Here is a 230,686-nt window from a genome sequence, read left to right on the forward strand (position 1 = left end):
TGCCGCAGTATCCTGCGGACGTGCTGTCCACCTTAGCAAACCCCACAGCCCGCGAACAAAACCGGACAGAGTGCTTTACCTCACAGGAATCGGGGTTTCCCCACCCGCCGCCGCGGGTTCCCTGACAGTGTCAGCGCAGGGTTGCCTCACAGTCAGGACAAACACAGTTCACAGCCGTCTGCACGACCGTCCCGCGCGATAGACTCGAAGCGATCCGCTCCCCGCATCTGCCCCATCGAAATCTGCCCCGTCGAAACCGGAAGAGTCATCGTGACCATTGTGGCAATCGCCTTCGCCGTCCTGGCAGCTGTGGCACTGGCTTTCGGCGCCCTGTACCAGCACGACGCTGTTGCGGGGCAGGATGACTCGCACAATGGACTCAGCTGGGCGCATTTCACCGAACTGCTGCACAACCGCCGGTGGCTCCTCGGGCTGATCATCCTCGGCTTGGGAACGGCAGGAAACTTCGTGGCCCTGGCGTTGGCACCGGTGATGGTGGTTCAGCCGATCGGGGCGTTCTCACTCATCGTCTCCGTGCTGCTCGGCGTCCGTCACCGCGGGCTCAAAGTCAACAGGCGGCTCGTCCAGTCGGTCGTCTGGTGCACTGTCGGGGTGACGCTCTTCGTCGCGCTTTCGGCCACGACTGCGCAGTCGGAGGTCCACCTCGGCGCCGATGCGATGCCGCTGTTCTGGATCACCTCCATCGCCGTCATCGTCGGCCTCGTGATCATGCTGGTCTTCCGCCATGCCCCTCAGCTCGTGCTCATCACTGCGGCCGGGCTGCTCTTCGCCTGTGTGGCCACGAATGCCCATCTGGTCAGCGTCCAGTTCCTCCAGGCCGGGCTCGAGCAGGTCACCTGGATCAACGTCGCCGCACTGTTGGCGGCCGTGGCGCTGGGATCCTGGTTCGTCCAGAATTCCTACGCGGCAGGACCTCCTGAGATGGTCATCGCCGGGCTGACCGTCATCGACCCGATCGGTGCCGTGATCCTGGGCACCATCGTCCTCGGCGAGGCGGCACATTCACCCGTCTGGCTGGTCGTGCTCATCGGTCTCACCGGATTGGTCGCCTGTGCGGCCGTCGTTGTATTGTCGCGGTATCATCCCGATGTCAGAGATCGAGAAGCTCAGCGCAGGGACGCCCGGCGTTCCGACACCATGACCGACACCGAGGAGAGCTGAATCCTGTCTGCGCACCGTCCCACTCAGAAACGTCGGATCCTCATTCCGGCAGAGACCTACGCCCCCGAAGTCAATGGTGCCGCGAAATTCGCCGAACGGTTGGCCGAAGGTCTCGCGGACCGCGGAAATGATGTCCATGTGGCCTGTCCCTCAGCGACGGGCAAGCCTTCGGTCAGCGTCGAGAACGGAGTCACCGTTCACCGGCTCACTGCCCATCGATGGCCACTGCACCCGACATGGATGATCTGCATGCCGTGGGAGACGAAGCCCGAGCTCTCACGACTGCTCGACAGCATCCGCCCTGATGTCGTCCACACTCAGGCTCATTTCGTCATCGGCCGCTACGCGTTCTCCGAATCGATTCGGCGCGGAATCCCTGTCGTGGCCACGAATCATTTCATGCCCGACAATGTCCGCCCCTACCTCCGGGCTCCGAAGGCCGTTCTCAACGGCGGCACCGCCATCGCCTGGTGGGATCTGCGCCGAAAATTCCAGTCCGCCGATTTCATCACGGTTCCCACACAGCTGGCTGCCGACCTGCTCACCGAGAACGGTTTCTCCTCCCCCATCCGCGCGGTCTCCTGCGGGATCGACCTGCAGCGCTTCGCTCATCTGCGTGAGCTCGACTCGGCTGCTCCGCGGGCCATTCCCCCTCGCGTCCTCTTCGTCGGTCGCCTCTCCTCGGAAAAACATGCCGCAGACATCGTCGAGGCCGTGGCGAAGACCGATCCGGAGCTGGGTCTCGAAGCCGATATCGTCGGCGGCGGCGACCAGGAGGAGCCGCTGAAGCAGCTGGCGTCGGAACTCGGCATCGCCGACCGTGTGAATGTACTCGGCAAGATCAGCGACAAGGCACTCATGGAGGCGTACCAGCGCTGCACCTTCTTCTGCATGCCCTCGACCGCCGAACTGCAGTCCATCGCCACGCTCGAGGCATTGGCCTCCCGTAAACCCGTGGTGCTTGCCGACGCGGTCGCGCTGCCGCATCTCGTCCGCGACGGCATCAACGGGTATCTGTTCCCGCCGCGGGATATCGATGCGTTGGCCGATCGGTTCACGCGCATCTGCCGGATGCCCGACGTCGAACTCGATGACATGTCGAAGGCGTCTCTCGACGTCGTGGCCAAACACGACATCGAGTACACCCTCGATACGTTCGAAGCGATCTACGACGGAGTCGTCCGAGACGCCGTCGACTCGCCCGCGGCGTGAGGGCTGATCGGCCTCAGGGACCCGCCGGCGGGACGAAGATCGTCGGTTCTGTCGACATCTGAGTGAAGTCGACTCCGGAGATCATGTCGTCGACGGACCTCCACCGACCACCGATGTCGCCGAAGCCGAGTGACTGCTGCATCCAGACAAAGAAGTCAGGGGCGGTCCACCCGAGGCCGCGCAGCTGCTGGCAGGTCACCGCTCCATCGCGTTTGGCCAGCCGCTGTCCGCTCTCGTTGAGCACCAGCGGCACATGCAGCCAGCGGGGTTCGGGCACTCCCAACAGCCTGGCCAGATACGCCTGGCGAGGTGCTGAGGAGGCGAGGTCGTCCCCGCGCAGGATCTCGTCGATTCCGCTCGCTGCGTCGTCGACGACGACGGTGAGATTGTAAGCGAAGACGCCGTCACCTCGCCGCAGCACGAGATCGTCGACGATGGCGTCCACCCGGCCCAGCAGCACATCGTCGATCTGGTGCTCTCGATTGTCCGTGCGCAGACGCAGCGCCGGCGAACGGTTCTCCGCCTCCAGTCTCCGCCGGTGGGATTCGCGCTCCCCCTCGCCGAGGCTGCGGCAGGTCCCGGGATACGCCCCGGGTGGCGCGTGCGGTGCGCTCGGCGCTTGGGCAATGTCCTTGCGAGAGCAATAGCATTCGTAGACGAGACCGTCCGCCGCCAGTTTCGCAATCGCGGCCGAGTACTCCTCGGTACGTTCAGATTGGATGATAGGCGGCTCATCAGGTGTGACCCCGAGTTCGGCGAAGACTTCGAGCTGCGAGTCTGCCGCACCGGCCCGCACCCGGTCGAGATCCTCGATCCGCCACAGGAACCGTCGGCCGGTCTGCCGAGCCCGCACATAGCTGAGCAGACCGGAGCGGATGTTGCCGATGTGGAGGTCACCGCTCGGACTCGGAGCGAAACGACCAGCTCCGACAGCCGGGTCGGACCTGGTCACTGACGAGCCACGAGATCGCCGTACTGCGGGAACCGCTCGAGGTAGTCCTGCACATAGGAACAGGTCGGTACGATTGAGGACCCATCTGCTCTGACCCGTTCGAGCACTTCAGTGACGAGGGTGCGGGCGAAGCCGCGCCGGGAGAAGCCTTCGGAGATGATCGTGTGCTGCAGCTCCACGGTGCGGTCATCGATGACCTGGTAGGCGAGGAACCCGATGAACTCCCCCGGGGTCTCATCGGTGAACAGTTCGTACCGTTCACGGTCGAGGTTCTTCACGACCCTCACCGGTGTGGGGCTGAGCTGAGGCTCTGGCATTGGTGCGCTCCTTCATGGCCGACTCCTAAGTGAACGATACATGGTGTCGCGTGGCCCGGTCGGGAACAACCGGGCCCCGCGGCATCAGTCGACGATCTTGGTGGTCAGGCCGCCCGCCTCGGTGTCGGCGGTGGTCTTCCGTTGGAGCCGTGACTCGAGCCATCGGGCGAAACCGGCGACGAGCATGTTGATGATGATGAACAGGATCGCTCCGACGATGAAAGTCGGCAGCAGGTTGTTGTATTCGCGTCCGATGAGGTTCACCTGGTACAGCAGATCCTGGTATGTGACGATGAAACCCAGAGCGGAGTCCTTGAGGAGGACGACGATCTGGGCGATGATCGTCGGCATCATGGCCCGCAGAGCCTGCGGCAAGAGCACGAGGCTCATGACCTGGCCGGAACGCAGCCCGATGGCCATTGCGGCCTCGCGCTGCCCTGTGGGGACGGCGAGGACGCCGGCCCGGATGATCTCGGCCAGCACCATTCCGTTGTAGAGGGTGAGGCCGAAGACCACGGACCAGAACGAACCGATCTCGTTGCCGAACATGAGGAACATCGCGAAGATCAGCAGCAAGACTGGCACGCCCCGGAAGAACTCGAGCACGATCGTGCCGGGGACGGAGATGACCTTTCGGTTGGACAGACGCAGCAGAGCGAAGACGATGCCGACGACCATCGCCAGCACGGAGGCGACGACGGCCACCTTGAGCGTGGCGAGCATCCCTTGGAGCAGCACCGTCTGGATCTGCGCAAAGGTGAATGGATACCACTTCGCCGGATCGAGTTGGCCGGCGTCGGCGAACTTCCAGACCACGAAGGCCGCGATCGCCAACAGCACGAGCGTCGAGATCACGGAGAGGATGATGTTGTTCCGGCGCGATTTCGGACCGGGTTCGTCGAACAGCACTTGAGTGGGTGGCCTCATCGCAGGATCACCAGCTTCTTCTCCAGGTAGTCGAAGACTCGTCCGAGCAGCAGAGCCAGGATGAGGTAGGCCAGCGCGGTGCCGAACAGCAGCGGGATGACCAGGTCCCCGCGGATCTCGATGGCATTGCGCATCGCCGAGATGAGCTCTCGGTTGTTGAACGCCGAAGCGATCGAGGTGTTCTTCAGCATTGCGATGATGACACTGCCCAGGGGCGGGATCACTGTGCGGAACGCCTGCGGCAGGACCACCTCGCCGAGGGTCTGTCCGAAGCTCAGGCCCACGGCCCGTGCGGCTTCGGCCTGACCGACCGGGATCGTGGCGATACCCGACTTCAGGGTCTCGGCCACAAAACAGGCGGTGTACACGGTGAGCGCGATCGTGGCGTAGACGAACGAGTTGAATGAGCTCGTCGAGCCGAACCGGATGTCGAGGAACGGCAGCCCGAACGCACAGAAGAACATCACCAGGGTCAGCGGCGTGTTCCGGACGACGTTGATGTAGGTCGAAGCCGCCCCGCGCAGCACCGGGGTCGGAGACACCCGCATGGCGGCGAGCACCGTGCCGAGGATCATGGACCCGACCAGGGCGACGGTGAAGAGCTTGATCGTTCCCCACGCACCGGAGAGGAACAGCTGGAGAAGCTCCAGGAAATCCATATCAGATTCCTTAATCGATGCGAGGGCACCGGGATCGGCGCCCTCGCATCATGTCAATCTGTGGACGGGGTCAGTAGCGGTCGACGTCGGGCATGTCGACATCATCGGTGGATCCGAGGGTGTATTCGAATGCCTTCTCCCAATCGCCGTCGTCCATGCCCTGCTCGAGTGCGTCGTTCACGGCATCGCGCAGCGCGTCATCGTCCTTCGGCAGGCCGACGCCGTAGGGCTCCTCGGTGAAGGGTTTGCCGACGACCTTGAACTCGCCTTCATACTGCTTGGCATATCCGCGCAGAATCGCATCGTCAGTGGTCACGGCGTCGACGGATCCGGACTGGAGGTCGGTCACGCACTTCGAGTAGGCATCGTAGGTGACGAGTTCGGCCTTCTTGTACTTCTCCTTGATGTTCTGCGCAGGCGTCGAACCGTCGACGGAGCAGACCTTCTTGCCGTCGAGGTCCTCGGGTCCGGCGATGTCGGAATCAGCGGCGACGAGCAGGTCCTGGCCCGCCACATAGTAGGGTCCGGCGAAGTCGACGACCTTCTTGCGTTCGTCATTGATCGTGTAGGTCGCGACGATCATGTCGACATTGCCCTGCTGCAGGAACGGCTCACGGTTGGCCGAGACGGTCTCCCTGTATTTGATCTCGTCGGGTGAGAAGCCGAGCTGTGCGGCGACCATCTTCGCGATCTCGATGTCGAAGCCCTCGGGCTCCTTCGAACCGGCCGAGACGTTGCCGAGGCCCGGCTGGTCGTACTTGACGCCGATGGTGATCTCGCCGGAGTCCTTCGCCGCCTTCCACGTCTTCGAATCCGCAACATCCGCGCTGTCGTTGACTTCGTATTCCGGTGCTTCGGCCTTGGCACCATCGCCGTCGGCCGGAGCATCCGGTGTTCCGCCCTGGCCGCAGCCGCTGAGCGCCAACATTCCGACGGCCACCGAGGCGACCGCCAATCTGAGCTTCTTCATTGTCTCTCCTTGTCAGTGAGGTGAATCGGTGTGAAAGGGGTGGGTTCAGTTCGTCAGGATCTTCGACAGGAAATCCTTGGCCCGGCTGCTCTGCGGGTGGGTGAAGAACTCCTCGGGTTCGGCGACCTCGACGATCTCCCCTTCGGCCATGAACACGACGCGGTGTGCGGCTTTGCGGGCGAATCCCATCTCGTGGGTGACCACGACCATGGTCATGCCCTCCTTCGCGAGACCTTCCATGACGTCGAGGACTTCATTGATCATCTCCGGATCCAGTGCCGAGGTGGGCTCGTCGAAGAGCATCACCTTCGGTTTCATCGCCAGCGACCGGGCGATCGCGACACGCTGCTGCTGTCCACCGGAGAGCTGTGCAGGGTATTTGTCGGCCTGATGGGCGACGCCGACGCGTTCGAGCAGGGCCATCGCCTGTTTGTCCGCTTCGGACTTCGACAGCTTCCTGACCTTGATCGGTCCGAGGGTGACGTTCTCGAGGATCGTCTTGTGGGCGAAGAGGTTGAACGATTGGAAGACCATGCCGACGTCCGAGCGCAGCTCAGCCAGCGCCGCGCCCTCGGCCGGCAGCTCCTTGCCGTCGATCGTGATGCTGCCTGAGGTGATCGTCTCGAGACGATTGATCGTCCGGCACAGGGTCGATTTGCCCGAGCCCGAGGGCCCGATGACGACGACGACCTCGCGTTCGGCGATGTCGAGGTTGACATTCTTCAGGGCGTGGAAGTCACCGTAGTGCTTTTCGACGTTCGTCATCGACACCAGTGGCTGTGATTCAACTCTCATGGAATTTGATCCTAGTGAATGCGGGCACACAAACGAAACTCATGCCCGGTCCGGGTTGAACTGCAACCGACTTGTGATCTCCAGTGCGATCCGGCTGCAGCTCATACCGGATCCCATTCGGTACTCAGACGGCGGCGTGCGCGATCTTCTCGCCCTCTTCCCGGAGGTCGACCTTGCGGATCTTTCCGGACACGGTCATCGGGAAGGAATCGCGGACCTCGACATAGCGGGGAATCTTGAAGTGGGCGAGCTTGCCGGAGCAGAATTCGCGGACTTCGTCGGCACTCAGCGAGTCGAAGCCGTCCTTGAGGATCACCCAGGCCATGAGCTCCTCGCCGTATTTCTCATCGGAGACACCGACGACCTGGACGTCGCGGATGGCCGGGTGGTGGTAGAGGAATTCCTCGACCTCTCGCGGGTAGACGTTCTCGCCGCCGCGGATGACCATGTCCTTGATCCGGCCGGAGATGTCGACATAGCCGTCGTCGTCCATGATGGCCAGATCACCGGTGTGGATCCACCGAGCCGCGTCGATCGTCTCCGCTGTCTTGTCCGGCTGCTCCCAGTATCCGAGCATGACCGCGTAGCCGCGGGTGCAGAACTCGCCCTTCTGCCCCCGCGGGACAGCCTGTCCCGTGACGGGGTCCGCGATCTTGATCTCAAGGTGGGGCATCACGCGGCCCACCGTCTGCGTGCGCTTCTCCAGAGAGTCATCGACTCGGGTCATCATCGACACCGGCGCCGTTTCGGTCATGCCGTAGCAGATGGCGACCTCCGACATGTTCATGTCATCGATGACTCGGCGCATCGTGTTCACCGGGCAGGGCGATCCTGCCATGACCCCGGTGCGCAGGCTCGAGAAGTCGAATTCGGAGAACCGCGGGTGTTCGAGTTCGGCGATGAACATCGTCGGCACTCCGTACAGCGAGGTGGCCTTCTCCTCGGTCACGGCGGACATCGTCGCCAAGGGGTCGAATCCGGGAGACGGCAGCACCACGGCCGATCCATGGCTGAGTGCGGCGAGGTTGCCGATGACCATGCCGAAGCAGTGGTAGTAGGGAACGGGAACGACGACGGTGTCGGCAGACGTGTAGGAGAGCATTTCGCCGATGAAGTACCCGTTGTTGAGGATGTTGTGGTGGCTGAGCGTCACGCCCTTCGGGAAGCCCGTGGTGCCGGAGGTGTATTGGATGTTGATCGGCTCGTCTGCCGAAAGGTCGTCGAGCACCTGCCGCAGTCGCACTCCGTACTTCGCATCCGCATCCTCCAGCAGCTGCCGCCCCTGCCCGATGAGGTGGGCAAAGGATTCGCGTTCGTCGATCTTCGCAGCCCCGATGAGGTCGTCGGGCACGGAGTCGAGGAACACGAGGTCGAGGGCGGGGACCTTCGCAGCGACCTCGGTGGCGATGGCGTGGAAATCCGAATGCGGAGGCGCTAAGACCTGCGAGATGAGCAGCGTCATCCCGGACTGTTCGACGACGTATTCGAGTTCATGGCTGCGGTAGGCGGGATTGACGTTGACGAGGATCGCGCCCATCTTCGCGGTGGCGTACTGGACGAGGGCCCATTCCGCGACGTTCTGCGCCCAGATTCCGACTCGATCGCCCTTCTTCACTCCGCGCCGGATCAGACCGATGGCCAGCGCATCGGTGTCGGCATCGAACTCGGCGTACGTCCACCGTCGGCTCGAGTACCGGTCGACGAGAGCCAGGGCATCGGGGTTCGCCTCTGCGATGCGCTTGAAGTGCTCTCCGATGGTGATCCCGAGCAGGGGTTCTGTCGATGTACCCGAAGAATAGGACAGTTCGGCCACGGCGTTGTGCTCCTTGAAATGTCAGTGACTCAATGTGACTGACTGCACACTATTCCGTCACGGTCCATTATGCAAAAGCTGCGCAGGAAGCTCTGCCCCGCACCTGCTTCCCCGGGATCGACCCGCCCCACCTGGGAGGACAATGCCACGGCCCCGTTGTCAATGAGGACGAGCTCGTCGGCCAATGACACGACGTCGTCGATGTCATGGGTGATGAGCAGGGCGCTGCGACCGGCGAGGAGCTCCGCGACCACCTGTCGGGTCTCGACGCGGACGTCCACGTCGAGTGCGGCCAGGGGCTCATCGAGCAGGAGCAGCTTCGGATCGACGAGGAGCGCACGGGCCAAGGCGATGCGCGCCGCCTGTCCCCCGGAGACGGCTTCGGGCCGTCGCTTCGCGCAATGACCGACGCCGAGGCGGTCGAGCATGGACTGCGCGCGTCGTCGGGCGGGGCGGTGGGCCATGCCATGGGAGCGCAGTCCGAAGGCCACGTTGTCGACGACGTTCAGATGAGGGAACAGCAGCGGGTTCTGCGCGAGGTGGACGATGCCGCGGGCGTGGACGGGCGGCCAGTGTCCGGCGTCGAGGTCGAAGATCGTGTCGTCGTCGATGCGCAGGCTGCCGGAATCGGGCCGTATCGCACCGGTGAGTGTCTGAAACAGGCTTGATTTTCCTGCACCGTTGCGCCCGATGATGGCGGTGGTTGCGCGGGAGGGGACGGTGAAGTCGAGGGCGATTCCGCGCTCGGCCAGACGAATCGATCCGCTCAGGCCACCGCCCTCCCCCGGTTCTGCCGGGGCCCGATCGTCGAGGCCCCGGACGTGACCTGTTGCCGGGGGCTCCGCCTCGATGCCGGTGTGCTTGAGTGCTTCCCGCGCGGCGCGGTCGTGGACCGGGCCGCTGGCGTCCGCCTCGGTGGTGGGGACGTCCTCGGAGAGGTCGGATCGACCGGGCCGACGTCCGAGATTGAGGCGGGGTGCATGCGGCGACCGATAGGCGAGGACGATGATGATCACGGCGATGACGACGAGCAGCAGGGACAGACCGATCGCCGCCTGTGGGTCGGATTCGCGGACGAGGTAGATCTGCAGCGGCATCGTGCGGGTCACTCCGGACAGGGACCCGGCGAAGGTCAGGGTCGCACCGAATTCGCCGAGCGAGCGAGCGAAGCAGAGGACGGCTCCGGTCGTGATCCCATGCCGCAGCAGCGGCAGCGTCACCGTGAAGAACACGCGGTTCGGTCTCGCGCCGAGTTCGGCGGCGGTGAGTTCGAACCGGCGTCCCAGGGCCGTGGCGGCGGTCTCGACCGACATCACCATGAACGGCAGCGAGACGAAGATCTGCGCCATGATCACCGCCGAGGTGGTGTAGGCCAGGCTGAGACCGAGTGCTTCCAGGCTCTCGCCCAGCGCTGCCGAACGCCCCCAGGTGTAGAGCAGCGCGAGGCCGCTGACCACCGGCGGAAGCACGAGCGGCAGGAGGATGAGGGTACGCACGATTCGCTGCCCGGGGAACCGTCTGGTCGCGAGCAGGTAACCCAGCGGGAACCCGAGGAGAACGCTGACGAACGCCGAGATCACCGATGTCAGCAGAGACAGCCGCATCGCCAGGAGAGATTCCTTCGCGAGGACGACGTCGAGCAGCCCCTGCGGTTCGACGCGGGTGATCATCCCGATGATCGGCACGAGGAGGAAGACGATCCCAACTGCTGCGGGAACCCACAGCCACCCGGGAATCGTCGTATGCCCTCCCCCGGAATGCTCGGCAGCCATATCAGGCAGCGGCGAATCCGGCGTCGCGCAGCAGCTTCTGGGCGCTGTCGGAGCCGAGGAACTTCACGAACGAGTCGGCCTGCTCTTGATGCTCGCTGGCTCTGACGGTGGCGGCCGGGTACTTGTTGATGACCTTGTCCGCGCCGTCGAGGTCGACCTGCTCGACCTGGCCGTCGGCACGGGCGATGTCGGTGACGTAGACGATTCCGGCGTCGGCCTGACCCGCACTGACCTTGCCGAGGACATCGGTCACGGAATTCTCTTCGCTGACCGGGTCGAGTTCGACCTCGTTGAGCTCTGCCCACTTCTGGGTGGCGGCACCACAGGGAACTTGGGGCGCGCAGACGACGAGGTCGAGCCCGGGGAAGTCCGTCGAGCCCTCGATCGACTTCGGGTTGCCCTCAGCCACGGCCAGGGTCAGCGTGTTCGAAGCGAACATCGAAGGGTCTCCGGCGAGCAGGTCGTCGCCTTCCAACGTGCCCATGGTCTTCTCGTCGGCGGTGGCGATGACGTCGGCGGGAGCGCCCTCGGTGATCTGGGAGACGAGGTCCGAAGAGCCTCCGAAGGAGAACTTCACTTCCGGCGCGTCCGGGTCAGAGTTCTGGAACTCATCGGCGATGTCTTCGAACACCTCGGTCAGTGACGCTGCTGCGAAGACGGTGATCTCGCTCGGGGTGCCCGATGCGGACTGCGGATCGGAACCGGAGGAGCAGGCGGAAAGGGTCAGGGCAGCGACGATGCCGAACCCGAGCAGGGTTTTCTTCATACACCCATTGAAACCGCATCTGCGGCATTATGTCGATCTGAGAGGCGAGAGTGAGACATGTTTTTCAATTCTTTTCCCGAAATGCGGCTTCCAGTCGTGGTCTCGGGGCGATGTTGATCAGCTGTCGGGGACCGTGTCGATGGAGACCATCGTCGCCTTCACCGAGGCGGTCGCAAGGCTGCCCGGTTCGAGTTCGAGCTGGCGGCACGCCTCCGCCGACATCAGGGAAACCACCCGGAAGGGCCCGCACTGCAGGCTCACCTGAGCCATGACGCCGTCGATGACGACATCGGTGACGAGTCCGGCGAACCGGTTCCGTGACGAGCTCATGACTCCGCTGGGGTCGGGCAGGGCAGCTGCGGACGATTGTGCCAGCGCCGCGAGTTCGCTGCCTGAGACCACGGCACGATTGGAGGCGTCCTTGAGCTGAGTGAGACGGCCGTCGGCGACCCACCGGCGGACCGTGTCGTCGCTGACACCGAGGAATCGTGCGGCGTCGCTGATGCGCAGCTGCGTCATTCGAGGGCTCCGACCCACTCGTCGCTGCCGTCGGCGAAGTGCTGGTGCTTCCAGATCGCCACCCGTGCCTTGACCTCGTCGATGAGATCGGAACAGGCGAGGAATGAGTCCTTGCGGTGGGCGGAGGCGACGACGGCGGCCAGGGCCACATCTCCGATGGTGAGGTCGCCGACGCGGTGGATCACGGAGAGGCGGACGTGCGGGTGGCGGGCGGCGATGTCGGCGGCCACCTCGGCGATCTGTTCCGACGCGACGGGGTGGGCCTCATAGTGCAGGGACGCCACGCCGCGTCCTTCGTCGTGGTCGCGGATGACTCCGGAGAAGCTCACGACGGCCCCGCAGGTGTCGGTGAGGACTTCGGGTTCGAGCGCGGCGGTGGAGATCTCGGTCTCGACGACCCCGGTGGTGATGACCGTGCCGGGGGTGCTCATGCCTGCCTCGTCCAATCTCCGCTCCTTCCGCCTGACTTCGCGATGACCTTGATATCGCCGATCACGGCCTGATTGTCCACGGCCTTGATCATGTCGAAGATCGTCAGTGCCGCAGTGGTCACGGCGGTCAGGGCCTCCATCTCGACCCCGGTCTTCGACACGGTCTTCACTGCGGCGGTGATGGTCACCGACTCGGCACCGAGTTCGAATTCGACATCGATTCCGGTCAGCGGCAGCGGATGGCACAAGGGGATGAGGTCGCTGGTGCGTTTGGCCCCCATCACAGCGGCGATGCGCGCCACAGGCAGGGCATCGCCCTTGGGCAGCCCCGCCTCGGCGATCAGGTCGATGACGTCGCTGCGGGTGGTGATGACTCCGGCCGCGACGGCGCGTCGTTTGGTCACGTCTTTGTCGCCGACGTCGACCATCTGGGCGGTTCCGGACTCGTCGACGTGCGAGAGCTTCATGCGATCTTCCACGTCATCAGCCTATCGTCCACGGCTGAGAACGGATTGTCAGCTCCGGGCTCGTCCGGTGAGACGAAGACGAGATGGGTCGCCTCGGCATAGCTGTGGAGCAGGTGGGAGCGCGAGTCTCCGACGAATTCGAGGCCGGCCTCGGTCAGCCGGGCGCGACGGATCTGGAGCTTGCCGACCGGTGGCCGCTCGTCGAATCCGTGTGCCAGACGGTGGTGGGCGACCTCGCGGGGTGCCTCGTCGCCGGCCAGGCCGAGCAGGGCGGGACGGATGAACATCTCGAAGCTGATGAGGGTGCTCACCGGGTTGCCCGGCAGCGCCACCCACGCGTGGTCGGCCAGCCGCCCGCATCCCTGCGGACCGCCGGGCTGCATGGCGATGGGTTCGAACACGACGTCGGAGTCCGGGTCGAGTTCGGCGGCGAGTTTGACCACTTCATGGGCACCCTTCGAGATCCCGCCGGTGGAGATGACGAGGTCTGCCTCACTCCCCCGCACCCGGTCGAGGAGCAGCTGCGGATCATCGGGAACGAAGGCGACCTCTGTCTCCACCCCGAGCCGGCGCAGTCCGGCCGAGAGCGTCACGGAGTTCGCGTCGTTGATCCCGGCGGCCGCCTCGGCGGCGATCTCGTCGCCCGTGCTCACGATGAGCACCCGCGGCAGGGAGAGGACAGGCAGAGCGCCCACTCCGCAGGCGGCGGCCACGCCGAGGTGGGCCGGGCTGAGCATGGTGCCCGCGGTGAGCACGATCTGTCCGGTGCGGACGTCGCTGCCGCGGGTGCGCACGAACGCCCCGGGTCCAGGTGGGCCCGCCGGGGTCCCGGGCGCCGGTGTCTCGGCCGGGCGGTCGATCGTGATGGCTGCGGCGCCGAAGGTTCCTGGTGCGGTGTCTTCGATCCTGATCACCGTATCGGTGCCTTCGGGAAGTGGGGCTCCGGTCATGATCTCGACGGCGGTGCCGGGTTCGACCTTGTCGCCGCGTGCTCCGGCGGCGACCCGACCGCGTACGGGGATCGGTCCGAGTCGAGTGGATCCGACGGAGGAACTGTCGGCGGTGGCGGTGCCTGCTGAGGCCGCCATGGAGGCGGACGCAGCCGTGGACGCCGCTGCCAGTGTCTCGGCGGCCACGGCGTATCCGTCCATGCTCGAGTTGTCGAAGCCGGGGACGTCGATCGGTGAGGCCACATCGGCGGCAAGCCGGCGCGGGGCGTCGAGAAGTTCGCTCAGCGGCAGCGTCTGCGTTTCGGTCAGTGGAGCGATCGTCTCGAATACCCGTACACGATGCATCTTCGCAGTAGTCATGGGACGATGATAACGACACGCTTTCAAGGAGGATGACGAAATGGAGAAGATCGGCCTGCCGATGCCGGTGCTGAGAACTCCGACTGTCGATCCCGGCGAGGAGTTCACCGGACACAGCGAGGATTCGCTGCTCGACACCTATGGTCGTCGAGCCAGGGACCTGCGCATCTCACTCACAGACTTCTGCAATCTGCGCTGTACGTACTGCATGCCCGCCGAAGGTGTGGAGTTCATGTCTCGTGATGCCGCAATGTCGCGCGACGAGATCATCCGGTTCGTCCGCATCGGGGTTGAGAAGTTCGGCGTCGACCAAGTCCGGTTCACCGGCGGCGAGCCCCTGACGCGCAAGGACATCAACGAGATCATCGCTGGGGTCGCGGCGCTGGAGCCGCGACCGAACATCGCATTGACGACGAACGCAATCGGCCTCGACAAGAGGGCAGCCGGGCTCAAAGCCGCCGGTCTCGATCGGATCAACGTCTCGCTGGACACCATCGACCCTGACACCTTCGAGACCATGGCCAGACGTCCCTTCCTCCATCGTGTGCTCGAGGGCATCGACGGGGCGAAGGCCGCCGGCCTCGACCCGGTGAAGATCAACGCGGTCCTCCTGCCCGGAATCAACGATGCGCACGCGCCCGATCTGCTCCAGTGGTGCCTCGGCGAGGGCCTGAGTCTGCGGTTCATCGAACAGATGCCCTTGGACGCCGGCCATTCCTGGGATCGGGGAGCGATGATCACCGCCGCCGATATCTTCGCCCTGCTCGAGCCCCGGTTCGTGCTCACCCCCGATTCGGCTCCGCGAAACGGTGCCCCGGCCGAGAAGTTCCTCGTCGCCGACCGGAAGGATCCGGACACCGTGCTCGGAACCGTCGGCGTCATCGCGTCGGTGACCCGTCCGTTCTGCGCCGACTGCACGCGCACCCGCCTGACCGCGGAAGGGCGTGTGCGCACCTGTCTGTTCTCCCGCACCGAGGTCGATCTTCTCACTGCGATGCGCAACGGCGCCGATGATGAGTCGATCGCGGATCTGTGGAAGGGCGCTCATTGGAAGAAGCTCGCCGGCCACGGCATGGACACCGATGAGTTCGAACAGCCCCAACGCCCCATGAGCGCCATCGGAGGATAAGTGCCCACCATCACCGTTCGGTTCTTCGCCGCCGCCCGTGAAGCCTTCGGAGCTCGCGAGGCCCGCCTCAGTGCCGGATCCGTCGACGAACTCGTCTCCGCCCTCGCCGAGGCGGCCGATCCCCAAGCGGCGACCGTGCTGTCGCGCTCGTCCTTCCTCGTCAACTCCGTGGCCGCGACCGATCGGTCTGCGCCTCTGTCCGACGGGGACACCGTCGACGTCCTCCCGCCGTTCGCCGGAGGCTGAGACGGGCGGGTTCCGTCGTCAGTCCTGCTGAGCTGCGGGCTGTGACAGGTAGGCGAGATAACCGCCGTTGACCGACGTCACGGGCAGTCCCTGTGCCCGCAGCTGGGCGACGGTTTTTGCCGACCGCATCCCCGACCTGCAGTACAGGGCGACGCCTGTCTGTCGTGCGTGCTGCCGTCCGGACTGAGGCGATTGCTTCGCATCGGACGATTCCTCGGTCCCAGATCCGGTAGGCAGTCGACTCGGGTCGGCGATGAGTTCGTCCATCGGGATGTGGATGGCGCCGGGCACCATTCCCGCGGTGACCTCGTCATCGTCACGGATGTCGACGAGGATCGCGTCCCGGGCCAGTTCGGACCAGCCGAGCGCGGCCGCTCCCATGTCGACGGTGTGCTGCGCGTAGTCGCCGCGATGGGAGTCAAGGTCCGTGATCGGCTGCCTGCCGGGAATCCTGGAGACGGGGACGGTCTCCCACCCTGCGTCAAGGCTGCTGTGGACGGCCACCGCGTTCACCAGCGGAGTGCCGATCCCGGTGAGGATCTTGATCGTCTCCATCGCCATGGCAGAACCGATGCTCCCGCACAACGGCCCCAGGACACCGGCCACCGAGCAGTCGGGCACACTGCCGGGTGCCGGCACCTCCGGGTAGAGGTCACGCAGAGTAGCGCCCTGGCCGGCGTCGAAGACGGCGACCTGACCGTCGAATCCGAGGATGGTCCCCCACACGAGCGGAATGCCGAGGATCTCGCAGGCGTCGTTGGCCAGGTACCGGGTGGCGAAGTTGTCGCTGCCGTCGATGACGACATCGACACCGGTCAGCAGGTCGAGGGCATTGTCCGGGGTGAGAAGGACCGCGTGGGTGCGGAGGTCGATCGACGAGTTGATTCCTGCCATCCGCTCGCGTGCGGACTCGATCTTGCGGGTGCCGATGGCCGCCTCGGTGTGGATGATCTGCCGATGGAGGTTGCTCAGTTCGACGATATCGGGGTCGATGACGGAGATCGTGCCGATGCCCACGGCGGCGAGGTAGCTGAGTACGGGGGCACCGAGTCCGCCGGCGCCGATGACGAGGACGTGCGAGTCGAGCAGGGCCTCCTGCGCGGCTTCGCCGAACCCGGATAGGCGGATCTGCCGGGCATAGCGGGCCCGAGCGGCGGGATCGAGACGAGGTTGTGACATGTCTTCCATCCTAATTCCCCGAGACCCGACGGTCCTGCGTCGACCGGCCGAACCCGTCTTCGGCATTCACCAAGGATCTGGTTTCAGCACTCGAGATAGTCGACGATCGCACCCGGGAGCAGTCGTCCGGTGCCGCGGGGAATGCGAATGATCACTTCTGCCGCGGCGAAGTTCGGCAGTCGGGCTCCGTCCACGGCGCGGATCTCACCGGTGGCCGTGAAGGCACCGGGACGAACCTTGACCGCATGCGGATGCTGGCCGAGTTCGGACCCGGTGTAGAGGCCCTTCTTCCACCTGGCGCGCAGCGGCCGACCTTCCAACAGCGATCGGGCGAAGAGGTGGAAGGCGACGAACGCTCCCTGCGGAGTCCCCGGGAGGTGCAGCAGGGGCAGACGTCCGAGACGACCGTGTCCCTGCGGTGAACCCGGTCGCATGCCCAGACGCAGAAAGGTCGAATGCTCGCCTTCCAAAGTCTGCCGCACGACTTCGAAGGCTCCGGCGCTGATCCCACCCGTGGTGATGACGAGATCTGCCAGAGGTGCCAGTTCGTCGAAGACGGCCCGCAGTGCATTCGGATCATCGCTGCATGTCGCTTCGATGGCTTCGGCTCCGGTCGAGCGGATCGCGGAGGCGAGCATCGGCAAATTCGAGTTGAGGATCAGGGCTCCGGCCGCCTCGGCGGCGGTGTCGCGCAGTTCGTCTCCGGTGACGATCACGCCGATGCGAGGCCGCCCGTCGACGTCGATCTCATCGATGCCGAGCATCGCGAGCGTGCCGACGCCGGCCGCGGTCAGACGGGATCCGGCCGGGAGGATGACGTCACCGGCCGCGATATCCTCGCCCACCGCGCGGATGTTCCAGCCGTTCGCGACCTGCTGGGGCAGGGAGGAGATGCGGATCGTCTGCGGGGCCGCGCCGGTCTGGTCAGCATCGGTGAGTTCGACGGGAACGACCGCCTCGGCGCCGGTGGGGATCGGAGCTCCGGTCATCACACGCACCGCAGCGCCTGGGCGCAGCAGCGCGGCTTCGTGACCGGCGGGGGTGTCGCCGCTGACGCGGATGGCCGTGCCGCGCTGTGCCTCCTGCAGAGCCGGTCCGTCGAGGGCGAATCCGTCCATCGCCGAGGTGGGAAAGGCCGGCACCGCCCGATCGGCGACGAGGTCGGCACGAAGGGTGCGGCCGATCGCCTCGTGCACGGCCACGGTCTCGGAGTGCACGCTGGGGGCGAGTTCGGCGATGAGTTCGGAGTAGTCCTCGGGGTCCAATGGTGTCCTTCCTTCGCTGACGATCCTACGCGGCTGGCTCACCGACTCGTCGACAGTGGTCGGATGAGATCGGGGCAGGTTCGTCTGCGGTTTCGTCTACAGTGTGGACCGTGGACACCGAGCATGCAGATTCCGTCGAGACCGCACGCCGTGGCCTCCTCAGCTGGGAGGCGGCTGCGACCGCGCTTCTCGCGCTCGCCGCGGTCGTGCTCTTCGGGCTGGGCACCACCTTTCCGCAGGTCCGAGCGTTCGGTTATGTGCCGATGGTGGCGGGAGTCGTCATCGCGTGGTCGGCGAACCGCCGTTTTGCCCGTGATCACAGCATCATCACCGCCTGTCTCGCGCTGATCTCCGCGATCTCCGTCGAGGCCGACATCTCGTGGACGAACATCGCGCGGATGGGTGTCGTCCTCTCCGCTGTCGTCGTCGGGCCGTGGCTCGTGACCCGGTATGTCTTCGATGATCGGACGATCCAGTTCCCCAGGCGTCGCGGCCGACCGTGGTCGCGGTTCGAGTGGGCGTGGCTGGCCTTCGTCGTCGTGGTGGCCTGGACGGTGCTGCCGCAGTACTTCATGCGCACCGGCGTCTACCTCAACTGGCCGCCGCTTGATGGCTGGTCGGAGATTCTGCGGCTGTTCTTCGGTGTCAACGCCGTCGGCATCTGGGATGAGCTGTTCTTCATCTGCACGGTCTTCGCACTGCTGCGCAAGCATTTCTCGTTCTGGACGGCGAACGTCTTCACCACGATCATCTTCGTCTCGTTTCTCTGGGAGCTCGGCTACCGGTCGATCGGACCGCTGCTCACGATCCCCTTCGCCCTCGTTCAGGCATTCATCTTCACCCGCACGAAGTCACTGCCCTACACCGTGACGGTGCATCTGCTCTTCGACGCTCTCGTCTTCCTCACGATCGTCCACGCCCACCATCCGCAGGCGCTGCCGATCTTCATCGGAGTGTGAGCCCCGGGGCCACGGCATCCATCACCGTTCGCGTGACAACCCCCTGCAGGACCACGCGGTTGTGCTGCACCCGGTGACTGATGACCCCCGGGAACGCCGAAGGCCCCTCGCACCCAGCGGCGCGAGGAGCCTTCGAATCGGACAATTGTCAGCGGATGCCGCGCAGCAGCTTGAGCATCGGCTTGGTCAGGGTCAGGGCCAGCAGACCGAGCACGATCGAGGCGCCGCCGATCGACAGCCAGTACGGGGTCTGGTTGTCAACCGAGAAGTATCCGCCGAGCACACCCGACAGCGCCGTACCCACACCGGAGGAGAGGAAGAACACGGCGATCATCTGCGACTGGAACACCTTCGGCGCCACCTTCGTCGAGAACGACATGCCCACCGGCGAGATGAGCAGTTCACCGAAGACGAACACCGCCAGCGTCAGCGCAACCCACAGCAGAGGAGTCTCATTGGGTCCGGCCTCGGCGTAGGGCAGGAACATGAGGAAGCCGACTCCGATGAACACCAGCGAGAGTCCGGCCTTGACCGGGGTCGAGATCTGCTTCGGTCCGAGCTTCGTCCACATGATCGCGAACAGCGGGGCGAAGATGATGACGAAGAGTGCGGGAATCAGCTGGATCCAGTTGATCGGCATCTCCCAACCGAAGATCGACCGGTTGAGCTGGGTGTCCGAGTAGACGGTGAGCACACCGAAGATCTGCTGGTACATCGACCAGAAGATCACGCTGGTGAGGAAGAACGGGATGAATGCGATGACGCGGGACCGCTCATCAGGATTCGTCTGCGGCGAGGTGTACATGACGATGACGTAGCAGGCGGCCGCTCCGGCGGAGATGCCGGCGATCCACCAGTCGATGTTCTCGGCGTTGACCAGACCGGTCGTCCACAGCACGACTGCGACGATGACGACGGCCACGACGGCGCTGATGAAGAGGTAGAGCTTCGACTTCGGCAGCGGGTTGACCGCGACCCGGGACTCGGGAGGAAGGTTCTTCCGACCGGTGACGTAGATGATCAGACCCAGCGCCATGCCGACTGCGGCGGCACCGAATCCGTAGTGGAAGCCGATCTGTTTCTGCAGAATGCCCGTGAGCAGGGGTCCGAGCATCGCACCGATGTTCACGCCCATGTAGAAGATGGTGAACCCGGCGTCGCGTTTGGGGTCCTTCTCTTCGTAGAGCTCACCGACCAGCGCTGAGGCATTGGCCTTGAGTCCACCGGAGCCCAGGGCCACGAGGATGAGTCCCAGTGCGACTCCCCCGAACCCGGGAATGAGCGCAAGGCAGATGTGCCCGGTCATGATGATGATCGCCGAGTAGAAGAGGACCTTCTCGGCTCCGGCCAGACGATCGGCGATCCAGGCACCGAGGATCGTAGCGAGGAAGACCGCACCGCCGTAGGCGCCGACGATGCCGACCGCTGTGCCCTTGTCCAGGCCGAGTCCGCCCTCTGTGACAGTGAAGTAGAGGTAGATGGCGAGGATGCCGTTCATACCGTAGTAGGAGAACCGTTCCCACAGTTCCAGGCTGAACAGCTGCATGAGCGGCAGGGGGTGTCCGAAGAAGCGGGTATCGCTGCGGACGACCTCGGTCGACGAGGTGGTTGAAGACATTGTGTGCTTTCCGTAGTGGTGTGAGACGCCACGTTCCGTGGTGCGTTTCACGGTGGACCAGCGGTCATATTACTCTCCGCCGAACCACCGGTCACACCTGGCAGACACTGGGACACAGCGTCCCAAAAAGCGGAAAGGACGAGTGACTCAGGTCTCGTTCTCACCGTCGAAGACGACCCTGCGTCCGGACCCAGAGCCCTTGCGCCGAGCCCTGAGACGGATAGCGAGATTGAGTGTCCCGGCGAGGAGGACGATCGCCGAGGCGGCCACGGGCACAGCCATCGCCGTCGCGGTGCCCTGCTCCTCGGCGAGGATGCCGTTGATCGCCGAGGCGACCGACTGGCCGACGATGATCGCCGACCCGGCCATGGACATCACGGTAGCCGACCGTCCCCGCGGTGCACGCTCGGCGGCGAGGCTGAACAGCGTGACGAGGCTCGGCCCGATCGCCGAGCCCATGAGCAGCAGCGCGAGGACGATGATCGGCATCGACTCGGTCGAGGCGAGCACGACCGAACCGGTGAGCAGGATCGGAGCGAAGCACAGCAGCCTGGCCCAGAGGGCGAATGAGGTCGGGAAGGCCGCCACCGAGATCGCGAGGATCGCCGAACCGATTCCCAGCACTCCGTAGACGAGCCCGGCTTCTTCCGGGCGTCCGATGTCGTTGGTCAGCGCTGTCAGCGCCGTGAGAGTCGACCCGAACACCATCCCGACACCGAAGACACCGAGCACGACGACGAAGACTCCCGCAGTGAACATGTCCTTCGCCGGAGCACGCTTCGCCGCCTCCGAGCTCATCGCAGACGACCGGGCCCGGCCCGTCGGGTGCAGGGCGAAGGCGGAGACGAACACGAGCGTCATCACGATCGCCCCGATGATGGGAGCGACCGGATCGAACAGGGTGGCGAGGAGGCCGACGAGGAAGGGGCCGAAGACGAAGATGATCTCGTCGGCAGCGGATTCGTACGCCATGGTGCCGTTGAGCACCTTCGGCCGGCGTGAGAGCGGCAGCGCCGTCATGATGATGTCGACGACGCGTGAGCGAGACATGGGCGCCACCTGCGGCGAGGTCGCGCCGATCGCGAAGGCCGCGATGAAGACGACGACGTCGGGCAAGGGACTGAACACGACCCAAGCCATGAATGTCAGCGCGATGCAGTTGAGGAAGCCGACGACGAGCAGGACGTAGCGCTGTCCCCATCGGTCGCCCGCCGCACCGATGAAGGATCCGAACAGCGCGGTGCCCAGACCGACCATGGCCGAATTGATGCCGCCGAGGCTGAGCGATCCGCGGCCGGCGACGACGAGGGTGAGAACGCCGACGACGATCATCGCGAACGGCATCCGCGCGACGAAGGCGATCGGGAAATAGCTGCGCCCGACCACCGAGAACAGGGTCGGCGCGGACTGTTCGGGAGCAGGTGCCGGTGTATTGCTGTGAGTCATACCAATCCAGTTTCTCCTCTCGGCTGGCCGAGAGGCCGTGCCGCCGTGGTGACCTGGATCAAATCACTCGGTAGATGCACTGAGGTCTGCGGACCAGAGGGCCCGGCCTTCAGGCTACTGGGTTTCGACTTCCGATTCGAGCAGATCGCCGATCTCAGCGTTTGAACTGCATCACCACGGCACAGACGTCTTTCCCATCCGCGACTCAGAAAGAACGCAGATCGGTCTGACAGGATGACGATTATGAATTTCTTCTCTCGCGTCATCGTCAACGCTTGCGCGATCTGGGTGGCGGCCTGGATTCTGCCGGGAGTGACGATCACAGGGAACCGCCTCGTCGAGGAACAGACCGGGACGATCCCGGCCATGATCATCTCCTATCTCGTCATCGGACTCATCTTCGGACTGGCCAACGCCTTCATCAAACCGATCCTCAGCTTCGTCTCCGCCCCGATCACCTGTCTGACCCTCGGACTCTTCTCGATCGTGATCAATGCGCTCATTCTGGCGCTGACGAGTTGGCTCTCCGGATTCACACCCTTCGTGTTCACCATCGATTCGTTCTTCTTCTCCGCCATCTTCGCCGCGATCATCGTCTCGATCGTCTCGGCTCTCTTGGGCTGGTTGGTCCCGGACCGAAGCGCCGAACGCGAACGGAGATGAGCAAAGTTCTCTACGCGATGTAGACTGGAGCCAAGCGTCAGCTTGACCACCAGAAACTTTGCCGGAGGAGACCATGTCCAATATTGCCGCCCCGAAGCGAACCCGCAACTCAGCATCGTTTGCCGATGTCATCGTCTTCGTCATCTCGTTCGCTGTCTTCCTGTTCGGCCTCTACCTCTTCGGTGCGGCCTTCTCTGCCCCTGAGGGCACCGAATTCTGGGTCTTCTGGGGCGGTCTGCTGGCGTCGAGCTTCGCCTTCATCATTCCGATGGTCTATCACTGGGTGCGCGACCCACGCCCCTGATCTCCGACTGACACCCGAAAGGGGCCGTTGCGTACGCACGCAGCGGCCCTTCTTCTGTGTCTCGGGCGGGCTGAGGTCTCGCGAGCCGTCCGGCGCTTCCCTCCGCAGATGGCCGTCAGACTCATGCGCGGCTGCGCACGAAATCCGCAATCGCCGAGGCGGCCGCTTCCGAGCGCTCGTAATGCACGAGGTGACCGACCCCGACCAGTTCGACGAAGCTCGGGTCCCGCAGGTCCGCGGCGAAGGATCGGGTGGCGTCGATGGGGGCGATCGCGTCGCTGTCTCCGGCGATGACGAGCGTCGGCATCGTCAGCGCATCGGCCACCTCGGTGACGGTGTGGGACACCGAGGTGTCAAAGGCTTCGGCCAGTGAGGCGCGGTCGGAGAAGGCCGAGAAGTACTTTGCGTGCTGATCATGGATATAAGAGCGCAGCCCCGGATCGTCCGTGGTGGCCATGACTTCGCTCATCACTCGTACGATGACCGGACTGGACAGCAGCGCCCGCCCGGCCCGCTGCGGCAGTTTCGCACCGAGGCGGTAATAGGCCCTGGTCAGCGCGGTGGCGAACCGTGCCGATCCTTCGAGCGCCGGGGTCGTGATCGGGTTGATGAGGATGAGTTCCGGTGTCGCTTCAGGCTGCTGAGCGGCCAGGTGACTGACGAGGATCGACCCGAAGGAGTGCCCGAGCACGATGGGCGCCCGTCCACCGGTGCGGACCACCTCGGCGACGAGTGCGGACAGGAAGTCGACGTACGACTGCAGCCCCAACCCGTTCTCCAGCGGCAGGGTCTCACCGAACCCCGGCAGGTCGGGGACGATGACCGGCCGGTCTCGGATCTCTCCGGCGATGAGATCCATGCCGTGGTGGTCCCCGCGGAACCCGTGGATCATCAGCAGCGGTCGTTCCTGTTCGTCCCCGCCGTAGATCCACGCTGCCGTCTCGTGGCCGTCAGCGTTGAGGCTCAGACGCCGGGACTCGCGCAGTCTCAATGCGGTCGGACCGGGCTGACTGCTCCCCGTGGCACGACGACCACCGGGACCGGCAGGACTCGCAGCAGGCGTCGGGCGCGTGCACCGATCGCGACTCTGCCGCCGTGCCCGAGTCGGCTCGAACCGATGAACGCGAGCTCTCCGGGGAGCCATTCGATGCCCTCGGCGGCCTCCTCGATATCGGCACCGGCACGGGCCTTCACCGTCGCCCGCCCCGCCTCGAACATCTCCGAGGCACGTTCGGCGAGGACCGCTCCCCCGTACTGTTCGGCGAATTCCGCCACCTCGGCGACTTCATCGTCAACCAGCCCGTCGTCTGCGATGAGCGAGAGCAGGCGCAGGTCCACGTTGAGGCTGCTCGCCGATTGGACAGCGGCACCGATGAGGGACGAAGCGCCGGGGCGGGCACCGAAGAGCGCGGTGACCCGGGAGATCGGGCCGATATCTGACTTCTCCGGCGGAGCGAGGACGACCGGCACGGTCGAGGAATGCAGCAGCGCGGAGGCGACTGTGCCGATCCGCAGCTGTCGCATCAGGGTGGCCGCCCGGGCACCGATGACGATGCCCAGAGCTTCCTCGGCTTCGGCGACCTCCATGAGGCCCTTCGACTCATTCGAGGCGACGCGGATGACGCCCTTGGCTGAGACGTCGTCAGGGATGAGTGACATGGCTTCGTCGAGCCAGTCGTCGATCTGCTGTGCGACGATGCCGGCGCCGTCCTGCGGCACTGCACTGCCGGCCATGATCGTCGAGGACTCCGGTCGCACGATGGTGACGACCAGTTCGATGTCGATCGACCGGGCGATCGAGATGGCGAGAGCGATGGCATCTCGGCCCCGATCCGTTGCGATGTAGCCGACGACGAGCCGTCTCTTGGTGGCGGTCTCTGACATTCTCAACTCCCTTGAAGATGCGTGATGCACGGATGCGGATGCACGTCTGGTTCGATTCTACGTCGCCGGGTTCGACAGCATCGACTTCGAAATCCGCCGTCACCGATTTCCGAATGAAAAATTGTCGGAGAAAATAATGAACAAAACTTCCACAGGCATTCACTGCTGTGATAAATTCGACAGTGCAATTACGGATTCGCAGACAAAACCTTGATTGCACACTGACCATTGTGAACGCTGACGCAGTTCACGCGAGATCCACGACCAATGAGAGGAGCGCAGTTTCGATGATGATGACAACAATCGCAGGCCCCGGACTTCGACGGCATGGATTTGTCAATGCTGCCTGCCCGATTGGCGGACAAGGACTCGTCGGCTGACCCCAGCCGTCTTTCGCGTCTTTGCCACCGGTTGGCTTCTGACCACCGGCGCTCACTGAGCCGACCGGTTGCCTGGAATCCGGCATTGAGCCACTACGGCCTGTTCGCAGATCCACATGATCTGCCCGCCGCCGTTTCAGTATTCCCACGCCTGGCCTTCGCTGCCGCTTGACGACCCTGGCCGTATTTCGTCCAAGACCGTCGTGGGCTCACGATTGCTCTGCGGTCGTGAGCATGCTCAATCGGAATCCTGGAACACGTCCCCCTTGCGACCGAACAGTCCGCATTCATCGCATTCATTGCGAATAGCGCAGCTCGATTAGCGTGACCCGATCAGCGACGCCTTTTGCGAATGCATTCATTGATCGCCATTTCGGGATACCTCCTGCCTTTTTGCAGATATCCCTGTCTGAAATCACAGAGGAAGAATTGTGTCGACCGCATTTCCGTCCACCTATCCGCGCCGCTGGGCACTGAGCACTGGGATGAAACTCATCCGCTGGGCACGTCGTCCAGCCGTCACCGCTGAGACTCGTGCAGAGAGGTCCGCTCGCAAACAGGCCGCACGTCTCAAGGCGCACGCTCGCGACCAACGAATCCGCGAACTGCGCGAGCGTGACATCGTTCGCTACCTCAGCCAGGTCAAGCCCTACATCTGAGAGCAGGCGGCTCGAGCCCACCGGACTCGAGCCGCCTGCACCGGAGTGTGGGCAGCGTCACCTTCTCTCGATTTGGCCTGACACCCACATCTGGGTAATATTGTTCAGGCAAGCGGGGGTATGGCGCAGTTGGTAGCGCGTCTCCATGGCATGGAGAAGGTCAGGGGTTCGAATCCCCTTACCTCCACCGCAGAAGGGCCGAGATCCGAAAGGGTCTCGGCCCTTTGTCGTCCCCACCTAATTGCTACCTGGCGGGGTCCCAGCAACTTGGCGCCAGGTGGCTGGGACCCCGCCAGGTAGCAATTAGGTGGGGGTTTCTAGGGTGAGAAGGTGTCGCTTCTTCACCTCGCCCCAGGCGTAGCCGGTGAGTGAACCATCGGCACCGATCACACGGTGGCACGGCACGATGATGCTGATGGGATTCTTCCCGTTCGCCGCGCCGACCGCCCGGGCCGCGCTCGGTCTGCCCAGCATCGCTGCCAGCTGCCCGTACCCGACGGTCCGGCCGTAGGGGATCTCGGTCAGTGCCTGCCACACCGAGCGTTGGAATTCGGTGCCCCGAGCGGCCAGCATCAGGTCGAACTGTGTCCGCTCGCCGGCGAAGTACTCCCCCAGCTGGGTGGCCGTGCGGGTGAAGATCTCGAGTTCGTCGTTCGGAGTCGGCTCGACTCCGAAGGCTTTGCACAGGCGCTGGATGGTCGCTTCGGAGACATCGAGGTAGACGCCCGTGAGGTGGATGCCGTCCGAGGTGGCCAGCATCGGTCCGAGCTCCGAGTCGAGCACCGTCGAATACACCGGCACCGAGGCGATCGGCAGCTCGAGTGGACCGCTGATCGAGGCTGTCTGGTCCGGCCCGGTGGTCGTCGTCGACTTGGTCGTGGTCTGCTGCTGAATCGTGTGTTGAGAAGTCATGGTCTCTCGTCCCTTCTTCAAGGATGGTGGGCGAGTCGAGTCGGTCTCGTCGTCTGTCATTTCGATCCGGTCGTCTGCGATGTCAGTGTTGCGCCTGGGCGTGTCCTGCCCACAGGAGATGAGTGAGGTAGGAGCGCCATGGGCTGCAGGCGGCGACGACGTCCGCCCAATCGCCTGCCGGAGCCGATTCGGTGAGCTCGGCCACGGACTTCTTCACTCCGAGGTCGGAGCCGAGGAAGACATCGGGATCTCCGAGTGCGCGCATCCGGATGTACCCGTTGCTCCACGGTCCGATCCCCGGCAGGGCGAGCAGATCCCGGCTCGCCGCTTCCCGATCGCTGCCGGCGCCGAGGTCGAGGCGCCCCTCGGCCAGGGCTGTCGCGAGGGCGTGGATCGTGCGGATGCGCGAGGCCGGAAGCGCCCAGTCGTCGGCGGGGACCGCGGCAATCGCCTCGGCTGTGGGGAAGAGTCGATCGACACAGTCGGTCCGCAGCTCCTCGGGAAGGGGCTCCCCCGCCCCTGCGACGAGCCGCTGAAGATGAGTGCGTGCCGCGGCCAAAGAGATCTGCTGGCCGAGGACCGTGCGCACGGCCAGTTCGACGGAATCGCAGTGTCCGGGCGAACGCATCCCCGGATGCCGGTCGATGAGAGTTCCGAGTCCTGCCGCGCGCAGAGTCTGGGCGACCGCCACGGGATCCGCATCGAGATCGAGGATCCGCCTGGCCCTGGCCACGGCACTGCCGAGATCACGGGTGTCCGCCAGTCGCAGTCGACACTCGACGAAGTCTCCGGCTGCCTGTCTCAGCGTGATGACCGCCGGGCCGTGTGCCAGGCGCATGGATCGGGAGTAGGCGCCGTCGGCAACGGTCTCGATTCCCGGCACGGCACGCACGGAGTGGTAGGCCAGGAGGTACTCGAAGTCGAAGGGCGGACGGTAGGCGAGGCGGAGGACCAGCTGGTCGGCGACGGCACGGTCAGATCCTGTGGTGCGCAGCTCTCGCGGGCTGATCGAATACATGTCTCGGAAGGTGTCGTTGAACTGACGGATGCTGGCGAATCCCGCGGCGAAGGCGATCTCGCTCATCGGCAGCGCCGTGGCTTCGATGAGGGTCCTGGCCGTGCGCACCCGTTCGGTCCGGGCCAGCGCCAGCGGTCCGGCGCCGAGCTCCTCGTGCATGAGGCGAGACAGCTGTCGGGAACTGTAGCCGAGTTCCGCGGCCAGGGCCTCGACTCCCCCGCAGTCGATGATGCCTTCGCGGATGAGGCGCACGGCCCGGGCGACGACATCACCGCGGGTGTCCCATTCGGGGGAATTCGGGCTGGCATCGGGTCGACACCGTTTGCAGGCGCGAAAGCCCGCTTCGGCGGCGGCCGCGGCGCTGATGAAGAAGTCGACATTCTCCCGTCTCGGGGTTCTGGCCGGGCACGACGGTCGGCAGAAGATCCCGGTGGTGTGCACCGCAGTGAAGAACATGCCGTCGAAGCGTCTGTCACGGGAGGTGACCGCCTGATAGCACTGATCGGTGGTGAGCATGCTCCCATTCTGGTCGCCGCAGGTGACAAATACTAGCGGATTTCAGACATGGCAGTGTCGGGGATGAGCCTCGGGAGCACGCGGACGAGCAGGAGGAGGATCAGCAGTTCGATGAGCGTCTGCGTGACCACAGTCGCCGGTCCGATGCCGTCGCCGGTGGCCGCTCGCACGATCGGGAGCATGACGAGAGAATTTCTCGTCACGGCCGACAGCACGACCGAACGTGCCTGTCGGGCCCCGAAGCCCAACGCGCGAGTCACCGCCCACGCGAGGGCACCGATGACGAGTGCGAAGACCGCGAAGACGATGGCGACGGTGGTCAGCTGAGCGATCGCGCTGACGATCAGCGGCGTCGATGAGGCGGTGATGACCAGAAGCGTCAGAGTCATCACCGGGGTCATCAGCGACGAGGAGGCCTTCACGAGCCGTTTCACGCGCAGTGCGCGTCGCGAGATCGAACGGACGATGATCGCTGCGGTGAGAGGGACGAGGATGAACAGAAACAGCGCCGAGACCAGTGCGCCCACCGGCAGGTCGGCGCTCAGATCACCGCCGGTGATGGCCCACAGGCTCACGGGCAGGAGGAGGAGCTGAGCGACCGTGAGCACCGGGGTGAGCACGAGGAGATGCTCGTACGCACCGCCGGCGGCGCGAGTGAAGACGATGACGTAGTCGATGCACGGACACAGCAGGACGACGACCGCGGCCAGCAGCATGGGCTCGTCGATGTCGAAGACAGCGACGAGACCGGCCACGAGGACCGGGACGACGAGGAAGTTGAGGACCGCCACGGTTGCCAGGAACCGGACATCCTCGAAGGCTTTCGCCGCCCTTTCGAACGGAAGTTCGAGGAAGGTGAGGAAGAGAAGCACGATGAGACACGGTGTCACCGCCCAACCGGCGGCGTGCCCGAGAGCGGGAAGTCCCGCCCCGAGCAGAACACCGAGGGCGAGTCCGCCCACCCACCAGACGGCCTGGGCCGATGTCGACAAACCGATCTCGGCTCTCAGCCGTTCTCCGGCCAGTAGTGGGAATCGGGAACGGAACGCCTGCCGAAGATCGCCTGGCCGACTCGCACACAGTTCGCGCCCTCTTCGATGGCGACCTCGAAGTCGCCGGACATCCCCATCGACAGACGCCCCGGCCCGATGAGCTCGGGGTCGGTGTCCCGCGCGCGGTCACGCAGCTCGCGCAGCATCTGGAAACAGGGGCGGACGCGTTCGACGTCTGAGGAGAATATCGCCAAGGTCATCAGTCCCTGCACCTTGAGAGTGTCGAATTCGCGCAGCTGCCTGAGAAACCCGCTCAGCTGCTCCGGGGGCATCCCGAACTTCGAATCCTCTGCAGAGGTGTTGACCTGGACGTAGACGTCGAGGCTGCGGCCCTCGCTCTGCAGCCGACGATCGAGGGCACGAGCGACCTTGAGGCGGTCAAGGGCCTGGAATTCGGCGGCGAACTGGGCGACGAACTTCGCTTTGTTCGACTGCAGGTGCCCGATGACCGCCCAGTCGATGTCGAGATCGGCCATCTCCTCGGACTTCCGGTGGGCTTCCTGAACCTTGTTCTCACCGAGCTTGTGGCAGCCGGCCGCTGCAGCGGCCCGGATGCGCTCCTGCGGCACGGTCTTGCTCACCGGCAGCAGTTCGATCTCGGATCGATCCCGGCCCGCCCGCTTCGCTGCCGCAGCGATCCGCTGCTCGACCTCGGCGATATTGGTCCGGAAGTCCTCGACGCTCACGGCCGTCGAATACTGTTCGTCATGACTGAGTCCGCTGTTGTCTCCCATGTCCTCATGATAGGCAGGCGGCGCAGAAGCCACCGGCGAACGGCGCATGCTGATACTCCTGCGTCCACGATTCCGGTGGACAGACGGTGCACGCACGGAGGATCTCGGCCACAATGGGTCACGAGGGAGACTCTTGAGGAATGAGAAAGCCGCCGAATGACATCGACACCCACGCCGAAACGCCAGCTGGCCAATGTCGGCCCCATCGAACAGCTGCGCGGGGGCCGGCTGTGGCGACGCATCCCCCAGCTGCTCATCGGCCTCTACCTGTTCGGGGCCTCCATGGCGATGATGGTCAATGCGGGTCTGGGCATGATGCCGTGGGACGTTCTCAACGCCGGCATCCTCCGACATGTGCCGGTGACCTTCGGCACCGTCGTCACCCTGCTCTCCTTCGTCGTGCTCCTCATCTGGATCCCGCTGCGACAGCAGCCGGGCATCGGCACGGTCCTCAATGCACTGCTCATCGGGCCCGCGCTCGACCTGACCCGACTGTTCCTGCCCGAACCCGATCACCTCGGGTGGCAGATTCCGCTCATGCTCGCGGGTGTCGCCCTCAACGGGCTCGCCTCGGCGATGTACATCGGCTCCCAGTTCGGCCCCGGTCCGCGTGATGGACTGATGACCGGACTCGCCCGAGTCACCGGACGGTCGATCCGGCTCGTGCGCACCCTCATCGAAGTCACTGTCGTCGCGATCGGCTGGCCGCTGGGCGGAGTCGTCGGCATCGGCACCGTTCTCTACGCGGTGGGGATCGGCCCGATCACCCAGGCGCTGCTGCCGACCTTCACCGTCGAACTCCGCCCCCGACAGAGGCGCTGAAGCCCAGAAGAGGCGCTGACTCCTGAAGAGACGCTGATCCCGGCCTGCGCCGGAGGGGACTGGAACCGCCCGCCTCGGTTCACTCCATGGTGTCGAGGATGTCGACAAGGTCCTCGAATGTGGTGAGCGGGTTGACGATCGCGAACCGGGCGTTCGGACGCCCCGCATGGGAGCTGGGCACGACGAACGCCCGCTGGTCCTCGAGCAGTCGATCCGACCACGCATCGTAGTCCCCACGCTGCCACCCATCGCGTTCGAAGACGACGACGGAGAGTTCGGGTTCGCGCACCAGACGCAGGTTCTCCCGCCGTCGGATCTCCGTGGCGATCTGCCGCGCCAGATCGATCGAGTGCCCGATCGCCTCCCTGTAGGCCTCGACCCCGTAGCTGGCCACGGAATACCACAGCGGCAGTCCGCGAGGTCGTCTGGTCAGTTGGATGGCGAAATCCGACGGGCTCCACTCCTGGGCGTCGGTGAGCGTGTCGAGGTACTCCGCCTTCTGCGTGTGCGCTCGCCTGCCGGAGTTCGGGTCCCGGTAGATCAGCGCGCAGGCATCGAAGGGAGCGAAGAGCCATTTGTGGGGATCGACGATGAGCGAATCGGCCTCCTCGACGCCGGCGAACTTGTGCCGTGCCTGCGGCGAGAGCATCGCGGCCAGTCCGTAGGCGCCGTCGATGTGCAGCCAGAAGTCGAACTCCTCCTTGAGCGCCGCGATGCCGGCGATGTCATCGATGGTGCCGAAATTCGTCGTCCCCGAGGTGGCCACCACCGCGATCACGGCATCGCCGTGCTCCTGCAGCGCCTCCTTCACCCCTGCTGGCCGGAGGATCCCGTCCTCACCGGTGGGTACGGGGGCGACGTCGACGTCCATGACCTCGGCAGCCGAGGCGATCGACGAGTGGGCTTCGGCACTGCACACGATGACCCAGCGTCCGGGGCGCTTGTCACCCAGCTTCTCCTTCTGCGCATTGCGTGCGGCCACGAGGGCCGAGAGGTTGCCGATGGTCCCTCCCTGGACGAACACTCCCCCGGCGGTCTCGGGCAGACCGAACTCCCCGGCCAGCCAGCGCAGCACTTCGTTCTCCGCATGGACGACACCGGCACCTTCGAGCCACGATCCGCCGTAGAGGGCGCTGGCGGAGACGACGAGGTCGAACGCAACGGCCGCTTTCGTCGGGGCGCTGGGGATGAAGGACAGGTACTTCGGATGGTCGGTCGAGATGCAGGCGGGAGCGAAGATGTGCTCGAAGATCGCCAGCGCCCGCGCGGACCCGAGCCCCTCCTCGGTGACGGTGGGACCGGCCAGACGACGCAGCTCGGCCTCCGAGGTCGGGTGGTCGAGCGGAGTGTCCTCGGCCAAGGTGCGACGGCGGGAGTATTCCAGGACGAGATTCACGAGGTTGCGGGTTTCGTCGGAGACAACGTGCATGCGGGAATGAAGACTGTCGGTCATGGGTGGCTCCTCGTCGGGCTTGTTGATGGCGGGGGTCTCCCACCGTCTATGAGACTAACGTCATGCGCGGGATTTTGGGTGGAACCACGGGCTGATCGCAAGTTTTGATTTTCAATCATTTTTACTTGCGATCACTGTCGGATCTGAGGTAGGTTCGCCCCATGAGTGGTGATCAGCCTCCCGAGGTGACAGCGGCTCGGGCGAGGGAAGCCATCGGCTGGAGCGGCCTGTCTCAACGACGCGTCGCCGAGGCCATCGGCATCGACGAGACGAAACTGTCCAAGGCCCTGGCGGGGCGCCGCCGATTCACCGCCGAGGAGCTCCTCGGCCTGGCCACCGCCACGGGCGTGACCGTGCGGTGGATCCTCGGCGACGAATCCCAGGTCTCGGCCCTGCCGCCGAATTCGTCGACCGACGCAGCCGCCGCACCCGAAGAAGCGACCCCGAGGCGCACCATCGCCGAGGCGGCGTGGACTCTGTTCGGCCGTCATGGCTTCGATGCCGTGCGCATCGCCGACATCGCCGAGGCGACCGGGGTCTCGACTCCGAGCATCCACTACTACTTCGCGAACAAGGCAGAGCTCTTCGACGCCGCTCTCGACTATTCGGTCAAGCTCGCCTTCGACCGGCAGATCGCCTGGCTCGCCGACATCGACGACCCCTCTCTGCGGCTCGAACGGCTCCTTGCGCTGCAATCGCCGCTGGGCCGCACCGAACGCGGAGAGTGGTCGATCTGGCTGCAGACCTGGGCGCGTCTGGCCCTCGAAGACGCAGCACTGGAGGACTATCCCCTCAGCTACGAACGCTGGTCGCGAACCGTGCAGACCACGCTCGAAGACGGTCAGCGCACCGGGTGCTTCCGACCCGGCGATGCCCGTGCCATGGCCGATGAGCTCACTTCGCTGCTCGACGGGCTCGGCATCAAAGTCCTCACCGGGGTGATGGATGCCGAGACCTTCACCCTGCGCCTGCGGTCCTACCTCGACCGTTCCATCATGCACACCAACGACACCACCGATCACGACAGAAGCACCGATTCGAAGAAGGAGTCACCATGAATCGCAAGGTCATCCTCACCTGTGCCGTCACCGGAGCCGGAGACACCACGGGCAAGAGCGAACACGTTCCCGTCACCCCCGAAGAGATCGCGAACGACGCGATCGCCGCCGCCCGAGCCGGCGCCTCGATCGTCCACATCCACGTCCGCGACCTCGAGACGAAGCAGAGTTCCCGTGAGGTCGCGTACTACCGTGAGGTCGTCCGCCGCATCCGCGCCTCCGACGTCGACCCGGTCATCAACCTCACTGCGGGGATGGGCGGCGACCTCGTCGTCGACCCGCAGGACCCGCTGACCACGATGCCGGGCACGGACCTCATCAACGCCCTCGACCGTCTCCCCCACGTCGAGGAGCTGCTGCCCGAGATCTGCACGATCGACTGCGGAACTCTCAACTTCGGCGAGGGTTCGAACATCTACGTCTCGACTCCGGACATGCTCCGTGAGGGGTCGAAGCGGATCCAGACCCTCGGCGTGCGTCCCGAGCTTGAGATCTTCGACACCGGCAACCTGTGGTTCGCCAATGTGCTCGTCGAAGAGGGCCTCATCGACGCCCCACCGCTCTACCAGCTGTGCATGGGCATCCCCTACGGCGCCCCCGCGGACCCCGGTCTGCTCGCTGCGATGGTGAATATGCTGCCCAAGGGCGCACAGTTCACGTCCTTCGCCATCGGCGCAAACCAGCTGCCGTGGGTCGCCCAGTCCGTGCTCGCCGGCGGTCACGCCCGCGTCGGGCTCGAAGACAACCTCTACCTGTCCAAGGGCGTCAAAGCCACGAACGCCGACCTCACCTCCCGCGCCGTCGAGATCATCAGCAGCCTCGGCGCGGCCGTGGCCACACCGGACGAAGCCCGCGAGATCCTCAACCTGCGCGTCCAGACCCCGACCATCACCGGAGGCGATCTGTGAACGAGTCCACCACGCCTGCCTTCCCCGACTTCGCGTCGATCGACACCGTCACCTGCGTCGGAGCCGGAACCATCGGCGGCGGTTGGGCCGCCTACTTCCTTGCCCAGGGATTCCGAGTGAAGATCTGGGACCCCGCCCCCGACGCCGCAGAGAAGTTCACCCGCCTCCTCGACGCCGCCTGGCCGGCTCTGACCGAACTCGATATGGCCCCCGACGCCGACCGTGATGCCTGGTCGGTTCACACCGACCTCGCCGAGGCGGTCGCGGGCACCGGATTCGTCCAGGAGTCTGCGCCGGAGGACCTGTCCCTCAAACGGGGTCTGCTGTCCCGAATCGACGCCGTGTGTGCCCCGGAGATCGTCATCGGATCGTCGACCTCGGGATACAGCATGACCGAAATGGCCACCGAGGCGGTCCACCCCGAACGTCTCGTCGTCGGACATCCGTTCAATCCGCCCTACCTCATCCCACTCGTCGAGGTCGTCGGCGGCGAGCAGAGTTCGCCGGCGGCCGTCGACTGGGCGGGCGACTTCTACACTCGCATCGGCAAGTCCGTGATCCGGATGGACCGCGAGGTGCCGGGCTTCATCGCCAACCGCCTCCAGGAGGCCCAGTGGCGGGAGGCACTGCACATGGTCGAGCAGGGAGAGGCTACGGTCGAGCAGATCGACCGCTCGATCACCGACGGACCGGGACTGCGCTGGCCCTTCCAGGGGCCGATGCTCACCTTCCATCTGGCCGGAGGTGAGGGTGGAATGGCGCATATGCTCGATCACTTCGGGCCCTCGCTGAAGTCGCCGTGGACGCGGCTGACCGCCCCGGAGCTCAGCCAGGCTCTGCGCGACGATGTTGTGGCCGGCTGCGAAGTCGAGGCCGGCCCGCGCACCATCGCCGATCTCGTCGCACACCGCGATGCCGGGATCATCGCTCTGCGCCGGCTCACCGCCCAACTGTCGACGGCCGGAACCGAGACCGTCGGCACTGAGCCCACTGCAGAGACCGGGTCGGCCACCGCAGCGGAGACGGCTGAGGCGAACGGTTCGGCAACCGAATCGAGCGCTCGAAGCGCCGAGCCCTCCCCCTGCCTCGCGCGCTACACCACGGAAGTGGCACCGGAGTGGATCGACTACAACGGGCATATGTCTGAGGCGTTCTATGTCCTCGTCTTCGGCTTCGCCACCGATCAGGTGATGGATGAGCTCGGGCTCGACGCGGACTACCGAAACACGGCGAACGCCTCGCTGTACACCGTCGAATCCCATATCCGATACCTCGCCGAGGTGGCTCTCGGCGCCCAGCTGACCGTGACACCCCAGCTGGTCAGTGCCGGTGAGAAAAAGCTGCACCTGGCTTATGAGATGCACGTGGACCAGCGTCTGGTGGCCACCGAGGAGATCGTCGCCCTTCACGTCGACCAACAGGCAGGAGGTGCTGTGGCCTTCCCGGACACGATCCTCGATCGCATCGCCGAGGTGAAACAGTCCCAACCGGACTGGTCTGGGCGCCACATCGGCTGAGGCCGCCCCGGGGACCGGGGACAGCAGGTGCACAGTCATCAGGATTCGAGAAGTCGCGGCGTCTCGACGGAGTTATCCTGGTGCTCACACCGGTCCCGCACTCACGGGGCCAGGCCCGCAGAGGAGACACCATGTCCACCACGACAGCGACCAGCGAGATCACATTCACAGCCGTCGCCGAGCTGCTCAACGAGCGCCCGATCCTGCGTCTGCCCGCCGATGCCAGTGGGCAGCTTCCCTCACGCGGTCAGGTCGCGGTGCAGGGATCGCTCAACGGAGTCGAATTCTCCACCGTCGTCGAGCCCGATGGTCTGCGCGGTCATTGGATCGGCCTCGACGAGGAACTGTGGAACCGGCTCGGTCTCTCCCCCGGTGACGAGGTCGCCGCGACACTGACTCCGCAGAGCCGGTGGCCCGAGGTCGTCGTCCCTGCTGATATACAATCGGCGCTCGCCGATGCTCCTGCGCTGGCCGAGGTCTGGCAGGATCTCACGCCGATGGCCCGTTGGGAGTGGGTGCGCTGGGTGAAGTCCACGAAGAACGCAGCCACTCGGGCCCGCCGCGTCGAAGTCACTCTCTCGAAGCTCGAGTCGGGCCTGCGCCGACCCTGCTGCTTCGACAGGTCATCATGCACAGACCCGGAGGTGTCGAAGAGCGGAAAGCTGCTCGGGCAGACCTGAACCGGTCTCCGGCCTCATTCGGGTGCGGGGTCGCGGAGCACCGACTGCTTCGGGCGGACGGTGAACGTGAGCAGGGCGCCGACGACTGAGACGACAGCTGCTGAGGCGAACAGCAGCCAGAAGCCCCCGACGAGGGCCACGAGTCCTGCCCCCAGCAGGGGTCCGACCAGCTGTCCGAGGTTCGCTGCGCTGTTGACGAGGCTGAGGTCGCGGGCATGGTCCTCGGGGTCGAGCAGCAGATCGGTGGCGAATGCGAGGCTCACGGCCATGTACGCGCCGTAGCCGGTCCCCATGAAGGCGGCCGCGACCGCGGTCACCGGGTAGCTCGGACTGATGAGGATGATGACGCCCGATGAAGCCTGGATCAGGGCGGTCGTCACCGTCCACAGCCGTCGGTTCCCGCTGCGGTCGGAGATCATCCCGACGATGATCGAGGCGATGACGACGAAGACCGTGTAGATGACGATGAGCACCAGCAGCTTGTCCTCGGCCGTCGCCGCCGGCACCCCGATGCCGTAGAGCAGGAAGAACAGCAGCAGCGATGTGCCGAAGGCATTGCCCACATTGACGATGAAGCGGCTGACGAGCAGTCGCGTGAAGTTCGGGTCGAGGAGCGAGGACACCCGCGCCCTCGTCAGCGATGTCCGCTCATGCAGCGCCTGCACTGCCGGGTGCAGCGGCGGCGGATCGGGCAGCAGCAGTGCCGTGCCCACCCCGATCACGGCGATGAGGCCGGCGAGCACGACATAGGCTGTGCCGAGACCGAGGCCGAGCAGGACGACGGCGCCAACGCCGACGACGATGCCGATGGCCTGGGCCGAGCTGGCCGCCGCCGAGGCTGCACCCCGTTGAGCGTCGAGCTGATCGGCGATGAGTGCCGTCAGCGCCGCAGAAGCAGTCGAAATGCCCACAGAGGTGATCACCCAGGCGCCGCCGACGTTGACCGGGCCCTCGGCGACGCCGGTGAGGACGAGGCCGAGAGTGGCACACAGCGAACCGCCGATCGCCCACGGTCGCCGGCGACCGAGACGAGAACGCGTGCGGTCGGAGAACCGACCGGCGATCGGGGCGATGACGATTCCGGCCAGCCCGCCGGCGGAGAGGACGAGTCCGGACCAGACGACGCCGTCGATCCAGTGATCGCTCTGAGTATCGAGCTGCATCGGCAGGAGCAGTTGGACCGGGGTGAGCTGCGCAGTCCAGATCGCCAGCCACGCCAGCGTGAACCATGCCATCCACCCGGGTCCGACCCGTTTCGCGGTCCCATCACCGGAGGCGGGACTCGACTCGATCCCGAAGCTCATGATCGAGCGGCAGCGATGAGTTCGCGATACCAGTCGTAGGAGGCTTTCGGGCTGCGTCGGCCGGTGTGCATGTCGACATGGACGAGGCCGAAGCGCTGGGTCCACCCGTCGGCCCATTCGAAATTGTCGAGCAGCGACCAGACGGTGTATTGGTCGATCCGGACTCCCGCGGCTCGTGCCTCGGCGACGGCGCCGAGGTGGTCACGCAGATAGGCGATGCGCTCTCGATCCTCGATCTGCCCGGCAACGGAGTCCGGTTCTGGGAAGGAGGCACCGTTCTCGGCGATGACGATCGGCGGCAGCGCCTGACCGTACCGGTTGCGCAGATCGATGAGGAAGTCGCGCATGGTGTCGGGCCGGATCGGCCACTGCGGGCCGAACCCCGTGGTCGGGGCCCCGGGCGTGGGCACCATGTCGAAGGGCAGCGGACCTGCGGAGGCGGCGCGGACGGTGATCGGATTGTAGTAGTTGAATCCGTAGATCTCGTTGTGCGCCGAGATCACATCCATATCCCCGTCCCGGATGGGCATGTCGACGCCGAAGGCGCTGAGATCGGGATACGCGCCCAGCAGCAGCGGTTCGGCGAAGAGCCGGTTCATGATGACATCGAGGATCCCGGCTGCCTCGAGGTCGGCATCGGCGTCAGTCTCCGGGAGGATGAGGCTGTGGTTGATGGTCGGCGCGGCCTGCACTGCACCGCGTTCGCGCAGGATCGCTGCGGCGAGTCCGTGGGCGAGCAGCTGATGGTGGACTGTCGGCAAAGCGTCGAAGAGCATCGTATGCCCGGGAGCGAGTTCGCCGAGGGCATAGCCCTGCAGAGAGGTCGAGGCGGGTTCATTGATCGTGTACCAATGTCGGACCCGATCATCGAGACGATCGGCGACGGCGGTGACGTACTCACCGAACCGGTCGGCCGTATCCCGGTTGAGCCACCCGCCGGCGGCTTCGAGGGGTGAGGGAAGATCCCAGTGGTAGAGGGTCGGCTCCGGGGTGATCCCGGCATCGAGCAGTTCGTCGACGAGTTGATCGTAGTAGTCGAGTCCGGGTCGGTTGACCGCGGTGTGGGGCCCGCCGTCGGGGATGATGCGAGGCCAGGAGATCGAGAATCTGTATCGGTCGACGCCGAGTCCGGAAAGCAGTCCGACGTCCTCTGAACTGCGGTGATAGCTGTCGGGTCCCGGTTCTGCGCTGCTGCCGTCGATCACCGCGCCGGGGTTATCGACGAAGTCATCCCAGATCGATCGTCCGCGACCGTCTTCGCATCTGGCGCCTTCGATCTGGAAGGCGGCAGTGGCCGCCGAGAACCGCAGACCGTGCACAGCCGCACCAGCGACATCCATGTCTTCCATAACCAGAATATGTCACGGACGCATCACTGCCGCAATGCCTTCACCAGGGTGAGCACCGGTCGGCGCCGCCGATATGCGCTGAGGCGCAGTGCTCAGGAGCCGGCTGCAATGCCTTTCGACATCCAGACCAACGGGATCTGCAGCGGCAGGCGCGCGAGTGCGATCGCGCGGGCTTTCGGCTCGTCCCGATGTTTGACCACGGTGTAGATGTTGGCGGGGAACACACCGACCATGAGCGCTGCGGACGCGGCACCGCCGAGGCGCCGCGTAGACGGAACGGCCAGGAGCCCGGCACATCCGAGTTCGGCGACACCGCTGGCATAGGTCCAGAATCGCGGATTGCCCAGCTGAGGCGGAACGATGGAGTCGAAAGGCTTCGGCCGCGCGAAATGGATGATTCCCGCCGTGCCGAGCAGCCCTGCCATGATCGCTGTCTGGATCTTCACTGATGGGCCACCTCTGCGGCTGGTGTCGGGACGACGAGTGGAGCTAAGGGGATTCGAACCCCTGACCTCTTCATTGCGAACGAAGCGCTCTACCAACTGAGCTATAGCCCCTTGCGCTCTTCAGCTTACGCCTCCTGCCCGCCGCAGATCAAAACGACGACGGCCTCGTTCGAACACCGCCTCACCTGGGCACGGATCCCTGGAGACTGCTCGGTGAGACGAGTACAGTCGTGAGCAGGTCCCCTCTATGAAAGGACGTGTTATGGCAGAGGAATTCGGAACCGTCGTCATCGGCGCAGGCATCGGCGGAGGAACCGTCGTCGAGTCGCTGCGAGACTCCGGATACGCAGGGTCCATCGCTCTGGTAGGAGCCGATCCCGCCGCTCCCTACTACCGTCCTGACCTGTCGAAGAAGGTCATGCTCGAAGACTCGGATCCAGCCGAGTCTGCGCTGCGCGGCGACGACTGGTACGCAGCACATGATGTGTCGACATTCTTCGGCTCCCCCGTCGCCGCACTCGACCCCACCGAACAGACGGTGACTCTGGACTCCGGTGAAGAACTGAAGTACGGGCAGGCGATCCTCGCCACGGGATCGACACCGCGCACACTCGACGTTCCGGGGTCCCAGCTCGGCAATATCCACACACTCCGCGACACCGGCGATGCCGTGGCCATCCGCTCCCAGTTCGGCGAGGGCAAGAGAGTCGCCGTCATCGGCGGAGGGTGGATCGGCCTCGAGGTCGCGGCCGCGGCGAAGACCCGGGGCTGCGACGTCACCGTCATCCTCCACACCGACGCTCCCCCGCTGTCTTCGGTTCTCGGCCATGAGATCGGTGAGCACTTCGAACAGCTGCACCGGAAGAACGGAGTGAAGTTCATCAAGGAGGCAGAGACGACCGCCTTCACCGGTTCCGATTCCGTCGAAGTCGTCGAGACGAGCGCGGGCAGCGTCCCTGCCGACCTCGTTGTCGTCGGCATCGGTGCGGATCCGACCACCGGTCCGGCCGCCTCAGCGGGGTTGACGGTCGATGACGGGGTGATCGTCGATGAACACATGCGCACCTCCGACGGCAGCATCCTGGCCATCGGCGACATCGCGAATGCGCACAATGTGCTCCGCGAAGAGCGACTGCGGAACGAGCACTGGGACAACGCGGTGCGGCAGGCCGAGGTCGCGGCCTCGACGATCACCGGCGGGTCCAAGGCCTATGATTGGCAGCCGTATTTCTACACCGACCAGTTCGACCTCGGCATGGAATACGTGGGTCGGGGCGGCGCCGATGACGAAGTCGTCATCCGCGGTGACCGGGCCGGCGGAGAATTCATCGTGTTCTGGCTCCGCGACGGCCGCGTCTCGGCGGCGATGAATGTCAACATCTGGGACTTCGGTGATGAGCTGCGGGCTCTCATCGGCAAGGAGGTCTCAGCCGAACGCCTGGCCGATGAGCAGGTGCCGGTCGGCGAGCTGTGAACCGTCCCTGCCGAAGGAACGCGCCCTGGAGCTGCCTCTGGCATCCTGGTAGGCATGGAATCGCTCTTCGCTGATGAGGCCTTCGACCGCCGGCCCGAGATCGTCGCCCCCGGAGCGGTCTGGCTGCCGGGTTTCCTCGGTCCCGAGGCGCAGTCATGGATCATCGCCCGCTACGCCGAGTGGCAGGCCGGTCCGGTCCCGCCGCATGCCACGGCGATCGCCGGTCACCCGATGAGTGTGCAGACGATCGGACTGGGCTGGCACTGGCGGCCGGGACGCTACGATCGCCGGGCCGACGATGTCAACAGAGAATTCGTGCTGCCGTTTCCCGACTGGATGAAGCGGCTGGGCCGTCAGGTGCTGCAGGGGGCGACGGAGGTCGTCGACGACAGCGCGGGATTCGGGCCGGATGCGGCCGGGGTCTGGGGGTTCGATCCCGAGGATTACCACCCGGATGTGGCGCTTGTGAACTACTACGATGCACACGCGAAGATGGGCATGCACCAGGACAAGGACGAATTCGATCCCGCCCCGGTCGTTTCTCTGTCCCTCGGCGACACCTGCCTGTTCAGGTTCGGCAACTCGGAGACCCGCAACCGCCCGTTCACAGACCTCCGCTTAGCGTCCGGCGATGCGTTCGTCTTCGGCGGGCCGGCCCGCTTCGCCTTCCATGGGGTGCAGTCGATCCGTGCGGCAACCGCACCGGACCACGGACGGTTGGACCACCTCGGCGGGGGCAGGATCAACATCACCATGCGCACGACCGGTCGAGACTGACGACGACCGGCTTCACGCCTCTTCGGATTCGACGTCGATCACGCCTTCCGGTGGGAAGGCCAACCGGTTCGGAGAGGTCTTGCGGAACACGGGCTGCCCCGACAGCACCGTCGACCGGGCAAGCGTATTGCTGGCCACCGAGGACACGATGATCAGGCACAGCATGGCGACGACGGCCATGAGCAGGGATGACCAGGAGAAGCCTGCGGAATGCAGGTCGAAGACGTAGGCGGCGGCGACGATGAGCGGCATACCCAGCCCTGTAGCCGGTGAGAACACGTTGATCCGGGACAGAGCGTCACGGACGCGGAACATCGCCAGGGCGGAGCCGAGCAGCAGCAGCGACCCGGTGATGCCGAAGATCCCGACGAGGAAGGTGGCCAGAGTCTCGTTCATCAGCGGTGCCCCCTCGTGAGTATGCGCGACAGGGCGATGGTCGCGAGGATGCCGACCATCGAAGCCAGAAAGACCACGTCGAGAACGACCGAGGACGACACGGCGATGCCGAGCATCGTGACGATCGCGATGGCGGAGAAGTAGATGAGATCGGACACCACTGCCCGTGAACCCTGATCGCGCGCGGTGAGCACCCGGATCAGGCCGATGATGATGGCGGCGGCCAAGATGACGGCGCAGATGCCGACGACGACGATCACGACAGGTCTCCTTCCGGCTCGGCCCGCGGCGCCCGGCCCCGGGTCATGGCGAGCAGACGTGACTCCATATCGACCAGACCGGCCAGGGCATCCTCTTCGGAATCCTCGAACAGAGCGTGGACGAAGATCACGGGAGGTGTCGTGCTGGTACCGGCCGCGATCGCGGCGACCAGGGTGCCCGGAGTGATCGTGATCGATGAGGCGAAGAGGGTGACTTCGAGGTCGGTGGCGCAGCGCATCGGCAGTTCGACGATCATCGGTTCCGCATAGTCGGCACGGAAGAGCCGGGCGACGACGGTGACCGAACCGGTGATGATGGCCCAGACGATGAAGCCGAGGTAGGACACTCCGTGGACGAGACGCATCATGGTGTCAGCACCGCCTGGATGTAGTCACTGTGGTCGAGCAGTCCGGTCGCCGCCCGATGCGTGAGGTCGAGCAGAGGCTCCGGATAGGCGAACAGAGCGACGGAGACGCCGATCATCACCGTGGCGGGTGCGAGCAGCCGAGCAGGGATGCGCACGCTGCGCACGATCGGTTCGGCCGGGGCACGCCCGGTCTCGGCCGAGTCGGGCCGATAGGTCTGCATCGGCGGTCCCCAGAAGGTGTTGCGCCAGGTCCGCTGCAGCGCCAGGAGACTGATCAGAGCACCGATGACGATCGCGGCGACGAGGACCCAGCCGAATCCCCCGCCGAAATCCGTGGCCGCGGTGATGAGTCCGACCTTGCCCCACAGCCCCGATGTCGGAGGCAGACCGACGAGGGAGAACAGGCCGAGGACCATGAGCACGGTGGCCCACCTCTCACGGGACGCCAGGCCGGAGAGCTTCCGGAAGGATCCCGTTCCGTAGGTCTGTTCGACCGCCCCCATGATGAGCAGCAGCCCGGACATCGTGATCATGTGATGGATCATGTAGAAGGCACCGGCCCCGAGTGCCGCTGAGCTCAGCAGAGTGACGCCGAGGAGGATGTGCCCGACGCCCGCGGTCATCTGGAACCCGAGGACGTTGCGCACGCGCGCCTGCCCGAATCCGGAGAGCGCACCGATGAGGATGCTGGCCACGGCGACGACGAGCAGCACGTTCACCCACGGGGCGGGTTCACCGTAGACCGTGGTGTAGATGCGATAGACGGCGTAGAGTCCGACCTTCGAATGCAGGCCGGAGAAGAGGGACATCATCCCCGCCGAGGTGTTCGGGTAGGTGCGGACGAGCCAACCGTGGAACGGCGCACCGCCGGCTTTGATGAGCAGCGACAGCAGCACCACTCCGAGGGCGATCCCCGCCTGCCCGGTCGGTCTGCCCTGGTCGGCGAGGACCGCGAGGTTGACCGTACCCGTGGCACCGTAGACGAAGCCGACTCCGATGAGCAGCATCGTGGAGGTGAGCAGGTTGACCATGACATAGAGCCGTCCGATGCCGAGCCTGCGCCAGGTGCCGGTCACGGCAATAAGAGCGTAGGCCGGCAGCATCATCACTTCGACGAAGACGAAGAAGTTGAACAGGTCCCCGGTCAGCAGGGCCCCATAGACACCGGTGAGCATCATGAGGATGAGCGCAGGAACGAACCGATACTGGTCCTCTCCCGTGGTGATGAGGAACAGACAGCTGATGAACGCGACCAGGGAGGTGAGCACGAGCATGAGCGCGGTGAAGGTGTCAGAGACGAACACGATCGCCAGGCCGGGCACATAGTCGCCCACCGAATGTGCGAGCACCGGAGTGGACCGGTGGAGGCCGAGCAGCACGATGCCGCTGATGGCCACGAAGGCCGGGACCGCCAGGAGCAGCAGCCGGTCGAAGGTGCGTGAGGTGATGAGCACGCTCAGCGCCGAGGCGAGCAGCGGCACCCCGATGAGGAGGAGAAGCAGGGCGGAGTTCATGAGTCGCGCTCCTCCCCTGTCTCGGGGCTGCGTTTCTGATCGTCGTCATGACCGAGCACGGCCAGGGCGAGCATGAAGATCGTCACCGCCAAGGTGATGACGATGGCGGTGAGGACGAAGGCCTGGGGCAGAGGGTCGGCCGCTTCCGCCAGGCCGCTGCGGCCGGCGAGCGGTTCGCCTCGCCATGCTCCGACTCCGGCCGAGAGCAGAATGAAGTTCGCGGCATGTGAGATGAGGGTGAGCCCGAAGACTCCCCGGACCATCGACCGCTGCATCATGAGGTAGACGCCGCCGGTGGTGAGGACGCCGATCGTCAGTGCCAGAATCATGCTTCCTCCTCTCCGTCGACGGGTGGGTCCCCGTGGAGGATATGCGTCGAGGTGGCGCGCACCTTCTTCTCCTGCGCGGTCTCCACACTGCGGCGGCTGCGGTCGGGCCGCTCTCCGCGGATGGCTTCCATCGGCCCGCTGAGCTCACCGTAGAGCAGCTCGTCGGCGCGTTCACGGGTGCGTTCGACGTCGCGGCGGATGATGCCGTTGGTGAGCACATCGTCGCCGGCCGGCGTCGCAGCGGAGTCCGAGACGCCGAGGAGGTTGAACGACAGCAGCATGAGTCCGAGCACCGCGAGGTAGACGCCGAGGTCGAAGAGCATCGACGTCGTCCAATGCTGTCCGGCGAATTCGGTGTGCATGGGCTTGAGGAACGATCCGGCGAAGAGCAGACCGATGATGCCGGTGACCACGGCGACGCCGACGCCGGAACCGATGAGGTAGAGGGGCGCGCGCGGCGGACCGATCGCCCGGTCCTTCGGTGTGGACAGGTAGGCCAAGCCGATGACCGCCGCACCGATGAGCGCGGCGATGAACCCGCCGCCGGGCGAATTGTGTCCGCGCCAGAACACGATCAGCGATGTCACCGCCAGCAGAGGGCCGAGGACCTTGATCGTCAGCTGCAGCGGGATGACGTTCGGCCAGGCCTCGTGCACGGCGCGATAGGCGGTGGTGCCCTTCGGGCGGATCGACACCCAGGGCGGCCGCGGCGGCTCGGGAATGTTCTCGGCCGGCGGGTCGATGAACTTGTCCTTGACTGTCGACATCACGGCGACGATCGCGATGCCGGCCATGCCGAGCACCGTCAGCTCTCCCAGGGTGTCGAGGGCACGGAATTCGACGAGGATGGTGTTGACGATGTTCTTCCCGCCGCTGATGTCGGGGGCATGGTCGAGGTAGTACCGGCCCAGATCGGAGCGTTCCCGGCGCCCGTTGAGGACGAGTGTGAGAGCGGTCATCGCCGCGCCGACGATGATCGCCAGGATCAGACGCGGGGACTGCTTGCGCTTCGGATAGCGCCAGAACGAGCGAGGCAGCTTCTGCAGCACGAGCATGATGACGATGATCGTCATCGCTTCGACGAGGAGCTGGGTCAGCGTGACGTCGGGAGCACCGAGGGCGAGGATCTGCACGGTGGCGAGGATGCCGATCGCCGAGAGCGCGACCACGGTCGTCAGACGGGAATGGGAGGTGCACAGGACGAGCACCGCGACGGTGATGAGGATCAGCAGGATGATGTCCACCGGTCGGCTCAGTCCCTGCTCGAGCGGCGGCAGACTCGGGTACACGAGGGGGATCGCACAGATGGCCAGCAGGCTCAGTCCGCCCAGGGAGATCGCCAGGTAGGGTCCGGAGTTCATCGGGCGGACGAACACACCGAGTCCGTGACCGACACGGCGCAGGCCCGCATTGAGGCCGTCGATGACGTTCGCTCCGTCGAAGGGCGGTGTGGCCCGGTGGAAGAACGCGAACACGCGGGAGCGGCGGAGGATGATGACGACGCCGATGGCGATGATGAGGCCCGAGGCGAGGAGTTCGGCGGTGAAACCGTGCCACAGAGCCAGATGCACCGATCCCGCGGATTCGGGCATCGCCGCCCGCACCACTTGGTCGAGCGGGTTGTCGAAGACGAAGAGGACGAAGCTCAGCGGAATCGAAGCGAGGATCGGCACTGCGGCGGCCGTGAGCATGACCGCCGACCCCCGGTGGATCTGCCGCGGTTCGGGTTCGCTACCGTCGATGAAGCTGCCCCACACTGTCTTCGCACAGTAGGCGAAGGTGAGCACTGAGGCGCCCGCTGCGATGAGCAGAGCCAACCAGCCGGCCCATGGACCGCCCGGCGCCTCGCCGAGGGCGGTGAACAGGGATTCCTTGGAGACGAAGCCGAGCAGCGGCGGAATCCCGGCCATCGAGCCGCAGCCGATGATGAGCACGACGAACGCGGCCGGAGCGCTGCGTCTGAGCTTCGGGATCCGCGCGAGGTCGCGGGTGCCTGCGAGGTGGTCGACGACGCCGACCATCATGAACAGACCGGATTTGAACAGGGCGTGGGCGATGACGTGCAGGGTGGCTGCGGCGATCGCGGCTTCGGTGCCGACGCCGATGACGGCGGTGATGAGGCCGAGCTGCGAGACCGTCGAATAGGCCATGAGCTTCTTCACGTCGTGCTGGTTGAGGGCGAACCACCCGCCCAGGCAGGCGGTGAAGAGACCAGCGGTGATGAGCAGGATGTTCCAGGCCGGGGTGGCGTGGAAGGTCGGCGAGAACCGCAGCATGAGGAAGATTCCGGCCTTGACCACCGCTGCGGCGTGCAGATATGCCGAGACCGGCGTGGCTGCGGCCATGGCATCGGGCAGCCAGGAATGGAAGGGGAACTGTGCGGACTTCGTCATAGCGGCGATGCCGATGAGCACGGCGACAGCGGTCGTCACCTCAGGCTGGCCCGCCCACACCGGGGAACCGATCGCCTCGCTCAGATGCGTCGTGCCGGTCACCGCGATGATGACTCCGGTGGCCACCAGCAGACTGAGTCCGCCGATGAAGGTGAAGAACATCGTCCGCAGCGCCGGTGCCTGTCCGGGGGAGCCGGAGCGAGCGATGAGGAAGAACGAGGCCAGTGACGTCAGTTCCCAGCAGACGAAGAGCACGAGCACATCATTGCTGAGCACGAGCGCGACCATGGAGAAGGTGAAGATCACCATCAGCCAGTAGAAGCTCGTATTCCGTCCGTGCGGGAGGTACTTCGTCGAATAGGCGAAGACGACCGCCCCGATGATGAGCGCGATGTAGGTGAAGACGACGCCGAGCCCGTCGGCTCGCAGGGCGAGGTCCACGCCGAACCGGGGAATCCACGGGTAGGCCGCTTCCGGGGTGTTCCCGGCCATCACCTCGGCGGCGGTGGGTGTGAACAGTGCGGCGACGCCCAGATAGGCGACCGCCAGCGGCCAGCCGCTCGCCCGGCCGGCGAACCGAGTGATGCCCGGGGTGATGACGACGAGCGCGGCGAGTGCGATGAGAGTGAGGATCATGACCGGCCCTCAGCGGCCGCAGACGCAGGTGATGGTTCCTTCACTCACTGATCCTTCATCGCGATGTGCGAATACTGATTATCGTAGACTTACGAAGAATCAGACTATCGACTCGGAGTTCCATGAGCAAAAGCACAATGACCCCTCGGCCCGAGTCGCGGCTGTCGGTGTTCTTCGACGCGCGCTTCACCCGCACAACGCATCATGACGGAATCTCCCGCTACGGCGCGTGCCTCCTCGCGGCTCTCCTCGAAGCCGTCGAGGACACGGATATCGACGTCACCGCCATCATCAGCGATCGGGCGCAGCTGGCCCTGCTGCCGGAATGTCGATGGGTCGAACTCAACGACCCCACCTCCCCCGCCGAGGTCGCCGTCGCCGGCAGGCTCAACGCCCTCGGAGCCGATGTCGTGTTCTCCACAATGCAGACGATGGGCTCCTTCGGACGTCGCTACGGCCTCATCCTCACCATCCACGACCTCATCTACTATTCGCATCCGCAGCCGCCGGGCGATCTCCCGCTGCCGATCCGTCTGCTGTGGCGGGCCTACCACCTCAGCTACACTCCGCAGCGGCTTCTGCTCAACCGAGCCGATGCCGTCGCGGCCGTGTCCGAGACGACGAAGGACCTCATCGCCGCCCACCACCTGACCACCAAGCCGGTGGCTGTGGTTTCAAACGCCGCCGAGGTGGCCGCGGCGAGCACGCGGACCGTGAACCGCAGCGATGCGAAGACGCTCATCTATATGGGCGCCTTCCTGCCGTACAAGAACGTCGAAGCACTCATCCGCGCACTCGAACACCTGCCGGGATGGACCCTGCACATCGCCAGCAGAATCGAGGGACGCCGAGAAGCGCAGCTGCGGTCGCTCATCCCCGACCGGGCGAAGGTCGTGTTCCATCGCGGGATCAGCGAAGAGGACTATGCTCGACTCCTCGACGAGGCGACAGCACTCGTCACGGCATCCCGCGAGGAGGGCTTCGGTCTGCCCGTCATCGAGGCGATGGCGCAGGGGGTTCCGGTCGCGGTCTCGGACATTCCGATCTTCAATGAGATCGCCGGTGCGGCGGCGGTGTACTTCGACCAGGAGGATCCGCGCTCGATTGCGGAGGCGATCACCCGGCTCACCGACGCGGGAACTTGGGAGAAGCAGTCACAGGCGGGCCTGGTCCAGTCGCAGAAATTCGATTGGACCGACTCGGCTGCGGCTCTCGTCGAGCTCATCCGTTCGGTCGCTGCCGAACGGACAACGGGTGCGACGAAGCGCATCGGCGGTGCCGACGAGCGGGAATCGAGGAGCTGAGGCCGGGATTGCCGACCGGTCCGTCGGACGCAGGGAACGGGCTCAGCGGGTGTTCGTGCCCCAGCTGCGCAGCACCCATCCGCGTTCGGACCAGCCGAACTCTCCGTGCCCGCAGTTGCCGAGCACGCCGATGCGACCGGTGCCGGTCATGTCGAGGAGGATCTCCGCGGCCCCGCGGAGCACGGCACCGTGGGCGACGATGGCGATCGTCTCGGCGGTCGCCGATTCGACGATGTCGGTGATGGCAGCGGCGACACGGTTGCCCGATCGGGACCGGGATTCTCCTCCCGGGGGTGCGCCATCGGCACCGGAGACCCAGTCGGCGAGTTCGGACGGCCAGGTCAGGCCCACCTCGGCGCGGGTCGATCCTTCCCACTCGCCGAAGGCGGCTTCGCGCAGACGAGCGTCACGGGATGATGCGAGGCCGACGAGCGAGGCGAGGATATCAGCGGTCTCCGCGGCCCGGGAGAGGTCTGAGGAGACGATGTGCTCGGGGGCGAACTCGGCGAGCCTACGGGCGGCCTCAGCGGCCTGAGCGCGACCGGTGTCGTTCAGCGGCACATCGGACTGTCCCTGGAATCGCCCCTCGACGTTGAAGTCGGTCTGACCATGGCGCCAGAACAGGACGGTCTTCGTCATTCGTCTGCGTCGGGTTCGGGCAGGTTCAGGTCGATGACCGGCACGTCCTTCCACAGTCGCTCCAGCGCATAGTACTCGCGCTGTTCGGCGGAGAAGACGTGGACGACGATCTCTCCGAAGTCGAGCAGGACCCAGTCGCCCCCGCGTCCCTCACGCCGCAGCGGTGTGCGGTCGTGTTCGCGTTGGACGGCCTCTTCGACGGAGTCGATGATCGCATCGATCTGGCGTTCGTTGTCGGCGGAGATGATGAGGAAGGCATCGGTGATGTAGAGCGTGGAACTCACATCGAGGCCGATGATGTCGGTGCCGAGCTTCTCGTCCGCGGCTTTCGCGGCGGTCTGAAGCAGCTGAGTGGAATCGGCGATCTCGCTCACAAGATCCTTTCGCATGGATGCAGGAATGCAGGTGGTGTCACTGGAACATGATGAAGGCGACGACAATGAGGGCCAGCGCGAAGAAGGCGGCGATCCCGAGGATGATGTAGGGCATCTTCGAGGGCTCTTCCCCCATGAGGATCTGCCCGTCGTGTCCGGTCACCGACCTGGCGGGGATGCGGGTTCCCGGTGGGTTCTCCGTCTCCTCGTCTTCGTAGTCGCTGTTCGGCAGAGCCCAGGCTTCGGGGACGGCGTCCATGGGACGGGTCTCCGGGTTCGCAGCCAGTGCCCGTGCCGCATCATCGGATCCGGGCTCGTGAGCTGGGGTGTTCGCCTCACGGTTCGTCGCATCGTCTGCCGACGCCGTTTCGGTGCCGGCCGACGCTGCGGTCGGTTCCTCAGCGGTGCCGGGTTCGTCGGTCGTGGGGATCTGCGCCGAGGCCGCGGTGACGACACGCACGCCCGAGGTCGACGGCGGCTGGACGATCGGCATCCGGCGCGAACGGGAGGCCGGTTCCGGCCCGTCCTGTTCGGACTGTCCAGCCTCGGTCTTCTCAGTGGGTTCGTCCTTCGCAGCAGGTTCTTCACTCCCCAGTGCTTCGGCAGCCGAATCAGCAGCGTCCGTCTCGCCCGACGCCGCGGCATCGGTCGAGCCCGGAGCCGGTGTCTCGGTCGAGCCCGCGGCCGGTGCGTCGGTACCCGGCGTCGTCGGGGACTCGTCGACGGCGTCCTCGTCGAGAGCGGAGAACGGCATCGAGAGCGCATCGTAGGGTTCGCTCTCACGGGTCGTCGGCCGCGGGGCGGAGTCGGCGGTCACCGGGGCTTCGAAGTCGCGTGCGGCGACTTCCTCGGTGGCTCCGCCGAACCCGGCGGCATCGTAGGATTCGTGTTCGGCCAGGGGCTCGCTCTCCGAGCTTTCGCCGAAGGCGGGGTCGGAGGCGTCGGAGTCCGCGGTCGTCGTCTCGCCGGATGCGTCGTCGTCGGCCGCTGCCGCGGCGGACTCTGTCACAGTGGGCGAAGACTTCGCAGGGGTGCTCTCGGCAGGCGCGTCCTCGCCGGCCTCGGCGATCTCGGGCAGCGGACCGGTCAGTCGACCCTCGGAGGCGGCCTGACGTTCGGCCAGTTCCGTCTCATCGGCGACGACGGGCAGGGCACCGGTCGACAGATCGCCATAGTGCGAGAGGCCGTGTTCGCGCAGGTAGCGCTTCTTCTCGGCTCGGGACTGGAAATGCGGCAGCGGGGCCCGTTGCGGATCGAGACGATCCTCGGCATGCACCGGGGGCCGCGACTCCTGCGGGTAGTCCGAAGCCAGGGCTCCGCGTTCGTGGCTGGTTCGCGGCGCAGGGGCGGGATCGATGCGGGAGCTCGCGGCGTGGTCGCCCTCAGCCTCGGGTGCACCCGTGTCGGACGTGCCTGCATCGCCGGCTTCCTCACGGGGTGCCGGCGGGGTCTCGGGCTTCTTCGGCGACGCCGGGGTGAGGAGATCGGCGCGAGAGTTCGGGGCCTCTTGCGGCTGCTCAGGAACCGCTCGTGCCTCGAACGCCTGTTCCGCCGCCTGCCGTTCGGCTTCGCGCCGGGCTCGACGTGACGTGAACTGCTCCTCAGCCATTCTCACTCCTGTACAACTCGTATTTCGCGATGTATTGCACGACGCCGTCCGGTACGAGATACCAGACAGGCGCGCCGTCCATCACCCGTTGTCTGCAATCCGTGGACGATATCGCCAGCGCCGGAATCTGCACGAGACTCAGCCGATCCACCGGGAGTCCCTCACCATGGAGTTCGTGCCCGGGGCGGCTGACCCCGACGAAGTGTGCCAAGGAAAACAGCTCATCCACATTCTTCCACGTCAGGATCTGAGCCAAAGCGTCCGCGCCGGTGATGAAGAACAACTCTGTGTCCGAACCGTAGCTGCGGGCCAGATCCCGCAGCGTATCGATGGTGTAGGTCGGACCCGGGCGGTCGACGTCCGCGCGAGAGACGGTGAAACGTGGATTCGATGCGGTGGCGACGACGGTCATCAGGTACCGGTGTTCGGCGCTGGTGACCTCTTCGACGTCCTTCTGATACGGCCGTCCGGTGGGGACGAAAACCACCTCGTCGAGGTCGAAGGTCGCTTGGACCTCACTTGCCGCGACGAGGTGGCCGTGGTGGACGGGGTCGAAGGTGCCGCCCATGACACCGACTCTGCGTCTGTGCTCTGCCATATCAGTGGCGGTGCGAGATGCCCTTCCACGACCGAGTCACAATGCCGATCGTGAGGAAGATCGCCAGGGTGGTGAGTCCGAACCAGATCGGATCCATCGGCAGCTCGGTGTGGGCTGCATGCTCAGCACCTTCGGCCGCGGCTGCCAAGATGGCTGCGTTCACGTGATTACTCCTTCTCATTTCCTCCGACGCGGAAAGTGCGCGCCGGTTTCACTGTTCTCTCATTTTCTCATGAACGACCCCGTTATTCGGCATCGACATGACTTCGATCGGTTTCGAATCCGCCGAGGCGGGGCCGGGGAGGCTCCGATCGTGACGGTTTCGCCCCGGTTGGGGATCAGGAACGGATCTGTCCGTTGCCCATCATCACCCACTTCGTCGTCGTCAGCTGCTCGAGGCCCATCGGACCGCGAGCGTGCAGCTTCTGCGTGGAGATGCCGACCTCGGCTCCGAAGCCGAGCTCTCCCCCATCGGTGAATCGGGTGGAGACGTTGACCCCGACGGCCGCGGCGTCGATCGCGGCGACGAAGGTGTCGGCATTGTCGAGGTCCTTCGTGACGATGACTTCGGTATGCCCGGAGCTGTAGGCGCGGATGTGGTCGATGGCCTCTTCGATCCCGGTGACGAGCTTGATCGCGATCTCCAGACCGAGGTATTCCTTGGCCCAGTCGCGCCGTGAGACCCGGCGGACCTTCATCGTCGAGGGGGCCAGGGCAGAGACATCGGAGTCGGCGTGGACGATGACGCCGGCCTGATCGAGGCGTTCGAGGATCTTCGGCAGCACCCGTTTGGACGCTTTCTCATGGACGAGCAGCGTCTCGAGGGAGTTGCAGACGCTGGGCCGGTGCGTCTTCGAATTCAGCACGAGGTCGACGGCGGTCTTCACCGTGGCCGTGGAGTCGACGAACATGTGGACGTTGCCGACCCCGGTCTCGATCACGGGCACGATCGATTCCTGCACGACCATATTGATGAGTTCGGCGCCGCCTCGGGGAATGAGCAGGTCGACGAAGTCACGGGCGTTCATGAGCACGTTCGCTCCCTCACGGCCGTACTGGTCGATGCCGTTGATCGTGTCGGCGGGCAGCCCTGCCGATTCGACGGCGCCGCGGAGGACGGAGATGATCTCCGCGTTCGAGTTCTGCGCTGCCGAACCTCCGCGCAGCACCGAGGCGTTGCCCGATTTCAGGGCGAGCACGGCGATGTCGACGGTGACGTTCGGGCGGGCTTCGTAGATGGCTCCGATGACGCCCATCGGCACTCGCGTCTGGGTGAGCTTGATGCCGTTGGGCAGGGTTCGGCCGAGGACGACGTCGCCGACGGGGTCGGAGAGGTCGATGACGGCTTCGACCGAATCCGCGATCGCGGCGATGCGACCGGCGTCAAGACGGAGGCGGTCGAGCAGCGCTTCGCTCATTCCGTTCTCGGTGCCGGCGGCGATGTCGGCGTCATTGGCCTTGACGATGCGGTCGGTATGGGTCCGCAGCGCCTCGGCGATGGCGTGCAGGGCGGCATTCTTGTCGGCCGTCGAGGTCGTGGCCAGCAGGCTCGATGCGGTTTTGGCATTGCGCGCGATCCGGGTCACGCCGCGCACAGTCTTGGGGTGGATCTCGGCTGCAGCGCTCATGTGCTATCTCCCCCCGCTCACATGTGTGAGAACGAGATCGTTACGATGGATGACCTCTTTACGGTAATCATTTCCCAGACGGGTGCCAAGTTCCTCGGTCGTGGACCCGAACATCAGCGGCAGCTCCTCGGACGAGAAGTTCGTCATCCCCCGGGCGATGACCTCGCCGTCGATGCTGCGGATCTCGACCGGGTCGCCGGCCTCGAAGTCTCCGTCGGCCGCGGTCACGCCCGCCGCGAGCAGAGAAGTGCCTCGGGAGAGCACCGCCTGCTCGGCCCCCCTGTCGATGGTCACCGACCCGAAGGTCCGCGCAAGGTGCCGCAGCCACAGCAGACGCGTGCCGCGACGTCGGTGGGTGACCGCGAAGTACGTGCCCACTTCGTCCCCGGCCAGCACCGAGTCGACCTGGGGCGCCGATGTCAGCACCGCGGGGATACCGGAATCGGCGACCATGATCGCGGCGTCGACCTTCGTGGCCATCCCGCCGGTGCCCGTCCCGGCGGAGCCGACCCCGCCGATGGCGATGGTCTCGAGATCGCTCGGACCGTGCACATGATCGATGAGGCGCGAGCCGGGCCGGTCCGGGGGCCCCGAGTAGAGGGCGTCGACGTCGGAGAGGAGGACGAGTGCATCCGCGTGGGACAGGTGTGCGACGAGGGCTGCGAGCCGGTCGTTGTCACCGAAGCGGATCTCCTCGGTGGCCACGGCATCGTTCTCGTTGACGATGGGCAGAGTGCCCAGGGCGAGGAGTTTGTCGATGGCCCGCTGGGCGTTCTTGTACTGTGTCCGACGGATGAGGTCATCGGCGGTGAGCAGCACCTGACCGGGCACGAGATCGTAGCGTCCCAGAGCACGGGTGTAGGCGGCCATGAGCAGTCCCTGGCCGACGCCGGCCGCGGCCTGCTGAGTGGCGAGATCGCGGGGCCGTCTGTTCAGGCCCATCGGGTCGAGGCCGGCCGCGATCGCGCCGGAGGACACGAGGATCACCTCATGCCCGGCGGCGCGATGAGCACCGATGACATCGGTGAGCGCAATGAGCTTGGCTTCGTCGAGGCCGCCGTCGATGGTGGTCAGAGAAGACGAACCGACCTTGACCACGACACGACGCGCGGTGGCGATGTCCTCGCGGACGGCCGGCGCTGCAGTTCTCCCGTGCGAAGAGGCGCTCACTCCTCGTCGGTCCCCGACTCAGTGGCTGCCGACGGCTCGGAGCCGGCGCTGCCCTGACGCCGAGCACGCTCGGCGAGGCGTTCCTGTTCGAACTCGGCGCGCACGGCGGCCTTCGCGTCCATTCTGTCGTGGTAGGCGGCCTTGCGCTCCTTGCGGGTGGCGCGAGCCTCGTCCTCGAGTCGGGCGTCGGAGCCGCGGGAGCCGAGCAGTTCGGCTCCGCCGATGGTCGTGGGGTCCCAGTCGAAGACCACTCCGTCATCGCCGCCGACGACGATCGTGTCCCCGGGTTTGGCGCCGGCCTTGAACAAGGCATCTTCGACGCCGAGGTGTTCGAGTCGGTCGGCCAGATAGCCGACGGCTTCGTCGTTGCCGAAGTCCGTCTGCTGCACCCAGCGGCGCGGTTTGTCGCCGAGGACGCGGAACAGCGGTCCTTCGGCGTCGTGTTCGACGCGGATCTCGAAACCGCGATCGTCGACGGCCTTCGGGCGGATGACCACACGCTGCGGGGTGGCTTCGATCTCGGCGCGACGTTCGCGTTCGGCCAGCACGAGTTCGGCCATGGCGAAGGACAGCTCGCGCAGTCCGGCGTGGCTGACCGCGGAGATCTCGAAGACTCGGTACCCCGCGGCTTCGAGGTCGGGGCGCACGATGTCGGCGAGATCGCGTCCGTCGGGGATGTCGACCTTGTTCAGTGCCACGAGCTTCGGTCGTTCCGACAGCGGCAGCAGTCCGCTGCCGTCGTCGAGGTCGACGGCGTAGGCGGCGAGTTCGGATTCGATGATCGTGAGATCGGAGACCGGGTCGCGTCCGGGCTCCCACGTGGCCATATCGATGACGTGGACGAGGCCGGCACAGCGTTCGACGTGGCGGAGGAACTCGAGCCCGAGACCCTTGCCCTCCGAGGCCCCGGGGATGAGACCCGGCACGTCAGCGACGGTGTAGCGGGTGTCGCCGGCCTGGACCACACCGAGGTTGGGCACCAAGGTGGTGAAGGGGTAGTCGGCGATCTTCGGCTTCGCCGCAGACAGCGCAGCGATGAGGCTCGATTTGCCCGCGGAGGGGTACCCGACGAAAGCGATGTCGGCGATCGTCTTGAGCTCGAGGACGAGGCTCAGCGTCTCTCCGGGCTCACCGAGCAGAGCGAAGCCGGGAGCCTTGCGCTTCGTCGAGGCCAGGGCGGCGTTGCCGAGTCCCCCGCGTCCGCCTGCGGCCGCGGTGAACTCGGTGCCGTCTTCGACGAGGTCGATGATGATGCTGCCGTTGGTGTCCTTGACCACTGTGCCTTCGGGCACATCGATGACAAGGTTCTTGCCGTCGGCTCCATGACGCAGGTCGCCCTTGCCGATCCCCCCGCCGTCAGCGCGCAGGTGCGGTCGATGGTGGAGCGGCAGAAGAGTCGTGGACTGACGGTCGACTCGGAAGATGATGTTTCCGCCATTGCCGCCGTCGGCGCCGTCGGGGCCGCCGAGCGGTTTGAACTTCTCGCGCCTGATCGAGGCGCACCCGTTCCCACCGTCGCCGGCGGCGAGGTGAACAGTGACACGATCTACGAACTCGGTGGCCATAATGTCCTTATATCAGATGAAGGGTGAGTCGTTCGACTCACCCTTCATGGTCCCCTCACAGGGGAGAAATCCTATTGACGACGGAACGGATCCTAAAGGATCAGGCTCCGACGATGTTGACGATCTTGCGACCGTTGCGGGTGCCGAATTCCACGGCGCCTGCACTCAGTGCGAAGAGGGTATCGTCTCCGCCGCGGCCGACGTTGGAACCGGGGTGGAACTTGGTTCCGCGCTGGCGGACGATAATCTCGCCGGCCTTGACGGTCTGACCGCCGAAGCGCTTGACACCGAGGTACTGTGGGTTCGAGTCGCGACCGTTGCGGGTCGAGCTGACTCCCTTTTTGCTTGCCATGTGAGAAGTCTCCTCTTACTTGATGTTCGTGATCTTCAGGCGGGTGAGGTCCTGGCGGTGGCCCTGACGCTTCTTGTATCCCGTCTTGTTCTTGTACTTCTGGATCACAATCTTGGGCCCGCGGAGCTCGCCGGTGACCTCAGCGGAGACCGAGACCTTCGACAGGGCATCGGCATCGGTCGTGACCGTCTCACCGTCGACAAGAAGCACGGCATCGAGTTCGACGCTGTCTCCAGCCTTCGCCTTCATTCGGTTGACTGTGATGATGTCGCCGACGCTCACCTTTTCCTGGTGGCCTCCGGCGCGGACGATGGCATAGACCATGGTCGAACCCTCTTTCTGCTAATTCTCAAACGAACGGCGGTTGTCCCTTGGCTGCCGCGAAGGGTCTTCGCAGGCTTCCCATTGAGAGGAATCACCAGCCGTGGTGCGTCACACGCACCGACGCTCAATTCTAATCGAGACTGCGCGACATCGGCAAACCCGTTCGACATCGGTCGACGACTGAGATGCTGACTGTGAGACATCTCTCACAGCTTCATGAGTCTGCCTCATCTCCGCAGACGCCTCTGTCTCTTCAGCTGTCGCGCGACTCCGCGATGCGTTCGTGCCGGCGGATCACCTCGGCGACGATGAAGGCGAGGAACTTCTCGGCGAAGGCGGGATCGAGGTGTGAGTCCTCGGCCAGCACCCGCAGTCGGGCGACCTGCTCGGTTTCACGGGATTCGTCGGCCGGCGGCAGTCCGTGGTCGGCCTTGAGCTCGCCGACGCGCTCGGTGAGCTTGAATCTCTCGGCCAGGAGATGGACGAGGGAGGCGTCGATGTTGTCGATGCTTCCCCGCAGCTCCCGCAGCCGCTGAAATGCGTATGTGTTGTCGTCTCTGTTCTGCTCCACGCATCCCAGTCTAACGATGCCCGGGCATGATTGTGCGCCGCGTCCGGGCGCGCGGCGCACAATCATCGCAGTTCGGCAGACATGCCCGGGAATGCGGGAGTCTCAGTCGCTCAGGCAGGCCGTTCGACAGGGACGGCGTCGACGGTGTCCGGGTCGCCGAGCGTGCCGGCCCTGCGGTCGGCCAGGTACTTCTTCATCTCCTTCTTCACCACCGGCATGAGCAGGTAGAGGCCGAGAATGTTGATGAAGGCACACATGAACAGGGCCGCATCGGCGAATTCGACGACCTTCGAGAAGGTGGCCACGCAGCCGATGACGACGAAGATGCACACGAGGGCGCGGAACACGGTGACGCTGCCTTTCGCCTTGCCGAACAGGAACCCCCAGGCCTGCTCCCCGTAGTAGGCCCAGGTGATGAGCGTGGAGAAGGCGAAGAGCGCGACAGCGATCGCCAGCAGCACCGGATACCAGGACGCGACGGTGGAGAAGGCGTCCGAGGTCAGGGCCACTCCCCCGATCTCTCCTGCGCCGAGGTCCTCACGGTAGGAGGCCTGATTGGCCACGATGATCGTCAGCGCCGTCATCGTGCACACGATGACGGTGTCGATGAAGGGCTCGAGGAGCGCGACGAATCCTTCGGAGATCGGACGTCGGGTCTTGACTGCGGAGTGTGCGATCGGGGCGGAGCCGATGCCGGCCTCATTGGAGAAGGCCGAACGCTGGAAGCCGATGATCATCACGCCGACGACGCCGCCGGCGATGCCCTGCGGGTTGAAGGCGCCGGCGAAGATCTCGCCGATGGCGTTCGGGATGTTCGCGTAGTTGAGCCCGAGCACGAGCAGACAGGAGACGACGTAGAAGATCGCCATGCCGGGAACGAGCTTGTCGGTGACCTTCGCGATGGAGCGGATGCCGCCGAGGATGACGAGGGCCACGAGGACGGCGAAGATGATGCCGAAGACGAGCGAGGCGAAGGGGCCGGCGAGGAATCCGTCGTCCCCGCCGGTGGCCGTGCGCACCTGAGCGAAGGTCTGGTTGGCCTGGAACATGCCGCCGCCGACCACGCCGAAGATGAGGATGGCGATCGCGAAGAGACCGGTGAGCGTCGTCGCCACCGGCTTGCTGAAGCGGCGGAAGGCCACGGGCAGGTACTTGAACGGACCGCCGTGGACCACGCCGTTCTCGTCGATCTCGCGATACTTCACACCGAGAGTGCATTCGACGAATTTCGTGCACATGCCCAGGAGGCCCGCGATGATCATCCAGAAGGTGGCGCCCGGACCGCCGAGCGCGATGGCCACGCCGACACCGGCGATATTGCCGAGGCCGACAGTGCCGGACAGCGCCGAGGCGAGAGCCTGGAAGTGAGTGACCTCGCCGGGGTCGTCCTTCGACGAGTACTTCCCGCGGATGATCTCGAGAGCGAGTTTCGCTCCGCGCGCTTGGATGAAGCCGAAGTAGACGGTGAAGGCCAGGGCCGCGAAGATCAGCCACAGGACGACGAACGGAAAGGAGAAGTCTCCGAGGGTGATCGGAAAGAAGATGATGTTGCCGAACCACGTGGCGATCGGATCGAACCATGAGTCGATGGCATCGTCGACCGGAGAGACCGGCGCTGCTGAGATATGAATGGTGTTCATGATCTGTCAACCTCCCTGAGACGCACATCACATTCAAGCGCTCCGACCCGCGGAGCCGGTTCAGTTATCAAACCGTTACCGAACCGCCCGCACGCGGCTGCTCCTGAGACCCGCGTCTCATTCTGTGGCCTAGACTGGAGGCATGACTCAGAACCCTCAGCAGCCAGCTCCCCGACGGAATCAGCCACCCGGTCATGGTCCCGTGCCCAGCGGTGATCCGGCCCCGCACTACCAGGCCGGGCACACGCAGCCGGCCGCGTATCCGGGAGCCGAACCCGTGACCAACCCGAACGGGCATTACGGTTCACAGGGGTCTCAGGCAGGCTCTTCGGGCATGTCGGATTCGGGGCCCGCTTATGGTCCGCCCGGCGGTGCGCAGGCGAACACGGGCGCACCCCAGCATCATGGTCCCGGCCCCGCCTCTCCGATCCCCCAGGAGGCTCGTCGTCGACGTTCGGCGCCGAACCCGACCTCGAACCGGCCCACCGACTCTCCACAGCACCCCACCTCGGCGAATGGGCCGACCCCGGCCCGAATCGTCTCTCCCGAGGGAGAACGGGTGCGCGAGAAGCCTGCGGGAGGAGTCTCCGGCTACTTCGCAATCGTCGGAGCCATCGGTCTGCTTCTGCTCGCCCTCATCCTTGGTGTCTTCGGCTTCATCATGACGTTCGTTCAGGTCGCAATCGGCGTCATCCTCATCGTCTTCGGTGTCCTCAGCTTCATCGCATCGATGTTCCTCTTCAAGGGCTGCACTTCGGTGGCACCCGGTCATGCCGTCGTCCTCCAGCTCTACGGCAAGTACGTCGGCACGGTCCGCCAGTCGGGCCTGCGCTTCGTCAACCCCTTCTACACGAAGGATCAGGTCTCCACGCGCATCCGCAATCATGAGACCTCGACGCTGAAGGTCAACGATCTCGACGGCAACCCGATCGAGATCGGTGCCGTCGTCGTCTGGCAGGTCAAAGACACTGCGCAGGCGATGTTCGAAGTCGACGACTTCGAGGAGTTCGTCGCGATCCAGGCCGAGACCGCGGTCAGGCACATCGCGAACTCCTATGCCTATGACTCGTCTGATCCACAGCGGATGTCGCTGCGTGACAATGCCGATGAGATCACCTCGAAGCTCTCCGACGAGGTGGCCGCCAGAGTGATGGCGGCCGGAGTGACGGTCATCGAGTCCCGCATCACCCAGTTGGCCTACGCTCCCGAGATCGCCCGCGCGATGCTCCAGCGCCAGCAGGCGACTGCGGTCGTTGCGGCGCGTCAGCTCATCGTCGAGGGCGCGGTCGGCATGGTCGAGACGGCCATCGAGGAGATCGAGGGACGACAGATCGTGCGGCTGGGTCAGGCCGAACGCAGCGATCTCGTCTCGAACCTCATGATCGTCCTCTGCGGTGATCAGGCGGCGCAGCCGACGATCAGCACCACCCGCAATCAGCAGTCGGCGGGCTGAGCACCGCCTCTCTCAGAGCGTCAAGCGCCCCGCCGACGGAACTCCGTCGGCGGGGCGCTTGACTGTCCGCTCAGCAGACTGTCTGCTCAGCGCGGCGGCGGTGTCGCGCACCGCCTCGAGGCTCAGTTCTCGCCGATGATGACGAATGAGGTCGGCAGCTCTTCCTGGACCTTCTCACTCGTCTTCTTCGCAGGTGCCGGGGACTTCTTCGCAGCGGCCTTCCGGACGGGCGCGACGGCGGCCACCTTCGTCTCGGTGTCAGCACCGATCATCAGCGGCAGATCCTTCGGCTCTGGTGCGGGAGCGGGCGCTGAGTCCTCACTCTTCTGCGCACGCTTTGCCGATGAGTCCTCGGGCGCGGGCTTCTTCGCTCCCGAGTCCTTGGACTCGGGCGTCGCGGCCGCGGTTTCGGGCTCCGCCTTCGAGCCCGCGTCCTTCGGCTTGTCTGCGGAACCGTCCGCAGAGTCCTTCGCGTCCGCGGTGTCGGACTGGCCGGACCGGGAGTTCGAGCGGCGACGCCCGTTGCGCGAACGCGAACGGGACTTGCCGGTGTCCTCGGCGCCCGACTTCTCCTCGCGCCCGCTCTCAGACTTCGCTTCTGCGGAGTCCGTTTCGTCCTTCTTCAGCGTCGCCTTCGCAATCGCAGCGAATGCAGAGCGGGAGGCATCGGACGAGACCGGCTCCTCCTGCGTCTCCGGTTCGCTCTGCTTCGACTTCGATCCCGAATCTCCGCGGCGCTTGCGGTCGCGACGGTTGTCGTTGTTCGATGATCGGTTGCCGCGGTGCGACTTCGATCCGTCCTCTTCGGAGCCCGGCAGCAGCAGGCCGCGACCGCTGAGGTCCTCTCCGGCGCTGACGAGGGATTCGGCCAGGCCGGTGCCGATGCGCTTGCGGGTCATCTGGACGAGACCCAGCGAGGTCACCTCGGCGACCTGGTGCTTCGTCCTATCACGCCCGAGGCATTCGACGAGGCGGCGCACGACGAGGTCGCGGTTGGACTCGAGCACCATGTCGATGAAGTCGACGACGATGATGCCGCCGATGTCACGCAGACGCAGCTGACGGATGACCTCCTCGGCGGCTTCGAGGTTGTTGCGAGTCACCGTCTCCTCGAGGTTGCCTCCGGAACCGGTGAATTTGCCGGTATTGACGTCGACGACCGTCATCGCTTCGGTCCGGTCGATGACCAGCGAACCGCCCGATGGCAGGTTCACGGTGCGCTGCAGAGCCTTCTGGATCTGCTCTTCGATCCGGTAGTGGTCGAAGATGTCTTCGTCTTCGCTGTAGCTGTGGACGCGTTCGAGCAGGTCGGGGGCCACGGATTCGACGTATTCGTGGATCGTGTTCCAGGCTCCGTCGCCGTCGATGACGAGCGAGTTGAAGTCTTCGTTGAACACGTCGCGGATGATGCGCACGATCATGTCAGGCTCGCTGTAGAGCAGCTGCGGGGCGAGCACCTTCGTCGACTTGGACTTCTTCTCGATCGTCTCCCAGCGCTTGGCGAGGCGTTCGACGTCACGGGAGAGATCCGAATCGGTGGCTCCCTCGGCGGCGGTGCGCACGATGACGCCGTTCGAATCGCCGACGAGCTCTTTAAGCAGCTTCTTCAGTCGGGCACGTTCGTTGTCCGGCAGCTTCCGCGAGATGCCGGTCATCGAATTGCCGGGCACATAGACGAGGAACCGGCCGGGCAGGGAGATCTGGCTGGTCAGTCGAGCACCCTTGTGCCCGATCGGGTCCTTCGTCACCTGCACGAGCACGGGGTCGCCGGGGCTCAGCGCGGTTTCGATGCGACGGGCTTTGCCGTCCATGCCGAGAGCGTCCCAGTTGACCTCACCGGCGTAGAGCACGGCGTTGCGGCCCTTGCCGATGTCGATGAACGCGGCTTCCATGCTCGGCAGCACGTTCTGCACCTTGCCGAGGTAGACGTTGCCGATGAGCGAGGACTGCTGGCGGTTCTCTTTGAGATAGTGTTCGACGGCGATTCCGTCTTCGACGACGACGAGCTGCGTCTGGTCACCGCTTTCGCGCACGAGCATCGTACGTTCGACGGATTCGCGGCGGGCGAGGAACTCGGCCTCGGTGATGATCGGGCGACGGCGCCCGGCCTCACGGCCCTCCTTGCGACGCTGACGTTTCGCTTCGAGTCGCGTCGATCCCTTCAGGGACGTGACCTCGTCGCGCTCGGAGCTGCGTGTGCGGGAGCGACGACGGCGGCGCCGACGTGAGCCTCCGTCGGAGTCGTCGTCTTCGTCATGCTCATCCGAGTGGGAGTCATCGGAGCTGCTGGCATCGGAGTTGTCGTCGGAACCGTGATCGGACTTCGAGTGCGAATCGTGTGAGTCCGAATCGGACTTCTGCTTCCCACCGCGATTGTTCGACCGGGAGCCGCGACGAGACGACCGCGAGTTCTCCGAATCGGAGTCGTCGCCCTCGGAGTCCTGGGGCTTCTCCGACTTCCCGGAAGCCTCGTCGGCGTCGTCGTGGGAGTCGTCGCGGTTGCGCGAGCGGCGTCCGCGGCCTCCTCGACGGCGACGCGGACCATTGGAGTTCTCGTCTTCGTCATGGTCGCCTCGGCGAGAGGACGAGGAGTCCTCGTCGGAGTCCTGGGAATCGTCCCAGTCATCGTCAGAGCCTTCGTCGTCGATGTTCACGACCTGAGCGTGTTCTGCCTTCGGCACCTGGAAGATCAGGCCGCCGTCGTGCGGAACGGACGGCGCGGGGCGGGGTTCGGCCGGCTCCGCTGCCGCCGGGGCGGGAGCGGCGAAGGGATTGCGCGGATCGAAGCTCACGGCCGGCTCACGCGGAGAGGAGTCCTCCGCCGAGTTCTCCTCGTCATCTTCGTCGTCATCGGAGCCCTCGTCGTCGGAGCTCTCAGCGTCCGCGTCCCCGCGGACGAACTCCTCGAAGACGAGTCCTCGATTGGCGACGGCCTCACGGGCGGACTTGGGCCGGCCCCGGCGGGGAGCCGACTCCGGTTCCTCATCATCGCCGTCACCGTCGACCTCGTCACCGATCCGCAGCGATTCGGCCGCCTCGGCGATGTCATCGAGACGTGCACGCACACTGTCGTCGACGTCGTCGGAGGAATTGCTCTTGGCGTTGACCGACTGCTCCAGATTCGCCAGATCGGCGAGGATGCCTTCGGTTGGATCTGTCGACTCTGTACCGTCGTTCGACATATCGTTCATCAGTTCTCCCAGTCCGAAGACGCCGTCCACACCAAACGGATCTTCGGATCCTTACATGGTCCCCAGTGGACCGAAACTTGTGGATGGCACTTTCCGGCTCGCGCTCAGCGCGTAGGCCTTCGGTGCAGCCTCATCTTGTTGTCGACCTGCGAGGTCATACCCTCGACTCGGTGGAGGCCCTTCTCCTGCTCGGTGTGAGAACAGGTATCCGTCATGCCATTATGTCACAGATGTCCGTCTGAGCTGAGGTTTCGGCCCTCGGGGTTTGCCGCGGTGAGGTCGGCCAGGCATTCTTGAAGGGTGAACAGTGCACAGAGCCTCTCCGATGACATCGATGCCGCTCCGACCGTCTCTTCGTGGGTGCTGAGGCCCGGCCCGTTCGGGATCTTCCTCATCGTTGGCTCGGTGATCGGCTTCCTCGCTTCCTTCTCCCTGTCAGCAGAGAAGTACGAGAAGCTGGCGAATCCGGATGTCGTGCTCTCCTGCGACCTCAACCCCTTCTTCTCCTGCGGTTCGGTCATGGAGCATGCGGAGTCGGAGCTGTTCGGGTTCCCGAATCAGCTTCTGGGCATCGCCGCGTTCATCATCCCGCTGCTCATCGGTGTCCTCATCCTCTCCGGCACCAGACTGCCCGGTTGGGTGATGATCGGACTCAACCTCGGGCTCGGCCTCGGCGTGGTCCTGGTCATGTTCCTGTTCTACATCTCGATCTACAAGATCGGCGTCGGCTGTCCCTGGTGCATCGTCGTGTGGACCGTGACGATTCCGATGTTCCTGGCGGTCACCGCCCGCAATGTGCTCTCCGGCCACTTCGGCCGCGGTGTCGCAGGCAACGCGTTCGCCCGGGTCGCCGCCAAGGAGAACATCGCCTTGTCCGTGCTCTGGATGCTCATCATCTTCGCCTGCATCGTCGTCCAGTTCTGGGCGTACTTCTCCAACCTGTTCTCAGGTTCTGCAGTCCTCAGACCCTGAGCTGCAGTGAGGGCGCCCCACCGCAGCGGTGGGGCGCCCTCACTGGTCATCCGCGACCTGCGCCTGCAGGTTCGGCCTGCACCGGCACGATCGATCTGTGCTCGCGGGCCGTGGTCTGGTCAGGCTTCAGCCGGGTACCAGATGCCGATCTCGCGTTCGGCCGATTCGGTGGAGTCGGATCCGTGGACGAGGTTCTTCTGCACCTTCTCACCCCAGTCGCGGCCGAGGTCACCGCGGATCGTGCCAGGAGCCGCGCTCGTCGGATCGGTGGCACCGGCCAGAGACCGGAAGCCGGGAATGACGCCCTGGCCGGAGGCGATGATCGACACGATCGGGCCTTCGGACATGAAGTCGACGAGCGGCTGGTAGAAGGGCTTGCCTTCGTGTTCGGCATAGTGCGCGGCCAGTTCCTCGGCCGTGGCCGTACGCAGGTCGAGCGCATCGATCGCGTAGCCCTTGGCTTCGATGCGTGCGACGATCTGTCCGACGAGGCCGCGTGCGACTCCGTCGGGTTTGATGAGGATGAGGGTACGTTCCATTCTGGTCCTTCCAAGTTCGAGTGGACGTCGGTGAACAGTCTACCCGGGCGCAACCGCGGTTCTGCCCGGAAGTGTTGGGGCTCAGGAGCGAGCGGCGACCTCATGGTCGATGCGGGCCGACCAGTACACTGCCGCCGCCCACAGGGCGAGGAACAGAGCACCGACGAAGAACATCGAGCTGAGCACGAATCCGGAGGCCAGCAGCAGCACCTGGACGATCCAGCCGAGGATCACACCGGGTCGTTTCTCACCGATGCGACGCGGCAGCAGGATCACCGCGACGACCGCGAACACGGCGATGATCGACGCTCCGATGAGCAGCTGTCCCAGAGTCAGGGTCTGCGCCGACTTCACGGACAGACCGAAGGTCGTGAGCACGGCGAAGTAGACGACGAGGAGCTCGCAGATGAGGATCGACCCGCACAGGACGGGATACTTGGATTTCACAGATCATCTCCCCTGCCCAGCAGCAGCCGGGCCTCGGCGACGGTGTAGAGCGACCCGGTGACGACGATGCCGGGGCTCTTCGCGTCGACGCCGTTGGCCAAGTCGATGGCCTTCATCAGCGCGGCGTTGAGGTCGGAGGCGACGAAGACGTCGTCCTCATCGACCCATTCGCGGGCCGCCTCGGCGAGGTCTTCGGCCGGCAGTGCACGGGCGCTGAGCGTCTCGCTGACGACGAACACGTCCGCGCTGCGGTGAAGCTCTTCGAGCACCCCGTCGATGTCCTTGTCCTCAAGCATTGCGAGCACCATGACCACGTAGTCGAAGTCGAACGCCTCGGCGAGGGTGTCGGCGAGGACATGGGCGGCATCGGGATTGTGTGCCCCGTCGACGACGACGCTGGGCCCGGTGCGGACGAGTTCGGCGCGCCCCGGCGAGGTCACCCTCGCCAAGCCCTCGGCCACGGTCTCCAGGTCCAAGGGCTTGTCGTCGGCACCGAGGAACGCTTCGACGGCGACGAGCGCGACGGCGGCATTGTGCGCCTGGTGGACACCGTGCAGCGGTACGAAGACATCCGAGTAGACGTCCCGTCGGCCCTGCACGGTGATGAGCTGTCCGTCGACGGCACGCTGCCGGTCGAGGAGGCGGAAGTCCCTGTCCTCGGTCACCAGCGGGACCTCACGACGGGCTGCTTCGGCATCGAGCACGACCTGCGCGGTTTCGTCCTGAACTGCGCTGACGGCGACCGGGGTCGGTGCCGGGCTCGGCTCGACAGTGCGGTCGAGGATGCCCGACTTCGTGGTGGCGATCTCCTCGATCGAGTCGCCGAGGAATGCCTGATGGTCGAGTCCGATCTTTGTGAACACGCACACCTGAGCGTCGGCGACGTTCGTCGAATCCCACTGCCCGCCCATGCCGACCTCGGTGATGACGACATCGACGGGCGCATCGGCGAACACGGCGAAGGCGAGCACGGTCAGCGCCTCGAAGTAGGTGAGCTTCGCGCGGCCTTCGGCCTCGAGCTGGGCGTCGACGATCTCGAGGTAGGGGGCGATCTCATCGAAGATCCGCACGAATGTCTCCGCCGACACGGGCGCGCCGTCGACGGAGATCCGCTCGGTCACCGAATGCAGGTGCGGGCTTGTGAACCGGCCGACCCGCAGTTCGTGCGCGGTGATGAGCGAGTCGATCATCCGTGCCGTGGATGTCTTCCCGTTCGTGCCCGTCACCGTGATCGTCGGGGCGGCGGTGTGGATATCGCCGAGGAGCTCACAGGCCCGCGACGTCGCGTCGAGACGCAGTTCGACCTGGGTCTCTCCCGCTCGAGCGAGCAGCAGGGCGTAGACCCGAGCGAGTTCGGCCCGGGAGGCTTCCTGGGCCTGCGGGTCGATCGCGGCCGCGGAGTCCTGACCGGGGCCCTGGGTGCTGTCGTTCCCGGTCGTGGTGTCCGCGACGCGGCTATCGTCGTTGCTCATACCGGGCTCACCGCCAGACGGGTGCCTTCCGGCAGCTCTTCGGGGGTGAAGACCTCACCGCGGTCGGCGGACTGGCCGAAGGTCAGCGAAGAGGCCAGGGTCTCTCCCGCGATGAGGCCCGAGTGGGGCTCGAGGGCGGCTGCCACTTCGGCGTTCGCTTCGATCGTCACGGCGATCCGGTCGGAGATGTGCAGGTCGAGCTGCTTGCGGATGCCCTGGATGGCGCGAACGGTGTCACGCGCCATGCCTTCGGCTTCGAGCTCCGGGGTGACCCGGGTGTCGAGGGCGATGAAGCCGGAGTCCAGTGCCGCGAGCTCCATGCCCTCGGTGCCGGATTCGGCCACCGAGTCCAAGGTGTATTCGCCTTCGACGAGTTCGATGCCGCCGCTGATGACGGTGCCGTCGGTGACCGACCAGTCGCCGGTCTTCGACGCCTTGATGACCTGCTGGACCTGCTTGCCCAGGCGCGGGCCCGCCGCCCGGGCGTTGACGACGAGGTTCTGCGACAGGGAGAACCCGGCCGCCTCCGCCTCGTCGACGTCGAGGACCGATACGGTGCGGACGTTGAGCTCATCGGCGATGATGTCGGTGAAGTCGCTGCCGAGCTCGGTGTCCGTGGCCACCGTCATCTGCGACAGCGGCAGCCGCACACGCAGATGGTGGGCCTTGCGCACCGAGGACGCGGTCGAGCAGATATCGCGAGTGAGATCCATCGCCGCCACCAGGTCGGCATCGGCGGGGAACGCCGCGGCGTCGGGGTAGTCGGCCAGGTGCACCGACCGTTCGCCGGTGAGTCCGCGGTAGATCTCTTCGACCGTGAACGGCAGCAGCGGGGCCGCGACCCGGCAGAAGGCTTCGAGGCAGGTGGAGAACACGTCGAAGGACTCGTGCGTGTCGACGCCGCCGTCCCAGAAACGGCGGCGCGATCGCCGCACGTACCAGTTCGTGAGCATATCGAGGTAGCTTCGCACGAGATCGCAGGCGGACCAGATGTCGAGTCCGTCCATCGCCTCGGCGAATTCGACGATGAGGTCATGGGTCTTGGCCAGCAGGTACCGGTCGAGGACCTGGGAGGAGTCGTATCGGGTCTGCGACTGATAGCCGGTCTGCCCCCCGTCGACCCCGTCGGCGGCATTGGAGTAGGTGGCGAAGAACTGCCAGGTGTTCCACAGCGGGAGCACGACCTGGCGGACTCCGTCGCGGATGCCCTGCTCGGTGACGACGAGGTTGCCGCCGCGCAGAATCGAGGAGGCCATGAGGAACCAGCGCATCGCGTCCGAGCCGTCGCGGTTGAAGACCTCGTTGACATCGGGGTAGTTGCGCAGCGACTTCGACATCTTCTGTCCGTCCGAGCCGAGGACGATGCCGTGGGAGATGCAGTTCGTGAACGCCGGACGGTCGAAGATTGCGGTGGCGAGCACGTGCAGCAGGTAGAACCAACCGCGGGTCTGGCCCACGTATTCGACGATGAAGTCTGCCGGGAAATGGTTGTCGAACCATTCGGAGTTCTCGAACGGGTAGTGCACCTGGGCATAGCTCATCGACCCGGAGTCGAACCAGACGTCGAAGATCTCAGGAATGCGGCGCATCACCGACTTGCCGGTCGGGTCGTCCGGGTTCGGACGGGTCAGGTCGTCGACCCACGGGCGGTGCAGGTCCACTTCGCCGGAGTCATTGACCGGAAGGCGTCCGAAGTCGGCTTCGATCTCGGCCAGAGAGCCGTAGACGTCGGTGCGAGGATAGGAGGGATCAGAGGAGATCCACACCGGGATGGGCGACCCCCAGAAGCGGTTGCGCGAGATCGACCAGTCGCGGGCGTTCTCCAGCCATTTGCCGAATTGGCCGTGCTTGACGTTCTCGGGCACCCAGGTGATCTGCTCGTTGAGTTCGACCATACGATCCTTGAACTCGGTGACGCGGACGAACCAAGACGACACCGCACGGTAGATCAGCGGGTTCCGGCAGCGCCAGCAGTGCGGGTACGAGTGCTCGTAGGACTCGTGACGGACCAGCAGAGCATGGCGCGATTCCATCGGGCCGGTGTGATTGCGCAGGTCCTTGATGATGGCCTTGTTCGCATCGAAGACCAGTTGGCCGGCGTAGTCGGCCACGGTCGATTCGAAACGACCGGCGTCGTCGACGGGGCGGGCGGCGGTGATGCCGTAGGAGTCGGTGAGCTCCTTGTCCTCTTCACCGAAAGCCGGCGACTGGTGGACGATGCCGGTGCCGTCTTCGACGGTGACGAAGTCCGCGGCGAGGATGGTGTGCATGTTCTCACCGAATTCCTCCTGGCGGCCCTCGAAGTACGGGAACGGAGGCTCGTAGGCGGCGCCGACGAGTTCGCTGCCGGCGAAGGTGCGCACGATCTGCGGGTCCTCACCGAGCTCTCGGGCGTACGCGCCCAGTCGCGCCTCGGCGAGGATGAGGGTTCTGCCCTGCAGCTCCTCGGCTCCGTCGGTGCCGGGGATCACTGCGACGAGCGGGATCTCGGGGTTGACGGCCACCGCCTGGTTCGACGGCACGGTCCACGGGGTCGTGGTCCAGATGAGGACCCACTCTTCGGAGTCCTTGAGTTTGTACCCGATCGTCACCGCCGGGTCCTGGCGCATCTTGTAGACATCGTCGTCCATGCGCAGCTCATGGTTCGACAGCGGTGTCTCGTCCTTCCAGCAGTACGGCAGGACCCGGTAGCCCTCGTAGACGAGGCCCTTGTCCCACAGCTGCTTGAACGCCCAGATGACGCTTTCCATGTAGTCGACGCCCAGCGTCTTGTAGTCGTTCTCGAAGTCGACCCAGCGTCCCTGTCGGGTGACATACTCCTCCCACTCCTTCGTGTACCGAAGGACGGAGGAGCGGCAGGCGTCGTTGAAGGCGGCCAGCCCCATCCGGCCGATCTCGGACTTGTCCGTGATTCCCAGCTGGCGTTCTGCCTCGAGCTCGGCGGGCAGGCCGTGGGTGTCCCAACCGAAGCGACGCTCGACCTTCTTCCCGCGCATCGTCTGGAAGCGCGGGACCACGTCCTTGACGTAGCCGGTGAGCAGGTGACCGTAGTGGGGCAGACCATTGGCGAAGGGTGGACCGTCGTAGAAGACGAACTCATTCTCACCGTTGACGCCGGCATCCCGCTGTTCGATCGACGCTTTGAATGTGTCGTCCTCCTGCCAATAGCGGAGCACAGCGTCTTCGATCTCCGGAAAGTTCGGAGAGGTGGAGAGGCCGAAGGTCGAAGTCGATACCTTGGGGTAGAGAGGCTGAGTCATGAGCGTCCTTCTGGGTCACTGCGGTCACTGACACGAGGACGACAGTCTGCCGCGGTACCACCTCGCTTATCCGCAGTCGGTCCCGATGGGGCCGGGCCGCGGATCGCTCATTGTCAGGACTGTGACGGATCCACCCGTCCGGTTCTACTGAGATCCCCGCGATGGCTCGCAGGGTCCGTTCTTCCGGATGCTCCCCGGTGATGGCCGGATCAACGCACATCCCATCGTATACCCCATGGCCGCGCCCGGAAACTTCGCTTCGGCGCAGCCAAGGGGTGATGATCACAGCCCCTTGTGCCTGGCCACCTTGTACTGCTCGGCCTGCGCGATGGGACGAATGACCATGAGATCGACGTTGAAGTGATGCGGACGGGTGAGCGCGTAGACCACCGCGTCGGCGACATCCTCGGCGGTCAGCGGATTCTCGACGCCTTCGTAGACCTTCGCCGCACCCTCCTCGTCTCCCCCGAGCCGTTTGACGCTGAACTCCTCGGTCGCGACCATGCCCGGAGCGATCTCGATGACCCGCACCGGCTGGCCGAGCAGCTCGAGTCGCAGGGTGGCCGCAATCGTATGCGAGCCGTGCTTCGTCGCCACATAGCCGCCGCCCTTCTCATACGCCTGGTGCCCGGCGGTCGAGGACATCACGGCGATGTCTCCGCGACCGGAGTCGATGAGCCCGGGCAGGAGTGCTTTGACGACGCGGAGGACACCGAGGACGTTGATGTCGAACATCTTCTTCCAGCCCTCGACATCGGAGTCGGCGATGGTGTCGACGCCGAATGCGGCTCCGGCATTCGCGACGAGCGAGTGCACGGCTCCACCGGCGAGCACCTCGGCGGCCATGGACTCGACGGCGGCGTCATCGGTGAGGTCGGCGACGATGTAGCTGGCTCCGGTCTCCTCGGCGAGAGCCTTGAGCTTGTCCTCACGGCGGGCCACGGCGACAACATCCCAGCCCTGGTCGCGCAGCTGCCGAACGGTGGCGGCGCCGATGCCCGAGCTCGCGCCCGTCACCACTGCTCTCAGTGTTTCCATCTCCGTACTCCCTGGTCTCGGTTCCGGTGATCGTGGGCACGATCACCTGTTTCGAGCCCAGTCTACGGACTCTCCGGCTCCAGCGGGTCGGGATCCGAGGCGTGCGGGGACAACGGCTCAACCGATGCCCCCGCTTGGCCCGGCGGCTGAGGATGTTCGTGTGCGCCTTCGGCCTTCGACTCACGCTGCTCCTTCGCTGTGGGCCGCGAGTGCGGGTTGCGTGGCCCGCCCTCGCCGAAGACCGCGCGGACTCCGGGGATCTTCACGGCCAACCAGGTGACGGCGGCGCAGATCACGGTGTAGGCAAGCGGCATGACGAAGGCGTGCAGCAGGACTCCGGCAACAGTCGTCGGCAGTCCCATCTCATTGCGCACCGGGTAGAGGACGAGCGGGTGGAGGAGGAAGACGCCGAAGGAATACGGGTAGAACCAGTGGAGGAAGCCGAAACCGGTGCGCAGGTGGTGGTGGAAGAGCAGATAGGCCGACAGCGAGGCGATGACGACGCCCGGAGACAGGTACTCGTAGGGAAACATCCACGGTTTCTCGCCCGAGCCGAAGCCTGCCCACAGAGCGGTCACGGCGATCGATCCGATGAGGCTGACCCAGGCGAGCACGACGGCCCTTCTGCTCAGCACGATGTCGCGCAGCACCCAGCCGAGGATGTAGAAGCCGGCCATGGGCAGGAAGCGGGTGGCGATATTGGCCTCGCCGACGTCGAAGATCATCGACACCCACTGGTCGAGCATGCCGATGCCCAGGAAGATCAGGCCCGTGCCCCATTGCAGGCGGCGGGAGCCGTGGACGCTGAGGAGACGGAAGAACGGGGTGAGCAGGGTCAGGCCCGCGAGGACGTAGAGGAAGTAGAGCTGAACGAACGGCGAACCGGTGAGGATGGCGATCCCCGGGCTCCAGCTCTCATCGTCAGGCTGGAGATAGTAACGGCGGAACAGAACGTAGACGGCCGTCCAGAACACGAGCGGGATGCCGATGCGCCACACACGCTTGCTGAGGAACTTCCGAGGTTTGCTCCCACGCACGGGGTCGAGCGCCAAGGCACCGGAGATCATGATGAACACCGGCACCGACCACCGGCAGGCGGAGTCGATGAGATTGGCCAGCCACCAGTCGGGGCCCATGTCCGCGAAATTCTGTTCGACCACGGTGCCCAGGGAGTGGATGGCGACGACGGCGACGATCGCGATCGCCCGAGCCGGGTTCATCCACGCCGTCGAGGTGGCAGGCGGATTCTCTGTCGGAATTCTGTCCAAGGGCGCCATGCGTCCATATTCTCATTGACCGCCGCGCTCGCGTCTCAACTCGCATTCAGAGTATGAGCCCTGGCGCTCCTCCTCCGTCCTGACGAACGGCTTCCCGGTCTTCCGGGCCACCTCCTCGGTGCGGTTCCTTGGGGGCGTGCAGCCGCCTCGGCGAACGGTTTCGACACGGTCGGCGAATTTCGCCTGTGTTCCGGCGCGGCCGGGGCGGGAACCGGTTTGGCCAGAAGCGAACCGGGTGAGAAAATCAGCAATTATGAACACACCTGCCTTTTCGGACTCGACGCACGAGTCAGTGAACCTGCCTGACAAGCCCGCCCTTGAGGGGCTGCGGGACAAATGGGACGCCGCGTGGAGCGAGCAGAACGTCTACGCCTTCGACGTCGAGACCGATCGTGAGCAGGTCTACTCGATCGACACTCCCCCGCCCACGGCTTCGGGGTCCCTGCACGTCGGGCACGTGTTCTCCTACACGCAGACCGACATCATCGCCCGCTACCAGCGCATGACCGGCAAGAATGTGTTCTACCCGCTCGGCTGGGATGACAACGGACTGCCCACCGAACGCCGGGTGCAGAACTACTACGGAGTCACCTGCGACCCCAGCGAAAGCTACGACCCGAATTTCCAGCCGCCGGAGAAGGCGCCGAAGAATTCTCGTGACTTCGTGAAGATCTCACGCCAGAACTTCATCGAGCTGTGTGAGAAGCTCTCGGCCGAGGACGAGCACGTCTTCGAGGACCTGTTCCGGTCCACCGGCCTGTCCGTGGACTGGAAGTACACGTATCGCACGATCGACGACGACTCCCGCGCCGTGAGCCAGCGCGCCTTCCTCAAAGACCTCGAGGGCGGCCACGCCTATTCCCAGGACGCCCCGACGATGTGGGATGTGACCTTCGGAACCGCCGTGGCCCAGGCCGAGCTCGAAGACCGGGAGAAGGACGGCGCCTACCACAAGGTGAAGTTCTTCCCCGAAGGTGCCGATGGACTCGCCGACACCTCGGCCGAACCGATCATCATCCTCACCTCCCGCCCCGAGCTCATCCCGGCCGTCGTCGCCCTCGTCGCTCACCCCGATGACGAACGCTACGCCTCCCTGTTCGGCACGAACGTCGTCTCACCCCTCTTCGGCGTCAGCGTCGAGGTGCGTGCCCATGAGCTCGCGAAGTCCGACAAGGGAACCGGCATCGCCATGGTCTGCACCTTCGGCGACCTCACCGACGTCACCTGGTGGCGTGAACTCGATCTGCCCACACGTGCGGTGATCAACCGCGGCGGCCGCCTCAACCTCGAGGTTCCCGAGTGGATCGCGTCCTCGCCGAAGTCCGATGCCGTGGCCAACTACGAAGCTCTGGCGGGCAAGACGACGTTCTCCGCACGCAAAGAGATCGCGCAGATGCTCATCGATTCCGGTGATCTCATCGGAGAGATCGAACCGATCACGCACCCGGTTCCGTTCTATGAGAAGGGCGACAAGCCGCTCGAGGTCGTCACCAGCCGCCAGTGGTACATCCGCAACGGCGGTCGCTCCGCCGAACTGCGCGATGCGCTCATCGCCCGCGGACGCGAGATCGAATGGCACCCGACGTTCATGCGCTCACGCTATGAGAACTGGGTGGAGAATCTGCACGGCGATTGGCTGGTCTCTCGTCAGCGCTACTTCGGTGTGCCGATTCCGCTGTGGTACCGCCTCGATGCCGATGGGCAGCCCGACTACGAGGATCCGATCGTTCCCGAATCGCTTCCCGTCGATCCCATCGCCGAGGTGCCCGCCGGCTTCACCGATGACCAGCGTGACGTACCCGGCGGGTTCACCGCCGATCCCGATGTCCTCGATACCTGGGCGACGTCGTCGCTGACTCCGCAGCTGCTCGGCGGCTGGTCACGCGACGAGGAGTTCTTCGGCAAAGTCTTCCCCTTCGACCTGCGCCCCCAGGGACACGACATCATCCGCACGTGGCTGTTCTCCACCGTGGTGCGCGCGAATTCGCTCAATGATGCGGCTCCGTGGAAGCACGCGGGACTCTCGGGCTGGATCCTCGATCCGGACCGGAAGAAGATGTCGAAATCGAAGGGCAACGTCGTCGTGCCCTCGGACATCCTCGGCGAGGCCAAGCCCGGGTTCGGCCCCGATGCGGTGCGATATTGGGCTGCGAGTGCGAAGCTCGGTGCCGATACCGCCTATGACGTCACTCAGATGCAGATCGGGCGCCGTCTGGCCATGAAGCTGCTCAACGCCTCGAAGTTCGCACTGGCGCAGGGCGTGCACTCCGGTCTCATCGGTGCGCTCGGTGCGGTCACCCACGATCTCGACCGTGCACTGCTCACGCGGCTGTCCGCGGTCGTCGACCAGGCCGGAGCGCATATGGCCGACTACGACTACGCCCATGCTCTGCGTGTGGCCGAGAGCTTCTTCTGGGAGTTCACCGACGATTACGTCGAGCTCGTCAAGGATCGTTCATACGGTTCGACAGGCGAGGACGATCAGCTGTCTGCCCATGTCACGCTCGCCACAGCGCTCGATGTGCTGCTGCGCCTGTTCGCTCCATTCATGCCCTTCGTGACCGAAGAGGTCTGGTCCTGGTGGCGCACCGGTTCGATCCACCGTGCGCCGTGGCCGGCGGATGAGTCGCTGAGCCACCCGGAGTCGAGCGTGGATCCGGAGCTGTTGGCGTCGGTGGCTGCGGCCCTGACCGAGATCCGCCGCACGAAGACCGAAGCGAAGGTCTCGCAGAAGACCGGCGTCGCCTCGGTGACGATCCAGGCACCGGCTGCAGTCGTCGCTGCGATCAAGTCCGCCGAAGGCGATCTCAAGGCCGCCGGCCGCGTCGAATCGCTGACCACCGTCGAAGCCGGCGAGGAGATCAGCGTCGACGAGATCACCTTCGTCGACCAAGCCTGACCGGAGAGCTCTTGCCCGGTCCGCAGCATCGGACCCCATGGCACCCACCACGACGTCTCATCGCCGGCGGCGGATGCCATGGGGTTTCTTCGACTCTTCCGACGACAGCCCCGGGATGCGGCCGAGACTGCGCGGGCCCCTGTTTCTGTCACGGCGGAGCATCTCGAGTGTTCCCGAATGGGCACACGGCTGGCCGGGGACGACGTCCTCGCCCACGTACTATGGTTTCGACACCATAACCAGTCAGGACCTCCTGCCTGAAGAAAGGCCCACGGAACGTGAGAAGCGAACTCTTTTCCCAGCGCAATGCCGAGATCCAGAATCAGGATCGCTGGACCCTCCAGTCGAAGAAGATGCTGCGCACGGTGGTCACGCCGAACGCACCGATGATCGCCACCAAGGGCGCCATGGTCGCCTACCAGGGCGACGTCCGCTTCGCCCACCAGGGCTCGAAGTCGGTCGGGCAGTTCATGAAGAAGGCAGCCACCGGCGAGGGCGGCAATGTCATGCGCGTCGAAGGTCACGGCGAAGTGTTCTTCGCCCGCGAAGCGTCGAACATCTTCATGATGGCTCTCGAAGGGCCCCAGGACGCTCTGACCGTCAACACCTCGAACCTGCTGGCCTTCGACGACGCGCTCAACTGGGAGATCAAGCGCATCAAGGGCGGTGTCGGTGCCATGGTCAGCGGCTCGGGACTGTTCAACCTCGAACTCGCCGGGCAGGGTACCGCGGCCATCTGCTGCAAGGGAGATCCGATGGTTCTCGACTGCTCGCAGCAGCCGACCTTCGTCGACCCGCAGGCCGCAGTGTGCTGGTCCTCGGCTCTGGCGCCACAGATCAAGACCGATGTCAGCGTCGGCACGTTCTTCGGCCGCGGCTCCGGCGAATCCGTGCAGCTGGCCTTCCACGGACCCGGCTTCGTCGTCGTCCAGCCCGCGGAGAATGCCGTCTATTCGGCGACTTCCAACTGACCCGGCCGCACTGATCCGCGCGGCAGTCTCTTGCCGCGCGGCAGTTGCGAGCACCATCCCCCACCAGCAGCTTCACACCACCCCGGTGCACCAGTGGGTGCTGCCGCCGACGGTGACTGATGCCGAAACTATCGGTGCAGACAGTCGGGTGCGCGAGGACGTACGGGCTGCGGTGCGCAGTGCGGAAACCGGTGAGGGCTGCGGGCGCGCGGTTCTGCCCGGCGCAGCGGCGTCGGTGAGTCAGTCGACGGTGACGGAGTGCTCGGAGTCGCCGCGGTCGACCCGGTATCTCCTGAAGGCTGGGAAGATGAAAGCGCAGGCGAGCACGAGCACGATGACAGCGATGCCGCCTCCGGCCGAGGCGACCGTCGTGTTCGTCACCGCGGCCGCCGAACCGTGGAGCAGATCGGCGACGCGCGGCCCTCCGGCGACCACGACGATGAAGACACCCTGCATCCGACCGCGCATGTCATCGGTCGCGGCCTCCTGAAGCATCGTGGACCTGAATGCGGAGGAGATGATGTCCGCTCCCCCGCCCACGGCCAGTGCGCTCAAGGCGACGACGAGTGCGACGAGCCAGAGATTCGACACGAGTTCGAGGCTGAGACCGAAGATCGTCATCGCCGAACCCCACACGACGATCGCGATGATCACCGCCAGACCCTGCCGTTCGACGCGGGACACCCAGCCGGAGAAGATACCGGCCAAGGCGCTGCCGGCGGCCAAAGCGGCGAAGAGCAGCGAGAAGACGATGCCGCCTTCGTCAGGTCCGTCGAAGGTCTCGGTGGCGATCTGCGGAAACAGAGCCCGAGGCATTCCGAAGACCATGGCGATGACATCGACGAGCAGAGACACCATGACGACGGTGTTCGTCTTGAGATACCGGAATCCGTCGATGATGCCTTTGAATCCCGAACGGGTATCGGGCTGCTTCTTCGGCGGGAGGGACGGGAGTCTGACGACGGCGTAGAGGGTCGCGAAGAGGAACACCGCGTCGAGGACATACAGCAGCTGATACCCGAAGAGCGGGATGAGGGCTCCGCCGATGACCGGACCGATGACCGCGCCCAAGGTCATCACCGTCATGTTCAGCGAGTTCGCGGCGGGCAGCAGTCTCAGCGGCACGATCGTCGGCAGCAGCGCCCCTTTTGCGGGTTGGTTGAGACCGAAGAATGCCTGCTGCAGGGAGAATGTGCACAGCAGCAGCCACACGTTCTCCAATCCCAGAAGAGCCCAGAGCGCCAGCAGCGCGCTGGTGACGATGAGGCCGATCGTCGAGATGACGAGAAGTCTGCGGCGATCGACGACATCAGCCAGTGAACCGCCCCACAGTCCGAAGACGACGAGTGGAACGAAGCCGAAGGCTCCGGCCAGTCCGACATACGCCGAGGACCCGGTGATGTGGAAGATCTGTGCAGGAATGGCCACGACCGTCATCTGCGCACCGATGACGGTGACGATATTGGCCAACCACAGCCGCCTAAAAGCGGCGTACTTCAGCGGTCGGGTATCAGCGAAGAGCCTCATGTGTCAGAGGCTCAGGCAGATTTCTTGTTCGTCCTGTTCCGCGACTTCGGCACGAGCGTCGGTGCGACATTGCTGTCGACGACCTCCTTGGTCACGACCACCTCGGCGATGTCCTCTCGCGAGGGCACATCGAACATGACAGGCTGCAGGACCTCTTCCAAAATCGACCGCAGTCCGCGAGCACCCGTGCCGCGCAGCAGCGCGAGATCGGCGATGGACTCGAGGGCGTCGGTTTCGAAGGTCAGCGAGACATTGTCGAACTCGAACATGCGCTGATACTGCTTGACCAGGGCGTTCTTCGGTTCGGTGAGGATCGACATGAGCGCCGCGCGATCGAGGTTGGACACCGTGGCCAGCACGGGCAGGCGGCCGATGAACTCGGGAATGAGGCCGAACTTGAGCAGATCTTCGGGCAGGATGTCGGCGTAGAGGTCCTCTTCGTCGTTCTTCGACTGCAGCAGGGCTCCGAAGCCGATTCCGTGCTTGCCCTTGCGACCGGCGACGATCTCTTCCATCCCGGCGAATGCGCCGGCGACGATGAAGAGCACATTGGTCGTGTCGATCTGCAGGAAGTCCTGATGAGGGTGTTTGCGACCACCCTGCGGAGGCACCGAGGCCTGCGTGCCTTCGAGGATCTTCAGCAGTGCCTGCTGCACCCCTTCACCGGAGACGTCTCGGGTGATCGACGGGTTCTCCGACTTGCGGGCGATCTTATCGATCTCGTCGATGTAGATGATGCCGTGTTCGGCGCGTTGGATGTCGAAGTCGGCGGCCTGGATGAGCTTGAGCAGGATGTTCTCGACGTCTTCGCCGACATAGCCGGCCTCGGTCAGCGCGGTGGCATCGGCGACGGCGAAGGGCACGTTCAGGCGCCTCGCCAGTGACTGCGCCAGATAGGTCTTACCGGACCCGGTGGGACCGACGAGGAGGATGTTCGACTTCGCGATCTCCACTTCGTTCTCGCCGCCGAGTGTCTTCGTGTCCTCACCGGACTGCAGGGAGCGGATACGCTTGTAATGGTTGTAGACGGCCACGGACAGAGCCTTCTTCGCCGGTTCCTGACCGACGACGTACTCCTGCAGGAAGTCGAAGATCTCACGCGGCTTGGGCAGCTCGAGTTCCGCCTGATCAGGAGTGGATTCGCTGAGTTCCTCTTCGATGATCTCGTTGCAGAGCCCGATGCATTCATCGCAGATGTAAACACCAGGTCCGGCGATGAGTTTCCGAACCTGCTTCTGGGACTTCCCACAGAAGTTGCATTTGAGCAGGTCTGCTCCGTCCGCACTGCGAGCCACTGTCACAACCTTTCGCCAGGACGCTTGGCCCCAACTCTACCGCTCGTGTTTCCTGTACCTCAATAGCTTCCCATACGTGGCTGACGCGAGCCGCCAGCAACGTCATTCGGTGTGTCGGCCGGCGAAGCCGAAAACGGGCCCGCACGGTCATCGCCGTACGGGCCCGTTGACACCGGAATCGTTCGGTCCCCGAAGGGCTCAGCTCGCGTTCTTGCGCGAGGAGAGCACCTGATCGACGAGGCCGTAGTCCTTGGCCTGCTCGGCCGTGAGGAAGAGGTCGCGTTCGATGTCGTTCGAGACCTGCGAGGCTTCCTTGTTCGAGTGCTTGGCCAGAGTCCCCTCGAGCCATTCGCGCATCCGCAGCACTTCAGCGGCCTGGATCTCCAGGTCGGACGCCTGGCCCTGCCCCTGCCCCTGCATGGCCGGCTGGTGGATGAGCACACGCGCGTTCGGCAGGGCCAGTCGCTTGCCGGGAGAACCGGCGGCGAGCAGCACGGCGGCGGCCGAAGCGGCCTGGCCGAGGCAGACGGTCTGGATCTCCGGCTTGATGTACTGCATCGTGTCGTAGATCGCTGTCATCGCGGTGAACGAACCACCGGGCGAGTTGATGTAGAGGGTGATGTCCCGGTCGGGATCCTGCGACTCGAGGACGAGCAGCTGAGCCATGACATCGTCGGCGCTGGTGTCATCGACCTGCGCACCGAGGAAGACGACACGGTCGTCGAAGAGCTTCGTGTACGGATCCTGGCGTTTGAAGCCGTAAGGGGTGCGCTCCTCGAACTGCGGCATGACGTAACGTGACTGCGGCATGTTCGACGCCGTCGAACCCGGCATAAAGTTCATTGAATTCATTCTTCCCTCACTCCTGCTCAGTTGTTCTCGACGTCGGACGCGCGGGTGACCATCTTGTCGATGAAGCCGTACTCGAGGGCCTCCTCGGCGGTGAACCAGTGGTCGCGATCATTGTCCTTGAGGATCTGCTCGAGCGACTTTCCGGTCTGCTCGGCAGTCAGTTCGGCCATCTGCTTCTTCATGTGCAGGATGAGCTCGGCCTGGATCTTGATATCGGTGGCGGTGCCGCCGATTCCGCCGAGCGGCTGGTGCATGAGGATGCGAGCGTGCGGGGTCGCGAAGCGCTTGCCCGGGGTTCCCGAGGACAGCAGGAACTGTCCCATGGAGGCGGCCATGCCCATCGCCACGGTCGACACGTCGGGCTTGATGTACTGCATGGTGTCGTAGATGGCCATGCCGGCAGTGACCGAGCCGCCGGGTGAGTTGATGTAGAGCGAGATATCGGCGTCCGGGTCCTCAGCGGCCAACAGCATCATCTGCGCACAGATCGCGTTGGCGTTGTCGTCGCGCACCTCTGAACCGAGCCAGATGATGCGCTCCTTGAGAAGACGATTGAAGATATGGTCGTCCAGGCCCATTCCCCCACCGGCGTCGAGGCCGACGGGAGCTGTCATGTCGTGTGCGCTCACGTTTCACTCCTGTGTTCTGTGGATGGCTTGTTATGGACTCTAACCTCTGACCACCGGGTTTTAGTCCGCGGCGAGGCCTGTGTTCGCCCTCAGCGTGATCGTCGAGTCCGGATACGGCGAGACGGTGGGGTCGGATGATCATCCGACCCCACCGTCTCATCGGGAATCCACCGCCGAGGCGGCCGTTCCTCAGTTCTCTTCGGCGGCCTCTGCGGGTGCCTCGTCAGCGGCCTCCTCGGCCTCAGCCTCGGCTCCTTCTTCGTCGTCTCCGGCGGAGGTGAAGGCCTCCATGTCGACGACGTTGCCGTCGGTGTCCTTCACGGTGGCACCGGCGAGGACGGCTGCCAGGGCCTTGCGGCGCGAGACCTCTCCGACCAGGGCGTTGACCTGTCCGGAGCTGTCGAGCATCTGGGCGAACTCATTCGGGTTCATCCCGTACTGCTGCGATGCGGAGATCAGGTACTCGATGAGTTCGGGCTGGCTGACTTCGACGTTCTCGGCCTCGGAGACGGCGTCGAGGATGAACTGGGTGCGCAGGTTGCGCTCGGTCTCCTCGGTGACCTCCTTGCGGTGCTCGTCATCGTCGACACGGTCCTCGGACTCGAGGTGACGCTCGACCTCGTCGGCGACGACCTTGGCCGGGACGGGGACCTCGAGGGTCTCGATGAGGTGTTCGAGCACCTTGTCGCGTGCCTGGACGCCCTGATCGGTCTCCTTCTGCTTGCCGGCCTGCTCGCGCAGATCCTCACGCAGTTCGGCGATCGTGTCGAATTCGCTGGCCAGCTGAGCGAAGTCATCATCGGCCTCGGGCAGTTCGCGTTCCTTCACAGCACCGAGGGTGATCTTCACGGTGCCCTGCTCGCCGGCGTGCTCGCCGCCGGCGAAAGTGGTCTCGAAGGTCGTGGTCTCACCGGCGGAGAGTCCGTCGAGGGCTTCGTCCATGCCTTCGAGCATCGTGCCGGCACCGACCTGGTAGGAGATGTCGGAGGCGGAGTCGATCTCTTCGTCGCCGATCGTGGCGATGAGGTCGAGGGTGACGAAGTCGTCCTTGGCGGCCGGGCGGTCGACGGAGACGAGGGTTCCGAAGCGGGTGCGCAGCTGCTCGAGCTCGGCATCGACATCGGCATCGGTGACCTCGATGGGATCGACCTCGATGGCGATGGAGTCGTAGGCAGGCAGTTCGATCTCGGGGCGGACGTCGACCTCGACGGTGAAGTTGAGGTCACCGTCTTCGGTGCCGTCGAGTCCGGGGACCTCGGAGATCTCAACCTCGGGCTGACCCATCGGCTTGAGCTCGTTCTCTTCCACGGCGCTGCGGTAGAAGTCATCGAGGCCGTTGTTGATGGCCTCCTGAATGACTGCCGGACGACCGATCCGCTGATCGATGATGCGCGCGGGGACCTTTCCCTTGCGGAAGCCGGGAACGGTGACCTGAGCACCGATAGTCGTGTATGCCTCGTCGACACTCGGTTTGAGTTCGGCGTAAGGGACTTCCACGCTGATCTTGACCCGGGTGGGGTCGAGTTGCTCGACGGAGCTCTTCACAGTGCGACCTTTCAATTTCGACAGTCATGCATTTGCGGCCATCAACCGACCTGACCGGCTCAGCTCGTGGTCGTTGTCGACCATCTCGCAGCCTGATCGGCCAACCCGTGACCTTAAGGGGGAGCGAAAGTCCACGAATGTTTCGCGCACGTCCGCAAGACGCAATCACCCATATTACGCGAAACCCCTCTCGATACGCGAAACCGGCGCTATTTCATGGGGCGGCCTATCCGCGCCGAACGTAGAGCTCGTCGAAGGTGATGATGACATTGGCTGCCGTCCATGCCAGCGGCGCCACCGAGACCGGTTGCCCGTCGGCACTGATCTTCTCCGGCAGGGAACCCGCGAAGGTACGATGCTCGGCCAGCCAATCGAGGATCGCCTCGGCCCGACCGCGCTGCCCCAGACGCGCGAATCCCAGCGCCATGAGCGAGGTCGATGGGCTCCAGCTGGAGCGGTCGATGATCCATCCGTGACCCGGCTTGATGCCGCCGCCCGGCTGCTCGAGACGGTCCCATACGGTCACGAGGGCTTCGGCTTCGATCGCGTAGATGCGGGCGCCGGAACCGTCGGTGGGGACGAGCCCGGCGGCGGGCAGATAGGCAGCAGCCGAATCACACCCGCCCGAGGTCGGATAGCGCTGCAGCCCGTTGGCGCCGAAGGTGCGAGCGAAGGTCGCGGAATAGGCGTCGACGGCCGGCAGGACGTTCCCGACTCCCCCGCCGAGGCGGCCCCACAGTTCCGGATCCGCCGCGGTCAGCGCGGCCAACGAGTCCATTCCGATCAGAGTCGGGCCGGCCAGACCGAGGGTGACCTGTGATTCTCCGACCTCCCAATAGTCCGGGCCCACCGGCGGCAGATGCTGTCCGCGGGCGGTGTGGTCGAGCAGTCTCCGGGTGGTTCTTCGCAGCAGGTCGGCCAACTCGTCGAGGTCGAGTCGGACAGCGGCCCGTTCCGCCGCAGCAAGGACGTCGGCAACGGCCCAGAGCACCAGTCCGAGAGCGTCGAACTGCGATTCCCGGTCGTCCGGCGACATCCCAGTCTCGGGGACCACCCTGGCGGCGAATGACCCATCGACGGCCTGGATGCTCTGCAGGTAGAGCAGTTGGCTCCAGGCCTGTCTGACAGCGCCGACGCGGGCCAGAGCTACAGCGGCGAAGGCCGTGTCACGAGGCCAGATGTACCTCCACGGGCCGACCCAGCCGGCCACGGTGGCCGGCAGTCCGTCACTGAGCACCCACAGATCCAGCAGCGCCGAGGTCGCGAGGCCCCGCCGGGCTTCGGGCACATGTTCCAACCATGCCGCCCTCTGAGTCAGGAATTCCCGCTGCCGCCGTGCAGGCGCCGCAACCGCGGCCCCGGGCACCACCCTCGACCCGTCGGGCAGACTCCGCGCCGCCTCGGCATCGAGGCCCTCTCTGCGTCCCGACCGCGTGTAGGCCACGGTCACCGAACGGACGGGATCGGGTTGGGCCGCCTCGGCGAGTTCCCGGGTCGCCGCCGTCGCCCCGAGCCCGATGAGGCCGAGACCGACCCCTCCGGCGATCAGCCGTCGACGCGACAGCGCGAACCCGGCACGTTGACGGCGGGGCCGGGCGGAGGACATGAGTGGGACTTCCTGCTGTGCGGAGCCGACACCGGACTGCGATGTCGCGGGGCGGCGATGACGGTATGGACGAATTCTACCCACACAGGCACGTGCGGGCATGAGAAAACCGGCCTGGCCCGAAGGCCAGACCGGTAGCTGGAGGGGATGACGGGAATCGAACCCGCACCATCAGTTTGGAAGACTGAGGCTCTACCATTGAGCTACATCCCCGCGGTGCGAGATCGACTATAGTCGAGTTCCTCTCCGCTCACCAAATCGAGGGTTCGTGAGCTGCACCACAGGCGCGGTCGTCGTGTGAACTGCATCGCATTACCGCGACTGGTCGATTCCGGCGTGCATCTGGGTCCTGGCCTGTGGTTAGATGGGTGTCGTCGCGGGATGTGGCGCAGCTTGGTAGCGCATCTGTTTTGGGAACAGAGGGTCGCAGGTTCAAATCCTGTCATCCCGACGATCAGCAGCCGTTCGGACCAACCGGTCCGGGCGGCTCTTTCGCATTCTCAGGCTCTGCGGGGCCTGATCCTGGCGGCAGACGACCGCATCGGGAACAATGGGCGCACGAGCTGTTCGAGCGAACGACCCCGAGAGGTGCTCACGATGCTGGGCCGAAACCGACCGATCCGAAGCGAGCCATCGAAGCAGGGACCGGTCCGCATGGCTGCCGCGATCGCTGCGCTTGCCCTGCTGCTCCCGGCCTGCACCCATCAACCGCCCAGCCCCGAGGGGTCCGAATCTCCCACGGCCGACGACATCGCGGATCCGACCGCCGCGCAATCGGATGGAGCTGCCGGCACCGGCTCCGAGGACGGTGCATCACAGCTGGTGGCAGAGGATCTCGACGCCCCGTGGTCGATCGCCTTCTTCAAGGGAACTCCGCTGGTCAGCGAACGCGATTCCGGTCGGATCCTCGAACTCAGCGAGGACCGGCCCGCGCAGTCCCGCGAAGTCGCGACTGTCGAATCAGTCGTCGCCGAGGGTGAGGGCGGGCTGCTCGGGCTGGCGGTGGCCGATGAGAGTCTCTTCGCCTATTTCACTTCGGCCGAGGACAACCGCATCCAGCGGTTTCCGCTCTCGGGAGAGCCGGGCAGGCTCGAGCTCGGTGAGCCGGAGACGATACTCGACGGGATCGCCAAGGCGAGCTTCCACAATGGGGGTCGGCTGGCGATCGGGCCCGATGGCAAGCTCTATGCGACGGTCGGCGATGCCGGGAACTCCGCTGTTGCGCAGGACCCCGAGTCTCTCAACGGTTCGATCCTGCGGCTCAACCTCGATGGCACCGTGCCCGAGGACAACCCGGACTCGGGCTCCCCTGTCTACACCTACGGACACCGCAACGCACAGGGGCTCGGCTGGGACACTGAAGGAACGATGTACGCCAGCGAGTTCGGTCAGGACACCTGGGACGAACTCAACATCATCGAAGCCGGGCGCAACTACGGCTGGCCGGAGGTCGAAGGGATCCCAGCCTCCAGCGGCAGCACGGGTTCGGGGTCGGCCGGCGACTTCGTCGCTCCGGTTCAGCAGTGGAGCACCGAGGAAGCGAGCCCGAGCGGAATCGCCGTGACCGAGGATTCGATCGCCATTGCCAACCTGCGCGGTCAACGACTCCGCTGGGTCCCCCTCGCGGACACCGCAAGGCAGGAGACGCAGTTCGTCGGCGAGTACGGACGGCTGCGAGATGTCGTCTCCGCCCCGGGCGGAGAACTGTGGCTGATGACGAACAACACCGACGGACGCGGCGACCCGTCCGACGGCGACGACCGGATCCTCAGCGTGCGAAGTCGATGATCTGTCGCACCACCGTGCCGTCGGCCAAGGCGTCGAACGCGGAGTTGAGGTCGTCGAGGCCGATCGTGTCGGAGATGAGCTCTTCGACCGGCAGCTTCCCCTCCCGCCACAGCTGGGCGTAGACGGGGATGTCGCGACTCGGCACGGCCGAACCGAGGTAGGAGCCGACGACGGTGCGAGCCTCGGCGGTCAAGGTCACCGGAGTGATATGCGACTGCGCATCCGGTGCGGGAAGGCCCACGGTCACCGTCGTTCCGCCCACGGCGGTGGCTTCGAACGCGGTTTCGAAGGCGCGCGGGTGCCCGACGCATTCGATGACGATGGGAGCCTTCCGGTCCCCGAGCTGTTCGGGGGTGAAGACTTCGGCGGCGCCGAGTTCTTTCGCCCGCACGAGTTTGTCCGGGTTCGCATCGACGCCGATGACTCCTGCGGTGTCGAGCGACAGTGCCGTGATGAGCGCTGCCATGCCGACCCCGCCGAGGCCGACGACCATCACTTCGTCGTCCGGTCCGGGGCGACCGGCGTTGAGCACCGCTCCCCCGCCGGTGAGCACGGCGCAGCCGAGCACAGCGGCGATGGGTGCGGGAACATCGTCGGCGACGGGGACGACGGATGCCCGGTTGAGCACCGCATGCGTGCCGAACACGGACGCGCCGAGGTGGTGGAGGACCTCGGCACCGGTGTCATCGTGCAGGCGCACCCGGTGACCGTCGAACGGCAGGGTCCCGGCGCCGTTGGTCACGCTGCCGGGCGTGCACGGAAGTTTGCCGTCGGTGCGGCAGTTCGGGCATTCACCGCACCGGGGCAGGAACACGGTGACGACCTGCTGGCCAACCTCGAGGTCATCGACACCGTCACCGAGCTTCTCGACGACTCCGGCTCCCTCGTGGCCGAGCAGCATCGGCAGAGGCCGGGGTCGGTTGCCGTCGACGACGGAGAGGTCGGAATGGCAGACTCCGGCGGCCTCCATCCGAATGAGCACCTCACCGGGTCCCGGGTCATCGAGGTCGAGGTCCTCGATCGTCATCGGCCGCGACGTCGCGAACGGACGAGGCCGCTCCATCTCACGCAGCACCGCACCTCTGATCTTCACAGCGTCCTCCTCAGACTGTTCGTCTCACAGCGCCTGGGCGCCCTGCTCTTCATAATCGGCCATGATGGAGATCCGGCGCTGGTGACGTTCGTCGCCGGAGAACGGTTCGGCGAGGAAGGCATCGACGATGGCGATCGCCTCGTCCTCGGGGTGCTGGCGGGCGCCGACGGCGACGATCTGCGCATTGTTGTGCTGACGTGCCAGCTTCGAGATCTCCGGGTTCCACGCCAGAGCGGTGCGTGCGCCCGTGACGAGGTTCGCCGCCATCTGCTCGCCGTTGCCCGAACCGCCGATGACGACGCCGAGGGCCTCGATTCCGGCGGACTGGTCATCGACCACGGCTTGGGCGGCGGCGATGCAGAACGCCGGATAGTCGTCGAGGGCGTCGTATTCGAGTGCGCCGTGGTCGACGACCTCGTGCCCCGCCTCTGCGAGGTGGGCTTTGAGAACCTGTTTGAAATCGAATCCGGCGTGATCTGTGCCGAGGTGAACCTTCATGTGCGTGCCTTTCGATGAACTCTGCGGAGCTGTCTTATCCGCTTTATCCGCGCGGGAACGGGTGGTGCTGGATCTTCAGTCGAAGTTCGGACCCTGGTCGCGGGTGCGTTTGAGTTCGAAGAATCCGGGCGTCGAAGCGACCGCGAGGACACCGTCGAAGAGTCGGCCTGCGTCCTCGCCCTTCGGTGCCGGGGTGACGACCGGTCCGAAGAACGCGGTGCCGGCCACACGGCAGATCGGCGTTCCGACATCATCGCCGACAAGAGCCAGCGCTTCATCGTGGGATGTCTGGAGAGCCGCGTCATAGTCGTCGGTCTCGCCGTATTTCATGAGCTCGGCGGGCAGCCCCACCTCGGTGAGGGCCTCGGAGACGGCCTGCTCGAAGTCCTTCTCCCCACCCGGATGGATACGGGTGCCGATGGCGGTGTAGAGGGGCTCGGCCACCTCTTCTCCGTGTTCGGCGATCGCGGCGGTGACGATGCGCATCGGCGCCAGCGCCCGGTCCATCAGTGCCCGGTAGTCAGCGTCGATGTCCTTGTCGCGGTTGAGGAAGTTGAGGCTCATGGGCCGGAACCTCACCTCGACATCGCGCACCTTGGCCACTTCGAGGCCCCAGCGGGAGGTCATCCAGGCCCAGGGGCAGGCCGTATCGAACCACAGATCGAGTGTTTCCTTGCTCACTGTCTCTCCTCTTCCATTCGGTCGTGGGCACCGAAGCCGGCCACCCGACGTTGCGCTGTTCAATCTATCAAGGCCGAGCGGGTACGGGGAACGCGATCGAATCACGGGCATCGGAGCCGAGGTCCTTGCCCGATGACGTGTCCATGAAAGAATGACCCAGTACACCCGGTTCCCGAAGCGAAGGTCGCCACACTGTGCCGCAATACAACCTCACCCGCGATGAAGCCCGCGAACGTTCCGCCCTCGTGGACGTCACGAGCTACGATCACACCCTGATCCTCACGGGAGTCGGTGAGAGCTTCCGCGTCCGCTCGCGGATCCGCTTCACCGCGGTGCCGGACTCGTCGACGTTCATCGACGCCATCACCGCCAGTGTCGAGCGCGTGCGTCTCAACGACGTCGACCTCGACCTCGCCGAGGTGGTCGGACCGGCGCGCATCACTCTGCCCGGCCTGGCCGCTGAGAACGAACTCATCGTCGATGCCCGCTTCTACTACATGAATACCGGTGAGGGCCTGCACCGCTTCGTCGACCCGATCGACGACGAGGTCTACCTGTACTCCCAATTCGAAGTCCCCGACGCCCGCCGCGTCTTCCCCGTCTTCGAGCAGCCCGACATCAAATCCCCGTACTCCTTCACCGTCATCGCTCCCGAGAAGTGGACGGTCGTCTCGAACTCCCCCACCCCCACGCCGAGCAGCCCGAAGGAGACCTTCGCCGAGCTCGACGAGGAGCCCGTCGAGGGGACGGCCGTGTGGCAGTTCGCTCCCACCACGCCGATCTCGTCCTACATCACTGCCATCATCGCCGGCCCCTACCGGTCCGTGCATTCGAAGCTGACGTCCTCGGACGGTTCGATCGTGCCCTTGGGCCTGTACTGCCGGGCTTCGCTGCTTGAGCACCTCGACTCGGCCAAACTGTTCCGCATCACAAAGGCCGGCTTCGAGTTCTTCGAACGGGAGTTCGGGATCGCCTACCCGTTCGAGAAGTACGACCAGCTCTTCGTGCCGGAGTTCAATGCCGGAGCGATGGAGAACGCCGGGGCCGTGACGATCCTGGAGAACTACGTCTTCCGGTCGCGGCCGACCGAGGCATTGGTCGAACGACGCACGGTGACCATCCTCCATGAACTCGCGCACATGTGGTTCGGCGACCTCGTGACCATGCGCTGGTGGAACGATCTGTGGCTCAACGAGTCCTTCGCCGAATTCATGTCGACGCTGGCCACCGCCGAGGCGACGGAGTTCGCCGACGCATGGACGACCTTCGCCACGATCGAGAAGTCGTGGGCGTACCGACAGGATCAGCTGCCGAGCACCCACCCGATCGTCGCGCCCATCGAAGACCTCGCCGATGTCGAGGTCAACTTCGACGGCATCACCTACGCCAAGGGCGCTTCGGTGCTCAAGCAGCTGGTGGCCTGGGTCGGGCGGGAGGAGTTCTTCGCCGGACTCAGACGCTACTTCGACAAACATGCGTGGTCGAACACGGAACTCTCCGACCTCCTCGACGAGCTCGAGGCCACCTCGGGGCGGGATCTGGCCAGCTGGTCGAAGCTGTGGCTCGAGGAATCCGGCGTCAACCTCCTCGAAGCTGCCGTCGAGACCGAGTCCGACCCCGCGGCTGAAGGCAACAGCGAAGTCATCACGCGTCTGCAGGTGACACAGCGTCCGTGGGAGATCGCAGGACAGCCCACCCCGTCGCTGCGGCCCCACCGTCTTGCCATCGGCTTCTATTCCGAGTCCGAGACCGGCCGCATGGTGCGCACCCATTCCTTCTCCCTCGACATCGATTCCGAATCCGCCGAGGTGGTCGAGGCCGAAGGGCTGGCCCGTCCCGACGTCATCGTCGTCAATGACGCCGACCTCAGCTACGCGAAGGTCCGCTTCGACGCCCACAGCATGGACACCGCTGCCAAGCGTCTGAGTGACTTCGACGATTCGCTCACCCAGCTGCTCATCCTCGCTACTCTCTGGGATGAGGTCCGCGACGGTGAACGGCCCGTCCATGACTACATCGACACCATCACCGCCCATCTGGGGGCGATCACGCATTCCTCTGGTCTGCTCACGCAGATGCGCCAGCTCGAGACCGCGGTCTCGGCGTATCTGCCGCCGCAGCAGCGCGAGGCGATGCACGCCCGGCTGGCCGATCGCTTCTTCGAACTCCTCGAAACCGTGGACGAAGGCACCGATCAGGCGTTCCAGTTCGTCCAGGGCTTCGTCAAGCACGCAACCACGACCGGCCAGCTCGACCGGCTGCGGTCCTGGTTGCTGCCTGAGACCGAGAGGGTTCACGGGATCGCCATCGACACGGATCTGTTCTGGGACATCCTCGTCGCCCTCTGCGCCCATGACGGCGCAGATGAGGCTGCGCTCGAGGCGATGAGCCGCAAGGATCCCAGCGCCACCGGAGTCCGGCGGGCCGCAACCGCTCGTGCCTCCCGGCCGACGACGGAAGCGAAGTCGTGGGCGTTCACCCGCCTCGTCGAGGAGGCCGATCTGCCGAACTCCGAACTCAGCGCCCTCGCTTTGGGATTCGCCACGGGTCTGCAGACGTCGTCGGGTGAGAGCATCGCCGCGGCGGCTCCGCTGGGTCCCTTCGCAGACGAGTACTTCGCCCGCGTCGCAGGCTGGTGGGAGACTCGAACCCTGGAGATGGCTCAGACGATGACAGTGCGTCTGTTCCCGCCGGTGAGTTCCGACACAGTCGAGGCGACCCGACGCTGGCTCGATGACCACCCTTCGGCTCCGAAGGGCCTGCTGAGGCTGATGCGAGAGAACCTCGCCGATGCCGAGAGGGCGCTGCGGGTTCAGCGGGTGTCCAGCGCTTCCAAGGGATCGTTGAACCTCGCGCGTTAGTCTCGGGGCACCATGACTTCTGATCCATTGGAATCCACAGTTCAAGCCGCAGGTGACTTCGATTGGTCCTTCCTCCTCGGAGCCCCGCTGCGGATCACCGTCATCATCGTCGGTGCCATCATCGTCAATCTCATCGTGCGTCTCTTCATCCGTCGTTTCACGACGGCGGTGGCCAAGGGCACGGTCGGCAGCGAGAAGGCCGAAGGTGCCGGTCTCGCGAAGTTCTCGGCCACGGCGATGGAAGCGCAGCGCACCGGGATCGATCAGCAGACGATCAAGCAGCGCCGTGCGCAGCGGGCGAGGACCGTGGGACGGATGCTGTCGTCGGTGACGACGATCCTCATCAGCGTGATCGCTGCGCTGATGATCCTCGACGCGCTCAGCTTCAACATCGCCCCGATCCTCGCCTCTGCCGGTATCGCAGGTGTCGCCATCGCCTTCGGTGCCCAGGAGCTCGTCCGCGACTACCTCTCCGGGTTCTTCATCGTCATCGAGGACCAGTACGGCATCGGTGACACCGTTGACCTCGGTGAGGCCGTCGGCGAGGTCGAGGACGTCGGTCTGCGCCGCACTCAGGTCCGTGACCTCACCGGCACCCTGTGGCATGTGCGCAATGGTGAGATCCTGCGCGTGGGCAACCTGTCGCAGGGCTGGGCTCGCGCGGTCCTCGACATCCCCATCGACTACCGGACCTCGATGGACGACTTCCGCGAGATGGCCGCACAGATCACCCACAAGCTGAAGCAGGACCCCGAGATCGCCAAGGCGATGCTCGAAGACCCGGAGATCGCCGGTGTCCAGTCCCTGTCCGGTTCGTACCGAGTCATCCGCACAATGGTCAAAACCAAACCGAACCTGCAGTGGATGGTCGAACGCGCATTCCGCGCCGAACTCATGACCCAGCTGGCCGAGCGCGGCGGACAGATCGGTATGATGCAGGAGACGGTCCTGCGCACACTGCCGACCACCGAGGATGCCGCCACCACCGCTGCTTCCACGACCGGCGCGGACTCATCTGCCCAGCGTGCGCAGAGCACCGTCGGTGCCGCACCGACGAAGTCGACTGCGACCGCCGAGGACAAGCCCTCGGCGCTTCCCAGCGACCAGGAGATCCGCAGCACCGTCCAGGAAGACTCCCCGAGCGAAGGATCGAACGATGACGCAGACGACTGACGATTCGGTGTTCGCCGCCGTCGGAGGCCACGAAACCTTCAGCCGTCTCGTCGATGTGTTCTACCAGCACGTCGACGCGGATGCTCAGCTCATCGCCATGTACCCTGACGGCCACGAGCTCGAGGGCGCGAAGCATCGCCTGCAGACCTTCCTCGAACAGTACTTCGGGGGTCCATCGACGTATCAGGAGGAACGGGGGCATCCGCGGTTGCGGATGCGTCATTTGGACTATCCGATCGACTTCGATGCCCGTGACCGGTGGCTGCGCTGCATGCGTGCGGCACTCGACGATGTCGCTCTGGCCCCGCTCTACGACGAGATCTTCTGGGACTACTTCCAGCGAGCCGCGACGGCGATGGTGAATACGGCCAATCCGAACATCCGCTGAGCGAGCTCCGACTCAGCGTCGAAGGCGCCGCTCAGCGAGCGCTGGCTCAGCGTCGAAGGCGGGTGGGCACGATTCGGCTCAGCCGCGGATCCGAGTGAGCAGGTGCCCGCCCGGAGTGACGAGACGCAGCCATCCCGCGGATTCCATGATGGTCAGTTCGCGGTCATCATCGCGTCCTGCCGCAGGAATGAAACGCAGGGCCGTGGCCGCGAAGGCGAGCCCGCTGGGCACGGCCGTACCCTGGTCGCCGGACATCTCGCGCGACCAGATTCGGGAGCGCAGCGCCTTGACCGCGTGAGCCCCGGAACCTTCCGGCGCTCCGCTGCTGATCTCGGCCACACCCTGTGCTGCGGTCTCGTGCAGACCGCCCACCGAAATCGTGTCCGTTGGCTGCCATCCTCCGCGCGGAGGCGCGATGCCCGTCCACGAGACGAGCACGGAGTTCGGGGGCACGGGCAGAGCCGTGCCGTTCTCCTCCCGAGCGAAGCGGTCGAGCAGGTTCGACAGCGGCACTGCTTCGTCCAGTCCGTCGAGCTCGGAATCATGCAGGCGCAGAGTCCGCATGGCCAGGACCAGGGGCGTCGAATCGCCCAGTCCGTGGGGGAACAGCGGCGCCACGGAGGCGGCGAGGACGTTGGAGACGACCTGCAGCCGCATCGCACCGTCGGAATCGGCACGGTGGGCCAGGGTGGTGAAAGAGGCGAGATCCCGCATCGCCAGCGGGTCGGCGATCTGCAATGTGGTCATCGGAGTGCCCTCCGCAGCGGAACGGCGGTGCCGAGGACGGATTCCATCGCTGCGGTCTCGGCTTCGCTGAGGCGACGCGGTCGGCCGCTGGCGATGTCGATGAAGACGATGACGGTCTCGGCGACCGTGTAGACCTGCGAACCGTCGGGTTCGCAGATGGTGTAGCCGACCGTCACCGAGGCGGCCCTGACTTCGCTGATGACCAGATCGACCGCGACGGGTCCGGTGCGGTAGGGCATCGGTGCGCGGTATTCGATCGCGTGGGAGGCCACAAGCAGCTCGGTCGTCGCCGATGCGTCAGCGAAGATCGTCGGGATCTTCACCCCGCTGACAGCATCGGACACTCCGTGCCGGCCGGGCGTCGTCGGAGCATCGGAGCTGTGGGTCGGCGATCCCAGCGCGCGTACACGAGCCTCTTCGAGCAGCCTGAGCTGGGTGACATTGTTGACATGCCCGTAGGCATCCATATCGCCCCATCTCAGCTCCAGCAGTACACGGGTGAAGTCATCGAGCAGTGGATCGGTGGCGCCTGAGTGCATGCTTCCCATCATGCCACCTTTATCGACTCGGTGTCCCACGCGATAGGATCGTGGACCGTACGCGAAAAAGTCACCGGCGTTGCAGGGAGAGAGCTATGACCGAAGAAGCATCCACCGAAGCAGAGACCAACGTGGCGACGCTGCATGACATCCTCGATCTGCAGCGGCTCGAGTTCGCCTCGGCGTCGAGCGAAACGGACTTCTTCATCGGCCACAGCCAGTACAAACCCGATGGTCGTGTCTACGGCGGTCAGGTGCTGGCCCAGTGCGTCATCGCGGCGGCAGCGACTCTGCCCTCCGACCGGCTCATCCATTCCCTGCACGGCTATTTCCTCCGTGCCGGGGATGTCAGCGAACCGATCGAATTCGGTGTCGAGCGCCTGCGCGACGGCCGTTCGTTCTCGGCCCGGCGCGTCCACGCCTATCAGAAGGGCGCGCCGATCCTTTCGCTGAGCACCTCGTTCCAGGACGAACAGCCCGGTCTCGACCACGCCGAGCTGATGCCCACAGGTCTGCCGGCTCCCGAGGACTGCCCGGAGCTGCTCGACTACATCGGCGACGAGGATTCGGCGGTCGTCACCGACTGGCTGCGCAAACGTCCCTTCGAAGTCCGCCCGGTCGAACCGTCCCTGCACACCTCAGGGGTCTCCGATCCTTCGATCACCGAGCAGCATTCATGGTTCCGGGCCAGTGCCCCCTTCGGCGACGACCCCGTCCTCAATGCCGCAGCTTTGGCCTATGCCAGCGACTTCAACCTCCTCGAACCTGTTCTCCGTCATCACCGGCTGACGTGGAGGAGCCCCGGTCTGCGGGTCGCCAGCCTCGACCACGCCATGTGGTGGCATCGTCGGGTCAAGGTCGACGAGTGGATGCTCTACGTTCAGGAGTCACCGGCGGCACAGGGCGGACGGGGTCTCGGTTACGGACGGATCTTCTCCCAGGACGGGACGCTGCTGGCCACGGTGGCGCAGGAGGGCATGGTCCGGGTCAAGGAGAGCCGGTGAAGAACGATCCGATGCCGAGCGACCCGACGATGATGGACGTCATCGGCACGATCCTCAGCCGCCTGGTGAACGTGGCCCTGTTCATCGTCATCGCGCTCCTCACCCTCGCCGCGCTCAACGGCAGAACCGATCTGCCTATCGGGGTCTGCGCGATCCTGTCGGTCATCAGCGGGGTCATCGGCACAGTTCTCATCCGCCTCCTGTTCAAGGGTCTCGGAGCGCTTCTGCGCCCATCCGAACGCTGAACCGTACACTCGGTCAGCGGCCAGTCGACGATCTGCGCACGCCGGTTGAGAGCCGAACAGAGCAGCAGAATCATTCGATCAGCGCTGACCGGACACAGAAGTGCCCCCGCCACCGGGCGGAGGCACTTCTGTGGAGAATCGGCGGCTGCGGCCGGTGAGGCTCAGTCGCGGGTGAGACGACGGTGCGTGACCCGATGCGGTCGCGCCGCATCCTCACCGAGGCGTTCGACCTTGTTCTTCTCGTACGACTCGAAGTTGCCTTCGAACCAGTACCAGTTCGCCGGATTCTCCTCGGTGCCTTCCCACGCCAGAATGTGTGTGGCCACACGGTCGAGGAACCACCGGTCGTGGGAGACCACCACGGCACAGCCCGGGAACTCGAGAAGCGCGTTCTCCAAGGAACCCAGGGTTTCGACGTCGAGGTCGTTAGTCGGCTCATCGAGGAGAAGGAGGTTTCCGCCCTGTTTGAGGGTGAGTGCGAGGTTGAGACGGTTGCGCTCACCGCCGGAGAGGACGCCGGCCTTCTTCTGCTGGTCCGGACCTTTGAATCCGAACGCTGAGACATAGGCACGCGAAGGCATCTCCACCGCACCGACCTGAATGAAGTCGAGTCCATCGGAGACGACTTCCCACAGGCTCTTGTCCGGGTCGATTCCGCCGCGCGACTGGTCGACATAGGAGAGCTTGACGGTGTCGCCGACTTTGAGATCGCCGCCGTCGAGCTCTTCAATCCCGACGATCGTCTTGAACAGCGTCGTCTTACCGACGCCATTGGGTCCGATGACACCGACGATGCCGTTGCGCGGCAGCGAGAAGCTCAGACCATCGATGAGCTGACGACCGTCGAAGCCCTTCTGCAGGTTATCGGCCTCGATGACGACATCTCCGAGGCGGGGACCGGCAGGGATCTGGATCTCTTCGAAGTCGAGCTTGCGGGTCTTCTCCGCTTCTGCGGCCATCTCCTCATAGCGGGCCAGACGTGCCTTGGACTTCGTCTGCTTCGCCTTCGGATTCGAACGCACCCACTCGAGTTCGTCCTTCAGCCGCTTGGAGAGTTTGGCGTCCTTCTTGCCCTGGACCTGGAGGCGCTCCTGCTTCTTCTCCAGGTAGGTCGAGTAGTTGCCCTCATAGGGGTAGAGGTGACCGCGGTCGATCTCGGCGATCCATTCGGCGACATGATCGAGGAAGTACCTATCGTGAGTGATCGCGATGACCGCTCCCGGGTAGGTCTTCAGGTGCTGCTCGAGCCACAGCACGGATTCGGCATCGAGGTGGTTCGTCGGCTCGTCGAGAAGCAGCAGGTCCGGCTTCTCGAGGAGGAGCTTGCACAGGGCCACGCGGCGGCGCTCACCGCCGGAGAGCACCGAGACCTCGGCATCCGGCGGCGGGCAGCGCAGAGCGTCCATCGCCTGTTCGAGCTGCGAGTCGAGATCCCACGCGTCGGCCGCGTCGATGGCTTCCTGGAGCTTGCCCATCTCTTCCATGAGGGCGTCGAAGTCCGCATCGGGACTGGCCATCTCCTCGGAGATCGCATTGAAGCGGTCGACCTTCGCCTTGATCTCGCCGACGCCTTCTTCGACGTTGCCGAGGACTGTCTTCTCTTCGTTCAGGGGCGGTTCCTGCAGAAGGATGCCCACGGAGTAACCGGGGCTGAGTCGAGCTTCGCCGTTCGAGGGCTGCTCGAGTCCCGCCATGATCTTGAGGATCGTCGATTTGCCGGCGCCGTTGGGGCCGACCATACCGATCTTCGCTCCTGGGTAGAACGACATCGATACATCGTCGAGGATGACTTTGTCACCGTGCGCTTTGCGCGCTTTGTGCATGGTGTAGATGAATTCGGCCATAGTGTCCTCAGGCTATCGTTTCCGCGCGCTCAAGCGTTAATTGGCGTTCAGCCGCCGCCGAGCGAAGGGGCCTCGTCCGAGGAACCGGAACTGCCGTCGGAGCCTGGAGAATCCTCGCTCGGCTGCGGAGTCTCTGTCGGCTCGTCCTTGCCGTTGATATCCTCCCCCGGCAGGTGGCCCTTGCCGTTGGAGTCACCTTCTTCGTCCCGCTTCTCCCCCTTCGGAGCCTTGACCCCCTTCGGCCTGTCGACCTCGCCGAACAGGCAGGAACCCGTCGACTCTGTGGGCTCCACGAGTTCTGCCGTCGCCTTCCCCGACCGGATCTCTCCGACGACGCAGCCCTTGTCGGTCTTGACTCCGAACATCTTCGAGGGGACATCGTTGCCCAATGGCGAGGCGTCGAGTGTGGCTTCGAGCTGATCGGGCTCGTAACCGGCGTCGAGCATCGTGGTGAAGAACTTCTTCGTCGACGGGACCGAGTCCTTGTCCCCCGTGATCGGTTTGAGTGCCTTGAGCACCTTGTCCACCTCGGCCACGGGAGCAGCGTGAGTCGTCTTCGGTTCGGGTTTGGCGTCGTCGCCGCCGAAGCCCAGAAGGGAGCAGCCCGACAATGCCAGAGTCAGTGCTGCGGCACCCAGCACAGGAACAAGACGCATCTGAAACCTCGGCGAGAGGGGACGATTGACAGTCTCACTTTAACCGATCGAGGCGGCTGGCGGTGGCAGCGAATCGATCAGAACGGCGCCGCCGCGGCAGCGGTCACTGCCGCGATCGCGGTATCGTCCGCGCTGGGCCCGTCGTTGTCGCCCGTCGCAGCGCTGCTGCCCGTTCCCTCTTGGTCGGCTCCATCGCTTTCAGCCGCCGACGCCTCCCCCTCAGCGACCGAGGTGTCGGCATCGGACGATGCGCGCTCACCGGCACCGGTCGTGCGAGCAGCAGTCGCCACCTCGGCTGCAGAAGGAGAACCGAGGCCCTCCCAGCCATCGCTCTCAGCCGTGCCGGTGTCCTCCGACGCTTTCGACGACTGATTCTCTGTCCGGTCCTGTCCCTTGGCCCTCCGGTAGTGCGCGGTTCCGTAGCGCAGGTCGGGACCGATGTGGTCGGCGACGACGGTCGGGGCGACGCCGCTTCGCTCTTCGGTTTCCCACTCGCGGTTGCGCAGACTGCCGGTGACGATGACCGCGGTGCCTTTGCCCAGCGACATGGAGGAATTGCTGGCCAGATCTCCGTAGCAGTCGATGCCGAACCAGGAGGTGCCGTCGTTGATGAATTCCCCGGTGCCTCTGTCGACTCTCCAGTGATTGACGGCAAGGCGGAAGGACGCACAGGCCCGCCCGGACGGCAGCGTGCGAGCAGTGGGTTCGGTGGCGATGGTGCCGGTGACGGTGATTGGAATGGCGGACATCGGTGTCTCCTCTTCGACTGGATGGCGGCACGCGATCCTCGGCGGTCGCGTGGTCCTCCAGTCAGCCCGGAACCGTCCTCCCCCGTCCAGGGATTGAAAATGCCCTGTGGATGACGCTTTTCCATCCACAGGGCACAGGAGACCGAGTCGCACTCTTTGTGCGCTGAAGTCTCAGGTGAGCATTTCGTATGCCCGCCGATGCTCACCGATGACAGCCTTCACCGGTTCGAGGTAGGAGCTCTGCGCAACCTGACCGACCGCGTCCCGCAGTCTGGCGTCGACTTCGGCACCCGCTTCGCTGGCCCCTCTGTTCCGCGCCGATTTCGCCATCAGCGAGGTGATCACGGAGCCGATCACACCGATCACGAGCAGTCCGATGCTCACCACCCAGCACCAAGCCGGCAGCGTTCCGGAACCGATCGCCGCGGCCAGGGCGGAGGCGACGACACCGACGATTCCGATGATCGTGGCGATGAAGAAGACGATCTGCAGGGTGTGTGCAAGCGACCACCAACCGGGACGACGCCGGGTGATCTCCACAGCGGTGATGGCCGAGTCGAGGTTGTCGGAGAGCTCGTCTGTGCTTCTCTTCTCCGCTTCGGCGGCGTCGTTCTGCCACGCTCGGGGCATCGTCGACACCGATTCGGTGATCAGTTCGTGGGCCATCAATCGCACGTGCGCACTCTGCGCCTTGGTGGTCGCCGGGACCGAGGCGCGGACGAGTTCGTCACGGTCCTGTCCGTGCTTGGCGCCGAGTGGATCCGGAGCATTGCGCTGCATCCACGCGAGAACGGGATACCCGGTCTTGCGATAGGCACGACGAATGTAATCATCGTGAACCGTCTGCGCCACGGCGTCGACGCCGGCGGCATCGGACATCGTCTCGACGAGGCGGGAAGCTCCTGGCAGTTCGTCCGGAGGGGCGACGGGCTCGCCGAGTTCCTTCCGGATCCGTTTGGCCATGGCCTGCATATCCGCCAGCAGTCGTTCGGCGGCCGCTTCATTCGAGTCGACGGTATCGGCGAGGATGCTGCGCAGCTCGGGAATGCCCTCACGGGTCGCTGCAGAGGAGACGCGCACATTCGTTGCGCTGAGACCGTCTTCATTGAGCAGCTGTCGCAGATGGTCGGCCGCCGCCTTCTGCTCTTCCGGACTGAGCTTGTCGATCTGGTTGAGGACGACGACCATATTTGCGCTGTTCTCGGCGAGTTTCGTCAGATACTCCGAGTGCAGGGAGAAATCGGCGTACTTCTGCGGATCGACGACCCAGAACACAACGTCGACGAGGCCGACCAGACGATCGGATTCGACCCGATGCTCGACCGCGGTCGAATCGTGATCGGGCAGGTCGAGGAGGATGAGTCCGTGCAGTCGGCGCTGGTCGTCACCGTCGAGGGCGGATTCGCGCCAGGTGCGGCTGCGTTCGGGAACATGCAGCCAGTTGAGGACGTCGTTTCCGCCGTCTCCCCACACGCAGGCTGTCGGCCGTGACGTCGTCGGCCTCCGAACCCCCACGCGGGCGATCTCGAGACCTGCCACCGCGTTGAACAGCGAAGACTTGCCCGAACCGGTCGATCCCGCGAAGGCGACAACGGTGAAGTCCTCGCCCAGGCCCAATCGGTCCTCGGCCCGGTCGAGCAGATTCTGGGCATCGGCTCGAACGTCTCCGGCGAGTTTGTCCTCATTGAGCGACAGCGAATGCCGGATCCCTTCGGCCAGTCGTCGGATCTCGGTCTGTGCAGAACTGTTCACAATGCCACCTCAAGTCGTTCACCGGAGGCGCGCAGCGCGCCCGCTTGCCGCGCCGGTACCGCGGATATTCTCAGAGCGTTGTCGAACGGGGTCCGGCAGCCTCTCACGATTCCAGTCGCAGCGTCGAAGAAGCGCTGGCGGATCGAGGCGATGATGCCGGCGGCTTCGGATTCGCCGAAGATCGTTTCAGCCAAGTTGACGGCGACTCCTGCACCCTGGCGTGCGCTCTGCTGTTTGCCGAGCGGACGCTGCGGGTCCGAGAACGCCGCATATTCGACGACCGCGCAGACACCTGCCACTCCGAAGGAGAGGATCCGGGCCTTGGACTTCTTTCCCTGCCCGATGTCGCGCACCAGCGCGTTGACGTCGTCCGACCACGCGCTGACGGCGGCCTTCACTGACTCCTCAAGACCGCTGGCGACCTGCCGCAGTTCGGCCTGATCCTCGATGAGGGCCGCACCTGCCGCGGTATTGCGCCATTCGGTGTTGACGTCGTCGACCACAGCGATGGCCTGCTCACGCAGCGACACAGCGGCGCTGCGCAGGATCGCGACATGCAGCGGGGTCGCCGCATCGTGTTTGCCGGTCACGGCCGCCGAGATGCGATCGCGCATCCGCGCCATCGTCGGCTCGAGGCCGCGGAACAGCTGCCCCGTACCCACGAAGTCCTGCCAACGAGCATTGACCTCGCCGTGGAGCACACGGCCGTCCGAGAACACTTCGGCCAGCCCCGCATCGGCCGAGCGGAAACTCTCCTCGAGGGATCCCGCCAGTGCGGCGTGCGCCTGTTCCTGCGACTGTGCGAAGTCGGCGAGCTCGCGGACACGGGCAGGCAGCGCAGCGACCGCGCCGGTGAGGGTGCGTGTCCGGATGCGCTCGAGAGACGTTCCTTCGGCACCGACCTGAGAGATCCAGGAACGGATCGGATAGATCGCCGAATGCGGCAGCAGACCGTTCTCGAGTTCGAGCTCGGCCACGGAGAAGATCGGTGAGTTCGCCAGTCCGGCGTCCGAGAGCAGGCTTGAGAGATGGTGCCTGACTTCGCGATTCGCCTCGGGCGGAACCCGGTCGAGGACGATGGCAACGGAAGTGTCACGGGCTGCGGCCGTCTTCAGCAGCGCCCAAGGGGCGGCATCGGCGTAGCGGTTGGCCGTGGTGACGAACAGCCACAGATCGGCGCTGAGAAGGGTCCTGCGTGAGAGTGCACGGTTCGTCTCGGAGATCGAGTCGATGTCCGGGCAGTCGAGGATCGCTGTGCCCGGGGCGATGTTCTCATCGGCGACCATGACGACGCCGGGCACCGCCGATTCCGGGTCGCTGCTGCGTGGGAGATCCGGCAGATAGTGCTCGGATTCGAAGAACTTGGCATCGGCGGGATTGTGGATGACAACCGGGTTGCCCGTCGTCGGACGACGCACTCCGGCGGGGCTGACAGCCCGCCCCACGAGGGAGTTCACCAACGTCGACTTCCCGGCACCGGTCGATCCGCCGACCGCGATGAGAAACGGGGTCCGGGAGCGGTTGATCCGGGGCAGAACGTAGTCATTGAGCTCTGCGGTCAGCGCCGCGTGCGCGCCGCGAGCGTCTTCGAAGTCACCGGTCCGCAGCGGGAAGCGCGTCTCAGAGACGCGTTTGACGATATCGTTCAGCGCTTGGCCGACCGGCGGCGTCACGGCACTCTTGCTCTCTGTCATCACGCTCCCACTCTCTATGTTTTCCCAGCTCGGCTCCAATTGCCACGCCGTGCCAGCGCCGAATTGCTCACAGCATGCAGGGGCAGGCACGAGTGTGGGTGCGCGCCCGAATACGCCCGGCGGCACGGAGTCGGTCGGATCCGAGCAGAGCCTCGTGCGAGGGCCCGAGACAGCAGAAGCGCCCCCGGCGGGGCTCGAACCCGCGACCTACCGCTTAGAAGGCGGTTGCTCTATCCGACTGAGCTACGGAGGCTCAAACATCGTAACCGATGGCCGAACGTGAACAGAAAGCGGCCCCGTGCGGAGCGGAACCGCTTCGGTTCCCTCCCCGCACGGGGCCGTATCGCTGATATAGGGGTTCAGTGACGACGCGCTGCCTGCTCCATTGAGTTGCGCACGGTCACGAAAGACACCACCGCGACCCCGGTCATCGCCAGGATGACGGCAATCGCTTCGATTCCGAAGGCGAAGTCGACGACCACCGGAAAGAACCCGGCCAGCATGAAGCCCAACAGAGCCACCAGCGTCAGTGCAGTGGCGATCGAAAAGTATTTGGCACCGTTCATTGCTCATCTCCTTCTTCCGTTGGAAAAAGGTTAGCGCCTTCAGTGACTCACGTCACTGGGAATTCCTTGAAAATCTCGATCAGTTCTGTTCGCGCGCTTCGATCGCCGTCTCCAAACGTTCGAGCTTGCCGTCGATCTCACCGGTGTAGCCGGGCCGGATATCGGCCTTGACCACCAGGGAGACGCGGGTGCCGAACTCACCGACGGCATCTGTGGCGTCTTTGATGACGGCGAAGACTTCGTCCCATTCGCCCTCGATCGTGGTGAACATCGAATCGGTGCGGTGCGGAAGTCCGGAGCGGCGCACGATGTCGACGGCCGCGGCTACGGCGTCATGGACAGAGGCGTCGGCCCCTTCTCCCCCACTGGGCGCGACCGAGAATGCTGCGAGCATGTTGTTGTCCTTCCTTGAGCGAGCGGCGGAGGGCCCTCGGGCACTCCGCCGCTCTGCGGAACATCGCCGGGTCAGGCCTGAGCCGGGACGTTGATGATCAGCGAATCGCCCTGTCCTCCGCCGCCGCACAGAGCGGCGATTCCCGAGCCGCCGCCTCGGCGCTGGAGTTCGAGGGCCAGGGTCAGGACGATGCGTGCCCCGGAGGCGCCGATCGGGTGACCGAGCGCAACCGCTCCGCCGTTGACGTTGACCTTGTCCGCGGCGACGCCGAGGTCTTTCGAACTGGCGAGGCCGACTGCGGCGAAGGCCTCGTTGATCTCGTAGAGGTCGAAGGAGTCCGCGGCGACGCCTTCGCGTTCAGCGGCGACCGTGATCGCCTGCGAAGGCTGGTGCTGCAGAGTCGAGTCCGGCCCTGCGGTCCAGGCATGAGAACGGACCTCGGCGAGGATCGGGGCCCCGAGCTCTTCGGCCTTCTCACGTGACATGACGACGACGGCGCAGGCACCGTCGGAGATCTGCGAGGCGTTGCCGGCCGTGATCGTCCCGTCCTTGCGGAAGGAGGGCCGCAGCTTCGACAGAGATTCCGCAGTCGTGTCGGGACGCACTCCCTCGTCGACGGAGACGGTGACGTCGCCCTTGCGCGAGCTGATCGTCACCGGAACGATCTCATCGTCGAACGCTCCCGCCTCCTGCGCCTGTGCGGCCCGCTGATGCGAGCGTGCGGAGAACTCGTCCTGCTCCGTTCGGGAGAATTCGCGATCGCCGGCGTTGGCATCCTCGGTGAGTCCGCCCATCGCCTGGTCGGTGAAGGCGTCCCACAGCCCGTCGTAGTCCATATGGTCCTTGACGACGACATCGCCGTACTTGTACCCGGACCGCGACTTCATGAGCATGTGCGGAGCCTGGCTCATCGACTCCTGGCCGCCGGCGACGACGACGTCGTATTCACCGGCACGCACGAGCTGCGCGGCCTGAGTGATCGTGTTGATGCCCGACAGACACAGCTTGTTCACGGTCACGGCGGGAACCGACATGGGGATCCCGGCCTCGACGGCGGCCTGTCGGGCCGGCCCCTGACTGTTACCGGCCTGCAGAACCTGTCCCATGATCACGTAGTCGACGTCGCCGCCTTCGATCCCGGCCCGATCAAGGGCACCGGCGATGGCCTTGCCCCCGAGTTCGACGGCGCTGAGCTTCGACAACTCGCCCTGCAGACGCCCGAACGGGGTGCGCGCTCCGGCGACGATCACTGCATCAGCCATTTTTCCTCCTCGGATTCTCGCGCCCGGACTCGGTCCCAGCACGTGTGCTTTTCGACATCCACCAGACTAGTCGAGTCAGCTGTGGCCTTCGTCACGGGGTCTGCGATCGAGTTCCCACAGGAGCCTGTCCACCCCTGCGCATTCGCACCCAACACTCATAGAGTCTCCGTTAGAGTAGGACGAGGACAGCCCAGATCACCCCCTTTCCGAGACGACAGGAGTTCGCTTCAGTGACGCCCACCGAAGAATTCCGCACAGCGATGCGCGGCTACGAAAAGAGTGAAGTCGATTCGCGTCTGCAGCAGTTGCGCACCGAAGTCGAGTCGGTCCGAAAAGCGCTTGCCGATGCGCGCAGCCAGGTCATCAATGCGGATCGGGCGAAGCTGCAGATCGCCGGTGAGCTCTCAGAGGCCAAAGCCCAGCTGAAGAAGGCGGCCAACGACAACGCCGAGGCTTCCGGCCCTCCCGGAAGCCGCATCGACCATCTGCTCAAGATCGCTGAGTCCCAGGCGCGCGAGACCCTGGCTCAGGCCAATTCCGATGCCGAGACGATCAGGAACAAGGCTCGCGCCGAGGCGGCGTCTGCTCGCGCCCGAATGCACACCGAGAGCAACGACACTCTGTCCAATGCCCGGTCCGAAGCCGATGCGATCACCTCCTCGGCGGAATTGCGTGCCGAGGAGACCGTCAAGGCCGCTGAGAAGCGGGCCGCCGAGCTCAAGGCGACCACCGAGCGCGAGACCAATCAGGCCAAGGAGGCCAATGCGGCCGCCGCCAAGGAGGCCCGGGAAAGCCTCGACCTCGAGCTCTCCGAACTCCGTGCCACCGCGGAGAAGGAAGCTGCGGATCTGCTGGCCGAGGCCAAGACCGAGGCCGAAGAGACGATCGCCGCCGCGCAGGCGCAGGCCGACGAGCTGCTTGCCGCCGCCAAGGCCCGCGACGAGGCTTCGAAGAAGGCTGGCAACGACTTCGACGTCGAGCTCGCCGCGAAGCGCAAGGAAGCCGAGACCGAACGCAAGAAGCGCTACGAGCAGGCTCAGGCCGAGAACAAGAAGCTCATCGAGGAAGCCCAGGCTCGTGCGAGCAAGGCCGATTCAGAAGCCAAGGAAGCAGCCGAGCGCGCAGAGAAGACGCGCACCGATGCGGTGAAGAAGGCCGACGAGATCATCGCCGACGGCAAGTCCCGTGCCCAGACGCTCATCTCCGAGGCGCGAGCCACTGCCGAGGCGACGATCGAGGAATCGGCGGCCGAAGCCAAGCGCAATGTCGCTTCCGCACAGTCGCAGGTCGATCTGCTGACGAAGCAGCGCAAGACGATCACCGCCCAGCTCGATCAGCTTCGGTCGCTGTTCGCCATGCCCGGCGTGATGGGCGGCGACAGCGTCGATCCGGCGAAGGCAGAATCGGCCTCGCACGCCACCGAGCAGATCGCCGACGGCCAGGAGCTCGAAGACCTGTTGGCCGAAGACGACGATTCGGAAGCTGCGGAGAACGTGGAGGAGAAAGACGCCGCGGACTCGTCCGACAGCGCATCGACAGCGTCGAATACTGCGGCAGCCAAGGACTCCGCAGATTCTGCGGAGAAGGCGAGCGACGAAGAGGACTCGCCGGAGGATGGAGAGTCGGCTCAGCAGGCGGAGACTTCAACGGAATCTGACGCCGAGGCGGCTGAAGACTCGCAGTCAGCTCCGTCCGGAGAGGCCAAGCAGTCCGGTGAGTCCACCGGCAAGGGCAAGAACCTGCCGAACGGAGCCACCGACGAAGACACGATCGCCATCGACGCTCAGGTGTCCGGATCGAAGAAGAACAGCTCGAAGACGACTCGCTCACGCAACTCTCTGCGTTGACGCTGTCGCACGCGCCGCTCTGATTCGTTGAGCGACGCCGAAGCAGCATGAAGAAGGGCTCCGCCGAAGCGGGGCCCTTCTTTATCTGTGCAGCTTTCAGAAAGCGAAGGGTTCAGCGGAAGCGGTCGAAGCAGCGGGAATGCCAGTGACGTCGACTCTCCACACCGATCTCGATGCCGTGCCGGGCTTCCTGCCGCCACGCGACGATGTGGCTCGATGCTGCGTTGACATCCCGCCCGCAGCCGGGACAGATGTAGGACCTTCCGGAGTCATTGCCTTTCACGGTCTGCACCGACCAGGTGCCGTCCGGCAGCGACCTGCTCGTCCGCATGCCCGCGGTGGTCTCCGAAAGGTCACGCGGCTCCCGCTGCCATTTGTTCTTGCGACGCGAAGATGAAGATCGTGGCATTGGGCCATTGTCTCACGTAGGCTGTTGCGCGTGCGTCTTGTCATTGCCGAATGCTCTGTTGATTATGCCGGTCGTCTGACCGCCCACCTGCCGATGGCCACCCGCCTCATCATGCTCAAATCGGACGGGTCCATCCTCATCCACTCCGACGGCGGATCCTATAAACCGCTGAACTGGATGACTCCCCCATGCACGATCAGGCATCTCGAGCCTGATGCCGAGCAGGCAGAAGCGGGTCTGACCGAATTGTGGGAGGTCTCCCAGACGAAGACCGGCGATCGTCTGGTCATCTCCATCGCGAAGATCATCAACGATGACAGCTACGAGTTCGGGGTCGATCCGGGGCTGGTCAAAGACGGAGTCGAAGCGCATCTGCAGGAGCTGCTCGCCGAGCACATCGACACCCTCGGCGAGGGCTACAGTCTGGTTCGACGCGAATACATGACGGCGATCGGACCCGTCGACATCCTCGCGCGGGATCCCGGCCACCAGTCAGTCGCAGTCGAAATCAAGCGTCGTGGTGACATCGACGGCGTCGAACAGCTCACCCGCTACCTCGAGCTGATGAACCGTGACCCGCTTCTCAGCCCGGTCCAGGGGGTCTTCGCGGCGCAGGAGATCAAGCCGCAGGCCCGCACGCTCGCCGAAGACCGCGGCATCCGCTGCGTCGTCCTCGACTATGATGCACTGCGCGGGATGGATGATCCCGATTCGCGGCTGTTCTGAGGCACAGACACCCACTCATCATTGCGAAGCCTCGTGGATCGCCAGTCGGCGATTCGGGCAGTGGCCCGACGTCTATTCGAAGTTGAGCACGTCGCGTTTCTCAACGCGTTCGATGTCGACGCCGAGGCTGCGCAGGTTGGTCACGAAGTTCTCGTAACCGCGTTCGATATGGTCGATTCCCGACACCTCCGTCACTCCGCCGGCTCGCAGCGCGGCCATCACCAGACCGGCACCGGCACGGATGTCCGAGGCCTCGACTTCCGCCCCCGAGAGGCTGTCGCTGCCCGTGACGAGCGCGTGGTTACCGTCGATGCGCACTTTCGCACCGAGGCGGGCGATCTCCTGGACGAACCGCCATCTCGCCTCGAACAGGTTCTCCGAGAGCAGTCCCACGCCGTCGGAGACCGAGTTCAAAGCGATGACGAAGGGCTGCAGATCGGTCGGGAATCCCGGGAACGGCATCGTTGCCACCCGGATCGGGTGCGGCCGAGGAGCACCGATGACACGGAAACCGGCACCGGTCGTTCCATCGCCGAGAGTGATATTCGAGAGTTCTTCGACCGTGGCTCCGGAATCCTGCAGCTTCAATCCGATGTTCGGCATGAGGTCGAGCCCGATGCCGCGGACGGTGACGTCACCGCCGCTGAGCGCGGCGCCGAAGGCGAAGGTGCCCGCGACGATGCGATCGCCCACAGTCCGGTGGGTCACGGGCCGGAGGGACTCGACACCGCTGATGGTCAGTTCTGAGGTGCCGATGCCCTCGATCTGTGCACCCATCTTCACGAGCATGGTGCAGATATCGACGATCTCCGGTTCGCGAGCGGCGTTTGAGATCGTCGTCGCTCCCTCAGCGAGGGTGGCTGCCATGACGAGGTTCTCGGTGGCGCCGACGGAAGGGAATTCGAGGACGATCTCGGTGCCTTTGAGCCCGGAGGGAGCCTCTGCGACGAAGTATCCGTGATCGAGATGGACGAGGGCCCCGAGGGCTTCGAGGCCGGCTTGATGCATATCGAGCCCGCGGGAGCCGATGGCGTCACCGCCGGGAAGAGCGACATGAGCGGCGCGCATACGAGCGGTGAGCGGTCCGAGGACCGAGATGGAGGCGCGCATCGCGCGGACGAGTTCGTAGTCAGCTTGGATTCCGACTGCTGCGGGGACATCGATGCTGACGACTCCGTCTTCGGAATCGTAGTCGACATCGCAGCCGAGGCGGACGAGGAGTTCGACCATGATCCTGACATCGAGGATCGCAGGGACATTCGTGATCGTCGTGCGCCCCACAGCCAGCAGGCTCGCAGCCATGAGTTTGAGGACGCTGTTCTTCGCGCCTCGAACGTCGATGACACCGTCCAGTCGCGCCGGGCCGGTCAAACGGAAGACATCCATCAGGTGAAACGTCCCATCGTCGGGTTGAAGCCGGGAGGCGAGGATTCCAGCCATGAGGCCATCGTCGACAGTGATTCGGTATCCATCGCCAGAGACACCGAGCGCGGACGACCATCCGCTTTGCCGTAGGAGCAGTCGACGACGACGGCGTCGGGCAGCACCGAATACTGTTCGCCCGATGTGGGTTTGCGGCGGACCAAGATATCGAGGTCGGCACGCGGCAGCCTGAATGCTGCTCGCCTGGTCAGGGCGAAGACCGGGTACCAGTCCAAGGAGGCGACCGAGAACACGGCCACGCCCAAACGCCAACGTGGGCGAGAAGAATACTCCTCGCCCACGTTGATGGAGCAGTCAAAGGCGCCCGAGAGCTTCGAGATCGACCTGCGTCGAATCGTCACAACGACGATGAGAGCAAGCGCAAGTCCTACCAACGAGAGCAGAACGATCAGCAGGACAGAAGGGTTCACGGTTGCCAGTGTAACCTGCGGATCAGAGAAGTTCGGCCTGATCAGCGGCAATGATCACGCGGTTGTTCTCCACCGAGAGGAAACCACCATCGGCTTTGACCCTGATGGTGTCCTCTCCGGGCGTGAGAATCCGCGTTTCGCCGTCGGCGACGACCCCCAGCACGGGCTCGTGGCCCGGCAGGATGCCGATCTCGCCGTCGAGGGTACGGGCGATGACGCGCTTGGCCTCACCGACCCATACCTCGCGATCGGCAGCCACGACATTGACTTCAAGTGTCGCCATGGCTTACTTCTGCATCTCTTCGTAGTTGCGCATGACATCGTCAAGGCCACCGACGTTGAAGAATGCCTGTTCCGGGATGTGGTCGACCTCGCCGGAGCAGATCTTCGCGAAGCCTTCGATCGTGTCGGTCAGCGGCACGGTCGAACCGGGAACCTGCGTGAACTTCTCCGCGGTGTAGGTGTTCTGCGAGAGGAACTGCTCGATGCGACGGGCACGGTGGACGACGAGCTTGTCCTCTTCACCGAGTTCGTCGACGCCGAGGATGGCGATGATGTCCTGCAGCTCCTTGTTCTTCTGCAGGATCGCCTTGACCTCGTTGGCCACACGGTAGTGCTCGTCACCGACGACCAGCGGATCGAGGATCCGCGAGGACGAGGCCAGCGGGTCGATAGCCGGGTACAGACCGCGCGAAGCGATGTCACGGCTGAGCTCGGTCGTCGCATCGAGGTGTGCGAAGGTCGTCGCCGGAGCCGGGTCGGTGTAGTCATCGGCCGGAACGTAGATCGCCTGCATCGACGTGATCGAGTGACCACGCGTCGAGGTGATGCGCTCCTGGAGCAGACCCATCTCGTCAGCCAGGTTGGGCTGGTAGCCCACGGCGGAGGGCATACGACCCAGCAGGGTCGAGACCTCGGAACCGGCCTGGGTGAAGCGGAAGATGTTGTCGATGAACAGCAGCACGTCCTGGTTCTGCACATCGCGGAAGTACTCCGCCATGGTCAGCGCCGACAGCGCCACACGCAGACGGGTGCCTGGCGGCTCGTCCATCTGGCCGAACACGAGGGCGGTGTCCTTGAAGACTCCGGCCTCGTCCATCTCCATGATGAGGTCGTTGCCCTCACGAGTCCGCTCGCCCACGCCGGCGAACACCGAGGTGCCCGAGTGGTTGTGCGCGATACGGAAGATCATTTCCTGGATGAGGACGGTCTTGCCGACACCGGCACCACCGAACAGACCGATCTTTCCACCCTGGACATAGGGGGTCAGCAGGTCGATGCTCTTGATGCCGACTTCGAGGATCTCGGTCTTGGATTCGAGCTCATCGAACGCCGGCGCAGAACGGTGGATGGGCCACCGCTCGGAGATCTCCAGCTCCTCGCCATCGGCGAGGTTGAGGCAGTCACCGGTGGTGTTCCACACGTGGTGCTTGGTGACGTCGCCGACGGGCACCGAAATCGGCGCACCGGAGTCGACGACTTCCTGGCCGCGGACGAGGCCGTCGGTCGGCTGCAGCGACACGGCGCGGACGAGTCCGTTGCCCAGGTGCAGTCCGACCTCGAAGGTCAGCTTCCTGGTTCCTTCGGACAGATCCACTGTCGTGGTCAGTGCATTGTAGATCTCGGGCACGGAGTCGAGCGGGAACTCGATGTCGACAACCGGGCCGATGACTCGGGAAATCCGGCCGAGGGCAGTGCCCTGTGCCGGAGAGGTTTCCGTTGCTGTGGCAGTCATGGTCTCTTTCTCTCTGCTCTCGCCGGTCAGTCGCCGGCTGCCGATGCCGCGAGGGCATCCGCCCCACCGACGATCTCGGTGAGTTCCTGGGTGATTTCCGCCTGGCGAGCCGTGTTGGCCAACCGGGTGTAGGTCTTGATGAGATCATCCGCGTTGTCCGTGGCTGTCTTCATCGCCGCCTGTCGCGAGGCCTGCTCGGATGCCGATGCGCTCAGCAGAGCCGACAGAATGCGCGAATCGATGTATCGCGGCAACAGGGCGTCGAGCACAGCCTCCGCGCTCGGTTCGAACTCGTAGAGAGGGAACGCGGGCGCATCGGATGAACCGGCGGACTGTCCGCCCGTCGACGCCTCATCGGCATCGACGACCTCCAGCGGCAGCAGCCTCCGGTATTCCGGATCGTGCGTGACACTGGATACGAACTTCGTAAAGACGATGTAGATCTCATCCACACCCGACTCCGCAGACTCAGGATCGAAGTTCTCCAACAGAGCTTCGCCGATCTCCCGGGCGTTCTCCGCCGTCGGGTTCTCGGAGATGCCTGTCCAGGACTTCTCGATCTTGCGATCGCGGAAAGTGTAGTAGTTCTTGGCCTTGCCTCCGACCGTGAACAGCTGCACGTCCTTGCCCTCGTTACGCAGAAGCCGAATGAGTTCTTCGGCTTCGCGCAGCAGGTTCGCCGAGTAGGCGCCGGCGAATCCGCGGTCGGGCCCCATCACGAGCACAGCGGCCCGCTTGACGTTGTCCGACTCGGTGGTGAGAACGTGGTCGACGTTCGACTCGCTGGCCACCGCCGAGACGGCCCTGGTCAGGGCGTTCGCGTACGGGCTGGCGGCCTGCGAGCGGGCAATAGCCTTCTGAATCCGCGACGCAGCGATGAGCTCCATCGCCTTGAAGATCTTCCTCAAGGACTGAGTCGAGCGGATCTTCTGTTTGAAGACCCTCTGCTGGGCTCCCATCAGTTCTTCCTTTCGCCGTTACGGAACAGGTTCAACGCTTCTGCCGAACGATCTGCTCCTGCTCGACCTCGTCAGAGGAGGCCGTGGCGCTGTCTTCACTGCCGGCCTTCGACCCACCCTGATCCGAGCTGGCGAAGTTCTGCGAGAACTCGGCGAGCACATTCTTGAGCTCTTCGGCGGTGTCGTCATCGAGCTTGAGGGTCTCACGAATGGTCGTGAAGATGCCCGTCTTGCGTTCGATGTGGTCGTGCAGTTCGGATTCGAAGCGCAGAACGTCGTCGACCGGGATCTCGTCGAGGTAGCCGTTGGTACCGGCGAAGATCGACACGGTCTGCTTCTCGAACGGCATCGGAGTGTACTGACCCTGTTTGAGCAGTTCGGTCAGTCGAGCGCCACGGGCCAGATCGCGCTTCGTGGCATCATCGAGGTCGGAGGCGAACATCGCGAAGGCCTCGAGCGAACGGTACTGAGCCAGCGAGATCTTCAGCGTGCCCGAGACTCCCTTGAGAGCCTTCGTCTGAGCGGCACCACCGACTCGCGACACGGACACACCGACGTCGACAGCAGGACGCTGACCGGCGTTGAAGAGGTCGGACTGCAGGAAGATCTGGCCGTCCGTGATCGAGATGACGTTCGTCGGAATGAAGGCACCGACGTCATTGGCCTTCGTCTCGATGATCGGCAGACCGGTCATCGAACCGCCGCCGAGTTCATCGGAGAGCTTCGCACAGCGCTCGAGCAGACGCGAGTGCAGGTAGAACACGTCGCCCGGGTAGGCTTCACGGCCCGGCGGACGACGCAGCAGCAGCGACACGGCGCGGTAGGCTTCGGCCTGCTTCGACAGGTCATCGAACACGATGAGGACATGCTTGCCGTCATACATCCAGTGCTGGCCGATGGCCGAACCGGAGTAGGGAGCCAGGTATTTGTAGCCGGCGGGGTCCGAAGCGGGCGAGGACACGATGGTCGTGTACTCGAGAGCACCGGCCTCTTCCAGCGACCGGCGGACACCGGCGATGGTCGAGCCCTTCTGGCCCACGGCCACGTAGATGCAGCGCACCTGCTGCTTCGGGTCGCCGGTCGCCCAGTTGGCCTTCTGGTTGATGATGGTGTCGATCGCCAGCGCGGTCTTACCGGTCTTGCGGTCGCCGATGACCAGCTGACGCTGACCACGGCCGACGGGGATCATCGCGTCGATGCTCTTATACCCGGTCTGGAGAGGCTCGCGCACCTCCTGCCGATCCATCACACCTGCGGCCTGGAGCTCGAGCTCACGACGACCGACGGTCTCGATGTCGCCGAGGCCGTCCACGGGACGACCCAGCGGATCGACAACGCGACCGAGGTAGCCATCGCCGACGGGGATGGAGAGGACCTCTCCGGTGCGGTAGACGTCCTGTCCCTCGGCGACTCCGGAGAATTCACCGAGGATGACGACGCCGATCTCACGCTCGTCGAGGTTCTGTGCCAGGCCCAGGGTTCCATCTTCGAACCGCAGGAGCTCATTGGCCATGGTGCCGGGCAGACCCGAGACGTGGGCGATGCCGTCACCAGCGGTGACGACCTTGCCGACCTCGGCCTTTTCCGAGCTCTCGGGGTTGTACGAATCAACGAACTTCCCGAGAGCGTCCCGGATCTCTTCCGGGCGAATTGTCAGTTCCGCCATCTGGTTTCCCTGCTTCCTTTTCTCAAATCTTGCGTCCGACGACCGGTGGGCCGCCTATGCCGGAAAAGCCGGCCCCTAGTGTCAACCTGCGAGCTTGCGCTGCACATCGGCCAGTCGATCGGCCACGGTCGAGTTCATCATCTCGTCGCCGACCTGCACCCGGACTCCCCCGATGACCTTGGGATCGACCTGGATATTGAGGACGAGTTCGCGGCCGTAGCTGGCTGACAGAGCTGCCCGCAGCCGTTCGGTCTGGGACTCGTTCAGCGGCTTGGCCACGGTTACGTCCGCAACCGAACGCTGCTGCCTGGCTGCGAGGATGTCGCTGTACTGGTCGAGAGCCTTCGCCACGCGCAGCCCACGCGGGTGCAGCGCGACCTGCCCGACCAATGTGATGGTGTCAGGCTGAGCCTTACCCGACAGCAGGTCGGAGACGAGAGTCAGTTTGCTCTGCCCATCGGCCTGCGAATCGAGCGCCCGAGACAGCTCGTGGTCGGATTCCAGCAGACGCGCGAAGCGGAAGATCTCCTCTTCGACCTGGCCGAGCTGTCCGCCGGCTTGTGCGGCAGCGGCGATCGCCGTGACTCCGGCGACCTCCAGGCTGGTGACCAGGTCCTGGGTCCGCGCCCAACGACGGCCGACGGCCTCATCGCTGATCCGCAGAACCGCATCCGTGATCCGAGTCGAGAACAGAGTCCGCAGCAGCTGCTGCTTCCTCTCGGCCGATTCGGACGAATCCGCCAAGGCTTTGCGCAGCGTGACGTTCTCGGCGAGAACTCCGACCACAGCCAGAGTGCCCTCGCCGATCTCACGCGGGTCTCCCCCGGAGATCTCGGAGTTCGCGGTCTCGAGGACGGCCTGCAGGGACAATCTGCTCGACTGGAGCATCACGCCCCCTTGACCGGCTGCGCGGACGATTCGGACTCGAGATCGGAGATGAAGCGATCGACCACATTGGCTGAACGCTGGTCATCGGTGAGGGATTCGCCGACGATGCGAGAAGCCAGATCCGTGGCCAGTGAACCGACTTCCGAACGCAGCTGCACCATGGCGGACTGACGTTCGGCGTCGATCTGATTCTGAGCCGATGCGATGATGCGGTCAGCCTCGGAGTGAGCCTGCGCCTTCATCTCGGCGATGATCTGAGCGCCTTCTTCCTGAGCTTCGGCGCGCAGCCGTGCAGCTTCTGCACGACCGTCGGCGAGCTGCTTCTGATACTCGGCCAGAGCCTGATCGGCTTCGGCCTGCACCTTCTCGGCCTTCTCAATTCCGCCCTGGATGCGCGCAGCGCGCTCGTCGAGGGTCTTGTTGAAGGCCGGGAGGACGTACTTCCAGACAACCAGGAAGACGATCAGCAGGCAGACGGCACTCCAGACGATGTCGTACAGGCCCGGGAGAAGCGGGTTCTCCGCGGAGGCGACGATGGTTACCGGAGTCATATCTCAGTGCCTCACTGATTAAGGAAGAACGGGGTCGCGATGCCGATGAGGGCCAGAGCCTCGATCAGAGCGATGCCCAGGAACATGTTTCCGCGCAGGGCGCCGGCCATCTCGGGCTGACGTGCGGTTCCTTCGATGGTCTTTCCGATGACGATGCCGAGACCGACACCGGGGCCGATTGCGGCGAGGCCGTAACCGATCGTCGAAACGCTACCTGTCACTTCGGCGAGCATATCCATAGGATGCTATTCCTTTCATAATGGAGTCGGGTGGTTGGCCCGACCGTGCAACTCGTGAGTTACGGATCTTGGGAGCTGACTCAGTGTTCTTCCGAGACAGCCGAATTGATGTAGACGCAGGCGAGCAGGGCGAAGATGTACGCCTGCAGGACCACGACCAGCATTTCGAGGAGGAAGACGAACATTCCTCCGGCGAAAGTCAGGATCGAGAAGAACTGGAAGCCGTTCGAGGCATCGAAGAGGAAGAAGCTCGTGGCCGAGAAGCAGAGGACGAGCAGCAGGTGGCCGACCATCATGTTTGCGAAGAGTCGGATTGCCAGTGTGAACGGCTGCGTCACGAACTTCGTGATGAATTCGATCGGAATGAGCAGGATGTGCATGGCCGGCGGAACACCGGGCAGGACGAGAGCGTCCTTGAGGTAGCGGCCGAAGCCCTTCTGTGCAATGCCGGCCCAGTGATAGGTGACGTAGACAGCGAGGGTGGCCACGAGGGGCAGACCGATGACACCGGTACCCGGCATGTTGAGGAACGGAATGAGCTTCGTGACGTTCCAGAATAGGATTCCGAAGAAGAGAGCCACGATGAGCGGCATGAACTTCTTCGCTCTCTCCTTGCCCATCGTGTCTTCGGCGATGCCGACAGTGACGAATTCCATGGCCAGTTCCAAGGTCGACTGGAAACGACTGGGGACGAGCTTCATGCGCTTGGCCCACACCGCGAGGATGATGACGACGGCGATCGTCGCCAGGAGGCGGATGAGCATCACTCGGTTCATCTCGAATGGAGTGCCCTCGAAGAGGAACGATGCCGGGAAGAACTCCGACATCGAAGGAGCGTGGTAGCCACCTTCTGCAGCATTGATCATTGTGTTCGCGGCGTTAAGAGTTCCCACGTTGTAAATTCTCTCCCATGGTCAAGGGCCCTGATGGCCTGGCCTTGGCCGTGCGCTTACAGCACGGCGTGAGGTTCAGGAGCGACAGAGGGCGCAGATACGCCCTAGCACCGGGTCTACTCTACCAATTGTAGAGAGTCACCGACAAATTCATCAGGCTTGTCTGTGCAATTTCTGTCAGCGATTGCGCTCAACACGTCATTCACCGGGGATCCCGACCCGCGGCACGGAGACCGAGCACCTTTCGGCACAGGTTCGCACCGTCGTCATCTGCGTTGTGCGGCGGGCTATCCGGCATCGGGATCGACGTACGGAACTCGCCCTTTGACGACCGTGAGCGCCTCGACGATCGAGGTGGAGAGGACCGCGACGACGATGGTGAAGAAGGCGACCGTGCCGTCGAGCCACGTCGCGTCCTTGATCCGCCAGATGACGATCATGAAGATGAAGGCCTTGAACAGGAACCCGACGCCGAGGAGCCCGGCGATGGTCGTCAGTCCCATGTTCCGTCCGAGGTACATGATGACCAGAGTGACGATGATGAACACGGCGGCCAATCCCCCGCCGACGGCTCCGCCGAGGAGTCCGGTGGAGCCCGACACCAGCCACCCGATGCCCATGCCCAGCGCCGCGACAACGAGGACGAGGATGATGCCGCGGATGAGCAGCGTCCTCCAGACCCGGGTCCAGGCGGCTTCGACTTCGGTTTCTGGTCGTGAGGTCGGATCTGTCACGAGATTTCCTCTCTGGCTTTCTGACGCATACGCAGGGGGTAGAAGGTGAAGACCAGGGTCACGGCGAACAGCCCTCCGACGATGCCGAGGACGAACAGCCAGCTCCGGAAGAGCAGCAGCACGGATCCGAACGCGATGAGCGCCGTCCAGGTGTAGAGGATGAGAACCGCTCGGGCGTGCGAATGGCCGAGCCGCAGCATCCGATGGTGGAGGTGCTTGGCGTCGGCGGAGAACGGCGACTGCCCTGCCCGCAGCCGCCGGACGACAGCCAGGGCGAGATCGAGCAGCGGCAGGAACATCACAGCGATGGGCAGGATGATCGGCATGAACGTCGCGAAGGCACGCTCCTGTCCGATGAGTGCAGGATCGACCTGTCCGGTCACGCGAATCGTCGAAGCGGCGAGCAGAAGCCCGATGAGCATCGAACCGGAGTCGCCCATGAAGATTCTGGCCGGGTTGAAGTTATGCGGCAGGAAGCCGAGGCACGTTCCCACGAGGATCGCGATGATGAGCGAGGCGAGGTTCGCGTAGGACTCCGGGGAGGCGTCGCGGGCCAGCCAATAGGAGTAGATGAAGAACGCGCTGCCGCCGATGGCGACGACCCCAGCGGCGAGGCCGTCGAGCCCGTCGACGAAATTCACTGCATTGATCGTGACGAGGACGACGAGCACGGTGATGATGATCGACATGCGCGGAGAACCGATGATGACTCCGCCGAAGGGAATCGAGAGCAGGGCAACGCCCTTGATCGCCATGAAGCCGGCAGCCAGAGCCTGCCCGGCGAGCTTCGCCATCCAATGCAGGTCCCAGATATCGTCGATGACTCCCAGCAGGCACAGCAGGCCCGCGGCTCCGGCAACACCGATGATCGGTCCCATCTCGACGAAGATGCGCTGCAGGAACGGCATCTGGGAGGCGAATACGAGCCCCGCCAGCAGTCCGCCGAACATCGCCACTCCCCCCAGCCTCGGCGTCGGCACCGAATGCACGTCGCGATCCCGCAGGGGTGAGAAGATCCGCCCGCGTTCGGCGACCCGCTTGACCATCGGAGTCAAGAGGTACGCCACCAGGGCGGAGACGATGAGGATGACGAGGTAGGCGCGCACTCAGCCGTCCAGGTCGATGAGTTCGGGGACGATCTCGCACAGCTCTTCCGCGCCGATGGGTCCGCGCCGGAGGATGCGCGGCACGTCGCCGCTGAGGTCGACGATGGTCGAGGACATCAGCGATTCGCGGGTTCCCCCGTCGACGTAGATATCGACGTCTTCGCCGAGCATCTCCTGGGCCTCATCTGCAGTGGTCGCCGCGGGACGTCCGGAGATGTTCGCACTCGAAACCGCGAGCGGTCCGGTGCGGCCCAGCAGTGCCAGAGCGTATTCGTCATCAGGCATGCGCACGGCCACGGTTCCGTGCGTGTCACCGAGATCCCAGTCCAGAGAGGGCTGTGCGTTGGCGATGATCGTCAGCGGACCCGGCCAGAAACGGGCCGTGAGTGCCAGAAGCCTCTGATCGACTCCGTCGACGAGTCCGAAGATGGTCTCCGACCGTGGGACGAGCACCGGTGGAGGCATGTCCCGTCCGCGCCCCTTCGCCGCCAGCAGCGCCGCCACGGCCGCGGCGCTGAAGGCATCGGCGGCGATCCCATAGACGGTGTCGGTCGGGATGACGAGCAGGTTGCCGGTGTCGACGACGCGTGCGCACTCGTCGAACACGAGGTCGCGGATGTCGGCTTGGGTGACGTCGAATCGTCTCGACACGAGTTCTCCGTTTCGAATCTCTGGGCTGTGGCTTCGATGACTCTGCGTTTCAGCGGTGGTGCCGCATCGTCATCAGTCATTCCTCCGTCTGCCGGCGTGCCACCGTATAGCGGTCGCGTCCAGTGTAGTCCTGGTGAGTGACGGCAGCTGTCAGGCTGGCCGTCGTCGCAAGCAGCTCGCGGACGCCGGGGCCCTGTTCTTCGCTGTGTTCCATGAGGAAGAGTCCGCCGGGCCGGAGGAGCTGCAGAGCCTGGGCGATGATGAGCTCAGGCGTTTCCAACCCGTCCTCACCCCCGTAGAGCGCGGCGGCGGGATCGTGACCGGCAACCTCGGGATCGCGGGGAATCGCTGCGTTCGGAACATAGGGAGGATTCGTCACCACGACATCGGCCCGCCCGAGCAGTTCCGGACGCCCGTGTGTGAGTGTCGTCGCATCCGCGTGGACGAATTCGACACTCGAATCGCCGAGGCGGGTGTGATCGAGGTTCGTCCGTGCCCAGTCGAGGGCGTCGGCTTCGCGTTCGACACCGATCACAACGGCGCCGTTGTGTTCGGTCGCCACGGACAGAGTGATCGCGCCCGAACCCGAACACAGGTCGATGACGAACGGGGGCCGTTCTCCGCTCAGCTCCGCGAGTTCGGCGAGCACCGCTCCGGCGAGCAGTTCGGTTTCCGGTCTGGGGACGAACACCCCGGGGCCCACCCGCAGTTCGAGGTGGCGGAAGTGGGCGATGCCGGTGAGATGCTGCAGCGGGATCCGCTGCCGTCGCAGTTCGCACAGTCGTGCGAATTCCGCAGTCGTCTCTGCGGGGACGATGTCGTCGAAGAGCCGACGACGGCTGAGCACGGTTCGGTCGATGTGCCAGGCGTGAGCGAGCAGCTCGACGGCGTCTGCCTCGGGGGTGGCGATTCCCGCCTCGGAAAAGAGGGCGATGCCGCCGCGCAGGACGTCGCTCACGCGTGCGGGTGTGACGGTGTCCAGCTCAGTCTCCCAGTGCGTCCAGGCGTGCGGCCTTGTCCGCTTCGCGGCAGGAGCCGATGACGGGGTCGAGGTCTCCGCCGAGCACCTGGTCGAGGTTGTAGGCCTTGTACCCGGTGCGGTGGTCGGTGATCCGGTTCTCCGGGAAGTTATAGGTGCGGATCCGTTCGGATCGGTCGACGGTGCGGACCTGGGAGCGGCGGATGTCGGCGGCTTCAGCGGCGGCTTCCTCGGCCTGTTTGGCCAGGATCCGAGCCCGGAGCATGCGCATGGCCGCATCCTTGTTCTGCAGCTGCGACTTCTCGTTCTGACAGCTCGCGGTGATGCCGGTGGGCAGGTGGGTGATGCGCACGGCCGAGTCAGTGGTGTTCACGGACTGACCGCCCGGTCCCGAGGACCGGTAGACGTCGATGCGCAGATCGTGTTCGTCCAGCTGGATCTCTTCGGGCTCGTCGACTTCGGGGAAGACGAGCACTCCGGCGGCTGAGGTGTGGATGCGGCCCTGGGACTCGGTGACGGGCACGCGTTGGACGCGGTGGACTCCGCCTTCGAACTTCAACCAGCCGTAGGCACCTTCGTCCTTCGCTTTGACGGCCATGCTGACGTCCTTGTATCCGCCGAGGTCGGAGTGCGTGGCATCGAGGATCTGGCTCGACCAGCCGCGCGAATCGATCCACCGCTGATACATGCGCAGCAGATCTGCGGCGAAGAGTGCGGATTCGTCGCCGCCCTCCCCCGCTTTGATCTCGATGATCGCTTCGCGTGCGTCATCGGGGTCCCTGGGCACGAGGAGGTCTTTGAGCTCACCCTCGACGTTCTCCATCTCCACGGACAGACGTTTGGCTTCCGCGGCGAAATCATCATCATCTTCGGCCAGTTCCACGGCTGCGGCGTGGTCGGCCTCGAGTTGGGCGAAGCGCCGGGCGGCCGCGGCGACTCTTTCGAGTTCCGCGTACCGCCTGGTCAGCTTCTTCGCCCGGCCGGCGTCAGCATGCACGGCGGGGTCGGAGAGTTCCTCCTGCACCCGCGCATGCTCATCGAGCAGTGCGCTGACGCTGGCCGTGAGGGTGTCGTCGGCCATCTCAGCTGTTGTCGGTCGAGGACTTCGGCAGGGGTGTCGTCTTCTGCACCTGCATGAGGAACTCGACGTTCGAACCGGTTTCCTTGAGCTTGGACATGAGCAGTTCGACTGCCTGCTGCTGTTCGAGTCCCGAGAGGAGTCGGCGCAGCTGCCACATGACCTTGGTCTCTTCCTTGGTCATGAGCATCTCTTCGCGGCGGGTGCTCGACGAGTTGACGTCGATGGCCGGGAAGATCCGCTTGTCGGCGAGCTGACGGCTCAGGCGCAGCTCCATGTTTCCGGTGCCCTTGAACTCCTCGAAGATCACTTCGTCCATCTTCGAGCCGGTCTCGACGAGGGCGGTGGCGAGGATGGTCAGCGAACCGCCGCCTTCGATGTTGCGCGCTGCGCCGAAGAACTTCTTCGGCGGGTAGAGCGCGTTGGCGTCGACACCGCCGGAGAGGATGCGGCCCGAAGCGGGCTGGGCGATGTTGTAGGCACGTCCCAGGCGAGTGATGTTGTCGAGGAGGATGACGACATCGGAGCCCATCTCCACGAGGCGCTTGGCGCGTTCGATGGCGAGTTCGGCAATCGTCGTGTGATCATCGGCAGGACGGTCGAAGGTCGAGGCGATGACCTCACCCTTGACCGCTCGCTGCATATCGGTGACTTCCTCGGGGCGTTCGTCGACGAGGACGACCATGAGGTGCGCTTCGGGGTTGTTCTCCGTGATCGCATTCGCGATCTGCTGCATGATCGTCGTCTTGCCCGCCTTCGGAGGCGCGACGATGAGACCGCGCTGGCCCTTGCCGATCGGGGTGATGAGGTCGATGAGTCGAGTCGAGTGCAGCTTCGAGGTGGTTTCGAGGCGCAGACGATCCTGCGGGTAGAGCGGCGTCAGCTTCGAGAACTCCACCCGGGAGCGCGCATCGTCGACGGTCAGTCCGTTGACGGAGTCGAGGCGGACGAGTGCATCGAACTTCTCACGCTTGCTGTTGCGCTGTTCGTTCTCGCGCGGCTGGCGGATCGCTCCGGCCACGGCATCGCCCTTGCGCAGGCCGTTCTTGCGCACCATCGAGGCCGAGACATAGACGTCGTTCGGCCCCGGCAGGTAACCGGAGGTGCGGAGGAAGGCGTAGTTGTCGTGGACGTCGAGGATGCCGCCGACGGGGATGAGCACATCATCGTGGCGGATGTCCGGCTCATCGTTGCCGCGACCGCGGCGCTTCCGGTCCCGACCGCGTCCGCGACGGTTGCCGCGATCGTCGTCGTCATTGTTCCGGTTGCGGCGATCGTTGCGGTTGTCGCGATCGTTTCCGCCGTTGCGGTTGTCCCGATCATTGCGGCTGTCCCGGTCGTTTCCGCCGTTGCGGTCGTTGCCGCCACGGTCATTGCGGTGTCCGCGGTCGTTGCCGCCACGGTCGTTTCCGCCGTTGCGGTCGTTGCCGCCGCGGTCATTGCCGCCGCGGTCGTCGTCGGATCGGTCGCTGTTTCGGCTGCGACGGTCGTTGTCCCGTCCGCCGCGTCCTTCACGATCCGAGCCGCGGTCACTGCGACCGCCGCGACCGGAGGACTCGTCGGAACCCTGATCCTGGTCGTCGTTCTGGCTCTCGCCGCTGCGCGACCGGCTGCGGCTGCGACGGGAACGCTGACGTTCCTGATCGCCGTCGTCCGACGATTGGCCGCCGGAGTGCTCGGCAGACTCATCGGCCTGTGCGGAGTCATCGGACTGCGCAGAAGCATCGGACTTCGGTTCGACGATGAGTGCCGGAGCTTCCTCGGCCGACGGAGCGGCGGCCCGACGCGAGGAGCGACGACCCGTCGCCTCCTGTTTCGGTTCGTCCTGCTTCGCCTCCGACTTCGGGGCCTTGCTGCGCGATTCCTCGGCGGCGGGCTTCTTCTCGACAGAAGCGGCCTTCGTCTCCGAAGATCCGCTTGAATGGCTGTTGATGGCGTCGATCAATTCGCTCTTGCGAAGACGACGGTAACCCTTGATTCCCAGGCCGGCTGCCATTTCCTGAAGCTGAGGCAACCGCAGCGCTGTGAGGCTGCCGGTACGGGGCGTGGAATCCTGAGTGGTGGTTTCAGACACGAAGGTCCTTCTCCCTCTTTCGGCCGTGCGGCATGTGCCGTTTGCTCACGGCGACGGAAACACCATTGACGGTGCGTTGTGAAAGAAAACCTGCTAAAGAATGAGCAGGAGATGTTCCAGAATATATGACATCGGCGGCGAACCTGTGAAGAACAGCAGGAAGCCGTGCACTGTCGGAACACCCACAGTCTACTTGTTCGGAGCCGATCTTGCGAATCGTTTCGTCAATTTTCTCGGCTCACTCGGTATCCCTCGAGGTCAATCGCGGTGCGCATCGCAATGACATCGGCGGGCACCGCGGACTCGGGCACCGCCTCGGCGAGGACGAGCACCGTCGGGCCGGCACCGGAGATCACGGTCGGCAGCCCCTGCGTCCTGAGCGAATCGACGAGTGCCATGGATTCCGGGTAGGCGCTGCGGCGGAATTCCTGATGCAGCTGGTCGCGAGTGGCTTCGAACAGGACCGAGGCATCGGAGACCAGACCGTGGACGAGCAGTCCTGCCCGGGCCGAATTCTCCGCCGCGATCGCATGATCGATGGCGGCGGGGATGAGCCCTCGGGCGACGTCGGTGTCCAAACGGACCGCCGGGATGAGCACCGTGACCTCATCGAGCGTGCGCACCGGCACCTGCCAGGACAGGACCGGGTCGGAAAGGGATACGGTGAGCCCGCCGAAGATCGCGGGAGCGGCATTGTCCGGGTGCCCCTCGACCGCGGTGGCGAGTTCGAGGACCCGTTCGCGGGAGAGCTCGATCCCGGTGTACTCGCGGCCGAGTTCAACGGCCAGACCGATCCCGGCGACCACGGCCGCGGCCGAGGAGCCGAGCCCGCGCGAATGCGGGATCCGGTTGATGCAGTGCAGACTCAGTCGTTCGGCCAAGCCCGTCTCTGCGCCGGGGAACTCCGCGGCGAGGACCTCGCCGATGATGCGCATGATCAGATGCGAGCGGTCGCGCGGCAGCACCTCGGCGCCCTCCCCTGCGACCTCGACGCAGGTGGCCGGGTCGACGGGGGCGTCGTGGACGGTCAGGGTGAGCGTGTCGACGATGTTCAGGGCCAGGCCGAAGGAATCGTAGCCGGGCCCCAGGTTCGCCGAGGTGGCCGGGACCTCGAGTCGCAGCCGCACGCTCAGCTGTCCTCGAGGCCGAGCGCGCGGGCGGCGCTGACGGCGTCGACGGAGACCCGACTGGTTTCGATCTCGGAGCCGTCTGCGGTGTGCAGGGCCCAGGAAGGATCCTTGAGACCGTGCCCGGTCACGGTCACCGCGATCGTCGCGTCGGCGGGAACCTTTCCGGCCTCGGCCGACTTGAGCAGACCCGCCACCGAGGCGGCCGATCCGGGTTCGACGAAGATGCCCTCTTCGCTGGAGAGGAATCGGTGCGCTGCGAGGATCTCGTCGTCGGTGACCGAATCGATGAAGCCGCCGGAGTCGTCACGAGCCGTCGTTGCTTGGTTCCAACTCGCCGGGTTGCCGATGCGGATCGCCGTGGCGATGGTATCCGGTTCGTCGACCGGGTGGCCCAGCACCAGAGGAGCGGCGCCGGCGGCTTGGAAGCCCCACATCTGCGGCAGACGTTCGGCGATGCCGTGCTGCCGGTATTCGGTGTAGCCCTTCCAGTACGCGGTGATGTTGCCGGCGTTTCCGACTGGCAGGACGTGGATGTCGGGGGCATCGCCGAGGACGTCGACGACCTCGAACGCCGCGGTCTTCTGGCCCTCGATGCGGTCGGGGTTGACCGAGTTGACGAGGTGGACCGGGTAGGACTCGGAGAGTTTGCGGCACAGCGTCAGGCAGTCATCGAAGTTGCCGTCGACCTCGAGGAGCGTTGCACCATGGGCGATGGCCTGGCTCATTTTGCCCGGGGCGATCTTGCCGGTGGGCACGAGCACGGCGCAGGTCAGACCGGCCTTCGTGGCGTAGGCGGCCGCCGAGGCCGAGGTGTTGCCCGTCGACGCGCAGATGACGGCCTTCGCCCCGTGGGCGACGGCCTTCGTGATCGCCATCGTCATGCCGCGATCCTTGAAGGACGCGGTCGGGTTGAGACCCTCGTACTTCACCCACACCTGAGCGCCGGTGCGTGCGCTGAGTTTGTCCGCCTTGATCAGCGGAGTGCCGCCTTCGCCGAGGGTGACCGCCGGAGTGTCCGCAGAGATGTCGAGGAGACTGCGGTACTCCTCGACGACGCCCTGCCACTGGTGTCTGGGGTAGTTCATTGTCACTGTCCTTCTACGCGGATCACGGAATTGACGGCATGGACGACGGAGAGATCGCTGAGTCGATCGACCGTCTTCCGCAGCGTCGCATCGGTATTCGAATGGGTGGCGAGCACGAGCTTGGCGTGTTGGACGCCCTGCTCGTCGATGTCGCCGATGGTCTGGCGCATGAGTTCGATCGACGCGCCCTCGTCGGCGAACACCTCGGAGACCGACGCCAGCACACCGGGACGGTCCACAACGTCGAGGGTGATGTGGTAACGGGTGGTGATCGCCGTGATGGGCAGGATCGGGTAGTCGTCGTGGAAGGGACGCTCGTACTGTCCGCGTCCGCCCAGGACCTTCCGCCGAGCCACTGAGACGATGTCTCCGAGCACCGCCGAAGCCGTCGGAGCTCCCCCAGCTCCCTGCCCGTAGAACATCAGTTCGCCGGCGGCTTCGGCTTCGATGAACACCGCGTTGAAGGCACCCCGGACGGAGGCCAGAGCGTGGTTGCGATCGAGGAGCGCCGGGTAGACGCGGGCAGAGAGACCGGCACCGGCGGGCGAGAAAGCCACACGTTCGCAGACCGCGAGGAGCTTGATGACGAAGCCCTGGTCGCGGGCGGTCTCGACCATGTCTGCGGTGACGCCTTCGATGCCTTCGACATGGACGTCGTCGATCGACACGGGAGCGTGGAAAGCCAGGGAGGACAGGATCGCGGCTTTCGCCGCCGCATCGTGGCCGCCGATATCGGCTGTCGGGTCGGCTTCGGCGTAGCCGAGTTCCTGAGCGGTGCTCAGCGCCCGGTCGAAGTCCCAGCCTTCGGAGTCCATCTGGTCGAGGATGAAGTTCGTCGTGCCGTTGACGATGCCGATGATGCGTTCGATCCGGTCACCGGCCAGCGAATCGCCGACCGGACGGATGATCGGGATGGCTCCGGCCACGGCGGCTTCGTGTTCGAGTCGCACACCGGCCGAATCGGCGGCGGACATCAGCTCACCGTATCGGGCTGCCAGGAGCGCCTTGTTCGCCGTGACCACCGAGGACCCCTGTTTGAGCGCCGCGGTGATGAGCGACTTCGCCGGTTCGATCCCGCCCATGAGCTCGACGACGATATCGGCTCCGGCGATGGCCGCCTCGGCGTCGGTCGTCAGAAGCTTCTCGTCGATGCCCGGACGTGCCTTCGTCGCATCGCGGACGACGATGGCGCTGAGTTCCAATGGGGCGCCGATGCGTTCGGCCAGGCCGTCTGCACGGTTCTGGATGCGGGCGGCGACTTCTGTGCCGACGACTCCGCATCCGAGCATGGCAACCTTGAGTGCCTGCATATCCTCACCTTTTCCGCTGTTGTCGTTGACGCTCATCTGTTCTCCTGCTCTCCACCGACCATCCCCGGGTCGGTGGCGAACATCTGCGAATGGTCTTCGGGGGTCACGATCCACTCAACTCTATCGGCTTCAACGGCGAGCACACCCGGCCGGGGCAGGTGGTTGTAGTTGCTGGCCAGGGACCGGCAGTAGGCGCCCGTCGACGGGACTGCGACGAGGTCGCCGGCGGTGACGTCGGCCCCCATGTATTCGTCACGGACGATGATGTCGCCCGATTCGCAGTGTTTGCCCACGACGCGCACGATCGCCGGCTCCGCTCCCGAGGCTCGATTGGCCAGAGTGCATGAGTAGTCCGCATCGTAGAGCGCGGTGCGGATGTTGTCGCTCATGCCGCCGTCGACGGCGACGTAGGTGCGGGTTCCGCTGTCGGTGCTCACCTCTTTGACGGTGCCGACTTCGTAGAGGGTGAACACGGCCGGGGACACGATGGCGCGGCCGGGTTCGATGGAGACACGCGGCACGTTCGTGCCCAGTCCGCGGCATTCCTTGAGCACGACTGCGGCGAGTTCCTCGGCCATCTCCGCCACCGGGATCGGAGTGTCCTGGCTGGTGTAGCGGATGCCGAAGCCCCCGCCGAGGTCGACATCGGGCAGATCGATGCCGTGTTCGGCCATGACTTCGGCGCGGAAGGCCAGCACTCTGGCCGCGGCGACCTGGAAGCCGGAGATGTCGAAGATCTGCGAACCGATATGCGAGTGGAGTCCGTCGAGGCGCAGATGCGCCGAGTCCGCGACCATCTGGGCGGCTCGTGCGGCGGTGCCGTCGGCGAGTGAGAGACCGAACTTCTGGTCTTCGTGCGCGGTGGCGATGAAGTCGTGGGTGTGGGCTTCGACGCCGACGGTGACTCGCAGCATCACTGGGGCGAAGACTCCCTTGGCCGCGGCGACGGCTTCGAGCCGGATGATCTCATCGAGACTGTCGACGAAGATCCGTCCGACGCCGTAGTCGAGGGCGTACTCGAGTTCCGCGACGGATTTGCTGTTCCCGTGCAGGCCCACTCGGTCCCCTGGGACTCCGGCGGCGCGGGCGATCATCATCTCGCCCAATGAGCAGGTGTCGAGGCCGAGGCCGGCTTCATGGACCCACCGGGCCACCGCAGTGCACAGGAAGGCCTTTCCGGCGTAGAAGACATCGGCTCCAGCCAGTCCCTTCTCGGGCGAGAAGGCGCTGGTGAAGGTCGTCAGATAGGTTTCTGCCCGGGTGCGGAAGTCAGCGGCATCCATGACGAGGGTCGGCGTGCCGTACTGCTCTGCCAGGTCGGTCACCGAATGGCCGGCGATGGTGAGCACACCGTCGTCGGTCTTCGTGACATTGTCCGACCACAGGCTCGGCAGCAGCGCGTTGACGTCGTCAGGATAGGGCAGCCACACCGGTGCCGGGGTCGCGTGCAGAGTCCCTGCGATATGTGCGGGCATCAGATCCTCTCCGGGGCCGAAGCACCCAGTTGTCGAAGTCCTGCGGCGAGGACGATGATGACGGCTCGCACGAGCACGAGCCGCGAAGCATGCAGTGCGGTGATGTCGACGTTGATGGTCGGAGTCACCGCGCACCGGCTCAGCCAGTCCTCGGCCGCGGCCGCGACCAGGCTCAGACAGCTGAGGAACGGTTCGCTCTCGCCGAGGCGGCACGAGCGTTCGAGTCCGGCGGGAACGGAGGCGATGGCGGTGAGCAGACGAGCTTCGCTCGGGTGGTTGAGGCGAGAGGGTTCGGCCGCATCCGTGGTGATCTCGGCCCACTCGGCCCGACGCCGTTCCCGGCAGGCGGCCGCATGTCCGCGCTGCAGCACGGACACCGCGGCATCGTCGGCAGCCGCGTCGAAGAGACTGCCGCAGCATCGCCGCGATTCTGTCGCGGCCGCCTCGGTGCCGGTCGCCGACGACTCGGCTGCGGCGATGATGTCGAATGCCACGCGCGCACGTGCGGAGTCGGTGAGCCCGATGTTGACGAACCCGGGCCCGGCGACCACAGCGGTGGCCACTTCGGGAAGCAGTCGCAGTTCGGCGCACAGATGCTCGGCGAGTGCCAGACGGCGGCCCGGTTCGACCGCGGTCCGCAGCGCCACACGCGTCGACCAGTCGCCCAATCCGTGTCGGGCGGGTGCGACGAGGTCGACCTCCGAATCGGCCCCCGGAGACACGAGACCCGAATCAGCCGTCGCCAAAGCGCGTGCGAGTGCGGTCTGCAGGTCTTCCGGGGTCACTCGAACAGAGTACTCGGGGCCGGTCTGCGGGGACGAATCAGGTGTCATCTTCGCTCTCATGACGAGACGACCGGCCTCAGATCGCCCCGGGGCGGCACGCGGCGTGGCTGACGAGGAATTTCACTGCCACCGAGACGAGCACGACGGAGAACGCCGGCCACATGCTGTCGAAGCTCTGCACGAGGAAGGCGAAGATGAGCGGGCCGGTGCAGGCCAGCAGATAGCCTCCGCCTTGGACGAATCCCGACAGAGACGCCGCCGATTCCGCGTCGCGGGCGCGCAGAGTGATGAGCGTCAGGGCCAGCGGGAAGGTCGAGATTCCGATTCCGAGCAGCACGGTCCACAGCACCGGGGCCACGGTCGGCAGCAGCCACAGTCCGATATAGCCGACGACCAGGCTGAGGCAGAAGCCGACGACGATGAGGTAGGCCGAGGCCATCTTCTGTGCCAGCGCGGGCAGAACGAAGCCGAGGACGAGGGGGATGGCGGTGACGAGCGCGAGCATGGCCCCGGCGAACGCCGCGTCGAACCCCGAGCGGGTGAGCAGACTCGGCAGCCAGGTGAAGAGGATGAAATTGTTGAACGAGGTCAGCCCCGTCATCGTCATGAGCGCCCACGCACGTTTGCTGCGCATGAGTCGGGCCAGTTCGCTGCCGCCGACGACGGCGGCGGCGACTTCGGTGGCCGGTGCGGGCCTGATCAGCCGGATGAGGATCCAGACGGCGACGCCCACCACACCGAATCCGGCCCAGACGAGCAAGGACCCGCGCCAACCGAACCCGGTGGCGAGGGGAACCGCGACGAGCGGGGGGATGAAGGTGCCGAACTGCAGCAGGCCGACATGCACGGTCGACATCAGAGCGACACGGTCTGGGAAGTACGACTTCACCAACGGAGGGAGGACGACGTTGCCGATGCCCATGCCCAGCAGAGCGAGCACGCTGAGGGCGAGGAAGAGCGCGGGAGAATCGATGACGGAGCGGGCTCCCAGGCCGATGGCGACCATGATCATCGCGGCCAGTGTCAGGCCGAGGCCGGAGAAGCGGGCATAGAGCCGCGGAGTGATGAAGCCGCTGAGTCCGTAGAGCAGCGGCGGCAGCATGCCGATGATCGCCAGGAACGCTGCGCTCAGGTGGATCTGTTCGCCCATGGCGTCGAGCAGCGGCGAGAGACCGGTGACTCCGGGCCGCAGATTGAATGCGGCGATGACGATTCCGACGACGATCAGAATGCGTGTGCGCGCAGAGTTCATGGGCTCTTTCCTATCAGACTCCCACAGGCATTCCTGTCGTCGGGGTCGCTCGACGGACGGCTTCGGGCTCAGTAGTCGAGTTTGAGGCCCTCCACGGGAGACAGTCGCGAGGCGCGTCGGGCCGGCACCAGGGCCGAGAGGATTCCTGCCACGATGGCGACCCCGAGGATGCCGAGGAAGGAGGGTGCGGAGAAGTCGACGATGAGTTCGGTGGAGTAGTCGTGGGTGACCAGTCGTGTGCCGACGATGCCCAGCGCCCCGCCGAGGGTGAGGCCCAGCAGAGCCGCGACCGACGAGATGAGCACCGCTTCCAGAGCCAGCAGAGCCCGCAGCTGGGCGATGCTCAGCCCCAGGGCCCGCATGAGTGCGTTCTCCCGTCGGCGTTCGATGACGGACAGGCTCACGGTGTTCGAGACTCCGATGAGCGCGATGAGCACGGAGACGAAGAGCAGCGCCACCGCACCGGCGAGCAGAACGTCGATGAGTTCGGAGTAGGCGCCCCGGGCGACCGCGGACCCGCCGACCTCGTCGCTGGGCACGTCGAGAGCTTCAGCCACGGACTGTTGGATCCGTGTGATCTCGTCGATGTCGACATCCTCGTCGAGGCGGATGAGCACCGCCGTCGTCGTCGCCGAGATGCCGAGGTCGTTGCCGACATCGGGGGTCGTGAAGAAAGCGAGGCTCGACAGCCCTTCTTTGCGCACGGGCACGTTGAGCTCGTTGAGACCGCGGACCCGCACGGTCGCGTCCGGATAGTCCTCGGGAACCACGACGCGGCCGGCGACCAGGTCGGCGGCGGAATCGCCGAGCACAGTCGCCGCAGTCTCCGGGTCGACGACGAAGACCGATGGTGTGGCGCCTTTGAAGTCCTCGACCGCCTCGGCGCGGTGAGCGGTGATGGCACGAGCGACCCCGGGGATCTCGCGCACATCGTCGAGCTCATCGGCGTCGACGAGTCCCGACAGGGGCACGGCGATGTCGACCGGATAGCGCTGGTCGAGTCCGTGGCTCAGCGTCGCCTTCGTCGACATCCCGCCCACGAGGATGGTCGCGACGAGAGTCACGCCGATGATCAGCGCCGTCGCAGTCGTCGCGGTTCGACGCGGGTTGCGCAGGGTGTTCAGCGTCGCCAGCTGGCCAGGAACGCCCCAGGGACTGACAGCGACTTCGCCGATCCAGCCGACGATCGGGGGGATGATCCTCGTCGAACCGATGATGAGTCCGGTGACGATGAGACCTCCGCCCAGAGCGCCGCCGGCGATCCAGACCTCTGTCGTCGACACGGCGTAGAGGGAGACGATGATGAGAGCCGCACCGAGGAGCATGACGCCGACGCCCACGAGGTGTCGCCGACGTCTGCGGATCGACGGGGATACCGATACGTCGAAGGGTTGGAGGGCTTCGAGCGGTGTCACCGCGATGGCGCTGCGGGCCGGGCGGATCGTCGCGATGATCGTGAGGACCGCGCCGACGGCGACGCCGACGAGGAGCGCGGAGACGGGTACGGACAGGGTTTCGTAGGGGAATTCGTCGGGCCAGAAGCGCACGGCCGCTTCCATCAGGGCCCAGCTGACTCCGACACCGGCGACGACACCGAAGATCGAGCCGATCAGTCCGACGAGGAGTCCTTCGGCGACGACGGAGCTGTAGAGCTGGAGGCGGGTCGCGCCGAGGCAGCGCAGCAGCGCGAGTTCGCGACGGCGGCCGGCCACGATGACGGAGAACGTGTTCGACACGACGAGGATGGCGACGACGACGGAGATGCCGGCGAAGACGAGCAGCAGTCCCGTCACGGCGATGTTGCCGCCCGAGAGACGATCGGTCTTGACGGACACGGCGTCGGGGACGCTGAGGGCATTGAGGCTGCCGTTCAGCGCGGAGGAGTCGATGACCGCTTGCAGCTCTTCGCACACCCTGTCCGGGTCAGCATCGGGGTCGAGGGCGATCTGGACGGCGATGACATCGCCCTGCTGCGCGAAGTACTCCTGGTAGCCCGAGGCCGTCGTCAGTGCACGGGTGGCCCCGGGCAGTCCGGGGTCCTGTCCCATCTCGGCGATGCCGACGACGGTGAAGGTGATGCTGCTGTGGCTGGGCCCGCGGTAGACGGGCATGTCCGCATCTCCGGTCTCGACCGGCACCGGGTCGACGCTGAAGCGGACCTCGTCGTCGATGCCGAGGTCGAGCTCGGCGGCCGTCCGAGTGTCGAGGACGAGATCGGTGGTTGCCTCCGGGCGGTCGCCGGAGACCATGGTGAAGGTGTCGAGTCGCTCATCGGCGGGCACGGGTGACAGGGCGAAGGAGCTCTCTGAGAACGCGGTCCCCCGCCCGGTGGTCAGGGTTCGCGCCGACAGCGACGCGGAGCGCACGCCCTCGATCTCCGACATGGGCTTGAGCAGCGGAGCGACCTCGTCTCCCCCGACGAAGACGTCTTCGTCGGGGATGACGGTGAGATCCGCGTGCGCGAATGATCGTCCGACCGCACCTTCGAGGCTGCTCTGCAGCGAAGAATTGATGATGAGCGTTGTAGCGACGAATCCCGCTGCCAGGGCGATGCCGAGACCGATGGCGAGGAACCGGGCCCAATGGATCCGGATCTGCGCCAGCGCGACAGCGATCACAGAGTGCTCAGTTCACTCAGTGCTGTGACCACGCTCTCCCGCGTGGGCTGACGGACCTCTCCTGTGGCCCGCCCGTCCTTGAGCAGCACCACTCTGTCGGCGTGCGAGGCCGCGACCGGGTCGTGAGTGACCATGATGATCGTCTGCCCGTAGAGAGTCGTGGCGCGACCGAGCAGCGACAGCACCTCGGCCCCGGCATGGGAGTCGAGATTGCCGGTGGGCTCATCGGCGAAGATGACATCCGGACGGGTCAGCAGAGCTCGAGCTACGGCGACGCGCTGCTGCTGACCGCCGGAGAGTTCGTGGGGCCGGTGCTGCATACGATCTCCGAGTTCGAGGCGTTCGACGACTTCGGCCTTCCACTCCCGATCGATCTTCTTCCGCGCCAGGGACACGGGCAGTTCGATGTTCTGTTCGGCGCTGAGAGTGGGGACGAGGTTGAAGGCCTGGAAGATGAAGCCGACGCGATCACGCCGCAGCTGAGTGAGCTGCCGGTCGTTGAGGCGTGTGATGTCCTTGCCGCGCATGATGATCGAGCCGGAGTCGACGCGGTCGAGGCCGGCCAGTACGTGCATGAAGGTCGATTTGCCGGAGCCGGAGGGACCCATGATGGCGGTGAAGCGTCCCGATTCGAAGTCGACGCTGATGTCATCGAGAGCACAGACGGCAGTGTCGCCGCGACCGAAGCTCTTCCGCAGATCCTGCGCCCGCAGCACGATATCGGATTCGTCCGCCGAGGCGGCGCGCAAGGGCTCATCAGCAGGTTTCGACATCGCATGCCTCACATCGCGGTTCGGGGTTCTCCTCCGACTACCTTAGAGCGTGTCGGCATCGCCGACCACTCGAGGCGGAAATGCAGAACCGTCCACCTCACCTGATGAGATGGACGGTACGTGGTGCCCGCGACAGGATTCGAACCTACGACCTTCTGCTCCGGAGGCAGACGCTCTATCCACTGAGCTACGCGGGCAACGGGTGCAACTCTATCACCGTCGGGCACCACCTCACAAAAAGACACCGCGTGCAATCGAGTCTCGATTGCACGCGGTGGAAGGCACAGTGGCGACGGCGCGTTTCGCGGGCTCAGGCGCCCTTCATGTCCTTGCGCCCGGGGACGTATTCCCAGTGCCAGAGCTCGTAGGAATTGCGTTTGGCCCAGTCCGGGTTCTCCCAGCCGTATTTGCCGGCGTTGGTAACCAGCCAGTCGTACTGTTCGCCGGTGCCGCTCGAGGTTCCGGCGCCGAGGTCGAGCGCCAATCCCCAACCGTGGTTCGAGGTGCCGGGGCGTGCGGCGAAGCCGGGCTTGCGGGCAGCGACCGAGACCTGCGATTCCAGTGAACGATAGGAGTCGGTGATCGCGAGGTCCTTGCCGGTGTCCTTCTTGAACGCGGCGTTCATCTTCGCGAAGGCCACAGCAGCGTCGGCGCGCAGCTTGTGGTTGCCCACACCGATATCGCACAGCCAATCACTGGGCAACTCACCGTTGCTCACCTCGCCTTTCGGCGCTTCTCCCTCGCAACCGGGCAGAACGGTCTTCGTGATGGCGCGCGAAGCGGCATCGACCTTCGTCTGTTTGGCACTCGGGGCGCCGATGGTCATCGAGGTCTTGTCGTCTTCGTCGACCTTGATGTCGGCGGAGACGGATTCGGCGTTGATCGCGCGCTGCTGGGATTCGGCGGCAGTGTCGTCGACCTTCACTTCCTGGCTTCCGCTGAGATTGCCGGCGACCATGACGGCGGCGATCGCGGTGCCCGTGACCGACACGGTGGCCAGCGCGGAGAAGGTCGTGACCTGGCGCCGGCGAACCGAACGCAGCAGCGAACCATCGGAACCGCGGCTGCCAAGCTGAGCAGCGGCCAGACTCGAGTTGTGCCCTGCGGGTGTCAGCGGCTGGGATGCCGACCGAGCGGCCTCTCTGGCCATCGCAGCCCGCCGCGGTGAACCGGCGGCGGCGCGGGCCTCTGCGGCCATGGCGGCGCGACGCGGAGACAGAGTGGGGTCTTCATGCCCTCGCGACGGCGTTGTCACGGACTTCTTGGAGAAGATCGTCGAAACCTGAGCAGAGGAATTCTGTCTGCGCAGATCGCGTCGGCGAACCGGCAACGCCTCGACGGTCGAGAGCTCACTCGACATAATGCTCCATACTGTTGGCATCGGTTGTTCTGAAAGGCCCGGATCCGGACCCCGAAAAGCTTATGTCACAACACTATAACGACATCGTTACAGAATGTCACGTTACCCTCATCCACCGTGTGTGACCTGGACATATGCTGAAACACGCTCCCTGCGGATCACTACAGATGACCTGCGTGCGGTGACGACGGTCACCGCTTCGTTATCATTCGTTATCATCTTCTGTGGGCATTCGGCAAGACCGATCCGGAGATGAGAAATCCGCACCCGCGAAGACCGGCGGCGGCTGCTTCGGGACTCCGAGCGAGGCGATGGGACTGCGAGAGGCCGCCGTTTCGTCAGGTTCAGCGGCGGAAATCGAACCGTCCCCGCTGCATCGCATCCTGGACCTCACCGACGAGCTCCTCGAGCACATCTTCGAGGAAGAGCAGACCGAGGACCCGTGCCTCCGAGTCGATGACTCGGGCGACGTGGATGCCGACCTTCTGCATCTGCGCCAGCGCCTCTTCGATCTCATCAGCGGCGGTGACGGTGAACAGCGGTCGGAACCGTTTGCTCGGCACCGGGGCGTCGAAGGCATCATCGGTGTCGGCGTAGAGGACGTCCTTGATGTGGAGGTAATCCTGCGGATAGCCGTCGTCGCCGACGACGAAATACCGTGAGAATCCGGTTTTGCCCACGAGCGTGACGAGTTCGTTCGGCGTCACCTTGTCCGAGATCGTGATGAGTTCGGACATCGGGACCATGATGTCGACCGCGGTCTTGTCACTGAACTCCAGGGCGCCCTTGAGCAGCCCGGTATCGTCGCTGAGCAGTCCCTCACGCTTCGATTCGGCGACGATCGATTCGACCTGTTCGATCGTGAACGCCTCATTGACTTCGTCCCGAGCCTCGACCTTGAACAGATGCAGGATCCCGTTGGCCAGACCATTGAGGGGTCGGATGACGAAGCCGAAGACGCGGGCGAGGAACACCAGCGGTGTCGCCAGCAGCATCACGGCCTGACCGGATGCAGCCAGAGCGAGGTTCTTCGGTACCATCTCACCGATGACCACGTGCAGATAGGTGACGACGCCGAGCGCCAGGACGAAAGAGATCGTCGAGGACAGGCCGGCGGGGATCCCCAGTCCCTCGAGTGGACCGGCGAGCAGGTGGTGGATGGCCGGTTCGGCCACATTGCCCAAGAGGAGGGAACACACCGTGATGCCGAGCTGACAGATCGCCAGCATCAGCGAGACATGCTCCATCGCGTAGAGCGCGGTCTTCGCGGCAGCCGAGCCTTCGGCGGCGCGCGGTTCGATCTGGGACCGCTTCGCAGCGACCACCGCGAATTCGGCGGCGACGAAGAATGAGTTGCCCAGCAGGAGGACGACCAGCCAGATCAATCCGAGCCAATCGGTGCTCATCGGCTCTCACCTCCTGTCTCGAAAGCGCTCGCGTCGGTGGCGCGCAGCACCACCCGCAGGCGCTCGATGCGTCGTCCGTGCATCCGCTCGACGCGGATGAGCGCATCATCGGTGCGCACGTGGTCCCCGGGTTCGGGAATCCGCCCGAGTTCCTTGAGCACGAAACCTGCCAAGGTCTCATAGTCAGAATCTTCGGGGATGGTGATCCCGATCGTCGAGGAGATCTCATCGGGGCGCAGCTGGCCGGGCACGATCCAGGACCCGTCGCGGGCCGGTCGCGCCGCGATCCGCATCCGGTCGTGCTCATCCGCGACCTCACCGACGAGTTCCTCGACGACGTCTTCGAGGGTGACGACTCCGGCGGTGCCGCCGAATTCGTCGACGACCACCGCCATCTGCAGGCCTGTGGCGCGCAGTTCCATGAGGAGCGGATCGAGCCGCTGGGTCTCTGGGATCTCGCGCACCTCGGTCATCAGTCCCCCGGCGTAGGCGTCGTCTCGGTTTGCGGGTGGAACAGCGAACGCCTGCTTGACGTGGACGACGCCGACGATGTGGTCTTTGTCCTCGGCGGCGACCGGGAACCGGGAGAAGCCGGTGTCTCGTGCCTGCTCGATGATCCTTCGCGCCGTGGTGTCCTTCTCCACGCTCGACATGCGGGTCCGCGGAGTCATGACGTCTTCGGCGGTGCGTTCCGAGAAGCTCAGCGTCCGTTCCAGCAGGTCGGCCGTCTGCTCATCGAGCACGCCTTCCTCCGCGGAGTGGCGCACCAGGGAGGTCAGCTCCTCCGGCGACCGCCCGACCGACCCCTCCTCCTGCGGCTCGATGCCCATGGAGAGCAGGATCTTGTTGGCCGTGCCGTTGAGGAACGCGATGACGGGTCGGAACACGATCGAGAAGACGTACTGGATCGGAGCGGCGATCCGTCCGGTGGCCAGAGGGACTGCGATCGCAAGATTCTTCGGGACGAGCTCACCGAAGATCATCGACGCCACCGTGGAGAAGATGAGAGCGATCGTCAGCGCCAAGGACGCGGAGAGCCCGGGGCCCACTCCCCACGCTTCGAAGACCGGAGCCAGCAGCCGGCCCAGGGACGGTTCCATGAGGTAGCCGGTGAGCAGCGTGGTGATCGTGATGCCCACCTGCGCCGCCGAGAGCTGGGTGGACAGGTGCGTCATCGAGGCGCGCAGGGTCTTGGCCCCGACGACGCCTTCGTCGACCGCCTTATCGGCCGTGTGACGATCGAGGGTGAGCAGTGAGAACTCGGCCGCGACGAAGAGGCCGGTGCCGAGGATGAGGACCAGGGCAAGGGCAAGGAACAGCCATTCCATCAGCGACTGTCCTCGCTCCGTGCAGACCGAAGATCACAGTAGGTGAAGTGACGGACCCTCACGGGGTGAGGATCATCATCTGGGGCGCCGGCTTCCCGCCGGCCGAGACTGTCACTGTGCATGAACTGATCTTACCAACTTCCCGACAGCGGGCGGCCCTCTTCGTATCCGGCAGCGCTTTGGACTCCGACGGCGGCCACCCGCGCGAATTCCGCGAGATCGCCGGCGCCGGCGTAGGTGAAGGAGCTGCGCACTCCCGACGTGATTCCGTCGAGCAGGTCCTCGACTCCGGGAGACTCGGGATCGATGTACATGGTTGACGACGAGATGCCCTCCTCGAACAGCCCCTTCCGGGCCCGTGCAAACGCCGACTCCGACCGAGTGCGGTTGGCCACCGCTCGAGCCGAAGCCATGCCGAAGCTCTCCTTGTACTTCCTGCCTTCGCCGTCGACCAGGAGGTCACCCGGCGATTCGTGCGTACCCGCGAACCAGGAACCGACCATCACCTGCGAGGCCCCGGCGGCCAACGCGAGAGCGACATCGCGGGGATAGCGCACTCCCCCGTCGGCCCAGACGTGGGCGCCGAGCTCCCGAGCCGCCTCGGCGCATTCGAGTACGGCGGAGAACTGCGGGCGACCGACGGCTGTCATCATGCGTGTCGTACACATCGCACCCGGCCCCACACCGACCTTGACGATCTGGGCCCCGGCCGCCACGAGGTCGCGGACACCGTCGGCGGTGACGACGTTGCCGGCGACGATCGGCACCCCGAGGTCCGCCTCGGCGATCGAAGACAGCGTGTCGAGCATCTTCACCTGGTGGCCGTGGGCGGTGTCGACGACGAGGACGTCGGCGCCGGCCGCGACGAGGGCACTCGCGCGTTCGACGGCGGCACCGTTGACGCCGATGGCCACGGCGATCTTGAGACGGCCCCGCTCATCGACGTTCGGCGTGTAGATCGACGACCGCAGCAGCGACTTCGGCGTGAGCGAACCCAGCACCGTGTTCGCATCATCGACGACAGCGGCGAATTCGGCCCGCGAGTCGGTCATCGATTCGAACAGCGACTCCAGCTGCGCATCATCGGACCAGTCGATCTCGGAGGCGCGGATGACATGGGGTGAGGAGTCGAGGAGCTCGGCGACCGAGGTGAACCGGTCGACGCCGCGCAGATCGGCGGCGTTGATGATGCCTTCGAGTCGTCCGGCCGAGTCGACGACGACGCCGAAGCCGTGGGGACGCTTCGCCAGCACATGCAGGGCGTTGAGCACCGTGTCCTCCGGCGCGAAGCGCAGAGCCGATTCGAAGATCCGGTCCCGGCTCTTGACCCAGGAGATGGTGTCCTTCGCAGCGGTGAGCGGAATGTCCTGGGGCAGCACAGCCAGTCCGCCCCGGCGAGCCATCGTCTCGGCCATCCGGCGTCCGGACACAGCGGTCATGTTCGCGGCCACGAGCGGTGTCGTCGACCCCGTCGGATCGGTCGTGGTGAGGTCGACTTCGAACCGGGACGTCAACGATGACGAGTTCGGGACGAGGAAGACATCGGAGTAGGTCAGATCGCTGTTCGGGTCATTTGAGATGAAACGCATAACACTATTGTCCCCTATGTGCACATTGCAGGGCACATCGCGTTAGGCTGGGTGTTGTCGTTAAGCAGCAAGTCTTGAATCAGGAAGTAGGCGATCAACGCCGTGTCCGTCAATACTCCGAACCGCACCGTTGAAGACTTCGGGTCGAACGAGTGGCTGGTCGAGGAATTGTATGAGCAGTACAAGTCAGATAAGAACTCCGTCGACAAGTCCTGGTGGCCGTTCTTCGACAAGTACGAGAAGAACAGCGGCGGCGCGAAGCCGGCCGCTGACAAGTCCGCTGCGAAGCAGGAGGCGGAGCCGACTGCGAAGAAGTCGGAGGCGAAGTCCTCTGCCCCCGCTGCGGCACAGACGACCTCACGTGAGACCTCTCGCGGGGTCTCACCGTCTTCGGCCGAGTCCGAGACGCTGAAGGCCGAGACGAAGTCCGTGCCACAGGTCTCGGCCAAAGACACCGAGCCCAAGCCCGCCCCGGAGGAGACGATCACTCCGCTGCGCGGCCCCGCCAAGCTCATCGCCAAGAACATGGATGACTCAATCGAGGTGCCCACCGCCACCTCGGTGCGGGCACTGCCTGCCAAGGCGCTCATCGACAACCGCATCGTCATCAACTCACACCTCAAGCGCACCCGCGGCGGCAAGGTCTCCTTCACCCACCTGATCGGCTTCGCCGTCATCCGGGCACTGAAGAACTTCCCCTCGCAGAACGTCTCCTACGATGTCCGCGACGGCAAGCCCGTGATGATCTCGCCGGCCCACATCAACTTCGGGCTGGCCATCGACGTGCCGAAGAAGGACGGCTCGCGCACCCTGCTGGTGCCGAACGTCAAGAAGGCCGAGACCTTGACCTTCCGCCAGTTCGTCGATGCCTATGACGGCCTCGTCGACAAGGCTCGCAAGGGCAAGCTGACCGCCGACGACTTCGCCGGCACCACTGTGTCCCTGACCAACCCCGGCGGCATCGGCACCGTCCACTCAGTGCCGCGTCTGACCAAGGGCCAGGGCTGCATCATCGGCGTCGGAGCACTCGACTACCCGGCCGAGTTCCAGGGCGCGAGTCAGCAGACCATCAACTCCCTGGCCGTGTCCAAGGTGCTGACCCTGACCTCGACCTATGACCATCGCGTCATCCAGGGCGCCGGTTCCGGTGAGTTCCTCAAACTCGTGCACAGCTACCTGCTGGGTGAGGACGGATTCTACGATGACGTCTTCGAGTCCCTGCGCCTGCCGTATGAGCCTGTGCGCTGGGTCCCCGACGTCTCGGCCGAAGACCAGGACGACGTCAACAAGACCGCGCGCGTCATCGAGCTCATCGATGCCTATCGCACCCGCGGTCATCTCATGGCCAACATCGATCCGCTGGTCTACCGTCAGCGTTCGCACCCGGACCTCGACATCAACCAGCACGGTCTGACCCTGTGGGACCTCGAACGCGAGTTCCCCACCGGCGGCTTCGGCGCCAAGCCGATGATGCCCTTCCGCAGCATCCTCGGACTGCTGCGCGAAAGCTACTGCCGGACCATCGGCTTCGAATACATGCACATCGCCGACCCGGTCCAGCGCCGCTGGTTCCAGTCGAAGATCGAGATTCCGCATCAGGAGCTGACCCGGTCGGAACAGGGCCACATCCTCGGTCGTCTCAACGCTGCAGAGGCATTCGAGACCTTCCTGCAGACGAAGTACATCGGACAGAAGCGGTTCAGCCTCGAAGGCGGAGAGTCCGCGATCGTCCTGCTCGACGAGATCCTCAACCAGTCCGCCGACACCGGGCTCGACGAGGTCGCGATCGGAATGGCCCACCGCGGACGCCTCAACGTGCTCACGAACATCGCCGGGAAGAGCTACGCCCAGGTCTTCCAAGAGTTCGACGGCACCATGTCCCCCGACAGCGTGCAGGGATCCGGTGACGTCAAATACCACCTCGGCACGCAGGGTTCCTTCACCTCGCCGTCGGGCAACACCACCGGCGTCTACGTCGCGGCCAACCCCAGCCACCTCGAGACCGTCGACCCGGTCCTCGAAGGCATCGTCCGCGCCAAGCAGGACCTCATCGACCAGGGTGAGGCCGGCTTCTCCGTGCTGCCGGTTCTCGTCCACGGAGATGCCGCCTTCGCCGGTCAGGGCGTGGTCACCGAGACGCTCAACCTCTCGGAGCTGCGCGGCTATCGCACCGGCGGAACCGTTCACGTCATCATCAACAACCAGGTCGGGTTCACCACTCCCCCCGCCTCGGCGCGATCATCCTTCTACTGCACGGACGTGGCCAAGTCGATCAACGCCCCGATCTTCCACGTCAACGGAGATGACCCCGAGGCGGTCGTTCGGGCCGCACGACTGGCCTTCGAATACCGGCAGGAATTCAATCGGGACGTCGTCATCGACCTCGTGTGCTACCGCCGCCGCGGTCACAACGAGGGCGACGACCCGTCGATGACTCAGCCGCTGATGTACTCGCTCATCGAGAAGAAGGGTTCGGTGCGCAAGCTCTACACCGAGTCGCTCGTGGGCAGGAAGTGCATCACCGACGAAGAAGCCGCCGAGGCGCTCAAGGACTACCAGTCGAAGCTGGAATCGGCATTCGCCGAGACCAAGGAGGCCGAGACCGGTCCCTACGAGGGCGAAGCGTTCAACGCTCCCTACGAGCCCAGCGACATCGAGACCTTCAACGATGCCGAGACGGCGATCAGCTCCGAGATGCTCCAACGCATCGGTGAGGCCTTCGCCGAAGTGCCCGAGGGCTTCACGGTGCACAAGAAGCTGCGGGCGCTGCTCGAGAAGCGCAAGGAGATGTCGCTGACCGGTGGCATCGACTGGGGCTTCGCCGAACTCATCGCCTTCGGTTCGCTGCTCATGGACGGCGTGCCCGTGCGTCTGGCCGGCCAGGATTCGCGCCGCGGAACCTTCGTCCAGCGCCACTCAGTGCTCATCGACGCCGTCAACGGCAACGAGTGGACTCCGCTGCAGAACCTCACCGAGGATCAGGCCCGCTTCTGGGTCTACGATTCCCTGCTCAGTGAGTACGCGGCTGTCGGCTTCGAGTACGGCTACTCCGTCCAGCGCAAGGACGCCCTCGTGGCGTGGGAGGCTCAGTTCGGTGACTTCGCACAGGGTGCGCAGTCGGTCATCGACGAGTTCATCTCCTCTTCCGAGCAGAAGTGGCAGCAGAACTCCGGTGTCATCATGCTGCTGCCCCACGGATACGAAGGACAGGGACCCGACCACTCCTCGGGCCGCATCGAGCGGTACCTGCAGCTGTGCGCCGAGTCGAATATGACGGTCGCCTACCCGTCGTCCGGTGCTTCGTACTTCCACCTGCTGCGTCGCCACGCCGCGACGACGAACAAGCGTCCGCTCATCGTCTTCACTCCGAAGTCGATGCTGCGGCTCAAGGCCGCGGCGAACTCCCCGGAGGAATTCACCTCGGGCAAGTTCGAAACCGTCATCGACGATAAGGATGTCGACGCTTCGCAGGTCGAGCGCGTCGTCCTCGTCTCCGGCAAGCTCTACTGGGAGCTCAAGGCCAAGCGGGACAAGGACAACGACACGAAGATGGCGCTCGTGCGTCTCGAGCAGCTCTACCCGCTCGACGAAGCCGCCATCACCGCCGTCCTCGACCGTTTCCCGGCCGATGCGGAGGTCGTCTGGGCGCAGGAGGAGCCGGAGAACCAGGGCGCATGGCCGTTCATGGCTCTCAACCTGCCTCAGCTCCTCGGCGGTCGCGAAGTCAATGTCATCTCGCGTGCGGCCTCTGCCGCCACGTCGACGGGACTCAAGCACTTCCATGAGGTGCAGCAGAAGGAACTCGTCGAGCGGATCTTCAGCCGGTGAGCAGCGACGTCTCCACAACCATCGCCGTGGTCGGCGGCCCTCTGGTCGCCGGCCACGGTGATGGTCGTGGTCTCGGATGGGTCGGCAGGGTCACGGCCAGGACCCTGCCGAGCCTGCCCGAGCTGAAGGTCTATCCGCTGGCAGTGCCCGCCGAGGACTCTGCGGGCCTCCATGCCCGCACCATCGCCGAGGCCTCGCTGCGGTTCACCCCCGACGGAGACAATCGTCTTGTCCTGGCCCTGGGGTCCGGTGACCTCGATACGGGACGTTCCGTGGCCCGGGCCCGGCTCGATGTGGCCAATATCCTCGACGAGGCCCTGGCCCGCAAGGTCTCGACGTTCGTGCTCGGGCCCCCGCCTGAGCACGACGGTGACCGCAATCGCCGCATCGCCGAGCTCAATGCGAGCTTCTCCGATGTGGCCAAGAGGCGCGGCATCACCTATGTCGACACCTTCACTCCCCTTCTCGGCCATCCCGTCTGGCAGCGTGAGGTCGCGTCTTCGCGCGAGCATCTGCCGGCACAGGAAGGGTACGGTCTGCTGGCCTGGCTCGTCCTGCACCGCGGATGGTTCGGCTGGCTGGGAGTCCAGGACGTCCTCGGCGACAGCTGAGACTCGAAATCCGTCCACTCTGCGGTGGGGCGAAGACGAGGTCAACGACTTCGTGATGACTTTGCCCTGCTCAGACGATCATGAGATAATGAACCGTCTATTGAAGGAGATCACCATGAGCAAGCGTGGCCGCAAGCGTCGCGATCGCCGCCGTAACAAAGCAAACCACGGCAAGCGTCCGAACAGCTGATTCACTGATTCGCTCAGTGAATGACGAGGGCGGGAAGAGATTCGTTTCTCTTCCCGCCCTCGTCTACTCGTTTCAGGCTCAAGCCATCCGGCTCAGACTCCCGGCCAGCTGTTCTGTTCGAGCGCGATCCGCTGCCGGATCTTCTCCCGCAGCCCCATCGGTGCCCGGTCGTGGCTGCAGGAACGACGAACAAGCTCCTTGAGCAGCGCTTCGATCTCATACTCGTCGTGGCATGAAGGACACTGATCGAGGTGAATGGAGATCTCACGGATCTCCGTCGTTGTCAGTTCGCCGTCCAGATAATGGTAGATGCGCATCAGAGACTCGGCCCTGACGCTTTCGCAACATCCTTCGTCTCTCATTTCGCACCTCCCTCCGGACTCACGAAACCACGTTCGGCGGCGTAGTCGGCGAGCATCTCCCGCAGTTGGCGACGCCCACGGTGCAGACGCGACATCACTGTGCCGATCGGGGTCTCCATGATCTCGGCGATCTCCTTGTAGGGCAGACCCTCGACATCGGCATAGTAGACGACCATGCGGAAGTCCTCAGGCAGCGCCGAGAGAGCTTCCTTCACGTCGTTGTCGGGCAGATGGTCGAGCGCTTCGAGTTCAGCGGAGCGACCGCCCGAGGACGAGTGGCTGTCCGCTTGGGCGATCTGCCAGTCCTCGATGTCCTCGCTGCCGTGTTCCTTCGGCTGACGCTGCTTCTTCCGATAGTTGTTGATGAAGGTGTTCGTCAGGATCCGGTACAGCCAGGCCTTGAGGTTGGTGCCGGGCTTGTACTGATGGAAAGCCGCGTACGCCTTCGCGTAGGCTTCCTGTACGAGATCTTCGGCGTCAGCCGGATTGCGGGTCATGCGCAGCGCAGCCGCATAGAGCTGATTGACATATTCCAGAGCATCCCGCTCGAACCGCTGCGACCTCTCCGCAGCGGTTTCCGGGACTTCTTTGACTGATTCGGTCATCGCAGTCAATGGTACGCCCGTTCTCTCCAGGACGGCAGTGGCGCTCATAGACCTTCCCTTCTGCCTGTCGATTCGCGACGGGTTCGACCCGCCGAATAGCATCACTGTGTTCAACATCGGACCGAGGTCCCACTATTCCCGGATCAGCGGTTATGCTTGCCATTGAGATGCCCGCCACTGAAGGAAGGACCACCGTGTCTCCCATTCGCCTCATCGCACGGCCCATGTTGGCCGCCGGCTACATTCTCAACGGCGTCGACCGTCTGCTGAAGCCCGAGGCCGCCGCGGCTTCGGTCGGTCCGCTGCTCAACCAGGCTCGCAAACAGGTCGACGTGCCCGTCGACGCCGTCACTCTCGCTCGAGCGACCGGTGTCGCCCAGGTGGCGGCAGGCTCTCTGCTGGCCATCGGCCGATTCCCCCGCGTGAGTGCCACGATCCTCGTCGGCACCTACCTTCTGGACACCGTCGGCGAACGTCTGTCTGCAGAGAAGGCGACGACGAAGGAAGAGAAGAAGGCACGCAACGAACGCACCGTGCTGCGCACCTCTCTGCTCGGCGGTGCACTGCTGGCCAGCGTCGACACCGCCGGGCGCCCCGGTCTGTGGTGGCGCACCCAGCACGCAGCCGAGGATCTGTGGTCGAGCGTCGAAGACACCTCGAAACAGGCACTGAGCGCACTCGGAGTTGACTGACATCCCTACGCACACTCCCCCGGTGACCGGCGATTGGCAACCGCCGGTCGCCGGTTCCCGCATCACAGCCACCGTCTCCGTGCCCGGTTCGAAATCCCTGACGAACCGCTATCTCATTCTCGCGGCCCTTGCCCAGTCCGGCTCCGAACTCAAGGGCTGGCTGCGCAGTCGCGACACCATGCTCATGATCGAAGCACTCCGTCGCCTCGGTGCCGTCATCGACGAAGACGGCGATGTGCTCCACATCGAACCCATCGCTCTGGCCGGCACCGACGTCGGAACCGGTCCGGGCAGCGCCCCCGGCACCGAGGAGGCCCGACCGATCGCCATCGATTGCGGTCTCGCCGGCACCGTCATGCGCTTCATCCCCCCGGTGGCGGCGCTGACCGGTCGTGAGGTCGTCCTCGACGGGGACGAACAGGCACGGGTGCGCCCGATGTCGGTCACCGTGGATTCGCTGCGCCGCCTCGGCGCGCAGATCACCTCGACCGAGGGCATGCTGCCGATGACCGTGCATGCCTCTTCGCAGGTGCGCGGCGGCCACCTCGACATCGATGCCAGCGCCTCCAGCCAGTTCGTCTCGGGTCTGCTGCTGACCGGTGCGGTCATGCCCTTGGGTCTCGAACTCGTCAACACCGGCACGACCGTGCCCAGCCGCACCCATGTCGACATGACGATCGAGGTCCTCCGAGACGCCGGAGTCGACGTCAGCGAACCCGAGTCCGAACGCTGGATCATCGAACCCGGGCAGCCGCGCGGGCTCGACGTCCAGGTCGAACCGGATCTGTCGAACGCCGCCGCCTTCGCCGCGGCCGCGATCGCCGCGGGCGGGACCGTGACCATCGCTGACTGGCCCGCGCACACCACGCAGGCCGGCGACGGGTTCAGGAACATCGCCGAAGCCTTCGGCGCGCAGGTCTCGCTCGACCGGGACGGTCTGCACGTCACGGGCCCCGAGGAGATCTCCCCCGTCGATCTCGACCTCTCGGCCGTCGGCGAGCTGACACCGGTGGTCTCGGCACTGGCTGCCCTGGCGAACGGCACCTCGCAGCTGCGCGGCATCGGACATCTGCGTGGTCACGAAACCGACCGACTGGCCGCCCTCACCCGGGAGTACACAGCCCTCGGCGTCGACGTCGTCGAGCACGCCGAGGCCCTGACGATCACGGGCACCCGCGAACTGCGTCCGGCACTGTGGCACACGTACCACGACCACCGCATGGTCATGGCCGGAGCCATCCTCGCCTCGTGCAACGATGGGATGATCATCGAAAACGCAGGCACCGTGGCCAAGACTCTGCCGGCCTTCACTCAGCTGTGGGAAGCCATGCTCACACCCGGAACCTGAGATGGGGAAGATCTACCGCGACGAGGACTACCGTCCCCGACCGAACCGACGCGGCTCGCGTCCCCGGACGAAGAACCGCCCCGACCACAAGGACGCTGTGTCCGGACTGGTCACCGAGGTCGATCGAGGACGGTACCGAGTCATCCTCGCCGATGACGACGGGAAGTTCCCGTCTTCGGCCCACCGGCAGAAGACGGCGGGGAAATCGGGGCGTCGGGCCGCCTCGGTCACGGCCGTGCGGGCCTCTCATCTGCGCCGTCAGGCGATCGTACCCGGCGACGTCGTCAGACTCGTCGGAGACACCTCGGGCGATGAGGGGACACTGGCTCGACTGGTCGAGATCACCGACCGCAAGACCTTGCTCAGACGCAGCGCCGATGACACCGACCCGACCGAACGCGTCATCGTCGCCAACGTCGACGTCCTCGGAATCGTCACGGCCACGATCGACCCGGACCCCTCCTTCGGGCTCATCGACCGTGCTCTCGTCGCGGCCTTCGATGCCGGGATCACTGCCCTGCTCATCGTCACCAAGACCGATCTGCATCCGGCCACGGAGATCCGGCAGCGGTTCTCCGCCAGCGGGGTCGACATCGTCGAATCGGCGATCGACCCGGATGCAGACACCGTGGAGTCGGATGCGGAGATCCTCGACCGCCTCGGCGGGCGCATCAGCGTCCTCGTCGGACATTCGGGCGTCGGCAAATCCACACTGACCAATGCCCTCGTCCCCGCCGCCGAGCGCGCCACCGGGCACGTCAACGATGTCACGGGACGTGGCAGGCACACCTCCTCCTCCGCGGTCTGCCTGCCGCTGGAACACGACGGATGGCTCATCGACACCCCCGGTGTGCGCAGCTTCGGTCTCGCGCATGTCGACCGGGAGAATCTCATCTCCGCGTTCCCCGAACTCGTCGACGCCACAGCCGACTGCCCTCGAGGATGCACTCACCTCGCCGATTCCCCCGGCTGTCGCCTCGACGACTGGGTCGCGGAAGGCAAAGGCGGCCCCGGCGGAATCTCACGTCTGGAGTCGCTGCGCAGGCTGCTGCCCACGACTGGATAGGCTGGGAGCATGAACGACCTCGACTTGGCGAGAGAGCTCGCCGATCTCGCCGATTCCATCAGCCATCCTCGCTTCCGGGACCAGGATTTCTCCGTCGAAACCAAACCGGATCTCACTCCCGTCACCGAATGCGACCGTGCGGTGGAGAGGGCGATCGTGGACCGCCTCGGCGAGGTGCGCCCGGATGACAGCGTTCTCGGTGAGGAGTTCGGCTCCCACGGCGAATCCTCCCGCCGATGGATCATCGATCCCATCGACGGGACGAAGAACTTCGTGCGCGGAGTGCCGGTGTGGGCAACCCTGATCTCCCTCTATGACGGCGAGGCTCCGCTGCTCGGGATGGTCTCGGCACCGGCGCTCGGACGACGCTGGTGGGCCGAGACGGGCAAGGGGGCGTTCGCCGCGGCGCTGGGGGCTCCGGCGAAGCCGATCTCCGTGTCCGAGGTCGCGAGCCTCGCCGATGCATCGCTGTCGTATTCTTCACTGACGGGGTGGAAGGATCTGGGGATCCTCGACGAATTCCTCGGACTCTGCGAATCCCTGTGGCGCACACGCGGCTACGGCGACTTCTACTCGTACATGCTCTTGGCCGAAGGTGCTGTCGATCTCGCCTGCGAGCCCGAGCTCGCTCTCTATGACATGGGCGCGCTCGTGCCGATCGTGCTCGAAGCCGGAGGAACCTTCACCAACACCGCGGGAGTCCCCGGCCCCTTCGGCGGCAATGCCGTGGCCAGCAATTCCCATCTCCACGAAACCGCACTCGATCACTTCGGTCGGGTCTCCCCCGAGGCGATCGCATGATGCCGGACATCCAAGGCAGCCGACTGTGGCATGACATGGCCGAGGCCGCAGGACTGACCAACCCCGACGGAACGATCGGTGAGACCATCTACGGGCAGATGACGAAGCTGGCCGCCGACCTCGGTGCCGTCAACCTCGGACAGGGCGCGCCCGGCACAGAACCGCCCGATGAGCTCATCACTGCCACCGCGGAAGCGATGCGCGCCGGTTTCAACCAGTACGCTCCCGGTCAGGGCTTCCCGCAGCTGCTGGAGGCTGTTGCGGCGCAGCGGCAACGCGACTTCGGCCAACGGGTCGATCCCGCCGAGGTGCTCTACACCGCCGGTGCCACCGAAGGGCTGACCGCCGCGATCCTCGCCCTGCTTCCCCGCGGCGGAACAGTCGTGTCATTCGAACCGTTCTACGACTCCTATCCGGCGGCGATCACAGCGGCTGGCGGCAACCTGCACACCGTGGCGATTCTGCCCGACGGTCAGGGCGGCTTTGCGCCCGACTGGGCGGAATTCGAGGCCGTGATCGCGCAGGTGCGGCCGACGATCATCCTTGTCAACACCCCGCACAATCCGACCGGGCACATCTTCTCTGCCGAAGAGCTCGCCCATATCGGTCGCGCGGCCGAGTCGGTCGATGCCTGGATCATCACCGATGAGGTCTACGAACAGCTCGTCCTCACCGGGGCCGCACACATTCCACCGGCTGTGGCCATCGAGGATGCGGAGCGGGTCGTCACGGTCTCTTCGGCAGGCAAGTCCTGGAACACGACCGGATGGAAGATCGGTTGGGTCATCGCCTCGCCCACTGTCCTGAAAGCCATTCAGACGGTCAAACAGTTCCTCACCTTCACCGCCGGTGGGCCGATGCAGATCGGTATGGCCGAGCTGCTCTCAGGCAACTCCACGTTCGTCGCGGAGAACCGCGCATCACTGCGTGCCCGCGCAGATGTGCTCGTCCCGGCTTGTCGCAGCGTTGCCGGAGCGATGGTGTCGACACCGCAGGCCGGGTACTTCACCGTGATGGATTTCTCGGCGCTGACCGAGCTCGATGCCTTCGCGCTCAATGATCTGCTGGGCCGCGAGTTCGGCCTGGTCGGAATTCCCGTTCCGGCCCTGTGCCGACCCGGCAGTTCTGCCTACAGCGCTTACCGATCGTCGATCCGGTATTCGTTCTGCAAGTCGGTTGCCGATGTCGACCAGGGAGCCCAGCTGTTCATCGCACTCGGCACCCACCTCCGGGAGCATCCCGACGCGCTTCGCCGCTCACGCTGATGCGTTCCCGTGGCGTTTCGGCTTCGCGCTGAGGAAGCAGCTGCGAAAACGATGGGAGGGGCGAACCGCTTTTGAGCGGTTCGCCCCTCCCATCGTCAGTGCCCCGATCGGGCCGGCGCTGAGACTTCTCTGCTCGATACCAGCTTGTTGCCGGGCCGATGGTGAAGGCCGAATCAGGCCTTGACGAGCTCGAGTTCGAGTTCGATCTTGACCTTATCGGAGACGAGGAGCTCGCCGCCGCCGAGCACGGCTTCGAAGGACATTCCGAAGTCCTTGCGATTGACCGTGGCAGTCGCCGACAGACCGGCGACCTGGTTTCCGTTGGGATCGGTGGCAGCGCCGCCGAACTCGGTCTTGAAGGCGACCTCCTTGGTCACGCCGCGCATGGTCAGCTCGCCGACGGTCTCGAACTCTTCAGAGTCAGAGGCCTTGATCGCGGTGGACGTGAAGGTCAGTTTCGGATGTTCTTCGGCAAGGAAGAAGTCACCGCTCTTGAGGTGGCCGTCGCGCTGCTCCTGGCGGGTGGAGATCGAATCGACGAGCGCCTCGGCGGAGACCGAGCTGTTCTCGAGAGTCTCGCCGACATCGACGCTGCCGCCGATCTCTTCGAACAGGCCACGGACCTTCGAAACGCCAGCGTGGCGGGCGGTGAACGTGAACTCCGAGTGGATGGGATCGATGTTCCAGGTACCGGCGGTGAGTCCCTGAGGAAGTGCAGTCATCATGTCTCCTTTTGGTTGAAATTTGAAGTACAAGAATGACTCTAGTTCACCTTTCAATCATCTGCAAGCCCCTCGGGTGAATGGCAAGTGGCCATGTGTCGGAGGTCACCTGTACTCGGTTTGGCCGCCAGGTGACCCCTCGTGTAGAGTTAAGAACACGCCGCGGGGTGGAGCAGTTCGGTAGCTCGCCGGGCTCATAACCCGGAGGTCGGAGGTTCAAATCCTCCCCCCGCCACCAAGGTGGCAGAACCCCCAGTCAGTTGAACTGACTGGGGGTTCTTCTCATTCACACACCTCGGCCTCGGGACTCCGGGGTTAATGGGTTAATGAGGGTTATAGGCCAAAATGTGGGGTTATAGGCCAAAATGTGTGTACAGCAGCGGCGTGTCACGGACACTGATGTCATCGTGATCGACCGCCCCAGCCCTTTTGGATTCCGTTGCCGACCTCGATGCTGAACCCGGTCCCATACAGTCGGTTCGTTTCGTCTCTGCCTGTTCCGGAATCGACTATGACGGGGCGTTGACGGTCGTTGTCCCATGCCTGCGGGGTGACGAAAGACCAGGGTTTCCTGGGAGCCTGGGTCTGCAGGTACAGCAACCAATCGATACCGCGGTGGGCGTGTTCGATCGACGGGCCCCGATGAGCACGGAGGAAGTCCTTGATCGCTTTGTCCGCGCCTCCTTCCAAGGCACTCGTCGCCAGCGCCGCGGCCTCGTCGAGAGTCGTGACTTTCGGCAACCGTTGGATCCAGGACGCGGTGATCTGGTCATGGATCTCCTCGGTGGGGGCCACTTTCGAGTCACGTTCCAGCATCACCGGGTGCGGCGAGGAAACGTCGCGATCGACTGGGCCTGTTCGGCCTGGCGATGGCTGCCGAGCAGCCAGTTCAGAAACGCCTGGAACAGCGATTTCCGAGTGATATCTGTCTTGGACTGGGTCGTCGAGGCCTTTTACAACGCCACCTGGTGCGGCCTGAGCTGGTCCTGCCGTTCTTGACGAGCTTGCTGGCGCATAACCCCTCGTTTCCAACGATACGTCGACGACTGTGGCGAAGTCCCAGCGCGGGCACTCAAGCTGTATGAGTGGAATGTCGAAGCCGGACAAGCGCTGATGCACGACATCGCTCACTTTGGGGTAACACTGCGCAACGCCGATGATGCTGCGGTCTCGGCCACATGGCCCTACGGCCACGTGGCCCTACGTAAAGCACTGGCTTCTTCACCCAGAGTCACCTGCCGTGATACCCAGCTACCTGAGCCGAAAATCGAAGCTTGACTGACGATCACTGATCCTTCGCTCGGTCCGGCCAGCATGGCCGCCCTTCTCAGCTGCTCAGCTTGTCCTGCGACGATTTCGACGGTACCTCCGGGTCCTGCGACTTGATGAGCGAGAGTTCGAACTCCAATGTGATCTTGTCGCTGACGAGCAGGCCGCTCGAGTCCAGTGCCTTGTTCCACGACACCTCCCAGTCCTTGCGGTCAATGCGTCTAGTGCCCTCCAGACCCGCACGCAGCATCCCCATGTGGTCAGTGTTGATCCCGATGAGCTCAAGCGGCAGCGACACTGTCTTCGTCACTCCGCGGATGGTGAGAGGGCCGGTGACGACGAACGAGTTCTCGTCGACTTCATCGATCCCCGTGGCCTCGAATCGCATCTCCGGGTATTCCTCGACGTTGAAGAAATCAGCGCTGCGCAGGTGCTCGTCTCTGCCCTCATTGCGGGTGTCGACACTGGCCGTTCCGATCACCACGCTCACTGTCGACGAAGCCACGTCTCCGCCGTCGATCAGAGCCTCCCCCGACACATCGCTGAATGCCCCGCGAACGCGCGAGACCATGGCATGGCGGGTTGAGAACCCGACCCGCGAATGCGCTGGGTCGATCTCCCAGATTCCAGTGATTGCTGCTTCCTGTGGCATGTTCTGACTCCTTCATTCGGCACCCATGACGGCAGTCATGAGGCAGGATCTTGGTAATGAGGCGGACGAAGACGAATCAGACGCCGTCTTCATCTCGGTGCGACATGGCGGCCGCAAGTCCGTAGACACGGTCGGCTCCCGAGGCTCGAGCAAGTCGGGCGATCGCCGTCATCGTCGCCCCGTCGGTCCAGATATCGTCAACGACGAGGCAGGGGCCGTGAAGACGCCGTTCAAGGGCACTGGCCCTCAGCGCTCCCCCGGCGATCCGCCACGCGGGCCATTGGAGAATCACCAGGTCCTTTCCCGTCGCTGCGGCCAGACCACGGGCGAGCCGTGTGCGCAGGTTGGGCACTTCACCGAGTGAATCCGGCCCACCGATGATGACGGTGGCGGATCTGTATGCCGGATAACTTCTGACAACTCGAGTCAGGTCGTCGACGAGTGATTGCGTCGCCAATGCCCCGGAGCGAGGTCGTACAGGGAATGTCTTCGCTCGCTCGATCTGGTCGCCGGGGACACGGGATCTGTGCTGGTGGACGCTGCCAAGAGCATTTCTCGCACCTTCCACCGACCAGTCGAGCACAGAGACCAGATCCAGCTCACTGACGTTGGGCAGGCTGAGCGTCTCGTTGAGGACGGTGACGAGGTCCTCCTTGTCACGGGTGAGAGATGACAGCATCCATCTGACCCGGACATTGAATTGAGATCTTCGCCGCTCGGGCACCTCCGCGTATCTGAATTCAGCACCGAAGCAGTACTCCAGATGTTCCAGCGGCCCATCCGAGTCGACGGACAGATACATATCGAGATCGGGCGCGCCTGAACTCGTCGCAGACTCACGCAGAAGAACGTCGTGAATCCGTCCTGATCGGCGAGCGGCGACTACCGTGTACCCTCTGCTCATAGAATCGGGCCCCAACCACGCCCATACGCACTCCTTCTGCTCATTCGACTCCTTCTCCAGCGCCCCGATATCCGTCTCGACACGACGACTGCTGCGCGGCTATCGCCTGTCCTGCCAAAAGGCATACCCGACAAAGCTATCTGCGGTCTTGAGCCAGAATTGCCAGATTGCGGTGGCTGTGCGGGAAGTCTGCGCCGTTCAGCGGGCTTTGCGGCAGCGGGTTGCGCTGACGTCGACACGGACCGGGCCCTGGTCAAACGCGGGAACCGCCCAGAAGACTGAGAGAGCTCGTGGCGGATGAGATCCCTTCAATCCTCAAGGACAAAAACGATTCCCCCTAGCCGTCACCGGTGCTCGTCCGGTCCTCGCTGAGGAATCCGTCGAGCACCGAAGCATCGCGCTGCTTGCTCAACCTCGTAGAAGCCCCTGCCCACCAAAAAAAGGCGGGTTCACGGCTCGTCACAACACTCTCGATGAGAGGTTGCGACGAGCACGTGAACCCGCCGATCGATCCTCGCGGCGTTCGCGTCAGGCGGCGGGACTCAATTGCCCGAGTCGCCTCCACTGTCGGCAGGCTCCGAAGCCGGGGCGGAGGAATCGCTCTTCGCTCCGTCCTCCGCGATCGAAGGATCGGCGGCCACCGCATCCTCAATCGCGTTCTTCAGGCGGTCCTGAGCCTTTCCGTACTCCTCGAAGTCACCCTTCTTCAGCGCAGCGTCGGAGTCTTCCATGGCCTTCTTCGCCTGCTGCAGCGCATCGTTGAGCGCCTTGTCCGGCGAAGCGGGCTTCGAGTCGTCGTCCGAACCGGACGAGGAACCGGACTGGCCCTCTTCACTCTCCTCGGTGCCGGCGTCTCCCGCGGTCGCACCGGAGTCGCCGCCGAACACCTGGTCGAGAGCCTCGTCGAGGGTCGGCGCGAAGCCGATGTCCTCGCCGAAGGCCACGAGCACGTGCTGGAGCAGCGGGTAGGAGGTCTCGCCGGCGGACCGGACGTAGACCGGCTGCACGTAGAGCAGACCGCCGCCGATGGGCAGAGTCAGCAGGTTGCCGTTCTCCACCTCGGACTCACCCTGACGCAGCAGGTTGAGGCTGCGCTGGACGTCGGGTGCGGTGTTGAAGTTGTTCTGCGCCTGACCCGGTCCGGGCACGGTCGTGTTGCGCGGCAGCTGCAGCAGCCGGAGCTTGCCGTAGCCTTCGGCAGTCTCGCCCTTCTTGCTGCCTGCGTCGGCATCGGCCGAGAGGAATCCGGTGAGGTTGTTGCGCGATTGTCCCTCAGACGACCGAGCCGGGATGTACGAGCTCGTCAACGAGAACGACGGTGACTCCTGACCGGGCATCTGCAGCGTCATGTAGAAGGGAGGCTGCGTCAGTCCGCTGCTGGCCTTCTTCGTCGGGTCCGTCGGCAGGGTCCAGAAGTCCTGTCCGGTATAGAACTCGCTGGCCGTGCTCACGTGATACTTCGCGAGCAGGTCGCGCTGAACCTTGAACATGTCTTCCGGGTAGCGGACGTGGCTCATCAGGTCACCGGACATCTCCGAGGAGGATTTGATGAGTCCGGGGAAGACCTTCATCCAGGTCTTGAGGACCGGGTCGTCCTTGTCCCACTGATACATGTCGACCGAACCGTCATAGGCATCGACGGTGATCTTCACGGAGTTCCGGATGTAGTTGACCTCATCATCCGGCAGTGTCGCCACAGCGTTCGGGGCAGTCGCCGTGGTCGAGTCCTCGGTGGCCTGCTGCAGCGGCTGCGGTGTCGAATAGGGATAGTCCTCGGCGGTGGTGTAGCCGTCGAGAATCCACTTGATCTTCCCATCGACGACGGCCGGGTACGGATCACCGTCGATCTTGAGGAACGGAGCGAGCTTCTCCACGCGCTCACGCGGGTGGCGCTCGTAGAGGATCTGCGACTTCTCATTGAGCGCATCGGAGAGCAGGATCTGCTCGTCCTGGAATTTCAGTGCGTAGGCCAGGCGATTGAACACACCGCCCACCGAGGGCCCGCCGTCACCGGTGAAGGTGTTGTTGACCTGGCCGGCGCCGCCCTTCTCATCCGAGGGATAATCGAGCTCGCGCGGGGTCGCTCCCTTCGGGGCACCGACGATCGAATAGTCAGGAGAGGACTCGCCGAAGTAGATACGCGGTTCGTACTCCGGGAACTCGCCCTTCGGAGGGATGTCCGACTCCATGAACGTCGGTTCGCCGTCGGAATTGCGCTGGTTGCCGTTGGCGGCCACCACACCGAAACCGTGAGTGTAGACGATCGCCCGGTTGAACCAGCTCTGGTTATTCACCGAGCTCGGAGCCAGCTCACGCACCGCAATGACGGTGTCGCGCATGTCGCCGTCGATGTCGTAGCGATCGACATCGAGCTTCTGCACGAACGAGTAGTAGGGTCGCACCTGCTGCAGCTGCCGGAACGTGTCGGAGACGAGATTCGGGTCGAGCAGGCGGATCGAGGCAGCGGTCTCGGCGTCCTTGCGCAGGGCGCCCTTCTTACCGCTGGTGCTCGGCTCATAGGGAGTCACCTCGATGTCGTCGAAGTCGAAGGCATCGCGGGTCGCGTCGATGTTGTGCTGGATGTACTTCGACTCCAGGCTCTGCTGCGAGGGATTGACCTGGAACTGCTGGATCATCGCCGGGTAGGCGATGATCGAGACTCCGCCGAGGACGATGAGCGTGAGGGTCGCGATGATCGAGATCCGCCAGTTGCCCTTCCACGCGGTGTACACGAACAGCAGTGCCACGAGCACAGCCGCGATCGCGACGATCGCCATCGCCGGAAGTGCTGCACGGTCGTCAACGTAAGTGACGCCGGGAACGACTCCTCCGGTCGCGGTCAGCCGATCGTAGCGGGCCAGCCAGAGGCGTCCCGCCTGAACGATGACGAGCAGGGCCACCGTGATGCCCAGCTGCCACTGCGCCGTCTTCGTCAGGATCACGCCCTTCTGCTCCCCCGGGCGGATTCCGCCGAAGAGATAGTGAGCGACGAGCGCGGCGATGAGCGAAAGCAGCAGGACCATGCCGAGCTGGTTGCCGATGAGACGCAGTCCCGGCAGAACGAAGACGAAGAAGGAGTTGTCGAGACCGAACTGCGGATCGGTCGAGCCGAAGGACGTGGAGTTGATCCATTCGAGGATCGTGTTCCAATTCGCCGAGGCGGTGATGCCGGCAAGCGCACCGACGACAGCGGGAATCGCGATCGTGGCGACCTTGCGCAGAGGTTCGATGGCCTCACGGTAGCGGTCGAGGTTCTCCTGGCGCGGTGTCGTCGGAGCATAGACCGGGCGATTGCGGTAGGCCAGATGCAGGCTCAGCCAGACGGGCACGGCCATGAGGATGAACCCGCCGATGAATGCCAGTCCGCGAGTGACCCACATGGTGCGGAAGACCTGGGCGGCCTCGATCTGACGGAACCACAGCACCTCGGTATAGACCTGGGTGAAGGCGATGAAGGCGATCAGCAGAATCGCCACGGATACGAGGGTGAGCAGCAGCGGCGAACGTCTGGGCCGATTCGCCGGCATGCGTGCGGAGGTGGGTGAGGACGAAGAGCTCACTACTGCCCTTTCTCATTGTTGTCGGCACCGTCGGCGGAACACTTCGGCAGATCGGAAGTGTTGCCGGCGGCGTACTGCTCCACGGCGGTCCGCGCGTCATCGAGGGTATCGATGCGCGCCACCGTGATCTTGGACTGGTCTGCAGCGGTCAGGACCTCGGCGCAGTTGTCTGCAGGCGAGAGGAACAGCGTTGCACCGTTCTCGGTCGCTGCCGCCACCTTCTGGCGGGCACCGCCGATGGGTCGAACCGTACCCGATGGAGTGATCTCTCCGGTGCCGGCGACGTGTTTGCCGCCGGTCATGGCTCCTGGGGTCAGTTCGTCGACGATAGCGAGGGCGAACATCGTTCCTGCCGAAGGCCCTCCGACGCCGTCGACGTTGAACTTCACGTCGACGGGGAATTCGAAGTCCTGCTTCATCGTGATGCCGATGGCCTTGCGACCGTCGATGTCGGCCGGGGTCAGGGTGATGTCCTCGGACTTCCCATCACGGTCGACGACGAGGTCGACTTCGTTTGTCGACTGCACCGTTTCGCTCATGGTCTGGGCGGCGTCCGGATCGGAGTCGAGCTTCTTGCCGTTGACCGACGTGAGACGGTCACCTTTGCGCAGCTTGCCCTCGGACGGCGACTTCGCCACGATCTCATCGACGAGCAGGTGCACCGAATAGGGTTTGTCGAGCTGCCCCATGGCCGCGGCCACCGCGACGTCCTGACTCGAAGACATCTCGACGGCGTTCGACGCGGTCACGTCTTCGCGAGTCGTGTCCAGCGGGTAGTAGGCCTCGGTCGGGACCACCGTCTCCTTGCCGTTGAGCACCGCGCCCAAGGCCTGCGAAGCGTAGACATCACGCCCCGGCCCGCCGCTGACGGCGACGGTGAGCATGTCGATGCGCCCGTCGGTGGGATACGTCTTCGCCCCGGAGACACTGATCATCGAGTCGCCCTGGTAATCACCGAGGGTGTTGAAAACCGGTCCCGGCAGCTGAAGCATATAAGGGACCGGCAGAAGTACGGCCAACGCGATGAAGACGTAGGTGAGGACACCCGAAGTCGTGGCCAGACGCGGAGTCTGTCGGCGTCTGGTGTCGCGACGTGGTTCCGCAGACACCGGCACGGCCCGAGGGGCGTTCTCTGTCATGTATTCCTTTCGCTGCACCGCCCCACCAGTCTAGTTGAAAGCTGAGGCTCCGCTTCACAGACTCCTTTCGCCCGGTGCGAACATCCTGCGAAACCTCGACGAATTGGGAAGCTTCCCACATTCGGAACCGTTAACGTGGGAGTCAAACCGATTCTTGGGGGCTGTAGAACAATGACCGATGACAACAACAATGAGCAGAATCCGTTCGAGCAGATCTTTGGGATGCTCTTCGGCGCCAATGGCCCCGGTTCCGGTGAGGGCGAGGACAAGAACGAGTCCGGCATGCCGCAGGGTTTCCAGATCGATCCATCGATGATGGCGACGATCATGAACCAGATGCAGGGGCTGTTCGGGCAGGGCGCCGATCCGCAGGCTCAGGCTGTGTCGATCGCGCAGAAGGCCGTGCCGAACCCTGACCCCGCAGTCACCGATGAAGCCGAACGTGCGACGACCGATGCTTTCCGTCTGGCGGAGCTGTGGCTCGCCGAAGCGACGGAATTCTCCGTGGCCAATCGCTCTGCGCGTCCGCTGCGCCGCACCGACTGGGTGAAGGAGACGATGCCCGGGTGGCAGAAGTTCGTTCTGCCCATCAAGGAGAACATGTCGACGGCGCTGACCGAGACGCTCGAGTCACAGGTACCGGCGGAGATGAAGGGCATCCTCGCGGGAGCATCGTCGATGTTCGGATCAATGAGCGATTCGATGTTCGCCATGCAGATCGGCCAGGCCGTGGGCGCGCTGTCGGAAAGCGTCCTCACCGGCACCGAGGTCGGACTTCCCCTGCTCCCCCACGACTCTGCCGTCCTGGTGGAGACGAATGTGGAGTCCTTCGCCGCCGATATCGATATCGACGCCTCCGAGGTCCGGATCTACCTTGCCGCTCAGGAGCTCGCCCATCTCGCACTGTTCGAACGTGCACCGTGGCTGAGCGCCCAGGTCGAGACCGCTCTGACCCGCTATGCCCAGGGGCTCAAGGTCGACACCTCGCAGATCGAGGACATGGCGTCGAATATCGATCCGTCGAACATCTCCGACCTCAGCGACAACATCCGTCAAGGCCTGTTCAACCCCCCGACGACGGACGACCAGAAGCAGGCTCTGACATCCCTGGAGAACCTTCTCGCCGTCATCGCAGGCTGGGTCGACGTCGTCGTCTACGAGGCATGCAAACATCTGCCCGGTCGCGACCAGGTCCGTGAAGCGCTGCGCCGTCGCCGAGCGACTGCTGGACCGGCCGAGAAGACCTTCTCCACGCTGGTCGGCCTGCAGCTCAACCCGCGCCGCCTGCGCGATGCCGCTGCACTGTTCGCTTACCTCGAGACGCAGGGCGGGGCCGAAGCCAGGGACCAGGTGTTCTCTCACCCAGACCTGCTGCCGACGACTCAGGACCTCGATGACCCACTCGGATATTCGGAGCGCCGTCAGGCCGAATGGACCAACGAATCGAGCATCGACGAGGCCCTCAGCCGCATCCTCGCTGAAGGACTCGACGGCGCCGGCGGCACCGGAGACGAAACTCCTCAGGCTTCGGACTCCGACGCGGACTCCTCCGCCGACGCCTCGACGGACTCGGACTCGGACTCGGACTCGGACGAGGATGAGGATGACACGGGCGCGAGTGACGATCGCTGAATGATCGAGCTCGAAACGGCCCGTCGGGAGATCGAACTGGCCCCTGCCGGACCGTTCCTCGAGGACTTCGTCGAACTCTTCGGCCTGCAGGGAGCGGATTCTCTGCGACGTGACGGCGGAGCTCACCACGTCACCGCGAGCTGTCTGGTCGTCGACCCCGATACGGAGTCGGTCCTGCTCAATCACCATCGCAAAGCCGGACTGTGGGGGCAGTTCGGCGGTCATCTCGAACCCGAGGACCTCTCTCTGCATGCTGCCGCCCGCAGAGAGGCCGAGGAGGAGAGCGGCCTGCAGCTCCTCCACGTCTCCCCCGCCCCCGTCGACCTGCACGTGCATGACCTGTCATCGTCGTTCGGCAGCTGCACGCGGCACTTCGACGTCGTGTTCGCGGCCTACGCCTCGGTGACGGAATCGCCGAGCGTATCCGCGGAATCACTCGACGTGGCGTGGTTTTCGATGCGAGATCTGCCCGCAGCGCTCATGCCGGACCTGCCGGCACGCCTGCCGGGGCTCTATGCTGCAGCTCTCCGCTCGTCCGATGCTCATCGCTGACGGGCTCCGGGCTCTCAACAACCGCAACCGACGCCCTCCGGTCAGTCAGCTCCCCCGGCCGAACCGCTCACCATCACTGAAGCCTTCGAGGTAGAGCTTCGCATCCGCCTGCCTGGGGTGCCGGTTCGCCAAGGCGTGGAATTCCTTCGAATGCGGGCCGATCTGCAGATGAACGAGTTCATGGACGACCACTGTCTCAAGCACCCACCGGGGGACGGCCTGAAGCCGGTGGGAGATGCGGATGTCGCCCGTCGAGGTCGTCGTCGACGCCCACCTGCTGAGGTTCTGGTTCGTCACCCACCTGATCGAGGCAGGGCGCAGCCGCCCAGCGAAATAGCGGCGGCTCATCTCCTCGGCCAGTTCGACGAGATCGGCGGCGGAGGAATGATCGCGGGCGGAGAGACGATTGAACAGATCTGTCAGCGACCTGATGTTGTGCTCGACGCTGTAACGCACAGGTGTGCGCAGGACATAGGTCTCAATCTCCTTCGACACGGCCACGGTCTTCTTCCGCCTGGCCGATCGGCGCACTTCGATCTCACCGCGGGCGATCGCTCGCAGCACTTCCTCTTCGGTCCACCGCTGTCCTCTGGTCACTGCACCATCATAGGAAACGGCACTGACATCGCCGGGAGATCTCCATCACCGCTCCCCAACTTGTGAGTTTCCTGAGTATCACGGTTCTTTCGTCCTCGATCCGGTCGTCCACAGCCGCCTCGGCGATCGGAAACCGCCTCGAAGTGGTGTTGGCACCGACTGATGGATGGCTTATCAACAGATTCGACCGCGTACGAGCCGCCTTCCCTCCACAGCCCTACCGGCGATTCCCACAGCTTATCCACAGGCTGTTGACGTGTCTGTGCATGACGGTGCATTGACGCGGCGGCGAATGCGGAATAAGTTCTATGCTTGACCCCGGAAAACCCGGAGATACGTGCGGAAGGGGAAGCCGCACGAGTCTTCGCGAGCGCCTGGGGCATGATGCGGTTGAGGGCAAGCCCGAACATGTCTTCCGGCTTGTCCTCAACCGTTTCCCACAGGGTTATCCACAGTTCGCTGCGGCCCATGGCTATTCGCCCTCCGGTTCACTACCGTGGAAGTCTCAGAGCTGCCGAGGCGAAGGTGCCGAGATGTTCAGGATCTTTCCCAGTGTTCCCATCACATGGCGTTCGTCGTCGTGCGTCCAGTTCGGTGCCGATGATCCTGTGCTCATCGACGGGCTGCTTCCGGCCGATGTCAGTCTCATCGAGGATCTGCGGCTGGGCATCGGCTCTTCCCAGTTCTATGCGCGCGCTCAGGAGCTCGGGGCAGATCTCAGTCGGGCCAGCTCCCTCATCACGCTGCTCGGCGAGGCCGGCGTGCTGGTTCCTGAAGGTCCGGACTCGGGAGCCGTTCGGAAAGGCTCGCCCGTCTTCGCCGCCGCACGTTCCTTCGGTCTGGCTCCCGACCGAGTCTCACAGATCCTCGGTGCTCGTCCCGTGCTGGTCACCGGTCCGCTGCGGGCGCAGGCAGAAGGGCAGCTCGCTGCACTCGGCTTTGCGATCTCCTCAGCCCGTCGCATTGACGAGCTGAACCTGATGAGCGCTCCCATCGTCGTTGCGAGTTCCCATCTGGTTCCGGACCTGCATGCGGCCATATGGCTGAACGACCGTGAGATCGACCATTGCCAGGTGGTGCTCGGTGAACATGCCGTGGAGATCACAGGGCTCATCCGTCCCGGGCGGACTCCGTGCACGATGTGTCAGTGCCTGCATCGCAAGGACAGCGATTCCGGATGGCTCGAGCAGTATCCTCGCCTGCGGGCCCTTGCCGATCGCGAGACTCTGTGCGATCCCGCCGCGCGCATCCTCGGCTCGGCACATGTCGCTCAGCTGCTCCGGCAGGCTCTCCTGCGTCCCGAACTCGCTCTCGTCGCCCGGAGCATCTCGCTCGAGTCGGGAGGTGTGGACGACCACGGGCCGACCTTCCACGAGCGATGTCGATGTCGGGCGCCCGTGCCCGATTTCGGTTCACTCGGAGAGCAGGCTCAATAGACTCTTTCCGTACAGCTCGAGCTTCGTCGCCCCGACCCCGGGCACGCGTGCAAGCTCCTCGAAATCACGTGGACGGACCTCGGCGATGACGGACAGGGACGTGTCGGTGAGCACCAGGTAGGGCGGAAGCCCCTGTTCCATACCTACTCGAACCCTCCAACGCCGAAGTCGGTCGAGGAGATCGAAGTCGATGTCTGCGGGGCATTCGGAGCAGCGCCCCACAGCCCTGTCGACTTGCGAGACCAACGCTCGTCCGCATCCGCGACAGCGGTTGAGGCTCGCCGTATTCGCAGGCTTTCGCCCTCCGCCCCTCGCGTGGCCGACCTGTCCGAGTTCCGAGAGGAACCGGGAAGCCTTGCGAGGTTTCTGCTTCGACTCGAAGCGGGCCAGCGACCAGCTCATCGCCAGCTCCTTTCCGGCACGGGTCAGCGCAACGTAGAACAGGCGCCGTTCTTCGGCAATCGCGCGGGGCGTCTGCGCATAGCTGATCGGCAGGAGTCCTTCACTCAGGCCCACAAGATGGACGCTGTCCCATTCCAGACCTTTGGCAGCGTGGAACGACGCCAAGGTGACACCTTCGATGTCGGGAGCGAACTGGTGTTCGGCCCGGTCGGCCAGATCATCGAGGAAGGCTCCCATCGGGACAGGCAGTTCCTGACCCGTTTGATGCTCCTCGGCGAGGTCCACGAGCGCTTTGAGCGATTCCCACCGCTGCCGGCTTGCTCCGGGACCGGGCGGTTCGCGTGTGAAGCCGAGAGACCCGAGCACCTCCATCACGGCATCGGGCAGCCGCTGCCCGCTCGAGGTCGCACGCGCGGCCTTGAGCATGAGGACCGCTTCCTTGACCTCCTTGCGTGCGAAGAAGCGTTCACCCCCACGCAGCACATAAGGGATCCCCGCAGCGGCCAGTGCCTGCTCATAGGCGGGACTCTGCCCGTTCGTGCGGAAGAGCACCGCAATGTTGCGGGGACGACGCCCCGCCCGGATCTCAGCCGAGATCGCTTGGACGACACCGTTCGCCTCTGCTTCGTCGCTCGGGTATTCGGCCATGCTCGGGGGCTTGCCTTCGGCATTGTCGGTACGCAGGGTCAAGGCGGTCTTTGCCGTGTACCGGAGCAGATTGTTCGCTGTGGTCACGATCGACTGCGAAGACCTGTAGTTGCGCACCAGCCGGACCGTTCTGGCTTCGGGCATCGCAGTGCCCAGAGAACCCAGCAGACTCGCGTCGGCTCCGGCGAAGGAGTAGATGGTCTGTGCGGGGTCGCCGACGACGCAGAGATTGTCGCGTGGGCCCAGCCACCGAGAGAGCACATCGAACTGCAGCGGAGAGACGTCCTGGAACTCGTCGACGACGAAGTGTCGGTACTGTTCGCGGATCTCTGCAGCGATGGCCGGGTATTCGGCGAGGACGCCCGAGAGCACGAGCAGCACATCGTCGAAGTCGAGCAGGCGCCCGCGTGTCTTCGCCTCCCCATAGGCTTCGAAGATGCGGACCATGTCATCGACACCCAACTGTCCGGGCAGATCACGCGCCGCCGCCTTCGTCGCATAGTCGTCGACGCCGAGCAGCGAGGCAGCGGCGAATTCGATCTCCGAGGCGACGTCTCGGGTCAGCTCCCGGCTGGTCTCCAGACCGAGACTCTGCATGACCGATCCGATGATTCCGGCCTTGTTCTCGATGATGCGGGGAAAATCGCCTTCGGCGAATCGGTCCCAGAAGAAGCGCAGCTGGCGCAGAGCCGCCGAGTGGAAGGTCCGAGCCTGCACGGCGGGCACGCCGAGGCCCCGCAGCCGCGACCGCATCTCACCGGCCGCCTTTGCAGTGAATGTCAGGGCCAGAACATGGTTGGGAGGAAACACTTCGGTGGCGATTCCATAGGCGATGCGGTGTGTCATGGCGCGTGTCTTGCCGGTGCCGGCTCCGGCGAGGACGATCACCGGGGAGTCGAAGTGAGTCGCGACTTCGCGCTGCTCCTCGTCCAGGGCCTCCAGCAGGGCCGTGGCCGAAGCGTTCACGCGTTGTCCAACCAGCTGCAGAGAAGCTGACCGGCGATCGAGATCGTCGACGGGGCGCGAACGGCCTTCTCGGCTATGGCTGTGCGAAGCTCGTCGCGGGTGAACCAGCGCAGTGAAGCGATCTCGGACCTGTCCGCGGCGAATTCCCGGTTCGGTGCCTCTGCAGAGAACCCCAGCATGAGCGAACAGGGGAAGGGCCAGGGTTGGGAACCGAGGTACTGCGGGTTCGTGACCTCGAGGTGGGCTTCCTCCCAGATCTCGCGGATCACCGCATGTTCGAGAGTCTCGCCCGGTTCGACGAATCCGGCCAGAAGGGAATACCGGTCGGCTTCCCAAGCGGCGTTGTTGCCCAGCAGCACGCGTTCGACTCCGTCCTCATCCGTGTTGACGATGACGACGATGACGGCGGGGTCCGTGCGGGGAAAGTGCTCGCTGCCGGTCTCCGGGTCGCGGCGCACCCACCCGCCGAGAACCGGTGTGGTCGGAGCTCCGGTACGCGGAGAGAACCGGTGGGCCCGGTGCCAGTTCCCGACGCCGACGACTTCGACAGCAAGCGACACCTGCACATCGTCGAGAGCCTCGGCCAAATGCCGCAGCGGCAGCCAAACGGGTTCGGAGCTGTCGATGCCCTCCCCCGGAGCGGTGAGCAGATCGCTGGCATCACGTGCGCGGGAGACGTCGAGAGCGGAATCGAGGTGGCTGCGCCCCTCGTCATCGAGGGAGACTCCGATGTACCGGGTGCCCAGACGATCCCGACCGAGATAGATCTCCGTCTGCCCGTCCGGCACCAGACTGCGATCGCTGAGGAAGAGACCGCCGGCGGAGACGAGCAGCGTCCCGCGATGTTCGAAGACAGGCACGGCCCCTGCGGCCCAGATCTCAGACAGGTCGCCGTCCTGACCACGGGTGAGATGGTCACGATCGATTCCATGACGGGCGAGACTGATCGGCTGCACGGGAGGCAATGGCTTCATGTCTTCCACGATAACTTAAGCCCCTGACGCAGGCGGGCCCGAGCGAAGCAGCCTCCAGACACGCTCGACGGCGAGTCCCGTGTCTCAGCGCAAGGCAGACGGTAGATTGGGGAAGGTGGATACCAAGGCGCTCAAGTTGACTGCGATCGCGGCGACGATGCTCGACGGCTTCGCACCGACGAAATGGACACCCCTGCCGCCCCTCGACGCCGGAGTCCGAGTACTTCTCGGCGATGACCGGCAGGAGCTTGTCGCGACGGCCCAGACCCAGCTCGATCGCACCGCGGACATCGGATCCGCTGCCGAGGCGGGTCGGATCTACGATTCCATGTACCCGCACGCGGACTTCACCTGGCCGCATCTGCGCGCCATCACCGAAGTGGATGCCGAGTACTTCGAGACCTCCACACCGACGGCGGTCACCCTGGTCGATCCCCTGCCGGGTGCACCGCTCGGCGATGTGCCCATCGCCGATACGGCCCGGGCCAGTTCTTTCGCGCAGGCGCTGGCAACCGTGCATTCGGCAGCCCCCGAACCGGTGTCCGAAGCCGGGTTCCCCGTCGAAGATCCGTCCCGATCCCAGTTCCTCATCCTCGAACGACTCGATCAGGCAGCGAGCACCGGACGGGTGCCCTCAGCGCTGCTCCAGCATTGGGAAGAGGAGTTCGAGAAGGTCGCTCTCTGGCATTTTCTGGCCACGCCGATCCATGGGTCCATCGATGAGACCAGCGTCTACACCGATCAGGAGCGAGTGCTGGCCCTGTCCGAGATCGGCAGACTGCGTGTCGCCGATCCTGCCATCGATCTGGCCGCAGCCTCGGCGCTCATCGATCCGGCCGCGCTGCCGACGTTCTACGAGGAATACCGCAGCGCGCGCCCCCGAGCCGATGAGCACGTCATTGCACGTGCCGAGCTGCTCGCCGAATTCGCGGTCGTCGACTGGCTGCTCGAAGCCGTCGACTCCGGCGACGAATCTGCGATCAACGATGCCGCCGATCTGCTGACCTCGTTCAACGACGTGCTCTTCGCCGGCTCCGCCGATGCACAGACGGATCAGGCTTCGGCGGCCTCTGCTGAAGCGGACACTGGGAACTCGAACCCTGCCGAAGCATCGCAATCGGCCGGTGGCACGGCCGAACCGGACGTCGAAGCCGCCATCACCGAGAACGAACCCTCCGATGTGTTCATCCCCCGGGCACGGCCGACCGACACTGCGTCCGACGGCACTTCCGACCGCGATTCCGAACCCGGATCCGGTGTCACCACCGAGCCCACTCCGGACACGGTCGACGGTGACGAAACCGGTCCGATCTCACGGCCGGATCGTCCCTGAACTCACGAGTTCTGCCCCTAGGCTTCCGATCCGCCCCTGAAGCGAATCGGACCTGCCCGGGGCGCCACGCGGGCGATCGGTGGAACAGAGGCGTTCAGCCGAGGTCGTTGGCGTCGAGCCACTGGATGACGTCGTCCTCATCGGGCAATTCCGTGAAGCGGACGACCTCGTCGCTGCCGACGAAGTAGAACGTGCCCGTAACCTCGCTGATCTCCGGATGTGCACGCAGAATCGCGAATCGGTACAGCGCCAGCTGCCACTTCATCACCTCGAGCACCTGAGTGTCGGGCTTCTTCGACGTCTTCCAGTCGACGACCTCGGCATGGCCGTCGGTGATGAAGACCGCATCGATCTTTCCGGGCACCCGGAACCGACCGAGGACGAGCTCGAACGACATCTCGACATGGTCGGCCCGCCGGGTGGCGAACTCTGAGGCGAGGAAGGTCGACTGCAGCCGTTTGATCGTGGCGGCATCGATCGGGCGGACGGCTTCGTCCTCGCCGATGTCGATGCTCGACTGGCCGAAGTGCTGTTCGACCCAGGAGTGGAAGTTCGTGCCGATCTCAGCCGCCCGACTCGGTGGCGTCGGAATCGGTCGCAGCACCTGTGTGCGGAATCCCTGCGGATCCCGTCGCCACGAGACGAGAGCGGTTGCGGACAGGCGGTCGGGCATGCCAGCCGTCGCTGCCGCCCCCGGCCGGGCACCGACCCGCAGTGCTTGAGCGGCGTACCGGCCGACGTCCCCGTGAACGTCAGCCAGCGTCTCCAGACTCACCTCGGGACTGGCTTCGACCCATGATGCTGCCTGTTGCGCCGCGGCGACCTGCCGGGTGCGCGGCACCGGCCATTCGGTGGTCTCGATCCTGTCTTCTCCGGATTCATCGGCCGGCTCTGGAATGTCGACCGTCAGTCCCAACGCTTCGACCGCTTCGGTGAGGAATGGGGACAGCTCGTCGGGTTCCGTCCGCGATCCCATCAGTTCCGCGCCGAGCCACAGGTGGCGTTTGGCACGAGTGAAGGCGACATATGCCAGCCGTCTCTCTTCGGCCACATGTGCATCGGCGATATGTGGGCGGATGAAGTCTCCGATCCATTCGTCGAGTGCCTTCTTCGTGTCGAACTGTGCTTCCCGCAGGTCGAAGTCGACGAGGTGTGCGCGGTCTCCGCGCAGCGGATACGGCAGTGCGGTGCGGTCCATCCACCCCTCCTTGTCACGCGGTTCGGTCGGGAAGTCCTTGACCACCAGCGACGGCACGGCCACAGCATCGAATTCGAGCCCCTTCGAAGCGTGAACGGTCATGATGTTGATCGCCTCAGCGGCGGCCGTCGGTTCGGCCGTGCTCAGCGCATCATGGGCCTCCATGAGGCTCAGCCATGACAGGAACCCGGGAATCGAAGGGCGGTCGTCGGCGGCCGAATACTGGCTGGCTGCGGACAGGAACGCATCGAGGGCCGACCGATGCAGATTGCGCAGCGAATCGCTCAACCCCCAGACGTCGGAGTCGATTCCGGTCTCCGTCATAGCGGTTCGGATGATCGAGGAGATCGTGCCGGTGCCTGATCGAGTGGTGCGCAGGGCACGGGCAAGACGGACCAGCCGCTGCAGCGCTTCGGTGCTCAGACCAGAGCTGCGGTAGTCGGACAGCAGCGCTTTGTCGGTCGCCGAGCGCGGACCGTGGTCGAGTGCTCGGTCCACTTCGACGAGTTCGTCGAGACCTTCGACGATCGTCGCCTGATCGATGGCTTCGACGATGACCTCGGCGGGATCGGCAGCGGTCTCGGCGCGCTCTGCCTGGCGCCGTTCGGTCTGCCGGCGGGTGAAGGCCTGCAGCCCGGCGATGTCGGCGGCGCCGAGGCCGAGCATGCGGCCGCTGATGAGCCGCATGAGTTCGTCTCCGGCCATGGGATCGATCGCGGCGGTGAGCACCGACCGCAGGTCGGCGACGAAGGGGTCGCTGAGGAGCCCGGAGGATCCATGCACGTGGACGGCGAACCCGGCGGCTTCGAGCGCGGCGGCCACCGGCGCGAAGTGTGCGCGTTTTCGGCACAGCACGGCCTTCGTCGCACCCTCGGGGATGGTGGCGAACCAGTCGGTGACTGCTCTCAGACCGTTGGTCAGATAGTCCGGGTCATGAGCGCCCGAGCTGACCTCGACACTCACCTCACCATCGCCGGCCCCGTCCCTGGCCGACAGTGGGGGTTCGCTGCTGTCGGTGAGCCCGTCGGCGATGCGGTTGGCAACCTGGAGAATGGTGCGGTCGTTCCTCCAACTTGTGCTCAGGGTCAGCGATTCGACGTTGTGGAAGTCGGAGGAGAAGCGGATCATATTGTCGGCACTGGCGCCGCGCCAGCCGTAGATGGCCTGCCTCGGATCGCCGACCGCGGTCACAGCGGTGGAGTGGAAGAGGTCGCGCAGCAGTGTGAGCTGGGCGACCGAGGTGTCTTGGAATTCGTCGAGGAGGACGATCTTCCACCGCGCCCGTTCGGCGGCGGCCGCTGCCGGCACCTGATCGATGATGCGTTGGGCGAACCGCACCTGGTCGGAGAAGTCCATCGCCAGGTTGCGTCGCTTCTCGCGCATATAGGCGTCGGCCAGTCGCGCTGTCCGGATCTTCGCTTCGAGCTTCGCCCGTCGCCCGTTGGGGTCGACAGGTCTGCCTTTGCTCGACACGAGGGCGGCCAGACACTGTTCGAGGTATTCGGTGACTTCACCGACATCGCGACCGTGGTCGTTCATCGCGCCGGCGAATGCGATGACATCGGAGATCATCGTCTCGCGGGAGAAGTTTCCGGGGATCTCATCCGGCGGGGTGGCGTCGATGAGGTCTCCGGCGATGGTGTGTGCGGTGGCATCGTCGAGGAGCACTGTTTCGGGTTCGATGCCGATGCTCACTCCGTGTTCGCTGACGATTGAGGCGGCGTAGGAGTTGTAGGTCGACACCGTCGGATTGTCCAGTCCCGGCAGGGAGAGCTCCTGTCCCATGCCGAGGTTGTGACGCAGTCGGGACAGGAGGACCCGGATGCGGCCGCCGAGCTCGCCGACGGCCTTGCGGGTGAAGGTGAGGCCGAGGATCTCCTCCGGGGACACGTGGCCGTTGGCCACGAGCCACACCACACGTTGGGAGATGACCGTGGTCTTGCCCGATCCGGCACCGGCAGTGACTTTCATCGACTGCGCCGGGTCGGCTTCGATGATGACCCGCTGCTCGGGGCTCGGTGGGAAAGCCTGCGCGGGCTCGGCCGCGGTCAGACGGGCCAGCTGCTCGGCGCTGTAGCGCATCAGTCATCCTCCAACATCTTCGGACCGATCGCCGGGCAGGACGATCGCACGGGGCAGGACTTGCATTTCTGCTGCTCGACTCGGGCAGGGAAGCTCGCCGCCCGCATCCGGCCGGACACGTCGTCGATGAGCTCGCGTGCCCACTTCGGGTTCTCGTCGATCTCGAGTGCCGGCTGCTCCCGGACGGTGCGGGAGGACTTGCGGAGGAAGACGAGCTCGGCCCCGAAGGCTTCAGCGTCGAGTTCCTCATCCTCGCCGATCCGGATGGTGCCGGAGTTGATCGCCTCCTGATACACCCCGAGTTGCGCGTGGCGGTCCATCTCCTTTCCGGCGACGACGTTGCGGCCGGTTTTGAAGTCGACGATGCGCAGTCCCCCGGAGACCTCCTCGACCCGATCGAGGCGACCGGTCACCTTCCACCGGCGCCCTGCGTCATCGACGCCGGCGGCATAGACCTGCGCTTCGACTCCGACGAGGCTGCCGGGAGCGTTCTCAATGTATTCGCCGAGGCGGTCGGCCATCTTCATCGCCACATCGAGTTCCCGTTCGCGTTCCCACTCGGCATCGAATTCGAGAGAGGAGAATTCGCCTGCGACGAAGTCGCGGATCGCTGAGGTCGGTCCTTCGGGGTAGTTCTCGGCGGCTGCGTGGATGATGGTGCCCAGGTTCTGTGCGGTCGAACTCGCGCGATCGCCGCCATTGCGAGTGAGGAACCAGCGCAGAGAGCAATCGGTGAAGGCTTCGACCTGGGACGGCGAGACGCGGACAGTGTCGGAGTCGGTGTACAGCGGATCGAACGAAGTGATGTCTTCGGATTCACGCCAGCGGCTCGGGTCTTCGACTGCCGGGCTGGCCGCGGAGAACGCCCGCATCAGCTGCGCCCAGCTCAGGGTCTCGGAATCCGGGGCGTCTGCCTGCTGGGCTGCCGCGGTCTGCAGCAGATGGGCTCGGGCGTGTGCTGCCATCTCCGGCAGAGTCAGCGGCGGCAGCTCGTCTTCATGGGTGATCGCATAGCCGTCGGCGACCTCGGTGCCCTTGGCGGTTCCCGCAGCCAGCACGTCGAAGAAAGGGGAGGGTTCGGTTTCGGCATCGGTGACTGCGGTGACGATGACCTTCTGCTGGGCACGGCTGAGCGCGGTGTAGAAGAGCTCGCCCTCTTCCCGCAGGTTCGTCTTCTTCGCATGAGCGTGATATCCAGGGTCGGCTGTCACGGTCTCTCCGCTCGTCAGCACGGACGCGAGGTCGGTCAGTCCGAGGATGCCGCCGCGCAGCTTCGGGTTCGGCCACACTCCCTCGTTGACTTCGGCGATGATGACCAGCGGCACGCGCACATGAGCCAACGATGAGGGCGTGCCGACGCGAACATGGTCGGCGAATCCCGCAGTGTCGGCCAGGGAGTCCTGAGCGATGTCCTGTTCGGCGACGATCCCCGCGAAGGATCGTGCGGTGAAGCCGCCGCGGTCGGCGATCTTCTCGGCCAACGCGAACAGGCGCAGCACCGAGTCGAGGTAGCCGTTGGTCACGGACTCGGGGTCCTGCAGGGCTTCGTTCTGCCACTTCTGCGCGACACCGGCGGCTTCCCAGATCGTCCACAGTGCTTGGTGGGGGTCGTCGGTGCCGACCGCAGCGGCGGCGTGGAGCATGCGCGAGATCGTCGCCAGTGCCTGCGGGGACGAATCGTCGATGGGGCTGCGCAGCGCCAGCGCGAGAGAGGCGGTGCTGCTGGGCGCGGGGAACCGGCGGCGCACGGTGCGGCGGAAGCGGCGGATCTGCACGGGGTCGAGCCGAACGTAGATGCTGCCGGCCAGGGACAGGGCGAGTTCGGCGATGGACTCATCGTCGTCGAAATCAGGCGTCGTCGACAGCAGCTCCAGGAGCGGAGCTGTGGCCGGGTCGACGTTGAGCGGCTGCATCAGAGTGGCGATGGAGACACCGGAGGCCCGCAGCTCATTGGCGATCGACCGCGCGCTGTTCGCGTTTCTGCAGATGAGGGCCACATCCGACCAGGAGTGTCCATCTTCGACGAAGTTCGTGATCCGCCGGGCCAGATACCGGGTGCCCGAAGCGCTGCCCTCGAACACGTGAGTCTCCAGATGCGCGTCCAGTGCCGTCTCCGGAGACACCGACTCCGCGGGGACCTCGGCAGGTGCTCGTGTGTTCGCCGCCGACTCGTCGCCCAAACCACCAGCGGAGTCGAAGGACGAGTCCGCGGAGGAATCGGCGGCGGGTGCTGCTGTGGGGCGTGGTCGGGGCATATGGCCCAGTGACCACCGGGTCGTGATTCGGGCACCGAAGCCGTCGATGGTCTCGGCCAGAGCGGGGTCGACGTCCCACAGTTCGTTGAGGACGATGGTGTCGAATCCCGTGTCCGCGGTGGCCCGGTCGATGATCGAGGCGTCCGCACCGTGGAAGCGCCCGGTCACCGTCTCCGGAGTTCCGAACAGGGCGATCGCGCTGCCGCGGTCACGCAGCTGTTCGAGGATGCCCCAGCTGGCCGCCGGGAAATCCTGCACACCATCGGCGAGGACCACCGTCGGCACCCGATCGGGAGCGAACGACCATGTTCTGCCGGCGGTCGCCTCGGCGGGTTCACGGAAGATCTCGAACGCCGCCAGAGCGAGCACGGTGGCGGAATCGACACCGCCGTAACCGGGCATCGACAGGATGCCGAGGTATTCGTCGAGGATCTCGGCGATCGCTTCCCACCGCGGATCGGGGCACCGGGCGAGGACGCGGCCGAGAGCGGTGCGACCGAAGTCGAAGATGTGCTCGCTCGGGCCGGTGACGGTCGATGACGGTTCGGGCGTGCGGATCCCGAAGTCGAACTCCATCACTCGGTTGAGTGCATCGCGGACCTCGGTGCGGAAAGCCGAGGTCGAGCGCACCTCGGCGGTGAGTTCCGGGGGCCACAGCGGTCCACGGGAGTGACCGAGCTCATGCCCTGCCAGCAGGTCGGCCAGGAACACGTCCTGGTCGGCTCCGGAGATGAACTCGAGGTCTTCGCCTGTGCGTGTCGTGTGTGCGGCACGGGCGATTCCGTAGGCGTAGGAGGCGAGGCTGCGGGCGGCGGCGCCGGTGAGGACCGCATCGGCGGGCGGCTGCAGCCGGTTGCGCAGAACATCGGCGTGATCGCGGTCGGGGGTGAGGACGAGGACCGCGGCCGGGTCGATCCGTGTGACCAGATCCGCGTAGACGGATTCGAGCAGCGTCGTCTTCCCGGTGCCCGGTCGGCCGATGATGTTCAGGCAGCGGCCCGAGAGCAGAGCGCCGCCCATCTGCTGGGTCATCTCATCCATACTCGTATTCCATCACGAGCCGCTGACACGAGGTTCCCGAAGCTGGGACCGGCGCGTCGCCGAACGGGCGGCTCGCGCGTCGCCGATGCCGACCTGATGCCCGGGGAGGGTGTGGACTTCGCGTAGCATTGAAGAATGTCGAGTCCACAACAGAGATTGCCCCGTGACCAACGCCGCGACCAATTGGTAGGTGTCGCACGCTCCGTCTTCGCCACCCGTGGATACCGAACGACCTCCATGGACATGATCGCCGAGGCTGCCGGTGTGTCCAAGCCCGTGCTCTACCAGCACTTCGACTCGAAGCAGGACCTCTACCTCGCGCTCATCGACTCCTCGGCCGCGCACCTGGATTCCCGGCTCGCTGCAGCGCTGGAATCGACGAACGACCCGCACGAGAAGATCCGGGCCACCTACCGCGCCTACTTCGACTTCGTCGTTTCGCACCGCGAAGAGTTCGTCATCATCTTCAATTCGGATGTCTACGAGCCGAAGGCGGAGCAGAAGCTTCGCGCCCTTCGTGAGAGCTCGGCCTCCCGCGTCGTCGCCGCACTGCAGGATTTCGCCCGGCTGCGCGATGATGAAGCGCGATTCCTGTGTCGTGCTCTCATCGGCACCGCCGAGGTCGTCGTCAAACAGCTCGACTCCCAGCGCGGCATCGACGTCGATTCCGCCGTCTCTCTGCTCACGCAGATGAGCTGGGGAGGCTTGAAGTCGTTCGCCGAACGCTGACCGTTACGCTAGGCATCGGGCCCCCGGACACCGGGTACGGGCACAGCGGCTCGCGCCTCACGGTTCGTCAGCCCACAGCGGAATCCGGCGGGAAGAAACCCTCCCCCGCTGACGTTAAGCTGGACACAGTCCAATCCATCATCCGCCACCCAGATCGGCACAAGGAGCACTATGGAAATCAAGATCGGCGTCAAGCAGACCCAGCGCGAGATCACCCTCGAAACCGACGAAGACTCGAAGGCGCTGGCCGCCCGCGTCGAGGAGAAGATCCAGTCCGATGGACTGCTGACGTTCACGGACACGAAGGGTCGCCAGATCTTCGTTCCCGCCGCTTCGCTGGGCTACCTCGAACTCGGCACGGAAACCGCGCGCCGCGTGGGCTTCAGCGCCTGAGCACACTGAAGCGCATGAATGCGGAACTGACAGATGGGCCCCGGTCGCAATGACCGGGGCCCATCCGCATTCACTCTCTCAGGCGACGAGGCCGAGCGCGGACATCCGCTTCGAATGGTTCGAGGTCACCGCCGGGATCAGCTCGACGACCATGTCCTCGTCGAGGCCGAGGAAGGGATCGGTGAGCAGGCTGCGTGCCCGCCCGAGGGTCTCGGCGACGAGCTTGCGGCCCCACAGCGCCAAACGCGACGCCAACTGCGTGTCGACGGCCACTTCGGATGTCAGACGATTGCGCGCATAATCACTGGCACGTGTATCATCGAGAATTGCAATAGCCAGGCTGTATCCGGGCTCCGCGAGTTCGTCCACCGCCGTGCGGTAGAAATCATTCATGATTCCGTCGAAGACGAATCCCTTCATGAGGCTTTCGTACCAGTCGCGAGGACGAGTCCTTTCAGCCAGCGTGTTGAAGGTCGGCTCGAAGTGCTGACAGAGCTCGATCACATCCTGGCCCATCTGATCGATGTGCTGTGAGAGCTGCTCGAAGTTCGCGAAGGACTGAGAGGCCAACCGCGCCAGGATGACCTTGTCATCCAGATCCGCTGCGGTCGTCGCGTTGGTGGCCATACGTTCGAAACCGGTCAGCTCGCCGAACGCAAGAAGAGCGAGCGTTGCAGCATCATTACCGGCCAATGGGACAGAATCGGGCATAGTTCAAGACTACCGGTTCTGGGCCATGACAAGCGCGAATGCGCTAAAAGGAGTTTGGAATATGGCGGAGACAGAACCGGATTTCGCAGAGCTGGGAGTCGCCGGACCGATCGTGGCCTCACTGGCCTCAGCAGGAATCACGCACCCCTTCCCGATTCAGGCACTGACGCTGCCCGTGGCGCTGTCAGGTGCCGACATCATCGGACAGGCCAAGACGGGCACCGGAAAGACCCTGGGATTCGGAATCCCCCTGCTCCAGCGCGTCGTCGGCAAGACCGAGGACTCCTCGGTGACCACCCACCCCGAGGCGACTCCCGACAGCGTCAACGACTCCAAGGAACCGCGTCTGCCGCAGGCCCTCGTCGTCGTGCCCACCCGTGAACTGGCCAAGCAGGTCGCAGCCGATCTCGTGACCGCCTCGGTGCAGCGTGACATCGACATCATGACGATCTACGGCGGCATGGACTTCGACCCGCAGATCAACCGGCTCAAGGCCGGTGTCGATGTCGTCGTCGGCACCCCCGGCCGCCTCCTCGACCTCTACGGACGCAAGATCCTCCGCCTCCACCGCGTGCGCACCGTCGTCCTCGACGAGGCCGATGAGATGCTCGACCTCGGGTTCCTGCCCGATGTGGAGAAGATCATCAACGCCGTGCCCGCACACCGGCAGACGATGTTGTTCTCGGCGACCATGCCGGGTGCCGTCATCACACTGGCCCGTCGGTACATGAGCCAGCCCACGCACATCCGGGCCCAGGACCACGAGGACCTGTCCATGCTGGGCAAGAACACGACTCAGTTCGTCTATCGCGCCCATTCGATGGACAAGTCCGAACTCGTCGCTCGCATGCTCCAGGCCGAGGGCCGGGGCCGCACGATCATCTTCACCCGCACCAAACGGACCGCCGACAAGCTCGCGGCCGAACTCGGCGACCGCGGCTTCGACGTCAAGGCTCTGCACGGCGACCTCGGTCAGTCGCAGCGGGAGAAGGCGCTGAAGTCCTTCCGCGACGGCAAGGTCGATGTGCTCGTGGCCACCGATGTCGCCGCCCGCGGAATCGACATCGACGATGTCACCCATGTTGTCAACTACCAGTGCCCCGAAGACGAGAAGACCTACGTCCACCGCATCGGTCGCACCGGCCGCGCGGGTCACTCGGGTGTGGCCGTGACCCTTGTCGACTGGGACGACATGCCCCGTTGGCGACTGATCAACAAGGCCCTCGGCCTCGACTTCGACGAACCGGCCGAGACTTATTCGACGTCTCCGCACTTCTTCGCCGACCTCGACATCCCGAAGGGCACCAAGGGTCGCCTGCCGCGCCAGCACCCCGAAGGTGAGGACGAGACCGGCGGAGAGAAGAACCGCGGATCCGAGCGTCGTCGCGGCTCCGGCCGTGGCGGCTCCGATGACCGCCGAGGCGGCTCCTCCGACCGTCGCGGCTCCTCTTCCGGTACCGGTGAGGAAGGCCGCAAGCCGCGCCGCCAGCGCAATCGTCGGCGCACCCGCGGCGGCAAACCGGTCAACCGCGGCCATGCCGGCCAGGGTGGGCACTCGGCCACAGACGCCAGCGAGGACTGAACTGACGCCGGCGACGGCGCACAGACTTCGATGAAGGGGCCCCAACCGTGCTCGGTTGGGGCCCCTTCGCCGTCCCGTGTCCGGGTCACGGAGCCTCGTTCACTCTGCGTTCAACCTGATCTCCGAAGGCGTTCAATTCGGTGGTCAAGACTGTTCTGACGCCCTGTCTCCGATGACGAACGAGAGCGATTCATTGTTCAGTTCACGCCGTGTGGATGCCCCCTCCCCCGCAGCACCTGCCGAGGTCTCCGATCTCTCCACGAAGAGTCAGGAGCTCGCGGCCGGTCTGGACCCGGCATCCGAGTCGTCAGCGTCCGACCGCGCCTCGGACGCGGCCACCTCCCCCGGCACCCGCACCGGCAGGCGCCACCGGCACGATGTCGATGTCATGCGCGTCCTCGCCGGACTGACCGTGATGATCGGCCACTCCGGCGGTGTGCTCATCGGCCGCAGCGAGGAAGGCTCCGACGCCTGGTGGCTCGGTCATCTCGCCGAGGCTGTCAATCCCTGGGCCGTGCCCATGTTCTTCATGATCGCCGGGTGGGCCGTGCTCGCCGGTGCGCCCCCGCGCACAGAAGCGAAGATGTGGGACCGGATCGTGCGCCACCTGGTTCCGCTCGCCTCGTGGTCGGTCATCTTCGTTCTGGGATTCAACCTCTTCGACACCGATGAGGTGAATGTCCGCCATGACCTCGTGCGCAGCTTCCTCGAAGCCGGTCGCCCCGGCTTCCACCTGTGGTATCTCTACGCGTACATTCCGCTCATCCTCGTCTTCGGCACGCTCGTCCTGTTCTGGAGGAACGAGCGCCCGTGGAGGCTCGCGGCTCTCGCCCTGGTGCTGGCCGGATCGACGGTGTGGGCGCCGTTTCTGCTCGACCTCATCGGCTCCGATCAGGACGCCTGGAAATGGGGATTCGCCACCTATCAGGTCGTCTACTTCGTCATCGGTGCCTTCGTCATCCAGCACGCCGGGGAGCTGCGTCCGCCGATCTGGACGCTGTGTCTGCTCTTCGCCGCCTCGGCGCTCGGTGTCCTCTGGTGGGAGTCGCAGAAGTCCTATCCGATCGAGAACGCGAATCCGCTCATCGTGGGGCTGGCGATCAGCGTGATCCTCCTCGTCTCACGCTTGCGCCTCGGCACCCGCACGAAGAAGGTCTTCGCGCGTCTGGCGTCAGCGTCGTTCGGCGCGTTCCTCGTCCATGTGTTCTTCCTCGAACTCTTCTTCGAACGCCTCTACGATGTCGAGGCCGGACCGGTCGTCCTCGTCATCCAGTACCTCGGTTTCCTTGCCGCCATGGCCGCCGTGTCCTATGCGCTGAGCTTTGCGTGGGGACGGCTGCGGCTGCGGCGAATCCTCGGCTGAGCTCAGCCTTGGATGTAGTCGACGCCGCCGGGTCGTGAGGCGGCGCGGTCGAGGAGTCTGGTGAGCATGTGGTCGGAGGTGACGTGTTCGCCGAGGCGGTTGGGTTTGCCCGTGCCGTGGTAGTCGCTCGACCCGGTGATGATGAGGTCGTTCTCATGGGCGAGTCGACGCATCGCCTCCCGTTCCTGAGGCGGGTTGTCCCGATGGTCGACTTCGAGCCCGTCGAGACCGGCGGCGATGAACTCGGTCATCGCTGAATCGGGCACGACCCGTCCGCGCATGGCGGCACGAGGATGGGCGAAGACCGAGACTCCTCCGGCTTCGCGGATGAGACCGATCGCGGTGATCGGGTCGATCGTCGGCAGCGCCACATGGTATTTGCCGCGGCTGGACAGGATGGAGGAGAACGCTTCAGTGCGGTTCTCCACGACACCGGCGGCCACGAGGGCATCGGCGATGTGCGGTCGCCCGATCGTCGCGTCTTCGCCGGAGACCGAGAGGACTGCGTCCATGTCGATGGGATAGTCCTCGGCAAGGCGCTCGATGATGAGGTGCGTGCGGTGCAGACGTGCCCGCCTGGTCTCCTGCACGACTTCGGCCAGTCCTGTGTTGTACGGGTCATGAAGGTAGGACAGCAGGTGCACACTGATGCCTTCGTAACGACAGGAGATCTCCATTCCCCGAACCAGCCCGAGCCCGTAGACGCGTGCGGCGTCCTCGGCCAGGGTCCAGCCCGCGGTGGTGTCGTGGTCGGTGATGCCGACGACGTCGATGCCCTCCATCGAGGCTTCGGAGATGAGTTCGGAAGGAGTTTGGGTCCCGTCCGAGAATGCGGTGTGCACATGGAGATCGATGACCATGATCACAGTCTATCTGCAACTGTCGTTCCCTCTTCCACATGTGCCGACGATGTCAGCCCCGACGCATAGACTGGGTGGCATGACAGAGCAGAATTCAGATTCACCAGACACGTCTCAGGCCCTTTCCGACCGCGTCAACAACCGCTCGCATCGCCCCAATTCCCAGGCCTTCCGCGATTTCGTCGCCTCCGGCTGGGACCGCACCCCGCTCGACGCCGAGGCGTTGGCCGCTGCGGGCTTCACCCCAGCACGCCGGGCACAGGTCTCGGCCGCTTTCCCCGGTGAGCGCCTCGTCGTCCCTGCCGGCGGACTCAAGGTCCGCTCGAACGACACCGACTACCGCTTCCGTGCGCACTCGGCGTTCATCCACCTCACCGGGTTGGAGACCGATTCGGAACCCGATGCCGTCCTCGTCTTCGAGCCCGAGGACGATGGTCATGAGGTGACCCTGTACTTCCGTCCCCGCGCCGGTGCGGACACGGAAGAGTTCTTCTCCGACTCCCGCTACGGCGAATACTGGGTCGGTCCTCGCGCAGACCTCGAGGCCATGTCGACGATGACCGGCATCGCCACGGCGAACTCCGCCATCGTCGATGACGTCATCACGAAGGACCTCGGGGCGATCTCCGTACGTCTCGTGCGCCAGGCCGACACCCGCATCGACGCAGTCATCGACCTCGCCCGCACCCAGGTCCAGGCCGATCTCGAGACCTCCGAGGCCGGCGATGCGGAACTGGCTCAGCTGCTCTCCGAGCTGCGACTGATCAAGGATGACCATGAGGTCGCGGCCCTCCGCGAGGCCGTCGCGATCACGCGAGCCGGCTTCGACAATGTCGTCGGCGCGCTGCCGCAGGCCCTGGGACACCGACGCGGTGAGCGCGTCATCGAAACCGCTTTCGAGACCGCGGCACGTTCCGACGGCAATGGGGTCGGCTATGACACGATCGCAGCATCGGGCAACAATGCCTGCACCCTGCACTGGATCCGCAACGACGGTCAGGTCAGAGACGGCGACCTCGTCCTCGTCGACGCCGGTGCCGAAGCCGATTCGCTCTACACCGCTGACATCACCCGCACCCTGCCGGTGTCGGGGACCTTCACCGAGGTGCAGGCGAAGATCTATGATGCCGTGCTCGCGGCCTCGGACGCGGCATTCGCCGTCGCCGCCGATCACGTCAACCGTCCCGTGAGATTCCGTGAGGTCCACGAGGCGGCAATGGAAGTCATTGCCGAACGTCTCGAGCGCTTCGGAGTCCTGCCGGTCTCGGCCGCCGAGTCGCTCTCCCCCGAGGGGCAGCAGCACCGCCGCTGGATGGTCCACGGCACCAGCCACCACCTCGGACTCGACGTCCACGACTGTGCGCAGGCGCGAGCCGAGATGTACCTCGATGCCACGATCGAACCGGGCATGGTCTTCACGATCGAACCCGGTCTGTACTTCAAGGCCGACGACCTGCTTCTGCCCGAGGAGTTCCGCGGCATCGGTGTGCGCATCGAGGACGATGTCCTCGTGACTGCCGAGGGTGTGGAGAATCTCTCCGCGGACTTCCCACGCACCCGCGCCGAGGTCGAAGCTTGGGTCCAGGGTCGGAATCGCTGATGTCCTCGGCACACGACGCCCATCCGGGGACGGACGCGGACGCCGAGTCGATGCCGGTTGACGGCATCGGCCCGGTGCGCGGCCGGGGCATCCTCGAGGTCCCGGGACTCGGTCTCGGCCATGCCGGTGAGTTCACCCCGGGGCGCCTGACCGGGCTGAGCGTCGTGGTCCCTCCGTCCGGGTCCACCATCGGCGTCGATGTCCGCGGCGGCGGTCCCGCCACTCATGAGACCGATGTCATCGCCCCGGGCACGCATTCCTATGGTGCCGATGGCATCGTCCTCACGGGTGGTTCGGCTCTCGGCCTCGCCGCCGTCAGCGGCGTCGTCGATGCCCTCGCCGAGGCGGGGCGCGGTTTCCCCGCACCCGGTCTGCCCGGAACCGTCATCCCACTCGTCCCGGCCGCCGCGATCTTCGACCTCGGTCGCGGGGCGGGGCCGGTGGCACCGCCGCGACCCGACGAGGGCGCGCAGGCGGCGAGGGACGCTCTGTCGACCGGCGCCGAATCGACCGCAGGGAAACCGAGTGCGGTGCCGCGGAGAGAGGTCAGGGGCAGCCTCGGTGCCGGTGCCGGTGCCCGTTCGGGGTTCCAGACGCTTCGCAGCGGACTCGGATCCGTCGCTGTCCGCCTGCCCGGCGGTGTCACCGTCGCCGCACTTGTCGCGGCGAACTCCCTCGGTTCGATCGGCACCTCGACCGGCGGTCTGTGGTTGGATCCACTGCTGCGGTCCTACGGATTCGATCTGCCGAGAGTCCGGGGGCTGCCGGTCGCGGCACCACCGGATGCGGCGGCGAAGAACACGACGATCGCGATCGTCGCCACCGACGCCGCTCTCGACCCGGCACAGGTGACTCGGATGGCATCGGGGGCGCATGCGGGCATCGCCCGAGCCGTCCAGCCTTCGCATACGCTCTATGACGGCGACACCGTCTTCGGCATCGCCACCGGAGAACACGCTCTTCCGACCGACTACGAGGCTGCCACCCGCGAACTCGTGACGATCACCGCGGCGGCCGCCGACGCGCTGAGCCTGGCGATCCTCGACGCTCACGTCTCGGCGGCCCCGGCGGGACCCGGATGTCAGCAGCCGCAGACCCTGAGCGAGATCGCTCCGGACTTCGCCTCGGCCTTCACCGCCGCGTTCTGAGCTCGCCGGCCCGGGGCTCGAGTCCCTCCTGACAGTGACGGGGCCCGCCGAGCAGCGGGCCCCGTTTCTGTGCTCTCAGCGCTGGTGCCTCTCAGCAGGGCTGCGGATCAGTGTTCCTGACTGTGGGCACCGGTGACGCTCAGTCCTCGCGGGCGGACTGAGCTTCCTCGGAGTCCAGACCCTGCGGATCCTTGCTGCTCTTCTCCATCTGAACGTCGAAGCCGTCCTGGCGCAGCAGCTTCTGGGATTCGCTGTTCGCCTGGGCCTCGTCTTCGACCACGGTGAAGCGGATCGTCTGCGTGAAGTCACGACCGTAGCGGTCGGTTCCGGTCACCTCTGCGGTGTGAGTGCCCAGATCGAGGTTCGAGGGGATCTCGGTGCGCCACAGGTGCGAACTCGACTGTCCGACATTGCCCGAGGTACGCAGGTTCTGCGAGGCTGTGTACGGATCCGTGAACTCCCATCCCTTGGCCAGAGCCTCGCCCCGGCCGGGCTGTGTGTGCTCGCTCTGCTTCGGAGCCTTGCCGTCAAAGCTGACTTCGACTCGGGCATCGGAGGTGCCGGCCAGGAAGCTCGAGGTCAGCCATGTCTGCCCCTCCTTCAGATCATCACGGGTGACGACCCGTTCGGAGACCGGCTCCGGAGCGGTGCCCGCCTTGTCCGCGTCCTGCCAGTCCTGGGCCTTCTGGGCCCAGTCGCGCCACGCCGGCGAATTCACACCGAGCAGCAGCTGATGATCATCGGATTCGCTGCGCACGGTGTAGCGCTCGCTGCGCGAGGCACCGTCGAACTCCAGGGTGAGCACTCCCGGCTCCGAAGCGTCCTGAGTGAACGAGTACGGCAAGCCATCGGCGTTGAGCCCGCCGGAATACCAGTCGCCGGAGACCGCACCGGCGACGATCTGCGTGTTCGGCAGCTTCTCGATTCCGGCTGCGGCCCATTCCTCGCGCGACTCACCGGCGATGAGGTTCTCCTGCGTGTGGGTATGTCCGCCCACCGTCACGGCATTCGGGTAGTCGGCGATGACATCGTAGAAGTCCTTCGCGTTGTCGACGACGACCTCTGTGTGGGTGACGATGGGCGCGTGTGTGGCGATGACGACCTGCGCGTTCTTCGGCACATTCTTCAGATCGTTCGCCAGCCAGGTCAGCTGCTCCTCGGTGATCCTCTCCTTGTACTTCTTCCCATTCGCCTTGCCCTCGTAGTCGATGCTGTCGAGCACGACGAAGTGGGTCTTGCCCACGTCATAGGAGAAATACGACGGCCCGAACTGGTCGCGGAAGGTGTCGAGGGCGTGAGAGTCGTCGACGGCGTCGTAGTCCTGATCGTGGTTGCCGGGGGCCACCCGCACAGGACCGTTCGTCTGCGCGTAGATGTCGCGCAGTTCGTCGTTGAGGCTGAGGTCGTCACCGACGTTGTCACCGAGCAGCAGCACACCGCAGGCACCGTAGTCCTCACGGTCGGCGAGGTCCCCGACCGCGCCGTCACGGGCATAGCCCATCTCGGTGGTGTCATAGGCCTGCGTGTCAGCGGCGATCGGGCAGTTCTGGTCCGACTTCGCCGACGCCGTCGATTCGACCATCGGGAAGTTCACTGCCTTCGGAGTCTGCCCGGTCGGTTCGATCCCGCCGAACTCGAGGTCGCCGGATCCTTCGGGCAGATGGTTGTAGCTGAATTGGGCGACCTTGTCTTCATCGACGGGAACCTGCCATCCCGCCGGCTGGGTCACGGACACGGTCATGTTCTCCCGCACGGGCAGCTCATAGACCCCCTGGCCGTCGGTCTGGACGACGTCGACGCCGTTGGTGACCGCGACTCCGGCCACGCCCTCCTCGTCGTCGTCGAGCTTCGAATTCTCGTTGGCATCGTCGAAGACCCGACCCGTGAACTTCTGCGGATCGGCGGCTTGGCCCCGATCGACCTGCACGTGTCCCTCATAGAGTTCGGCCGGTGCCCCCGCCGCCGTCGCAGCGGTCGGTGACAGCAGCGGAGCGAAGAGTGTCAGCACGGCACAGGCACCCAGACCTGCGACGGTGGTGCGAGGGCGGATTCGGCGTATCTGCATGGATGACTCCTGTTGTCGACTGTGGCTGGATCTGCCGTGACACGACGCTAGGCAGGCCGAACGACAAGGGAGTGAAGTCGTCAGTACAGCTTGATGAATAGGAGAAGTGAGCGCGTGGAACACCTCCCCCAGACCGTCCGCGATTCGAGGTCACAGCAGCGTTCATGAGGCCGTCATCCCGCGATCGGCGGAATGTGAGTTGAGTTCAATTCGCCGAGGCGGCCCCGCAGGACTCCGCCCACCCCGTAGTCTGAGAACATGTCTGGTCCACCGAAAAGAGTCTTCGTCGCCCGGCTCGTCTCCGCGCCCGTATTCGACCCTCTCGGCGATCAGGTCGGACGGGTTCGTGACGCCGTCATCGTCTATCGCGCGACCATGCGGCAGTCCCCACGTGTCATCGGCCTTGTCGTCGAAGTCCCGGGCAGACGCCGCGTCTTCGTCCCCATGGGTCGGGTCACCGCCATCGACTCCGGACAGGTCATCACCACCGGCCTGGTGAACATGCGCCGCTTCGAACAGCGCGGATCGGAGACGCTGGTCATGAACGATCTCCTCGACCGCAGGCTGCGTCTGCGGGCAGACGATTCCCCCGTCCTCGTCGAGGACGTCGGCATCGAGCAGCAGGTGAACAAGGACTGGGAGGTCACGCGCCTCTTCGTGCGTCGAGTCCCCGAACGCACCGCCTTCGCCGCGTTCCGCCGGCGCGGTGAGACGAAGCAGATCGACTGGACCGACGCCGACCATCCGGCCGACTCCGACATCGATCAGGAAGCCACCCAGCTCATCGCCGCCTACCAGGACACGAAGCCTGCCGACCTCGCCGATGTGCTCTTCGAGATGAACTCGGCCCGCCGTCTCCAGGTCGCCCGGGCCCTCGACGACGAGCGCCTCGCCGACGTCATCGAAGAGCTCCCGGCCGACACGCAGATCGAGATCCTCGCCGGCCTCGAGACCGAACGTGCCGTGACGGTGCTCGAAGAGATGGAACCCGATGACGCCGCTGACCTCCTCGGCGAACTCAGCGACGACCAGGCCGAACGGTTCCTCGCCCTCATGGAACCCGATGACGCCGAGGATGTGCGGACGCTGCTGGCGTACGACGATGACACCGCCGGTGGCCTGATGACGACCGAACCGGTCATCCTCACCCCCGAGACCACCGTCGCCGAGGCGCTGGCCCACGTCCGCCGGGAAGACCTGCCTGCGGCCCTGGCCGCCGCGGTCTTCGTCTGCAGACAGCCCGTGGAGACACCGACGGGCAAGTACCTCGGGCTCGTCCACATCCAGGAGATGCTGCGTCATCCGCCGCATGAAGCGGTGGGCATCATGCTCGACACCGAGGTCGAACCGCTGCCGCCGGAAGCCCCTCTGGGCGAGGTGTCGAAGCTTCTGGCCGCGTACAATCTGGTCTCGGTGCCGATCACGGATGAGAACGACCGCCTCGTCGGAGTCGTCACCGTCGACGACGTCCTCGACGAGCTTCTGCCCGAGGACTGGCGCACGACCGGCCGTGATGAAATCAGGAGGGGGTAGACATGGCTGTTGACGATTTCGAGATCCCACGGTCGAGCAAACGCAAACTGCCGAACTTCGCCATGTCGCCTGAGACCTTCGGCCGCGGCGCCGAGGCGTTCGCCCGGTTCATGGGCACCCCCGCGTTCCTCGTGGGGATGACCGTCTTCTGTGCGGTCTGGCTTGGGTGGAACACTCTGCTTCCCGAGTCCTGGCAGTTCGACCCACGGTCGCTGAACTTCACTCTGCTCACCCTCATTCTGTCCCTGCAGGCCTCCTATGCCGCTCCGCTGATCCTCCTCGCGGAGAACCGCAGCACCGACCGTGACCGCGTCGAATTCGAACACGATCGGCAGCGTGCCGAACGCAACCTCGCCGACACCGAATATCTGGCCCGAGAGGTCGCGGCGCTGCGGATCGCCATGCGAGAGGTCGCAACCCGCGACTTCATCCGCTCCGAACTCAAGGATCTGCTCAGGGAACTCGAAGAGGAGAGCAGAGAGGCCGGACGGTCCGCCGCGGAGCCGAAGGACCCCGGGTACAGGGGCCAGGGGCCGGATGACGGCGCCGATTCCCAAGGGGTAGAGTTGAAGCCCCAGGAGCACTCATCCGGGGAGGAAAGGACGTGGACATGACTGGTCCCGATGTGGACACGGTGAGAGAGGCACTGACCGGCGTCATCGATCCCGAGATCCGCCGCAACATCGTTGAGCTCGATATGGTCGACGACATCAGCATCGACGGCGGCGAAGTCACCGTCACAGTTCTGCTCACCATCGCCGGCTGCCCGCTCAAGGACACGATCTCCCGGGACACGAAGGCTGCGGTGGCTCGCGTCGCGGGAGTCACCGAGGTGACGGTCGTCCTGGGGACGATGACACCCGAGCAGCGGAAGGCGATGAAGGAGAAGCTGCAGGGAACCGGTACTCGCGACATCCCCTTCAACCGTCCCGACTCCCTCACCAAGGTGTACGCGATCGCGTCCGGCAAGGGCGGGGTCGGCAAATCCTCGGTGACGGCGAACCTCGCGGTTTCGCTCGCGGCCAAGGGTCTGCGCGTCGGCCTCGTCGACGCCGATATCTACGGTTTCTCCATCCCCGGCATGCTCGGACTTTCGGGCAAGCCGACCCGGGTCGACGAGATGATCCTGCCGCAGATCGGCCACGACGTGAAGGTCATGAGCATCGGCATGTTCGTCCCGCCGAGTCAGGCCGTCGTGTGGCGGGGCCCCATGCTCCACCGTGCCCTGCAGCAGTTCCTCACCGATGTGTTCTGGGGCGATCTCGACGTCCTTCTGCTCGACCTGCCGCCGGGCACCGGCGACATTGCGATCTCCGTGGCGCAGCTGCTGCCCGGTTCGGAGCTGCTCGTCGTGACCACCCCGCAGAGGGCCGCCGCCCAAGTTGCCGAACGTGCCGGCTCCATCGCCACCCAGACGAAGCAGACGCTGTCCGGGGTGATCGAGAACATGTCCTGGATGGAGATGCCCGACGGCAGCCGTCTGGACGTCTTCGGCACCGGCGGCGGCACCAGTGTGGCCGAGAACCTCTCGCAGACGCTCGAGACCACGATTCCTCTGCTGGCGCAGATTCCCCTCGACACACAGGTGCGCGAAGGATCCGACGCTGGCACCCCCGTCGTGCTCAGCCACCCCGAGTCCCCCGCTGCGCAGGCCTTCGACACGTTGGCCGAGTCCCTGCGCAGGCGCTCGCGCGGACTGTCCGGCAGGTCTCTGGGTCTCAGCCCGGTCTGAGACAGTGCGGTTGCCCGTCCGTGGAGACGCTCTCGTCTACACACTGTTCTCCTGTGCACTCGCGCTCAGCCTCTTCATCCTCCTGCCCGGTGCCGTCGTCACCGCGAATCGTCACCCCCCGCCGGGCGCGAAGGACCTGACCGCACAGGAGCATCGGACCACGGCGGCTGAGAACCGCGCCCTGGTGACCAAATCGATGCGCAGCTACGCGATCATCGCCGAAAAGCGAAGCCCGCGGCTGAATATCCATGTCTTCGGCGTGCCCGGGGCACCCTCGTTGAACTCAGCCGTCGAGTCTCGGCTGTCGACGATGATCGAGAACGCGGGCGGGTTCGACGGCAGAGCTGAGTTCTCTCCCCCGCTGACCTCACCGGTCCACCGGTGGCCGACGGCGACATTCGCTCCGCTGCGGACTGCCTCAGGAGAACCTGCACCGGAATCTCAGGATGCGACTCCCGGCCCCGGCAGACAGGCACCCGATCCGGACTCGCTCGACATCGACAACTCAGTCCTCGTCGGAGGGGGCCGCTACCTCGTGACCACCGTCGAACAGCATTCCCCGCAGCCGCACACCGCGGTGCTGCTCACCGACCTCGACGCCGAGACCACGATCGATGCGCGCAGACTCTTCACCGCCGCAGTGGACCCTGCGACCATCTCCGGCGATGAACTCGGGAGGCTGACCATCGAGGGCAGACCGGTTTCGGATGCGGAACTCACACCGCTGGGGACACAGGTCGCCGACGAGCTGCACACCCCGCTGAAGCTGGTCCAGCCTGCCGACCAGCGGACTCCCGACTACTCCTGCGCACTGCTGCCCTGCGTAGCACTGACCTATGACGACGGTCCGGGAGAGGCCGCGACCGAACAGGCCATCCTCGATGCCGCCGCCGAGGCCGACATCCGCGTAACCTACTTCTTCCTCGGCAAGAACATCGACGACTTCCCCGAAGTGGCTCGCACAGTCATCGCCGACGGTCACGAAGTCGACAACCACACCTATCGGCATCCGCGACTCAGCCAGATCCCCTCCGCGAAGGTCCGTAGGGAGATCCGCCGGACCCGGAAGTCACTGAACTCGGTCGGTGGCGACACTGATCCGCTGGTCCGCCCGCCCTATGGTGCACTCGACAAACGGTCCGCCCACGTCGTGGGTGTGCCGTCGATCATCTGGGACGTCGACACCGGCGACTGGCAGCACAGGGATCCGAAGAAGATCGTCAAGGCGGTGAAGGCACAGGCTGGTCCCGGTTCGGTCGTGCTCATGCACTCCATCCACCCCTCTACCGCCAAAGCCGCACCGGCCGTGTACGCGACCGTCGCGGACAAGGGGTTGTATGCGGTGACCGTACGCGAGCTCTTCGCCGGAATCCCCTGGGAGAAGGCCGGGTCCTACTTCTGCCGCGGCTACGCCGATCCGCTGTGTTCGAACCCCGAGCACCCATCGGTGCAGAAGAACTGACAGTCGAGCTCTCCGCTCGAACCCGCCTCCGCTTTCGTCCCGGCGAACCGAAAGGGGTCCTGATCCTTCAGGTGGCTTCGGAGTCGAACGGGGCGGCCGCGGATCGGTCTCGCAGGTCGACCTGGGCTTGGAACCGTTCGATCGGTGACTTCTCCCGCACAGTCGCCTCGGTGCCGGAGCTTTCCGCCGCAGTCGCCGGATCCGCAGCGTCGACGGCGGGAGCCTCGAGCGGATCCCGCCGTTTGGATTCGCGGATCGCAGCATCCTCTTCGACGAGGGCCTCTCGGACGATGCGACGGGGGTCGTACTGACGCGGATCGAGCTTCTGCCAATCCACGTCGTTGAAGTCGTCCCCGAAGTCACGACGGACGCTGTCCTTCGCTCCCTCGGCCATCCGCCGCATCTGGCGGACGAAGTCACGCAGCTTCTCTGCGTATTCGGGCAGGCGCTTGGGTCCGATCACGACCAAGGCCACAACGACCAGGATCACCATTTCGGTGCCGTTGATACCCATGAACATGTCACCCAGTCTACCGTGGACGGCTGTAGCATCGACTCATGGTCAGCACAGGTTCGACGAGCGCCGGGTGCCGGGAGCGTCGATGGATGAGATAGCGGTCGAGCGCGTGCTGCGCATCGTCGAACTCGTCCCCGAAGCCCGTGTCGTCGCCTACGGAACCGTGGGTGCCGTCGCCGGCTGCTCGCCCCGCTATGTCGGGCGGGTGATGAGGGAATTCGGCTCGAACGTCACATGGTGGAGGGTGATCAACGCCGCGGGAGTCCTGCCGCCGGAGATCTTCGCCCGCGCCCGCAGCCACTGGGCCGATGAAGGCACTCCGCATTCCCATGCCCGGGTCGACCGGAGTGCGTTCCTCGACGTCGATGAGCTCGATGAGCTGTGGCGCACTCACGGAATCGAGCCCGAATGCGGTTAGACTTGGGAGGACTCAGCAACGGAAAGGAGGGGGCCGATTGTCACGTGAAATTGCAGGTGATCTCACCTTCTCCGAACAGTACAACGGCCCCGATCCCCTGCTCGATGCCGCCCGGACCCACTCTCACGAATTCGGTCTTGCGCCGGTGTCCCAGACGACGGCGAAGACGCTGACGCTCCTCGCCCGACTCCTCACCCCGGTCGCCGCCGTCGAAGTCGGAACAGGAGTGGGCACCTCGACTCTGGCTCTGCTGCGCGGTATGCCCACCGCCGGCATACTGACCTCCATCGACACGAACTCCACAGCACAAGGTGCCGCCCGCGACCTCGTCGATATGGCGGGAATTCGCCCGGGCCGCCTGCGGCTGATGAGCGGACGGGCCGAAGAGGTGCTCAAGAAACTCGCTCCGGCCGCTTATGACATGGTCTTCATCGACTCTGAGCCGAGCAACCTCGAGCGCATGATCCAGCCATCGCTGCGTCTGCTCGACGCGCACGGTCTCCTCGTCATCCACCAGACGATGCTCAAGGGCGCTGTCGCCGACCCCGTCGACCGCAGCCCGCGGACCCAAGCGGCTCGCGGAATGCTCAACCGCCTCGCCCAGCAGGAAGACCTCGACCGGGTACTGTTGCCCATCGGCCAAGGACTGCTGCTGCTGCAGAAGAGCAGGTGAATGCGACAACAGCAGAGACTTCCGAGAAGTCTCTGCTGTTCGTGCGGTTCTGTCCGGCCGCTTCAGCGGCCGGATGCTCAGAGCCCCAGAGTCTCTGCCAGAGTGTCGTGCAGTCCTGTGGCTTCGTCTCTGCTGAGCTCGATCACCAGACGTCCTCCGCCTTCGACAGGAAGCCGCATCACCATGCTTCGGCCTTCTTCGGTCACTTCCAGAGGTCCGTCGCCGGTGCGGGGTTTCTGGGCTGCCATGTGGGCTCTTCCTTCCGTTGTCATGCAAAGACGGTTCACACCAGGTGTACCGAATGTTGTACTTCGATTATTCCATGATCCGGACGATCCGGGTAACTTTCTCATAAACGATCGTTCACGGCGGCAGATCCGCCGGCGGGGTGAAGTGCCACAGGTAGGCCACCCAGATGATCTGGAACAGGATATATGCGACGAGCAGCGCGGCCCGGTAACCGCGTGAGCGCACCAGAGCCAGTGTCAGCGCCAAGGGGAACAGCGGCAGCAGCAGTCGCAGAGTCGAGGTCTGCGGGTTGAAGAAGATGAGCAGGTAGATGCCGTAGCCGAGGCAGAACAGCTGCAGCGTCCGCCCCATGCGCGCTCCGGCCGGAGAGAAGATCAGGGCGAGCATTCCCGCGACGACGATGATGAGCAGAACCGGGCCCAGGGGTCCGATGAGGTTGATCGACTGCGCCACCCATTGGACGACGAATGTCGTCTCTCCGGTGTGCCAGGCCGCCTCGGTGTCGGTGTAGGCGGTCAGCGACCCCGTCGCCCACCACGCGTGGAGCGGATGGATGAGGGCGGCCGCACATGACAGCACACCCAGGGTCCAGGATCGGACCACCTCGGCGGTGGGATAGGGGTCCTGGCGACGGTGGACGAACCGGTCGATGAGGTGGAGGAGCATGAAGAACGAGAACGCCACTCCGACCGGTCGGGACAGGTCCATGAGGACGACGACCGGCAGCGCTGTCAGGTACCGGCGTTCGACGAGGAGGAACAGAACCATCGCCTGCAGCAGCAGTGTCAGGGATTCGGCGTAGCCGGTGGAGAGGATCGGTGCCGATGGGAAGAACATCACCAGCGCCAGTCCCATGAGCGCCTGGCCGGGATCAACGTATTTGCGGAAGAGGTGGAGGATGACGACGGCCGCCAACCCGGCGGCCACAGTGGACACGATCGGAGACAGGACTGCGTAGCTGACCCCGGTGAGGTCGGACAGGGTGCCGACGACCGAGGGGTGCAGCGGGTAGAAGGCCCACTGGTTCTCGGCGACCGCGCCGCTGTCGTCGACGGGCAGGACGTGCGGGTAGCCTTCCTCGGCGACGCGGGCGTACCAGCCGCCGTCCCAGAAGTTGAGGAAGTCATTGAGGGTCGTCGTCACCGGCGATGATGACCAGTTCGCCGGATCCTGCCATTTGAGGACTGAGGCGAAGATCGACAGGCTCACGACGCGGGAGACGAAGTACACAGCCACGGCCTGCAGCCACACGGGCAGCACGATGAACAGTGCGCCGAGGCGGGAGAGTCGGGACGAGTCGAAGACTTCGGGGGCGAGGGTGATTCCGGGCAGGTCGGAAGGACGGCTCATCGTGGTTCGGCAGCCGTTTCCGGTGCCTCATTCGCGGTGTCGGCGGGGACAGGGGGTGCAGAGGGGGTGGTAGTTTCGGGCTCGGCGGAGCCCGCGGCTGCAGAGTCGACTGGCGTCTGGGCGCTCACATCGGTCGCGGACTCGAGGACGCGCAGGCGGTGCTGCAGGATCTGCATGGCCTCGTCGACGTCTTCCATCCGGTATCCCCGCAGTGCGGGCCTGAAACTCACCGTGTCGAGATCCGCACTGGTGAATCCTTCGGGCAGGCCGGTCCACCGTTCCTGCGCCTCATCACCGGTTTCGGCGGCGAAGACGTTGAAGCTGGCCGCGATGACGATCACGAGGACGAAGATCGCGGCCGCGACACCGATCACAATCCACAAAGGCATGCGCCCATTTTCGCACAGACCCCGGTGGCGAACTCTCAGCGCAGGCCGCGAACGGTGTGTCTCGGCACGACTTCACCGGTGATCGCCAGGGTCACATCGATGGCGTCGGCGGTGGCGCGGACATCATGGGTCCGGATCATCGCCGCTCCCTTCTCGACAGCCAGCGCAGTTGCTGCGATGGTTCCGTGCAGCCGGTCCTCGGGCGCGACATCGCCGATGGCTTCGCCGACGAAGTCCTTCCGGGAGATCGCCAGCAGCACCGGAAGTCCGGTCGCGGTGAAACGGTCGAGCTCCCGCAGCAGACGCAGCGAATGATAGGTGTTCTTCCCGAAGTCCGGGGTGGGGTCGATGATGATCTTCTCGTCGGGGACACCGGCGGTACGGGCCGCCTCGGCGAGGTCGATGACTCCGGCCAATGCTGCGTCGACGATCTCCCCGGCATGGAGGCCGTACCGATTGCGGTGTGCATCGGTGCGGGGATCCAATCCCCCGGTGTGGGAGCAGACGAGACCGACCTTGTTCCGGGAAGCCACCTCGGCCACCTGCGGATCGACCCCGGCCCACGTGTCGTTGAGAAGACCGGCGCCGGCCCGGCAGGCCGCTTCGGCGACTTCGTGGCGCCAGGTGTCGACGCTGATGAGCACGTGCGGGTGGGCTCGGGCCACGGCCTCGATCGTTGGGCACACGCGGTCGATCTCCTCGGCGACGGAGATCTCCCGGCCCCTCCCCGCACGCACTCCCCCGATGTCGACGATGTGCGCACCGTCGTCGGCGGCCGCGGCAACCGCGGTGATCGCCTCGTCAAGGGTGGCGGCGGATTCGTAGAACGAATCGGTCGTGCGATTGATCACCGCCATGATCGCCGGCGCCCCTGCCCGGGCCTGACTGAGGTCGAAGCGGGAAATCTCCGCGGCAGCATCGGTGCGGTCTTTCACGATGCGCTTCCCGCTTCGATCGTGGCCACGGCCTCGTCGATATCGTCGGTGAGGGTGAAGAGGGACAGATCCTTGTCGCTGATCGTGCCGTTGGCGAGCGGGCTATCGCGCATCCAGTCGACGAGACCCTGCCAGTAGGCGGTGCCGAAGAGGACGATCGGGAATGACGTCACCTTTCCTGTCTGGACCATGGTGAAGGCTTCGAAGAGTTCGTCGAGGGTGCCGAAGCCGCCGGGCATGACGACGAAGCCGCGGGAGTATTTGAGGAACATCGTTTTGCGGACGAAGAAGTAGCGGAAGTGCACGCCGAGCTCGACGTGGTCGTTCAGGCCCGATTCGAAGGGCAGTTCGATGCCCAGGCCGATCGACACTCCTCCGCCGTCGACGGCGCCGAGGTTGCCTGCCTCCATGATGCCCGGTCCCCCGCCGGTGATGACGGCGTTGCCGGATTCGGCCAGCCGGCGGGCGATCTCACGAGTGTCCGCATACGCCTGAGTGTCGGCGTGGAGCCGGGCTGAGCCGAAGATCGCGACGGCCGGTCCGACCTCGGCCAGGGAGCTGAAGCCTTCGACGAATTCGGCTTGGATGCGCATCACCCGCCACGGGTCTTCGTGCACCCACTCCGCACTCGTCCCCGCTTCGAGCAGACGCTGGTCCGTCGTCGTCTCCGGCACCTGGTCCCCGCGCAGACGCAGCGGGCCCTTGCTGTAGTACTCGGGCTGCCTGTCGCTCGGGGCGGGGCCGTCACCGCTCGGGGCAAGGCCGTCACCGCTCGGGACGGCGCCGTAGTCAGCGGATTCGCCTCTGTCGTTCACCGTGTTCACCGGCCTTCGAGGTAGCTGAGCAGGGTCCGGGTGGCCTGCTCCACCTCGGCGACTCTGACATGCTCGTCGGACTTGTGGGCATACAACGGGTTCCCGGGACCGAAATTCACCGCCGGGACCCCGAGCGCACTGAACCGCGACACGTCGGTCCACCCCAGCTTCGGCGCCGGCGACAGGCCGAGTGTGTCGATGAAGTCCTGCGCAATGGGCCGGTCGAGGCCGGGCCGGGCACCCTCGGCAGCGTCGGTGACGACGACGTCGAAACCGGTGAAGAACTCGCGCAGGAACGCTTCGGCTTCCGCGGCGGACCTGCTCGGGGCGAACCGGTAGTTCACGGACACGACGCATTCGTCGGGAACGACGTTGCCGGCCACACCTCCGCTGATGTTCACCGCGGACAGGGATTCGCGGTAGTCGAGCCCGTCGACCGTGACGGTCTCCGTCTCATGTTCGGCCAAACGGGAGAGCACCTGCGCAGCGGCATGGATGGCGTTGACGCCCATGAACGCGCGCGCCGAATGCGCGCGCACCCCGGTGGTGGTGACGTCGACGCGGATGGTGCCGTTGCAGCCGCCTTCGACCGACGCATTCGAGGGTTCGCCGAGGATCGCGAAATCGCCTGTCAACCAGTCCGGATGAGTGCGCGCGACCCGGCCGAGACCGTTGAGTGAGGCGTCGACTTCCTCATGGTCGTAGAAGACCCAGCTGACGTCGCGGCTCGGGTCCTCAAGGGCGGCGGCCGTGGACAGCTGCATGGCGACTCCGGCCTTCATATCGCAGGATCCGCGTCCCCAGATCACTTCGTCCGTGGGGTAGTCCGCCCCGGTCATCGTGGTCCTCACCGGCGGCAGGTTGTCTTCGACGGGAACGGTGTCGAGGTGTCCGGCGACGACGATCCGTTCGGCCCGGCCCAGGCTGGTGCGGGCGACGACCGTATCTCCGTCGCGAAGGATCTCGAGTTCCGGTCCCGGGCCGCCGCTGATGCGTTCGAGCACCTCGACGACGGCGTCGGCCAACACGGTTTCGTTGCCGGAGACGGATTCGACCGCGCAGAGGCGGCCGGTGAGTTCGGCCGGGTCGCCGAGGGCGGCGAACAGGTACTCACCGAGCTCAGTCGTGGGTGCGAAGATGGACTCGGTCTCAGCAGATGGATCGACAGTCATGTCCCTTAGCCTAGTACTGCCCCCACCGTCTAGGCTTAAGGCATGACAGAACGCATCGTATCCGCACGTGGACTTGCCACGATCCATTCCGACATCGTCCTCTCCGTCTGGTATCCCACCCTGAGCACGGCTGATACCCCCGAATCCGCCGAGGCGGCCGCCACCGCCCGCGCCGCCGACGACGGTCTCGACGCCCTCGTGGGCACCGACGACGCTCGCGGCACCCGCGCCGAAGTCGTCACCACCACGATCGATCTCGACGCAGGCCCCGCCTCGGCGGCGGATGCCTACCTGCGTCTGCACGCCCTGTCCCAACGACTGGTGACGCCCAACGACGTCAACCTCGACGGGGTCTTCGGGCACATCGCCAACGTCGTGTGGACGTCGTTCGGCGCCTGCTCCCCCGATGAGTTCGAGGCCACCCGCGCGAAGCTGCTCGCTCGCGGTCCCGTCGCCGTCTACGGACTCGACAAGTTCCCCCGCATGACCGACTTCGTCATTCCCTCCGGTGTGCGCATCGCCGATGCCGACCGTGTCCGCCTCGGCGCCCATTTGGCCCCCGGCACCACCGTCATGCACGAGGGCTTCGTGAACTTCAACGCCGGCACGCTCGGTTCGGCCATGGTCGAGGGACGCATCTCCCAGGGCGTTGTCGTCGGCGACGGCTCGGACATCGGTGGCGGCGCGTCGATCATGGGCACGCTCTCCGGAGGCGGCACGCATCGAATCTCGATCGGTTCGGGCAGCCTCTTGGGTGCCAACGCCGGTGTCGGCATCTCGATCGGAGATGACTGCATCGTCGAAGCCGGCCTCTACATCACCGCCGGCACACGTGTGACGGTCCCCGGTGAGGACGGCGCGGTGGTCAAGGCCGGCGAGCTCAGCGGCAAGAACAACATCCTCTTCCGCCGCAATTCGGTCTCCGGTGCCGTCGAGGCCATCGCTCGTGATTCCAAGGGCATCGAGCTCAACCCCGACCTGCACTGATCGCTGGCTGAGCCTCGGCGGTGTTTGAGGTTCCGCGGTCGGCTGCCGGCATCTGCGGCCGACAGTCCATCTGACCACTGACGTTTCGGTCCGAGGCGACCGCCTGACTTGGGGTTTCGGCCGAGACGACCGCCTGACGTGGGGTTTCGGCCGAGGCGACCGCCTGACGAGGGCGCGTTCACATGAAGTGAGCGCGCCCTCGCCGCATTCACTCGCACAATCACTCGCGTCAACGAGCAGATCCCCAAGCATCCGGTACCCGCAGCATCGCCCCCGGCAGCACCCCTCACCCCTGCAGTCACCACTCACCGTCTCCGCCAATTCCAACAGCAATCATCACAACCCCGTGGTCCTGCAGGGCGTTGTGCGGCTAACGGTGACGGATGCCTGTGATGGGAAGCGTCAGCAGCTGCCGGAGGGGCTTCCAGCGCTGTACAATCCTCCGACTCAGCGGTCCTACTCCAGCCCCGTCCACGAGGACACCGGGCCGATACCCACGACCCATTCGCGAAGAGAGTGGACCGCGCCGAGGCAATTTCGGACCGGGTTTCAAGCATCACCCACCGCTAGCCGCACACCACCGTGGTCCTACAGGGCGGTGTGAAGCTACCGGTGATGGATGCAGTCGCCAGCTGTAGATGAAACGGCTAGCGGTACAAAGCAGCGGAAACGGTGAGGGCCGCTTCCCTTTAGGCGGCAGATGCCTAGCCCAAGTGCGAGGCTGCCGGGGTGAGGCGGTGCGGAGAGAGATTCCCAGGGTGCGGCAGCGGCGGGAAGCGGGGTGCGGAGCGAGGTTTCCGGGGTGCGGCAGCAGCGCTCGGCGGGGCCGCCGGGGCACGGCGGTGAGGTGCGGCCGAAGTCGGTGAATGCGCAACGGCGCCGGGCAGAGAAATCTGCTCCGGCGCCGCTTGACGCTGTCGGCGCCGCTTGACGCTGTCTCAGTCGACTCAGCGGTCGCTGATCTCCTTGTAGTCGCGGGAGTGCGCACCCGTGTAGATCTGGCGCGGGCGGCCGATCTTCGTCTCGGGATCCTTGATCATTTCGCGCCACTGAGCGATCCAACCGGGCAGACGACCGACGGAGAAGAGCACAGTGAACATGTTCGTCGGGAATCCCAGAGCCTTGTAGATGAGGCCCGTGTAGAAGTCGACGTTCGGGTAGAGCTTGCGCTCGACGAAGTAGTCGTCGGCCAGCGCGATCTCCTCGAGCTGCTGAGCGAGCTCGAGCAGCGGATCGCCACCGGAACGAGCGAGCACCTCATCAGCGGTCTTCTTGATGATCTTTGCTCGCGGGTCGTAGTTCTTGTACACGCGGTGTCCGAAGCCCATGAGACGCACACCGTCTTCCTTGTTCTTCACCCGCTCCATGAACTTCTTCGGACCGTCGTCCGAGGCGGCGATGTTCTGCAGCATCTCGAGCACTGCGGAGTTCGCTCCCCCGTGCAGCGGGCCGGCCAGGGCGTTGACGCCGGCCGAAATCGACTGGAAGACGTTGGCCTGGGACGAGCCGACAAGACGCACGGTCGACGTTGAGCAGTTCTGCTCGTGATCGGCGTGGAGGATGAACAGCTGATCCATGGCCTTCACAGCCAGCGGGTCCGGTTCGTACTCCTCGGCGGGAACACCGAAGTTCACGCGCAGAAAGTTTTCGACCAGGCTCAGCGAATTGTCCGGGTGGATGACCGGCAGGCCCATGTTCTTCCGATGAGCGAGAGCCGCGATGGTCGGCATCTTCGCGAGCAGGCGGAATGATGAGGTATCGATCTGATCTTCGTCAAAGACATCGAGGTCATCTTGGTAGAACGTCGACAAAGCCGCGACCGCCGCTGCAACCATAGGCATCGGATGCGCATCGTAGGGGAAAGCGCGGAAGAACCGGCGCAGATCCTCATGCACGATCGTGTGTCCGCGCAGGCGGGCGTCGAAGGCATCGTACTGTTCCTGCGTCGGCAGCTCACCGTAGATGAGGAGGTAGCAGACTTCGACGAAGTTCGACTGTTCAGCGAGCTGTTCGATCGGATAGCCGCGGTACTGCAGCACACCTTCGTCACCATCGATGAAGGTGATCGACGACGAGGTGGATGCAGTGTTGGCAAACCCTGGATCGTAGGTCACCGAGCCGGTCTCTTTCAGCAGAGAGCCGATACGGTATCCGTTGTTGCCCGCTGACGCCGACACCTCGGGCAGCGTCAGCTCCGTATCAGCGATCCTGAGGTTCGCCTCCGAAGTCATTCGATCTCCTCACCGTTGACGTACCCCAAGAACTTCCTGAGGTGTCTTGCACAGTTCCTTCAAAGACTACCGACAAGTGCAGGAATGAGAAAATCAGTTCACCCTGCATCTACTCGTCAGTAATACTGTTGATCTCGACAAATACGAGATTTTTCGTCCTGAATGCAGCCTCTGCGGACACTTGGCAGAAGCTTAGAATTCAAGGGTTCCTTCCTGATCGGACCCAGCACAGGGATGCGCCCAGCGCAGAGTCCGCACGCCCGACCGATCCGCTCGGCTAGGCCGCTGCCTGACGAAGCCGCTCGGCTGCGGCCGAGATGCGCTCATCGGTGGCCGTCAACGCGATCCGCACATGGTCATCAGCTGCCTCACCATAGAATTCGCCCGGTCCGGCAACGATGCCCAGCTCAGCGAGATCGGCCAGTGAGTCCCAGCAGCTCTTCCCCGCCGTCGACCACAGGTAGAGTCCCGCGCTCGAATGATCGATGTGGAATCCGAAGTCGACGAGTCCAGAACGCAGCAGTTCCCGCCGCTGTCGATAGACCTCTTTCTGAGCCAGCACGTGTGCGGTGTCCCGCAGGCCGGCGATCATGGCCGCCTGGACCGGGAAGGGCACGATCATTCCCGCGTGCTTGCGCGAACGGGTCAGGTCGGCGATGAGCTCGCCGTCACCGGCGACGAACGCGGCACGGTAGCCGGCGAGATTCGACTGCTTCGACATCGAGTAGACGCTGAGCACACCCGCGTGGGACTCCCCCGCGACCGAGAGCACGCTGGGAGCCGGTCCGTCCGATTCCCAGTTGAGCAGTCCGTAGCATTCGTCGGAGGCGAGAATGACTCCGGCTGCACGAGCCCGGCGGACCACCTCGGCGAGGGTGTCGGCATCGAGCACCTCCCCGGTCGGGTTGCTCGGGGTGTTGATCCACACCAAGCCGATGCCCTCGAGCGAAGCTCCGGCGACGATGTCGGCGGCGTCGATGCGACGACACTCGACTCCCGCGATCGTCGCCCCCATCTCGTAGGTCGGGTAGGCCGCGGACGGGCAGGCCACGGCCAGCCCCCGCTGTCGCAGACCCAGCAGCGTGGGCAGCCAGGCCACGAGCTCCTTCGAGCCTACCGTCGGCAGGATCTCGGTGGCGGGATCGAGCTGGACGGAATGCCAGTTCTCATACCACCAGGCGATCGCTTCGCGCAGCTCGGCGGTTCCCGCCGTCGTCGGGTACCCGTGGGCGTCTGACGCATCGGCCAGAGCCCGACGGATCACCTCAGGCGTGGGATCGACGGGCGTGCCGATCGACAGATCGCACACACCATCGGAGTGTTCGGCCGCGCGGCGGCGGAAGTCGGTGAGCCGGTCCCAAGGGTAGTCCGGCAGCTCAAGTCCGTAGGAGGTCACCATTGCTCAGACGTCGTGGCTCTGCGGGGGAAGGGCGGAGATGATCGGATGATCCTTGTGGGTGTTGCCGAGCTTCGCGGCACCACCGGGCGATCCGAGGTCATCGAAGAATTCGACGTTCGCCTTGTAGTACTCTTCCCATTCGTCCGGGACATCGTCTTCGTAGAAGATCGCCTCGACGGGGCAGACAGGTTCACAGGCACCGCAGTCGACACACTCATCGGGGTGGATGTAGAGACTGCGTTCGCCCTCGTAGATGCAGTCGACAGGGCATTCGTCGATGCACGCCTTGTCTTTGAGATCGACACAGGGCTGGGCAATGATGTACGTCACTGGACTGACTCCTCGCAAGACTCACAGATGGTGCGCATATACGTCCCACAATACGCCTTCGCCCGATCTCCTTGCCCACCCGTCTCGGGTGATTCGCATTGCATCTGCCCCGGGCGGTGATGCGTTGCGGCGGCGGGCCGCCGTGGTGACTTAGGCTGGGAGGGCACAGATCCGGCGGAGGAAGGCGAGAAGTGGACGATCTGCAGCCCGGCAGACGAGTGGTCGTGCGGTATGCGCTCGATCCCGGGGACACCCATTCGACCTCTGATGCGCTCGGCGTCATCACCGATGCCGACGAGGCGGGTGTCGAGATCGACACGAAGCGCGGTCCGCTGCGCATTGCCCGAGCCCAGATCCTCCTCGTGCACGAGGTGCCGCCGGCCCCGACGAAAGCCGGCCGAACTCATGAGATCGTATCCGCCGTCGACCTCCGCCGAATTTCGGCCGCGGCCTGGCTGCCGCAGGATGTGTCCTGGCTGCATGTGGAGAACCTGCGCAACGAGGGCAGCGAATCCGGCGCGGATATGAGCCTGCTCCAGAAGGGGTGGCTGCTGCGCAATTCCGAGTCCGCGACGCGACGGGCCAACAGCTGCCTGCCCGTGTCCGATTCCGGCCTGGGCTGGGAACAGGCCCTCGACGCGGTCGAGGAGTGGTATCGGACGCGGGAGAAGCCCAGTCGGATCCAGATCTACTCGGCCGATGATTCGGCCGCGCTGGCACCGGAATGCGAGGGGCTTGCTCCCCTGCTCTCGGCACGCGGCTACACCCCCTCCGAGGCGGTGCTCCTGCTCACAGGTGCCACCGCGGAAGCCGCGGCAGGTGCGTCCTCCCCCGCCGAGGCGGCCGCCCCCGGTCTGCTCATCGACGTTGCCGATGCGCCGACTCCCGAACATTTCGCGGCGTGGACGAGTCAGCGCAGTCCCGGCGACGCTCCGGATTCGGCCGAAGCCTTCCGTGCGCTCATCGCTGCCGACCAGCCGTGTGAGTTCGTCACCGCCTACGCCGCGCATCCCGACGGCTCCCGGTCGATGGTCGCCGCCTGCCGTGTCGTGGAACGCAGCAAATGGGGCGTTGTCACGAACCTCATCACCCGCCCCGATCTGCGCCGTCGAGGTGCCGGGCGATCAGTGGCGCGGGCGGCGGCAGCTCTGCTCGCTCAACGTGGTGTGCGGTCTTACCTCGTCGATATCGAAGCCGGCAATGAAGCGTCGATCAACCTCTTCACTTCGCTCGGAGCCACCGTCCGTCATCGTTCGTGGTACGCCGAGCAGCGCTGAGTTCGGCCAGCTGAACCTCGGCCGAGCCGCACACACGCGGAGACGATGCCGAACAGCGTCGGGTTCAGTCTTTGCACTCGACCTTGTTCACCGGCCGGTAGACGGTGGTGAACCCGTCCTGCGTCGTCCGTCCCGAGCTGATGTCTTTGAGGGTGCGGGTGATCTTGATCGACCATCCGCCCTTCGGGGCCTGCGGGGTGCAGGAAGGACCGCTCTCGGTGACGGATCCCGGTGAAGTGCGGTTGAACCGGTCGGAGGCATCGGCCGAGACCTCGTACTTCTTGACGCCGAAGACCTTCGCATGGACTTCCCCGCCCTTGAGGTACATGTCGAGGACGACTGGAGACTTCGAGGTGTTCGTGAACTTCAGGTCGATCGAGGACCAGTCGAGCGTCGATTCCCGACCCTCGGGGTAGCGGGAGATGTAGCGCGAGTGGGCCTGGTGCTCGTCGAGGTCGAATCCGGCGAAGAACGCCGCATTGAACAGAGTCGTCGAGACCTGCGAGACTCCCCCGCCGTAATCCTCCTTCATCTGCCCGTCCGAGATCACACCGGCGGGCTTGTACCCATTGGCGCCGGTGCGCTGGCCAAGGGCCTCGTTGAGGGAGAATTGCTCACCCGGTTGCAGCACGGTTCCCGAGACCTTCTTCGACGCCACGCGCAGGTTGGTGTCGCGGTTGGGCTCCGAGCTGTACCCGGTGGAGAAGTGGGAGACGGTCGAGGACACGTCCGCCTTCTCCGCGTCCTTCGTCGTGAAGTCGGGTTTGACCGAAGCCAGGGAGACCGTCGGGTTCTCGTCTTTGCCGTTGATGGCATCGGTGACCGCGGCGCTCAGTTCCTTCGCTTTGATCCCGATGCCGTCCTCGGCGGGAACGACCTGCGGCTTTCCGTCCTTGATCGTGTAGCTCGCATCCTTCGCCGGTTTGCCGATGTCCTTGTTCGCGGCGAGCACCGATTCCTGCAGTTCGTCCTGGTCGAAGACCGGAACGAGTTTCGAGTCCTTCGCCTTGAATGTCAGCGTCTTCGCAATGATCTTCGGAGAGACACTGAGCTCACCGCCCTTGACGGACGAGTCCGCGCCCTTGCCGGGCTTCGCGGTGATCGTCACGTCTGCGCTCACCGCATCCTCGGCGAACCCATCGGCCGTCTCCTGCGCCTCGTCGGTGGTGATGTCCGGTTCCACGTCGCTCGGTTCGACGGGCAGAGCCCCATCCGTGCGCAGCCAATGCTTGTCGATCGCGGTGCGCACCTGTGCGGAGTCGACAGTCTGCCCGTTCTTCCCGTCCTTGACCTTCGGAGTGGTCTTCTCAAAGCTCAGCTCCGCGTTCGTCGGTTCGACGGCAAGCGATTCGGTGACCTTCGCAGTGGCGGAGTCGAACTTCTCCTCATCGACGTCGATGACCGGGGCGACCTTGTCCTCCCCGAACAGGCGGTGCCAGATGACGGTGGGGTCGAGGGAGAATCCCGTGACTCGCTCGACCGTCGCCTCGGCGTCGAAGGTGATGCCGGCCTTCGTCGGATCGAGTTTCGCCGTCGGCTCCCCGGCTTGGAGCACAATCGTCTTCTCCGCCTTCTCGCGCAGATCGTTGCGCAGAGTGTTCTCCGCTTCGGTGGCGCTCTTGCCGCCGATGTCGATGCCGGCGACGGTGGTTCCCGATCCCAGCACGCGTCCGCTGAAGAATCCGATGATGATGTAGAGCGCCGCAAGGACGACGACGCTGAGCAGGACGACGACGGGCCAGATCTTCTTCCGCGCGTCATCACCGGCCGGCCGCCGACCGGGGTGCGAGTTTCCGTCGGATAGGGTCTGAGTCGACATCATTCTCCCGAGAATGTCGCGAACGACTGGTTCGGCTGTGTGCGGACGAGTCTAACGAGTCTAACGAGTTCGACTCGGCCCGCGCACGCTGATGAATGAGAACACCGCTGCCAGCAGCATCGGTCCCAGCAGCCAGACGACGGAACGCAGCATACCGGTGACGATCATGTCGGCGCCCGGCAGCCAGCTCGGCTGTCCGAGAATGTAGGACAGTACGGCGATGACCACTGCTGCCAGGAGCATCGGTGCGCTGCTGCGATACATCGTCTTCAGATGCCACAGCCCCGCCGCGGCCAGCAGCAGAGACAGCACGAGGCCCCACGGCAGAATGAGCGGAGTATCGCCGAGGTTGACCACCGTGGCATTGAGATGCTGCATGGCACCGAGCAAGGCGATGATCACCGCGAGCACGGCAGCGTGCAGGTACGCGAAGACCCCCGGTCTGCGCGGTTCCCGACGACGACGCATCGGCGCCGCACCCTGTTCCTGGGCATCCACCGCTGCGAGGTCGAGACCGGTGAGCACGTGCGGAGCCGGACCCTCACGCAGCGCCTCGGCGGGAATCTCAGCTCCGGCACCGATGGAGAAGTACTCGTGATCGCCGATCGCCTGCCCGACGCCGTTCGACAGGGCGAAGAAGCGATCGGAGACGCTGACCTGGGTGCGGTGGGCCTGCAACGCTGTGCGTTTGGCCGGGAGCACCGAGGACACATCCTGACCGATGACGATCTGACCGACCGGAGGTTTGGCCGGGATCGAGTCGGCGGCGGCGAACCCGGTGGCAGCGAATCCATCCTGTGCGGGGTCGAAGATTCGGCGGGCCACATCGGTGGGGGTGTCGACAAAGAGCAGCCGACCGACCCGCCATTCGGCGAGGTCGATCGCGGCCGTCGTCGCTTCGTGGACCCGGACGTGGTCAGGGTGGCCGTAGCCGCCGTTGGCGGCGTAGGTGATGACCGCGTGCGGGCAGAAGGCGTCGATGACCGCGGCGATGTGCCGTGCCACGGTCGTGACATCGGCCGCGCACAGGGCATCCTCGGACATCTCGGAGGCCGGACGGGCATGACCGTCGGGGCCCCATTCCATCCCCGAGTCCTCGAAGACGCGTGTGGATCCGCCGAGGAAGGTGTGCAGGCGCACCCCGAGGGCACGCATCGCCTCGGCGATCTCCTGTTCGCGGACCTCCGCCAGACCGGCACGGTCACCTTCGAGGTGTTTGAGCTCGGCCGGGATCACCTCGCCGCCCTCACCGCGCGTGGCGGTGAGGACCATGACCTCGGCACCCTCGGAGACCAACGCGGCGATTGTGCCTCCCGTCGTGATCGTCTCATCGTCGGGATGAGCGTGCACGAGGAGGACGCGTGGCGTGGTGGTCATGTGTTCCTGGGTGCTCTGGGTGCTCGAGGTCATACGGTGTGCTGGATCAGGCGTTCTGGCGGCGCAGCTTGGCGTAGAGCTTCGCACGTTCCTTCTGATCGAGCTCAACCTTGCGGATGCGGATCGCACCGGGAGTGACCTCGACGCATTCGTCCTCACGGGCGAATTCGAGGCTCTCCTCCAAGGTGAGCCTGCGCGGCGGGGTGAGGTTCTCGAAGGTGTCCGCCGAGGCCGAACGCATGTTCGTCAGCTTCTTCTCCTTCGTGATGTTGACGTCCATATCGTCGGCACGGGAGTTCTCGCCGACGATCTGGCCCTCGTACACCTCGGAGGTGGGTTCAACGAAGAAGGATCCGCGGTCCTGCAGGTTGATCATCGCGTACGGGGTGACGACACCCGGGCGGTCGGCGACGAGTGAGCCGTTGATGCGGAACTCGATGTTGCCGGCCCACGGGGCGTATCCGGCGGAGATCGTGTTCGCGATGCCGGTGCCGCGGGTCTCGGTGAGGAAACGGGTGCGGAATCCGATGAGCCCACGCGCGGGAACCTTGAATTCCATGCGCACCCAACCGGTGCCGTGGTTGGTCATGGTCTCCATAACACCCTTGCGTGCGGCGAGCAGCTGGGTCACGGCGCCGAGGTAGTCCTCCGGAACGTCGATCGTGAGCTCCTCAAAGGGCTCGTGGAGTTTGCCATCGATCTGCTTGGTCACGACCTGCGGTTTGCCGACGGTGAGTTCGAAGCCCTCGCGCCGCATCTGCTCGACGAGGATGGCCAGTGCGAGTTCACCGCGCCCCTGCACCTCCCACGCGTCCGGGCGCTCGGTCGGGACGACCTTGAGCGAGACGTTGCCGACGAGCTCCTGGTCGAGACGGTCCTTGACCATGCGGGCGGTGACCTTCGTCCCCTTCTCGCGGCCGGCCAGAGGCGAGGTGTTGATGCCCACGGTCATCGAGATCGCAGGATCGTCGATGATGATCGCCGGCATCGGCTTCGGATCGTTGATGTCGGTGAGCGTGTCGCCGATCATGATGTCCGGGATGCCGGCCACGGCAACGATGTCACCGGCCGAGGCCTCCGTGGCGGGGACGCGGTCGAGCCCCTGGGTCTCGAGCAGTTCGGTGATCTTCACCGAGCTGATGTCGTCGCCGCGGGCCCATGCCACCTGTTGGCCCTTCTTCAGCGTGCCGCCGAAGATGCGCAGCAGAGCCAGACGGCCGAGGAACGGCGAAGCGTCGAGGTTCGTCACGTGGGCCTGGAGGATACCGTCGGAGTTGATCTCCGGGGCCGGGATCGTCTCGAGGATGGTCTTGAACAACGGCTCGAGGTCAGGATTGTCCGGAACCTCTCCATCGGCGGGCTGTTCGAGGGAGGCGGCACCTGCCTTCGCGGCTGCGAAGACCACGGGCACGTCGAGAACGGCGTCGACGTCGAGGTCGGGAACCTCATCGGCGAGATCGGAGGCCAGCCCCAGAAGCAGGTCCTGCGCTTCCTCGACGACTCCGTCGATGCGGGCATCGGCACGGTCGGTCTTGTTGATGAGCAGGATCACCGGCAGCTTCGCCGCCAGCGCCTTGCGCAGAACGAAGCGCGTCTGCGGCAGCGGGCCCTCCGAGGCATCGACGAGGAGAACGACGCCGTCGACCATGGACAGTCCGCGTTCGACCTCGCCACCGAAGTCGGCGTGGCCGGGTGTGTCGATGACGTTGATGACGATGGGGTCCTCACCGGCCGAAGGGCCGTTGTAGAGGACCGAGGTATTCTTCGCGAGAATCGTGATGCCCTTCTCGCGTTCGAGGTCACCTGAGTCCATGACGCGTTCGGCGAAGTCACCGTGTTCGCTGAACACACCGGTCTGCCGGAGCATGGCATCGACCAGCGTGGTCTTGCCGTGGTCGACGTGTGCGACGATTGCTACATTGCGGCGGTTTTCCCGTCGTGTGATGGCTTCAGTCATCAAGAACCTTTTGAGATAGAGAGATCGGTCCAGCCCGGACCCAACAGACGATTATACGGCCACTCGCTCACAACCGTTGACAGCCGGGGGTTCGGAACTCGGCACGACCGTGAATGCGAAATGTGGTCACAGACCCGAAGGCAGACGACAGTAGGAGCCGATCTGCTTCGGTTCTGCGACCACATTCGCCGGCAGACAGCGGGATGCTGCGTGCCCGATTCGCCGGGTCAGGCGTTCATCGTGGCTTCGAGGACGGCGTCCCTGGCCTCGCGACGCTTGCGCTGTTCCTTCGGATCCGGCACCGGAACTGCGGACAGCAGACGCTGCGTGTACGGGTGGACTGGATTGGACACGACCTGCGAGGATCTGCCGATTTCGACGAGGTATCCGTGACGCATCACGGCGATGCGTTCGGCGATGCGTTCGACGACTGCCAGGTCGTGGCTGATGAACAGGCAGGCGAAACCGTATTCCTGCTGCAGGCCCTCGAACAGGTCGAGCACCTTCGCCTGCACGGACACGTCGAGCGCCGATGTCGGTTCGTCGGCGATGAGCAGCTTCGGGCGCAGCGTGAGTGCCCGCGCAATGCCGATGCGCTGACGCTGACCGCCCGAAAGCTCATGCGGGTACCGATTGCGCATCGACGTCGGCAATTCGACCGCCGTCAGCAGTTGCTCGACCCGACGGCTGAGCCCGGGACCCTTCATCCCCTCGTGGAGGTAGAGGGGTTCGCCGATCGACTCCCCGACAGGCAGGCGTGGGTTGAGCGATGAGCCGGGATCCTGGAACACGATCCCGACCTCTTTGCGCAGCGGACGCATCTGCTTGTTGCTCAGGCCCTTGATGCTCTTGCCGTTGACGACCATGTCGCCTTCGACGGTGGGCAGCAGTCCCAGAGCGGCACGACCGATGGTCGTCTTGCCCGAACCGGATTCGCCGACCAGCCCCACGACCTCTCCGGGAGCGATCATGAGGTTGATGTGGTGAGCGGCGCGGAAGGCCTTCTTCCGCCCCGCCGCCGGATATTCGATAGCAGCGTCGCGCAGCTGCAGTGCCGAAGGCTTCGAGAAGTCCGCCTGCGAGCCGGGGTGGTAGTAGGTTTCCGTCGAGTCCATCTCGATGTGATGGTCGGGCAGACCCGCCTCGGCGATCGCCCGCGATTCGGTGTCGAGGTCATCGGTGCGGTTGGCTCCGCCCTCGGCCACAGTCGCGGCCCCCGCCTGGTGGGTGCCCACGGAATCGCGGGAGCCGTCATGCAACGGGTCGGCACCGTCGGGGTCGGATTGCCCGAAGGACGAGGAGTCGACATCGCCGATGCTCGCACCGAAGGCCTCACCCTCGAGGCCTGTGCCCAAGTGGGGCACGGCCCCGAGCAGCTGTTTCGTATACGGGTGCTGCGGCTTGTAGAAGATCTCCTCAGCGGTACCCGCTTCGACCACCTTGCCGGCCCGCATGACGATGATGGAATCGGCCATGTCCGCCACGACACCCATATCGTGGGTGATGAGGATGATCCCGGCGTCGAGCTTCGACTTCAGTTCACGCATGAGTTTGAGGATCTCCGCCTGCACCGTGACGTCGAGGGCCGTGGTCGGCTCGTCAGCGATGAGCAGCTTCGGCTGGCAGGCCAGAGACTGCGCGATCATGATGCGTTGACGCTGACCGCCGGAGAGCTGGTGCGGGAACGAGTGGAAGCGGTCCTCCGGATCCGGGATCTCGACGAGGCGCATGAGCTCGAGTGCCCGTTCCTTGGCTTCACGTGGACCCATGTCGAGGTGGACGCGCAGAGTCTCGACGATCTGGTAGCCGGCGGTGTAGACCGGGTTGAGTGCGGTCATCGGCTCCTGGAAGATCACCGAGATGTCGTTGCCGCGGACGTCCTGCATCTTCTCCGAAGGCATCCCGATGAGCTCGCGCCCATTGAGTTTCGCCGAACCGGTGGCTCGACCATTGCTCGGCAGCAGACCGAGCAGGGACATGCTCGACTGCGATTTGCCGGAACCGGACTCACCGACGATCGCCAGGACCTCACCGGCATTGACCGTGTAGTCGAGGTGCTCGGCGGCCATCCACCATTCGTCGCTGACCCAGAATTTCACGCCGAGGTCTCTGACCTCGAGGATCGGCGATCCTTTGGTGGGCTGACCGGGTGAGCGTGTGGACTGTACAGTCATCACTTCGCCCCTTTCTGTGCCATGCGCTCGGCCTTCTTCATCTTCCGCCAGCTCGGGATGGTCTTCATCCGCGGGTCGAAGGCGTCACGCAGACCGTCGCCGATGAAGTTCACGCACAGAGCGATGATGATGATGAAGAGTCCGGGCCACCAGAACAGCCACGGTCGGGTCGCGAACGAAGTCTGGTATTCGCTGATGAGCTGGCCCAGGGAGATGCCAGGCGGTTTGATGCCGAAACCGAGGTAGCTCAAGGAGGCTTCGAGAACGATCGCCTGGCTCATGATGAGCGTCGTGTTGACGATGATGACGCCCATGGCATTGGGCAGCATGTGCTTGAACATGATCCGGAAGTCGCTGGCTCCGGCCACACGCGCCGAATCGACGAATTCGCGTTCGCGCAGCGACATGAAGTCACCGCGAACCAGACGCGCCAGACCTGGCCAGAGGATGCAGCCCAGTGCGACGCCGAGCAACAGGCCGCTCGCCCCTCCTGCGAGGACACCGAGGATCGAGCCGACCACGATGACCGGCAGAATGATGAATCCGTCGGTGATGCGCATGAGGACCGAGTCGACCCAGCCGCGGTAGTAACCGGCAACGGCGCCGACGATCGTCCCGATGACTAGGCACACGATGCCGATGATGAACATCACCATGAGGGAGATCTGCGTGCCCTTCATCACCCGGGAGAAGTTGTCGCGACCGATCTCGTCCTGCCCGAAGGGATGATCTCCCAACGAGAACGGATTCGACAGCGACCAGGTCGGGGCTCCCCCGGGATTGAGCACGGTTCCGGACGCGGTATGGCTGAATTTCCACCAGCCGGAGATGCCCGCGAAGCCCTGTGCACTGAAAGCGAAGATCGCCACGAGCACGAGGACGACGATGGAGATCATCGCGCCTTTGTGCCGGAGGAATTTGCGCAGGACGATCTTGCCCTGAGACAGACCTTCGGTTTCCTTCGACTCGATCGCATTGTCCCCGACGTCGTCGAGAGCGAGAGCGTTCTGATTGTCGTTGTTGGTACTCATGCGTTCACTCGGATTCTCGGGTCGAGGACGGCGTAGAGGAAGTCCGCGACCAGGTTGGCGATGATGGCGAGCAGACCTGTGATCAGGATGTAGGCCATGACCGGGTCGAGCTCGGCCTGTCTCAGCGAGTCGATGAAGAGCTTGCCCATGCCGTTCCAGCCGAAGATCGTCTCCGTGATCACGGCACCGCCGATCATCGTGATGATGTCGACGGGGACGACCGAGGCCAGCGGAAGCAGTGCATTGCGCAGGGCGTGGCGCATGATCACTGTGCGTTCGTTGAGGCCCTTGGCCCGTGCTGTGCGGATGTAGTCCTGACCCATCACCTCGAGCATCGAACCGCGTGTATAACGGGTGTAGGAGGCGAAGGAGATGAGGACCAGGGCGATCGACGGCAGCAACAGGTGAGTGAATGAATCGAGGTTCGTGATCCAGAAGTCCCCGTCGATGTTCGGCGCCGAAGCGCCGATCGTCGCGATCGGGCGATTGTTGATCGCCGGATCGTCCGAATACTTCTGCCATCCCTGCAGCACGCGGTCGGCGAAGATGAGCACGGCGACGATGAGGGCGGTGAAGCTCGTCGTGCGTGCGGTGTCCCAGGGGTCGGGCCCGCGGAACGCGAGCCCGAGACCGATGGCCACGGCGATAGTGACGATGAGGAGCCCGAACATCCACAGCCAGTTCATCTCGACGTAGTAGAAGAGATACTGAAGCGGCATGTAGAGCAGCGCGCCGATGACCGCGATGCTCAGCGAAGCGTAGAGGACTCGCTTGTTCTTCAGCCCCGTCGACAGATAGGTCATGACGATGGCTGCACCGAGGCCGATGACGATGATGCCGACGACACCGATGCTCGGCTGCTGCATCCAGCCGCTGGCAAGGATGTAGTAGACGGTGCCGAAGGTGATGAGCGCGGCGGCGGAGAAGGTGATGACACGTCTTCTCAGTCTGCCGCCGAACGCTCCCATCCAGAACAGACCCATGGCCACACAGCCGATGATGATCGGCCACCAGGATTCCAGGGTCGGATCGTTGATGAAGTTGTTGATGTCAATCGCGCCGTACTGCTTGAGCAGCACCGCCACCCAGAAGACAGGAAGCGAGTAGAGGAGGAACGAGACGAAGGTGATGAAGTAATCGAAGCCCGAGTACTGGCGGATGGCCGAGATCATGCCGACGGCGATGCCGAGGATGATGGCCACGATCGTCGAGGCAGTGATGAGCTTGATCGTATTGACGATCGCGCCCTGCAGCTGGCCGGTGACCTCCTGGCCGGATTTCCAGGCGATGCCGAAGTCACATTGGCCGATGGCGCAGCCGCCGACGCCTGCCAGCCACTTGAAGTAGCGGACGACTGCGGGAGTATCGAGGTCGAGGAGTCGTCGACGCGACTCGTAGAGGGCCTCGATGTTCGGTGAGGTGCTCGCGCGCAGGTCCCAGAAGAAGTCCAGAGCGACGTTGAGCAGCATGTAGAGGACGAAAGTGACGACGAGAAGCACGAGTGCCGTCGACAGCAATCGTCTGAGGATGAATCTGATCATGATGTGGTGTCCGTTTCAATCTTCCGAAAACGCTGCTGTGGGGACCACAGAGTGATCCCCACAGCGGCAGGGGTGGAGAAGAACCGATCGCGTCAGTCGCGGATCAGTTGACTTCCCACTCCCAGTAGTTCCACATCAGTGTCGGCGACACCGTGATCGTCGACGCGTTCTTGAGCTTCTCGCTGTAGATGAGCAGCGAAGGGAACTGGAAGAGCGGCGCACCAAAGGCATCGTCGGTGAGTTGCTTCTCAAGTTCTGTCGACAACTTCTCCTGGTCTTCCTCGGGCGCCACAAGGATCTCATCGAGGATCTTGTCGGTCTTCTTGCTCGAGTAGCCGCCGTAATTGTTCTGAGCACCGGTGCGGAAGTTCGCGTCGGCTTCGGTGATTCCCGTACCCTCCGACTGCCAGCCGAACAGCGATACATCGTAGGTGCCGTCACCGAGGCGCGTGCCCCAGTTGACGTCGCCGACGTCCTTGATCTCGAAGCCGGCCTTCTCGGCCGATTCCTTGATCAGCTGGAACTCCTGCTGACGGCGCGAGTTCGTATTGTCGTACATAACGCGAACCGTCGGGCTGTCGACGCCTGCTTCTTTGAGCAACTTCTTTGCTCCATCGACATCGACATCCTTGAGCGCGTCCATTCCATTGCCCTTGACGATAGCGTCGTACATAGGCGAACCGGGAACCTGGTTGAACGAGTCCCTGGTCGTAGCGTCGGGGTTCAGCGGCTTGATAATTTTGTCCACGATGTCCTGACGCGGCACCGTCTTGAGGAAGGCCTGACGGACCTTCTTCGCCTTCTCCTCATCACCGCCGTTCGCCTCGGGATCGAAGGGGCCTTTGTTGTCGAAGGTGAAGTCGACGTGTTCATAGGTGGCGTCGTCGCCCGTATCGACCTTGACTCCGTCGATGTCTTCAGCAGCCGACAGCACGTCGGACGTCGCCTGAGGCTGAGTGAGATCGACTTCGCCGTTTTCAATCGCCTGGACCATGGCCATCGGGTCGCCGTTGTAGCGGACCGTCACGGTCTTAATCTTCGGCTTGATAGATCCGCTGTAGTTGTCATCGAGTTCGAGGGTGACATACTGACCCTCTTCGAACTTCGTCATCTTGTAAGGACCGCTGTGGACCAACAGGTCCTCGTCCTTCGGCATCGAAGTGAAGTCGAACCCGGTGTTCCAGGTGTTAGAGATCTTCGATAGTTTCTCGGTGTCCTTGTCTTTCAACGCGTCGATGATCGCCTTCTTGCCTTCTTCGGGATCATCAACACCAAGAGCCTTCTTGGCGACGATGTGTGCGGGGACTCCAACGCCGTCCGGGCCGACGCCAAATTCGTCCTCCCAATCGGCGTATGGCTTCGAATAGGTGAGAGTGACTTCCTTACCGTCGTCAGAGATCTCTGGGAAGTCCTTGATCAGCTGCGAACCGATGTTTGACGAGTCGAAATAGACGGTCTTCTCGTCGTTCTCCTTGACAGAGCCGTCGTCATTGTTGTTCGACTCGACAGTGTTGAAGTGCGTAGACTGCCCAGCCCAGGTCAAAGCGAGATCGGTAGCATCCACGGGGGTGCCGTCCGACCATTTGGCATCGTCGTTGAAGGTGTACTTGACCTTGAGCGGGTCCTCTGAAACCTGCTCGACCTCCCCGAGAGTGCCGTCCTGAAGCTCAAGCTCATCGTCATAGTGCTTGAAGCTGTCGTTCATCAGGTAGGTGAGAAGGGCATTCGAGGCCGCATTGCCGGTCGCCGTCAAGGTGTTCATCGACCGGAAGGATTCGTTCCAACCGATGTTGAGGGCGGTGTCGTTCGACGAGCCCTCGTCGTCGCCTCCGCCAGGGGGTGTGCAGGCGGTGAGCACCATTGCGGCTGCGGCAACCGAGGCGCCGGCCGCGAGGAAGCGCTTTTTCACGTTCTCTCCTTGTTGTCTTAGGGCGAGTCACCCTCGTGCGTACGCTCCAATGCCGGAGCGTTCCGACCACAGCCGACGACCGGGAGAAACCGATCCGGATGTGATCGCGTTCATGTTTTTCACATGGATTGCCTCAAAGTTAATTCACCAGCGACTGTGACAGAGTCCACATTGTGAGCAAAATTCCGAATTGTTACCGTTTCGAAATCAAGCGAATGGACAACTTCTGTCCAGTCTCAGTGGATAGGATGAACACGTGGCTAACAGTGAGATAGATCGCAATCAGGCCGAGCCGAGAATCGTGCGGACGACGGGTTCGACCGCCCTGTTCTTCGTCGTCGCAGGACTCTGCACACTCGGCATCGCCTCGATCGTCATCGGCGATTTCACCCTGCGCGGGCTCGCTGCGGCAGGCATCCCACTGGCGGTCGGAACATTGGTCTTCGGGTTCTACCGGTACCCGCGGGTGGAACTGCACCGGCAGCAGCTCGTCTTGGTGAATCCGCTGCAGACCGTGACCATCCCATGGAACCTCGTCGATGGCTTCGAGACGCATTTCGGCCTGAGCGTGCGCACTCATGAGAAGAGGTTCTCGTCCTGGCCGCTGGCCGGCAAGGGCAAGAAGTGGGAGAAGGATGAGAACGATATGCGTCGGCTCGTCGAGAACCCGAGCCCGGCCGTCGATGCGGTGCTCGACCGCTACGCAGGTCTCAGTGACGAAGAGCTGGCCAACCCGGGCGGGAAGCGCACGATCGAAACACGGTGGAACCTCGGCATCATCGTCGCGGGCCTCCTCGCCGCGGCCTGGGCCGTAGTGGGAATAGCAACGCTGCCCGGCTGAACGAGCCACCGGGCGGGCAGCACAGGCAGGTGGAAGTCACCAGCCGCGTTCGCGCCACTCCCCCAGCTTCGGGCGCTCATCGCCGAGCGTCGTCGATGCCCCATGTCCGGGCAGCACAAGGGTGTCATCGGGCAGCGCTGCGAAGACCCGTCCCTCGAGGTCGTCCATGAGCGAGGTGAAGTCACCTCGCGACCAGGTCTTCCCCGGCCCGCCGGGGAACAGCGAGTCACCGGCGAACAGGATCGTATGTCCTCCGTCGCGCAGCAGCAGCGCGACCGACCCCGGTGTGTGCCCGCGCAGCCCGATGGCTTGGAGGACGAAGCCGCCGAAGTCCCCGACGTCGAGGTGGTCGACTCTGTGTGCGATCTCCACTCCCTCGGCCTCGGCGATCGCTGCCGCGTCTTCGGACCCGGCGATCGTCATTGCCTCCGGATATTTCGCCGAGGCGGCCGGCAATGCGCGGATATGATCCCAATGCCGGTGCGTGGTGATGATCGCCCGCAGCTCCGGCTGCGCCTCGGTGTCCGCGGCGCCGGCGGCCACGAGCCCGGAGATCGCCTCAATGTCGTCGGCCGCGTCGATGAGCACCTGCGAGCCGGTCTCCTTCGCCGTGATCAGGTAGACGTTGTTCTCCATCTCGGAGACTGCGATCGATCGGATGACGACGTGCTCGGTTGCGATCGTGTTCATTTCCCAACTCCTCTTCACGCTGTGCACGGTTGAGTGCGCTGTCTGCGGTCTGTCCGCAGGGATCAGTGGCAGGTCACCAGGCTCCGCGAGTGTACTGCGGCGGGTAGGGACCGGGTTCGACACCGAGGACATGTGCGGCGCGCTGCGGCCACGACGGCTCGCGCAGGGCGGCCCGAGCCATGAAGATCGCATCGGCCTGGCCGGTGCTGAGAATGGTCTCGGCCTGCTCCGGGTCGGTGATGAGGCCGACGGCGCCCGTCGGTACGCCTTCGGCGCGGATGGCGGCGGCCAGGGACACCTGGTAGCCGGGACCGATGGGGATGCGTACCGGATGATTGCCCCCGGACGAGACGTCGATGAGGTCGACGCCTGCTTCGGACAGGCCGCGGGAGACCTCGGCGGCCTCGGAGATGTCGAAGCCGCCTTCGGTCCACTCGCTGGCCGAGATCCGCACGAACACCGGCACGTCCTCGCCGACCTCGGCGCGGACCGCCGCGTTGACCTCGTGCAGAAGCCGGGAGCGACCGGCGAGGTCGCCGCCGTATTCGTCTTCACGCTGGTTCGACAGCGGAGACAGGAACGAATGGAGCAGGTACCCGTGGGCAGCGTGGAGTTCGACGAGATCGAACCCGGCGTCAACAGCACGTCGGGCTGCGGACGCGAAGGCTGCGACCACCTCGGCGATATCGTCTTTCGTCATCGCCTGCGGCTCGGCAAGATCCGGGTAGGCGACGGCACTGGCACCTGCGGTCGACCATCCGCCGGCGGACTCCGGGACGCTGCCCCGAGGTTCGCCTGCGAAGGGTCGGTACGTGCTCGCTTTGCGGCCGGCATGGGCGAGCTGGATGCCGATGATGCTGCCCTGGGAGTGGACGAAGTCGACGACGGCCGACCAGGATTCGGCCTGTTCGTCGTTCCAGATTCCCGCGTCCTGCGGAGAGATGCGTCCCTCTGGGACAACGGCGGAGGCCTCGGTGAGGATGAGACCGAAACCGCCCTGAGCCCTGGCGCCGAGGTGGACCAGATGCCACGGACCGGGCATGCCGTCCTCGGCTTCGCAGGAGTACTGGCACATCGGGGCGAGCCAGATGCGGTTGGGAATCTCGATGCCACGCAGGGTCAGCGGTGTGAAGAGCTCAGTCATGGCTCAAGTCTGCCAGTTCCGACCAGGCTCACACAGCGATCCCGAATACCGGTACGGCGAGCAGATAGACGGTGGCCGTGATGAGAACGATGCCGATGATGTTCAGCCACAGGCCGCCCTTGACCATCTGTCCCACGGTGACATATCCGGAACCGTAGGCCACCGCATTCGGCGGGGTGGCTACGGGCAGCATAAACGCGCAGGTCGCGGCCAGGGCGACGGGGACCGTCAGCAGCAGCGGGTCGAAGTTGAGACCCATGGCCACTCCCCCGACAACGGGTACGAATGTCGCCGCCGTCGCTGTGTTCGAGGTCAGCTCGGTGAGGAAAAGGATGATGGCGGCGAAGATCGCGACGACGAGGACGATGGGCAGAACTCCGAGGCCGCTCGTCGTCTTGCCTATCCACTCGGTCAGTCCAGAGTCCGAAAACTGCGCCGAGAGCGCGAGACCGCCGCCGAAGAGCAGGAGCACACCCCACGGGAGCTTCTCCGCAGTATCCCAGTCGAGGAGGCGGACACCGCGGTTCGCCCCTCCCGGGATGAGGAAGAGGAGTAGGCCGATGACCATTGCGATGCCTTCGTCACTGATCGGCGGTTCGTCGAAGATCAGAGGCAGCGAGATCCAGCTCGCGGCGGCAAGCACGAACATGACGAGGACCAGCTTCTCACCGGTAGACATAGGCCCGAGCTTGCTCAGCTCATCTCGGATAAGTTCGCGCCCGCCGGGGATGTGATCGATCTCGGGTCTGAACAGGACCTTGACAAGCAGAAACCAGGCGATCGCCATCATGACGATCGACAGCGGCACACCGACGATCATCCATTGGGCGAAGCCAATGGAAATGTCGTGATTGTCCTTGAGGTACCCGACGAGAAAGAGGTTGGGAGGAGTGCCGATGATCGTCCCCAGCGATCCGATCGATGCGGAGTACGCGATGCCGAGCATCAGTGCGGTGCCGAAGTTCGACTTGACCACCGCTCCGAGACCGGTGTCATCGCCGCCGACAGATGCCTGATCTGCGGCTTCGTCAGCCGCGGTTCCGTGCGCGTCATCGCCTTCGCCCGTATCCGCAGCTTTGCCCGCACCGTCGGTGAGCGCTGTGCCCACGACCTTCGACACGATCATGAGCACCGACATGCCGATCGGCAGCATCATCACCGCGGTGGCCGTGTTCGACACCCACATCGAGATGAATCCGGTGGCGATCATAAAACCGGCGATCATCGGCCCTGGCCGATCGCCCATGATGCTCAGAGTCACGAGCGCGATCCGGCGGTGCAGATTCCACCGCTGCATCGCCAAAGCGATGAGGAAGCCGCCGAGGAAGAGGAAGATGATCGGGTTGCCGAAGGAGGCACCCACCGTCTCCATCTCCACATCCGTGCCGAGCACCGGGAAAGCGACGAGCGGGACGAGCGAGGTCGCTGCGATCGGCAGCGCCTCGGTCATCCACCAGACGGCCATCAGTACCGCGACGGCTGCGGTCAGCTTCGCGGGATGCCCCACACCAGCAGGCATGATCGCATATATGAGGGTGGAGAAGATGAGCCCGAGCAGGAATCCGGTCCACCGGATCCGCAACGTGCTGCGGCTGATGCCGGGTTCTCGTTCGCCGGGAGACCGCAAATCGATTTCGGTGGAGCTGAACTCAGGTGTTTTCGAGCGCGGGGACATTTTCGCTCCTCTACGAGCAGAGTTGCCTGTGCTTTCGCACCACCCTACTGCAGCGGCGGTCTCCCTATCGGATGCAAAGTGCTCTGACCCTCGCTGCTCCGATCTCAGAATCCGTCGCAGAACTCCTGGATGTGATCGGCAACGATGTCCGGATGTTCGACCATCGGCAGGTGCGCGGAGTCGGGAATCGTGACGAAGCGCGAACCCTCGACCTGATCGGCCATGGCCTGCATCGCCTCCGGGGTGCACCCGGAATCCTGGGCTCCCGCCATGAACAGGGTCGGAGTGGTGATCGCTGAGAGCAGCCCGGTCAGATCATAGGACTTCAACGCCGTGGCGGCTCCGATGTAGGCGTCGTCGTCGATGAGGGCGAGGTCGGCGAGCACGAGGTGGCCGGTGGCGATGTCCTCACCGAGGAATCCCGCCGCGAACCACCGATCGGCTGTGTCGTCGACGAGGCCGCGTGTCCCGGAGGTTCGCACCTCACCGATCCGCTCTTCCCAGGAATCCGGTGTGCCGAACTTCTCCGCGGTCGCACACGCGACGAGCCCGGTCAGCGCGTCGGGATGGCTGCGCGCAAGCGAGAGCCCGATCGCGCCGGAGATCGACACCCCGCAATAGGCGAAGGAGGTCACGCCCTCGGCGGCCAGGGACTCGACGAGGCCGGAAGCCAGCTGATCGATCGTGGGCGGTTCGGCCGCCTCGGCGAGGGGCTCAGGCCCCGGCACGGTGTGTCCGGGCAGGTCGGAGACGTAGATCTGGAAATCATCGGTCAAGCGTGCAGCCACAGACGACCACAAGGTCATCCGTGTGCCCAGGGCGTTGCCGAAGACGAGGACGGGAGAACCGGGATTGTCGTTGAAGGCACGGACGGCGATGCGCATGGGAGGCTCCTAGAGAAGAGGTGCGGCAGGATTTCGACGGGAGGGCGACGTCGCGATCGGTCAGGAGTCTGTCGATGTCAGCCTACCGCCGGAGTACTCGAGATAACAGCGTGGGCACAGCGACTCATAGGTCACGGCGTTGCCGTCGATGGCGACCTGATCACCATCGAAGATGAACTGACCGTCGACGAGGCGACCGTTGAACATCGCCTTGCGTCCGCAGCGACAGATCGTCTTGAGCTCTTCGAGGGTGTGGGCGATCTCGAGCAGCCGTGCCGATCCGGGGAAGGCCTTTGTCTGGAAGTCGGTGCGGATTCCGTAGCACATCACCGGCACCGAAGCATTCGTGGCGATCCGCATGAGCGAATCCACTTGGACGGGGGTGAGGAATTGCGCTTCGTCGATGAGCAGGCAGGCGACGGGAGTCTTCGGTGCGTCGATCGACTCGAGCAGAGCATCATGGTCGACGTAGTCGGCGTGCTCGGCGTAGATGGTCTCGGCATCGCCGTCTGGAGGGATGAGGAAGTCGACCTCCCGAGTCACGCCCAAGCGCGACACGATCTCGGAGGCGCCCTTCGTATCGACGACCGGTTTGGCCAACAGGACCCGCTGTCCGCGCTCCTCGTAGTTGAAGGCAGCTTGCAGGAGAGCGGTCGACTTGCCGGAATTCATCGCCCCGTACCGGAAGTAGAGTTTGGCCACTGTCATCCTCTTTCTGTTGTCCGTGCCGACACAGAAGACTACCCGGTGCCGGGCGGGGTGTGAGCACCATCATCGGCCCGGGCCGACTACCGAAATCGTCCGGAAGGTAAGATGGAGGCGACAAACCCCAAGAAGATGCGGAGTAGTCCACAACTATGGCTAAAATCATTTACACGCGCACGGATGAAGCACCGCTTCTGGCGACCTACTCGCTCAAACCGATCATCGAAGCCTTCGCCACATCGGCCGGCGTCGAGGTCGAGACGCGAGATATCTCCCTTGCCGCGCGCGTGCTGGCCCAGTTCAGTGACCGCCTGCCCGAAGATCAGCAGGTCGGCGACGCCCTGGCCGAACTGGGCGCTCTGGCCCAGACGCCCGATGCCAACATCATCAAGCTGCCGAACATCTCGGCTTCCGTGCCGCAGCTCAAAGCCACCATCGCCGAGCTGCAGGGACAGGGCTACGAGCTGCCCGACTACCCGGAAGAGCCTTCGACCGATGAAGAGAAGGACATTCGGGCACGCTACGACAGGGTCAAGGGCTCGGCCGTCAACCCGGTGCTGCGCGAAGGCAACTCCGACCGCCGCGCGCCCGAGGCCGTGAAGAACTTCGCCAAGGCCCACCCGCACTCGATGGGCGAATGGTCCAAGGACTCGAAGACCCGCGTGGCCACCATGGACTCGCAGGACTTCCGCGACAACGAGAAGTCCGTGATCATCGATGCCGATGACACGCTGACGATCCGTCTGCGCACCGAATCCGGTGAGACGCAGGTCCTCAAGGAGTCCCTGCCCGTCCTCGCCGGTGAGATCATCGATGCCACGAAGATGGATGTCGCCGCTCTCGACGAGTTCGTCAAGGAGCAGATCGAGCACGCCAAGGCCGACGGAGTCCTGTTCTCCGTCCACCTCAAGGCCACGATGATGAAGGTGTCCGACCCGATCCTCTTCGGCAAGGTCATCGAAGCCTTCTTCCCCGAGGTGTTCGCCGAATACGGAGACGTCCTCGCCGAGGCGGGGCTGACCTCCGACAACGGACTGGCCGCGATCCTCGCCGGCCTCGACACCCTGCCTGCCGACGCTGCAGCCGGCATCAAGGCCGGAATCGAGAAGGGCCTGGCCGACGGACCTGACCTGGCCATGGTCAACTCGCACAAGGGGATCACGAACCTCCACGTCCCCTCCGACGTCATCGTCGATGCCTCGATGCCCGCGATGATCCGCGTCGGCGGCAAGATGTGGAACAAGGACGATCAGACCCAGGACACCCTGGCCGTCATCCCCGACTCCTCCTACGCCGGCGTCTACCAGACCGTCATCGAGGACTGCAAGGCCAAGGGCGCCTTCGACCCGCAGACCATGGGCACCGTGCCCAACGTCGGTCTCATGGCGCAGAAGGCCGAAGAGTACGGCAGTCACGACAAGACGTTCGAAATCGCCGCGCCCGGAGTCGTCGAGGTCGTCAACTCCGCCGGTGAGGTGCTCATGAGCCACGAGGTCGCCGCCGGTGACATCTGGCGCGCCTGCCAGACCAAGGACATCCCGGTCCGCGACTGGGTCAAGCTCGCTGTCACCCGTGCCCGTCTCTCCGACACCCCGGCCGTGTTCTGGCTCGACGAGACCCGTGCGCATGACAACAACATCCGGTCGAAAGTCGAGGAATATCTCCGCGACCACGACACCGAGGGACTCGACATCCGGATCATGAACCCGGCGGAGGCGACCCAGTTCTCCATCGACCGCATCCGCGAGGGCAAGGACACCATCTCGGTGACCGGCAACGTGCTGCGCGACTACAACACGGACCTGTTCCCGATCCTCGAGCTCGGCACCTCCGCGAAGATGCTCTCCGTGGTTCCGCTCATCGCCGGCGGCGGACTCTTCGAGACCGGTGCCGGCGGTTCGGCACCCAAGCACGTCCAGCAGCTCGTGGAGGAGAACCACCTGCGCTGGGACTCCCTCGGTGAGTTCCTCGCCCTGGCCGAATCGTTCCGCCACGAGTTCAATGTTCACGGCAATGAACGTGCCGGCGTCCTCGCCGACACCCTCGATGCCGCCACGGGCAAGTTCCTCGAAGAGAACAAGTCCCCGTCACGCAAGGTCGGCGAGATCGACAACCGCGGAAGCCACTTCTACCTCACCCTCTACTGGGCGGAGAACCTGGCCGAGCAGACCTCCGACGAAGCGCTGGCCGAGGCCATCGCACCGGTGGCGAAGGCTCTGGCCGAAAAGGAAGAGACCATCGCGGCCGAACTCCTCGAGGTGCAGGGCAGCCCGGTCGACCTGGGCGGCTACTACTACCCCAACGAAGAGAAGATCTCCGCGGCGATGCGCCCCTCGGCCACGCTCAACGAGATCATCTCCTCGCTGAGCAAGAACGTCTGATCTCCTGATCGACGTTCCCGCAGTGCCCTGACAACGGTTCGGGGACACCCACAGCACTACCCGACTCATGCGCCCCATCAGCGGTTATGATGGGGCGCATGAGTACTCAAGACCCGCGCGGCGAATCCCAGACGCCCGAAGAGCTCCTGGCCGAAACCGATTCCGTGCTCGGGAACGAGACTCCCGCGACCGGTGAGACACGAGAGATCGATCCGCACGGGCAGACGCAGCCGCCCGAACCGACGCAGCCTCCGGCCGAGCACACCAACGACCTGCCATCGACGAAGGGCGGCACAGGAATGTCGGCGGGCATGTGGATCTCCCTCATCATCGGGGCGATCATCGTCGTACTGCTCCTCATCTTCATCCTGCAGAACAATGTGCCCGCCGAGTTCAAGTACTTCGGCTGGCAATTCGAACTGCCCTTGGGCGTAGCCATGCTCTTTGCCGCGATCGGCGGCATCCTCATTGCCGGTCTCCTCGGTTCGGTGCGAATCTTCGTCCTCAGCCGCAAGCTGAAGAAGATCCACAAAGCACTGGGCCGCTGAACCATGCCGTTCCATCCCAGCTTCACCGAGTTGTCCACCACGCTGCCCGCGACCCTCATCCTCGCCGATACCGCAGCCGAGGCGGCCTGGACGCGCACAGACGATTCCGTGCTCACCGAGCAGGAACGCAACTATGCCCGCGAATTCGACGCCGAGGCGGCCGCCACCTGGTCAGCCGGCCGTGTCGTTCTGCGGCACGTGCTCGGATCGCATCTGGACCAGGATCCGGGCGGGATCGAGATCCGTCTCGACTCGGCAGGCAAACCCCGCAACGACGACTGCGAGTTCTCCGTGTCCCGATCGCGCAGGCTCGTGATCGTCGCCGTCTGTGAGGATCCGGTCGGCCTCGACATCGAAGCCGCTCCGGACACCGCGATGGCCCTCGAAGCGCTGAGCCTCGTGCATCCGACAGAACGCAGTGAGCTTGAGGCACTGCCCGAATCCGAGCTGGCTGTCACGTTCGCACGGCTGTGGGCGCGCAAGGAGGCATTCCTCCGGGCACTGAGCACCGGGCTGGCTCGCGATCCCGGGATGGACTATGTCGGCTGCGGACCGCAGCCGCAGTCACCGCACCCGGATATCGACATCCACGACCTCGATTCGGGGATCCCCGCCGGGCACGTCGCAGCGATCGCGTTCAACCGCTGAGCCGCGGGTTCAGTCGTTGAACCGCGGACCGTTCTCTCCCGTTGTGAATACCACGGCGATGCCCAGTGATCCCACAATCACGAGGCCGAAGAGGATCCAGGCACCAGCAGGATTCGCAGCTGCGGCGAGGACGAGACCGATGACGATCGCCAGGATGATCAGGGCGTCGAAGATCATCGGGTACTTCAGGTAGCGCTTCTCCCCTTTACTCACGGCGTAGGAGATCTGAGTCGCAGCGCTGAGGAACAGCAGCACCATGGCGGTGATGACCAGCCAGCGCGGTGACAGGAAGAAGTGCGCAAGACCATTGGAGAACACTGCGCCGAGGACGGCAAGGACCAGTTTGATCGTGCCGTCGACCGCGAAACCGGATTTCCTCATGCCTGCATCCTACTCAACAGCTCCTGCACGGTGGCCAGAGCCCCCTGCAGCACCGTGGCCTCGACGTTCGAATGGGCGATGACGAGTCCATGCCGCACCTCATCCCCACCGGTCCAGCCTCGGGCCAGGGACGCGACGAGGATGCCGCGCTCGGCGAGCTGTCGCAGCAGGCTGTGCGCCTGGGCCTCGGAGGTTTCGATGACGAGTGTCCTCCCTTCGTGGACCAGCCCGGGGATCGGCCCGACGCCGGCGACGATGCCTTCGGCCGCCCGCAGCCGTCGTCGGCCGCGGGAGATGCGCCGACGCAGTCCCCCGGAACCGAGGTAGGAGGCGATGGCCATCTGCAGGATCGGTGAGAACGCCGGTCCGAGTGCTGTGCGCATCCCCATGAGACGGGTGGACAGTTCACCTCGGGCGATGAGGTATCCGGTCGACACGGCCGAAGTCAGCAGGGTGGAGAAGGTTCCGATGTGCACGACCTGGGCGCGACTGCCCGTTGACGACGCGAGTTCGAAGAGAGTCGGCAGCACGGTGCGGGTGTAGCGGGCTTCGCTGTCGTAGTCGTCTTCGACGAGGACGATGCTGTTCGCCGCGGCCCAGTCGAGAAGTCGGACTCTGTGATCGACCGGCATCGGCGTTCCGTGCGGGAACTGATGGTTCGGAGTCACAACGGCCGCACCCACCCCGTGCGGTGCCGGCGCCGACTCGTCGAATTCGAGCGGCACGAGTTCCTGGTCCGTCATCGCCTGCCGCAGACCGGGGAAGCCCGGGTTCTCCACCGCGATCGTCCCGGTCACGCCGAGGCTGAGCAGCAGTCGCAGTCCATCGCGGGATCCGCTGGTGAGGATGATCTCGTCGGGATCGACGGCCATGCCCCGGGTCAGACGCAGATAGTCGGCGATGGCCCACCGGGCGTCCGGTTGGCCCAACGGGTCGATGGGGCCCGGATCGAGGTCGAGTGACTCCCGCCAAGCGCGCCGGAACGCCGGTTCCCGCAGCGGGTCGTCACCGCCGAAACCGGGGCGCAGGTCGACGTAGTTGCGCAGACGCCGCCGCGAGGAGTCGGGCACTCGGGACCGCGGACGGGCACGCTCCGGCGTGGACGGCAGCTCCGGGTTGATCCGGGTCATCGACCGTTCAGCGCTGACGAGGAATCCCTCGACGGCGAGCTGGCCGTACGCGGTCTCGACGCTGCCTCGCGAGATCCCGAGGTGCTTAGCCAGACGCCTGCTCGAGGGCACAGCATCTCCGGAGCGCAGCGTGCCTTCGGCGATGAGCCGCCGCATCTCCTGGGTCAGCTGATCGGGCAGCGGAGTCGGTCGGGTCTTGTCGACGCTCACGGGAAGAGCGATCCCCTCAGCCTGCTTGCTCGCATCCATCCGTCGATAGTAGTCCCCCAATGATCATCTGGCCTAAAATCCTTCCTGCTTTCTGGCTCTCTCGTTGAGCCACCGAGCCGTTTAGGCTGAGAAGGAACGGCCGTTCACCCCTGAAGAAACTCGATCCTCGACCCCATGACAGCCCGCGGCAATCTGCTGCAGCGCTGGGTCGACTCGGATCGTCTCCGCAACAGTGAATGGACAAACACCCAATGACCGAGACACAGACCCTGCTCAACACCGGACTGGCTCAGATGCTCAAGGGCGGCGTCATCATGGACGTCGTCAACGAAGAGCAGGCACGCATCGCCGAAGCCGCCGGAGCATCGGCCGTGATGGCCCTCGAACGCGTTCCCGCAGACATCCGCGCTCAGGGCGGAGTCGCCAGGATGAGCGATCCCGATCTCATCGATTCGATCATCAGCGCCGTGTCCGTCCCGGTCATGGCGAAGGCTCGTATCGGCCACTTCGTCGAAGCCCAGATCCTCGAGACCCTCGGGGTGGACTACATCGACGAATCCGAGGTCCTCTCCCCCGCCGACTACGTCAACCACATCGACAAATCCGTCTTCCAGGTTCCCTTCGTCTGCGGGGCGACCAACCTCGGTGAGGCGCTGCGCCGCATCACCGAAGGCGCTTCCATGATCCGGTCGAAGGGCGAAGCCGGCACCGGCGATGTCTCCGAGGCGATGCGTCACCTGCGGACCATCAATTACGAGATCCGTGCCCTCGGCGCCAAGAGCGAAGACGAGCTCTACGTTGCGGCTAAGGAGATCGCCGCCCCATACCACCTGGTCAAGCAGGTTGCGAGCCTCGGTCGTCTGCCCGTCGTGACCTTCGTGGCCGGCGGCATCGCCACCCCGGCCGATGCGGCGATGATGATGCAGCTCGGCGCCGACGGCGTGTTCGTCGGCTCCGGCATCTTCAAGTCCGGCAATCCGGAGGCCCGGGCGAAGGCCATCGTCGAAGCCACTACCCACTTCGATGACCCAGCGGCGGTGGCGGCGGCTTCGCGCGGGCTCGGTGATGCCATGGTCGGCATCAATGTCGCCGATGTTCCCGCTCCCCACCGCCTGGCCGAGCGCGGCTGGTGAGAGTCGGGATCCTCGCCCTCCAGGGAGCGTTCCGTGAGCATCTGATCATGCTGCGCTCCCTGGGGGTCGACTCCTGCCCGGTCACCCGAGCCGACCAGGTCTCCGACGTCGATGCGGTCATCCTGCCCGGAGGCGAATCCACGGCCATGGTCCGCATCGCCTCCGGTACGGATCTCTTCGCCCGTCTGCAAGAGCGGATGGACGGCGGGCTCCCTGTCTTCGGCACTTGTGCCGGGCTGATCCTCTTGGCCGACCGTGTCAGCGACGATTCGCTGGGCGGCTTCGAGCGCCTCGGCGGTCTGGACATCACCGTGGTCCGCAACGCCTACGGACGGCAGCGGGACTCGTTCACAGCACCGGTCGACGTCTCAGGATTGGCCGACCCGTTCGACGCGACCTTCATCCGGGCCCCGCAGATCCTCGATGTCGGATCCGACACCGAGGTCCTCGCCTGTCACAACGACCGCCCGGTGCTGGTGCGCCAGGGCAACCTCTGGGGCGGCACCTTCCACCCGGAGTTAGCACAAGATCCGCGGGTCCATGCAGGTTTCCTCCAACGCCTCGGTGCCGCGGTGTGACGTTCGAGTCATGGCCGCCTCGGAACCTCCGACCCCTTACGAGGGAGGCGCTGACACCCACAATCGGCTCTCACCGGCGCTCACCCGCAGTTCGAGACAGTCACCGATGAGATCCCCGTCGACCTGTGCGGGTGCGGGCCTCGTGAGCTTCACCGTCGCCGAGGCAGACCTGCGATAGTGCATGAACGGACTCTGCGCGGGGCGTCCTTGGAGGCAGGCCGAGGCGATGCCGCCCCAGGCCAGGAAGCGTCGAGCAGTGCCGCGCGGCAGAGGGCCGACCCTGAGCACGGAGAATTCGGCGTCATCGATCCGGGCATCCGGGAACACCGAGATGGGCCCGGCGGGGCGAGCGACCTTCGACGCCATCATCGACCACATCGATTCCGGTGCGGATGCTTCGACGGCTCGCCGCGTCTGTGAGGCCAGATCGGCGGCGAAGAGAGCACGCGCTGCACCCCAGGCGTAGCCGAGCAGCCCGGGCGCACGATGGTGATGGGCGACGGCTCGGGCGTCGCCCCCGATCCCGGCCAGGCTGATGAAGTCATGTCGGGTCCAGCTTCCGTCGGCGCCCCTGACTTCGACAGTGTTGATCGGGATGCTGCGCCCGTGATTCGTCGCGGCTGCAGAGACCACTGTCATGGTGTCTGCGTGCTTGCCCGCCTGGTTCGACGGCCGGTGCCCGGGTTTCGGATCTGCGGTCAGGGGCAGGGTGTGCAGACAGTGGTCGATCGCCTCCCGTGCAGAACTGATTCCCACGTGGCGGCTGAGCACATTCGCCGTTCCCGTCGGGATGAGGAATGTCAGGACACCGGCCTCGGCGAGGACCGGTGCTGCGGCCCGAATGGTGCCGTCTCCTCCGAGGAGGATGATGGTCTCTGCCCCCCAGGCCAATAGCTGTTCTGCTTGCCATCGTCCGGAACGAGATTCGGTCGTCGTCATCGTCCGATACCGCATCCGGAGTCGGCGCAGCCCGGCGGTGAGAACGGCATAAGAACGGTGGGTCGGGGCATGTTTCGGGTTGACGATGATCCCGATGCCGGTCATCGGGTGGACAGTCTCGGCTCGGCCTTCCACTGGTTCTTGCATTGTCATTCGAAGGCCGGATGGGTGGCGGCGACCTCTTCGACAGCACGGGTGTCGATCGTCTGATCAGGAAAGGCCTCGACGAGAACGCGCGGACCGGTTTTGCGCGGTGAGCGTTTCCAGGTGCCGCGGGCGCGGCTTCCGCTCACGACCGTATTCTTGAACATTCCGTTGCCACCGGGCACGACGAGCTTCTCGCACTCCCGGTCGAGAGTCGCGCTGCGATCCTTGTATCCGAGGATGAGCTCGTCGAATCCGGGCAGCAGCATCGTCTTGTGCGCGTCCGATTCCCATTCGCTGAGTCGGTCCTCGAGGTCGGGGGCCTGAACATAGTCGGTGTCGCCGATTCGCACATTTGTGATCTCTTCGGCGTCGATGGCGGCCTGGATGGCTTTTCTCACTTGGGTCTTCGGCAGTGCTGTCCACCGGGTGGCGTCGTCGATCGTCACCGGGCCGTGGCCGGTGACGTAGCGTCGCATCCATTCGTGCAGGGCCTCCTCGGCGTCCAATTCTGTGGGAGTGGGGACCCATTCGGCGGTCAGGACGTACCGCATTTCGTCCTTCCCCTCGATCATGGGGGCTTGGACGATGAGGTTGTTCAGCGCCAGTGAGGTGATGAGGTACCGAGCGTGACCGTATTCGTCTCCGGCTCTCAGCGGTGCGAAGGCTTCGAGCAGTTCCTCCCTGGTCAGGGGCCCACGGTCGCGCAGGGCCGCGACCGCGAGTTCGGCAGCGGATTCGAGCATGGCATCGGTGATGCCGAAGACCTCCCGGCGCTTCGTCGTGGATTTCATCGTCCGTGCCCCGGTCAGTCCGAGGATCCATCCGAGGTCCTTGGCTGTGGTCAGGTGGATGGTGCCGCGTTGGGTCCAGGAGCGCACGATCTCGCCTGCGTCGATCGCGGCTCTCACGGCGGCCACACCATCGGCGGCCCCGGCGCCGAGGCGCAGTGCGACCGAGGCCAGGACACCGCCGAGTGCTTGGGCTTGGACGCACCCGAGATGTTCGACGACGGCCCCGGCCGGCGAGAGTCCGCTGCCGGTCGGCGATGGGGGCGGAGGTCCGGCGAGTCCTTGGGAGATCAGACGTGCGGCCGAGAACTGGTGTGCGTCCATGGTCCAACGGTAGTCGACGCCGGTGACACGACGACTGTGAGAACCTGACATCGCCCGACAGTCTCAGTCGCGTTCATCTCGCGACCACGGTCCGGCAAACGCTTCGAAGTCGGTCGATCGACTCAGCCCATGATGTCGACGAGGCCGGGCACTGGAACGCGCGGCAATGCCCCCGAAGCGGCGAACCGACCCCAGATTCGTCGCAGTTCGGGACCGGCGACGGCGGTGGTCTCACCGTAGTCGAGGAAGGAGTCATGCCAGATCTCGCCAGGGAAGATCAGCGGCAGATCGCCGGAATGGGCTGCGTCGAAGAAGCTGCCGTCGCCGCGGGAGACGATGAGCAGACGTGCTCCCTGTCCACCTGACATCCTGTGCCGATCGTAGAACTCTCGTCCCGCGCGGGTGTACACCGCCGAGGTGAACCCGGCGATGAGGGATTCGAGCATGGGCGAGGTCAGTGTTCGGTCGTGGAGGCGGCGCAGCGCGGGCACGAATCCGGCGAAGAAGGCGATCTCGCGTTCCGTTCGGGTCATGAGCACGTCGTATTTCGGTGCGACTTCGGCCCAAGCCGCTGCCGCGTCCGCACGTGTCGGCAACGGATACCGGCCGTAGTGGACTCCGAAGCACATTCCGGCGTGCAGGCCTCCGACGAGAGCGGCTCTATGGACCTCTTCCTGAGCTTCGAGGATGTCGTCGACGCTGGCGTCGGGGTCGATCTTCTGCGCGACCTTCGCCATCGCCCAGTTCATCGTGTCCGTGCCGCCGGCCAGCCCCAAGGGGGCTGAGGCCATGAGCACTCGGCGGAAGAGATCCTCGGTGCCTTCGGCGATCATGAGATGGGCGCAGGCATCGGCTCCGGCGCTCTGCCCGGCGATCGTCACGTTCTCCGGGTTCCCACCGAAGGAGGCAATGTTCGTCTGCACCCAGCGCAGGGCGGAGATCTGGTCGAGCACTCCGAGGTTCGAATGCTCGGGCTTGCCGGTGCCGAGGTAGCCGAGGACACCGAGGCGGTAGGTCACGGAGACGACGATGATGTTCTGTTCGGCCGCGAGGGTGTGCGGATCGTAGATCTCAGCATCCCCGGCACCGGCCACGTAGGCTCCGCCATGGATCCAGACGAGGACGGGCAGCCCCGCCTCGGTGTCGGTGTTCTTGGGGATCGTCACGCTCAGGCGGAGGCAGTCCTCACTGATGGGCAGACCGCCGAGCTGGTCGAACGTCATTCCCGCGTTCGGGTCCCGACGCAGCTGCGGACTCGCGGGGCCGGGACCGCCGCCGTCGATGAAGTCGACGGGCGGTGCGTCGACGGGCCGGTGGAATCGCTGTGCGTGGGCGTAGCGGATGCCCCGTGCACGGATCACATCGTCGTACGCATAGGCGCGGACCCGTCCGCACGGGGCGAGGAAGTCCCGTGAATCCTCACTCATGCGGTCAGTTTACTTGTTGGGTTCCACCGGGGGTTCAGCCGACCACGGGAAGACGATCCACTGATCGGTGCGCTTCCACACGAAGTCCGGGTCGATGATCGACGCTGACTTGGCGTAGATGACAGCCGACTGCGCCTCGGCGCCGTGCTTGCGCAGCAGCTCGAGGACGAGTGCCAGGGTGCGACCGGAATCGGCGACATCGTCGACGACGAGCAGCTTCTTGCCCTTGATCGCTTCGATGTCGAGCATCGGAGCGAGGAGGATCGGATCGGGCAGAGTTTCGTGCACATCGGTGTAGAACTCGACGTTGATCGCATCGGAGAGCTTGAGCCCGAGGGCGTAAGCGAGGGCACCGGCAGGCAGCAGACCTCCACGGGCGACGGCGATGACGATCTCGGGATCGTAGTCGGAATCCGCGATGGTCTGGGCCATCTCCCGAGCCGATTGGCCGAACATATCCCAGCTGAGAATCTCTTTTTCGTCGAGATCGGTCGAATCGGCATGGTAGGCCATGAATACTCCTCGTGTCTGCCCGGTGTTGGCTCGAGCTTCAAGGATACGCCGTCGCCGTCTCAGCGCAGAAATGCCTCGAAACCGGCCATCTCCTGCGCCTGCGGACCCGTGGGCGTCGAAGGGTTCGGGTTCACCCAGTACCGTCCTGTGTGCGAGTTGCGTTCGAGCAGTCGGTAGTCGATGAGTTCTCGTCGCAGGAGCGCGAAGTCCGGGTGGAAGTCGGCGAGGTGCTCGTTGAGGGCCTTCTCGTCATAGATTCGATCCGCATCCAAGGTCGCCACGATTTCGATGAGGAGGATGACGAGGGCTCGGCGTTTGGTCGGGATGGCAGTGATGCGGCCCGACGACATGAACGTCTTGAGTGTCTTCGTGCGGAATCTTAAGACGCTCGGGTCGATGGTTTCGGCCGCATTCGGAACGGCGGTGTTCGTCGCGCTGTTGGCCGAGTCGAGCAGGGTTTGGCGAGCGGTTGTGAAGTTCTCACCGGTCGCGGTCATCCGCGAACGGACGAGCTTCTTGAAGTCTTTGTCCTTGGTCATGGTGTCTGGTCCTCTTCGACCAAGTCTCTCCCAGCACGAAACCTGGTCAGGAATTCACCGTGCCAGATTCGTCCGAGGATCTTCTCCCCTTCGCCGTGCGGTCGATGTGCTGGGACCACGACCTCGGCTGGGCGTTGGATGCGCCGGAGTTCAGTATAGACACAGTTCCCGTCAGTTCTCGAGCGCGTCGAAGTACATCCATCGTCCCGCGCGGCGGACGAACGAGGAGTTCTCTTCGAGCACATGGTCGCCGAGGTGGTCGCGGAATTTCGCACGGAAGTGC

Annotated in this window: 208 protein-coding genes and 7 tRNA genes (1 of these 215 cut by a window edge); 63 read left to right on the top strand and 152 right to left on the bottom strand. The window is 64.9% G+C overall.

Annotated features, from left to right (window positions below):
* Positions 1–270: 270 nt before the first annotated feature.
* Complete coding sequence (locus ACSE4D_RS00005) at positions 271–1,182, top strand: DMT family transporter (protein WP_240688654.1); 912 nt, start codon at positions 271–273, stop codon at positions 1,180–1,182.
* 42 nt (positions 1,183–1,224) lie between these two features.
* Complete coding sequence (locus ACSE4D_RS00010) at positions 1,225–2,394, top strand: glycosyltransferase (protein ID WP_426937514.1); 1,170 nt, start codon at positions 1,225–1,227, stop codon at positions 2,392–2,394.
* 13 nt (positions 2,395–2,407) lie between these two features.
* Here ACSE4D_RS00010 and gluQRS read toward each other — a convergent pair whose 3' ends face one another.
* The 13 genes from gluQRS to ACSE4D_RS00075 form a co-directional block, all read right to left on the bottom strand.
* Positions 2,408–3,346 carry a tRNA glutamyl-Q(34) synthetase GluQRS gene (gene gluQRS, locus ACSE4D_RS00015; protein ID WP_426936370.1) on the bottom strand — a complete coding sequence of 313 codons (939 nt, stop codon included), beginning with the start codon at positions 3,344–3,346 and terminating at the stop codon, positions 2,408–2,410.
* A complete protein-coding gene (locus ACSE4D_RS00020) occupies positions 3,343–3,663 on the bottom strand; it encodes a GNAT family N-acetyltransferase (protein ID WP_426936371.1) in 321 nt (106 codons plus the stop codon). Before ACSE4D_RS00020 ends, gluQRS begins: the two co-directional genes overlap by 4 nt.
* 84 nt (positions 3,664–3,747) lie before the next feature.
* A complete protein-coding gene (locus ACSE4D_RS00025) occupies positions 3,748–4,590 on the bottom strand; it encodes an amino acid ABC transporter permease (RefSeq protein ID WP_426936372.1) in 843 nt (280 codons plus the stop codon).
* Positions 4,587–5,249, bottom strand: a complete 663-nt coding sequence (locus ACSE4D_RS00030; protein ID WP_135809182.1) for an amino acid ABC transporter permease — start codon at positions 5,247–5,249, stop codon at positions 4,587–4,589. The genes ACSE4D_RS00025 and ACSE4D_RS00030 overlap by 4 nt, the downstream gene beginning before the upstream one ends.
* Positions 5,250–5,319: 70 nt before the next feature.
* The gene (locus ACSE4D_RS00035; protein ID WP_436326374.1) at positions 5,320–6,219 is read right to left on the bottom strand and encodes a glutamate ABC transporter substrate-binding protein; all 900 of its coding nucleotides are present in this window, start codon (positions 6,217–6,219) and stop codon (positions 5,320–5,322) included.
* Between the two features lie 45 nt (positions 6,220–6,264).
* The gene (locus tag ACSE4D_RS00040; protein ID WP_205683323.1) at positions 6,265–6,993 is read right to left on the bottom strand and encodes an amino acid ABC transporter ATP-binding protein; all 729 of its coding nucleotides are present in this window, start codon (positions 6,991–6,993) and stop codon (positions 6,265–6,267) included.
* A gap of 145 nt (positions 6,994–7,138) precedes the next feature.
* Positions 7,139–8,827, bottom strand: a complete 1,689-nt coding sequence (locus ACSE4D_RS00045) for an AMP-binding protein (RefSeq protein ID WP_135538470.1) — start codon at positions 8,825–8,827, stop codon at positions 7,139–7,141.
* 29 nt (positions 8,828–8,856) lie between these two features.
* Positions 8,857–10,599 (bottom strand): ABC transporter permease, encoded by a 1,743-nt coding sequence (locus tag ACSE4D_RS00050; protein ID WP_436326375.1) that lies wholly within the window; start codon positions 10,597–10,599, stop codon positions 8,857–8,859.
* 1 nt (position 10,600) lies between these two features.
* On the bottom strand, positions 10,601–11,365 hold the full coding sequence (modA, locus tag ACSE4D_RS00055; protein ID WP_436326376.1) for a molybdate ABC transporter substrate-binding protein: 765 nt from the start codon (positions 11,363–11,365) through the stop codon (positions 10,601–10,603).
* Positions 11,366–11,482: 117 nt separating this feature from the next.
* The gene (locus ACSE4D_RS00060; RefSeq protein WP_426936378.1) at positions 11,483–11,884 is read right to left on the bottom strand and encodes a TOBE domain-containing protein; all 402 of its coding nucleotides are present in this window, start codon (positions 11,882–11,884) and stop codon (positions 11,483–11,485) included.
* On the bottom strand, positions 11,881–12,330 hold the full coding sequence (locus tag ACSE4D_RS00065) for a molybdenum cofactor biosynthesis protein MoaE (protein ID WP_426936379.1): 450 nt from the start codon (positions 12,328–12,330) through the stop codon (positions 11,881–11,883). The genes ACSE4D_RS00060 and ACSE4D_RS00065 overlap by 4 nt, the downstream gene beginning before the upstream one ends.
* On the bottom strand, positions 12,312–12,782 hold the full coding sequence (moaC, locus tag ACSE4D_RS00070; protein WP_426937515.1) for a cyclic pyranopterin monophosphate synthase MoaC: 471 nt from the start codon (positions 12,780–12,782) through the stop codon (positions 12,312–12,314). Before moaC ends, ACSE4D_RS00065 begins: the two co-directional genes overlap by 19 nt.
* Positions 12,779–14,092, bottom strand: a complete 1,314-nt coding sequence (locus ACSE4D_RS00075) for a molybdopterin molybdotransferase MoeA (RefSeq protein WP_426936380.1) — start codon at positions 14,090–14,092, stop codon at positions 12,779–12,781. Before ACSE4D_RS00075 ends, moaC begins: the two co-directional genes overlap by 4 nt.
* Before the next feature lie 40 nt (positions 14,093–14,132).
* Here ACSE4D_RS00075 and moaA point away from each other — a divergent pair, with 40 nt between their 5' ends.
* A complete protein-coding gene (gene moaA / locus ACSE4D_RS00080; protein ID WP_135538480.1) occupies positions 14,133–15,221 on the top strand; it encodes a GTP 3',8-cyclase MoaA in 1,089 nt (362 codons plus the stop codon).
* Positions 15,222–15,467 carry a MoaD/ThiS family protein gene (locus ACSE4D_RS00085; RefSeq protein WP_135538482.1) on the top strand — a complete coding sequence of 82 codons (246 nt, stop codon included), beginning with the start codon at positions 15,222–15,224 and terminating at the stop codon, positions 15,465–15,467.
* An 18-nt stretch (positions 15,468–15,485) separates the two neighbouring features.
* Here ACSE4D_RS00085 and ACSE4D_RS00090 read toward each other — a convergent pair whose 3' ends face one another.
* Both ACSE4D_RS00090 and ACSE4D_RS00095 read right to left on the bottom strand, forming a co-directional pair.
* Entirely contained in the window at positions 15,486–16,646 is a 1,161-nt protein-coding gene (locus ACSE4D_RS00090; RefSeq protein WP_135538484.1) for a ThiF family adenylyltransferase, read from the bottom strand.
* A gap of 83 nt (positions 16,647–16,729) precedes the next feature.
* The gene (locus ACSE4D_RS00095) at positions 16,730–17,953 is read right to left on the bottom strand and encodes a molybdopterin molybdotransferase MoeA (RefSeq protein WP_436326377.1); all 1,224 of its coding nucleotides are present in this window, start codon (positions 17,951–17,953) and stop codon (positions 16,730–16,732) included.
* Positions 17,954–18,021: 68 nt separating this feature from the next.
* On the opposite strand from ACSE4D_RS00095, the gene ACSE4D_RS00100 reads away from it, so the two are divergent.
* Positions 18,022–18,870: a CPBP family intramembrane glutamic endopeptidase gene (locus ACSE4D_RS00100; protein ID WP_240689644.1), complete on the top strand. Its 849-nt coding sequence runs from the start codon at positions 18,022–18,024 to the stop codon at positions 18,868–18,870.
* A gap of 148 nt (positions 18,871–19,018) precedes the next feature.
* On the opposite strand, the gene ACSE4D_RS00105 is transcribed toward ACSE4D_RS00100, so the two are convergent.
* Positions 19,019–20,488 carry a peptide MFS transporter gene (locus ACSE4D_RS00105; RefSeq protein ID WP_135538489.1) on the bottom strand — a complete coding sequence of 490 codons (1,470 nt, stop codon included), beginning with the start codon at positions 20,486–20,488 and terminating at the stop codon, positions 19,019–19,021.
* Between the two features lie 147 nt (positions 20,489–20,635).
* The gene (locus tag ACSE4D_RS00110; RefSeq protein WP_135538491.1) at positions 20,636–21,934 is read right to left on the bottom strand and encodes an MFS transporter; all 1,299 of its coding nucleotides are present in this window, start codon (positions 21,932–21,934) and stop codon (positions 20,636–20,638) included.
* 243 nt (positions 21,935–22,177) lie between these two features.
* Here ACSE4D_RS00110 and ACSE4D_RS00115 point away from each other — a divergent pair, with 243 nt between their 5' ends.
* Positions 22,178–22,597, top strand: a complete 420-nt coding sequence (locus ACSE4D_RS00115) for a phage holin family protein (protein WP_135538493.1) — start codon at positions 22,178–22,180, stop codon at positions 22,595–22,597.
* 73 nt (positions 22,598–22,670) lie between these two features.
* Positions 22,671–22,901 carry a hypothetical protein gene (locus tag ACSE4D_RS00120; protein WP_135538495.1) on the top strand — a complete coding sequence of 77 codons (231 nt, stop codon included), beginning with the start codon at positions 22,671–22,673 and terminating at the stop codon, positions 22,899–22,901.
* A gap of 121 nt (positions 22,902–23,022) precedes the next feature.
* Here ACSE4D_RS00120 and ACSE4D_RS00125 read toward each other — a convergent pair whose 3' ends face one another.
* Together ACSE4D_RS00125 and ACSE4D_RS00130 are read right to left on the bottom strand one after the other, a co-directional pair.
* A complete protein-coding gene (locus tag ACSE4D_RS00125) occupies positions 23,023–23,892 on the bottom strand; it encodes an alpha/beta fold hydrolase (protein ID WP_240689646.1) in 870 nt (289 codons plus the stop codon).
* Positions 23,889–24,785 (bottom strand): universal stress protein, encoded by an 897-nt coding sequence (locus tag ACSE4D_RS00130; protein WP_135538497.1) that lies wholly within the window; start codon positions 24,783–24,785, stop codon positions 23,889–23,891. Before ACSE4D_RS00130 ends, ACSE4D_RS00125 begins: the two co-directional genes overlap by 4 nt.
* 811 nt (positions 24,786–25,596) lie before the next feature.
* On the opposite strand from ACSE4D_RS00130, the gene ACSE4D_RS00135 reads away from it, so the two are divergent.
* Positions 25,597–25,824 carry a hypothetical protein gene (locus tag ACSE4D_RS00135; RefSeq protein WP_135538499.1) on the top strand — a complete coding sequence of 76 codons (228 nt, stop codon included), beginning with the start codon at positions 25,597–25,599 and terminating at the stop codon, positions 25,822–25,824.
* A gap of 114 nt (positions 25,825–25,938) precedes the next feature.
* Positions 25,939–26,011, top strand: a tRNA-Ala gene (locus ACSE4D_RS00140).
* Positions 26,012–26,127: 116 nt separating this feature from the next.
* Here ACSE4D_RS00140 and ACSE4D_RS00145 read toward each other — a convergent pair.
* The 4 genes from ACSE4D_RS00145 to ACSE4D_RS00160 form a co-directional block, all read right to left on the bottom strand.
* Positions 26,128–26,736, bottom strand: a complete 609-nt coding sequence (locus tag ACSE4D_RS00145) for a methylated-DNA--[protein]-cysteine S-methyltransferase (RefSeq protein WP_240689648.1) — start codon at positions 26,734–26,736, stop codon at positions 26,128–26,130.
* A gap of 82 nt (positions 26,737–26,818) precedes the next feature.
* Positions 26,819–28,270 carry an AlkA N-terminal domain-containing protein gene (locus ACSE4D_RS00150; RefSeq protein ID WP_135538501.1) on the bottom strand — a complete coding sequence of 484 codons (1,452 nt, stop codon included), beginning with the start codon at positions 28,268–28,270 and terminating at the stop codon, positions 26,819–26,821.
* Between the two features lie 32 nt (positions 28,271–28,302).
* Positions 28,303–29,262: an arsenic resistance protein gene (locus ACSE4D_RS00155; protein ID WP_436326378.1), complete on the bottom strand. Its 960-nt coding sequence runs from the start codon at positions 29,260–29,262 to the stop codon at positions 28,303–28,305.
* A gap of 14 nt (positions 29,263–29,276) precedes the next feature.
* A complete protein-coding gene (locus ACSE4D_RS00160; protein ID WP_436326379.1) occupies positions 29,277–30,056 on the bottom strand; it encodes a YggS family pyridoxal phosphate-dependent enzyme in 780 nt (259 codons plus the stop codon).
* A gap of 156 nt (positions 30,057–30,212) precedes the next feature.
* On the opposite strand from ACSE4D_RS00160, the gene ACSE4D_RS00165 reads away from it, so the two are divergent.
* Entirely contained in the window at positions 30,213–30,878 is a 666-nt protein-coding gene (locus ACSE4D_RS00165; RefSeq protein WP_436326380.1) for a YczE/YyaS/YitT family protein, read from the top strand.
* A gap of 79 nt (positions 30,879–30,957) precedes the next feature.
* On the opposite strand, the gene ACSE4D_RS00170 is transcribed toward ACSE4D_RS00165, so the two are convergent.
* A complete protein-coding gene (locus ACSE4D_RS00170) occupies positions 30,958–32,331 on the bottom strand; it encodes a pyridoxal phosphate-dependent decarboxylase family protein (RefSeq protein WP_135538509.1) in 1,374 nt (457 codons plus the stop codon).
* A gap of 161 nt (positions 32,332–32,492) precedes the next feature.
* Here ACSE4D_RS00170 and ACSE4D_RS00175 point away from each other — a divergent pair, with 161 nt between their 5' ends.
* From ACSE4D_RS00175 to ACSE4D_RS00190, 4 genes are all read left to right on the top strand, one after another.
* Positions 32,493–33,389, top strand: coding sequence for a TetR family transcriptional regulator (locus ACSE4D_RS00175; RefSeq protein WP_436326381.1), 897 nt, complete (start codon positions 32,493–32,495; stop codon positions 33,387–33,389).
* Positions 33,386–34,297: a 3-keto-5-aminohexanoate cleavage protein gene (locus ACSE4D_RS00180; RefSeq protein ID WP_436326382.1), complete on the top strand. Its 912-nt coding sequence runs from the start codon at positions 33,386–33,388 to the stop codon at positions 34,295–34,297. The genes ACSE4D_RS00175 and ACSE4D_RS00180 overlap by 4 nt, the downstream gene beginning before the upstream one ends.
* Positions 34,294–35,814 carry a 3-hydroxyacyl-CoA dehydrogenase NAD-binding domain-containing protein gene (locus ACSE4D_RS00185; RefSeq protein ID WP_436326383.1) on the top strand — a complete coding sequence of 507 codons (1,521 nt, stop codon included), beginning with the start codon at positions 34,294–34,296 and terminating at the stop codon, positions 35,812–35,814. The genes ACSE4D_RS00180 and ACSE4D_RS00185 overlap by 4 nt, the downstream gene beginning before the upstream one ends.
* 131 nt (positions 35,815–35,945) lie before the next feature.
* Positions 35,946–36,494 (top strand): YdeI/OmpD-associated family protein, encoded by a 549-nt coding sequence (locus tag ACSE4D_RS00190; protein ID WP_436326384.1) that lies wholly within the window; start codon positions 35,946–35,948, stop codon positions 36,492–36,494.
* A gap of 14 nt (positions 36,495–36,508) precedes the next feature.
* Here ACSE4D_RS00190 and ACSE4D_RS00195 read toward each other — a convergent pair whose 3' ends face one another.
* The 4 genes from ACSE4D_RS00195 to ACSE4D_RS00210 all read right to left on the bottom strand — a co-directional run bounded on the left by ACSE4D_RS00195 (position 36,509) and on the right by ACSE4D_RS00210 (position 39,704).
* A complete protein-coding gene (locus ACSE4D_RS00195; protein WP_436326385.1) occupies positions 36,509–37,798 on the bottom strand; it encodes an MFS transporter in 1,290 nt (429 codons plus the stop codon).
* Positions 37,795–39,147, bottom strand: a complete 1,353-nt coding sequence (locus ACSE4D_RS00200) for a glycoside hydrolase family 1 protein (RefSeq protein WP_436326386.1) — start codon at positions 39,145–39,147, stop codon at positions 37,795–37,797. The genes ACSE4D_RS00195 and ACSE4D_RS00200 overlap by 4 nt, the downstream gene beginning before the upstream one ends.
* A 92-nt stretch (positions 39,148–39,239) precedes the next feature.
* The gene (locus tag ACSE4D_RS00205) at positions 39,240–39,593 is read right to left on the bottom strand and encodes a DoxX family protein (RefSeq protein ID WP_436326387.1); all 354 of its coding nucleotides are present in this window, start codon (positions 39,591–39,593) and stop codon (positions 39,240–39,242) included.
* A 38-nt stretch (positions 39,594–39,631) separates the two neighbouring features.
* Positions 39,632–39,704: transfer RNA gene (locus ACSE4D_RS00210), tRNA-Ala, on the bottom strand.
* 151 nt (positions 39,705–39,855) lie between these two features.
* Between ACSE4D_RS00210 and ACSE4D_RS00215 the strand changes: the two genes are divergently transcribed.
* Positions 39,856–41,067 carry an NAD(P)/FAD-dependent oxidoreductase gene (locus tag ACSE4D_RS00215; RefSeq protein WP_436326388.1) on the top strand — a complete coding sequence of 404 codons (1,212 nt, stop codon included), beginning with the start codon at positions 39,856–39,858 and terminating at the stop codon, positions 41,065–41,067.
* 54 nt (positions 41,068–41,121) lie between these two features.
* The gene (locus ACSE4D_RS00220; protein ID WP_436326389.1) at positions 41,122–41,844 is read left to right on the top strand and encodes an alpha-ketoglutarate-dependent dioxygenase AlkB family protein; all 723 of its coding nucleotides are present in this window, start codon (positions 41,122–41,124) and stop codon (positions 41,842–41,844) included.
* Between the two features lie 12 nt (positions 41,845–41,856).
* Here ACSE4D_RS00220 and ACSE4D_RS00225 read toward each other — a convergent pair whose 3' ends face one another.
* From ACSE4D_RS00225 to ACSE4D_RS00250, 6 genes are read right to left on the bottom strand one after another with little or no spacing between them, the layout of a single operon-like run.
* Positions 41,857–42,240, bottom strand: coding sequence for a cation:proton antiporter (locus tag ACSE4D_RS00225; protein ID WP_436326390.1), 384 nt, complete (start codon positions 42,238–42,240; stop codon positions 41,857–41,859).
* Positions 42,240–42,500: a monovalent cation/H+ antiporter complex subunit F gene (locus ACSE4D_RS00230; RefSeq protein WP_135538526.1), complete on the bottom strand. Its 261-nt coding sequence runs from the start codon at positions 42,498–42,500 to the stop codon at positions 42,240–42,242. Before ACSE4D_RS00230 ends, ACSE4D_RS00225 begins: the two co-directional genes overlap by 1 nt.
* Positions 42,497–42,868, bottom strand: coding sequence for a Na+/H+ antiporter subunit E (locus ACSE4D_RS00235; protein WP_436326391.1), 372 nt, complete (start codon positions 42,866–42,868; stop codon positions 42,497–42,499). Before ACSE4D_RS00235 ends, ACSE4D_RS00230 begins: the two co-directional genes overlap by 4 nt.
* Positions 42,865–44,382, bottom strand: coding sequence for a monovalent cation/H+ antiporter subunit D family protein (locus ACSE4D_RS00240; protein ID WP_436326392.1), 1,518 nt, complete (start codon positions 44,380–44,382; stop codon positions 42,865–42,867). The genes ACSE4D_RS00235 and ACSE4D_RS00240 overlap by 4 nt, the downstream gene beginning before the upstream one ends.
* The gene (locus ACSE4D_RS00245) at positions 44,379–44,711 is read right to left on the bottom strand and encodes a sodium:proton antiporter (protein ID WP_135538531.1); all 333 of its coding nucleotides are present in this window, start codon (positions 44,709–44,711) and stop codon (positions 44,379–44,381) included. The genes ACSE4D_RS00240 and ACSE4D_RS00245 overlap by 4 nt, the downstream gene beginning before the upstream one ends.
* Positions 44,708–47,740, bottom strand: coding sequence for a DUF4040 family protein (locus ACSE4D_RS00250; RefSeq protein ID WP_436326393.1), 3,033 nt, complete (start codon positions 47,738–47,740; stop codon positions 44,708–44,710). Before ACSE4D_RS00250 ends, ACSE4D_RS00245 begins: the two co-directional genes overlap by 4 nt.
* A 122-nt stretch (positions 47,741–47,862) precedes the next feature.
* On the opposite strand from ACSE4D_RS00250, the gene ACSE4D_RS00255 reads away from it, so the two are divergent.
* Positions 47,863–49,044, top strand: a complete 1,182-nt coding sequence (locus ACSE4D_RS00255; RefSeq protein WP_436326394.1) for a glycosyltransferase family 4 protein — start codon at positions 47,863–47,865, stop codon at positions 49,042–49,044.
* 42 nt (positions 49,045–49,086) lie between these two features.
* Here the strand turns inward: ACSE4D_RS00255 and ACSE4D_RS00260 are convergent, their stop codons facing one another.
* From ACSE4D_RS00260 to ACSE4D_RS00315, 12 genes are all read right to left on the bottom strand, one after another.
* Complete coding sequence (locus ACSE4D_RS00260) at positions 49,087–49,683, bottom strand: histidine phosphatase family protein (protein ID WP_425119507.1); 597 nt, start codon at positions 49,681–49,683, stop codon at positions 49,087–49,089.
* Complete coding sequence (rsfS, locus tag ACSE4D_RS00265; RefSeq protein ID WP_240689652.1) at positions 49,680–50,057, bottom strand: ribosome silencing factor; 378 nt, start codon at positions 50,055–50,057, stop codon at positions 49,680–49,682. The genes ACSE4D_RS00260 and rsfS overlap by 4 nt, the downstream gene beginning before the upstream one ends.
* A gap of 37 nt (positions 50,058–50,094) precedes the next feature.
* On the bottom strand, positions 50,095–51,666 hold the full coding sequence (locus ACSE4D_RS00270; protein WP_436326395.1) for a hypothetical protein: 1,572 nt from the start codon (positions 51,664–51,666) through the stop codon (positions 50,095–50,097).
* Positions 51,659–52,264 (bottom strand): nicotinate-nucleotide adenylyltransferase, encoded by a 606-nt coding sequence (gene nadD, locus ACSE4D_RS00275; protein ID WP_135538543.1) that lies wholly within the window; start codon positions 52,262–52,264, stop codon positions 51,659–51,661. Before nadD ends, ACSE4D_RS00270 begins: the two co-directional genes overlap by 8 nt.
* Position 52,265: 1 nt before the next feature.
* Entirely contained in the window at positions 52,266–52,427 is a 162-nt protein-coding gene (locus tag ACSE4D_RS00280; protein ID WP_167854366.1) for a hypothetical protein, read from the bottom strand.
* A 175-nt stretch (positions 52,428–52,602) separates the two neighbouring features.
* A complete protein-coding gene (locus ACSE4D_RS00285; protein WP_135538545.1) occupies positions 52,603–53,892 on the bottom strand; it encodes a glutamate-5-semialdehyde dehydrogenase in 1,290 nt (429 codons plus the stop codon).
* A 3-nt stretch (positions 53,893–53,895) separates the two neighbouring features.
* Positions 53,896–55,062 (bottom strand): glutamate 5-kinase, encoded by a 1,167-nt coding sequence (gene proB, locus ACSE4D_RS00290; RefSeq protein WP_135538547.1) that lies wholly within the window; start codon positions 55,060–55,062, stop codon positions 53,896–53,898.
* Complete coding sequence (obgE, locus tag ACSE4D_RS00295; protein WP_436326396.1) at positions 55,059–56,627, bottom strand: GTPase ObgE; 1,569 nt, start codon at positions 56,625–56,627, stop codon at positions 55,059–55,061. The genes proB and obgE overlap by 4 nt, the downstream gene beginning before the upstream one ends.
* A 100-nt stretch (positions 56,628–56,727) precedes the next feature.
* The gene (gene rpmA / locus ACSE4D_RS00300; protein WP_135538551.1) at positions 56,728–56,979 is read right to left on the bottom strand and encodes a 50S ribosomal protein L27; all 252 of its coding nucleotides are present in this window, start codon (positions 56,977–56,979) and stop codon (positions 56,728–56,730) included.
* A 15-nt stretch (positions 56,980–56,994) separates the two neighbouring features.
* Positions 56,995–57,303: a 50S ribosomal protein L21 gene (rplU, locus tag ACSE4D_RS00305; RefSeq protein WP_135538553.1), complete on the bottom strand. Its 309-nt coding sequence runs from the start codon at positions 57,301–57,303 to the stop codon at positions 56,995–56,997.
* Positions 57,304–57,556: 253 nt separating this feature from the next.
* Positions 57,557–57,874, bottom strand: a complete 318-nt coding sequence (locus tag ACSE4D_RS00310; protein ID WP_240689656.1) for a chorismate mutase — start codon at positions 57,872–57,874, stop codon at positions 57,557–57,559.
* Between the two features lie 110 nt (positions 57,875–57,984).
* Positions 57,985–59,514, bottom strand: coding sequence for an alanine/glycine:cation symporter family protein (locus ACSE4D_RS00315; protein WP_436326397.1), 1,530 nt, complete (start codon positions 59,512–59,514; stop codon positions 57,985–57,987).
* A 142-nt stretch (positions 59,515–59,656) separates the two neighbouring features.
* On the opposite strand from ACSE4D_RS00315, the gene ACSE4D_RS00320 reads away from it, so the two are divergent.
* Positions 59,657–60,967 (top strand): SPFH domain-containing protein, encoded by a 1,311-nt coding sequence (locus ACSE4D_RS00320; protein WP_436326398.1) that lies wholly within the window; start codon positions 59,657–59,659, stop codon positions 60,965–60,967.
* A gap of 122 nt (positions 60,968–61,089) precedes the next feature.
* Here the strand turns inward: ACSE4D_RS00320 and ACSE4D_RS00325 are convergent, their stop codons facing one another.
* Positions 61,090–64,158, bottom strand: a complete 3,069-nt coding sequence (locus tag ACSE4D_RS00325; RefSeq protein ID WP_436326399.1) for an Rne/Rng family ribonuclease — start codon at positions 64,156–64,158, stop codon at positions 61,090–61,092.
* A gap of 300 nt (positions 64,159–64,458) precedes the next feature.
* Here ACSE4D_RS00325 and ACSE4D_RS00330 point away from each other — a divergent pair, with 300 nt between their 5' ends.
* Positions 64,459–65,130: a vitamin K epoxide reductase family protein gene (locus ACSE4D_RS00330; RefSeq protein WP_436326400.1), complete on the top strand. Its 672-nt coding sequence runs from the start codon at positions 64,459–64,461 to the stop codon at positions 65,128–65,130.
* Between the two features lie 119 nt (positions 65,131–65,249).
* Here the strand turns inward: ACSE4D_RS00330 and ndk are convergent, their stop codons facing one another.
* From ndk to ACSE4D_RS00360, 6 genes are all read right to left on the bottom strand, one after another.
* A complete protein-coding gene (ndk, locus tag ACSE4D_RS00335) occupies positions 65,250–65,669 on the bottom strand; it encodes a nucleoside-diphosphate kinase (protein ID WP_135538562.1) in 420 nt (139 codons plus the stop codon).
* An 81-nt stretch (positions 65,670–65,750) separates the two neighbouring features.
* Complete coding sequence (locus tag ACSE4D_RS00340) at positions 65,751–66,116, bottom strand: DUF4233 domain-containing protein (protein ID WP_135538564.1); 366 nt, start codon at positions 66,114–66,116, stop codon at positions 65,751–65,753.
* Positions 66,113–67,588, bottom strand: a complete 1,476-nt coding sequence (locus tag ACSE4D_RS00345) for a bifunctional folylpolyglutamate synthase/dihydrofolate synthase (protein WP_436326401.1) — start codon at positions 67,586–67,588, stop codon at positions 66,113–66,115. The genes ACSE4D_RS00340 and ACSE4D_RS00345 overlap by 4 nt, the downstream gene beginning before the upstream one ends.
* Entirely contained in the window at positions 67,585–70,848 is a 3,264-nt protein-coding gene (gene ileS / locus ACSE4D_RS00350; protein WP_436326402.1) for an isoleucine--tRNA ligase, read from the bottom strand. Before ileS ends, ACSE4D_RS00345 begins: the two co-directional genes overlap by 4 nt.
* Positions 70,849–71,130: 282 nt before the next feature.
* A complete protein-coding gene (locus tag ACSE4D_RS00355; RefSeq protein ID WP_135538570.1) occupies positions 71,131–71,886 on the bottom strand; it encodes an SDR family oxidoreductase in 756 nt (251 codons plus the stop codon).
* A gap of 62 nt (positions 71,887–71,948) precedes the next feature.
* Complete coding sequence (locus ACSE4D_RS00360) at positions 71,949–73,163, bottom strand: acyltransferase (protein ID WP_135538572.1); 1,215 nt, start codon at positions 73,161–73,163, stop codon at positions 71,949–71,951.
* A 253-nt stretch (positions 73,164–73,416) separates the two neighbouring features.
* Here ACSE4D_RS00360 and valS point away from each other — a divergent pair, with 253 nt between their 5' ends.
* Positions 73,417–76,062, top strand: coding sequence for a valine--tRNA ligase (gene valS, locus ACSE4D_RS00365; protein ID WP_436326403.1), 2,646 nt, complete (start codon positions 73,417–73,419; stop codon positions 76,060–76,062).
* 278 nt (positions 76,063–76,340) lie between these two features.
* Positions 76,341–77,033, top strand: a complete 693-nt coding sequence (locus ACSE4D_RS00370) for an AIM24 family protein (protein WP_436326404.1) — start codon at positions 76,341–76,343, stop codon at positions 77,031–77,033.
* Between the two features lie 240 nt (positions 77,034–77,273).
* Here ACSE4D_RS00370 and ACSE4D_RS00375 read toward each other — a convergent pair whose 3' ends face one another.
* The 7 genes from ACSE4D_RS00375 to ACSE4D_RS00405 all read right to left on the bottom strand — a co-directional run bounded on the left by ACSE4D_RS00375 (position 77,274) and on the right by ACSE4D_RS00405 (position 84,700).
* Positions 77,274–78,560, bottom strand: a complete 1,287-nt coding sequence (locus tag ACSE4D_RS00375; protein WP_425119520.1) for an MFS transporter — start codon at positions 78,558–78,560, stop codon at positions 77,274–77,276.
* Between the two features lie 11 nt (positions 78,561–78,571).
* Positions 78,572–79,855 (bottom strand): ATP-dependent Clp protease ATP-binding subunit ClpX, encoded by a 1,284-nt coding sequence (gene clpX / locus ACSE4D_RS00380; RefSeq protein WP_135538579.1) that lies wholly within the window; start codon positions 79,853–79,855, stop codon positions 78,572–78,574.
* Positions 79,856–80,053: 198 nt separating this feature from the next.
* A complete protein-coding gene (locus ACSE4D_RS00385; RefSeq protein ID WP_135538581.1) occupies positions 80,054–80,698 on the bottom strand; it encodes an ATP-dependent Clp protease proteolytic subunit in 645 nt (214 codons plus the stop codon).
* Between the two features lie 26 nt (positions 80,699–80,724).
* Positions 80,725–81,321 (bottom strand): ATP-dependent Clp protease proteolytic subunit, encoded by a 597-nt coding sequence (locus ACSE4D_RS00390; RefSeq protein ID WP_135538843.1) that lies wholly within the window; start codon positions 81,319–81,321, stop codon positions 80,725–80,727.
* Between the two features lie 204 nt (positions 81,322–81,525).
* Positions 81,526–82,881, bottom strand: a complete 1,356-nt coding sequence (tig, locus tag ACSE4D_RS00395) for a trigger factor (RefSeq protein WP_425119522.1) — start codon at positions 82,879–82,881, stop codon at positions 81,526–81,528.
* Positions 82,882–83,107: 226 nt separating this feature from the next.
* A complete protein-coding gene (locus ACSE4D_RS00400) occupies positions 83,108–84,487 on the bottom strand; it encodes a hypothetical protein (protein ID WP_135538585.1) in 1,380 nt (459 codons plus the stop codon).
* 139 nt (positions 84,488–84,626) lie between these two features.
* Positions 84,627–84,700 (bottom strand) — tRNA-Gly (locus ACSE4D_RS00405).
* A gap of 164 nt (positions 84,701–84,864) precedes the next feature.
* On the opposite strand from ACSE4D_RS00405, the gene ACSE4D_RS00410 reads away from it, so the two are divergent.
* Positions 84,865–84,938, top strand: a tRNA-Pro gene (locus ACSE4D_RS00410).
* A gap of 203 nt (positions 84,939–85,141) precedes the next feature.
* Positions 85,142–86,275: a PQQ-dependent sugar dehydrogenase gene (locus ACSE4D_RS00415; protein ID WP_436326405.1), complete on the top strand. Its 1,134-nt coding sequence runs from the start codon at positions 85,142–85,144 to the stop codon at positions 86,273–86,275.
* Here ACSE4D_RS00415 and ACSE4D_RS00420 read toward each other — a convergent pair.
* The 3 genes from ACSE4D_RS00420 to ACSE4D_RS00430 form a co-directional block, all read right to left on the bottom strand.
* Positions 86,256–87,368 carry an alcohol dehydrogenase catalytic domain-containing protein gene (locus ACSE4D_RS00420; RefSeq protein WP_425119525.1) on the bottom strand — a complete coding sequence of 371 codons (1,113 nt, stop codon included), beginning with the start codon at positions 87,366–87,368 and terminating at the stop codon, positions 86,256–86,258. The genes ACSE4D_RS00415 and ACSE4D_RS00420 overlap by 20 nt on opposite strands.
* Before the next feature lie 24 nt (positions 87,369–87,392).
* Positions 87,393–87,866, bottom strand: a complete 474-nt coding sequence (locus ACSE4D_RS00425) for a ribose-5-phosphate isomerase (RefSeq protein WP_135538591.1) — start codon at positions 87,864–87,866, stop codon at positions 87,393–87,395.
* A gap of 75 nt (positions 87,867–87,941) precedes the next feature.
* Entirely contained in the window at positions 87,942–88,547 is a 606-nt protein-coding gene (locus ACSE4D_RS00430) for a mycothiol-dependent nitroreductase Rv2466c family protein (protein WP_135538593.1), read from the bottom strand.
* 194 nt (positions 88,548–88,741) lie between these two features.
* On the opposite strand from ACSE4D_RS00430, the gene pepN reads away from it, so the two are divergent.
* The 3 genes from pepN to ACSE4D_RS00445 are packed head-to-tail and all read left to right on the top strand — an operon-like array spanning position 88,742 to position 92,969.
* Positions 88,742–91,408, top strand: coding sequence for an aminopeptidase N (gene pepN / locus ACSE4D_RS00435; protein WP_436326406.1), 2,667 nt, complete (start codon positions 88,742–88,744; stop codon positions 91,406–91,408).
* Between the two features lie 12 nt (positions 91,409–91,420).
* Entirely contained in the window at positions 91,421–92,581 is a 1,161-nt protein-coding gene (locus ACSE4D_RS00440) for a mechanosensitive ion channel family protein (protein WP_135538597.1), read from the top strand.
* Positions 92,565–92,969 (top strand): globin, encoded by a 405-nt coding sequence (locus ACSE4D_RS00445; protein ID WP_436326407.1) that lies wholly within the window; start codon positions 92,565–92,567, stop codon positions 92,967–92,969. Before ACSE4D_RS00440 ends, ACSE4D_RS00445 begins: the two co-directional genes overlap by 17 nt.
* Positions 92,970–93,047: 78 nt before the next feature.
* Here the strand turns inward: ACSE4D_RS00445 and ACSE4D_RS00450 are convergent, their stop codons facing one another.
* Both ACSE4D_RS00450 and ACSE4D_RS00455 read right to left on the bottom strand, forming a co-directional pair.
* Complete coding sequence (locus tag ACSE4D_RS00450; RefSeq protein WP_436326408.1) at positions 93,048–93,716, bottom strand: hypothetical protein; 669 nt, start codon at positions 93,714–93,716, stop codon at positions 93,048–93,050.
* The gene (locus ACSE4D_RS00455) at positions 93,713–94,267 is read right to left on the bottom strand and encodes an acyl-CoA thioesterase (protein WP_436326409.1); all 555 of its coding nucleotides are present in this window, start codon (positions 94,265–94,267) and stop codon (positions 93,713–93,715) included. The genes ACSE4D_RS00450 and ACSE4D_RS00455 overlap by 4 nt, the downstream gene beginning before the upstream one ends.
* An 83-nt stretch (positions 94,268–94,350) precedes the next feature.
* On the opposite strand from ACSE4D_RS00455, the gene ACSE4D_RS00460 reads away from it, so the two are divergent.
* The gene (locus ACSE4D_RS00460) at positions 94,351–95,259 is read left to right on the top strand and encodes an acyl-CoA thioesterase (protein ID WP_436326410.1); all 909 of its coding nucleotides are present in this window, start codon (positions 94,351–94,353) and stop codon (positions 95,257–95,259) included.
* Complete coding sequence (locus tag ACSE4D_RS00465; protein WP_135538605.1) at positions 95,256–95,504, top strand: hypothetical protein; 249 nt, start codon at positions 95,256–95,258, stop codon at positions 95,502–95,504. Before ACSE4D_RS00460 ends, ACSE4D_RS00465 begins: the two co-directional genes overlap by 4 nt.
* A gap of 161 nt (positions 95,505–95,665) precedes the next feature.
* Here ACSE4D_RS00465 and ettA read toward each other — a convergent pair whose 3' ends face one another.
* The 9 genes from ettA to ACSE4D_RS00510 all read right to left on the bottom strand — a co-directional run bounded on the left by ettA (position 95,666) and on the right by ACSE4D_RS00510 (position 104,421).
* A complete protein-coding gene (gene ettA / locus ACSE4D_RS00470; RefSeq protein ID WP_135538607.1) occupies positions 95,666–97,348 on the bottom strand; it encodes an energy-dependent translational throttle protein EttA in 1,683 nt (560 codons plus the stop codon).
* Between the two features lie 47 nt (positions 97,349–97,395).
* Complete coding sequence (locus ACSE4D_RS00475) at positions 97,396–98,004, bottom strand: DUF6993 domain-containing protein (protein WP_436326411.1); 609 nt, start codon at positions 98,002–98,004, stop codon at positions 97,396–97,398.
* Positions 98,005–98,081: 77 nt separating this feature from the next.
* Complete coding sequence (locus ACSE4D_RS00480) at positions 98,082–98,753, bottom strand: single-stranded DNA-binding protein (protein WP_436326412.1); 672 nt, start codon at positions 98,751–98,753, stop codon at positions 98,082–98,084.
* 171 nt (positions 98,754–98,924) lie between these two features.
* Positions 98,925–100,505 (bottom strand): GTPase, encoded by a 1,581-nt coding sequence (locus tag ACSE4D_RS00485; RefSeq protein WP_436326413.1) that lies wholly within the window; start codon positions 100,503–100,505, stop codon positions 98,925–98,927.
* Positions 100,502–102,199 carry a dynamin family protein gene (locus ACSE4D_RS00490; RefSeq protein ID WP_436326414.1) on the bottom strand — a complete coding sequence of 566 codons (1,698 nt, stop codon included), beginning with the start codon at positions 102,197–102,199 and terminating at the stop codon, positions 100,502–100,504. The genes ACSE4D_RS00485 and ACSE4D_RS00490 overlap by 4 nt, the downstream gene beginning before the upstream one ends.
* 179 nt (positions 102,200–102,378) lie before the next feature.
* Positions 102,379–102,452: transfer RNA gene (locus ACSE4D_RS00495), tRNA-Arg, on the bottom strand.
* Between the two features lie 106 nt (positions 102,453–102,558).
* Positions 102,559–102,765 (bottom strand): hypothetical protein, encoded by a 207-nt coding sequence (locus ACSE4D_RS00500; protein WP_436326415.1) that lies wholly within the window; start codon positions 102,763–102,765, stop codon positions 102,559–102,561.
* Positions 102,766–102,844: 79 nt separating this feature from the next.
* Positions 102,845–103,159, bottom strand: coding sequence for a thiamine-binding protein (locus tag ACSE4D_RS00505; RefSeq protein WP_436326416.1), 315 nt, complete (start codon positions 103,157–103,159; stop codon positions 102,845–102,847).
* A 71-nt stretch (positions 103,160–103,230) separates the two neighbouring features.
* On the bottom strand, positions 103,231–104,421 hold the full coding sequence (locus tag ACSE4D_RS00510; protein ID WP_135538620.1) for an acetyl-CoA C-acetyltransferase: 1,191 nt from the start codon (positions 104,419–104,421) through the stop codon (positions 103,231–103,233).
* A 230-nt stretch (positions 104,422–104,651) separates the two neighbouring features.
* On the opposite strand from ACSE4D_RS00510, the gene ACSE4D_RS00515 reads away from it, so the two are divergent.
* On the top strand, positions 104,652–106,268 hold the full coding sequence (locus tag ACSE4D_RS00515) for a cell division protein (RefSeq protein WP_135538622.1): 1,617 nt from the start codon (positions 104,652–104,654) through the stop codon (positions 106,266–106,268).
* A gap of 112 nt (positions 106,269–106,380) precedes the next feature.
* Here ACSE4D_RS00515 and ACSE4D_RS00520 read toward each other — a convergent pair whose 3' ends face one another.
* Positions 106,381–106,677, bottom strand: coding sequence for a hypothetical protein (locus tag ACSE4D_RS00520; protein WP_240689660.1), 297 nt, complete (start codon positions 106,675–106,677; stop codon positions 106,381–106,383).
* 30 nt (positions 106,678–106,707) lie between these two features.
* On the opposite strand from ACSE4D_RS00520, the gene nucS reads away from it, so the two are divergent.
* The gene (gene nucS / locus ACSE4D_RS00525) at positions 106,708–107,403 is read left to right on the top strand and encodes an endonuclease NucS (RefSeq protein ID WP_135538624.1); all 696 of its coding nucleotides are present in this window, start codon (positions 106,708–106,710) and stop codon (positions 107,401–107,403) included.
* A 72-nt stretch (positions 107,404–107,475) separates the two neighbouring features.
* Here the strand turns inward: nucS and murA are convergent, their stop codons facing one another.
* The 29 genes from murA to ACSE4D_RS00670 all read right to left on the bottom strand — a co-directional run bounded on the left by murA (position 107,476) and on the right by ACSE4D_RS00670 (position 138,920).
* Positions 107,476–108,789 carry a UDP-N-acetylglucosamine 1-carboxyvinyltransferase gene (murA, locus tag ACSE4D_RS00530; RefSeq protein WP_135538626.1) on the bottom strand — a complete coding sequence of 438 codons (1,314 nt, stop codon included), beginning with the start codon at positions 108,787–108,789 and terminating at the stop codon, positions 107,476–107,478.
* Positions 108,789–109,256 (bottom strand): DUF2550 domain-containing protein, encoded by a 468-nt coding sequence (locus ACSE4D_RS00535; protein WP_135538628.1) that lies wholly within the window; start codon positions 109,254–109,256, stop codon positions 108,789–108,791. Before ACSE4D_RS00535 ends, murA begins: the two co-directional genes overlap by 1 nt.
* Before the next feature lie 22 nt (positions 109,257–109,278).
* Entirely contained in the window at positions 109,279–109,539 is a 261-nt protein-coding gene (locus ACSE4D_RS00540) for a F0F1 ATP synthase subunit epsilon (protein ID WP_135538630.1), read from the bottom strand.
* A 3-nt stretch (positions 109,540–109,542) separates the two neighbouring features.
* Positions 109,543–110,991 (bottom strand): F0F1 ATP synthase subunit beta, encoded by a 1,449-nt coding sequence (gene atpD, locus ACSE4D_RS00545; RefSeq protein ID WP_135538632.1) that lies wholly within the window; start codon positions 110,989–110,991, stop codon positions 109,543–109,545.
* A 26-nt stretch (positions 110,992–111,017) separates the two neighbouring features.
* Positions 111,018–111,950 carry a F0F1 ATP synthase subunit gamma gene (locus tag ACSE4D_RS00550; protein WP_135538634.1) on the bottom strand — a complete coding sequence of 311 codons (933 nt, stop codon included), beginning with the start codon at positions 111,948–111,950 and terminating at the stop codon, positions 111,018–111,020.
* 31 nt (positions 111,951–111,981) lie between these two features.
* The gene (gene atpA / locus ACSE4D_RS00555) at positions 111,982–113,616 is read right to left on the bottom strand and encodes a F0F1 ATP synthase subunit alpha (protein ID WP_426936388.1); all 1,635 of its coding nucleotides are present in this window, start codon (positions 113,614–113,616) and stop codon (positions 111,982–111,984) included.
* A gap of 81 nt (positions 113,617–113,697) precedes the next feature.
* Entirely contained in the window at positions 113,698–114,504 is an 807-nt protein-coding gene (locus ACSE4D_RS00560) for a F0F1 ATP synthase subunit delta (protein WP_135538637.1), read from the bottom strand.
* Positions 114,504–115,055, bottom strand: a complete 552-nt coding sequence (locus ACSE4D_RS00565; protein ID WP_135538639.1) for a F0F1 ATP synthase subunit B — start codon at positions 115,053–115,055, stop codon at positions 114,504–114,506. Before ACSE4D_RS00565 ends, ACSE4D_RS00560 begins: the two co-directional genes overlap by 1 nt.
* A gap of 11 nt (positions 115,056–115,066) precedes the next feature.
* On the bottom strand, positions 115,067–115,294 hold the full coding sequence (gene atpE / locus ACSE4D_RS00570) for a F0F1 ATP synthase subunit C (RefSeq protein ID WP_062861556.1): 228 nt from the start codon (positions 115,292–115,294) through the stop codon (positions 115,067–115,069).
* Between the two features lie 80 nt (positions 115,295–115,374).
* Positions 115,375–116,187 (bottom strand): F0F1 ATP synthase subunit A, encoded by an 813-nt coding sequence (gene atpB, locus ACSE4D_RS00575; protein ID WP_240689662.1) that lies wholly within the window; start codon positions 116,185–116,187, stop codon positions 115,375–115,377.
* A 287-nt stretch (positions 116,188–116,474) separates the two neighbouring features.
* Complete coding sequence (locus tag ACSE4D_RS00580; RefSeq protein WP_135538641.1) at positions 116,475–116,921, bottom strand: hypothetical protein; 447 nt, start codon at positions 116,919–116,921, stop codon at positions 116,475–116,477.
* Positions 116,918–118,027 carry an MraY family glycosyltransferase gene (locus ACSE4D_RS00585; RefSeq protein WP_135538643.1) on the bottom strand — a complete coding sequence of 370 codons (1,110 nt, stop codon included), beginning with the start codon at positions 118,025–118,027 and terminating at the stop codon, positions 116,918–116,920. The genes ACSE4D_RS00580 and ACSE4D_RS00585 overlap by 4 nt, the downstream gene beginning before the upstream one ends.
* Complete coding sequence (locus ACSE4D_RS00590) at positions 118,028–118,678, bottom strand: L-threonylcarbamoyladenylate synthase (protein WP_425119531.1); 651 nt, start codon at positions 118,676–118,678, stop codon at positions 118,028–118,030.
* 76 nt (positions 118,679–118,754) lie between these two features.
* The gene (prmC, locus tag ACSE4D_RS00595) at positions 118,755–119,636 is read right to left on the bottom strand and encodes a peptide chain release factor N(5)-glutamine methyltransferase (protein ID WP_167854367.1); all 882 of its coding nucleotides are present in this window, start codon (positions 119,634–119,636) and stop codon (positions 118,755–118,757) included.
* Between the two features lie 25 nt (positions 119,637–119,661).
* The gene (gene prfA / locus ACSE4D_RS00600) at positions 119,662–120,738 is read right to left on the bottom strand and encodes a peptide chain release factor 1 (RefSeq protein WP_425119533.1); all 1,077 of its coding nucleotides are present in this window, start codon (positions 120,736–120,738) and stop codon (positions 119,662–119,664) included.
* 1 nt (position 120,739) lies between these two features.
* The gene (gene rho / locus ACSE4D_RS00605) at positions 120,740–122,809 is read right to left on the bottom strand and encodes a transcription termination factor Rho (RefSeq protein WP_135538651.1); all 2,070 of its coding nucleotides are present in this window, start codon (positions 122,807–122,809) and stop codon (positions 120,740–120,742) included.
* Between the two features lie 224 nt (positions 122,810–123,033).
* Entirely contained in the window at positions 123,034–123,936 is a 903-nt protein-coding gene (gene thrB, locus ACSE4D_RS00610) for a homoserine kinase (RefSeq protein ID WP_135538653.1), read from the bottom strand.
* 2 nt (positions 123,937–123,938) lie between these two features.
* A complete protein-coding gene (gene thrC / locus ACSE4D_RS00615; RefSeq protein WP_135538655.1) occupies positions 123,939–125,024 on the bottom strand; it encodes a threonine synthase in 1,086 nt (361 codons plus the stop codon).
* A gap of 2 nt (positions 125,025–125,026) precedes the next feature.
* Entirely contained in the window at positions 125,027–126,334 is a 1,308-nt protein-coding gene (locus ACSE4D_RS00620) for a homoserine dehydrogenase (RefSeq protein WP_436327148.1), read from the bottom strand.
* A 32-nt stretch (positions 126,335–126,366) separates the two neighbouring features.
* A complete protein-coding gene (gene lysA / locus ACSE4D_RS00625) occupies positions 126,367–127,809 on the bottom strand; it encodes a diaminopimelate decarboxylase (protein WP_436326417.1) in 1,443 nt (480 codons plus the stop codon).
* Positions 127,809–128,594, bottom strand: coding sequence for a DALR anticodon-binding domain-containing protein (locus ACSE4D_RS00630; RefSeq protein WP_167854371.1), 786 nt, complete (start codon positions 128,592–128,594; stop codon positions 127,809–127,811). Before ACSE4D_RS00630 ends, lysA begins: the two co-directional genes overlap by 1 nt.
* A 76-nt stretch (positions 128,595–128,670) precedes the next feature.
* Positions 128,671–129,846: an MFS transporter gene (locus ACSE4D_RS00635; protein ID WP_436326418.1), complete on the bottom strand. Its 1,176-nt coding sequence runs from the start codon at positions 129,844–129,846 to the stop codon at positions 128,671–128,673.
* Positions 129,847–129,914: 68 nt separating this feature from the next.
* The gene (locus ACSE4D_RS00640) at positions 129,915–132,464 is read right to left on the bottom strand and encodes an ABC transporter permease (RefSeq protein WP_436326419.1); all 2,550 of its coding nucleotides are present in this window, start codon (positions 132,462–132,464) and stop codon (positions 129,915–129,917) included.
* Positions 132,461–133,237 carry an ABC transporter ATP-binding protein gene (locus ACSE4D_RS00645; protein WP_135538665.1) on the bottom strand — a complete coding sequence of 259 codons (777 nt, stop codon included), beginning with the start codon at positions 133,235–133,237 and terminating at the stop codon, positions 132,461–132,463. Before ACSE4D_RS00645 ends, ACSE4D_RS00640 begins: the two co-directional genes overlap by 4 nt.
* A gap of 121 nt (positions 133,238–133,358) precedes the next feature.
* Positions 133,359–133,434, bottom strand: a tRNA-Arg gene (locus ACSE4D_RS00650).
* A 113-nt stretch (positions 133,435–133,547) separates the two neighbouring features.
* A complete protein-coding gene (locus tag ACSE4D_RS00655; protein WP_436326420.1) occupies positions 133,548–134,597 on the bottom strand; it encodes a M15 family metallopeptidase in 1,050 nt (349 codons plus the stop codon).
* Between the two features lie 344 nt (positions 134,598–134,941).
* Positions 134,942–136,003, bottom strand: a complete 1,062-nt coding sequence (locus ACSE4D_RS00660) for a hemolysin family protein (RefSeq protein ID WP_436326421.1) — start codon at positions 136,001–136,003, stop codon at positions 134,942–134,944.
* Positions 136,000–137,331, bottom strand: coding sequence for a hemolysin family protein (locus tag ACSE4D_RS00665; protein ID WP_436326422.1), 1,332 nt, complete (start codon positions 137,329–137,331; stop codon positions 136,000–136,002). The genes ACSE4D_RS00660 and ACSE4D_RS00665 overlap by 4 nt, the downstream gene beginning before the upstream one ends.
* 131 nt (positions 137,332–137,462) lie before the next feature.
* Positions 137,463–138,920, bottom strand: coding sequence for a GuaB1 family IMP dehydrogenase-related protein (locus ACSE4D_RS00670; protein WP_436326423.1), 1,458 nt, complete (start codon positions 138,918–138,920; stop codon positions 137,463–137,465).
* A 102-nt stretch (positions 138,921–139,022) separates the two neighbouring features.
* On the opposite strand from ACSE4D_RS00670, the gene ACSE4D_RS00675 reads away from it, so the two are divergent.
* The 3 genes from ACSE4D_RS00675 (at position 139,023) to ACSE4D_RS00685 (ending at position 143,549) form a co-directional block, all read left to right on the top strand.
* A complete protein-coding gene (locus ACSE4D_RS00675) occupies positions 139,023–142,748 on the top strand; it encodes a multifunctional oxoglutarate decarboxylase/oxoglutarate dehydrogenase thiamine pyrophosphate-binding subunit/dihydrolipoyllysine-residue succinyltransferase subunit (RefSeq protein ID WP_135538723.1) in 3,726 nt (1,241 codons plus the stop codon).
* Positions 142,745–143,359, top strand: a complete 615-nt coding sequence (locus ACSE4D_RS00680; RefSeq protein ID WP_135538725.1) for a GDSL-type esterase/lipase family protein — start codon at positions 142,745–142,747, stop codon at positions 143,357–143,359. The genes ACSE4D_RS00675 and ACSE4D_RS00680 overlap by 4 nt, the downstream gene beginning before the upstream one ends.
* Positions 143,360–143,474: 115 nt before the next feature.
* Positions 143,475–143,549 carry a 50S ribosomal protein bL37 gene (locus tag ACSE4D_RS00685; protein ID WP_135538853.1) on the top strand — a complete coding sequence of 25 codons (75 nt, stop codon included), beginning with the start codon at positions 143,475–143,477 and terminating at the stop codon, positions 143,547–143,549.
* A gap of 92 nt (positions 143,550–143,641) precedes the next feature.
* On the opposite strand, the gene rsrA is transcribed toward ACSE4D_RS00685, so the two are convergent.
* Both rsrA and ACSE4D_RS00695 read right to left on the bottom strand, forming a co-directional pair.
* Positions 143,642–143,911 carry a mycothiol system anti-sigma-R factor gene (gene rsrA, locus ACSE4D_RS00690; protein ID WP_135538727.1) on the bottom strand — a complete coding sequence of 90 codons (270 nt, stop codon included), beginning with the start codon at positions 143,909–143,911 and terminating at the stop codon, positions 143,642–143,644.
* Positions 143,908–144,564, bottom strand: coding sequence for a sigma-70 family RNA polymerase sigma factor (locus tag ACSE4D_RS00695; RefSeq protein WP_425119536.1), 657 nt, complete (start codon positions 144,562–144,564; stop codon positions 143,908–143,910). The genes rsrA and ACSE4D_RS00695 overlap by 4 nt, the downstream gene beginning before the upstream one ends.
* Positions 144,565–144,710: 146 nt before the next feature.
* Between ACSE4D_RS00695 and ACSE4D_RS00700 the strand changes: the two genes are divergently transcribed.
* The 5 genes from ACSE4D_RS00700 to ACSE4D_RS00720 are packed head-to-tail and all read left to right on the top strand — an operon-like array spanning position 144,711 to position 149,688.
* Entirely contained in the window at positions 144,711–145,208 is a 498-nt protein-coding gene (locus ACSE4D_RS00700; protein WP_135538731.1) for a DoxX family protein, read from the top strand.
* A 22-nt stretch (positions 145,209–145,230) separates the two neighbouring features.
* Positions 145,231–146,556: a 3-phosphoshikimate 1-carboxyvinyltransferase gene (aroA, locus tag ACSE4D_RS00705; protein ID WP_436326424.1), complete on the top strand. Its 1,326-nt coding sequence runs from the start codon at positions 145,231–145,233 to the stop codon at positions 146,554–146,556.
* Between the two features lies 1 nt (position 146,557).
* Positions 146,558–147,622, top strand: coding sequence for a ribosome small subunit-dependent GTPase A (gene rsgA, locus ACSE4D_RS00710; protein WP_135538735.1), 1,065 nt, complete (start codon positions 146,558–146,560; stop codon positions 147,620–147,622).
* A 9-nt stretch (positions 147,623–147,631) separates the two neighbouring features.
* Positions 147,632–148,423, top strand: a complete 792-nt coding sequence (hisN, locus tag ACSE4D_RS00715; protein WP_436326425.1) for a histidinol-phosphatase — start codon at positions 147,632–147,634, stop codon at positions 148,421–148,423.
* Positions 148,420–149,688 carry an aminotransferase class I/II-fold pyridoxal phosphate-dependent enzyme gene (locus ACSE4D_RS00720; protein WP_436326426.1) on the top strand — a complete coding sequence of 423 codons (1,269 nt, stop codon included), beginning with the start codon at positions 148,420–148,422 and terminating at the stop codon, positions 149,686–149,688. The genes hisN and ACSE4D_RS00720 overlap by 4 nt, the downstream gene beginning before the upstream one ends.
* 173 nt (positions 149,689–149,861) lie before the next feature.
* On the opposite strand, the gene ACSE4D_RS00725 is transcribed toward ACSE4D_RS00720, so the two are convergent.
* Positions 149,862–150,410, bottom strand: a complete 549-nt coding sequence (locus ACSE4D_RS00725) for a YceI family protein (RefSeq protein ID WP_135538857.1) — start codon at positions 150,408–150,410, stop codon at positions 149,862–149,864.
* Positions 150,411–150,571: 161 nt separating this feature from the next.
* On the opposite strand from ACSE4D_RS00725, the gene ACSE4D_RS00730 reads away from it, so the two are divergent.
* A tRNA-Met gene (locus ACSE4D_RS00730) sits at positions 150,572–150,648 on the top strand.
* A gap of 164 nt (positions 150,649–150,812) precedes the next feature.
* Here ACSE4D_RS00730 and ACSE4D_RS00735 read toward each other — a convergent pair.
* From ACSE4D_RS00735 to ACSE4D_RS00760, 6 genes are all read right to left on the bottom strand, one after another.
* Positions 150,813–151,226, bottom strand: coding sequence for a hypothetical protein (locus ACSE4D_RS00735; protein ID WP_436326427.1), 414 nt, complete (start codon positions 151,224–151,226; stop codon positions 150,813–150,815).
* 73 nt (positions 151,227–151,299) lie between these two features.
* The gene (locus ACSE4D_RS00740) at positions 151,300–151,482 is read right to left on the bottom strand and encodes an IS1/IS1595 family N-terminal zinc-binding domain-containing protein (RefSeq protein ID WP_436326428.1); all 183 of its coding nucleotides are present in this window, start codon (positions 151,480–151,482) and stop codon (positions 151,300–151,302) included.
* A 255-nt stretch (positions 151,483–151,737) separates the two neighbouring features.
* Positions 151,738–152,331 carry a YceI family protein gene (locus ACSE4D_RS00745; protein WP_425119538.1) on the bottom strand — a complete coding sequence of 198 codons (594 nt, stop codon included), beginning with the start codon at positions 152,329–152,331 and terminating at the stop codon, positions 151,738–151,740.
* A 76-nt stretch (positions 152,332–152,407) separates the two neighbouring features.
* Positions 152,408–153,010 carry a hypothetical protein gene (locus ACSE4D_RS00750; protein ID WP_436326429.1) on the bottom strand — a complete coding sequence of 201 codons (603 nt, stop codon included), beginning with the start codon at positions 153,008–153,010 and terminating at the stop codon, positions 152,408–152,410.
* 767 nt (positions 153,011–153,777) lie between these two features.
* Positions 153,778–156,795 (bottom strand): UPF0182 family membrane protein, encoded by a 3,018-nt coding sequence (locus ACSE4D_RS00755; RefSeq protein ID WP_135538745.1) that lies wholly within the window; start codon positions 156,793–156,795, stop codon positions 153,778–153,780.
* On the bottom strand, positions 156,795–157,934 hold the full coding sequence (locus tag ACSE4D_RS00760) for a YlbL family protein (protein ID WP_135538747.1): 1,140 nt from the start codon (positions 157,932–157,934) through the stop codon (positions 156,795–156,797). Before ACSE4D_RS00760 ends, ACSE4D_RS00755 begins: the two co-directional genes overlap by 1 nt.
* A gap of 171 nt (positions 157,935–158,105) precedes the next feature.
* Between ACSE4D_RS00760 and ACSE4D_RS00765 the strand changes: the two genes are divergently transcribed.
* Positions 158,106–159,566, top strand: a complete 1,461-nt coding sequence (locus ACSE4D_RS00765; protein WP_436326430.1) for a zinc-dependent metalloprotease — start codon at positions 158,106–158,108, stop codon at positions 159,564–159,566.
* The gene (locus ACSE4D_RS00770) at positions 159,567–160,118 is read left to right on the top strand and encodes an NUDIX hydrolase (protein ID WP_436326431.1); all 552 of its coding nucleotides are present in this window, start codon (positions 159,567–159,569) and stop codon (positions 160,116–160,118) included.
* Positions 160,119–160,163: 45 nt separating this feature from the next.
* On the opposite strand, the gene ACSE4D_RS00775 is transcribed toward ACSE4D_RS00770, so the two are convergent.
* Entirely contained in the window at positions 160,164–160,715 is a 552-nt protein-coding gene (locus tag ACSE4D_RS00775) for a M48 metallopeptidase family protein (protein ID WP_436326432.1), read from the bottom strand.
* The gene (locus ACSE4D_RS00780) at positions 160,712–161,185 is read right to left on the bottom strand and encodes a hypothetical protein (protein ID WP_436326433.1); all 474 of its coding nucleotides are present in this window, start codon (positions 161,183–161,185) and stop codon (positions 160,712–160,714) included. Before ACSE4D_RS00780 ends, ACSE4D_RS00775 begins: the two co-directional genes overlap by 4 nt.
* 63 nt (positions 161,186–161,248) lie before the next feature.
* Between ACSE4D_RS00780 and ACSE4D_RS00785 the strand changes: the two genes are divergently transcribed.
* Positions 161,249–162,151: a hypothetical protein gene (locus tag ACSE4D_RS00785; protein ID WP_135538755.1), complete on the top strand. Its 903-nt coding sequence runs from the start codon at positions 161,249–161,251 to the stop codon at positions 162,149–162,151.
* Here ACSE4D_RS00785 and ACSE4D_RS00790 read toward each other — a convergent pair.
* On the bottom strand, positions 162,128–164,167 hold the full coding sequence (locus ACSE4D_RS00790) for an ATP-dependent DNA helicase UvrD2 (RefSeq protein ID WP_135538757.1): 2,040 nt from the start codon (positions 164,165–164,167) through the stop codon (positions 162,128–162,130). The two genes, ACSE4D_RS00785 and ACSE4D_RS00790, sit on opposite strands and share 24 nt — an antisense overlap.
* Positions 164,164–165,141: an NAD(+) diphosphatase gene (gene nudC, locus ACSE4D_RS00795; RefSeq protein WP_425119542.1), complete on the bottom strand. Its 978-nt coding sequence runs from the start codon at positions 165,139–165,141 to the stop codon at positions 164,164–164,166. The genes ACSE4D_RS00790 and nudC overlap by 4 nt, the downstream gene beginning before the upstream one ends.
* Positions 165,142–165,256: 115 nt before the next feature.
* Between nudC and ACSE4D_RS00800 the strand changes: the two genes are divergently transcribed.
* A complete protein-coding gene (locus ACSE4D_RS00800; RefSeq protein WP_425119543.1) occupies positions 165,257–166,474 on the top strand; it encodes an aminoglycoside phosphotransferase in 1,218 nt (405 codons plus the stop codon).
* Positions 166,475–166,568: 94 nt separating this feature from the next.
* Here the strand turns inward: ACSE4D_RS00800 and ACSE4D_RS00805 are convergent, their stop codons facing one another.
* The gene (locus ACSE4D_RS00805) at positions 166,569–169,754 is read right to left on the bottom strand and encodes an ATP-dependent helicase (protein ID WP_436326434.1); all 3,186 of its coding nucleotides are present in this window, start codon (positions 169,752–169,754) and stop codon (positions 166,569–166,571) included.
* Positions 169,754–173,050, bottom strand: coding sequence for a PD-(D/E)XK nuclease family protein (locus ACSE4D_RS00810; protein ID WP_436326435.1), 3,297 nt, complete (start codon positions 173,048–173,050; stop codon positions 169,754–169,756). Before ACSE4D_RS00810 ends, ACSE4D_RS00805 begins: the two co-directional genes overlap by 1 nt.
* A 135-nt stretch (positions 173,051–173,185) precedes the next feature.
* Here ACSE4D_RS00810 and ACSE4D_RS00815 point away from each other — a divergent pair, with 135 nt between their 5' ends.
* Both ACSE4D_RS00815 and ACSE4D_RS00820 read left to right on the top strand, forming a co-directional pair.
* Complete coding sequence (locus tag ACSE4D_RS00815; RefSeq protein WP_135538765.1) at positions 173,186–173,779, top strand: TetR/AcrR family transcriptional regulator; 594 nt, start codon at positions 173,186–173,188, stop codon at positions 173,777–173,779.
* Between the two features lie 171 nt (positions 173,780–173,950).
* Positions 173,951–174,172 (top strand): DUF3107 domain-containing protein, encoded by a 222-nt coding sequence (locus tag ACSE4D_RS00820; protein ID WP_135538766.1) that lies wholly within the window; start codon positions 173,951–173,953, stop codon positions 174,170–174,172.
* A gap of 78 nt (positions 174,173–174,250) precedes the next feature.
* Here ACSE4D_RS00820 and ACSE4D_RS00825 read toward each other — a convergent pair whose 3' ends face one another.
* The gene (locus tag ACSE4D_RS00825) at positions 174,251–174,883 is read right to left on the bottom strand and encodes a ferritin-like fold-containing protein (protein WP_436326436.1); all 633 of its coding nucleotides are present in this window, start codon (positions 174,881–174,883) and stop codon (positions 174,251–174,253) included.
* A 61-nt stretch (positions 174,884–174,944) separates the two neighbouring features.
* On the opposite strand from ACSE4D_RS00825, the gene ACSE4D_RS00830 reads away from it, so the two are divergent.
* Both ACSE4D_RS00830 and ACSE4D_RS00835 read left to right on the top strand, forming a co-directional pair.
* Entirely contained in the window at positions 174,945–176,465 is a 1,521-nt protein-coding gene (locus ACSE4D_RS00830; protein WP_436326437.1) for a DEAD/DEAH box helicase, read from the top strand.
* A 172-nt stretch (positions 176,466–176,637) separates the two neighbouring features.
* Complete coding sequence (locus ACSE4D_RS00835) at positions 176,638–177,828, top strand: acyltransferase (protein ID WP_436326438.1); 1,191 nt, start codon at positions 176,638–176,640, stop codon at positions 177,826–177,828.
* Positions 177,829–177,830: 2 nt separating this feature from the next.
* On the opposite strand, the gene ACSE4D_RS00840 is transcribed toward ACSE4D_RS00835, so the two are convergent.
* Positions 177,831–178,688: a PHP domain-containing protein gene (locus ACSE4D_RS00840; protein ID WP_135538774.1), complete on the bottom strand. Its 858-nt coding sequence runs from the start codon at positions 178,686–178,688 to the stop codon at positions 177,831–177,833.
* Between the two features lie 79 nt (positions 178,689–178,767).
* Between ACSE4D_RS00840 and ACSE4D_RS00845 the strand changes: the two genes are divergently transcribed.
* Together ACSE4D_RS00845 and ACSE4D_RS00850 are read left to right on the top strand one after the other, a co-directional pair.
* Positions 178,768–180,288, top strand: coding sequence for an aminopeptidase P family protein (locus ACSE4D_RS00845; protein ID WP_135538776.1), 1,521 nt, complete (start codon positions 178,768–178,770; stop codon positions 180,286–180,288).
* Positions 180,288–181,436 carry a P1 family peptidase gene (locus ACSE4D_RS00850; RefSeq protein ID WP_436326439.1) on the top strand — a complete coding sequence of 383 codons (1,149 nt, stop codon included), beginning with the start codon at positions 180,288–180,290 and terminating at the stop codon, positions 181,434–181,436. The genes ACSE4D_RS00845 and ACSE4D_RS00850 overlap by 1 nt, the downstream gene beginning before the upstream one ends.
* A 139-nt stretch (positions 181,437–181,575) precedes the next feature.
* Here the strand turns inward: ACSE4D_RS00850 and ACSE4D_RS00855 are convergent, their stop codons facing one another.
* On the bottom strand, positions 181,576–183,501 hold the full coding sequence (locus ACSE4D_RS00855) for a calcineurin-like phosphoesterase C-terminal domain-containing protein (RefSeq protein WP_436326440.1): 1,926 nt from the start codon (positions 183,499–183,501) through the stop codon (positions 181,576–181,578).
* Positions 183,502–183,759: 258 nt separating this feature from the next.
* Here ACSE4D_RS00855 and ACSE4D_RS00860 point away from each other — a divergent pair, with 258 nt between their 5' ends.
* Genes ACSE4D_RS00860 through ACSE4D_RS00875 form a run of 4 tightly spaced genes read left to right on the top strand, consistent with a single transcriptional unit; the run spans position 183,760 to position 188,228 of the window.
* Positions 183,760–185,034: a magnesium transporter MgtE N-terminal domain-containing protein gene (locus ACSE4D_RS00860; RefSeq protein WP_436326441.1), complete on the top strand. Its 1,275-nt coding sequence runs from the start codon at positions 183,760–183,762 to the stop codon at positions 185,032–185,034.
* A 2-nt stretch (positions 185,035–185,036) separates the two neighbouring features.
* Entirely contained in the window at positions 185,037–185,648 is a 612-nt protein-coding gene (locus ACSE4D_RS00865; RefSeq protein ID WP_436326442.1) for a DUF1003 domain-containing protein, read from the top strand.
* Entirely contained in the window at positions 185,645–186,766 is a 1,122-nt protein-coding gene (locus ACSE4D_RS00870) for an Mrp/NBP35 family ATP-binding protein (protein ID WP_436326443.1), read from the top strand. The genes ACSE4D_RS00865 and ACSE4D_RS00870 overlap by 4 nt, the downstream gene beginning before the upstream one ends.
* 10 nt (positions 186,767–186,776) lie before the next feature.
* Positions 186,777–188,228 carry a polysaccharide deacetylase family protein gene (locus ACSE4D_RS00875; protein ID WP_436326444.1) on the top strand — a complete coding sequence of 484 codons (1,452 nt, stop codon included), beginning with the start codon at positions 186,777–186,779 and terminating at the stop codon, positions 188,226–188,228.
* 67 nt (positions 188,229–188,295) lie between these two features.
* Here the strand turns inward: ACSE4D_RS00875 and ACSE4D_RS00880 are convergent, their stop codons facing one another.
* Entirely contained in the window at positions 188,296–188,748 is a 453-nt protein-coding gene (locus ACSE4D_RS00880; protein WP_135538786.1) for a twin-arginine translocase TatA/TatE family subunit, read from the bottom strand.
* Positions 188,749–188,830: 82 nt separating this feature from the next.
* On the opposite strand from ACSE4D_RS00880, the gene ACSE4D_RS00885 reads away from it, so the two are divergent.
* On the top strand, positions 188,831–189,163 hold the full coding sequence (locus tag ACSE4D_RS00885) for an MGMT family protein (RefSeq protein ID WP_135538788.1): 333 nt from the start codon (positions 188,831–188,833) through the stop codon (positions 189,161–189,163).
* Between the two features lie 37 nt (positions 189,164–189,200).
* Entirely contained in the window at positions 189,201–189,836 is a 636-nt protein-coding gene (locus ACSE4D_RS00890) for an O-methyltransferase (protein ID WP_135538789.1), read from the top strand.
* A gap of 77 nt (positions 189,837–189,913) precedes the next feature.
* Here ACSE4D_RS00890 and ACSE4D_RS00895 read toward each other — a convergent pair whose 3' ends face one another.
* The 6 genes from ACSE4D_RS00895 to dapE all read right to left on the bottom strand — a co-directional run bounded on the left by ACSE4D_RS00895 (position 189,914) and on the right by dapE (position 194,746).
* Positions 189,914–190,084 carry a DUF3117 domain-containing protein gene (locus ACSE4D_RS00895; RefSeq protein ID WP_135538791.1) on the bottom strand — a complete coding sequence of 57 codons (171 nt, stop codon included), beginning with the start codon at positions 190,082–190,084 and terminating at the stop codon, positions 189,914–189,916.
* Positions 190,085–190,199: 115 nt separating this feature from the next.
* Positions 190,200–191,435: a hypothetical protein gene (locus tag ACSE4D_RS00900; protein ID WP_436326445.1), complete on the bottom strand. Its 1,236-nt coding sequence runs from the start codon at positions 191,433–191,435 to the stop codon at positions 190,200–190,202.
* A complete protein-coding gene (locus tag ACSE4D_RS00905) occupies positions 191,432–191,824 on the bottom strand; it encodes a DivIVA domain-containing protein (RefSeq protein WP_436326446.1) in 393 nt (130 codons plus the stop codon). The genes ACSE4D_RS00900 and ACSE4D_RS00905 overlap by 4 nt, the downstream gene beginning before the upstream one ends.
* A gap of 35 nt (positions 191,825–191,859) precedes the next feature.
* Positions 191,860–192,759, bottom strand: coding sequence for a dihydropteroate synthase (gene folP / locus ACSE4D_RS00910; RefSeq protein WP_436326447.1), 900 nt, complete (start codon positions 192,757–192,759; stop codon positions 191,860–191,862).
* Positions 192,756–193,574, bottom strand: coding sequence for a TIGR00730 family Rossman fold protein (locus ACSE4D_RS00915; RefSeq protein WP_436326448.1), 819 nt, complete (start codon positions 193,572–193,574; stop codon positions 192,756–192,758). Before ACSE4D_RS00915 ends, folP begins: the two co-directional genes overlap by 4 nt.
* Before the next feature lie 5 nt (positions 193,575–193,579).
* Positions 193,580–194,746, bottom strand: coding sequence for a succinyl-diaminopimelate desuccinylase (gene dapE, locus ACSE4D_RS00920; protein ID WP_436326449.1), 1,167 nt, complete (start codon positions 194,744–194,746; stop codon positions 193,580–193,582).
* 42 nt (positions 194,747–194,788) lie between these two features.
* Here dapE and dapD point away from each other — a divergent pair, with 42 nt between their 5' ends.
* The gene (gene dapD, locus ACSE4D_RS00925) at positions 194,789–195,733 is read left to right on the top strand and encodes a 2,3,4,5-tetrahydropyridine-2,6-dicarboxylate N-succinyltransferase (protein WP_436326450.1); all 945 of its coding nucleotides are present in this window, start codon (positions 194,789–194,791) and stop codon (positions 195,731–195,733) included.
* Positions 195,734–196,680: 947 nt separating this feature from the next.
* Here dapD and ACSE4D_RS00930 read toward each other — a convergent pair.
* The 3 genes from ACSE4D_RS00930 to fdxA all read right to left on the bottom strand — a co-directional run bounded on the left by ACSE4D_RS00930 (position 196,681) and on the right by fdxA (position 199,693).
* Positions 196,681–197,964, bottom strand: a complete 1,284-nt coding sequence (locus ACSE4D_RS00930; protein WP_135538802.1) for a citrate synthase — start codon at positions 197,962–197,964, stop codon at positions 196,681–196,683.
* A gap of 277 nt (positions 197,965–198,241) precedes the next feature.
* Positions 198,242–199,363, bottom strand: coding sequence for a succinyldiaminopimelate transaminase (dapC, locus tag ACSE4D_RS00935; protein ID WP_436326451.1), 1,122 nt, complete (start codon positions 199,361–199,363; stop codon positions 198,242–198,244).
* A 3-nt stretch (positions 199,364–199,366) separates the two neighbouring features.
* Positions 199,367–199,693, bottom strand: a complete 327-nt coding sequence (gene fdxA, locus ACSE4D_RS00940; protein ID WP_135538806.1) for a ferredoxin — start codon at positions 199,691–199,693, stop codon at positions 199,367–199,369.
* 191 nt (positions 199,694–199,884) lie between these two features.
* Between fdxA and ACSE4D_RS00945 the strand changes: the two genes are divergently transcribed.
* A complete protein-coding gene (locus ACSE4D_RS00945; RefSeq protein ID WP_436326452.1) occupies positions 199,885–200,970 on the top strand; it encodes an N-acetyltransferase family protein in 1,086 nt (361 codons plus the stop codon).
* Between the two features lie 64 nt (positions 200,971–201,034).
* Here ACSE4D_RS00945 and ACSE4D_RS00950 read toward each other — a convergent pair whose 3' ends face one another.
* From ACSE4D_RS00950 to ACSE4D_RS00980, 7 genes are all read right to left on the bottom strand, one after another.
* On the bottom strand, positions 201,035–202,792 hold the full coding sequence (locus tag ACSE4D_RS00950) for a VanW family protein (RefSeq protein ID WP_436326453.1): 1,758 nt from the start codon (positions 202,790–202,792) through the stop codon (positions 201,035–201,037).
* 57 nt (positions 202,793–202,849) lie between these two features.
* The gene (locus tag ACSE4D_RS00955) at positions 202,850–204,166 is read right to left on the bottom strand and encodes a PIG-L family deacetylase (RefSeq protein ID WP_436326454.1); all 1,317 of its coding nucleotides are present in this window, start codon (positions 204,164–204,166) and stop codon (positions 202,850–202,852) included.
* Positions 204,167–204,212: 46 nt separating this feature from the next.
* Positions 204,213–206,123: a translational GTPase TypA gene (gene typA / locus ACSE4D_RS00960; RefSeq protein WP_436326455.1), complete on the bottom strand. Its 1,911-nt coding sequence runs from the start codon at positions 206,121–206,123 to the stop codon at positions 204,213–204,215.
* Between the two features lie 227 nt (positions 206,124–206,350).
* A complete protein-coding gene (locus ACSE4D_RS00965; protein WP_436326456.1) occupies positions 206,351–208,297 on the bottom strand; it encodes an ABC transporter ATP-binding protein in 1,947 nt (648 codons plus the stop codon).
* The gene (locus ACSE4D_RS00970; protein WP_436326457.1) at positions 208,297–209,328 is read right to left on the bottom strand and encodes an ABC transporter permease; all 1,032 of its coding nucleotides are present in this window, start codon (positions 209,326–209,328) and stop codon (positions 208,297–208,299) included. Before ACSE4D_RS00970 ends, ACSE4D_RS00965 begins: the two co-directional genes overlap by 1 nt.
* Positions 209,325–210,869 carry an ABC transporter permease gene (locus ACSE4D_RS00975; protein WP_436326458.1) on the bottom strand — a complete coding sequence of 515 codons (1,545 nt, stop codon included), beginning with the start codon at positions 210,867–210,869 and terminating at the stop codon, positions 209,325–209,327. The genes ACSE4D_RS00970 and ACSE4D_RS00975 overlap by 4 nt, the downstream gene beginning before the upstream one ends.
* Positions 210,870–210,972: 103 nt before the next feature.
* Positions 210,973–212,778: an ABC transporter family substrate-binding protein gene (locus tag ACSE4D_RS00980; RefSeq protein ID WP_436326459.1), complete on the bottom strand. Its 1,806-nt coding sequence runs from the start codon at positions 212,776–212,778 to the stop codon at positions 210,973–210,975.
* A 256-nt stretch (positions 212,779–213,034) separates the two neighbouring features.
* Between ACSE4D_RS00980 and ACSE4D_RS00985 the strand changes: the two genes are divergently transcribed.
* The gene (locus ACSE4D_RS00985) at positions 213,035–213,619 is read left to right on the top strand and encodes a hypothetical protein (RefSeq protein WP_436326460.1); all 585 of its coding nucleotides are present in this window, start codon (positions 213,035–213,037) and stop codon (positions 213,617–213,619) included.
* Positions 213,620–213,655: 36 nt separating this feature from the next.
* Here the strand turns inward: ACSE4D_RS00985 and ACSE4D_RS00990 are convergent, their stop codons facing one another.
* The 5 genes from ACSE4D_RS00990 to ACSE4D_RS01010 form a co-directional block, all read right to left on the bottom strand.
* Positions 213,656–214,309 (bottom strand): MBL fold metallo-hydrolase, encoded by a 654-nt coding sequence (locus tag ACSE4D_RS00990; RefSeq protein ID WP_436326461.1) that lies wholly within the window; start codon positions 214,307–214,309, stop codon positions 213,656–213,658.
* Between the two features lie 73 nt (positions 214,310–214,382).
* Positions 214,383–215,453, bottom strand: coding sequence for an NADH:flavin oxidoreductase/NADH oxidase (locus tag ACSE4D_RS00995; protein ID WP_436326462.1), 1,071 nt, complete (start codon positions 215,451–215,453; stop codon positions 214,383–214,385).
* A 28-nt stretch (positions 215,454–215,481) separates the two neighbouring features.
* A complete protein-coding gene (locus tag ACSE4D_RS01000) occupies positions 215,482–217,128 on the bottom strand; it encodes an SLC13 family permease (RefSeq protein ID WP_436326463.1) in 1,647 nt (548 codons plus the stop codon).
* A 104-nt stretch (positions 217,129–217,232) separates the two neighbouring features.
* The gene (locus tag ACSE4D_RS01005; RefSeq protein WP_436326464.1) at positions 217,233–218,012 is read right to left on the bottom strand and encodes an alpha/beta fold hydrolase; all 780 of its coding nucleotides are present in this window, start codon (positions 218,010–218,012) and stop codon (positions 217,233–217,235) included.
* Between the two features lie 60 nt (positions 218,013–218,072).
* On the bottom strand, positions 218,073–218,714 hold the full coding sequence (locus ACSE4D_RS01010; RefSeq protein ID WP_135538368.1) for a thymidine kinase: 642 nt from the start codon (positions 218,712–218,714) through the stop codon (positions 218,073–218,075).
* A 155-nt stretch (positions 218,715–218,869) separates the two neighbouring features.
* Between ACSE4D_RS01010 and ACSE4D_RS01015 the strand changes: the two genes are divergently transcribed.
* The 3 genes from ACSE4D_RS01015 (at position 218,870) to ACSE4D_RS01025 (ending at position 222,294) form a co-directional block, all read left to right on the top strand.
* Complete coding sequence (locus ACSE4D_RS01015) at positions 218,870–221,098, top strand: NADP-dependent isocitrate dehydrogenase (RefSeq protein ID WP_436326465.1); 2,229 nt, start codon at positions 218,870–218,872, stop codon at positions 221,096–221,098.
* Between the two features lie 98 nt (positions 221,099–221,196).
* Complete coding sequence (locus ACSE4D_RS01020; protein WP_425119431.1) at positions 221,197–221,646, top strand: LapA family protein; 450 nt, start codon at positions 221,197–221,199, stop codon at positions 221,644–221,646.
* A 3-nt stretch (positions 221,647–221,649) separates the two neighbouring features.
* A complete protein-coding gene (locus ACSE4D_RS01025; protein WP_135538363.1) occupies positions 221,650–222,294 on the top strand; it encodes a 4'-phosphopantetheinyl transferase family protein in 645 nt (214 codons plus the stop codon).
* A gap of 9 nt (positions 222,295–222,303) precedes the next feature.
* Here ACSE4D_RS01025 and ACSE4D_RS01030 read toward each other — a convergent pair whose 3' ends face one another.
* Both ACSE4D_RS01030 and ACSE4D_RS01035 read right to left on the bottom strand, forming a co-directional pair.
* Positions 222,304–222,675 carry a hypothetical protein gene (locus tag ACSE4D_RS01030; RefSeq protein WP_135538361.1) on the bottom strand — a complete coding sequence of 124 codons (372 nt, stop codon included), beginning with the start codon at positions 222,673–222,675 and terminating at the stop codon, positions 222,304–222,306.
* Entirely contained in the window at positions 222,672–224,054 is a 1,383-nt protein-coding gene (locus ACSE4D_RS01035; protein ID WP_436326466.1) for a PLP-dependent aminotransferase family protein, read from the bottom strand. Before ACSE4D_RS01035 ends, ACSE4D_RS01030 begins: the two co-directional genes overlap by 4 nt.
* 212 nt (positions 224,055–224,266) lie before the next feature.
* On the opposite strand from ACSE4D_RS01035, the gene pdxS reads away from it, so the two are divergent.
* Together pdxS and pdxT are read left to right on the top strand one after the other, a co-directional pair.
* Positions 224,267–225,148, top strand: coding sequence for a pyridoxal 5'-phosphate synthase lyase subunit PdxS (gene pdxS / locus ACSE4D_RS01040; protein ID WP_425119432.1), 882 nt, complete (start codon positions 224,267–224,269; stop codon positions 225,146–225,148).
* Complete coding sequence (gene pdxT, locus ACSE4D_RS01045; protein WP_436326467.1) at positions 225,145–225,726, top strand: pyridoxal 5'-phosphate synthase glutaminase subunit PdxT; 582 nt, start codon at positions 225,145–225,147, stop codon at positions 225,724–225,726. Before pdxS ends, pdxT begins: the two co-directional genes overlap by 4 nt.
* A gap of 36 nt (positions 225,727–225,762) precedes the next feature.
* Here the strand turns inward: pdxT and ACSE4D_RS01050 are convergent, their stop codons facing one another.
* The 6 genes from ACSE4D_RS01050 to ACSE4D_RS01075 form a co-directional block, all read right to left on the bottom strand.
* Positions 225,763–226,812 (bottom strand): diacylglycerol/lipid kinase family protein, encoded by a 1,050-nt coding sequence (locus ACSE4D_RS01050; protein ID WP_436326468.1) that lies wholly within the window; start codon positions 226,810–226,812, stop codon positions 225,763–225,765.
* Positions 226,813–226,814: 2 nt separating this feature from the next.
* Positions 226,815–227,924 carry a winged helix DNA-binding domain-containing protein gene (locus ACSE4D_RS01055; protein ID WP_436326469.1) on the bottom strand — a complete coding sequence of 370 codons (1,110 nt, stop codon included), beginning with the start codon at positions 227,922–227,924 and terminating at the stop codon, positions 226,815–226,817.
* Between the two features lie 122 nt (positions 227,925–228,046).
* Positions 228,047–229,351, bottom strand: coding sequence for a carboxylesterase family protein (locus ACSE4D_RS01060; RefSeq protein ID WP_436326470.1), 1,305 nt, complete (start codon positions 229,349–229,351; stop codon positions 228,047–228,049).
* Positions 229,352–229,360: 9 nt separating this feature from the next.
* Positions 229,361–229,864, bottom strand: a complete 504-nt coding sequence (locus ACSE4D_RS01065; protein WP_135538349.1) for a phosphoribosyltransferase — start codon at positions 229,862–229,864, stop codon at positions 229,361–229,363.
* Between the two features lie 59 nt (positions 229,865–229,923).
* Positions 229,924–230,403: a DUF2087 domain-containing protein gene (locus tag ACSE4D_RS01070; protein WP_436326471.1), complete on the bottom strand. Its 480-nt coding sequence runs from the start codon at positions 230,401–230,403 to the stop codon at positions 229,924–229,926.
* Between the two features lie 171 nt (positions 230,404–230,574).
* A protein-coding gene (locus ACSE4D_RS01075; RefSeq protein ID WP_135538345.1) for a YchJ family protein crosses the window boundary here: on the bottom strand, positions 230,575–230,686 show its final stretch. Its footprint extends 251 nt past the window's final position; the window shows 112 of its 363 coding nt (coding positions 252–363); its start codon lies beyond the right edge, outside the window — the gene reads right to left on this strand; its stop codon occupies positions 230,575–230,577.

It is taken from the genome of Brevibacterium sp. FAM 27836 (genome assembly GCF_051351055.1).
GTDB lineage: Bacteria > Actinomycetota > Actinomycetes > Actinomycetales > Brevibacteriaceae > Brevibacterium.

Excerpts from the sequence above, each read along its gene's own strand:
- modA (WP_436326376.1), bottom strand. The coding sequence starts at position 11,365 with ATGAAGAAAACCCTGCTCGGGTTCGGCATCGTCGCTGCCCTGACCCTT.
- ACSE4D_RS00355 (WP_135538570.1), bottom strand. The coding sequence starts at position 71,886 with ATGGAAACACTGAGAGCAGTGGTGACGGGCGCGAGCTCGGGCATCGGC.
- ACSE4D_RS00820 (WP_135538766.1), top strand. The coding sequence starts at position 173,951 with ATGGAAATCAAGATCGGCGTCAAGCAGACCCAGCGCGAGATCACCCTC.
- ACSE4D_RS00810 (WP_436326435.1), bottom strand. The coding sequence starts at position 173,050 with ATGGATGAGATGACCCAGCAGATGGGCGGCGCTCTGCTCTCGGGCCGC.
- typA (WP_436326455.1), bottom strand. The coding sequence starts at position 206,123 with ATGACTGAAGCCATCACACGACGGGAAAACCGCCGCAATGTAGCAATC.
- ACSE4D_RS00620 (WP_436327148.1), bottom strand. The coding sequence starts at position 126,334 with ATGCAGGCACTCAAGGTTGCCATGCTCGGATGCGGAGTCGTCGGCACA.
- ACSE4D_RS00660 (WP_436326421.1), bottom strand. The coding sequence starts at position 136,003 with ATGAGCACCGATTGGCTCGGATTGATCTGGCTGGTCGTCCTCCTGCTG.
- ACSE4D_RS00505 (WP_436326416.1), bottom strand. The coding sequence starts at position 103,159 with ATGCTCGCAGCATTCTCGGTCGCGCCCAGTGGGGGAGAAGGGGCCGAC.
- ACSE4D_RS00235 (WP_436326391.1), bottom strand. The coding sequence starts at position 42,868 with ATGATGCGTCTCGTCCACGGAGTGTCCTACCTCGGCTTCATCGTCTGG.
- ACSE4D_RS00455 (WP_436326409.1), bottom strand. The coding sequence starts at position 94,267 with ATGATGGGAAGCATGCACTCAGGCGCCACCGATCCACTGCTCGATGAC.
- ndk (WP_135538562.1), bottom strand. The coding sequence starts at position 65,669 with ATGGAACGTACCCTCATCCTCATCAAACCCGACGGAGTCGCACGCGGC.
- ACSE4D_RS00735 (WP_436326427.1), bottom strand. The coding sequence starts at position 151,226 with ATGCTGGAACGTGACTCGAAAGTGGCCCCCACCGAGGAGATCCATGAC.
- ettA (WP_135538607.1), bottom strand. The coding sequence starts at position 97,348 with ATGGCCGAATTCATCTACACCATGCACAAAGCGCGCAAAGCGCACGGT.
- ACSE4D_RS01005 (WP_436326464.1), bottom strand. The coding sequence starts at position 218,012 with ATGCGCATCGCCGTCCGTGCCTTCAACGACAATCCCGGTTCTCCCGTC.
- ACSE4D_RS00440 (WP_135538597.1), top strand. The coding sequence starts at position 91,421 with ATGACTTCTGATCCATTGGAATCCACAGTTCAAGCCGCAGGTGACTTC.
- ACSE4D_RS01065 (WP_135538349.1), bottom strand. The coding sequence starts at position 229,864 with ATGGCCTACCATGCCGATTCGACCGATCTCGACGAAAAAGAGATTCTC.
- moaA (WP_135538480.1), top strand. The coding sequence starts at position 14,133 with ATGGAGAAGATCGGCCTGCCGATGCCGGTGCTGAGAACTCCGACTGTC.
- ACSE4D_RS00805 (WP_436326434.1), bottom strand. The coding sequence starts at position 169,754 with ATGCGCTACAGCGCCGAGCAGCTGGCCCGTCTGACCGCGGCCGAGCCC.
- ACSE4D_RS00115 (WP_135538493.1), top strand. The coding sequence starts at position 22,178 with ATGAATTTCTTCTCTCGCGTCATCGTCAACGCTTGCGCGATCTGGGTG.
- ACSE4D_RS00320 (WP_436326398.1), top strand. The coding sequence starts at position 59,657 with ATGACTCAGAACCCTCAGCAGCCAGCTCCCCGACGGAATCAGCCACCC.
- ACSE4D_RS00770 (WP_436326431.1), top strand. The coding sequence starts at position 159,567 with ATGATCGAGCTCGAAACGGCCCGTCGGGAGATCGAACTGGCCCCTGCC.
- ACSE4D_RS00425 (WP_135538591.1), bottom strand. The coding sequence starts at position 87,866 with ATGAAGGTTCACCTCGGCACAGATCACGCCGGATTCGATTTCAAACAG.
- ACSE4D_RS00480 (WP_436326412.1), bottom strand. The coding sequence starts at position 98,753 with ATGTCCGCCATTCCAATCACCGTCACCGGCACCATCGCCACCGAACCC.
- ACSE4D_RS00815 (WP_135538765.1), top strand. The coding sequence starts at position 173,186 with ATGTCGAGTCCACAACAGAGATTGCCCCGTGACCAACGCCGCGACCAA.
- ACSE4D_RS00850 (WP_436326439.1), top strand. The coding sequence starts at position 180,288 with ATGTCCTCGGCACACGACGCCCATCCGGGGACGGACGCGGACGCCGAG.
- ACSE4D_RS00490 (WP_436326414.1), bottom strand. The coding sequence starts at position 102,199 with ATGACAGAGAGCAAGAGTGCCGTGACGCCGCCGGTCGGCCAAGCGCTG.
- ACSE4D_RS00075 (WP_426936380.1), bottom strand. The coding sequence starts at position 14,092 with ATGACTACTGCGAAGATGCATCGTGTACGGGTATTCGAGACGATCGCT.
- ACSE4D_RS00950 (WP_436326453.1), bottom strand. The coding sequence starts at position 202,792 with ATGATGTCGACTCAGACCCTATCCGACGGAAACTCGCACCCCGGTCGG.
- ACSE4D_RS00050 (WP_436326375.1), bottom strand. The coding sequence starts at position 10,599 with ATGGCTGCCGAGCATTCCGGGGGAGGGCATACGACGATTCCCGGGTGG.
- ACSE4D_RS01000 (WP_436326463.1), bottom strand. The coding sequence starts at position 217,128 with ATGTCCCCGCGCTCGAAAACACCTGAGTTCAGCTCCACCGAAATCGAT.
- obgE (WP_436326396.1), bottom strand. The coding sequence starts at position 56,627 with ATGGCCACCGAGTTCGTAGATCGTGTCACTGTTCACCTCGCCGCCGGC.
- atpA (WP_426936388.1), bottom strand. The coding sequence starts at position 113,616 with ATGGCGGAACTGACAATTCGCCCGGAAGAGATCCGGGACGCTCTCGGG.
- ACSE4D_RS00900 (WP_436326445.1), bottom strand. The coding sequence starts at position 191,435 with ATGAGCCGTCCTTCCGACCTGCCCGGAATCACCCTCGCCCCCGAAGTC.
- ACSE4D_RS00105 (WP_135538489.1), bottom strand. The coding sequence starts at position 20,488 with ATGTCTTCAACCACCTCGTCGACCGAGGTCGTCCGCAGCGATACCCGC.
- ACSE4D_RS01060 (WP_436326470.1), bottom strand. The coding sequence starts at position 229,351 with ATGAGTGAGGATTCACGGGACTTCCTCGCCCCGTGCGGACGGGTCCGC.
- ACSE4D_RS00520 (WP_240689660.1), bottom strand. The coding sequence starts at position 106,677 with ATGCCACGATCTTCATCTTCGCGTCGCAAGAACAAATGGCAGCGGGAG.
- ACSE4D_RS00220 (WP_436326389.1), top strand. The coding sequence starts at position 41,122 with ATGGAATCGCTCTTCGCTGATGAGGCCTTCGACCGCCGGCCCGAGATC.
- ACSE4D_RS00170 (WP_135538509.1), bottom strand. The coding sequence starts at position 32,331 with ATGACCGACAGTCTTCATTCCCGCATGCACGTTGTCTCCGACGAAACC.
- ACSE4D_RS00165 (WP_436326380.1), top strand. The coding sequence starts at position 30,213 with ATGACATCGACACCCACGCCGAAACGCCAGCTGGCCAATGTCGGCCCC.
- ACSE4D_RS00160 (WP_436326379.1), bottom strand. The coding sequence starts at position 30,056 with ATGGGAGACAACAGCGGACTCAGTCATGACGAACAGTATTCGACGGCC.
- lysA (WP_436326417.1), bottom strand. The coding sequence starts at position 127,809 with ATGCCCGCACATATCGCAGGGACTCTGCACGCGACCCCGGCACCGGTG.
- ACSE4D_RS00840 (WP_135538774.1), bottom strand. The coding sequence starts at position 178,688 with ATGGTCATCGATCTCCATGTGCACACCGCATTCTCGGACGGGACCCAA.
- ACSE4D_RS01055 (WP_436326469.1), bottom strand. The coding sequence starts at position 227,924 with ATGGACGCACACCAGTTCTCGGCCGCACGTCTGATCTCCCAAGGACTC.
- atpE (WP_062861556.1), bottom strand. The coding sequence starts at position 115,294 with ATGGATATGCTCGCCGAAGTGACAGGTAGCGTTTCGACGATCGGTTAC.
- ACSE4D_RS00025 (WP_426936372.1), bottom strand. The coding sequence starts at position 4,590 with ATGAGGCCACCCACTCAAGTGCTGTTCGACGAACCCGGTCCGAAATCG.
- ACSE4D_RS00670 (WP_436326423.1), bottom strand. The coding sequence starts at position 138,920 with ATGCGTTTCATCTCAAATGACCCGAACAGCGATCTGACCTACTCCGAT.
- ACSE4D_RS00540 (WP_135538630.1), bottom strand. The coding sequence starts at position 109,539 with ATGGCGACACTTGAAGTCAATGTCGTGGCTGCCGATCGCGAGGTATGG.
- valS (WP_436326403.1), top strand. The coding sequence starts at position 73,417 with ATGAACACACCTGCCTTTTCGGACTCGACGCACGAGTCAGTGAACCTG.
- ACSE4D_RS00825 (WP_436326436.1), bottom strand. The coding sequence starts at position 174,883 with ATGCCCGATTCTGTCCCATTGGCCGGTAATGATGCTGCAACGCTCGCT.
- ACSE4D_RS00995 (WP_436326462.1), bottom strand. The coding sequence starts at position 215,453 with ATGACTGAGCTCTTCACACCGCTGACCCTGCGTGGCATCGAGATTCCC.
- atpD (WP_135538632.1), bottom strand. The coding sequence starts at position 110,991 with ATGACTGCCACAGCAACGGAAACCTCTCCGGCACAGGGCACTGCCCTC.
- prfA (WP_425119533.1), bottom strand. The coding sequence starts at position 120,738 with ATGGCCGACGACACCCTCACGGCCAGCGTCAGCGCACTGCTCGATGAG.
- ACSE4D_RS00865 (WP_436326442.1), top strand. The coding sequence starts at position 185,037 with ATGGCTGTTGACGATTTCGAGATCCCACGGTCGAGCAAACGCAAACTG.
- ACSE4D_RS00460 (WP_436326410.1), top strand. The coding sequence starts at position 94,351 with ATGACCGAAGAAGCATCCACCGAAGCAGAGACCAACGTGGCGACGCTG.
- ACSE4D_RS00415 (WP_436326405.1), top strand. The coding sequence starts at position 85,142 with ATGGCTGCCGCGATCGCTGCGCTTGCCCTGCTGCTCCCGGCCTGCACC.
- ACSE4D_RS00175 (WP_436326381.1), top strand. The coding sequence starts at position 32,493 with ATGAGTGGTGATCAGCCTCCCGAGGTGACAGCGGCTCGGGCGAGGGAA.
- ACSE4D_RS00390 (WP_135538843.1), bottom strand. The coding sequence starts at position 81,321 with ATGACAGCTCCCGTCGGCCTCGACGCCGGTGGGGGAATGGGCCTGGAC.
- ACSE4D_RS00565 (WP_135538639.1), bottom strand. The coding sequence starts at position 115,055 with ATGACTCCGGTAACCATCGTCGCCTCCGCGGAGAACCCGCTTCTCCCG.
- ACSE4D_RS00180 (WP_436326382.1), top strand. The coding sequence starts at position 33,386 with ATGAATCGCAAGGTCATCCTCACCTGTGCCGTCACCGGAGCCGGAGAC.
- ACSE4D_RS00190 (WP_436326384.1), top strand. The coding sequence starts at position 35,946 with ATGTCCACCACGACAGCGACCAGCGAGATCACATTCACAGCCGTCGCC.
- ACSE4D_RS00785 (WP_135538755.1), top strand. The coding sequence starts at position 161,249 with ATGTTCAGGATCTTTCCCAGTGTTCCCATCACATGGCGTTCGTCGTCG.
- ACSE4D_RS00760 (WP_135538747.1), bottom strand. The coding sequence starts at position 157,934 with ATGACAGAGAACGCCCCTCGGGCCGTGCCGGTGTCTGCGGAACCACGT.
- ACSE4D_RS00245 (WP_135538531.1), bottom strand. The coding sequence starts at position 44,711 with ATGATTCTGGCACTGACGATCGGCGTCCTCACCACCGGCGGCGTCTAC.
- dapC (WP_436326451.1), bottom strand. The coding sequence starts at position 199,363 with ATGGTGACCTCCTACGGACTTGAGCTGCCGGACTACCCTTGGGACCGG.
- ACSE4D_RS00965 (WP_436326456.1), bottom strand. The coding sequence starts at position 208,297 with ATGACTGTACAGTCCACACGCTCACCCGGTCAGCCCACCAAAGGATCG.
- ACSE4D_RS00445 (WP_436326407.1), top strand. The coding sequence starts at position 92,565 with ATGACGCAGACGACTGACGATTCGGTGTTCGCCGCCGTCGGAGGCCAC.
- ACSE4D_RS00195 (WP_436326385.1), bottom strand. The coding sequence starts at position 37,798 with ATGAGCTTCGGGATCGAGTCGAGTCCCGCCTCCGGTGATGGGACCGCG.
- ACSE4D_RS00020 (WP_426936371.1), bottom strand. The coding sequence starts at position 3,663 with ATGCCAGAGCCTCAGCTCAGCCCCACACCGGTGAGGGTCGTGAAGAAC.
- ACSE4D_RS00750 (WP_436326429.1), bottom strand. The coding sequence starts at position 153,010 with ATGCTGTCATCTCTCACCCGTGACAAGGAGGACCTCGTCACCGTCCTC.
- ACSE4D_RS00035 (WP_436326374.1), bottom strand. The coding sequence starts at position 6,219 with ATGAAGAAGCTCAGATTGGCGGTCGCCTCGGTGGCCGTCGGAATGTTG.
- ACSE4D_RS00745 (WP_425119538.1), bottom strand. The coding sequence starts at position 152,331 with ATGCCACAGGAAGCAGCAATCACTGGAATCTGGGAGATCGACCCAGCG.
- ACSE4D_RS00250 (WP_436326393.1), bottom strand. The coding sequence starts at position 47,740 with ATGATCCTCACTCTCATCGCACTCGCCGCGCTCGTCGTCATCACCCCG.
- ACSE4D_RS00030 (WP_135809182.1), bottom strand. The coding sequence starts at position 5,249 with ATGGATTTCCTGGAGCTTCTCCAGCTGTTCCTCTCCGGTGCGTGGGGA.
- ACSE4D_RS00695 (WP_425119536.1), bottom strand. The coding sequence starts at position 144,564 with ATGAGCGCCACTGCCGTCCTGGAGAGAACGGGCGTACCATTGACTGCG.
- ACSE4D_RS01025 (WP_135538363.1), top strand. The coding sequence starts at position 221,650 with ATGCCGTTCCATCCCAGCTTCACCGAGTTGTCCACCACGCTGCCCGCG.
- ACSE4D_RS00780 (WP_436326433.1), bottom strand. The coding sequence starts at position 161,185 with ATGGGCCGCAGCGAACTGTGGATAACCCTGTGGGAAACGGTTGAGGAC.
- ACSE4D_RS00130 (WP_135538497.1), bottom strand. The coding sequence starts at position 24,785 with ATGTCAGAGACCGCCACCAAGAGACGGCTCGTCGTCGGCTACATCGCA.
- ACSE4D_RS00315 (WP_436326397.1), bottom strand. The coding sequence starts at position 59,514 with ATGAACACCATTCATATCTCAGCAGCGCCGGTCTCTCCGGTCGACGAT.
- ACSE4D_RS01015 (WP_436326465.1), top strand. The coding sequence starts at position 218,870 with ATGGCTAAAATCATTTACACGCGCACGGATGAAGCACCGCTTCTGGCG.
- ACSE4D_RS00970 (WP_436326457.1), bottom strand. The coding sequence starts at position 209,328 with ATGAGTACCAACAACGACAATCAGAACGCTCTCGCTCTCGACGACGTC.
- ACSE4D_RS00955 (WP_436326454.1), bottom strand. The coding sequence starts at position 204,166 with ATGACCACCACGCCACGCGTCCTCCTCGTGCACGCTCATCCCGACGAT.
- dapD (WP_436326450.1), top strand. The coding sequence starts at position 194,789 with ATGACAGAACGCATCGTATCCGCACGTGGACTTGCCACGATCCATTCC.
- rpmA (WP_135538551.1), bottom strand. The coding sequence starts at position 56,979 with ATGGCAAGCAAAAAGGGAGTCAGCTCGACCCGCAACGGTCGCGACTCG.
- ACSE4D_RS00845 (WP_135538776.1), top strand. The coding sequence starts at position 178,768 with ATGACAGAGCAGAATTCAGATTCACCAGACACGTCTCAGGCCCTTTCC.
- ACSE4D_RS00270 (WP_436326395.1), bottom strand. The coding sequence starts at position 51,666 with ATGGCTGAGGAGCAGTTCACGTCACGTCGAGCCCGGCGCGAAGCCGAA.
- ACSE4D_RS00285 (WP_135538545.1), bottom strand. The coding sequence starts at position 53,892 with ATGAGCGCTGCAGCCGAGATCCACCCCAAGACTGTGCGCGGCGTGACC.
- ACSE4D_RS00215 (WP_436326388.1), top strand. The coding sequence starts at position 39,856 with ATGGCAGAGGAATTCGGAACCGTCGTCATCGGCGCAGGCATCGGCGGA.
- dapE (WP_436326449.1), bottom strand. The coding sequence starts at position 194,746 with ATGACTGTCGATCCATCTGCTGAGACCGAGTCCATCTTCGCACCCACG.
- ACSE4D_RS00645 (WP_135538665.1), bottom strand. The coding sequence starts at position 133,237 with ATGTCGAAACCTGCTGATGAGCCCTTGCGCGCCGCCTCGGCGGACGAA.
- ACSE4D_RS00240 (WP_436326392.1), bottom strand. The coding sequence starts at position 44,382 with ATGAACTCCGCCCTGCTTCTCCTCCTCATCGGGGTGCCGCTGCTCGCC.
- ACSE4D_RS00885 (WP_135538788.1), top strand. The coding sequence starts at position 188,831 with ATGGATGAGATAGCGGTCGAGCGCGTGCTGCGCATCGTCGAACTCGTC.
- ACSE4D_RS01020 (WP_425119431.1), top strand. The coding sequence starts at position 221,197 with ATGAGTACTCAAGACCCGCGCGGCGAATCCCAGACGCCCGAAGAGCTC.
- ACSE4D_RS00090 (WP_135538484.1), bottom strand. The coding sequence starts at position 16,646 with ATGTCACAACCTCGTCTCGATCCCGCCGCTCGGGCCCGCTATGCCCGG.
- ACSE4D_RS00550 (WP_135538634.1), bottom strand. The coding sequence starts at position 111,950 with ATGGGAGCCCAGCAGAGGGTCTTCAAACAGAAGATCCGCTCGACTCAG.
- ACSE4D_RS00120 (WP_135538495.1), top strand. The coding sequence starts at position 22,671 with ATGTCCAATATTGCCGCCCCGAAGCGAACCCGCAACTCAGCATCGTTT.
- ACSE4D_RS01070 (WP_436326471.1), bottom strand. The coding sequence starts at position 230,403 with ATGACCAAGGACAAAGACTTCAAGAAGCTCGTCCGTTCGCGGATGACC.
- nadD (WP_135538543.1), bottom strand. The coding sequence starts at position 52,264 with ATGGCAGAGCACAGACGCAGAGTCGGTGTCATGGGCGGCACCTTCGAC.
- ACSE4D_RS01050 (WP_436326468.1), bottom strand. The coding sequence starts at position 226,812 with ATGCAAGAACCAGTGGAAGGCCGAGCCGAGACTGTCCACCCGATGACC.
- ACSE4D_RS00225 (WP_436326390.1), bottom strand. The coding sequence starts at position 42,240 with ATGAACGAGACTCTGGCCACCTTCCTCGTCGGGATCTTCGGCATCACC.
- ACSE4D_RS00560 (WP_135538637.1), bottom strand. The coding sequence starts at position 114,504 with ATGCTCCAGTCGAGCAGATTGTCCCTGCAGGCCGTCCTCGAGACCGCG.
- ACSE4D_RS00635 (WP_436326418.1), bottom strand. The coding sequence starts at position 129,846 with ATGAACTCTGCGCGCACACGCATTCTGATCGTCGTCGGAATCGTCATC.
- ACSE4D_RS00400 (WP_135538585.1), bottom strand. The coding sequence starts at position 84,487 with ATGTCCTCCGCCCGGCCCCGCCGTCAACGTGCCGGGTTCGCGCTGTCG.
- ACSE4D_RS00510 (WP_135538620.1), bottom strand. The coding sequence starts at position 104,421 with ATGGCTGATGCAGTGATCGTCGCCGGAGCGCGCACCCCGTTCGGGCGT.
- ACSE4D_RS00835 (WP_436326438.1), top strand. The coding sequence starts at position 176,638 with ATGACGAACGAGAGCGATTCATTGTTCAGTTCACGCCGTGTGGATGCC.
- ileS (WP_436326402.1), bottom strand. The coding sequence starts at position 70,848 with ATGACTCAGCCTCTCTACCCCAAGGTATCGACTTCGACCTTCGGCCTC.
- ACSE4D_RS00255 (WP_436326394.1), top strand. The coding sequence starts at position 47,863 with ATGAGCAAAAGCACAATGACCCCTCGGCCCGAGTCGCGGCTGTCGGTG.
- ACSE4D_RS00860 (WP_436326441.1), top strand. The coding sequence starts at position 183,760 with ATGTCTGGTCCACCGAAAAGAGTCTTCGTCGCCCGGCTCGTCTCCGCG.
- ACSE4D_RS00450 (WP_436326408.1), bottom strand. The coding sequence starts at position 93,716 with ATGACCACATTGCAGATCGCCGACCCGCTGGCGATGCGGGATCTCGCC.
- ACSE4D_RS00870 (WP_436326443.1), top strand. The coding sequence starts at position 185,645 with ATGACTGGTCCCGATGTGGACACGGTGAGAGAGGCACTGACCGGCGTC.
- ACSE4D_RS00880 (WP_135538786.1), bottom strand. The coding sequence starts at position 188,748 with ATGTTCATGGGTATCAACGGCACCGAAATGGTGATCCTGGTCGTTGTG.
- ACSE4D_RS01035 (WP_436326466.1), bottom strand. The coding sequence starts at position 224,054 with ATGGATGCGAGCAAGCAGGCTGAGGGGATCGCTCTTCCCGTGAGCGTC.
- ACSE4D_RS00830 (WP_436326437.1), top strand. The coding sequence starts at position 174,945 with ATGGCGGAGACAGAACCGGATTTCGCAGAGCTGGGAGTCGCCGGACCG.
- ACSE4D_RS01030 (WP_135538361.1), bottom strand. The coding sequence starts at position 222,675 with ATGAGGAAATCCGGTTTCGCGGTCGACGGCACGATCAAACTGGTCCTT.
- pdxS (WP_425119432.1), top strand. The coding sequence starts at position 224,267 with ATGACCGAGACACAGACCCTGCTCAACACCGGACTGGCTCAGATGCTC.
- ACSE4D_RS00500 (WP_436326415.1), bottom strand. The coding sequence starts at position 102,765 with ATGAACGGTGCCAAATACTTTTCGATCGCCACTGCACTGACGCTGGTG.
- ACSE4D_RS00375 (WP_425119520.1), bottom strand. The coding sequence starts at position 78,560 with ATGAGGCTCTTCGCTGATACCCGACCGCTGAAGTACGCCGCTTTTAGG.
- ACSE4D_RS00765 (WP_436326430.1), top strand. The coding sequence starts at position 158,106 with ATGACCGATGACAACAACAATGAGCAGAATCCGTTCGAGCAGATCTTT.
- ACSE4D_RS00475 (WP_436326411.1), bottom strand. The coding sequence starts at position 98,004 with ATGCGTCTTGTTCCTGTGCTGGGTGCCGCAGCACTGACTCTGGCATTG.
- ACSE4D_RS00895 (WP_135538791.1), bottom strand. The coding sequence starts at position 190,084 with ATGGCAGCCCAGAAACCCCGCACCGGCGACGGACCTCTGGAAGTGACC.
- ACSE4D_RS00720 (WP_436326426.1), top strand. The coding sequence starts at position 148,420 with ATGATGCCGGACATCCAAGGCAGCCGACTGTGGCATGACATGGCCGAG.
- nudC (WP_425119542.1), bottom strand. The coding sequence starts at position 165,141 with ATGAAGCCATTGCCTCCCGTGCAGCCGATCAGTCTCGCCCGTCATGGA.
- ACSE4D_RS00655 (WP_436326420.1), bottom strand. The coding sequence starts at position 134,597 with ATGTCGAGTGAGCTCTCGACCGTCGAGGCGTTGCCGGTTCGCCGACGC.
- ACSE4D_RS00930 (WP_135538802.1), bottom strand. The coding sequence starts at position 197,964 with ATGACTTCGGAGGCGAACCTCAGGATCGCTGATACGGAGCTGACGCTG.
- ACSE4D_RS00200 (WP_436326386.1), bottom strand. The coding sequence starts at position 39,147 with ATGGAAGACATGGATGTCGCTGGTGCGGCTGTGCACGGTCTGCGGTTC.
- ACSE4D_RS00990 (WP_436326461.1), bottom strand. The coding sequence starts at position 214,309 with ATGAACACGATCGCAACCGAGCACGTCGTCATCCGATCGATCGCAGTC.
- moaC (WP_426937515.1), bottom strand. The coding sequence starts at position 12,782 with ATGAAGCTCTCGCACGTCGACGAGTCCGGAACCGCCCAGATGGTCGAC.
- ACSE4D_RS00325 (WP_436326399.1), bottom strand. The coding sequence starts at position 64,158 with ATGAACGATATGTCGAACGACGGTACAGAGTCGACAGATCCAACCGAA.
- hisN (WP_436326425.1), top strand. The coding sequence starts at position 147,632 with ATGAACGACCTCGACTTGGCGAGAGAGCTCGCCGATCTCGCCGATTCC.
- ACSE4D_RS00905 (WP_436326446.1), bottom strand. The coding sequence starts at position 191,824 with ATGCCTTTGTGGATTGTGATCGGTGTCGCGGCCGCGATCTTCGTCCTC.
- ACSE4D_RS00150 (WP_135538501.1), bottom strand. The coding sequence starts at position 28,270 with ATGCTCACCACCGATCAGTGCTATCAGGCGGTCACCTCCCGTGACAGA.
- ACSE4D_RS00385 (WP_135538581.1), bottom strand. The coding sequence starts at position 80,698 with ATGAACTTTATGCCGGGTTCGACGGCGTCGAACATGCCGCAGTCACGT.
- murA (WP_135538626.1), bottom strand. The coding sequence starts at position 108,789 with ATGGATGTCTTCCGTTTGACCGGCCCGGCGCGACTGGACGGTGTCATC.
- ACSE4D_RS00260 (WP_425119507.1), bottom strand. The coding sequence starts at position 49,683 with ATGACGAAGACCGTCCTGTTCTGGCGCCATGGTCAGACCGACTTCAAC.
- ACSE4D_RS00345 (WP_436326401.1), bottom strand. The coding sequence starts at position 67,588 with ATGAGCAACGACGATAGCCGCGTCGCGGACACCACGACCGGGAACGAC.
- ACSE4D_RS00665 (WP_436326422.1), bottom strand. The coding sequence starts at position 137,331 with ATGGAATGGCTGTTCCTTGCCCTTGCCCTGGTCCTCATCCTCGGCACC.
- ACSE4D_RS00145 (WP_240689648.1), bottom strand. The coding sequence starts at position 26,736 with ATGACTTCTCAACACACGATTCAGCAGCAGACCACGACCAAGTCGACG.
- ACSE4D_RS00975 (WP_436326458.1), bottom strand. The coding sequence starts at position 210,869 with ATGATCAGATTCATCCTCAGACGATTGCTGTCGACGGCACTCGTGCTT.
- ACSE4D_RS00725 (WP_135538857.1), bottom strand. The coding sequence starts at position 150,410 with ATGACTGCACTTCCTCAGGGACTCACCGCCGGTACCTGGAACATCGAT.
- ACSE4D_RS00855 (WP_436326440.1), bottom strand. The coding sequence starts at position 183,501 with ATGCAGATACGCCGAATCCGCCCTCGCACCACCGTCGCAGGTCTGGGT.
- ACSE4D_RS00060 (WP_426936378.1), bottom strand. The coding sequence starts at position 11,884 with ATGACGCAGCTGCGCATCAGCGACGCCGCACGATTCCTCGGTGTCAGC.
- thrC (WP_135538655.1), bottom strand. The coding sequence starts at position 125,024 with ATGAACTACCCCAGACACCAGTGGCAGGGCGTCGTCGAGGAGTACCGC.
- ACSE4D_RS00110 (WP_135538491.1), bottom strand. The coding sequence starts at position 21,934 with ATGACTCACAGCAATACACCGGCACCTGCTCCCGAACAGTCCGCGCCG.
- ACSE4D_RS00360 (WP_135538572.1), bottom strand. The coding sequence starts at position 73,163 with ATGGCGCCCTTGGACAGAATTCCGACAGAGAATCCGCCTGCCACCTCG.
- rsrA (WP_135538727.1), bottom strand. The coding sequence starts at position 143,911 with ATGAGAGACGAAGGATGTTGCGAAAGCGTCAGGGCCGAGTCTCTGATG.
- rplU (WP_135538553.1), bottom strand. The coding sequence starts at position 57,303 with ATGGTCTATGCCATCGTCCGCGCCGGAGGCCACCAGGAAAAGGTGAGC.
- rsgA (WP_135538735.1), top strand. The coding sequence starts at position 146,558 with ATGGGGAAGATCTACCGCGACGAGGACTACCGTCCCCGACCGAACCGA.